The following is a 206,833-nucleotide window of genomic DNA, read 5'->3' as shown; positions in this document are numbered from 1 at the left end:
CGTACGGGTCGGGCAGGAAGCGTTCCGCGGTCAGGTCGGGGCGGCCCGCGTACCCACGCGCCACACCCGTGCCGCCGACATACAGCTCACCCGGCACACCCACCGGGACCGGATGCATCCCCGTATCCAGCACGTACGTCCGCATGTTCGGCAACGGACGCCCGATCGGCAGGACGTCGGCCTCGGTGTCGTCCGGAACCGGGAAGACCGTGGAGCCGACGGACGCCTCGGTGGGACCGTACTCGTTGATCAGCTCCGTGTCCGGGGCGAGCGCGCGCCAGCGCTCGAGGGTGGCGCGGGTGAAGGCCTCGCCCGCCATCACCAGCACCGGCGCCAGCGCGGCCGCCTGCTCGACGGTGAGCTGCTGGGAAAGGACGTCGAGGTGGCCCGGGGTCAGCTTGACGAAGCTGTACGGCCCCGAGGCGACCAGGTGCTCGCCCAGATCGGCCAGGGTGACGTCCTGCCCCACCGTGTGCACGGCCTGTCCGGTCACGAGAGGCGCCCACAGGTTGGGCACGACCAGGTCGAACGCGACCGAGGAGAACAGCGGGGCACCTCCGGTGCCGCGCGCGGCGAGTTCGCGGGCCGCCCAGGCCACGTGGTTGACCAGACCACGGTGGGTGACCTCGACACCCTTGGGGACACCGGTGGAGCCAGAGGTGAAGATGACATAGGCCAGCCGGTCCAGATCGTCCACCCGCACCGGCGCGGAAGCCGGCAGCCCGGCGAGGTCCGGCAGCTCGCTGAGTGTCACCATGGCCGCGGAGGCCTCACCCATGGCGGTGACCCGGGCCGCCGGGTAGGCCGGGTCGGCCGGGACGTAGGCGCCGCCCGCCTTCCACACCGCGAGCAGGGCGGTCAGCAGGTCGGGGCCGCGGTCCAGCCGGACCAGCACCCGGGACTCGGCCGTGACGCCGAGGCCGCGCAGGTGGTGGGCGAGCCGGTTGGCACGGGCGTCCAGGCCGGCGTAGGAGACGGTGGCGCCCGCGTGCTCGACGGCGACCGCGTCCGGGGTGCGGGCGGCCTGCGCCTCGAACAGCTGGAGCACGGAGGCGGCCTCGGCCTCGTGGGCGGTGTCGTTCCACTCCGCCAGCTGCCGCTCCCGCTCGCCCTCCGGCAGGAAGGTGACCTGGGCATCGCCCTCGGGATCCGCGGCCATCGCCTCCAGGACCTGGCGCAGCATCTGTGCGAGCCGGTCCGTGGCGCTGCGGCTCAGGGCGCGCGGGGAGGCGGTGAGGACGAGGTGGCCGATGCGGGCCGAGACGCCGAGCGAGAACTCGGTGGGGCTGTCGTCGATGCTCGCCAGGTAGTCGACCTGGTCGTGGTCGACCTGATCGAAGTCGTGGTAGCTGAACCGCATCTCGACCAGCCGCTCGGCGTCGGCGAGTTCACGCTGGATGACCGGCATCGGGTAGGTGCGGTGCGGCCACAGTTCGACCTCGCGGGCGAACACGGCGGCGACCAGCTCGCGCCAGGTGGCCGCGGAACGGTCGTACGCGAACGGCAGCGTGTTCAGGTGCATGCCGTAGACCCGGTCGGCGCCGAGCACCTCGGGCCGTGCGTTGCACACCAGTCCGGTGAAGAAGCGCTCCTCCTCCGTGAGCATGCTGAGCGTCTTGAGGTGAGCCGCGTGCAGCACACTCTTGAGCGAGGAGCCCGCCTTGGAGGCCAGTGCGCGCAGCCTGTCCTCCAGGTCGTGGAAGGGCACGGGGACGCGATGGGGGGCGCCGGCGTCGTCCGGGTCGCCGTGCCACGCGGCGGGCACGGTCAGCGGCGGGTAGCCGTCGACGACGGACTGCCAGTAGGCGCGGGACTCCTCCGAGCCCAGGGCGCCCAGTTCCGCGGCGATGAAGTCGGCGAACCGGACGGCCGAGGCGCGGGACCCGGAGGGCTCCCGGCCGTCGCGGATGCGGCCGTACTCCTCCAGGATCTCCATCAGCAGCGAGTGGTGGCTCCAGCCGTCCAGGATCGCGTGGCACTCGGTGTTGGTGATCCACCAGCTTCCGTCACCGGCCACGTGCGCGTGCAGGCGCAGCAGCGGCGGCGTCGTCAGATCGAACAGGGCAGCGCGTTCCTGCCGGACGAACTCCCGCAGCTCCGCCAGGAGCTGGTCCTCGGACAGATGAGAGACGTCACGCACACCGATCGGCAGCTCCGCGGTCGCGTGCACCAGCTGCATCGGTACGGAATAGCCGGTGAGATCGAAGGAGGTGCGCAGGACGTCGTGGCGGGCGGCGACCACGGCGGCGGCCTCGCGCAGCGCCTCTGCGGAGAACGGCTGTTCGTCGCGGATCCGGAACGACGTGGCGTTGTGGTACGGGTGCCTGCCGTCGTCGGTCAGCATTTCCACGACCATGCCGAGCTGCACCTGCGACAGCGGGTACGCGTCGGCGACGCCCTCCGGGAGCCGGGCCGCGTCCTGAGCCGTGATCAGGGAGAAGGGCTCCACCGTACGGCCGGTGTCGGTCGGCGCCGGGCGGCCGGTGACCAGTTCGGCGATGCGGGCGACGGTGCGGTGCTCGAAGACGTCGCGCACCGCGAGGTCGTAGCCGATGGCCCGCAGCCGGCCCACGAGGGCGACGGCACGGATGGAATGCCCGCCCAGCTCGAAGAAACCGTCTTCGACGCCGACCTGCTCCAGGCCCAGGACATCCGCCCACACGGCGGCGATGCGTTCCTCGGTGACCGTGCGGGCGGCGACGGACCCCGCCGGCCCCAGGGCCTCCCGTCCGGGCGCGGGCAAGGCCCGCTTGTCGAGCTTGCCGTTGGTGGTCAACGGCAGCGCGTCCAGGGCGACGAACGCCGCCGGGACCATGTACTCGGGCAGTCGGCCGGCCAGGTGGGAGCGCAGGGCGCCCGGAGTCGGCGCGGCCCCGTCGGCCGGGGTCACATAGGCGACCAGCCGCTCGTCGCCGGGAGTGTCCTCGCGCACCAGCACGACCGCGTCCCGCACATCCGGGTGGGCGGCCAGCGAGGTCTCGATCTCGCCGAGTTCGATGCGGAAGCCCCGGACCTTGACCTGGTCGTCGATGCGGCCCAGGAACTCCAGGCTGCCGTCCGCCAGCCGGCGGGCCAGGTCACCGCTTCGGTACAGGCGGGACCCCGGCGGCCCGTACGGGTCGGGCACGAACCGCTCCGCGGTCAGCCGCGGCCGGTTGAGGTAGCCGCGCGCCACACCGGCGCCACCCACGCAGATCTCGCCGGGTACGCCCACCGGCACAGGCCGGCCGTCCGCGTCCAGCAGACAGACGCTCAGGTCCGCCAGCGGCCGGCCGACCGGACTGGCCACCTGCGCGTCCAGGTCCTGCCCGGTCACGCGGTGGTAGGTGGTGTGGACGGTGGTCTCGGTGATCCCGTACATGTTGACCAGGGCGATCCGGTCGAGGCCGAACCGCTCGACCCACGGCCGCAGATCGGACACCTCCAGCTTCTCGCCCCCGAAGACCACCGCGCGCAGGGCCAGCTCGGCGTCGGTGCCGACTAGGGCGCGGAACGCGGTCGGCGTCTGGTTCAGGAACGTGACCCGTTCGCGCACCAGGAGGTCGAGGAACTCCTCGGGGGAGCGCACGACGGAGTCCGGGACGACGACGAGGTGCCCGCCGTACAGCAGTGCTCCCCACATCTCCCACACGGAGAAGTCGAAGGCGTAGCTGTGGAACAGCGTCCACACGTCCGTCTCGGTGAAGGTGAAGTGCTCGTGGCCGCGGTCCATGAGGCGGACCACGTTGCTGTGGGTGAGCGCGACTCCCTTGGGCCTGCCGGCCGAACCCGAGGTGTAGATCGTGTAGATCAGGTTCTCCGGACTGCCGGCGACGGCCGGGTCGGTGTCGGGCTGGGCCGCGATGAGGTCCTCGTCCCCGTCGAGCAGCAGCAGCTCCCCCGCGAACAGCCTGGCGTGGGCCCGCGTGGTGACGACGACGGGGGCTTGGGCGTCGTCCACGATGTAGGCGATCCGGTCCGCGGGGTTGGCCGGGTCCAGCGGCAGGTACGCGGCACCGGACTTCAGGATGCCCAGCAGTGCGGGGATCAGCTCGATGCCGCGCTCCAGGCTGAGGCCGACCAGGGTCTCCGGGCCGGCCCCCTTGGCGATCAGGGCATGGGCGATGCGGTTGGCGCGGGCGTTGAGCTCGGCATACGTCAGAGTGGTGCCCGCGAAGGAGACGGCGACGTGATCCGGGGTGCGCGTGGCCTGTTCCTCGAACAGCTCGTGCACACGACGGGTCACCGGGCCCGGCTGTTCGGCCGGGCGGATCAGCACGGCCCGCTCCTCGTCCCCGATGATCTCCAGCGCGGACAGCTGCGCTCCGGGGGCAGCTGCGATGCCGGTGAGCAGGCGCAGCAGATGGCTGCGGAACCGCTCCACCGTCGTACGGTCGAACAGCGCCGTCGCGTACTCCAGGTACCCGCTGAGCGATCCGTCCCCGCCCTCGCGCAGCTGCAGGTCCAGGTCGAACTTGGCGACCTGTCCCGAGCCCTCGAAGGGTGACACCTCGATGCCGGGCAGCACGAATGAGGCATCCCGGTCGCCGCGCAGGGTGAACGCGACCTGGAACAGCGGGGTGCGCGACAGGTCGCGCTCCGGCCCGATCGCCTCGACGACCCGGGCGAAGGCCAGCTCCTGGTGGTCGTACGCGTCCAGAACCGTGGCGCGGGTGCGGGCCAGCAGCTCGGTGAACGCCGGATCGCCGGACAGGTCGCCGCGCATCACCAGGGTGTTGATGCCGTAGCCGATCAGCTGCTGCAGCTCCGGGCGGCCGCGGCCGGAGACCACGGTGCCGACCGCGATGTCGGTGCGGCCCGTGTAGCGGGCCAGCAGGGTCTGGTAGGCGGCGAGGAACAGCATGAACAGCGTGGTGTCCTGGGCGGCTGCCAGCTCGCGCAGCCGGGCCGCGAGCGGTTCCGGCACCTCGAACGGTACCGCGGCGCCCGCACCGTCCCGCACCGCTGGACGCGGCCGGTCCACGGGCAGATCAAGCGGGGTGAGGTCCGCCAGCCGGTCTGTCCAGTAATCGATGTGACGTGTCATCACATCCTGGGTGAGCTGCTCGCGCTGCCAGGCCGCGTAGTCGGCGTACTGCACGGTGAGCGGGGCCGGGGCCGCACCGTTGTACAGCTCGCTCAGCTCCTGGCCGAAGACCTGGGTGGACCACGCATCGCAGGCGATGTGGTGGAAGACCATCGCTAGCACGTGCTCGTCGGCGGACAGCCGGATCAGCCGGCCGCGCACCGGCCAGTCGCGGCCCAGATCGAAGGTGCGGGACAGGTCCGCCTCGACCAGGGCGTGCGCCGCCTCATCGTCCGCAGCCTCCGAACGGACCAGCGGCAGCGGGCGGGGGGCGTCGACGACCTGGACCGGCTCGTCGTCCCACAGGACGTAGCGGGTGCGGAGGATCTCGTGCCGCTCCACCACCCCCTGCCAGGCCAGATCCAGGGCGTCGGCGTCCAGCGGGCCGCGCAGCCGCAGCACCAGCGGCACCAGGTACTCGGGGCTGTCGGGCTCCAGCCGGCTGAGGAACCACATCTGCTGCTGTCCGTACGACAGCGGCAGCGGGGCGTTGCGATCGGCGCGCGGGATCCCCGTACGGCGCGGTGCGGCGGCACTGCCGCCGGCGAGGCGGCGGCGCAGCAGCTCAGCACGGAGCGCGTCGGCATCGGTGCCCGAGACGACGGGCGTGTCCATGTTACCGGTGCTCATGCCAGGTGCTCCTTGCTCCGCGATGTGGTGTCGGCGGTGGGAAGGGTGCCGACGGCGTTCAGCAGTTCGGTGTCGGACAGCGCAGCCACCTCCGCGGCGACGCGCTCCTCGACGACGGCCGCGAGCTGGGCGACCGTCGGGCCCTCGAAGACCGTGCGGACGGCGAAGTCGATCCCGTACTCCTGCTGGATCCGGGAGATCAGGCGGATCGCGAGGATCGAATTGCCGCCGATGTGGAAGAAGTTGTCGTGCGCCCCGGCCTGGACGCCGAGCAGCTCGGCCCAGATCTCCGCGACGGCCTCCTCGACCGGGCCGCGCGGCGGGACGTGCGCGTCGCCGTCGGGCAGCCCGGGTGCGGGCAGCGCCCTGCGATCGACCTTGCCGTTGGCGTTGACCGGGACGGCCTCCAGCGCGGTGAAGGTCGCCGGGATCATGTACTCCGGCAGCCGCGGCGCGCAGTGCGCGGCGAGGTCGGGCAGTTCGGTGCCGGGCTCGGCGGGCACCGCATAGCAGGCCAGCGCGGGCTCGCCGCCCTCCGGCCGGTGGACGACGACCACCGCCTCGCGCACCGCGGGGTGCGCCGCCACCACGGCCTGGATCTCGCCGAGTTCGACGCGATAACCGCGGATCTTGACCTGGTCGTCGAGCCGGCCCAGGAAGGACACGGCGCCGTCGGGCAGCCGGCGGACCAGGTCCCCGGTGCGGTAGAGGCGGGCGCCGGGCTCGGTGGCGTACGGGTCGGGCACGAACCGCTCGGCGGTCAGCTTGGGCCGGCCCGCGTAGCCGCGGGCGACACCCGTGCCGCCCACGTACAGCTCCCCGGCCACGCCGACCGGGACCGGCCGCATCGCTGCGTCCAGCACGTACATCGTCATGTTGGGCAGCGGCCGCCCGATCGGTAGGACGTCCGGAACCGGCCCGGCGCCCTCGGGCGGCACGGGGTGGATCGAGGTTCCGACGGACGCCTCGGTCGGCCCGTACTCGTTGATCAGTGTCATGTCCGGGGCCAGCTCCCGCCAGCGCGCGAGCGTGTCACGGGTGAACGGCTCGCCCGCCACCACCATGACCGGGGTGAGGGCGCCCGCCTGGGCGGGGGAGAGCTGGTGGGCGAGGATGTCCAGGTGCCCCGGCGTCAGCTTCAGGAAGCTGAACGGGGCGGCCTCCGCGAGGCGCTTGCCCAGCTCGGACATGTCCGTGTCCTGCGGCAGCAGGAACAGCCGCTGACCGGTGACCAGGGGCGCCCACAGGTTCGGCACCACCAGGTCGAAGGCGACCGAGGAGAACAGCGCCGCGCCGCCGTAGTCCTGTCCGGCCAGCTCCCGCGCGGCCCACGCCACATGGTTGGTCAGCCCCCCATGGGTGACCTCGACGCCCTTGGGCGTGCCGGTCGAGCCCGAGGTGAAGACGGTGTACGCCAGCCGGTCCAGGTCCCTGGTGCGTGCGGGCGCGTCGGCAGGCCATACGGCGATCTCGGCCGCGTCGGCGTCCACCCGCAGCACCCGCAGCCCGGGCACGGTGAACCGCTGCTCGTACGCCGAGGAGGTCACCACGACCCGTACCCTGGCCGCCTCGCACATCGCGGCGATGCGCTCCGCCGGGTACGACGGGTCGACCGGCACGTAGGCGCTGTCGGCCTTCCACACCGCGAGCAGCGCGGTCACCAGATCCGGGCCCCGGTCGAGCAGGACCGCGACGCGTGACTCGGCGCCGTCGCAGAGGGTGCGCAGCTGGTGGGCGAGCCGGTTGGCGGCGGTGTTCAGCTCCCCGTACCGGACGGTTCGGGCGCCGAAGGCCAGGGCGGTGCGCTCGGGGGCGGTGCGGGCCTGCTCTTCGAAGCGCTCGACGACGGTGCGCTCGTCGTGCTCGTACGCCGTGTCGTTCCACTCGGCGACCAGCAGACGGCGCTCCTCGTCGCCGAGCAGCTCCAGCTCGCCGAGGGGCGTCTCGGGGTGCTGCGCGACACGGTCGAGCAGCGTGAGGAAGTGACCGGCCATCCGCTCGGCGGTGGCCCGCTCGAACAGCGAGGTCGCGTACTCCAGGACACCGTCCAGGGCGCCCTCGGAGGTCTGCCGCATGAACAGCGACAGGTCGGTCTTCGCCACCTGCCAGACCTCGGTGAACGCCGTCAGGTCCGAGTCGTCGGTGACGACGGAGGTCACGCCCTCGCTGTGCAGGTCGAAGGCGGCCTGGTAGAGCGGCGTGCGGGACAGGTCGCGTTCGGGCTGGAGCTCGTCGACGAGCCGTTCGAAGGGCAGCTCCTGGTGGACGAAGGCCGTGCGGGCGGCGTCCCGGACCCGCCGCAGGGCCTCGGTGAAGGTCAGTTCGGCGGACAGTGCGCAGCGCACCACCAGGGAGTTGAGGAAGAAGCCGACCATGTTCTCGGTCTCGGGCCGGGTGCGGCCCGCCACCGGGGTGCCGACGGGCACGTCCCACTGGCCGCTGTAGCGGGCCAGGAGTGTGGCGTACGCCGTCAGCAGCGTCATGAACGGGGTCGCACCGTGCGCACGGCCCAACTCGGCCAGACCGGCGGCCGTCTCGGCCGGGACCCGGAAGGGGACCATCGCGCCGCGCGGGTCGCGGACCGCGGGACGGGGGCGGTCGGCCGGCAGGTCGAGCGGGGCGATGCCGTCCAGGGCGGTCCGCCAATGGGCCAGCTCGCGCTCGACGACCTCCTCGGTCAGCCAGGCGTGCTGCCAGGCGCCGTAGTCGGCGTACTGCAGGGCCAGAGCGGGCAGTTCGGGCTCGCGGCCGTCCTGATACGCGGCGCACAGCTCGCGCAGTTCGCGGTCCAGGACCACCGTCGACCAGCCGTCGCAGGTGATGTGGTGCAGCGTCAGCAGCAGCAAGTGGTCCTCGCCGGGCAGCCGCACCAGCAGCGCCCGCCACAACGGCCCCTCGGCCAGGTCGAAGCCGCGCGCGAACTGCTCGCCGAACAGCGCGGGCACCTCGGCGCGCCCGGCGTCCTCAACGCGCAGCTCGACCCGGGCTGCACCCGGTTCGTCGATGATCTGACGGGGCTCACCGCCCTCGGCGACGTACCGGGTGCGCAGCGGCTCGTGCCGGGTGGCCAACGCGTCCAGGGCGCGCCCCACCGCCTCCGGCGCCAGCTCGGCGGGCAGCCGCAGGAACAGCGGGGCCACCCACTCGGGGCTGCCGGGGTGCATCCGGTCCAGGAACCACAGACGCCGCTGCCCGGAGGACAGCGGAAGCTCACCGGACCGCGGCACCGGTAGGACGTCGCGCTCGTCGTAGGCCGGGGCGGGCCGGGCGTCGGTGGTGGCGGTGCCGGGCTGATCGGTCTGGGCGTCGGCCGTTGCGGCGGTCAGGGCGGTCCGGGCCGTGGTCGTGGTGGTGGCCGTCGGGTCGGCCTGCGTCCCGGCCGGGGGCGCGGTGAGCATCTTGGCCTGGGCCTCGACCGTCGTGGCTCCGAACAGACCGCGCAGCGAGACCTTCTCGCTGGACGCGGCACGCAGTCGCGCCGCCAGCCGGGTCAGCTGCAGGGATGTGCCGCCCAGGGCGAAGAAGTCGTCGAATGCGCCGACGCGCTCCTTGCCGAGCAGTTCGGCCCAGACGCCGGCCACCATCTCTTCCGCAGCGTCGCGCGGGGCGGTGTACTCCGGCTGCCGGGCAGCGGCGATCTCCTCGGGGCCAGGCAGCACGGCGCGGTCCACCTTGCCGTTGGGCAGCTGGGGGAAGGCGTCGAGCGTGTGGAAGAAGGACGGAACATGGCTGTCGGGCAGCCGCTCGGCCAGGAACACGCGCAGCTCGGCGGTGTCCACGGCGGCGCTCGCCGTCAGATGCGCGGCCAGCCGCTTGCCGCCGTCCTCGGCCGGATACGTGGTGACGACCGCGCCGGTGACCGACGGGTGGGCTACCAGCGTGGACTCGATCTCGCCCGGCTCGATGCGCACCCCGTTGACCTTCACCTGGTCGTCGAGGCGGCCCCGGTACTCCAGGGTGTGGTCGGCACGCCAGCGCACCTGGTCGCCGGTGCGGTAGAGGCGGGCGCCGGGGTCGGTGGCGTACGGGTCGGGCACGAACCGCTCGGCGGTCAGGTCGGGGCGGCCGACGTAGCCGCGGGCTACCTGCGGGCCGCCGACGTACAGCTCGCCGGGGACGCCCACCGGCACCGGGGCGCCGTTCGCGTCGAGGACGAGCAGCTTCGTGCTGGGCAGCGGCCGGCCGATGGGCACCGCGCCGGTGGTGACCGACGGGTCGGCCTGCTGCGCCGTGACGTCGATGGAGCACTCGGTCGGACCGTAGGTGTTCCACACCTCGACGCCCTCGCCGGCCTTCTCCCGCACCCGGGCGACCAGTTCGGCGTGCAGGGGCTCACCGGCCGAGAACAGCAGCCGCAGCGCGCCGCAGCGCTCCCAGCCGTCCTCCGCCACCAGCAGCCGCAGCACGGACGGCACCACCTGCAGCACGGTCACCCCGAAGTCGCCGACCGCGCGCAGCAGCGCCGCCGGGTCCCGCTCGGCACCCGCCGGGGCCAGCACCACGGTGCCGCCGCAGACCAGCGGGGCGAAGATCTCCCAGCTGGCCGCGTCGAAGCCGACGGTCGTCTTCTGCAGCACCCGCTCGCCGGGACCGAGCCCGTGCCGCTCCACGGTCCAGCCGACCCGGCGGGCGATGCCCGCGTGGATGACGACCACGGCCTTGGGGCGGCCCGTGGAGCCGGAGGTGAAGATGGCGTACGCGACGTTGTCGGGGCCCGCGGCGGCGACGTCCCCGGGGGCGTCGCCGGCCTCGGGAAGCTCACGGGGATCGACGCGGCGGGCGCCGGCCTCGCTCACGGCGGCGTCCAGCTCCGGTGCGGCCAGCACCAGGTCCGCCCCGGAGTCGCGGATCAGGTCCGACAGCCGCGCCGAGGGCTGGGCGGGGTCGAGCGGGACGTAGCCCGCCCCGGCCCGCCACACGCCCAGCAGCGCGACCACCAGGTCGAGCCCGCGGGGCAGGCTCACCCCGACGAGCGTCTCGGGCCCTGCGTCCAGGTCCCGAAGGCAGCGGGCCATGCGTGCGGACGCACGGTCCAGCTCCTCGTACGTCACCGCCCGCTCGCCGTCGACGACGGCAACGGCGTGCGGCGTACGGAACGCCTGCTCGGCGAAGCGTTCCGGAAGCAGTTCGGCGTTCACGGCAACTCCTGTCACAGACCTGGGTGTCGGGCGGTGGCGGACTCAGGCCGCAGAGGACTCGTCCATGCGGCGGCGCAGGCTCAGCGGGCGCATGTCGGTCCACACCTCGGCGATCCGGGCCAGGCACTCCTCCCGGGAGCCCTCGGTGCCCTCGGCGTGCCAGCCGGCGGGCAGCTCCCGCCCGACGGGCCACAGCGAGTACTGCTCCTCCTCGTTGAACACCACGCGCTGGCGAGGGCCTTCGGTCTGCTCGGTGGTCATGGGAACTCCTTCAGGCATACGAGTGGACGGGTGGGGTCGGGCAGGTTGGGCAAGGTGCCCAGAGGGGGACGACCGCAGGCGGGCAGCCGTACCGGCGTGACGTTCAGGCCGGCAGGAAGTCCTCGACGCGGACGCCGAGCCCGCGCTGTTCGGCCTCTTCGCGCACGTACTCGGCCAGCGCGATGTCCAGCACGCCCAGGCCGAACGGGGAATAGACGACGGGCCGTCCCGGGACGCGGCGCAGGATCGCGGTGCCGCGCAGCAGCGCGCCGATCTCGGCGGCGACGAAGTCCCGGTTCCCGGTGGCTTGTTGAGCCAGGTCGAGCGAGGTGCGCTCGCGGCAGACGTGGTCGGTGTCGTCGACCACGTTGACCGCGCCGAGGATCGCCCCGGCCGTCAGGTCGCGCAGCGAGACGTGCAGCACGGTGGTGTCCGGGCCGCATGCGGTCAGGTCCATGTGCGGAGTGGCCGCGGTGGTGGCCAGCGACACCAGACGGTGCTCGCCGAGGGCCGCCGCCAGGTCGGTCACCGGGTGGGCCTTCACCTCGGGCGCGGCCTCGGCGCAGCGGTCCGCGAACGCCTCGGCGCGGGCCGGGTCGGTGTCGTACAGGGCGGCCTCGCGCAGCCCGGGCAGGGCGGCGGCCAGAAAGCGCAGGATCTCCAGGTTGATCACGCCGCAGCCGATCAGCAGCACGGAGGCCGGGGGCCGCTCGGCGGTGAGCTCCGCAGCGGCGAGCGCGGCGCTCGCGGCGGTGCGTTTGGCCGAGATCACGGCGCCCTCGACGAACGCAACCGGGCGGCCGTGGTCGAGGGAGTTGAGCACGATGGCGGCACTTGCACGCTCGGTGCCGGCGGCGACGTTGCCCGGGAAGGAGGCGATCCACTTCATCCCGGCCGCCGGGCGCTCGCCGCCGCGGTAGGCCGGCAGTCCGATGACCCGGTCGCTGCGGTGGCGCTCCTCGGGGAAGCGCAGGAACGTCGAATGCGGCAGGGCCGTCTGCCCGGCATCGTGCAGCCGGTAGGTGTCGGCGACGAGATGGATGATTTCCGCCTCCCGGCCGGACAGCACATCCGCCACATCGGTGCGCCGGAGGATCAGCATGGGGGTTCCCTCTCTGCGGGACGAGCGAGGACAAGGGCCGGCAGTGATGGCAAGAACAGGCCGGAGGCGGTAGGACAGCGCCTGTGGTGATGCAGCGATGGTGGGCTCCGGTGCTATATGCGCCCTATACGTCCCGTACCGCTCCGCCCGGCCCCGACGCGGTCAGCACTCCCGTACGGCCTCCAGCTCGTACAGGCCCGTGCCCGCCAGGAGAGGATCCTGGTGCACCTCGAGCGTGAAGCCGTGGCGGTGCAGCAGGTTCTGGACGGCGGTGAGGCGGCCGGCCTCGTCGTGGACCTCGACCACCACCGTGTGGATCAGGGGCCAGTGGAGGTCCTCGATGCCACGCAGGACGTCCAGTTCCGCGCGTTCGACATCGACCTTGAGAAGGTCGACGCGCGAGACGGCGTGGCGGCGCAGCAGGTCGGAGACGGTCAGGGCGGGGACGGTGCACTCGACGCCCTCGTGTAGGCCTTCGAGCAGTTCGGCGGCGTCCTCGGGAGCGACCCTGCTGTTGCGGAGGAAGATCAGGCTGATCTCGTCGTCGGCGGCCCGGTCGGCGTGGAGGCCGGAGTTGCCGGGGGCCTCGGGGTAGTACGTGAAGCGCAGCCGGCCGGGTCGGTCCGCGGCGGCCACGCACTCTGCCGCCCAGCCCGGCGCCGCATGCTCGGCGAGATTGCGCACCAAGCAGGCGTGCAGCGCGGGCGCCGGCTCGGCCGCGATGACGCGGACGCGCCGCCGGGTGCGCGCGCAGAGAACCGACAGCAGCCCGATGTTGGCGCCGACATCGACGACCGTGCCCCCGTCCCGCAGCCCGCGTGCCGCCCGGTCGTACGCCCCCGGCGGCAGCATCTCCCGCCACATGGCCACCGCCGCGGGGCCGTTGGTGCACCACACGGCGGGGCCGTCGGGCAACTGCTGCCGCAGGGGGCCGCCGGGGCAGGGGACCGTCGGGATGTTCGTGCCGGGCTCCTGCCGGTGGCGCGATTCCTCGGGGCCGGTCCCTCCTGAGTCGCTCATGCCGCCCCCGACCCGAGTGCGAGCAGAAAGGCCAGATCGTCGGGGGCGACGAGGGAGACGTCGGCCACGCGGGTGCCGGGTGTGTCGAGGGAGGTGTCGAGCAGGCGGTGCCAGGTCTCCCCGAACCGTTCGATCGTGGCCGCGTCGAACAGGTCGGTGTTGTAGCGCAGCACCGCCCGGAAGCCGTTGGCGCCCTGGAGCACCTCCACGGTCAGGTCGAGCTGCCCCTCCTGCTGCGGCACGTCGCACAGCTCGGCCCGCAGCCCACCGAGCCGCACCGGCCCCTCGTACAGCCCGGGCACCGGCAGCCGGTCCGCGGCCACCAGGGTGCAGGAGATCCGGAACAGCGGCCCGCGCGAGGGCCCGCCGGCCAGCAGCTCCACGGGATGGCGGGCGTGTGCCATCCCGGTGCGCAGCTGCCGCTGCGCCGACTCGATGACCCCCAGCAGCGTCGTCGCGGAGGTGAACCGCCCGACGACCGGCAGCGCGTTGACGTAGTAGCCAACTGCCTCCCGGGTGCCGGGCGTGAACCGTGTGGTGGCCGGGCAGCCGATGAGGAAGCCGTCGCCGGCGCCGGAACGGTTCAGGGCGGACTGAAAGGTGCCGAGCAGCCACGCGAACGGAGTGAGGCCCCGGTCCGCGGCCGCTTCCCGCAGCCGTTGCGCCGTCGCCGTGTCCAGCTTCACCTCGTGGGTGGCGCCATTGAGGGTGCGCTGCGCCGGCCGCGGCCGGTCGGTGGGCAGCTCCGCCGCCTGGACGCCGGCGCACACGTCCTGCCAGTACGCGGCGGCCCGCTGCCCCCGCGGTGAGAGGACGAAGTCCCGCTCGGCACGCACCTGTTCGTCCCAGGGCGTGACCGCACCGGGCGGGGTGGCGGGTGCGCCCTGCCCGGTGCGGGCGCCGTACTCGGCGAACAGGTCGCGTACCAGCAACCACTGTGAGGTGGCGTCGCTGACCAGATGGTGGGTGGCGGTGACCAGCACCGCGTCGTCGGGCGCCCGGCGCAGCAGCACCGCGCGAAACGCCCCGGACTCCGTGATGCGGAACGGCTCCTCGCCCGCCCGCCGGGCGAGCCGGAACAGCCTCTCCTCGTCGGTGTCCGGCACCTCCCGCACCTCGAGCCTCAGCGACTCGGGCGCCATGAGCAGCCGTACGGGCCCCTCGTTGGTGGCGGGGAAGCGGGAGCGCAGCAGTTCGTGCCGTTCGACGAGTGCGGTCAGCGCCCGCTGCAGGACCTCGGTGTCGACGCGGTCACGCAGCCGCACCGCGAGGACGACGTTGTACGCGGAGCTGTCCGGATCGATCCGGTGGGCAAGCCAGAGCGCCTCCTGGCCGGTGGACATGAGCATCCGCGTTCAGCCCTTCCACAGGTGTGCGACGTCGCCGAAGTTCTCGCGCACCCAGGAGTCCGAGTAGATGGTGTCGAGATAGCGGTCGCCGCCGTCGGGGAAGATGAGGACGCAGTTCGAGCCATCAGGTATGCGGTGCCTGATCTTCCACAGCGCCGCCACGGTGGCACCGGACGAGCCGCCCGCGAGGACCGCCTCCCGGTCGATGAGCCGACGGCAGGCGGTGACGCACTCCAGGTCGGAGATGTGCACCACCTCGTCGGCGGCCGAGGCATCCATCAGCGGCGGTACCACGGACGCGCCGTGGCCCGGGATCAGGCGCTGGGTGGACTCCAGACCGAAGATCGCGCTGCCCATCGCGTCGACGGCGACGATGGTGGTGTCCAGACCGCGCGCTCTGATGTGGTCCCGGCATCCGCGCAGGGTGCCGAAGGTGCTGACCGAGCAGAAGAGGAAGTCGACCTTGCCGTCCAGGGCCTCCTCGATCTCCCGCATGGTCGTCTCGTGGGCCTTGGGGTTGAGCAGGCTGGTGTACTGGTTGGGCCAGTACGAGTCCGGCATCCGGTCGACCAGCTCGCGCACCCGGCGCAGCCGGACCGGCAGGAATTCGCCGGTCAGCCGGTCGCGTTCGGTCACCACCTCCACCTCGGCGCCGAAGGCTTTGAGGATGGCGAGGTTCTGCCCGGTGGTCTTGCCGTCCACCACACAGATGAAGCGCAGTCCGAAGTACCGACAGATCTGCGCGAGTCCGACGGCGAGATTGCCGGAGCTGGACTCGACGATCACCGAACGGCCCGGCTCCGCGTCGCCGCTGCGGATGGCCGCGAGGAGCATGCCGAGCGCGGATCGGTCCTTGATGCTGCCCCCCGGATTGAATCTCTCGATCTTCCCGAACACGCGGGAGCCCAGGTCCGGCAGCAGTTTTTCGAATGCAACGAGCGGGGTGTTTCCTACGGTTGACAGAATGCCAGGGAACGTTTTCTCGGGCATGACTGTTCGCCCCTTCCCGGAGAAGCGGTGCGGAAATGGGCCGTTGCCTAGCGGGCCAGCTCGGCGGCGAGGTGGGCGGTGATCGCGTCGATGGTCGGGTGGTCCCAGGCCATGGTGGGCTCAACGACGAGGCCGAAGCGGTCCTCGACGTCACCGCACAGGGTCAGGGCGTACACGGAGTCCAGGCCCAGCTCGGCGAGTTCGGCGCCCGCGTCGATGTCGGCCGGGGTGCATTCGAGGTAGTAGGCGACCCGATCGACGAGCCAACTACGGATGGCCTGCGGCGAGGTGATGGGGTCTCGAGTGGCTGATGTGGCGTCGGCTGCGGTGTCGGTGACGGAGGCTTCGGTCATGGGGCAACTCCCTTGACGGGTACGGCCCGCGGGGCGAGCCGAGTGCGGAACAGGTCGAAGGTGCGGGCGTCGTTATGGCGAGCGGACAGCTCGTCGAAGAGCGCCCCGGCGGCGGCCTGGGACAGCGGCCCGCGGCGCGGGCCGAGCCGCCCGGCGAGCCGGTGCAGCGCCGCCGTGGCCCACAGCGGGTCGGCGAGGAAACCGTCGGAGCGCCGCGCCGTCCGCCAGACGGCCAGGCAGGCAGCGGCCGCGAGCAGCAGCACATACCGCTCGGCCAGCAGGAAGGAGCGGCGCCCGGCGACCGGGGTCCGCTCCAGCGGCGACAGGGCGGCGCTGCGGCGCGCCAGGTCGGCGAGCGCGTCACTGAACTCGGCGGCCAGAGCGGCGAGTTCGGTCAGCTCGGGACGGGTGGCCGCCTGCCTGGCCAGGTCCCGGGCGAACAGCGGGAGTCGGCCGGCCAGGCCGTCGGCCCCGCGTGTGGTGAGCTCCAGTCTGCCGAAGTCGAGCGGGGGCAGCGGGTCGTGCAGGCGGAACAGCGCGTCGTCGCCGTCCGGCCCGCTGGTGGGGGCGTCCAGCGCGGGCTGCCAGGCGCGCTCGGCGAGCCGGGGCAGCTGCGGGACGATGTTCGCCAGGCACACCGCGCCACTGGCGTGGGCCAGTGCCACCACAGGCAGATCGCGCGCCGCCTTCTGGAAGGTCGCGTACGGCCCTTCGCGTAGGTAGCTGCGGGCGCCCAGCACCACGCCGAGCCGGTAGGAGTTCTCCTGGAGCAGCTTGGGCACGAGGTACTTCACCGCCGCCGAGCGCACGCTCGCCTCGGCGGGCCGCAGGTGCAGGGTGCGGGCGGCGACCATGGATAGCGCGTCACAGATCAGCAGGTCCACGAAGGCGTCGGTGAGCACCGAGCGGGGCAGCGGCAGCGCGCTCACCGAGGCTCCGTACAGCCGGCGTTCCCTGGCGAAGGCGAGGACCGTGCGCAGCTGGGTGTCACCGACACCGACGACCATGCCGGGCAGCACACAGCGGGTCACTTGGAAGACCTTCATTACGGTTTCCATGGCGCCGCCCTCCTCGCCGAGCAGGGCGTCGGCCGGGACTGGGCAGGAGTCGAAGCGTGCGCCCCCCAGCAGACAGCCGCGGACCCCGGAGGTGGGATAGCGGGCACTGCGGTCGACGTGCCCCGCAGGCAGGACGTCGAGGTCGACCAGCAGATGCGAGTGGCCGCGGCTGCCGGGCCGTTCGTCGGTGCGGGCGAAGAGCACGGCGGCCTCGGCCCGGCCGATGTTGTTGACCAGCTGCTTGCCGCCGTCGAGGAGATAGCCGCCGTCGGCCGCGGGGCGCGCGGCGAGCGAGATCCGGGTGAAGTCGCTGCCGTGGTCGAGCTCGGTGTAGGCGGCGACGATCCGGCCGCCCGCGCACAGCAGATCGGCCGCCCGCTGCTGCTGCTCGGCGCTTCCGTCCGACCAGATCGGCAGCCCCGCGATGAAGCTGGTGACGCCGTGGCCGATGCCCAGGGCACAGTCCCGGCGGAAGATCGCCCGCATCAGCAGCGCGAACCGGTCGGAACGCTCGAAGCGGCCGCCGAGCGCGGCCGGCGCGAACTCGGCTCCCAGCCCGTACGCGGCCAGCGCACTCTCGCCGTCCGCGGGCAGCTCGCCGCGCTCGTCGGCTTCGAGGACGGCTGCCGAGCCGCGCGGGTTGACGGGGTCGTACGGGTCGCCGAGCAGGGTCTCCAGGCGGTCGAGGCGCTCCAGGGCGGTGTCAGGCCGGGCGCCGTCCGCGCGGACCTCCGTGGCGCTCGTGGTTGACAGGTCCGTCATGCCGCGTCCTTGGGTGAGGCGGTGGGGGTCGGCCGGTCGGCGGCTGCGCCGCTCGTGGCGCTGGTGGCCTCGGCCAGCGGGCAGTGCAGCAGGGAGAACAACAGCCCCCGCTCGTGTTGGGTGTGCAGTGCGGGCAGCAGGGCGTCCAGAGCCGGTCCATCGGCGTCGTCCAGGTCGGGCGTGCCGGTCAGGCGGCTCAGCAGCCGGGCGAGTACGGCGTCCAGCCAGGCCGCGTCGTGCCACAGCGGGCCGTCGGGCACGGCACGGCCCCGGTTCTCCAGCCAGAGGTGGAGGCCGGCGGCGCCGGCGTACACCAGGGCGTACCGGCCGGCGGAGGCGAACGCCGTCTCCGGGACGGCGCGGGCGCTGTGCCGGTGTGCGGCGAGTTCCTCGTGCACCTCGTCCGCGAGCGCGAGCAGCCGCACGGCCCGCTCCGCCACGGAGGGCGGGGCCAGCTCTTTGACGCGGCGCACCGCCTCCGGCAGGGACTGCACGACGCTCACACCCGCGCGGGCGTACAGCGTGAGCCGGTCGTGGTCCAGCTCCGGCGGCGGGCCGTCGAGGCGGGCGGCGGCCGCGACCCCGTCCCGGTCGGCGAGGCACTTGCGGTAGCCGCGGGCGAGCACCTGGAACTGGTTGATCAGCGAGTTGAGGTTGACGGCCGTACTGCCGTCGAAGATGCCCACGATCCGGTGGTCGCGCTCCAGCTTCTGGAAGGCGCCGTCGGCGAAGTCCTCGACCAGCATGGCGCGGGCGCCGAGCAGTCCGCGCAGCGCGCCGATGACCTCGTCGCCGAGGGTGGGCACGAGGTACTTCACCACCGCGGAGACCGCGCTCAGCTCGTCGGTCAGCGTGTGCACGGAGCGGGTCGCGACGAGGCTCGCGGCCTCCATGGCCAGCAGGTCGGCGTAGGCCTCGGCGAGGGTCCGCGCGGCGTGCGGCAGGCCGTCCAGGGGGCGGCCGTAGAGCCGATGGGCGCGGGCGAAGCCGGTGGCGATGCGCAGGGCGTGGTCGGCCATACCTAGGGACATCGCCGAGCACAGGGTGCGGGTGATCTGGAAGCCCTTGAGGACGATCTCCAGGCCCGCCCCTTCGGCGCCGACCAGCGCGTCGGCGGGGAGTTCGGCGCCGTCGAAGGCGATGCCGCTGATGTCGGCGCCGCGCACGCCGTGGGTAGGGACGCGCGGAAGGGATCGCCAGGTGCCGGGAGCCAGCCGCGCCTTGTCCACGAGGAACAGGCTGAAGCCGCGGCTGCCGCCGTCGGGCCTGGTGCGCGCCAGGACGCACACGAACTCGGCCCGTCCGGCGTTGTTGATCAGCCACTTCTCGCCGTCCAGTCGCCACCCGCCCGCGGTGCGCTCGGCGCGCAGCTCGCCGGCGAGCAGGTCGCTGCCGTGGGCTCGCTCGGTGAGCGCGAGGGAGACGACGGCCCCCTCGCAGACCCGTGACGCGAGAGCGCCGGCCTGTTCCGGCCGCCCGGCCAGCCAGACCGACACGGCACCCAGATAGGTCTTGGCGTGGCCGAGCGCGACGGTGAAATCCCGCCGGGCCAGGATCCGGATGAGCTGCGACAGTTCCTCGGCGCTGCGCAGTTCGCCACCGAACCGGGCGGGCACGAACCACCGGGGCAGCCCCGACGCGTCCAGCTCCCGGCACACGCCCGCCGGGAACTCCTCCGCCCGGTCGGCCTGCGCACTGCCCCGGTAGGAGAACAGCTGCCGCCCGTCCCCCGGGTCCCCGAGCCGCATCTCCAGCTCCCGGCCGAGCGCGTACGGATCCCATACCTCGCCCTCGACCACAGGCGGCACTCGCAGCTCGTTCGCGTCCCGGCCGACCCCGCAGCGCGGGGCCACGCCGCCCGCCGACATGCCGACGCCGTTCGCCCGGCCGTCGGACGGCGGCTCGATGGGCTTGTGGGCCTCAGCGGCCACCTCCGAGCGAGGAGCGCCGGCCGGCCCGCGAGGTGCCGGTTCGTCTGCCGCCCGCATGCCCCAGGCCCCCGTGCCCTCCGCCCCTGCGGTGTTCCCCGATGGGGTGGCGGCAAGGTCGGGCGCCGCGTCGACGGGATCCCCCTCGCTGCGAAACGCCGCGCGCAGCTGCGGTGACAACTCCTCATGCAGCGTGGACAGTTGCGCTTCTTCGAACAGAATCCGCATCTGCGTGCGCCGGATCTTGCCGCTCGTGGTGCGCTGGATACGGCCGGGCTTGACGAGGACCACGCCGCCGACCCGGACGCCCAGGCGCTGGGCCAGCCGGGCGCGGGTGGTGCGGGCCAGGGTGGCGAGGGTCTCGGCGGGGACGCCGCGGCTGTGGACCTCCTGGACTGCGACGACCTCCTCCGCGACGGAGCCGCCGGGCCGGGAGGCGAAGACCGCGGCGGGCAGGTCGCCGAAGGCCGGGTCGATGTCGCGCAGTTCGCGCTCGACGTCGTGCGGATACAGATTCCGGCCGTGCACAATGATCATTTCCTTCAGTCGGCCGGTCACATAGAGGTGGCCGTCGCGCAGCGCCCCCAGGTCACCGGTGCGCAGAAACGGCCTGGCACCGTCGGCCGTGACCGCGCGGAATGTCCGCTCGGTCTCGGCCGGGCGGTTCCAGTAGCCGAGCGCCACGCTGTCGCCGCGGATCCAGATCTCGCCGACCTGGCCGTCGGGCAGCACCGCACCCGTGTCGGCGGCCACGACACGCACGTCAAGGCCGCGCACCACCCCGCTGCTCACCAGCTCCTGCACCGCCCCACTGGACCGGCCCTCCGCCTGCGTCACCAGGCCGTCGGCCAGCGCCCCCGCGTCCGCACGCAGCACCGTCGGCGGCTCGTCCACAGGCGTGCCGGAGACGTAGAGCGTGGACTCGGCGAGACCGTAGCCGGGCAGCAGGGAGCGCGCCGAGAAGCCCGCGCCCGCGAACCGCTTTGCGAAGCGGGCGAGGGTCGCGGCGTCGACAGGCTCGGCGCCGTTGCAGGCGTAGCGCCAGTGGGACAGGTCCAGCCCGGTGGTCTGCTCCTCAGTGAGGCGGCGCGCGCACAGGTCGTACGCGAAGTTCGGCGCACAGCTGATGTCTGCCTTGTGCCGGGCGATCAGCCGCAGCCAGGAGACCGGCCGTTTGAGGAACTCGGTCGCCGACATCATCACCGCGGTCCCGCCGAGATACAGCGGGGCGAGCATCATCGCGATCAGACCCATGTCGTGGTAGGCGGGCAGCCAGCTGCACCAGGTCATGCCGCCGTGCCAGCCGTGGCTGTCGCGCATCAGCCGCAGGTTGTGCACCAGCGCGCCGTGCGGGACCATCACGCCCTTCGGATCGCCGGTCGACCCGGAGGTGTACTGCAGGAAGCACAACTCGCCTGGCTCAACGGTGCGTTCGGCCCAGGCCGTCGCGTCCCCGGCGCGCTCGGCGGACTCCACTGCGGCGGCTGTGGTCCCGGCGAGCGCCGTCCGCTCCCCCTCCAGCCAGCGCTCCACCGCGGGCAGACTCGCCGCGTCGGTGAGCACCAGCCGAGCCCCGGTGTCCGCGGCGATCGCCGTCGTACGGGCTTCCTGGCGCCCGAAGCCCCCCGGCAGCGGCACCGGGACGGGCACGGCGCCTGCGTAGAGGCAGCCGAGGAAGGCCCGGACGAACCCGGTGCCGGGACCGCAGGACAGCAGCACCCGGTCGCCGGTCGCCACCCGCCCGCGCAGCCACTGGGCCGCGGACCGTGCGGCCCGGTCCAGTTCCGCGTAGGTCAGGCTCTCCTCGGCCGGCCCGGTACTGAACCGGACGGCGCTGTGAGCGGGCTTTCGTGCGGCCCTACGGCGCAGCGCGCTGACGAAGCTCTCGAAGTCGGTCACCCCAACTACTCACCCTCTGCGGCTGGTGGGGCCGCGGTCGCACAGCAGCGGTATGTCGTTCACCCAACCGGCGCCCGCTATGCGGCACCTATATGCGGCCTTCCGGGCATCGGGAGGGGCGGATCGGTTCGAAACGGCGGGTGGCCTACAGCATTCGGTCCGCCCGGACCGCAACGGCCGCCGTACGACGCCGGCGGGGCGGTGACGTACGGCGGCCGTGGATGCCGTACGCGACCAGGGGGGAAGCGGTGGCATACGGCGGCCCGGATCCGGTCGGCCGCAAGGGCGGCTCAGCCGCATCCACCCGCGTGGCCGTCGTCGACGGACCGCTCGGGCTCGGTGAGCGCACCCTCCGGGTCGGCCGGGGGTTCCGCGAGTCCGGGAGAGCGGCCGGTGAGCGCCGCCACGAAGGCGGGCAGCCGGTCGACGCCCCAGTACTTGTCGTAGTGGTCGACGAAGAACGGCACTCCGAAGACGCCATCGCGCTGGATCTCCAGCAGCACCCGCACGCCCTCGGCACGCAGCTCGGGATCATCTGACGCCGACGCCAACTCCTCGCTGTCGAGGCCGAGTCGGGCGCCGAAGCCACCGATCACCGACCGGTCGCAGATGTCCTGCCCGAGCTCCCAGCGGGCCCGGGCGGCGAGCGCGATGTACTCGGGGCCCATGCCGTACCGGGCCGCGGCCAGATAGCCGAGGTGCGGCACCTCCCATACCGGCTCGCGGTCCACGGGCCAGCTCAGCGACAGCCCCCGCTCGGCGGCCAGGCGCCGCACGTCCTGGAGGATGTAGCGGTGCTTCTCCGGGCTCATCGGGGTGTAGGGAAAGGCCCCGCCGGCCTCGTCGAGCAGCTTGCGGCTCAGCTCGTCCGGCTCGAAGAACGGTACCCACTCCAGGGCGGCCGCCAGGCGCGGGTGGTGGGCCGTCAGGTCCCGGTAGGCGAGCCAGGAGTAGGGGCTGCGCAGCGAGAAGTAGAAGCGCGGGGGCCGCCGGGTGCGGCGGCCCCCGCCCGCCGTGCCGCTCACAGCGCGATGCCGCCGTCGACCTGGAAGACCTGGCCCGTGATGTACGACGCCTCGGACGAGATCAGGAAGGAGACCAGCGCGGCGACGTCCTCCGGGAGGCCGAACCGTTTCAGCGGAATGCGGCCCAGCATCTCCTTTAACACCTTCGGCGGCAGCACCGAGGTCATGTCGGTGTCGATGAAGCCGGGCGCCACCGTGTTGGCCCGGATGCCGTGCCGGCCGCCCTCCTTCGCCAGGGAGCGGGTGAAGCCGATGATCCCCGCCTTCGACGCCGAGTAGTTGGTCTGGCCCGCGTTGCCCGCGACCCCGGCCACCGAGGAGAGCGTGACGACTGCACCGCCGCCCCGCTTGATCATCGGGAAGGCCACCGCACGGCACAGGCTGTAGGTGCCGTCCAGGTTGGTGCGCAGCACCGCGTCCCAGTCCTCGTCCGGCATCAGCACCAGCGGGTTGTCGCGGGTGATGCCGGCCGAGGTGACCGCGGCCGACGCCGGGCCCAGCTCCTCCTCGGCCGCGGTGACGAAGTCCTGCACCTGGGCGCGGTCGGTCACGTCCACCCGCCGGGAGAGCACCCGTCGACCCAGCTCGCGCACCTCCTTCTCCACCACGGCGGCGGCCTGCGCGTCGGAGCGGTAGCAGAAGCCGATGTCGTAACCGTCGCGGGCCAGCCGTTCGACGACCGCGCGGCCGATGCCGCGGGACCCTCCGGTGACCAGGGCGACCTTGTCGCGGTGGGTGTCACTCGCTGCGGACATCAGATCGTCTCCTCACACCTTCGACAGGGCACGGTCGGGCGCCTGCAGCAGTTCCGAAACATCACGCAGCGCTACCACGAAGGAGCCGATGCGCAACACCTCACGGCCGGCGGCGTACGTCTCGCCCGCGAGGACCGCCGTCTCGTCCACGGACTTCACCAGGCGCACCCGGTGCTCCAGGACGTCCCCGGGGTGGACGCGCACGCCGAAGGCCACCTCGTTGATGGCGCCGGCGAGTTCGACCTTCCCGGCCAGCACGTCCGGGTTGGGGTTGTCCCACACGGACAGCAGCACCGCGGACTGGGCCCAGGACTCGATCACCAGCGAGGTGGGATAGGCGTAGTCGGCGGCTGCGGCATCCTGGCCGAGAGGCGTGTAGCAGGGCTCGTTGCCGGAGACCGCCTTGAGCGCGGTCAGGCTCTCGCCCGGTGTCACCTGCGTGACGCGGTCTACCAGGAGGATCTCCCCGCGGTGCGGAATGGTGTTCTTGATGCGGTCGACGCCGTACGCCGTCATGAGGTGCCCTCTTCCTGGTCCCGGCCGTCCCGGACGCGGTAGCGCAGCCGGATGTCGGCGACCTTGCCGTGGTTGGTGGCGATGGCCGCCTTGAACAGCAGCCCGGCCGCGTTGTCGGCGACCGTGACGTCGGCCAGCACGCGGTCGCCCGGGAAGACCGGCCGGTGGAAGCGGCACCGGTCCATGGCGACCAGCTCCACCTCGCCGGTGTGGGCGACCTCGCCGGGCGGCTCGGCGACGGGGTTGTCCATGGCCCACTGACGGACCGTGCGGTCGGCGGCCTCGATGAGGAACACCCCGGGCAGCACGGGGAATCCGGGATAGTGGCCGGCCATGACCGGGCCGTCCTCCGGCGCGTCGAAGGCACCGAGCGCGCCCGTCGGGCCGGTGCGGATCAGCTCGAGGTCGCCCAGTGGTGAGGCAGCGCTCACCGGGTCTCCCGCAGCTTGCGGTCGAGCAGCTCGTAGGTGCCGTGCAGGGAGGTGATCGACGCCAGCTCGGTCTCGGCGAGCTTGACGCCGTACTCCTTCTCCAGGCGCACGGTGATCTCCAGCGCCATCAGCGAGTCGACGTCCAGGTCCTCCGTGAAGTGGGCCTCGTCGGTGACCTCGGCGACGTCCAGATCGAGGACGTCGGCCACCAGGTCACGCAGCTGTTCCTTGTCGAGCACGGGTGTGGTGGTGATGTCGGGCATGGGGTACACGCGTCCTTCCGGATGGTGGTTGGCATACGAGAGGTTCACGAGCAGGCGGCGCAGCCGGTGGGCGCCGCGGCGCCCACCGGCGGAGGAGCGCGCTCGGCCCACGGAGTGCCGTGCGGATCGCCCCGGCTCCCGCCGAGGGCGCCGTGTGACGCGCGGCCACGGTGAGACGAGTACCGAGATCCGTACGACGCCCGCCAAGCCCCGCGTCGAGGGCGCTTGCCGCCTCACTGCGCACCGGTGCGCAGGACGACCGCCCCGGCCTGGCCGTCAGGGTCGACCGAGGTGATTAGCACGGGGCGGTCTGCCTCCGTCACGGTCACGGCGGCTGCCAGCTGGAGAGATGCGGAGGCGGCGCCCAGGTCGCCGATCAGGCGGCGTAGGCGCAACCGGGGCGGCTGATGCTCGCCGAAGATCGAGGCGAGCGCCGCGTCCTCACGGCCGCCGAGCGGGCCGCCGCAGTCGGACGGCACCAGCAGGGCGACCTCGTCGGGCCGTACGTCGGCCTCCTTGAGGGCCTCGGTGACCGCACGCACGACCGCGTTGTGGGCGCGTTCCGGAGCGTGGAAGGCGACGAAACGGCTGCCGAGCAGCGTGGCGAGCGCGGGGCGGCCGTGCGTGCGGGCCCGGCCGAGCGGCTCCAGCAGGAAGAGCGCGCAGCCCTCGCCGAGCGGCCCGGTGGGCTGCTGGTAAGGGCCTGAGACGCGGGCCCGGTACTCCAGCCAGGCACGCTCGGTGGAGAATTCTTCGACGGCGCCGCACAGGACGGCCTCGCAGTGGCCCCGGCGCAGCAGCCGGGCCGCGTAGTTGAGGGCGAGCAAGCCGGTCAGGGCGCCGCCCGCAACCGTGGTGTTGGGGCCGCGCACGGTGTGCCAGATCGCGCTCTGGCCGGCGGCCCGGTTCATCACGGTGTTGGGGAACAGGGCCGGGTCCACGTGGAAGGGCTTCTCGCCCGTCAGGGAGTCCCGGGTGAAGTCCATGATGCTTTGCACGCTGCCGTGCCCGGTGCCGAGCACCATGCCCACGGCCTCCGGGTCGTCCTGGGCGAGTCCGCCGCCGGCCCGCTCCAGGAGCATCCCGGCGGTGGCGACGGCGAGCGCGGTGGCCCGGTCCATCGACCGGGTGCCCTTGCGGCCCAGCACCGCCCTGATGTCGAAACCCGGGACGTGCCCGGACCGTTCGTAGGGGCCGAGGTCGAGGGCGTCGTCCGCGGCGCGCATGCCGCCCCGGCTCTCCCGCACCCCCTCGGCGAAGGCCTCGGCACCGAGCCCGTACGGCGAGGCGGCCGACCAGCCGGATACGACCAGGGTGTCCGGGTCCGCTCCGGTAGCAAGACTGACACTCATCGCTGTCTGCTCCTGTCGGTGAAGGTCGTGGAGGTCGTGGCCGGTCAGCCCCAGGCGCCGGCGGCGGCGTGCAGTTCCGCGCCGTCGACGCCGATGGTGTTGCCGGTCAGCCAGGAGGACTCGGTGCGTGACAGCAGTGCGACGGCATCCGCTACGTCCTCGGACCGGGTCAGCCGACCGTGGGGGTTGTTCTCGGCGGCGCGCTCGACGTAGTCGGCGTGTTCCGGGATGCGCCGCAGGGCAGGGGTGACGGTGGTGCCGGCGCGCAGCGCGTTCACGGCGACACCCCGGGGGGCCAGTTCGCATGCCAGCTGGCGGACATGGGCCTCCAGGGCGGACTTGGCCGCGGAGACCGCGCCGTAGCTGGGCAGCGCCTGAGAGGTGCCGGCACTCGTCATCGCGTAGACCTTCGAGCCGTCGCGCAGCAGGCCCGCCGTGAGCAGGTCCTGTGTCCAGTACACGAGGCTGTGCGCCATGACGTCGAGGGTCATCTCCAGCTGGCGGGCGGTGATCTGCTTGTCCCAGCCGGCGCGCGGCAGAAACGGCACGAGGGTGCCGAAGGCGAGGGAGTGGACCAGGATGCGGACGCCGCCGGTGGTGCCGGTCAGCTCGGCCAGCTGGGGGACGATCTCCTGCCGGGTGCCCCGGGAGGCGGCGTTGGCGTTGAAGAAGTGCGCCTCGACGCCCTTGCCCCGTATCTCACCGACGAGTTCCTCGACCTCCTCGGCACGCGACGCCGTGTCGAAGTGCACGCCGGCGACATGGACGCCCTCCTCGGCGAGCCCCAGGGCGATGGCTCGCCCGATCCCACTGGAAACCCCGAGGACCAGGCACCAGCTCCCCTCAAGCGACTTCAGCATGCTCTGACTCCTGTGTGCGGCGGGGCGGTTCGACGGACGCGGCGGATACGGACGGCACGGCTACGGGGGAGACACGCACGAGCGCCACATGCCCGGCGCCGGTCGCACAGACGACCAGCCGGGCGGCCCCGTCCTGTGCGGTGACGGCGTGGGCCACGGCCAGGGCGGGGCCCAGACAGCCGGTCCGCGGTCCCGGGGCTGCCGCCGGGCTGAGGCTGGGGGGTCCGGGGGTGTCGGTCAGGGGAGCATCGCCGGACGGGATCGGGCGGCGCGCGGCTGCCGCGGACGCGACCGCCTCGGCGACCGGGGAGTCGTCCAGGTCGAGGTGGAGCATGACGGGGCGATCCCCTGGAGCGGCCAGCTCCGCCAGCGCCGTGGTGAGGGCGCGGTCGGCACGGGTCCGTCCCGCCGGGTCGGCCAGTGCGGCAGGCGGTACGAACAGGGAGCGGGCCCGCACTGCCGCCCGTACCGTCGAGCCGCGTGCCCGCGCCCCGGCCGGGGTCTCCAGCGTGAGCACCGCGGCGCCCTGCTCTCCCCCGCCGCCCCGGCCGTCCGGGACGGGTTCCTCGGTTGCCGCCAGCACCAGCGCGTCGGCGCGGCCGGACGCCAGTACCAGAGCCGCGGTGGACAGCGCGTCCAGCGCTGCCGTACGGGCCGTGGCGACGGTCAGTGCGAAGCCGTTGAGGGCGAGCTCGACGGCCAGCCGGTTGCCGAGGACGTTGACCGCGAAGTACGGGGCCGAGGCGGGGGAGATACCGGCCGCACCCGACTCGGCAACAGTGGCGTCCATGGCGTCGAAGAGCCCGGCGAGCCCCGCGTTGGTGGCGAGCAGGAGCCCGCGCCGGTCGGCCGGGACCGCGTCGGGTAGGCCCCCGTCGGCGAGCGCGCCCCGCGCCGCGGCGAGGGCGTACTGGGCGGCCGCCGGAAGGTACTTGTAGCCGCGAGGCCCGAGCCGCTCCCGGTGGTCGAACCAGTCGTCGGCATCCGCCATCGGCACCCCGCCCGCCGCCGCAGCCAACTCCGGCGCGTCACCCCACGGCGTGACCACACCCGAACCGGTGACGACGAGTTCGTCCGCGGACACATCCGTCATACCGGCACTCCCCTTTCCCCTTCCCTGCTCCGGGCCTCCCCTTGCCTGCTCCGAGCCCCACCGCGTCCGCGCCCCCCGCCAGCACCACCGACGCGTTGTTCCCGCCGAACCCGTAGGCGTTGACCAGCACACGCCGCGCCTGTGCGGGCACGGGCACTGGCTCGCCCTGCGGCAGCGCCACCGCGCACTCGGGGTCCTGCTCCTTCAGCGGCACGTTCGGCGGGACCGTGCCGTGGCGCAGGATGAGCGCCGCGGCTACGGCGGCCAGCGCGGCGGACGCCCCGCCCGCGTGGCCGAGGAGTGCCTTGAGGCTGTACAGCGGCACATGCGCGGCACGCCCCCCGAGGACGCGGTGCAGGGCCCGGCTCTCCAGGACGTCGTTGAGCCGGGTGCCGGTGCCGTGCGGCACCACGCAGCCGATGTCGTCGGCCGCGCTGCCCACGGCCTCGCGCATCGCCCGCGCGATCTGCGCGCCGTCGGCCCGCGGCGCCGTCGGATGGTCCGCGTCGCAGCTCCACGCGACGGCGGAGAGCCGTAGCACACCGCGGCCGTCACCGGTCGCCGGCACACCCCGCGCCCGGGCATGCGCCGCCGACTCCACGACGAGAATCCCCGCGCCCTCGGCGAACACCGTGCCGTTGCGGTCGCTCTCGAACGGCCGGCAGCGCTCCGGATCGACGGCACCGAGCCGGTTGAAGCAGCCGAGTGCCACCCGCGAGTACGCGTCGGAGCCGCCCGCGATCACCACGTCCGCCATGCCCGCGCGCACCAGATCCGCCGCGATGCCGAGCGCGTACGCCCCGGCCGCACAGGCGTTCCCGACGTCGTGGACCGCGCCGAACAGGCCGAGCTCGGCGGCCAGCGCGCCGGCCAGGCGGAACGGCGGCGTCCAGGCACTGTCGTCCCCCCGGCCGCGTTCGTTGGCGCCCGGTTCGCCCATACAACTGCCCAGCACGACGGCCGTACGGGCCGCGGCGAGCGCCGCGGCGTCCAGTCCTGCGTCGGCCAGCGCCTCGGCGGTGGCGAGCGACGCGAACCGCGTCGCCCGGTCGGCCGCCAGGTCGGGGTCGGGCACCAGGCTGATCAGCGGCAGGTCCATCCGGGCGAGTGGGTCCGCCGGCCGGTCGGGCAGACGGGTGCCGGCCGCCGTCATGGCCCGCCACAGAGTGTCGGCACCCGCACCGTGACAGGTGACGGCGCCGACCCCGGTGACCACGACCTCGACCTCGCGGTTCATGCCGCCCGGCCCTCCAGGGCGGCGTTCATACGGTCGTCGAAGGCCACCAGGGACCAGTCGCGGCGGTTCTCGATCACTGCGTAACCGTGGGTGATCCGGCCGGTCGCCGTCTGCACCAGCTTCCCGTCGCGCACCACATAGGTGTCCATGCGCGAGTCGTACGTGAAGCCCTTGAAGACGCTCTCGACGGTGAGGACGACGTACATGTCCTCCTCCATACGGGCCTCGTCGAGGACGGTGATCCGCGAGTGCGGCACCACCGGAATCCAGTTCTGCTCGTCCAGCAGCGTCTTGATGGACACCCCGCGGTTGGCGACCAGCCGGTCCTTGGCCTCCTCCATCAGCCGCAGATAGCCGGACATCTGCTGACGCTCGGTGAAGTGGCAGTACCAGTACGGGATGCGGAACTTCCACGCGTACGCGTTGCGCCCGGCCGTCAGCTCCTTGACCACGTCGGCGGCAGCCGGGTCGGCCTCGACGGGCTCCGGCGTCCAGCCGGGCGTGGCCGCGAGCCGGTCGACCGCGAACGGCGCGAGCGCGGCCGGCAGCGGCTGTTCGCCGCCGCCGCGCGGGTCGAGGCGCAGCTGGACGCGGACAGTGGAGGTCACGGCCTTCAGCAGGGTGTCACGCCGCACGTGCAGGGTGACGGCGAACAGCAGCTCGTCGTCCTTGGCCCTGCGATGCGGCCCGACCTCGGCGACGGCCGTGTCGTCGATGTGAAAGGCATGCAGGATGCGGGTGTCGATGTCCACGATGTCCGTGCACAGGCCGTACCCCTCGTAGATCTCGCCCGGCGCGATACCCGCCTGCCTGAGGTGGTTCAGTACAGCTTCCTCGACCAGGTAGTTGACATGCTTGAACCCGATCCAGGTGCAGATGTTGGAGCCCTCGTAGCGGGGGCGGATCTCCAGGGAGCTGGGCTCCTTCAGGTCGAGGACCGAGGCCTCGAGGTCAGCGGTGTGGATGGTCACGTCGACTCCGGTGCGTAGAGGTGGAGTTGCAGAAAAGGGTGAGTGCGGGCGGGGCGGCGGGTACGGCGGTGGTGGCCGTGCCGTTCGCCAGGCGGTCGGGGAAGACCTCGCTCAGCAAGGTGTGCACCGCGTCCGCGAACCGCCACGGCTGCTCCGCCATGGCGAAGTGGCCGCAGTCGTCGAAGAGTTCGAACCGGCCGTCGGGCAACGCCCCGGCCAGCGCGCGGGCGTCGTCGGGCGGCGCGGCGAAGTCCTCCGTGCCGGCCACCACGAGCACCGGCAGGCGCAGCGCGGCGACATCGAGGTGGGGGCTGCGCAGGTACGCCCCGAAGAACTGCTGCCAGCCGTAAGGCCCGATCCGGTCCCGCACCCGCATCGCCATGGCGGCGCGCAGCGCGGGCGTGATGCGGTCGCCCGCACCGATCCGCAGCCCCTCTTCGAGGATGCGGTGGAAGCCGTTCAGGTAGTACAAGGCGTCGTCCCAGGTGAAGTCCCCGGGGCTGCGCCGATGGAAGGGCGCCACGACCACGGCGGCTCGCGGCCCGCGGCCGGCTGCCTGTCGGGCCAGCACCTCCAGGGCCGGTCCCGCGGTGAAGGAGTGCACGATGACCGCGTCGACCCCGCCGGGCACCGCGTCGAGCGCCCGCTCCACGTGCTCCGCCGGGTCGTCGTGAACGCTCCACCCGGGGTCGCCCTCGGCTCCCCACGGCAGGACGCCCTCCCAGATCTCGGCGCCGTCAAGGGCCAGTTCCTCGTACGACCGCCACACGGAGGTGGACCCGGCCAGCCCGTGCAGCAACAGCACCCGCACCGGCACGGACCCGTCCCGGGCCGACCGTCGCAACCGCGCGGTGGCCGTCCGCTGCCCAGGGAAACCCAGCAGCCCGGTCGCCATGCCACCGACGGGTGGCCGACCGACCGGTTCGGTGGGGTGTTGAGGCTGGTCCTGACCCTTCGGGTCTCCGGACGGCGGTCGGCCCTGCAGTTCGGGTGCCGTGCCGCCGGCGTCCGGTTCGCCCGGGCCGCGAGGCCCACCCCGGCCCGTCCGCGCCTCGTAGGCCGGCTCACCCGGCAAGCGGGCCGTAGTCCCCGAGGACGCGTCGGTCGGCGGCCGCGGTCCCTCGTAAACGCTCATCGTGTGACGCCCACGGGCTCCATCGGCACGGCTTCTGTCGTGGGCGACGCTGTTCCGGGCTTCGCCGACACCGTTCCGGGGTGGGTCAGCAGAAGGGCCGCGCTCGCGTCGTCCCAGCCCGCGTCGCCGGTGCCCGCGCTGGCAAGCACCATCTCGGCGTCATCGGGACGACCACCGGCTCGGCTGTCCAACCAGACGGCCGCCGCCGCGCACTGCAGTACGCCGAGCGCGCCCGAGGCGGGTCCGTACAGGGCCGACAGGTCGTGGACAGGCGCGCTGCCCGCCCCAGTGCCCAGCCCCGCCGCCGGAGCCGTCACCCCCTCCGGGTGCTCCGGCACGCACCATAGCCCGATCCGCCCGGCATGCCGGGAGCGCACCGCGGCGACCGCCTGGGCGTGGTCGCCCCGGCGCGCGTAGGGACCCACGGCAGCCAGGTGCCGTGCGCCCCGGGCACGAGCCGACGCAGCCGACTCCACGACCAGCGCGGCCGCCCCGTCGAACAGTTCGGGAACCGCAGCCGGGTTTTCCACGACCGGCGCCTGGGGCGTGCCCGTGACATGCCGGACGGCAGCGTTGTCCGGTTCGACACCCAGGACCAGGACCCGTTCGACCCGGCCGGCCGCGATCAGCAGCCGGGCCCAGTTGACGGCGTCCAGGCCGGAGGTCGGACCGTTGCACAGCGTCAGGTTGGCGCCGCGCAGCCCGTGCGTGATGGCCACCCAGGAGGCCACGACGTTGCTGGAGGTGGCGGGCAGCGTCATGGGGCTGGTCGCCAGGTAGGTGGACTCGGCGATGGTCTGCACGGTCGCGCAGACCGTGTCGGCGTTGCCGTAGTTCGTGCTGGCCACGACGCCCACGCTCTCGCCGGGGACGGTGAGGTCCCCGTTGTCGCCGGTGAGCCCGGCCGCGCGCAGGGCGTCCGCGGCCGCGGCCATGCCGAGCTTGGTGGCGCGGTCCTTGTAGCGCAGCCCGCGCCCCTTGAGCCGGGAGACGGGGTCGGCCGCGTCCCGGTGGTCGGCGGGCAGCGGCCCGAGCAGATCCTGCGGCCCGGTCAGCCCGCGTACGGCGGTGCCGAGCCCGGTGATCACGGCGTACGCCGTGCGTTCGGTACTCACTGGTCTCCTCCCTCCGGACGCATCGGGTGCCGAAGGGCTTCGTCGGCGACACGCTCCACGACCGCGACCGCGTTGAGCCCGCCGAACCCGAACGAGTCGATCTGCGCCAGCCGCAGCGGCTGCACCGGCCGCACGGCGCCGCCCCGCACCAGGCGGAAGCCGGCCACGGCGTCCACCGGGGCGTCGAGATACACCGTCGGCGGAATGGTGCCGGTGCGCATCACGTCGACCGCCGCGACCAGGCTGTGCAGCCCCGAGGCGCCCGCGGTGTGCCCGGTCATCGACTTGATCGCCGTCATGTAGGGGGAGGGGGTCAGGCCCGCGAACACCGTGCCGAGCGCGCTCGACTCGGCCTCGTCGTTCAGCGGGGTGCCGGTGCCGTGCAGCATGACCAGGTCGATGTCCGCGGGCCGCACCCCGGCCCTGCGGTGCGCTTCCTGGACGGCGGCGGTGATGCTCTTCGCGTCCGGCGCCGACGGGTGGTAGGCGTCGCAGTTGACGGCGACCCCCCGCACCCGGGCGTGCACCCGGGAGCCCGGCCCGGGCCCGTCCGCCTCCCGGCGCAGCACCACCGCCACCGCGCCCTCCCCCTGGAGCATCCCGCGCCGCTCCCGGTCGAACGGCCGGACGCGGTCGGGGGCTTCGGGATAGCAACGGTCGAGCAACCCGTAGGTGCTCTCGGTGATGGTGTCGACCCCGGCCACGACGACGGTGTCCGCCGCGTTCAGGTCGAGCAGGTCGGCGCCCAGCGCCAGCGTGTACAGCGACGCCGAGCAGGCGTTGGCGACGGTGTGGGTGTCAGCGGCGCCGAACCGGTGCCGCAACATGGTCCCGAAGTGCAGGTCGGCAGCGTCGAATGGGATCCCGTCCCGCCACGAGAGCTCCACCGAGCGCAGCTCGCGCAGGGTGGTACCCACCAGTACCGGTACCTCCGACAGGTCGTCGCCGAGTCCGGCATCCGCCGCGGCCTGTGCCACCGCGCGTTCGAGCCAGCGGGTCGCCCGCAGCGGCACGTCCACGCCCGGCGCCGGACGGTCGTCGATCTCGTACGCCACCTGCGCGCGGAACCTTTCCCGGTCGTAGCCACGCAGGGGTCCGAGCCCGCTGCGGCCGGCGATCAGCGAGTCGAAGATCTCCTCGACGTCGGCACCGATGCTGGCGACGGCGCCCATCCCGGTCACGATCCAGCTCATGCCGCGCTCCCCACGGGCTCTGTACGCTGCGCGCCGCGGTACGCCCCGAGGATCAGCACCGCGTTGTTGCCGCCGAACGCGAGCGCGTTGTTCTGCACCACGTTCAGCTCCGCCTCGACGGCCCGGTTGGGCACACAGTTGACACCGCACTCCGGGTCGGTCTCACGGTGGTTGATGGTCGGCGGGATGAATCCCTCGGCGATCGCTAGCGCGCAGGCCGCGGCGGCGACCGCGCTGGCCGCCCCCATGCTGTGGCCGATCATCGACTTGATGGAGACCGTGCGCGGCATGGACCCCTCACCGAACACCTGACGGATCGCGCCCGCCTCCGTGATGTCGTTGGCTTTGGTGCCGGTGCCGTGCGCGGAGACGAAGTCGACCTGATCCGGCGTCACCCCGGCGTTGCGGTGGGCGATCCGGATGGTCCGCGCGATACTGTCCCGGTCCGGGGCGACCGGGTGCAGGGCGTCGCAGGCGAGCCCGTACCCGAGCACCTCGGCGTAGATGCGGGCCCCGCGGGCGAGCGCGGAGTCGAGGCTCTCCATCAGGAGGATGCCCGCTCCCTCGCCGGTGAGGATGCCCTCGCGGTCCTTGTCGAAGGGCCGGCACACCTCAGGGGCGATGGTGCCGAGCCGGTAGAAGCCGGTGAACGTCTTGCGGCACGCGGCGTCGGCGCCACCGCACAGGGCGATGTCGACATCGCCGCTGCGCAGGGCGTCGAAGCCGTAGCCGACCGCGTAATTGCCCGCTGCGCACGCGGTCGGGATCGTCACGGCCTCCACGTCCTCCAGCTCCAGCTCGCGCACGATGCTGGCCGACAGGCGTCCGGCCGGGACGCGCCGGGCGACGGCCGGGTCGTACATGCCAGGGCCGCCGCCCAGGCTCGCGGCGACGAGCTGGTCGAGGTCGCGGGACTCGCCGTCCGTGGTACCCACCGACACAAGGGAGCGGCGGGAGCGCACGTCCGCCACGGTCAGGCTGGCGTCCTCGACCGCCATCCGTGCGGCGGCGACCGAGAACTGGCTCGCCCGGCCCAGCTCCCCGGGGTCCTGCTGCGTGATCCAGCGTTCCGGCGCGAAGTCGGTGACCTCGCAACCGTTGGCGTGGGCGAATCCGGCCGTGTCGAACGCGGTAATCGGCTTGACGCCGCTGCGTCCCTCACGGAGCCCGGCGGTGAAGGCCTCGACACCAATGCCGATGCTGGTGACCACACCGAGTCCGGTGATGACCACCCGGCGGTCGGCGGCCCCGGGATGCGGGCGCCGGGGCCCGCCGTGACCTCGCTCGTCCGTGCTGATCGAAGCATTCATCGAAGCTCACCCATCTGGCGGTCGGGACGACGGATCAGCCTCGAGCGGCCTCGGCCACCACCGCGAACACGCCCTCCAGGTTGACCATGCGGCTGAGCTCGCTCTGGTCGATCGTCACGTTCTGGGTCCGCTCCAGGGCGGCGAGGATCTCGATCGCGCGCAGCGAGTCCGCGTCGTGCTCCACCTTGAAGAGGCTGGTTTCGGTGACCTCGTCCTCGTCGATCTCGAGAATGTCGCAGACGATTTCCTTGATCTCCTGCTTACGGGCAGCGTCAAGGCCGTTCGTCAGACTCACGTTGGTCATCTCGACTCCAATGCGGGATCGGTATCGGAGTCCGGTGACTCCGCCCGTGTGATGAGTCGAGGGTGGAATCGGCCGCTATACGCGGCCTATACGGTCTGACCCACCAGTCGGTTCAGCTGCGCGTCGTGCAGTCCCGTCAACCAGCCCGACCAGCCAGGTCGCGTGGGCCCGGCCCTGCACCAGGGCGGGCAGGCGGGGTCCTTGGCAGTGCGGGTGAGGAAGCTGGCGGCGGTGTTCTTCGCCCGCGCCAGAGCGTGCGGCCGGAACAGTCAGGACCCCAGCACTTGGCGCGGTGGCCTCACCCACGGCCTGATTTTCGGTGGCGGGACACATCTTGCGCCCGGGTGAGGGGCATCGTGCGGGCGCAAGATCGGCGAGGACGATGCTGATGGTTGGCTCCGGTCCGCTCCTCACCTTCGACTGGACTGGGCCCGCGACTGCCAGCAGGTCGTCGTCCGCGCGCGGGAAGTCCGCGAGTGCGCTCCGCGGGGCGGTCAGTTCGCCGAGCCCAGCCGGGACGGGCGGCTCCGGGCAGGTTTGGTACTCCTTTTCTGGGGCGCTGGCCGCATCGACCTGGACACCGGCGAGTGTCGGCCGGCCTTCGCGGACACCGAGGAGTCATGGCACGAGGAGGAACCGGAAGACATCGAGCGGTGGCTCTATGTCCCGTGCGAGGGATCGCGGCACGCCTACCGCGACATGGAGATTTCAACATCCCCTCGACGACCAGGACCTCGCTCGGTTCCTCGGCATCGCGATCCAGGGCCGAGGAGCCTTCCGCCGCTTCAAGGACATGCTGGCCACTTCAACGGCGCAGCTGCAGCGGTACCGGCTGTTCGCCGCGGAGCGGCATTACGGCCGGGCTCACGGTTTCCAGTGCCGGTAGGCCTCGATCCCCTCGGCGCCTTCGGGCGCAGGATCCGGCAACGGTAGGTCGAGAACCGATCACCTGCCGGTGCCCGCCTCTCGTACAGACCGCCACGATCTGGCTGCCGGGCAGCAGGTCCACCTTCTTCACGGTGACCTCGACCCCGAGAACGACGTCTTGAACGGGACGGCCAGATGCTCTGCGAGCATCGAGTAGAGGCCCGCAAGCTACTCCCCGTCGTCGTAGGCGTCCACGGTGGCCTGCTCGACCAGCTCATCGAGTTCCGCGTCACTCAGCTGCCCGTCCACAGGGAGCACGGTACTGACGGAGGCCGCAACTCCTCTCTCTCGGTCAACGTCGGCCGCTCCGCCCTGAGCCACGACGGTCGTTTCTCCCGTGCCGACGACAAGCATGCTGCCTGGTAGCGCGTATCGACTCCCCAGCACCCACCGCGAGTTGGCGCCGAGAGGGCCGCCGACTGCATGAACTTGTGTTGATCAGGGGCCGACTGCTCACTCGCGGCGCCTACCGATGGCCGCCGGGCCCCAGGGCCCTCGGCAGGAGACCACCCATGTTTTGGGTGCCCCGTAGGGCTCGAACCTGTGGCTGGCCCCCACATTTCGGGAATATAGACGAGGCGCTGTGACCTGCGTCTTCCCCTACCTGGACGGGATTCCGTCAGCTCGGCTCATCCTCAGTTTCCAAGGGGCACACGACCACGAACTGCCACTGACGGACGAAACACAGCGTTGACCTGCGATGATGCCCAGTCAGGGCTGACCACAGGTTGGCGCCCCCGGCAGGACTCGAACCTGCGGCCAAGCGCTTAGAAGAGGCACTCAGCCTAATGGTATCTCTACCGCTCTGACCTGGCCTTTTGGCGTCCGGTGATGCATCGTCAGCTGTTTTGGGGGACGTATGTGGGACGATCTTGCCGGCCTGCTGACGGTGGGATCATGGAGGTAGAACCCGTAGCGATTCGGGGACATGGGTTTCCGCGAGGCGGGGCGCCATGGGCGGATCGGATCGAGGTGCGGACCATGGATCACACCTTTGACGTCAGGGTCTGGCAGATCGAGAGGGGCTCCGGGAAGCTGCGCGAGTCCTACGGGGTCCGCTGGTCCGTCGGTGGAAAACGTCATCGCAAGACGTTTCAGACGTTCGCGCTGGCCGACGGTTTCCGAGCGGAGCTGGTGACCGCGACGCACGCCGGAGAGCCTTTCAATATGTCGACCGGCTTGCCGGAACGGCACGAGCCGAGGGCTTCCTCGGTCGGGTGGTACGACTTCGCTGTCCAGTTCACGGACGCCCAGTGGCCGCGTGTGTCGGCGAATCACCGGAAGAATACGGCTCGCACATTGATGATCGTCACCACTGCGCTGATGGACCGGGATCCACCGGGCGTACCTTCTCGCCGGGTCCGTACGGCCCTGAGCAATTGGGCTTTCAACACCAACCGCCGCGACGATGCCCCGGATGACGTGGCCGCGGTACTCGGTTGGGTACGACGGCACACTCCGACCATGGACGCCTGGACTGATCCGCTCATCGTTCAGGACGTGCTGTTGGTACTGGGAACGCTGCTGGACGGGAGACGGGCGGCCGCCTCGTCCGTGAAGCGGCATCGCCGGGTCATGCATCTGCTGATGAGGTATGCGATCGTCCGCGGCATTCTGCTGTCCGATCCGGTTCCTGAGTCGCGGAACCTCGCACCGCAGTCTGCCGGTGCGATCGACCGACGCCGTCTGCTGAACGAGGGGCAGGCGGCGCAGTTGCTCGACTGGATTCGCGACCGGCCGCGCAGCGGGCAAAGACTGCGTGCGTTCTTCGCCACGCTGTACTTCACGGGGCTGCGCCCAGAAGAAGCTATTGCGCTGCGCGTCTCGGACCTTGTCGTGCCCACCTCGGGGGAAGGGCAGTGGGCCGACATCGTGGTGCACGCCGCCGAGCCTGAGATCGGGCGTACGTGGACCGACAGTGGAACCCGGCACGATCAGCGACGTCTGAAAGGCAGAGCAGAGGGTGAAACGCGCATAGTGCCGTGCCCTCCGAGCCTGTTCACCCTCTTGCGGGCGCGTATCCAGGAGGCGAGCCTGCTTCCCGACGATCGACTCGTTCCTGGGGAACACGGCGGAGTTCTCGCTGGCTCCGTCTACCGCCGCATGTGGGACAACGCCCGCAGGGCAACCCTGCCATCCCACGTATACGCATCACAGACAGGACGACGCGTATACGACCTGCGGCATGCCCGGCTGACGATGTGGCTGAACAACGGCATCCCACCTGCTCAGGTGGCTGAGTGGGCCGGCACCAGCGTTGCCATGTTGTTCGCCACGTACGCGCAATGCATCAGTGGTCAAGAGCAAGATCTGCGGCAGCGACTCGACGAGATGCACGATGCCTCGGCCACCCTGGTCGCGTAATTGCCGACGGGGGTCACCGCTCCCGCCGGTAGGGGTCCGTGTACGGCTCCATGGATTGGCGGACCTCGTCTCGGACCGGGTCCATGAGGGGACCCGGGGCGTAGTACCGGGCGCGGGCCTTGCCGTGGGGGACGAGCCAGCCGCGGGCCACAAGCTCCCGGATGTCGCGGATGGCCTGCTGGTCGCTGAGGTCGGCGTCCTGCTGGTAGACGGTGCGGCGGACCTTCGCGTCCGAGAACGCAGGCAGCAGGGCGTAGACGACCCGCTCGTCGAGGCCGGCGGCCTCGACGCCCTCGACCAGGCGGGTCCATGCCCGCGACATGACGTCGAAGCGGCGCTGGGCCTGCTGGGCCTGGCGGTGGTGGGCGGTCAGGCAGAACCGGATCCAGGGGCGGGTGTCCCGTTCGGGGCTCCAGTGCGGGCCGCCTACGTCCTCCAGGACTTGGTAGTAGGCGTAAGTGTTCTGTCCCCGGCCGAGCCACTCCTCGATGGATGAGAATTCGGGCGGCATCAGGGCCTCGCGGGAGAACACCAAGGTCGACAGGGCGCGGGACATGCGCCCGTTGCCGTCTTTCCACGGGTGGATCTTGACGAGGTTGAGGTGCGCCATGGAGGCACGGACGTGGACGGGCGAGTCGAGGTCGCCCTCGTTGAGCCACTCGATGAACTCCGACATCAGCGCGGGGACGTCCGCCTGGTCAGGCGCGGTGTAGGCGGGGACCAGGGGGTCGTCAGGGCTGGTGACGTAGACGGGGCCGTCGCGCCAGCGGCCGGGGCGCTTGTCGAGGTGGTGGCCCTGGAGCATTAATGCAGGCCGTTGAGCAGGCCGGCGTCGTACCGGAAATCGTCGCCCGCGTCGGCGAGAGCCTGGATGTAAGTCATACCGCGCTGGTAGCCCTCCAGCTCGGCACGCGTCTTCTCCCCGGCCTCCAAGGGCTCCTCGCCCGACATGAGGGCTTCCACGTCGTCCACGGTCGCGGCGTAGCCAGGGGAACCCGGAATCCGCGCCCTGCGCCTCGCGGGGGAGGTGTTCCACCGCGTGGCGGATGCTGGATGGGTGCTTGTGTCAGCCCGGCCGGCCGGGCTGTGGGGACCTCGCCCATGAGCGCACCGGGCGCGCTTCTGGCCCCATCGGGTGGCGGAAGGGGCGCAGTGGATCGACCTCGGCCCAGGGGGTGAGCGCGGCCGCCGGGTCGCCGCGTTCAGGAAGCCAAGTGGCGAGCCGCCGCCAGACCTCGCCGGCGTGGGGTGGGCGGTCGTTCGGTGTCTTGGAGAGGAGTTCGAGTACGAGGGCTTCCAGGTCCTCGGGGGTGTCGGGGCGCAGGTCGCGCAGAGGGATCGGCGGGTGGTCGAGGATCAGGCCGGGGAGCATGAGTTCCGAGCGGTGCTCGAAGACGGGTTCGCCGGTGAGCATCTTGTGGAGCAGGCAGCCGAGGGCATACAGGTCAGTGCGATGATCGACCGGTTTGCCCAGGATCTGTTCGGGTGCCATGCACTCCAGGCTGCCCGGCCGCTCGCCCGTGGTGGTGAGCTTGGCGGTGCCGGGTTCGAGGAAAGCGGCGACGCCGAAGTCGAGGACCTTGACCACGCCGTCGGTGCGGATGATGACGTTGCGGCCCTTGAGGTCGCGGTGGACGACGTCGCGGGCATGCACGGAGCCGAGGACGGAGGCGATCTGCACCCCGACCGAAGCGGCTTCCTCGATGCTCAGCCGTTCCTGTTCGGCGATCCGGTCTTCAAGGTCGATGCCGGTCACGTACTGCATGACCAGGAACCGTGTGCCGCGTTCCTCGCCGAGGTCGTAGACCGTCGCGATGCCGGTGTGGTCGAGGCGTGCGGCGGCGCGGGCCTCGCGGCGGAAGCGTTCGGCGTCCCGGGTGCGCTGGTCCTGCGTCAAGCCGGGAGGCGTGTTCATGGTCTTGACGGCGACATCGCGGCCGAGGTGTTCGTCGTGGGCGAGCCAGACGACACCCATGCCGCCGGATCCGATCTCCCGCTTGATCCGGTAGCGCTTGGCGATCACAGGTCCGATGTCCATGTGCGGGGCGACTCCGTCCGCGTCCGTCTTCGTGGCCCGATGCGTCCGCCGGGCGGGCGCATCGGACAGAGTGTGGCATGAGCACGTTGTTTCGCGAATCGGCCTTCTCGTATCTGACATCTATTGACTGAGTTCACAATCGCATGCTGTGATGTGCGACGTACGATCAAGGGGGAGTGTGGCGCACCGCGGTCGGCGGGTGGCTACCGTTGCTCCGGACCGCCTCGGGAACAAGTGGGGAACACGTGGACGTCTTCAAGGTGCACCAGCGGCTCATCCGGGACTACAAGGAGTACACGTCCGGGTCGGTGGTGATCGACGACCGGCGCATCGACGCCAAGGTCTCGAAGTCGCTCGCCGACGGAGACCAGTGGCCCGACCCCTACCTCTCCCTCAACCCGAGCTTCGCGCCCGGCGGTTCGGTCGAGGATCTCGCGCGGCCGGGAGGACTGCTTCACCCGGCGTGCGCGGACATCTTCCGTACGGGCAAGGACGAGCGGGGCGCCATCGTCCGCCCGATCCATTTCCACCAGCACCAGCTGGAGGCGATCAAGGCGGCCGCCTCCAGGGAGTCGTACGTCCTGACGACCGGCACCGGCTCCGGGAAGAGCCTCGGCTACATCGTGCCGATCGTCGACCGGGTGCTGCGCGAGAAGGAGGCCGGGGGCGCGCCCGGCATCAAGGCGATCATCGTCTACCCCATGAACGCCCTCGCCAACAGCCAGGAGCGGGAGTTGGCGAAGTTCCTCACCGCCGGATACGGCGAGGGGAGCGAGCCGGTCACTTATGCCCGCTACACCGGTCAGGAGAAGGAGGACGAAAAGGAGGCCATCCGCGAATCCAAGCCCGACATCCTGCTCACCAACTACGTGATGCTGGAGCTGATGCTCACCCGTCCCAAGGAGCGCGAGAAGCTCATCGGGGCGGCCAAGGGGTTGCGCTTCCTCGTCCTCGACGAACTGCACACCTACCGGGGGCGGCAGGGCGCCGACGTCGCCATGCTGGTGCGGCGCGTACGTGAGGCTTGCGAATCGCCCAATCTGCAGTGCGTGGGCACGTCCGCGACGATGGCCACCGGCGGCACGCCCGCCGCTCGCCGTCGTGAGGTCGCCCGGGTCGCCTCCACCCTCTTCGACACGGAGATCGACCCGAAGCGGGTGGTCGGCGAGACCCTGGTGCGGGCGACCGGGGACGCCATGCCCACGCCGTCCGAACTCGCCGAGCGGGTACGGGAGAACAACCCTCCGGCCGAGTACGGGTGGCTGGCCGCCGATCCGCTGGCCCGCTGGATCGAGACCACCTTCGGCCTGGTCGAGACCGAGGACGAGGACGGCAGCACGCTCCTGGTCCGCGCCGAACCCGTCACCGTGGAGGCCGCCGCTCTGCGCCTGCGCTCCGAGGCGTTCGGCATCGAGGAGAGCGAGCCCGAGGAACGCTGGTACGAGGCGTGCGCGGAGGCCATCCGGGCCACCCTCCAGTCGGGGGCGGCCGCCCGCAGGGAGGAGGGCGACCGCCCGCTGTTCGCCTTCAGGCTGCACCAGTTCCTGTCCAAGGGCGGATCCGTCTACGTTTCCCTGGAGGGAGAGGCCGACCGCCATATCACCCGCACCTACCAGCAGCGCGTCCCCAACGCCCCCGAGAAGCTGCTGTTGCCGCTGTCCTTCTGCCGTGAATGCGGGCAGGAGTACCTCATGGTGGCCCGTGACCAGGACGGCGACGGCAGCGTCGCTTTCCGTACCCGCGAGGACGAGGACGACGAGCAGGGATATCTGTACATCTCGGCCGTAAACCCGTGGCCGGAACAGGTCGGCGACGCCATCGAGCAGCGGCGCTTCCCCGACAGCTGGCTCACCTTCGACGAGCGCAAGGGCACTCCGGTGCTCACCGCCAGCCGCAGGAAGCGGGCGCCGCAGCCGGTGTGGGTGCGCCCGGACGGCACCGGCGGGGGAAAGGCGAACGGGGGCATCTACGCGGCGTACCTGCCTGCTCCGTTCCTCTTCTGCCTGGAGTGCGGTGTCGGGTACGAGCAGGTCAAGGAGCGCGACTTCGCCAAGCTGATGACTCTCGACCAGGAGGGCCGCTCGACCGCCACGTCGGTCATCAGTGCCTCGATCGTGCGTCACCTCAAGAGCATTCCCGAGGGAGAACTCAAGAAGGACGCAAGGAAGTTGCTCACCTTCGTCGACAACCGGCAGGACGCGAGCCTCCAGTCGGGGCACTTCAACGACTTCGTCATGGTCACGCAGCTGCGCGGCGCCCTCTACCGGGCGATGGTCGCGGCCGGCGACAAGGGGCTGCGCTGGAAGCGGCTCGGCGAAGAAGTGGTGGCGGCGATGGCGCTCTCCCCGCACGAGTACGCGGCCAAGCCCACCGAGATCGAGGAGCTCGCCGAGAGCACGCTCGAGGCACTGGCCGCGGTCGCCGAGTACCGCCTCTTCCTCGACCTGGAACGCGGCTGGCGCGTCACCATGCCCAACCTGGAGCAGACCGGACTGCTCGGCCTCGAGTACGCGGGTCTGGAGGCGATCGCCGGCGAGGAGGACCGGTGGCAGGACACCGCGGGCCCGCTGCGTACAGCCACCCCCGAGGTGCGCCACCGGCTGTCCACGGTCCTCATGGATGAACTGCGCCGCCAGCGCGCCGTGGACACGCCCTACTTCACCGAGGCCAAGTTCGCCGAACTACGCAAGGAGTCGGCCCGGCTCAACGACGCGTGGGGGATCGCCGACACGGAGGCGGCGCCGCCTCCGGCCGGTGTCGCCGTCGCCCGCGTCGGACGCCCGGGCCGTACCGGGCGCGTTCGCAGCGAGCTGAACCTCACCGGCCGAGGCGCCTTCGGCCGCCATGTCCGAAAGAGCGGCACCTTCCCCGACTGGGGGCAGGGACTGTCCCTGGACGAGGCCCAGGACATCATCCGCGACCTGCTCCGGGTCCTGGCGGACGGCGGAGTGCTGACCGAGGTCTCCCAGGGGAGGGGCGAGGAGCCCGGCTACCGGATCAACCACACAGTCATCCGCTGGCACGCCCGCGACGACGACCACGGCGCCGTGGACCGCCTGCGCCGCACCTACCGCGACGAGCGCGGGCCCCGCGTCAACGCCTTCTTCAAGCGGCTCTACCAGGACATCGCCGCCACCTTCGCCGGTCTGCACGCCGCCGAGCACACGGCCCAGGTCCACCCCGACGTCCGCCAAGAGCGCGAGGACCTGTTCGGCGAGGGCACCCGGCTTCCCCTCCTGTACTGCTCGCCGACGATGGAACTCGGCGTCGACATCAAGAGCCTCAACGCGGTCAACCTGCGCAACGTGCCGCCGACCCCCGCCAACTACGCACAGCGCTCGGGCCGCGCCGGCCGCAGCGGGCAGCCCGCGCTGGTCACCACGTACTGCGCGACCGGCAACAGCCACGACCAGTACTATTTCACCCGGCGCAGGCAGATGGTGTCCGGTGCCGTCGCCCCACCCCGGCTCGACCTGGCCAACGAGGATCTGCTCGCCTCTCATGTGCACGCGATCTGGCTCGCCGAGACCCGGCTCGATCTCGGCACCAGCATGGCCAGGCTGATCGAGTCCGACGGCGACAACCCCTCGCTGGAACTGGCGTCGTCGGTGGCCGGGGCCATCGACGAGCCGGCCGCCCGGCGCCGTGCTCTGGCGCGGGCCCGTACCGTCCTCGACGGCTGTGGCGACCTGCTGCGCGCCACGTCCTGGTGGCACGAGCAGTGGCTGGAGCAGACCGTCGAGGCCGCGCCGGGCAGCTTCCGCCGGGCCTGCGAGCGCTGGCGGAATCTCTTCAGGCGCGCCCTCGAAGAGCGCGAGATCCAGCACCGCAACATCCTCAACCGCACCGCCACGGGCCGCTCCAAGGACCAGGCCAAACGCCGCCGCGCCCAGGCCGAGAGCCAGCTCGCGCTGCTGCGCAACGAGCAGGGTGGCGAGCGGACCGTGATGTCGGACTTCTTCCCGTACCGCTACTTCGCCTCCGAGGGCTTCCTGCCGGGCTACTCCTTCCCCCGGCTGCCGCTCGCCGCCTACATCCCGGGCACCGGCCGCACCAGCCGCGGCGGCTACGACGGCGACTACCTGCAGCGTTCCAGGTTCATCGCGATCCGGGAGTTCGGGCCCGGTGCGCTGATCTACCACGAGGGAAGCCGCTACAAGGTGGACCGGGTGCAGCTGCCGCCGGACACCGCGGGTGAGCTGACCACCGAGAGCGCGAAGGTCTGCGGGCGGTGCGGGTATCTGTCCCCGGAGGAGCAGCGCGAGGACGTCTGCGGGGGCTGCGGCAGCGGCCTCGGTGACGCGCGAACCGGTCTTCTGCACCTCCACACCGTCTTCACCCATCGACGCGACCGGATCTCCTCCGACGAGGAGGAGCGCCAGCGCACCGGCTACAAGGTGGAGATCTCCTACCGTTTCAAGAAGCACGAGGACGGCCGCGACGGATCACTGCGGGCCATGGTGCAGACCGCGTCCGGCCGCGCCCTTGCCGAGCTGGCGTACGGCGACAGCGCCACCGTCCGGCTCACCAACCTCGGTTACCGCCGCTCCGTCGCCAAGGGCGAGATCGGCTTCTGGATGGACCCGGTGACGGGCGAGTGGCTCGCGGGCGGGGCGGCCAAGAAGGGCGGCCGGGAGACCCCCCAGGAGCAGGAAGGGCTCGCGGACGCCGAGAAGGCGGGCCGAAAGATGCCGGTGATCCCGTATGTGCAGGACACCCGGAACATCCTCGTTCTCCAGCTGGCCGAGCCGGTCGACCGGGACACCGCCGTCACCCTCCAGTACGCCCTGGAGCGGGGTATCGAGGCCGAGTTCCAGCTGGAGGACGCCGAACTCGACACCGAGGAACTGCCGCCGTACGACGGGCCGCGTGAGCGGCTGCTGTTCATCGAGAGCGCGGAGGGCGGCGCGGGGGTGCTCCGGCGTCTGCAGGCCGAACCCGGCGCGCTGGCCAGCGCAGCGCGCAAGGCTCTGGAGATCGCCCACTTCGACCAGCTGGGGCGTGACCGCGGCGACGAGAAGACCAACGGCGACCCGTGCGAGAAGGGCTGCTACGACTGTCTGCTCTCCTTCGGCAACCAGCGCCACCACCGCGTCATCGACCGGCAGTTGGTGCGCGACCTGCTCCAGGCGTTCGCAGACGGCAGCGTCGGCGAGTCCACCCCGGGCCGCTCGCGAGACGAGCACGCCGACGTGCTGCGGCAGGGCGCCGACTCCACCCTGGAGGAGCGCTTCGTCGAGTACCTGCGGTCGCACCGGCACCGACTCCCGGACCACCAGCAGATCACGGTTCGTGAAGCCCTGTCCAAGCCGGACTTCGTGTACGACACCGGGTTCGGCCCGATCGCGGTCTTCGTCGACGGCCCGCACCACGACCACGACGACATCGTGCTGCGCGACGAGGAGGCGGAGGAACGGCTGAAGGACTTCGGCTGGGAAGTGGTCCGTGTCCGCTACGACGACGACTGGTCCAAGAAGGTCGCCGAGTACCCTCAGGTGTTCGGCGAACCTCGTCGCTGACCTGCGGTCGGACACCTTGCCAAGGAGCGTCGGCCGCCGGGTTCAGCGACCGTCGGCCGCCCCTCCATACTCCGTACGTATGTCAGCTCCGCCCGCCCGCACCCACCCGGAAGGCCCGTATGACCACCGCCGCCGCGCCGGCCCCGAAGTACGCCGTCGGCTCCCTCGTCCACGCCCGGGGCCGTGAATGGGTGGTGCTGCCGGACTCCACCGAGGACCTCCTCGTGCTGCGCCCGCTCGGCGGCGCCGACGTCGACATCGCGGGGGTGCTGCCCGGCCTGGAGACCGTGGTGCCCGCCACGTTCGCCCCGCCCACGCCCGGTGACCTCGGCGACCAGCACACCGCCGGTCTGCTGCGCACCGCCCTGCGGATCGGGTTCCGGGCCGGGGCGGGTCCCTTCCGATCCCTCGCCTCGATCGCCGTGGACCCGCGCCCGTACCAGCTGGTGCCGCTGATGATGGCGCTGCGCCAGGACACGGTAAGGCTGCTGATCGCCGACGACGTGGGCATCGGCAAGACCGTCGAGGCCGGTCTCATCGCGGCCGAACTGCTCGCCCAGGGCGACGCCCGCGGCCTGGTCGTGCTGTGCTCCCCGGCGCTCGCCGAACAGTGGCGGGCCGAGCTGCGGGGCAAGTTCGGTATTGACGCGCGTCTGGTGCTGCCCGCCACGATCGGCCGGCTCGAGCGCGAGACGCCGTACGGGCAGTCGGTGTTCCGCCCGGACGGCGTCTACGTCGTGTCGACGGACTTCATCAAGTCGCCCCGCCACCGTGAGGACTTCCTGCGCAACTGCCCCGACCTGGTGATCGTCGACGAGGCGCACACCTGTGTCGCGGACACCTCGGCGCAGATCTCGGCGCGCACCTCGCAGCAGCGGTACGGACTGCTGCGCGCGCTCGCCGACGCCCCCGACCGGCACCTCCTCCTGGTCACCGCGACCCCGCACAGTGGCAAGGAGGAGCCCTTCCGAAGGTTGCTCGGGCTCCTTGACGCCCGCCTCGCCACCGTGAGCTTCGAGTCCCGCGCGGGCCGTGAGCTGCTCGCCCAGTTCTTCGTGCAGCGCCGCCGCGCCGACATCCGTGAGGACTTCCAGGACGGCGCGCACTTCCCCTCCAGCCGGGACAGCGCCGAGGTCTCCTACACCCTGCACCGCGACTACCGCGCCCTGCTCGCCGAGGTTCTCGCGTACGCCCGTGAGACGGTGCGCTCCGCCGACGGAGCACTGCAGCAGAGGCAGCGCTGGTGGTCGACGCTGGCGCTGCTGCGCACTCTGTCGTCCTCGCCCGCCGCCGCCGTACGGTCGTTGAACACCAGGGCCGGTGTCCAGGAGGCGGACACCCCCGACGAGGCGGACCGCACCGGGCAGTCGACCGTCTCGGACCCGGCCGACAGTGACAGCGCGCACTCCGCCGACGAGGTCCCGGGCAGCCTGCTGCCGTCCACCGCCACGTCCGCGGCCGCCGAAGCGGACACCACGGACGCCGGCGACGCGATCGACGACGACGAGAAGGCCCGCCTCGTCGCCATGGCCGAGGCCGCGAGCAAGCTCGCCGGACCCACCCGCGACACCAAGCTGAAGAAGCTGGTGGCGACGGTCACCGACCTCCTCGACTCCGGCTACCGGCCGATCGTGTTCTGTCGCTACATCGCCACGTCCGACTACGTCGCCGACCATCTGAAGAAGGCGCTCAACAAGAGGGGCACCGAGCACCCGGTGGCGGTCGCCTCCGTCACCGGCGAGCTCTCGCCCGACATGCGCCTGAACCGGATCGCCGAACTCAGCGGTACGGACGAGAACGGCGAGCCGGCCCCCGAACGGCGCGTCCTGGTGGCCACCGACTGCCTGTCCGAGGGTGTCAACCTCCAGGAGTCCTTCGACGCCGTCATCCACTACGACCTGGCCTGGAATCCGACCCGCCACGAGCAGCGCGAAGGCCGGGTCGACCGTTTCGGGCAGCGCACCGACACCGTGAAGGCCCTCACCCTGTACGGGGCGGACAACCCGGTCGACGACATCGTCCTGAAGGTGCTGCTGCGCAAGCACGAGCGCATCCGCCGCGCCACCGGCATCTCCGTCCCCGTGCCGCAGCAGGCGGAGAGCGCCATGCAGGCAGTCTTCGAACAGCTGATCCTGCGCGGTGAGACCCCTTCCTTCGAGCAGGAGGGGCTGTTCGAGCGCGAACAGCTGCCCGCCGCCGAGCAGTTGGAGCTCGCCTGGGAATCCTCCGCCGAGCGTGAGAAGGCGTCCCGGTCCCTCTACGCCCAGAACCGGATCAAGAAGGAGGACGTGGCCGCCGAGGTCGCCGAGATCCGTGCCGCGCTCGGCACCGTCGAGGAGGTCAGGGAGTTCACCCGCCGCGCGCTCGGCGCGCTGCGCGGGGTCCCCGCCGACCGCAAGCAGGGCGGGTTCACCGCACACACCGACGCCCTTCCGCAGGGCCTGCGCGACGCCGTGACTGCAGCGCTCGGCCCCCGCCATCCGCGCCCGGTCGTCTTCCACGACGCGCCGAGCGCCCCGCGCGGCGAGGTGGCGCTCACCCGCACCGACCCGGTGGTGGCCGCGACCGCCCGCTTCGTCCTGGACACCGCCCTGGACGAGAAGTTCCCCGCCTGGCAGCGCCCGGCCCGCCGCTGCGGCGTGATCCGTACGAGTGCCGTACGACGGCCCACCACGATGCTCCTCGTCCGGCACCGCTTCCAGCTGAGCCTGCCCACCCGCGACGGCGGCGTACGCACCCAACTCGCCGAGGACGCGCGAGTGGTGGCCTTCCACGGCAGACCCGAGGCGCCCCAGTGGCTGCCCGACGAGGAGGCCCTGGCCCTCCTGGAGGCCCGCGCCACCGGCAACTCCGATCCAGGCTTCGCCACCGACCACATCGCGTCGATCCTCGCCGCCCTGGACACCGGCCTGATGGACGAACTGCGACTGCGTTCCAAGGCCGCCGCGAAGGAGCTGGAGGCTTCGCACCACCGGGTCCGCACCGCCGCCAGGGCCCGCCTCGCCGGTCTGAAGGCCGCCCCGCAGGGCGACCCGGACGTCCTCGGCGTCTTCCTCTACCGCCCGGCCGCCACGATCCCGCTGGGAGCCGACGCATGAGCACCGCGAGGACCCTGGTCACCGACACCGTCGCCACCGTCGGCGGACTCCTGCCGTACGACCTCCTCGTGCGCATCAAGGAGGGCAAGGAGCAGTCCGGCGCGAAACCCGCCGACTACCGGCTGTTCGCCAAGGGCGAGTCCGTACGGGACGCCGCCGAGCGCTCCTGGGGCTATCTGCGCGGCGTCTGGGCCGCCTACCAGGACGCCCTCGCCCGCGACGGAGCGGACGACGACACCGGTGTGCACGCGGTGGGGCTCACCACCGAACGCTGGCTGCTGCCCCTGTTCGAGCAGCTGGGATTCGGCGCGCTGTCCGCAGTGCCGGAGCCCGGCCTCCCCGCCCACGACGAGACGAAGATCTTCCCGGTCAGCCACGCGTGGGCGCATGTGCCCGTGCATCTCACCGGTTGGAACGTCCCGCTGGACACCCGCACTCCTCAAGTGGCGCCGCAGGCCCCGCAGTCCATGCTCCAGGAGTACCTCAACCGCTCCGGCGACAAGGCCCTGTGGGGTGTCCTGTCCAACGGCCGCCAGCTGCGGCTGCTGCGCGAGTCCGCGTCGCTGACCGGCGCCGCGTTCATCGAGTTCGACCTCCAGGCGATCTTCGAGGGCAAGCGCTCCGACGACTTCGTCCTCCTGTGGCGCCTGCTGCACCGCACCCGCTTCGAGGGCGACCCCGCAGCGTCCTGCCCGCTGGAGAAGTGGCGCACCGAGGCCATCGACTCCGGCACCCGCGCCCTCAAGGAGCTCCGCAAGGGCGTCGAGACGGCCCTCACGGTGATCGGCGGCGGGCTCATCGCCCACCCCGACAACGCGGAGCTGCGCGAGGCCCTGCGCACCCGCGCCCTCACCGTCCGCGACCTCCACCCCGCCCTGCTGCGGCTTGTCTACCGGCTGCTCTTCCTCTTCGTCACCGAGGACCGCGGCCTGCTCCTCCACCCGGACGCCGACGACGTCGCGTGCGACCGTTACGAGAAGTACTTCTCCACGGACCGCCTGCGCCGCCTCGCCCGCCGCTCCGGCAGCCCGCACGGCGACCAGTGGGAGGCCCTCACTCTCGTCATCAAGGGCCTCGGCAAACCCGGCGGGCGTCCCGAACTCGGCCTGCCCGCACTCGGCGGCCTCTTCGAACCCACCCCTGTGGACGGGAGGCTGGACGGTCTCGCCCTCACCAACGAGTCCCTGTACGAGGCGGTGCGCGCCCTCGCCGTCATCTTCGACGCCAAGCTCGGCCGCCCCCGCAAGGTCGACTACCGGCACCTGGGCGCGGACGAACTCGGCTCGGTCTACGAGTCGCTCCTCGAACTCGAACCCCGCCAGGACGACGACGGCTCCTACGTCCTGAAGAAGCTGGACGGCAACGACCGCAAGACCTCCGGCTCCTACTACACGCCCTCTCCGCTCATCGACTGCCTCCTTGACTCGGCCCTCGACCCCGTCATCGAGCGGGCCGTCCGCTCGGGCACGACGAAGGGGGAACGGAAGGCGGCGCTGCTCGCCCTGACCGTGTGTGACCCGGCCTGCGGCAGCGGCCACTTCCTGGTCGCGGCGGCCCGCCGTATCGCCCGCCGGCTCGCGGAGATCGAGACCGACGATCCGGAGCCGGGCGCCGAGGACGTACGCAGCGCCCTGCGCGAGGTCATCTCCCGCTGCGTGTACGGCGTCGACCTCAACCCGATGGCCGTGGAACTCGCCAAGGTCTCCCTGTGGATCGAGGCCATGAAGCCGGGCCGCCCGCTCACGTTCCTCGACGCGCACATCAAACACGGCAACGGACTGCTCGGCACGACACCGAAGCTCCTCGCGGGCGGTCTGCCCGACGAGGCGTTCAAGGTCCTTGAGGGCGACGAGTCCAAGGCCGTCAGAAATCTGAAGGCCCGCAACGCGAGCGAGCGGGAGCGGTGGCTGGCGGCGCTGCGACACCACGCGAGCCAGGACGCCCTGTTCTCGGAGCAGCACGCGCTGGAGATCTCCAACGCGGCGATCAGCAGCGCGACTTCGGACATCACGACCGCACCGTCGGAAGAGCTGGAGGACGTCCAGGGCCAGGCCAGCGCGTACCACGAGCTCACCACGTCCAAGGACTACCTGCGGGCCCTGGAGCTCGCCGACGCGTGGTGTGCGGCGTTCGTCTGGGAGAAGACCGAGCGGACCGACGGAACCAGGCGGACGGACGAGACCTTCCCGCCCGCGCTCACCACGGACTCCCTGCTCGCGCTGCACTCCGCCGACGGGGGCGCGAGCCTGCCGGCGGGCACGGTGGAGAAGGTGGCGCGGCTGCGCGAGGCGTACCGCTTCTTCCACTGGCACCTGGAGTTCCCGGAGGTGTTCCGGGTGCCGGCCGATCCGGGCGCGCCGGGAGTGGATGAACGGACGGGGTGGAGGGGCGGGTTCAGCTGTGTGCTGGGGAATCCGCCGTGGGAGCGGGTCAAGCTCCAGGAGCAGGAGTTCTTCGCCACCCGTGACGCGTCGGTCGCGAACGCCGCGAACAAAGCGGCCCGCGAGCGCCGGATCGCCGCGCTGGCCACCAGCGAGGAGGAGGCCGACCGGGCCCTGCACGCCGAGTTCATCGCCGCGCGCCGCCTCTCCGAGGGCGTCAGCCACCTGCTGCGCGGCTCGGGCCGCTTCCCGCTCGCCGGGCGCGGCGACGTCAACACGTACACGGTCTTCGCCGAGGCCGCCTCGCTCGGCATCGCGCCCACCGGGCGCTTCGGCCTTGTCCTGCCGACCGGCATCGCCACCGACGCGACGACCGCGCCGTTCTTCTCCGACCTGGTGCGCACCTCACGGCTCGTGTCGTTCCTGGACTTCGAGAACGAGGCGTTCATCCTCAGCCGGGACGTGGACCACCGGGTTCGGTTCTCGCTGCTGACCGTCACCGGCCGGGGCGAGCGGGTGGGTTCGGCGTCCTTCGCGTTCGGCACCCGGTACATGGAGGACCTCGACGAGCGCCGCTTCGCGATGCCGCCCGAGGAGATCCTCCTGGTCAACCCCAACACGGGCACGCTGCCGGTGTTCCGTACGCGCAGGGACGCGGAGATCACGCTGGGGATCTACCGGCGAGTCCCGGTGCTCAGGCGGGAGCCGGACGCGGAGGGGAGGGGCGGCACGGACCCGTGGGGCCTGACCTTCATGCGCATGTTCGACATGTCCAACGACTCGCATCTGTTCCGCGGCAAGGCGGAGCTGGAGGGCGAGGGCTGGAAGCTCAAGGGCAACATCTTCACGCACCCGTCCGACGGGCGGCGCTATCTGCCGCTGTACGAGGCGAAGATGCTGCACCACTTCGACCACCGGCTGGGGACGTATGAGGGGCAGACGCAGGCGCAGGCGAATGTGGGGACGCTGCCACGGGTTACGCCGGAACAGCATGATGATCCGGAGTTTGCGCCGATGCCGCGGTACTGGGTGCCGGAATTCGATGTGGATTCCGGGAAGCGGGACAAGAAGCTGAACCCGATCATGTGGCCGGGGGTGGCTTCGCGGCTTGCTGAGCGGGAGTGGTGGAACGGGTGGTTGATGGGGTGGCGGGACGTCGCTCGGTCTACGGATACGCGGACTGTGATCAGCACGCCTCTTCCCGCGTACGGCGTCGGCCACAAGTTCCCGCTGATGTTCGTCCAAGCCGGAGCTGCGGCGTTGAGCGGGATTCTGGCGTCGTACGTCTTCGATTACGTGGCACGCCAGAAGGTCGCCGGAACGTCCATGACCTACGGCTACGTGATGCAGTTTCCTGTTCCGGCGCCGAATGCCGACCTGCCGTTCACCACTGCGGATGGGAGGAACCTGGCGGAGTGGATCACACTCCGAGTGTTGGAACTGTCCTACACGTCAAGGGACATGGCGTCCTTCGCCAGGAGCCATGGGGACGAAGGAGCCCCGTTCCGCTGGAACGCGGAACGCCGTGAGCTGCTGCGCGCGGAGTTGGACGCCGCGCTGTTCCATGCGTACGGGCTCAGCCGTGATGACGCGGACTACGTGATGGAGACGTTCCCCACAGTCAAGAAGAGGGAGGAGACCCTGTGCGGCACCTACCGCACCAAGGACCTCATCCTCGACATCTACGACCGCATGGCGGAGGCCCGCGAGACCGGCCGCGTGTACCAGACCGTGCTGGACCCGCCGCCGGGCAAGGGCCCCCGTCACGAGGGCTGAACTGGGAAGTCGCGGGCGGACGGTCAGTTGTACCGGCTCCGCCCGGCCACGGCGACGAACCCGGCCCACGTTCCACGCGTGAACGCGAGATGCGGGCCGCTGCGCTCCCTGGAGTCCCGTACGTAGATGGCGGTGTGGGGGGTGGCTAGCTCTGCCGCCATCGAGTGTGACCCGGAACTTGGTTCCTGAGCTGACCGCGTGACCGGCGGCGTGACGATGGCGAGTTGCGCGGAGACGATCTTGCCGCCCGACGGGTGAAGGTAGGCATCCCAGCGCTGACTCAGTGCTGCGACCACCAGCGGTAGCCCACGACCGGTCTGGGCGTCGTCCTCCGGCATCCCTGGCTTGGGCAGGTCCGTGCTGGTGTCCCAGACCTCAACGAGCGCCACCGGCCCCGCTACACGCACCCGCACCGCGACGAGCGGCAGTGTTTCCCGCATCAATGCCGAGGGCTTGGGGTCCTCGGTGCCCGTCGCCTTCACGGAGTTGGTCAGCAGCTCCGAGGCGATCACCTCGGCGTCCGCGCGCAAGTGGCCAAGGCCGAAGTCGTCGAGGCAGCGAGACACGAACTGCCGCCCCCGCGTCGCCGCCAAGGGCTCCGCCGAGTGCCTGAACCAGTACGTCGTCACATCCACGGCGCGATCACCTCCCGGCAGCGCGAACAGGCGGGGAGTCTGCGGCGACCGGTGCCAGGCAGCAGACGATCAAGGACATACGTCACGAGGGTCAAGGGTCGGTCCTCCCAGTCGATCAGGGCCACGCCCCAAAGGTGCGCGGTCCTCCTGCTGCGACAAGCCCACGGCGGAAGTGCAGAACCCCACGGTGCCGCCCGGCAAGCCTCGCCAGCCTCTACAGGGCAGGCTCAACTCACTGCGTCGGCCCCGTCACGCTGGGCTTGCGCTGTTCCCCAGCATGGCTCTGATGGACTGTCGTCTGCAAGCTATTCAAATGAAGTCCCTTCATTTGCGAATCGGCTTGGTGATCAGGCCCCCGATGAGCGACACTCGGCCGTGACCGCTCATGCAGGGATGAAGGGATGTGAGCGTGACCGCAAGGCCGCCAACGGTGCGCCTCCGCCGCCTCGCGTCGGAACTCAAACGGGCGCGGAAAGCCGCCGGGCTGAGTCAGGGCGACGTGACCGCACAGACGCGGATCAGCCCGGCCACGCTGTACCGCATCGAAAAGCCGGAAGGCCGGCCGCAGATGCGCACCCTGCTCACGCTGCTCGACCTCTACGGGGTCGGCGCCGACGTGCGCTCGCGGGTCATGGCACTGCATGAGGGAGCCGATACACAGGGGTGGCTGCGGCCCTACCGCGACGCGCTGCGCGACGAGTACAACGCCTACATCCAGTTCGAAGCGGAGGCAATGGTCGTCCGTAACTGGGAGGCCCTGTATATCCCCGGCCTGCTCCAGACCGAGCCATACGCCCACGCCGTCATCAAGGGGCACCTGCCCAACGCCACCCCCGAAGACCTCGAACAGCGCGTCAAGGCGCGCATGGACCGCCAAGAAGTCCTGACCAAGAAAGACCCGCTCGAACTCACCGTGATCATGGACGAGGCCGCGCTGCACCGGCAGGTCGGGGGCCCGCACGTCATGGCCGAGCAATTGCAACGACTCGAAGCGACGGTCGACTTGCCGCACGTCAGCCTGCACGTCATCCCCTGGGATGTGGGGGCGCATCCGGGGATGCCCGGCTCGTTCGTCGTGCTGTCCTTCGCCGACCCCGACGACGGCCAGATCGTCTACATCGACTCGATGGCCAACGACAGCTTCCTGGAATCGCCGGCGGACATCGACCGCTACGGCGGCATCTTCGACGACCTGCGTCGGCGCGCCCTGAGCCCCGACGATTCAGTTGCTCTGATCGCCAAGACGAGGCGCGAGTGCACCCGAGAATTGGAGACAGCATGAACACCCCCGACAGCCTCGCCCACGCCCACTGGATAAGGAGCAGCTACAGCAGCGGCGAGGGCCAGTGCGTAGAGGTCGCGCCCCTGCCCGCCGCCATCGCCGCCCGCGACAGCAAGAACCCCACAGGCCCGGTGCTCGTGTTCAGCCCGGAAAGATGGGCCGGGTTCATCCGGGGCGTCAACGCCAACGACTTCCGTCCATAACCCACGCATCCGACGCGCCCCCGCTTCGATCAACGAAGCGGGGGCGCTCGGCATATGGCGGCGGCGCAGAACCGCCCGGCTGGCCGATGGATCCGTGGTCGGTTCCCGCGATCCGCGCATGCGCACCATCCAAGTCGACGACGGACAGCGCATCGTCGATCACCTGATCCACCGGACAGACCCTGGTCCGGCTCGTCAGTCGACGCGTCGGACGCGTTGGCCCGTGATGCCGGCGATGGCGTCGAAGTCCTTGTCCGCGTGCAGGACGGTCAGTTTGTGGTGTGCGGCGGTGATCGCGACGAGCAGGTCGACGGGGCTGGCGGACTGGTGCCAGCTGCGGTCGGCGAGGTCCCGTTGTAGCTGAGCGGTCTTCTGCCAGGCGTCTTCAGGTACTTCGTAGTGGGGGAAGGTTTCGTGCAGTACGGCGTCGGCTTCGTAGTAGTCGGCGCGGCCGCCGACCGCGCGCAGGAATTCCTGGCGGATCGGCTCGCACAGGCCGACCAGGCCGGCGGTGACGGTGTCGTCCCAACCGGGAGAGGTCTGCCCCCGGTAGAAGCGGATGAGAGCGGAGGTGTCTGCCAAGAACCCTTCCCTCACGCCGCGTCGGCTCCCGCCGAGTGGTCGCCGGAGTCGGCGCCGTCCTCGTCGATCAGGTCGAGGTCGACCTTGCCCTCGCTGACCATGTGCCGCATGCGCTCGATGGCGGCTGCGCGTCGCCGACGGTCGTTGATCTCGTGGAGGGCGGCGTTGACGGTGTCCTTCTTGGTGGTGGTGCCCAGGTAGCGGGCGGCTTCGGCAAGTGCGTCGTCATCGACGTCGATCACGGTACGGGCCATGTGGACCACCTCCGAAGAGCCTGATATCTAGATTCGCAATAAGGATATCAATGCACGGGACGTCTGGCCCGCCTCGACGTCCGCCTGGACGTGGGCGAACTGCGGATCGAGGTCACCGACGCCTGCGGCGAGCGGTGGCCGACACCACAACACCCCGACGACGGCGATGAGTCGGGGCGTGGCCTGCTGCTCGTCGAGGCCCTGACCGACGACTGGGTGTACGCCCGCACCGCCCCGGAGGTAAAACGGTGTGGGCCGTGTGCCGCCGGTAAGTCAGTGGCCCGCGTCCCGCCGCCCCTGGACCACTCAGACCCGAACGAGTTCGCCCAGCGTGTCACGCAGGGCCGCGCCACCGTCCGGTGCGGCCACCGCCACCTTCCGCAGGTCCTCTCCCGTCAAATACCGGTAGCTCTGTGGTGGATGGAACGACCCGGAAGCCCGCAGGGCCGCCAGCGACACCGGCGATTCGAAGGCCACGGGCGCTTCCAGCGAGAGCCCGCTCGCCTGGAGTGCTCCGCTCATGTACTCGTCGTACTCGCGTCGGCTGATTCCGGCCTTCGTCCGGCTGGCGGACCAGACCTCGCGGGGCGAGGCCACCCGCACCGAGGTGATGCGCGCGAGGCCCACGATGGCCATGGTGGGGGCGGTCGCGTAGAGGAGGACCGGAGTCCCGGGCGGGGCGGCGACGCGCTGGCGGCGGACCTCCACCGTCTTCGTCCCGGCCAGGATCGCCGTGGCGAACCGAGGGTGGACGGACAGCAGCATCGCGCGCTCCGGATCGTTCACGTCGTTCGGTGCCCCTCTTCATAAACAGCCTGGAACAGCGCGTTGCTGATCTTCGACAGCGACATCAGTGACAACGGTAGCCGCAGCTTCCCGGCCAACGCGGTCAACCGGGAATGCGTCACTTGTACAGGAAAGATCTCCGTGTCGGAGAACCTCAAGGCCATGACCTTCCCTGAGCTGTCGGCTGTCGCGCGCACGTCGGCACGACCATATACGCCCAGGTGTTCGAATTTCGAGAAGAGAGTGTCAGGTTCGTCGACGATCACTTCGTCCAGGCGTGAGCAGCCGATCACCATCTGTCCCTGCTGCCCGGAGGTGCCCTTGCTGACGTACCAGAGGATTCGGGCGGGGACCGACTCCCCACGGCGCCCTGACGATCGGTAGTAGACGTGCTCACGGCTGATGCCGAGCGCGTCGGCCCGGGGGACGAGCATGGCCGGAACGTCGAACAGTTCCGTCGACCAACGGGGCTTGATGGGTGCGATGAAGGACGGCAGAGCCGAATCGATGAGCTTCACCGGCCACCACACCCGCTCGGCCACGCTCGCGATCTCTGGCGGCACCTGAGGATCCAAGGCCGGCATCACGCGCCCCAGGCGGCTTCCGATCTCAGCGGCTACCGCGGACACGGCGTCGGCGGAGCCGCACACATCGACGAGGACAGCGGTGAAGCCGGTCTCATCGGCGAGGAAGCCGTCGCTGCCGGCTGCCGCCTTGGCTGCCGCGGACATGTACGGATCCGCGATGCGGACCGCTTGCGCACTTCTCTCTCGGGCGAGCTTCTTCAGCATGAAGAGCAATTGCCTCGCGAGTGTCTCCTCCAGGGGGTGTGAAGCGGTACGCAGGAAGGCGACATTGAGTGTGCGGCCGTCCATGGCCCAGTCGTTCAGAGCCACAGGGCGTCCCGCTCCGTCCCGGAGCAGTTCCCTGTGCCACAGCATACCGTCTGTGGCGAGGCGTTTCAGTCGCTCCGCGAAGGCGGAACCCCTGTCGCCGTCGGCCTGGTCGAAGAAGGCGACCAGCTCACCTTCGCTGCCGGGTGTGACCGTCTCGGCGGAAAAGGCGGTGCCCATGAGATCGGCCGGCCGGTACACCTGGGCCTGGTGCAGTTCATCCACATGCAGGGTGACCACCGCGGGGGAGACGACCTTGACGCGTGCTACGCCCCAGGCGATATCGGCCAGGGCGGCAAGTCCGGGATCGCGTGTCACCAGTACCTGAAGGCCGGCGCAGGACGTCTCGGCCACGTACCGCAGGTGGGCGCGCTGCTCGGCGGCGAGGGGTACGCCGGGCGACTCTTTCCGCACTGCCGCGACCAACTCCGCCAAGCGGACCGAAACCGCTGCGGTGTCAGGGGACAGTGGCCGCAGCCCGGCCAAGCCAGCGCGCTGATGCCGCCGTTCTTCCGCCTTCTCCACGTCGCGTACGGCGTGCAGCAGCTGCGGTGTATGAGCGAGCTCGATCAGGTCGGCGAGCCATCCCGCTTCGAGGGCCTGCGACTCCTTCACCGCTTGCTCCGACCCCGCACCGCGGAGTCCTGCGAAGACGCTGTGGTCGACGGTCACCACGAGCAGAGCCTCGCTCTGAGCCTCGGTGAACAGGTCCTCATGGCCGAGGTCGAGCCACCAGGTGTCCAGGATCTCCCTGTCCTTGCCCCTGCCCACGCTCTCGCCCTTGGGGACGAAGCCGAGGCCCGCCCACATGTCGCTGAGGCCGTAGTCGCGACGGCACTTGGCCCGGATTCCGAGCCGGTGCGCGTGCTGCTCCCGAATGGTCTTGATCAGTCGGTGTGCGACTCCCTTCTTCCGGTGCTCCTCGGCCACGCACAAGTGGGCGAGGCGCACATGGAGATTCCGTTTCGGGAGCCCGAAGAGCGCGTAGCCGACGACTTCCCCGTCCTCCACGGCCGCCAACAGGCCGCCGTCCTCGGCGTGCTTGTGGTAGGCGGGCGGCGTGAGCAGGCCCAGATACTTCGTGTACCGGTCGCCCAGGGCGATGACCGGGCCCATCAGCTCCGACCCCTCCCCGGACACCGGCAGCACCTTGATCGCCATGTTCCCCCTCCGCCACTTGTCCGGCCGATCAACGTCCCAGGTGAATCTTGCCAAGCGGAGCCGCCTACGGACCATGGATTGATCAGATGGGGCCGCACCCAACCCGGTCAATTGTAAACTCAGTCAATGCTTGCTGTTGTAGCGGAGCTTGGCGTAGGAAGGCGAGGCGCGTATGCCGCAGATCGCGATCACCAACACCTTCTGGGAGGGCGTGGACCGGCTCGACAAGCCCTCCCGCGCCCGCGTCCACAAGGCGATGGGGAAGTTCCAGCAGCTGACGGTCCACCAGTTGCACGCCGACAAGGGCCTGCACCTGGAGTCCGTGGTCGGCTCCCGCGATCCGCGCATGCGCACCATCCGGGTCGACGACGGACAGCGCATCGTGCTGCTCGCGCCCGACGACGGCAGTGACGTGTTCGTCTTCGTCCATGTGGTCTCGCACGACAAGGCGTACTCCTGGGCCAAGCGGCGGCTGTATTCCGTCAACGCGGTCACCCGCTGTCTCGAAGTGCGTGATCTCACCGCCATGGAGCAGGTCACCCCGCTCTTCGCCCAGGAGGCCGAGGCCGCGCCGCAGCTCTTGTTCGCCGGCTGGTCGGACACCGTGCTGCGGCACCTGGGTGTCGACGACGTCACGCTGCGCGCAGCCCGCGTCATCACTGGCAAGGCACAGTTGGAAGCCTTCGGGTCGCTGATGCCCGAGGACCAGTTCGAGGCGCTGTGGCTGCTCGCGGAAGGCTTCGACCCCGACGACATCTACCGTGACCTCGCCGCGGCGCGGCAGGCGGTCGCCGGTGACGAGTCCGAGGAGAAGCGGGGCGAGCTGGCCGCCGCCGTCAGTCGTACCCGCAGCCGGATCGCCCTCGTCACCGGGCCCGAGGAGCTCGCCGACATTCTCGCCAAGCCCTTCGACGCGTGGCGGATCTTCCTGCACCCGACACAGCGGCGGGTGGCCTACCGGCCGGCGTACGCGGGCCCCGCCCAGATCACCGGCGGCCCCGGCACCGGCAAGACCGTGGTCGCCCTGCACCGCGTCAGGCATCTGCTCGGGCGCTCACCCGACACCCGCGTCCTGCTCACCACGTACACCGGCGCGCTCGCCCGCTCGTTGCGCTCCGGACTCGCCCTGCTCCTCGACCACGACCAGGCGCTCCTCGGCCGGGTCACCGTCAACACGGTCGACGCCACCGCGCACCGCATCGTGCGGGAGCTGCACGGGAGTCCGGGGAGCGTCCTCGGCGACAAGGACGAGCGGCGGCGCTGGCAGCGTCTGGCCCGCAGGCTCGAACTGCCGTGGACCGACGCCTTCCTGGCCCAGGAGTACCGGCATGTGCTGCTCGCCCAGGACCTGCGCACCCGCGAGGAGTACGAGAAGTGCCTTCGGCGTGGGCGCGGCAGCAAACTGGCGGCCGGGCAGCGTCCGCGGCTCTGGCAGGCGATGGCGCAGTTCGAGGAGGAACTCGCCCGCGACCGTGCCTGCACCTGGCTGCAGTTGTGCGCCCGGGCCGCCCGGCTGCTGAAGGACAGGCCGGGCGAGGGCCCCTCGTACGACCATGTGGTGGTGGACGAGGCGCAGGACCTGCACCCAGCCCAGTGGCGGCTGCTGAGGGCTCTGGTGCCGGAGGGGCCCGACGACCTGTTTCTCACCGGCGACCCGCACCAGCGGATCTACGACTCCCGGGTCTCGCTGCGTTCCCTCGGAGTCTCCGTCGCGGGGCGTGGTGCGCGGCTGCGCCTCAACTACCGCTCCACGGAGGAGATCCTGCGCTGGTCGCGGGCGCTGCTCGACGGGGAACCGGTGGCGGATCTGACCGGTGACGCGCCGGATTCGCTCTCTGGCTACCGATCCCTGCTGCACGGGGAGCGGCCCGTGTGCGAAGGGCACGGGACGGAGGCCGCCGAGGCCGATGCCGTCGTCCGCAGGGTGAGCGCGTGGGTGGCGGCCGGGGTCGCGCCGTCCGAGATCGCGGTCTGCGCCCGGTTCCACACGCAGACCGCGCGGATCGGCGACCGGCTCGCTCAGGCCGGGCTGCCCGTGGTACGGGTCAAGGACGGGGAGTCCGACGACGCGGCCGGGGTACGGGTGTCGAGTCTGCACAGTCTGAAGGGCCTTGAGTTCCGCTGTGTGGCCGTGGCCGGGGTGACCGTGTCGGCGTTTCCGTTCCCGCCGGCGGTGACGCCGGTCGAGGTCGATCCTCTGCAGAACGCGACGGATCTCGCGGCGGAACGGTGCCTGCTGTTCGTGGCGAGCACCCGGGCGAGAGAGGCGCTGTACATGTCGTACAGCGGACAGCCGAGCACCTTCCTCGACGGGGTGAGATAGCGGGAAGGGTGACGCTCGCGGTCGGCCTGTGAACAATGTCAATGCTCGCGCCTTGCCGTAGTAGTCTGCCGGACGCGCGGGAGGGGGAAAGTGGCTTGAACACGCGCCCGTAGGCGGGGGAGTGTCCGCAGTCATTGAGAAACGTCCAGGGAGTCCAGATGTCCACGCCCGGTGCCGTACCCGTGTCTCTGGCGGAAATCGCTCGTCTCGCGGGCGTCGGGCGGGCCGCCGTCAGCAACTGGCGGCGGCGTTATCCGTCGTTCCCCACCCGGATCGCCGGCACGGATGTGAACCCCCAGTTCTCCCTCACCGACATCGAGAACTGGCTGCGCGACAACAAGAAGCTCAAGAAGTCCGCCGAGCGCGAATGGCTCTGGCCCCGCTTCGAGGCCCTCGGCGGACGCGACCAGACGGGGGCGGCGGTCGCGGAGGTGGGCAGGAGGCTCGCCCGTCGGCGCGCGGCAGCTGAGTCCGCGTTCCCCGAAGAGGTGGCGGCGCTGATCGAGCGGGCTGTGGACCTCGGGTGGCGCGAAGGACGCTCGGAGACCTTCGCCTTTCTGCTGCGGCGCTGGCTGGACGTCCATGTACGCCAGATCGCCACGACACCCGAGCCGCTGGCCGCGCTCATGGCGGAGCTCGCCACCCGCGTCACGGCCGTCGACGGCGGCGTCACGGTGATGGACCCCGCGTGCGGCACCGGCCATCTCCTGATGGCCGCGACCGAGGCGGTCAAGACGGCAGGCGGTGGAGCGCCGACCCTGCTGGGCGGCGACCGTGAGCCCGTACTCGCGGCACTCGCCGAAGCCCGCCTGTGCCTCGCTGGGGAGCTATCGGAGACAGAGCCCGCGCGCATCGACGTACGGGAAGGGGACTCTCTGCGCGACGAACCGTTCGCCGACGACCCCGCCGACATCGTCCTGTGCAACCCGCCGTTCAACGAACGGGACTGGGGATACGAGGAGTTGGCCACGGACGCCCGCTGGAGCCACGGGCTGCCGCCGCGTACCGAACCCGAACTCGCCTGGGTCCAGCACTGCCTGGCCGGGCTGCGACCCGGCGGCGCGGCCGTGCTGCTGCTGCCCCCCGCCGTGGCGGCGCGAAAAGCGGGTCGGCGCATCCGCGGATCGTTGCTGCGCACCGGCCAGTTGAAGGCCGTCGTCGCGCTGCCGCCGGGCTGCGCCGCGCCGCACAGTGTCTCCCTGCACCTGTGGGTGCTGCGGGCGCCCGTACCAGGTGAAGAGCCACATACGGGAGGCCACCTGCTGGTGGCCGACGGCGTGTCCCGCTTTCCCCGCGACCCGGGCCGCGAGTGGGCCCCCGACTGGACGGCGATCGGCGACTTCGTGCGCGAGGCCGTCGGGCGGACGGATCCGGCCGAGGTCTCTCCCTTCGTACGACGCGTACCCGTCATCGAGCTCCTCGACGACGAGGTCGACCTCACTCCGGGACGTCACATCACCCCGTCCCCGGCGGACACCGCACCTCGACTGGCGGAATCCTGGCGGGAGTTCAAGGATCTGGCCGCCAGGGTGACCAAGTCGGCCCGGCTGCTCGCGTCGCTCGAACTGACCTCCTCCGCACAGGACTCGCCGACGGCTACCACCGTCGCCGAACTGGCGCGGGCGGGGGCGCTCACCCTACGCGGCGGTCAGCAACCACCGGAGGCAGCGGTTCGTACCGGGGTGCCGTCCGCCGAGGACATTCCGCTCCTGACGGTTCCCGATCTGCTGTCGGGCGGTGAACCCAGGGGGCATCTCACCGCCGACGACCCCGCGGTGCGCGAGGCCGTGATCGCCGAACCCGGGGACATCGTGGTGGTGGGGGTGGCACGGGCGTTCTCGGCTTGGGTCCACGAAGGGCCGCCGACCGCTCTGGGGCCCCAGCTCCACGCCGTGCGAGTGCAGCCCGAGCAGCTCGACGCCTGGTTCCTCGCCGGTTCGCTGCGCGCCCCGGCCAATGTCCGGCAGGCCGGGACGCACGCGACGAGCTCCTCCCGTATCGATGTCCGGCGCCTCCAGGTCCGCCAGGTGCCGCTCCGTGAACAGCGGCGCTACGGCGAGGCGTTCCGCGAGCTCGCCGCCTTCGAACAGCTGGCGAGGCGCACCGCCGAACTCGGTGCTGACCTTGTCCACGATCTCGGCGACGAACTGGCGGCCGGGCGGCTCGCGGGCGGGGCGTAGAGCGCCCGAGAGGGGCAGGCGCCGCATGCGGCGAGGCGAGGCATGTCACGGCGCCCTCCCCTGCGGTCAGGCCCCTGGCCCGCCCTGGTCGTCCGCATCCGCGAGCCGGGCAGAGAGCTGGACATCGACCTCGCGCCGCACGGACTCGACCTGTACGGCGAGCTCGCCCGGCAGGCCCGCGGCCGTACGTCCCGCGGCGTCGACGGCGGCGACGGCGGCGTCCAGCTCACCGAAGGCGAGGCGGCATTCGGCCAGCCGCAGCCGCACCACCGCCCGCTCCGCCCGCTCGGCCGGACCGTCGCCGTGCAGGAGAGTGTTGTCGATGCCTTGGTAGAGACGGGCCGCGGAGCCGAAGTCCCAGGCCAACCGGAGCCCGTCCGCCGCTCCCCGCCATACGCGGCGCACCAGCGGGCGGCGCGCTCCCCACTCCGCACGCACCCGCTCCGCCAGTTCGCGTAGACGGCCGACCGCGTCTCCCGGTTTACCGGCGGCGATCTCCGACTCGGCCCGTGTGCAGAGGAGTTCCACCGCGCGGGCGTCCAGCCATTCCTCCTCGCCCGCCACCGGGGACGTGACCGGCGGCGCGGCGGGAGCGCGGTGCGTGCGCGGAGCCCGGTCCGCGGGTCGGCGCAGCGGGGTCGTGGGGTCGGGGTGGGTGCGCGGTCGGGGTTCGGGGTCGTCAGGCTGGGGGCCGAGCGGGGCGAGGACCGCCAGGACCTCGTCGACGGGCGGACGCTGTCCGGGCTGCTTGGCGAGCATGCGGATCACCAGGTCGTCGATCGCCTCGGGGATGCCCGCGGCGTACACGCTCGGCGGCAGGGGATCCTCGTAGAGATGTCTCTCGGTGAGACCGGAGTCCGCGCCGAGCGGGAACGGCGGGCGTCCGGTGAGCAGTTCGTAGAAGACGCAGCCGAAGCAGTACACGTCCGTACGCGCGGTCGGCTCGCGCTCCAGGAGCTGTTCGGGTGCCAGGTAGCCGCGGGTGCCCAGCGTGGAGCCGTGCGCCGTGTACCGGGTGGCGTCGGCCCGCAGCGGCTTGGCGATACCGAAGTCGATGAGGACGACCGCCCCTTCGTCGTCGATCATGATGTTGGGAGGCTTGAGGTCCCGGTGCACGACGGGCAGCGTGTGTGCGCAGGCGAGTGCTCCCGCCATCTGTACGGCGATGGCGATCGCCGACATCACCGGCAGCGGTGTGTGCTCATCGAGGAATGTCCGCAGACTCACTCCGGTCACCAGGCGCATGGCGATGTACGGCACACCCCGGTGCGATCCGCTGCCGTACAGCTCGGTGATGCCCGGGTGGTCGAGCGTGCCCAGCAGTGTGGCCTCGCGCCGGAACCGGGCGTTTCTGACGGCGAGTTCGGCCGCCCTCTCGTCCGGGTCCAGGGCGTACAGGGCCTCGGAGTCGTGGCGCAGGAACTTCACCGCGACCTCGCGCCCCGCGGCAACCTCGTGATTCTCGGGAGCCTCATGGCCTGGGAAGACCTCGCGGGCGCGCCAGACGTGGGCCATCCCGCCCTTGCCGAGCGACTCCGTCAACTCGTAGCGCCCGTCGATCAGATCGCCCGTGCCTGGCTTGTACATCTCCGCGTACGAATCCGCGTCCACGCCGCGCAGCTCCTTCGCCTCCCGCACCATTCAGCACACCAGCCTAGCGTGAAGTAACCCCCTTGCGAGAAGTTCATGGACTCAGTTCACAAACGTATGTCATGCTGGGGTTGCGTCCGGGGCTCAGGGTCAGGGTGTGTCAAGCCCGACGGTCCTGGACGCCCTCCTGCCCATGCCGCCCTCCACGGGGGTCACCATGCAGAATCCACCGGGCGTCACCGGAGACGACTGGCTGATCAGGGCGAGTCCCCGGATGGCCCGGCCCGCCGCCGCGGCCTGTCCCACGCACCGCCGCATCGCGATGCGGCCCCAGCTCGTGGCCGAGCCGGCCATGCCGTTCCTGTCCACGCCGTACGAGGAGTTCGGGTTCGACCCGCTCTTCACGGCGCTCGACCTCGTGGAGCACCGCGGTTGGTCCGTCGAGCGGGTGCGTACGGAACTGCGCGGCACCCGCGGGCCGTTCCGCGGCCGGGGCGCGCCGGTCCACCCCGTCCACCTCGCGTGGACCGCCCACGCCCTGGAGCGGTACATCGCGGCCCGCACCCGGGAGCAGGCCGCGGCCGAGGAGTCGGGCTTGCCGCCGACCGCGGCGGTCAAACTCTCGTGGACGTGGCGCACCCGCCGCACGGACGTCCCCGACCCGCGCGGTGCCCGGCAGTACGAGCACACCCTGTGGGGCCGCATGTACGCCTCCGCCGACGGGACGGTGCGCGATCTGTGGCTGCCCTCGCTGGGCCGGGCCAAGAGCAGCCGCCCCGAGGCCGAACTCGGAGCCGTGGCACAGGTGATGGCGTATGGGGCACCCACGCCCTGGCGCAGGGCGCGTGATGAACCCCCGGCCGAGGCGACCGACACCACCCGCTCACCTGCCCTGGTGCGTGTCTTCGACGTGGGATGCGCCGACGGCTCGGTGGAACCGCTGCTGGGCGTGGCACCACGGTTCGGCGAAGGCCCCGACGAGGCGAGGGAGCGGTTCGAGAGCCACACCGTGTCGGCGTTCCTCGCCGCCACGACCGCGACCGGTACCCGGCCCGGCGAGAGCTGCGTCGACTGCAAGGCCCTCGCCGGCTGTACGGACTTGAGGCGCACCCCGGGTCTGTGGGGCGGGCGGCCCCCGTCCTTCGCACGCAAGCGCCGCTCTGTTTCCGCCTGGGACCTGAGGCTGTACGCCGAATGCCCCGCCCAGTACCACCTGGTGCGGCGCCTGCATCTCAACGATCTGTCCGCCGAGAACGAGGGAGCGCGGCGCGGCAGGGTCGTCGACTCCTGGCTGGACGCGCGACACGGCGAACGGCCGGTGCGCGGCTGCCGGGACAGCGCGTCCTCCGACCCGGCCGCGCTGCGGTCCGAGACCGGTCTGGACGACACGTCCGCGCGTGAGGCCGCCGGAATGCTGGCCGAGCACCGGCTGCTGTGCCCGCTCAACGGACTCGACGCCGACGAGCGCGTACTCGTACAGCATCGGGTCACGGCCTACGTGCCGGAGCTCGATGTCGTCGTGCTCGCCGTACCCGATCTGGTGTACACCCATCGCGGCCGGTGGATCTGGCGCGAGACGAAGACGTCCGCCCGCCCGTTGTGGGATCGGGAGCCGCTGCTCCGCACGTACCCGCAGCTGGCACTCGGCGTCCTGTTGTTCCACGCGGGGGCGCTGGGCGACGACCCGCGCCGCTCCTGGGTCGAACTGGAGCATCTGCGCGAGGGCCACGGAGAGAGCAGGCTCGAACGCGTCGACCCCGGCCGCGCCCAGATCGTCGACGAGGCCCGGGACGTCATCGCCGGCCTCGCCCAGCCGCTCCTGGACGACACCACGTACGAACCGAGGACCGGACGCCACTGCCACGGCTGCCAGGCGCGGACCTGGTGCCGGCCCGGCACCGCCTACGTCACCGACCATCCGCTGCCGCACGGCGCCGACGTGCCCTCGCACGCGGGCGGCCCGAAGCCGAGCGTCCCACCCCAGTCGCGAGGAGGTATTCCGGTCCATGACTGACCAACAGCCCACACCGGACTGGCTGTTCAACCCGGACGTCGTCCTGCTCCGGGACGTGGCCACCGCCGTCCTGCATCTGGCCGCCGTCGACGACCTCGACGCCTTCATCCTGCCCTATCCGCCCAGCGCGCAGCGCGCCCTGGACGCCCTGGTCCTCCAGTGCCTGCGCAACGAGGCCAGGCCCCCGACCGGCGTCCCCGAGATGATGCGCTGGGCCCGCGCCCGGCCGCTCGGCAACTGGCCCCTCGACCAGCTGCCCCCCGACCTGTTCGACATCGCGGACCGGTTGATCGACGAGGACTCGGGGGAACCCGCACAGCTCTGCCACGAACTCGCCGTCCGCGGATACGGCGACAGCACCGGACGCCAGTACGACCGCATGGTCATCCACGAAGCCCTGCGGGCCTGCCGCGCCATGTCCTCGCCCGAGTCGTACACGGCCTTCCGCCGCCTCCTGGTCACCCGGCCGGTCCTCACCGAGGAGGAATGGGCCGAGGTCAGCTGCGACCTCTTCCTCGACCCGGTCCGGTTCCTCGTCGAGGAGATCTACGCCCCCGTCCCCGCCGGGTTCCGGCGGGACGGCTCCTATCTGTGCTGCCACCGCTGCCTGACCCTGCTGCATCCGGTCTCCGACACCGAGTGGTGGTGCGAGCGGGACCAGTGCCGGCACCGAGGTCCCGCGCCGCACGGCCGGGAACTCGTGGCGGCGCAGGTGGGAGAGGTGCGCCAACTGCGCAAACCGCTGCGGCTGTCCGTCACCGGGCCGGGACAGGCGGAGACCTCCCTGGAGGGCGAGCTGCGGGCGCTGGGACTCACCGTCGAGATGTGGCCCAACTACGACTCGTACGACGTGCGCGTCACGTTCCCCGACGGCCACGTGTGGGCCGTGGACGTCAAGGACTGGGCGCATCCCGCCTTTCTAGGCCGCAGCGCGACCGCGGTGCGCGCCGAACCTCCCTACGACGAAGCCTGCTGGGTCGTCCCGGAATTCAGGGTCCGCGCACGCCGCGACTACCTCGACAGCTACGCCAGGGAGCGGGGCGCTCAGGCGGGTGGACTGCGGCTGCTGACGGACAGGCAGCTGGTGCGGGCCGCACGGCTGCGTCTGTCAGGTGACCGCGGGCCGGACGCCTTCATCGGCCCCCTTCCCACCGGAGCGGGCGGACCGTCGGGCCCCGGCCGACGAGCCACTGGGAACCGCCCCGCGGACAACACGACACCGGCCGAGGACGCCGGGCAGGACGGAGTGGACGATGCGTGACCGCAGCAGCTGGTACCAACCGGTCGTAGCCGCGTTGGGGCCCTGGCCCGAAGAGCACGCCAGGACCCGGCCCGCCCTGCTGTGCCAGGTCGAGCTCGCCCTGCGGCTGATGGAGACCGTGGCGCCCGGCCACGCCGCCGACGGAGCGTGGACGCTCCTGGGCGGCTACGGCCTGGCCTTCGCGCGCGCCACGAAGCTGTCCGTCGGCGAGGCGGAACAGGTCGCGCTCACCGCGGCCCGGCACCTGCTCTGGCCGATGCGCCGCGCCCGGATGTGGCACCAGTCCCTGGACGCCTACCTGCGACTGCCGGAAAGGCTGCGCGCGTACCGTGTCCCGGCGGAGGGGGAACCGGCGTACCGGCTTCCCCTCGTGGTCGCCGCCGACCGCTTCGCCGTGTACGACGAAGCGCTCGCGCACCTGCCCGGCTTCGCCGTCAAGCCGCTGGAGCAGGTGGTGGAGGGCGAGCACCGCTTCATGGACCGCCGCCACCGGCGCACTTCCGTCACCATCCCGGCCGACCTGGTACGAGACCCCCTCCCGGGTCACCCCCTCACCACCGAACGCCCCGCCACCGCGGGCCCGCTGGACGTACCGCTGGACGTACCGCTCGACGAACTCGCCGACGTGGCGCGCTGGATGGACGAGGAGGAGCGGCGTCTTGGCCGAAAGGCGGGCAACTGGGCCCAGCGCCTCCACGACCTCGACCTCGACACCCGCACCCCGGACGGGACCGCCTTCGCGCCGGCGTCCGCGCTGCCGCTCGACCGGCTCACCCACCTCGTCGGCATGGTCGGCGCCGGCAAGTCGACCCTGATGACTCTGCTCGCGGTCTGGGCGCACCACAACTCCCTGCGCATCACACTCGTCGTCGGTGACGTGGCCGAGCAGCTCACCCTGACCGAACTCTTCCGCGGTCTCGGCCTGAAGGCCGCCTTGATCCAGGGCGGCACCACACGGCCTCAGCACACCCAGCGGCTGCACCGCAGGCTCGCCGCGCGCGGAGCGCACTCACTCCTCGCCCACACCGACGCGGCCTTCAGACACCTCAGCACCGCCTGCCCGTTGGACGCGCTGCGCGCCCTCGACACATCGGAGCCGCTGCGCTACAACGACGCGCCATGCGGCGGCCTGCACCCCGTGCGGCCGGCCGCCGACTCCGGCGACGCTCCTCAGGAGTCGGCGGCCGAACACGCCGTACGCGAACTCGAACGCGCCCGTGGCGCCGCCGGGAGGCAGCCCCCCGAGGACGACAGTGACGAAGAGGAGGAGTGGGGCACCCCGCACGCCTGTCCGTTGTGGAGCGCCTGCCCTCGCCACTCCGCCGCGCGTGACCTCGTGGACGCGCTGATCTGGGTGGCGAACCCCGCCAGCCTTGTGCAGACGGCCGTACCGCGCCAGCTCAACGCCGAACGCCTGCGCTACCTGGAACTGGCCTGCCTGCGCAGCGACATCGTGGTCGTCGACGAGGCCGACCGCGTACAGATGCAGCTGGACCAGATGTTCGCGCCGTCGGCCACTCTCGTCACCACCGGTGTCTCCGAATCCTGGCTCGACCAGCTGCAGACCCATGAGATCGCCGAACTCGCCCGGCAGGGACGGCTCCAGCTCTCCGACCAGGACGTGGAACGGTGGTCCGCCGCCCTGGACATCGTCGGCTCCGCGGCAGACCGGCTGTACGCCATGCTCATCGACGACGAAGGGCTGCGGAACTGGGCGCAGATCGACTACTTCAGCGCATGGACCCTCCAGGAGAAGCTGCTCAACGCCTGGTATCCGCTCACGCCCGGCCGGTCCGTCCGTCGCCCCGACAGCACGGAGGCGGGGGATGTCGAGGACGAGAACGCGCTGTACGAAGACGAGGACGACAGTGACGGCGAGGATCAGCCGGGAGGACACGAGGTCCCCGAACCGCAAGTGCCCTGGGCGCACCGCCGTAGCGAGATCACCGCGTTCTTCGACACCTTCCGGGACGATCCGCTCGGCGGGCGGGGCCCCTATCTGACGCCCGCCGACGAGCTCACCGCCCTCGCCCACGACGTCCTGCACACCCTCGACGAGAAGCGGACACGCAGCCGGGTCCGCGCGCTCCTCGACTCCTTCCTCGCCGGAGCGCCGGGTCCTCAGCAGCGCCCGCCGTCCACCGCCCGCCAGGGCAAGGAGCCGGCGCGCGAGGAGGTTCCTCTCACCGAGGAGTGGCGTGAACTGAACGCGCGGCGATTGGAGTTCACCCTCGTGCTTGCCGCGTTGCACCAGCGTCTGGACCGGGTGACGTTCCTGTGGCCTCAGGTGGAGGCAGCGCTGCGGCTCGACGCGGCGAGCCACGAACTGACCCGCCGACCACCCCTCGACTACGCGCCGCTCCTGCCCGAGGCACCCATGGGCAACGTCCTCGGCTTCCAGTACCTGATCGACGAACGGGCGGCCGCCCGCGACAGGGACGGCCGTCGCACCGGAACCCTGCGCTTCTTCCGCTGCGCGGGCGTGGGCCGCGAACTGCTTCTCGGCCTTCCCCAGCTCGGCGCCGATCTCGCCCGGGAGGAGGCCGGCCCGCACGTTCTGCTGATGTCGGGCACCAGCTGGGCCGGCACGTCCACCCGCGCCCATGTCCTCGCTCCCGTCCGGGCGGTCCTCAAACCGCAGAGCAGGGCGCTGCGGTCCATCCGGGACACCGTGTTCCGCACCGAGTTCGTCCACGACGCGGCCGGACAGCCGATCCGTCTCTCCGGACAGGACCCGGACAAACGCGAGGACGTCCTGCGTCTGATGATCGACCGACTGGCCCGTCCCCGTAGGGACGGAACCACCTCCCCGCTGCAGAGCGAACTCGCCCAGATCCCCGACCAGCGCCGCAGGCGCGCCCTCCTTCTGGTCGGCAGCTACACGGAGGCAGGGGTGGCCGCCGCGGCCCTGGACGAGATCCCGCGCTGGCGCGGGCGGGTACGTGTTCTGGCCGCCGACGACGCGGAACTGGAAGCGGCGGTCGACGGCGCGGCACCGACGGGGAGCCGGACACGGAGTACGGGGGCGGTGCGGCGCGGAGACCTCGCCTCCTTCGCCGAGGACCCGGACGCCGAACTGCTCGTCGCCCCCCTGCTCGCCGTCGAGCGAGGGCACAACATTCTCACCACCCCCCAGCGCCCCGGCGAGGAGAGGGTGGCGGCGTTCGGGACGGTGTTCTTCCTGGTCCGCCCCCACCCTCGTCCCGATGACCTGTCCCTGGCGGTGTTCGCCATCAACGACTGGGCGAGCAGGTTCGTACGCGGTCGACTGACCAGCCCGGAGGGAACGTTCGGGGAGCTGGTGACAGAGGCAGACGGTCTCGACGCGGCGGGCGGCACCTTCCGGACCGTCGCCCGCCGTGTCTGGCGGCACGTACTGTCCCGCCCCTACATCTACTCCGCGCTTCCCGACGACGAGAAGGAGTCCTTCGTCTGGGACCAGCTTGTCACCATCTGGCAGGTCATCGGCCGCCTCGTCCGCGGTGGTGTGCCGGCCCGCGTCGTGTTCGTCGACGCCGCCTTCGCACCGCGGCTGGCGGCGGCACAGGCACCCGTCGCTGACAGGAGCGGGCGGTCCCGCACCAGCGACCCGGGACTGCTGGTACGCCTTCGGGACGTTCTGGCCCCGTACTTCACCGGCACCGGCACCGAGAACACCACCGGCGGTACCGATCCCGACCCGGCCGACACCGAACTCGTCAAGCTGCTCTATCGGCCGTTGTACGAGGCCCTGTGCGGCCTGGACGCTCCGCCCGAGCCGCGCGGCACCGGCTGACACACCGAGACCCGCCACCTCCAAGGCCGTGGAAGACGCGGCACGCGACCGACCACGTACGACATCGCAGGGAGAACGGACATGTACCAGAACATCCGCCGATCCGCGTACCACCTTGCCGAGGGCGGCGAGCCCTGGACCGAGGACTTCCGCGCACTCGCCTTTCCCGAACACTGGCACGCGGAAATTCTCGCACTGCACAACCACGGGCGCGACGAGGAGAAACGGCAGCTGACCCTGCCCACTCGCCGGCTCGACGGCGTACTCCAGACCCTCGCCCCCGACGTGATCGTGCGCCCCCGCCCTCGTACCCCCGTCGAGCCGGGGGCGGAGCAGAGCCATCGGATCGACGAGGACTTCTGGATGTACGTCCCTGCCTCGGCGACCGATCCGCTCCCGGGCCCTTCCATGCGGCAGCTCCTGGACGCCTGGCTGCGCACGCTCGGCCCCAGGGGCGCGGGGCAGGATCCCGGGTTCCGTTCGCTGCTGCTCGCGACCAGCGCCGGCCTCAAGCGGAACCTGCCCGAGTGGCAGCCGGTTCCCGGCGTCGAACTGCTCACCGCCCCCGTCACCGACGGCGGTACCGCAGCCCCCGACCCCCGGCAGTTCCAGCTCGCCACCGACGCGTTGGCCCGCCGCGTCCTGTCCCTCGACCCCTACCCCTTCGAAGGCGGCGAGCTGCGCTTTCGCGCTGTGCCTCGCGGACCCCGCGACCAGGGCGCCGAACTCATGTCGCAGCCTCTGTGCCGAACCGTCAAGCGCAAGGAGTGGTGGTTCTCCGTCGTACTCAACATCTCCCTGCACACCACACCGTTCGAAGCCAGGCCGCGCCTCCATCTGCACTGGGGCGTACGGCGATGGGCGACGCATCCGCGGGTCGCCACCAAACGCCTCAACCTGTCCTACCGGGAGGCCACCACGGTCTACTTGCGGCCCACCATCCCCTGGCTGCCCGGAGCACCGGCCACCGAGCGCTACGCACTCGCCCGGCTGCGCCGGGACCGGGCGGCCGACACTTTCGCCTGGTCGGAGAACGACACCGCCGGCATCCTGCGTGGGCTCAGCCTCGCCGGTAACTTCCCCGACCCCGAACAACTCCTCGCCGAACCGGGTTCCTGGATCGGCGAGGGCCGCGGAGTCCGCGCCGCCGTCGTGCACAGCACCAGGATGGGGAAGCACGAGATCGGTACCGGCTTCATGCCCAACCAGCGAGCCCAGCTGACCGAGTGGGTTGAACAGGCCCTTCCGGAGACGGTGGTACGGGTACCCGATCTGAAGCGGGGGCGAGGCAAGGGCATCGGCGCACCGGACAACCGGCGACCCAAACCGAGGACCGACGAAGCCAAGAAGACCGAGCTGCTGCGTGAAACCCAGGCGCGCAGGGCGAATCTGGCGGCGCAGGCGCGGATCGCCGGCCGGCACCCGCATCGCAGTGGTCTGCCGCTGGAGGAGGTCCGGTTGCTGTGGCAGTCACCGGAGGTGCGGAAGGAAGCAGTGGCCCAGTTCGCACACGCCCTGGGGCTGGACGGTGACGGCGGCGCTTCCGCCGCCGCGATCACGGATCGGGACTTCGACGAGGCCAGGCCCGGAGCACCGGTCGTTCTGGAATGGCGGACGGAGGAACTCACCCTACGGCTGCGGTGCCTGCCGCTGGCCGACGGACTCGGAGACCGGCTGGTGCCCGACCCGGTCGTCAAAGCCAAGGGCGCGGCCATCGCGACGGCCATCGGTGAGCGCCGCCGCGCCCTGCACTCATGGCTGAGCGCGGACGGTGCGGACCCCGACCACCCTGAGCTGGCCCTGGTGGAGATCGCCCACCGTAGCACCTTCCGCCCGTCGACGACCGACCCCAAGTTTGCCGTCCGTCTGGGGTGTGCCGACGCGGGGGTACTGACCCAGTTCGTCGTGACCCCGTCCACCGACCGGCAGATCGACAACGCGGACAGCCTCGGCCATCGCACCCACAGCTCCTGGCTCGACGGACTGCGCCAGCTCGGCGTCCGCGTACTGCCGCAGCACACACTCGGCAACGACTTGCCCGACGGACTTCAGTACGCCGCCGTGTGGATGGTGAAGCGCCGCAAGGACGGCCCGACCCGGCTGCCCAAGCACCTGCCCGTGGCCGTCCTGACCACCCCTCTGCCGGACGCGGCCGGCCTGGCGGCCGTGCGCGGATGGGACGACGCCGAGGGGAAGTGGGTGCCGTACCCGCGCTTCCTCCTAGGTCTGGTGAAGCAGGCCGAGATCGACCCCGAGGCATGCGCCGAGCCTGACCCACAGACCGGCGACCCGTACCCCGGGAGCTCCCGTGTGACCGGCAAGCAGTGGCGTACCAACCTCGCCAAGCAGCGCAAGGAGACCGCGGCATTCCTCCAGCGTGTACTGCACTCGCTGCGCGGTCAGCCCACCGCGCTGATCACCCACGCGCAGAACAGCAGGCTGCACTGGCCGTGGCTGCAGGACGGTCGGATCGAGCGGGATCTGATCCAGGCGGGCCACGCTCCCGCGGGCCGGCTCGACGATGAACTGCGCCTTGTACGCGTCCGTGGGTGTGGCGGACGGGAGACCGCGCAGTGGTGGGGTCTGGCGGAACCCGGTAAGCCGCACGGACAGCCGGCTGGCTTCTGGGCCCAGACCAGCCCGTCGTCGGGCGGCGCCCCCTCAGGTGACCGGATCTTCTACAGCACCACGGAACGCCCCGGTACCCATGCGGTGTCGCCCGCTCTCGACCGCCTGGCCACCCGGGTCAACGCCGCGGGCAATCTCACCTCACAGGCTGGCACCAGCGCCTGGAACCCAACCTTGGTCGAAATCGCGGTTCTCGGCTGTCACACGGACGACGACCCGGCCGTCCCCGCACTGGGCAAGCCGGATGATGCCGAGGCTCTGGCCCTTGCCGTACACCAACTGCGCCAGGCGCCGGACTATGCCGCGGCGTTGTCCCTGCCGCTACCTCTTCACCTGGCGGGACTGGCCCAGGCGTACGTCCTTCCGATGCTCACGGAGAGTGATGTGACTCCGGGAGGGGAGACGGCGGAGCCCACTGAGGAGCGAGGGCGGCGGAGTACGACGGGGGACGACCTGGACCCGGACCTGATGGACGCTGCCGGGTTGACCACGGAACCCGAGATGGAAATGGAAGAAGAGGACGGGTGAAGCTCTTCTGCGGCGACGTGCTGAGCTGTGGGACAACGCGGTTCTGCGTGTGGGTCTCCATGGTGATGAAGCGCCCATGGCTGGAGCTTCCAGGTGTCCACGCTGCCAGGCGTCTTCATCCTGAGGGGCGCGCGAGAAGGTCCTCCGCCTCGGTGATCGACGCGCGGCCGCTCAGGCAGTCGGCTTCCTCCGGCGCCGACAGTGATCACCAAGCCCTCGCCGAACGCTTGGGCTTCGCGCTCTCCGTACTGGCCCCGCGGACCGTCCAAGCTCTGACCACGACTCTCCGCCCGTGTAGCCCTCCAGCCGCACCCACATCGGGCGGCTGGCGTCGGGGCTGAATCTACGTGTGTGCGGTGGCGTGAGGACAGGTGTCGAGCAGTTCGAGCCAGCGAACAAGAACAGGGCAGGTGCCGCTTTGGCGCCTGCTCGATGTTTTCCCAATGGGCCGTCAAAATTGCTCTGACCAGGCATTACTCGCCCGCAGACGGTGACTGGCCGTGGAACGACTCCCGAACCGGGGGACGTATGTGGGACGGGGGGCCGATTCAAGGGTGCAAATCGGGGTGAAACTCCCTCCCGGGTACCGAAAAAACCCTTCACGACCGATCTCGTGAAGGGCTAAAAAGGGCTCTGACCTGCATAAATGCGCGCCCCCGGCAGGACTCGAACCTGCGGCCAAGCGCTTAGAAGGCGCCTGCTCTATCCACTGAGCTACGGGGGCCAGGTGTGGTGGCCTCTGTCGTGGGGCCCGGGTATGGGCCGAACCCTGACGTTTGCCGGGGACAAGGATAGGGCTCCCGGCTCCTTGTCCCAGTTGCTTCGCCTCCGTGACTCGATGTGGAGGTTCGGTGAAGCGATCCTGATAATCGCAGGCAGGTACGAATCCTGCATCGCTTTTGGGCTGTCGGGCACCGGGTGTTGTGCACTCGTTATGCCTGGAGTGTGCCTGCGTCCCACTCGCCCCTTCCATCCCTTATGTCCTGTCGGCGCGCAGACGTGCTCATATGCTTCAGAATTCCCCTAAAATTGGGCATTCTTCGCATGTGGTGACCTTGGACGTACGGCCTCAGCTGCTCGACGCACTCTCCGCCCTGCGCGACCGTGTCGCCGCCGCACGCTTCCCGCTGCCCCTGGCGGGGGCCCCACGCGCGCGTGCCAACCGCGACGAACTGCTCGCGCAGCTCGACGACTACTTGGTGCCCCGATTGCGGGAGCCCGAAGCGCCGTTGCTGGCCGTCGTGGGCGGATCCACCGGGGCCGGCAAGTCGACGCTCGTCAACTCCCTCGTGGGACGGCGGGTCAGCGAGGCGGGCGTGCTGCGGCCGACGACCCGGACGCCGGTGCTTGTCTGCCATTCGGAGGATCATCACTGGTTCAGCGGAATGCGGGTGCTGCCCGACCTCACGCGCGTGTGGGTGCCCCAACAGGAACCGGGGGACGACCTGCTGCTGCCCGGCGAGGACCCCGCGCGCGTGCTGCGCATCGAGACCGCCGACACCCTGCCGCCCGGTCTCGCCCTCCTCGACGCGCCCGACATCGACTCCCTGGTCTCCGACAACCGCGTCCTCGCCGCCGAGCTCGTCTGCGCCGCCGACATCTGGGTGATGGTCACCACCGCGGCCCGGTACGCCGACGCCGTGCCCTGGCACCTGCTGCGCACCGCCAAGGAGTACGACGTCACCCTCGTCACCGTCCTCGACCGCGTCCCGCACCAGGTCGTCTCCGAGGTGTCCCGGCAGTACGGCGCCCTCCTCACCAAGGCCGGGCTCGGCGACCTACCCCGCTTCACCGTGCCCGAACTGCCCGAGTCGGCCTGGGGTGGCGGACTGCTGCCCGCCACCGCCGTGGCACCGCTGCGGACCTGGCTCGTCCACCAGGCGCAGGACCCCGCCTCCCGGCAGCACGTGCTCGCCCGCACGGCATACGGCGTCCTCGACTCCCTCAAGGCCCGCATGCCCGAACTGGCCGGTGCCGCCGCCGCGCAGTACGCGGCCGCCCTGCGGCTCACCACCGCCGTCGACAGGGCGTACGACAGCGAGCACACGCGCGTGCGGGGGCGTCTGAAGTCGGGCGCCGTACTCGCCGGGAACGCCCTGAAGCGCTGGCGGGCCTTCCCCCTCGACTGCACCGCCGGCGAACTCCTCGATGCCCTTGTGGAGAGCCTGAGCGCGCTGCTGCTGTGCGCGGTCACCGCCGCCGACGAGCGCGTCGACGACGCCTGGCGGCGCGAACCCGCGGCGCACGCCCCAGAGCTGACCCGCCGCGCCCCCTCGCCGGAGACCGCCGAGCACCGGATCGGGATGGCCGTACGGCGGTGGCGGCGGGAGCTGGAGGAGTACGCCGACGACGAGGTGCACGAGCTGGACCGGACCGTCGCGCCCGACCCCGAGGCGGTCGCCGCCCTGGTCGCCACCGCACTGCTGAGCGGCCGCCGGGCGCGCGCCGCCGGGGAGAGCCTCGCCGAGCGGATCGGCGCGCACGGGGCGCTGCGGCTGCGCGACCGGGGCGGGCGGCTGCTCACCGAACTCCTGGACCGGGTCATGCAAACCGAGCGCGAGCGTCGCCTCGCCCCCCTCGACGCGCTCGACGTCCACCCGGAGCCCCAGGCCGAACTCATCGCCGCGCTGTCCGTACTGCAGAAGGAGAGGTGACCGGTGACCGCCGTCACTGACCAGGACCACGCCGATCACACCGAGCACGCCGAGCACGGAGATCGCGGAGATCGGGAAGATCGGGAAGATCGCGGAGATCGGGGAGATCAGGGAGATCACATGGAGAGCACGGGGTCCGGGGGCGTGGCCCGTTTCGAGGGCACTTCCGCCGAGGGGGCCCCGCGAGAGGCCGCCTCCGAGAGGGGCGACGGTGAGCGTTCCGAGGAGCCCGCGAACGACGCACACGCGCGCGTGCAGGGCACCGAGGGCGCAGAGGACACCGACGGTTCCCGCCGTACGGGCTCGGCCGGTTCGTCCCGTCGCACGGACGCCGGTTCCGCCGATCGCACTGACGGCCGTACGGACCCCGGTTCTGCCAGTCGTACGGATGCCGCCGGCGCCTGGGACGACGGGCTGATCGCGCGGCGGGTGAACGAGGCGACTGGGGAGGAGCAGTTCGTCCGCGCGGAGAGCAGGAGCGCCCGGACGCAGGCGGTGCCGTCCCTGGCGTACGACGGGCCGCTGCGGTCGCGGCTGGACGCGCTGCGCGAACTGGTGGGGCTGTCCCGTACGCGGCTGGACAGCAGGACGCTCGCCGAGGCGGGCCAGGTCCTCGACGAGGCCACCGCTCGGCGCAGGCTGTCCGGGCAGCACACCGTCGTCGCCATCGCGGGCGCGACCGGCAGCGGCAAGTCCCAGCTTTTCAACACGCTCGCCGGGGTGACCATCTCGGAGACCGGGGTGCGCAGGCCCACCACCGCCGCGCCCATCGCGTGCAGCTGGAGCGACGGCGCGGCGAGCCTCATCGACCGGCTCGGCATCCCGGGGCGGCTGCGGCGGCGCCCGCTGCAGAGCCCGGAGGCGGAAGCCCAGTTGCGCGGGCTCGTGCTGATCGACCTGCCCGACCACGACTCGGCGGCCGTACAGCACCGTGAGCAGGTTGACCGCGTCCTGGCGCTCGTCGACGCCGTGATCTGGGTCGTCGACCCGGAGAAGTACGCCGACGCCGTCCTGCACGAGCGCTACCTGCGGCCCATGGCGGGACACGCGGAGGTCATGTTCGTGGTCCTCAACCAGATCGACCGGCTCCCCGGGGAGGCCGCCCACCAGGTCCTCGACGATCTGCGGCGGCTGCTCGACGAGGACGGGATCGCCCTGGGGGAGTACGGCGAACCGGGCGCGACCGTGCTCGCGCTGTCCGCGCTCACCGGGGACGGCGTCGGCGAACTGCGCGAGGCGCTCGGGCAGTTCGTGGCGGAGCGCGCGGCCCCCGCCCGCCGGATCTCAGCTGACGTGGACGCCGCCGCGTGGCGGCTGCGCTCCCTGTACACCACAGGGCAGCGCACCGGGCTCACTGAGACGGCGCGGGAGGAGTTCTCGGACCGGCTCGCGGACGCGGTGGGCGCCACCGCGGCGGGCGAGGCGGCCGAACGCGCGTGGCTGCGCAACGCGAACCGTGCGTGCGGCACGCCGTGGCTGCGGCTGTGGCGCTGGTACGTGGACCGGCGCGAGCCGCCCACCGGACGGCTGCCTCTGCGCATGCAGGCCGACGAGGAGGCCACGGCCCGCCAGCGCGTCGAGCAGGCGGTGCGTACGGTGGCCGACCGGGCCTCGGCCGGGCTGCCCGCGCCGTGGGCGCAGGCGGTGCGGGAGGCGGCGGTGCGCGGCGCCCACGGGCTGCCCGAGGCGCTGGACGACCTGGCCGCGCGGGCGGGACTGCCACCGGGGCGGCCGCCGCGGCCGGGCTGGTGGCCGGTGGCCGTGCTGGCGCAGGCCTCCATGACGATCCTCCAGGTCCTCGGCGGGCTGTGGCTGGTGGGGCAGATCGTCGGGGTCATGTCGCCCAACCTCGGGGTGCCGGTGCTGCTGATGGTGGCCGGCATCGTCGGCGGTCCGCTCATCGAGTGGAGCTGCCGGATGGCGGCGCGGGGGCCGGCGCGGCGGTACGGACTGGACGCGGAGCGGCGATTGCGGGAGGCCGCGGCCGGGTGCGGGCGGGCGCGGGTACTGGATCCGGTGGCGGCGGAGTTGCTGCGGTACCGGGAAGTGCGGGAGCAGTACGGGCGGGTGTTGGGGGTGGGGTGATTTCAGGGCCGGGTGGGGTGAGGTCCTGGACGGGGGGCGGGGCTCGGGCGGGTTGGGGTATTGGCCGGGTGAGGCCCTGGCCAGGTGGGGGCCCTGGCCAGGTGGGGCCCTGGGCGAGTCGTATGCGCCCGGGGCTTTCGAGTGCGCCCGGGGCTTTCGAGCTCGGCGGCGACGCGGGCGAGGCGGTGCCCGGGGTGGGCAAGGGCCCGGCCGGGTCCGGTCCGGTCCGGACCGGGTCCGCCGGGTCCGGGTCCGGGTCCGGGTCCGGACCGGGTCGTCTGTGCGTGTCCCTCGCTCGGCCGGGAGGAGCAGAGACTCGCCCGGTCCGCGGCCACGCGGCGACCGTTGCCGTCGGCACCTGTCACCCGTCCGGGTGGCCGAGTTTTCCACAGGAGGGTGGCGGTCCACAGCGCTCAGCGGGCCCGGCCCGGCGGGAGGCAGTCTGGTTTCGCGGCGATCGTGACGGACGCGGTCGCCACGGCAGACGCAGCCGTACGGGACGGGCCCGTACGCGTATCCGCCCGGCCACGACGTCCGGGCGAGGGAGGGATTGGCACCATGAACGAGACGATGATCTGCGCCGTGGGCAACGTGGCGACGCAGCCGGTGTACCGGGAGCTGGCGTCCGGTCCGTCGGCGAGGTTCCGGTTGGCGGCCACCGCGCGCTACTGGGACCGCGAGAAGAACGCGTGGACGGACGGGCACACCAATTTCTTCACGGTGTGGGCCAACCGGCAGCTGGCCACGAACGCGGCGTCGTCGCTGTCGGTCGGAGAGCCCGTCATCGTGCACGGCAGGCTGAAGGTGCGCACGGACATGCGCGACGGACAGCAGAGCTGGACCTCGGCGGACATCGATGCGGTGGCCATCGGCCACGACCTGACCCGGGGCACGGCGGTCTTCCGCCGCGGCGGGAAACCGGAGACGACGATGCCCACTTCTCAGCAGCCGGAGCCCAACTGGGAGAAACCGGCCGAGGATTCGGCCGACGGCACGGACATGACCGCCCAACAGCGACCGGAGCCAGCCGCGGTGACATGACGTCGGCTGCCTGGCCGGCCTGGCCGGCCTGGCCGGCCTGGCCGGAGCGGCTTGGCCGACCGAGCCGCGGCCGAGCTGCCCGAACTGCGGCTTATCGGCGAACGCGCGCCTGGACACCCGGGGTTGATTTGTCGATAAGCCCAGCTCACAGACGATGTGGCGATAACGATTCCGAGTCGGATCGGCCCTGCGGCGCTCTCCCGGACGGGCATGCCCCGCGGCGTCCTTAGGATGCCGGGCATAGCTCTCGCAGCTGGAGGAATCTGCTGGTGGGACCGTCCCCCCACGTCAACGGGTCCTGCTCGAAGGGGAATTTGGTGTTTGCTTCGTTCTCCCTGCCGTCCCTGCGCAGGCGGGGGGCGGCCCGGCTGGCCGCCGCGACACTGGCGTCCGGGCTCGGCGTCGCCGGTGTGCTGACCGCAGCCGGCCCGGCGACCGCGGACGAGACGGCGCAGCACGAGGGCGGGGCGGCCGCCACCATGGGAGGCCTGAAGATCCACGGCGCCGCCGTGATCCACGACGCCGCCGGGGACCAGCAGGTGTCGGCGGGCCTGTCCGAGATGTCCGTCGAGGGCGGCGGCATGCTCCAGACGTACGGCGTCGACCTCCGCGCCCCCACCCAGGGCGACGCCAAGTATCACGAGACCCCCTGGAGCGGCACCTCACTGGGCGCCAACCAGGACGCGGGCCGCATCCGCTGGATCCTCCAGCACTCCTACCCCCAGGTGAACGACCTCGCGGCGCTCGCGCGCAAGGCGGACGTCCGCGGCGCGCTCACCGAGGAGGATGCGGCCGCCGGCACGCAGGTGGCGATCTGGCGCTACTCCGACGACACGGACGTCGACGCGCTCGACCCGCAGGCCGAGCAGCTCGCGGACTACCTGGAGAAGAACGCCCGCGACATGCCGGAACCCCCGGCGTCGCTGACCCTCGACCCGCCCGCGGTCTCCGGCCGCTCCGGCGGGCGACTCGGCCCCGTGACCGTGCACACCAACGCGGACGCCGTGACCCTCTCGCCGCCGGCCGACGCCGCCACGACCGGGGTGCGGCTCGTTGACAGGAACGGCAGGACCCTCACGTCGTCCGTCAACGGCGGTCAGGTGTTCTTCGACGCCCCCGAGGACGCGGTGGCCGGCACGGCCGAGCTGACCGTGCAGGCCTCGACCACCGTGCCGGTAGGCCGGGCCTTCACCTCCGAGGGCCGCAGCCAGACCCAGATCCTGGCCGGCTCCAGCGAGTCGACCGTCTCGGCGACGGCGAGCGCGACCTGGGCGAAGAAGGGCGCGATACCCGCGGTGTCCGCGGCGAAGAACTGCGCCAGGAGCGGCCTGGACATCACCACGGCCAACCACGGCGACGAGCCGTTCACCTTCGACCTCGCCGGGACCGAGTACACGATCGCGCCGGGCGAGACGAGGACCGTGACGACGCCCCTACCGGAGGACCAGCCCTACGACGTCGCCGTCCACGCTGCCGGCTCCGACCAGCACTTCACCGGCGTCCTCGACTGCCGCACCCAGAGCAGTGTCACCGGGGCCTCGACCCAGACCCTCAGTGAGCCGGGCGCCACCGTCCCCACCGCCCCCGCCACGGACACCAACCTCGCCGAAACCGGCACCTCCACCGCCACCCCCCTGATCACCACTGTTGCCGTCACTCTCCTCGCCCTCGGCGGCACGACCCTGATCCTCGTCCGCCGCAAGCAGAACGCGACGCGGGACTGACCGAAACGGATCACTGAGCGGTACGGAGAACGATCCTTGACACTTCAACAGTGAGCGTCCGATACCGACTGGTCACGCTCCCTGCTGGTGCAGGCGGAGCGGCAGTGGTCACGCCGCCTGCCGTGACGGCCACTGTCCGGGCGGCCGTAAGGTGATCGGTGGGGTACCAGAGCGGAGGGCGCCCCCGAGCCGTCTGTGGGCCGTCCGAGGGCGCCCGAGGACGACCAGCGACGACCCGACAGCGACAGTCGACCCGCCGCACCAACGGCGAAGCCCCAGGTCAGAGCCCTCGGACCATACTGGTTTCCCCCGACGGGTAGCGGTCGGGCAAGATGGGGTGTATCTCCCACTGCCAGATTTCAAGCTGCCGGACGGTTTCTCTTGGCTGAGTTCATTTACACCATGCGCAAGGCGCGCAAGGCGCACGGCGACAAGGTGATTCTCGACGACGTGACGACCAGCTTCTACCCGGGAGCGAAGATCGGCGTCGTCGGCCCGAACGGTGCCGGCAAGTCGACGATTCTCAAGATCATGGCCGGAATCGAGCAGCCGTCCAACGGTGACGCCTTCCTCACTCCCGGTTACAGCGTCGGCATCCTGCTGCAGGAGCCGCCGCTCAATGAAGAGAAGACGGTCCTGGGGAACGTCGAGGAGGGTGTCGGCGAGATCAAGGCCAAGCTCGACCGGTTCAACCAGATCGCCGAGCAGATGGCCACCGACTACTCGGACGCGCTGCTGGAGGAGATGGGCAAGCTCCAGGAGGATCTGGACCACGCCGACGCGTGGACCCTGGAGGCCCAGCTGGAGCAGGCCATGGACGCGCTGGGCTGCCCGCCCGGCGACTGGGCCGTCACCAACCTCTCCGGTGGTGAGCGCCGCCGCGTCGCGCTGTGCAAGCTGCTGCTCGAGCAGCCCGACCTGCTGCTGCTCGACGAGCCCACCAACCACCTCGACGCCGAGTCGGTGAACTGGCTTGAGCAGCACCTGGCCCAGTACAGCGGAACCGTCGTGGCGGTCACCCACGACCGGTACTTCCTCGACAACGTGGCCCAGTGGATCTGCGAGGTCGACCGCGGCCGCATGTACCCCTACGAGGGCAACTACTCCAAGTACCTGGAGACCAAGGCCGCCCGCCTCAAGGTCGAGGGCCAGAAGGACGCCAAGCGGCAGAAGCGTCTGAAGGACGAGCTGGACTGGGTCCGCTCCAACGCCAAGGGGCGGCAGGCCAAGTCCAAGGCGCGACTGGCTCGCTACGAGGAGATGGCCGCCGAGGCCGAGAAGATGCGGAAGCTGGACTTCGAGGAGATCCAGATCCCGCCGGGCCCCCGGCTGGGCAACGTCGTCGTCGAGATCAACAACCTCAGCAAGGCGTTCGGGGAGAAGGTCCTCATCGACGACCTCTCCTTCACGCTGCCGCGCAACGGGATCGTCGGGGTCATCGGGCCGAACGGCGCCGGCAAGACCACCCTGTTCAAGATGATCCAGGGCCTGGAGCAGCCGGACTCCGGCATGATCAAGGTCGGCGACACCGTCAAGATCTCCTACGTCGACCAGACCCGCGCGAACATCGACCCGAAGAAGACCCTGTGGGCCGTGGTCAGCGACGAGCTCGACTACATCAACGTCGGGCAGGTGGAGATGCCGTCCCGGGCCTACGTCTCCGCCTTCGGGTTCAAGGGGCCGGACCAGCAGAAGCCGGCCGGGGTCCTCTCCGGCGGTGAGCGCAACCGGCTGAACCTCGCGCTCACCCTCAAGCAGGGCGGCAACCTGCTGCTCCTCGACGAGCCGACCAACGATCTCGACGTGGAGACGCTCTCCTCCCTGGAGAACGCGCTGCTGGAGTTCCCCGGCTGCGCCGTCGTCGTCTCCCACGACCGGTGGTTCCTGGACCGCGTCGCCACGCACATCCTCGCCTACGAGGGCGAGTCCAAGTGGTTCTGGTTCGAGGGCAACTTCGAGTCGTACGAGAAGAACAAGATCGAGCGCCTCGGACCGGACGCCGCGCGTCCGCACCGGGCCACCTACAAGAAGCTGACCCGGGGCTGATCTCTTGCGGCACATCTACCGCTGCCCGCTGCGCTGGGCGGACATGGACGTGTACGGCCACATCAACAACGTGGTCTTCCTCCGCTACCTGGAAGAAGCCCGCATCAACTTCCTGTTCCGCCCGGACAAGGACTTCCAGCAGGGATCGGTGGTGGCCCGCCACGAGATCGACTACAAGCGGCAGCTCGTCCACCGGCACGCGCCGGTGGACATCGAGCTGTGGGTCACACAGATCAGGGCGGCGTCGTTCACCCTCGCCTACGAGGTCAAGGACCCGGACCAGATCTACGTCCAGGCCTCCACGGTGATCGTGCCGTACGACTTCGAGGCGCAGTGCCCGCGGCGGCTCACCGCGGAGGAGCGGGAGTTCCTCCGGGAGTACACGGACGACGCCGACGCGAACGGCACGGACGACGAGGGGGAGGCCGTCGCCGCATGACGGTGCTGCACCTCGCCGACGAGGGGGAGGCGGCGGACTTCGCTGCCTTCCTCTCCCGGCTGCTCCACTACGACCGTGGAGCCGCGGTGCGCCTGCAGGCGGTTGGCACGGCGCTCGCCGTCTTCGGCCGGCCGCCGTCCTTCGAGGTGCTGGCGGTCCGCGCGGTCCGGCTCACCAAGCCGTACGAGAACGGCCTCGAGGTCACGCTCGACGTGACCGTCTCCGCCGGTGAACTCCTGGAGTCGGTGGACGAGGCCGCCGCCACGGCCGCCGTCCCGGCCGCGGTCACCGGGCCGCCCTGGGCGGGCGTGCTGCCACCGCGGGGCGGCTGGCGGGCCGAGCCGGGGCTGCCGGCGCCGGACACGCTGCGCGCGCTCGTCGCCGCGGCGGTCACGGAATTCCGGTCCTGTACACAGGAGTTGGCGCCCGAGCGGCGTACGCGGGCCGAACTCGACGGGATCGGACGGGAGATCTGGTCCCGGACGGTCGCGGACACCGACCTGCCCGTGCGGGCGGTGCACGCCGCGCAGTCGCTCGGCTTCCTGCGGCCCGCGGCGACCGCGCAGGACCTCGGGCTGTTCTCCTCCGGCGGCTGGCTGCGGCTGCGCACGCCGTACGGGTCGATCGCCGTGCGCCGGGCGGGAGTCGGGGCGCTGGGCCTCAGCGTGCGCTGACGGATACACGTACGCCGCGTATCACGTCTGTACGTCACTTGTGTCCGTTCCGGTCGCTGTCGTCCGGCCAGACGCCGATGTGGTCCGGTTCCAGTTCCAGGGCCACGCGGTCGCGCATGCCGAGGGCGGCGGTGTACTCGGCGGGGAGCTGGAGGCGGCCCGCGCGGTCGAGCATCGCGTACTCGCGGGCGACCACCGTCTCATGGCCGGTGGCCGCGTCGACCTCGCTGCGGCGCAGGACCTCCGTGGCGGTGCGGCCGTCGCGGATGGCGACCGTGCGGCGGACCTCGCCGGCCACGGCCTGGTCGAGGGTGGCACGTCCCGCCCGCGCGCCCGCCTTGCCGCCCGCGCGCCGCTCACCGTCCCGTCCCGCGCGTGCCTCGCCGTCCCGTCCCGCCCGCAGCTCGCCCGCCTCGAACGTCCCCAGCCCCGTGCTCCGCGCGAGGCCCGCATAGCTGTCGGGCTCCACCCCCGCCAGCGGGACCGTCACCGTGCCGCAGCAGGGCGGCCCGGTCGCTGGCGTCGGCCACGCCCGCGAGGTCGCTGCCGCCGAACGCGGCCGTTGTCAGCGCGGTCAGCAGGGCCGGCAGCGGCAGCACCGCGGAGCGGACGTACGGCCCGCGCGCGCCAGCGACAGATGGCCGACCGCACCCCGCAGCCGCCCCGCCGGACGGGCCAGCCAGCGCAGCGGCAGCGGATCAGCCGGACCAGCACCAGCGCGGCGATCACCGCCACCAGCACCGGCGCCAGGGAGACGAGCTGATCCCCGGATGACCCGGTACCACGGCGGCGCAGCGCCACCACCGCGCCCACGGCCAGCACGAGCAGGGTGAGTTCGGCGACCGTACGGCGCCGGGACGGACGTACGGCGGTGATGTCCTCGCGGCCGGTGTGCACGCGGACGGCGCGGTGCGCGGTCGCGGCGCGCAGCGGCAGGGCCAGGCAGGCGAGCAGCGCGACGAGCACAGCGGCGGCGACGGCGTACCGCAGGCGGGCACCGGGGAGGGCGAGCAAGGCGGCGGTCAGACCGAGCGCGGCCGCCGGTACGGCCACCACCGCCGTCTCGGCGAGCAGCCGTCCTGAGATGCCGCGCAGGGAGCCGCCACGGGCGCGCAGCAGGGCGAGTTCGCCGCGGCGGGGGTCGGCGGCCAGGCCGCCCGCCATGAGCAGGACGACGGCGGCGACGGTCCCGGTGCCGAAGGCGGCGACGGCGATGAGCGGGCCGATGGCCGAGCGCAGCCGGTCGTAGTCGTGGAGCACGTCGTCGAGGTCGGTGCTCGCCGCCAGTTCCGGGTCGGTGACCGTGCGCGCCTGCTGCAGGCCGGGCCCGGACTCCAGTGTGGCGGCGGCGGACGTCAGCCGGGAGATGTCGTGGGCGTGCAGGCCGGTGAGGTCCGAGGCGACCTGCCAGTAGCGCGCGGGGTTTCCGGCGGTGCCGAGCATGGCCGGGGCCGCGTCCGGGTGCAGCAGCAGGGCGCCGAGCCAGTACTGCCGGCGGTCGGGGTCGCCGGGGAAGGGGACCAGGGCGGGCGTGCCCAGCAGGTGCTGGGCCGACCAGTACGCGCCGCGGGGCTCGTGCGGGTCGACGATGCCGGTGACGCGTACGGCGAGCGGCTCGCGTTCCATGCCGGGGAAGTGGAGCACGGACCCCACCTTGATGCGCAGGTCACGGGCCGTGTCGGCGCTGACGGCGGCCTCGACGCTCCCGGTGGCAGCGGTGACGGTGCCGTTCGCGCGCGGCAGGCGGCCCTCCCGCAGGCGGGCGTGGTCGCCGAGCGCGTCCTGCGCGGCGAGCACCATGCGCGCGGGCAGCCCGTCCGGCCTGGGCAGCCACGGGTCCGGCACCTCCTGCTCCTCGACGGTGCCGACGCCGTAGGAGGACTGCTGCCGGTCGACGGGCAGGGACCGTTCGGCCATGGGGAGGAGGCGGTCGTACGCGGTGCGCAGCACGTCCTCGCGCGGGGCCGCCTCCCGCTCCGGCTGCGGGAGGGTGCGGTCGGGCGGCGGCGCGCTCAGCTGGACGCTGGTTCGCTCGGGCCGCGCCACCTCCGCGGCCCGTAGCAGCCCCGCGTCCCCGTACCGGTCGATCGCACGCGGCAGCGCCGCCGCCAGGCACGCGGTCACCACCACCAGCGCCAGGGCTCTGACCGGATCGTGATCGGACAGCGGCGACGGCTCACCGCATTGCGACCGGAATCCGGCAGGTGGGGACGGGGGTCAGCCCGGCGTGTTCACCATCGAGGCCGCCGCGTACGTCAGGTAGTTCCACAGCGTCTGCTCGTGCTCCTCGGACAGGCCGAGCTCGTCGACGGCGACCCGCATGTGCTTCAGCCACGCGTCGTGGGCGGCCCGGTCGACGGTGAAGGGGGCGTGGCGCATGCGCAGCCGGGGGTGGCCGCGGTTGTCGCTGTACGTCGTCGGGCCGCCCCAGTACTGGATCAGGAACAGCGTGAAGCGCTCCTCGGCCGGGCCGAGGTCCTCCTCCGGGTACATGGGCCGCAGGATCGGGTCCTCGGCGACTCCCTGGTAGAAGCGGTGGACGAGCCGGCGGAAGGTCTCCTCCCCGCCGACCTGCTCGTAGAAGGTCTGCTCCTGAAGCGTGCCGCGCCGAATCTCCTTCACGTGGGTCTGCCTCACCAATCTCATACCGGTCCGCCCCGAGCGTGTTCGGCCGGGGGTCCGGGGGTGCCCCCGGGAAATGCCGTACGCGTTCCATGGTCTCAGACGGGCCGACGGAGGACTCAAGGTTTAGGGGCCCTTCCGACAGACCTCCGCCCACCGGCTGCCGAAGGGCCGGGTCCGGTACTCGCCTCGCGACGCGTCCCGCAGGACAGTGGAGGTATGGGTGGGCACGCGCTCGACAAGGGTGACGCGGGCGGCAGGGCCGACGCGTCCGGCACGGTCCGCAGCGACCGCGCCGGTCTCGCCGCGTCGGCGAGGGCCGCGCTGGTGCGGGAGATCGAGCTGAGCGGCGCCTGGGCAGCCGACCCGGTGTGGCGGGAGGTGTTCGCGGCGGTGCCGCGGCACCTGTTCGTGCCGTACTACTTCGTCGGCGCCGTGGGCGGATACGAGCGGCGCTGGGGCGAGAGCCCCGACCCGGCCGAGCGGGAACGCTGGCTGCGCGGCGCCTACGCCGACATCCCGCTGGCCACCCGGATGCGGGACGGCGAGCTGGTCTCCTCCAGCAGCCAGCCGTCCCTGATGGCGACCATGCTGGCCGAGCTGCACATCGAGGACGGCGACCGGGTCCTGGAGATCGGCGCCGGCACCGGCTACAACGCGGCCCTCATCGCCCACCGGCTCGGCGACGACGACCTGGTCACCACCGTCGACCTCGATCCGGAGATCACCGAGTCGGCCCGCCGGCACCTGGCCGCCGCCGGGTACCGTCCGGTCGTCGTCACCGGCGACGGCGCGCGCGGCGTGCCCGAACGCGCCCCCTTCGACCGGATCATCGCGACCTGCGCCCTGACCTCGGTGCCGCGCGCCTGGCTCGCCCAGTGCCGCCCCGGCGCCCGGATCCTCACACCGCTGGCCACCGGCCTGGTCGTGCTCACCGTCCGGGACGCCGGGCACGCCGAGGGCCGCTTCCTGTACACGCCCGCCTACTTCGTGCCGCTGCGCGGCGGGGACCGCCCCGGACCAGGGTCGGCCCCGCTGGGCGGGGTGCCGCACCGGGCCCGGGAGAGCGACCTGTTCCGCTTCCTGCTGGCGCTGACCCGCGCCAGCCTCGACCCGCAGGAGGCGTACGCCCTGTGGGAGCGCGAGGACATGCCACAGCGCGACCGCTACGGCATCACCGTCGGCGAGAGCGGCCAGTGGGCGTGGCTGGACGACCCGGAGGGGCCGTACGCCTGGCCCCTGACGGGGTGACGAGATCCCGCGACCTCGGGTCAGCCGCGCCGGATCCTGATCGTCGTCCACGCGCCCACATGCACCTGGTCGCCGTCCTGCAACGGCACCGGCACGAAGGGCTGGATCGGCTCCTCGCCGCCGTTGACCGTGGTGCCGTTCGTCGAGTTCTGGTCGACGATCGCCCAGCTGCCGTCCGGCTGCTGGACCAGCACCGCGTGCTGGTGCGAGACGCCCGGGTCCTCCGGCGGCACCGAGAGGTCGATGTCGGGGGTGTCGCCGGTGGAGTGCCGGCGGCGGCCGATCGTGATCTGGTTGCCGGTGAGCGTGCGCTGCTGCTCGGGCGAGTACGCGGGCAGGTTCAGGCCCGCGGCCTCGGGGCCGGAGCGCTGCATCATCGCCATGAAGTAGTCGCGGTCCGGGCCGATCGTCGCCGTCCATGTAGTCGGCGTAACGGGCTGTCCGTAGCCGGGTCCGGGCGGCGCCTGGGTGGAGCCGGGCTGCGGATAGCCGTAACCGCCGCCCTGACCAGGGCCGTTCGGGCCACCGCGACCACCAGGCCCGCCGGGTCCGGTGGACGACGGCGGGGGGAGCACCCAGTCGTCGTCACCGCCGCCGAAGGACGGACCGCCGGGCTGCGGCGGGTTCGTCTGCTGCGGGTATCCGGGCGGCGCGGTCGGTCCGGGCTGCTGGTACGCCTGCGGGGCACCGCCGGGCGCGCCGTGCCCCGGGGGCGGCGGAGGCGGGCCCGGTCGCGACGGCTCGCCGCCGAAGCCGGGGGGACCGGGAGGTCCGGGCGGACCTCCGGGGCCGCCGCCGTTCGGATCACCGGGCGGCGGGAAGCCGTAGCCGCCACCGCCGCCGGGCGGGCCCGGCGGGATCGGCTCGGCGGGCCGGTTCATCTGCGACGGGCGCGAGCTCTGGTAGTCGTACGACTCACCGCCGCCGTACGACGGTCCGGGCGGCGGCTGCTGGAAACGCACGGCCGGACCGGGCGCCGGCGGGCGCGGGGCGGCCGGGGTGTATGAGGTCGCCGTGTTGGTCAGGAAGTTCCACCGGCACTCCTCGCAGAACGGCGCGCCGCCCTCCCGCGGCGTACGGCACTGCGGGCACAGCTCCGGCTCCGGCACGGCGGACAGGTGCGGCGGCCGCCCACCGGGCTGACCGCCGGGACCACCCGGGCCGCCCTGGCCACCGGGGCCGCCGGGCGGCGGGAAGCCGTAGCCGCCACCGCCGCCGGGCGGGGGCGGCGGGGGAGGTGGCGGAGGCACGGCACCGGCCATGCGGTGACCGCAGACCTCGCACCAGTCGTCGGAACCCGACTGGTGTCCGTTCGGGCAGGTCGGCATGTCGGCGCTTCCCTCTCTACGTCACTTCTTCACACGAACAGTCTTGGTGGACCGCGTTTCGAGCGTCATCTCGTCGGCCTCCTCGACCTTCGCCTTCAGTCGCACAGTACCTGTCGCGGCATCGACCACGTCCACCACCTTCGCAAGCAGTTTCGCAGTATCGGCGTTCCCGGAGTCGCTGGCGAGCTGAACGGCCCGGCCCAGTTTGGCCGTTGCTCCATCCATATCGCCCGCTTTGCGCAGATCGAGCCCTTGTTGGATGGCCTGTGCCAGTTCGGCCTGCCCGGTGTAGTGGGCGACTTGGGGGTTGATCGAGGTCGAGGCGACCATGTCGTCCGTCCACACCGCCCGCACCAGGCCCTGCGCGCCGAGGTTCTGCACGCTGCCGTCGGGCTGCGGGATGACCAGGCAGATGCGGGCGGCGAGCATCTCCTGGCCGATGTTCGCGGGCGGCACCGCCACGCACACGTGGTAGTCGCGGGACTCGTCTCCCCAGGAGCCGGTGGGGTAGTCCCCGGCGCGCGGGCCCGCCTCGGTGCGGCGGTCGGTCAACTCCTCGACGCTGGGGGCGACTTGCTTGACGAATTTCACAGTCGTGTCGACCGGGGTCCAGAGCCTGAGCGCCACGTCCGCGACCTCCTTGCCCATCGCCGTCTCCATCATCTGCGTGAAGTCGGCGGCGAGCCCGGCCGGATCGGCGACGATGTCGGCCGAGCCGAGCAGGGCGGAGGCGATAGCTGTGACTTCTTTCACTTCCCAGTCGGTGCCCACCCCGCGCGCGTCACAGGTGAAGCGCCCGGCGCACGCGTCGAGCGCCGCCTTCAGGGCCTCGGGCGACTCGTGCTCGTTGCGGCCGTCGGTGAGCAGGATGCCGTGCCGGATCGCGACGTCCGCGGGGGACAGCAGGCGGTCGGCCAGCTTCAGCCAGGTGCCGATCGCCGTACCGCCGCCCGCGCTCAGCTTGCGCAGGGCCTGCTTGGCCTGCGCGCGGGTGGTGGCGTCGGCGACCGCGAGGCTCCCGTCGCCCGGGTAGACCTCGTGCGCCACGTGCGTGCCGCCGATCACCGCGAAGTGCACACCGTCGCGCAGGGTGTCGATCGCGGCGGCGGTGGCGTCCCGGGCGTTGCGCATCTTGGTCGGCGGGTAGTCCATCGACCCCGAGCAGTCGACCATGATCGCCACCGCCGCGGACGGGCCCCGCCCCGGCGAGTACAGGTGGGGTGCCGTGACCGCGCTTCCGATCGTGCCGCCGCCGGTCGCGGTCACCGTGACGATCGCGTTGACGTCGCGGCCGCCCTCCGGCAGGTACTCGTTCTGGTACACCTCCACCGAGAACTGAGGCACGTTCGACTTCGAGAAATTGGCCATGCCTGCTTCGCTCCCCCTCGAAATCCCCACAGCGTGAGGAAACGGCTGTGTGCGGACCGTCCCCTTCCGGTCCGTCGGGGCCTCCCCGAACGCGGCCCCAGGCCGATCCTGCCCGTCAGGGCACGGCGGGGAACGGCACGACGGCCACTGTTACGTTGTCGTGGCCCCCGCCGTCCAGGGCGTGGCCGACGAGCACCCGGGCGCTGTGCAGCGGACGGACGGCGGCGTCGAGCGGCAGGACGCGGGCCATCTCCTCGGCCGCCTCCGCGTAGTTCCACAGGCCGTCCGTGCACACCACCACTACACCCGGCCGGTCCGGCTTGAAGGAAGCGGTGTGCGGCTCCAGTTCGTAGGCGTCCGCGCCGAGCCAGCCGGTGATCGCGTGCGCGCGCTCGTCGGCGTACGCCTCCGCTTCGCTCATCAGGCCCGCGGCGACCATCTGCGCGGCCCACGAGTCGTCCTCGGTGAGCCGGGCCGCGGGGGCGCCGCGGTCCACCGGCACCCAGTAGGCGCGGCTGTCGCCGACCCAGCCGACGACCAGCAGGCCGCTGGTCACGACGGCGCCGACCAGGGTGCAGGCCGGGGCGTTCTGGTGCGGCGCGTGTTCGCGGGCGGTCGCCGGTTCACCGGCGAGCGCGTTGACGGCGCGGGAAGCCGCGACGATCGCGTCGTGCATGGCCTGTTGCGGGTGCGTGCCGCGCGGCAGGGCGGCGAGCAGCGACTCGCTGGCCGCCTTCGACGCGGCGAGCGAGGCGTCGTCGGGGCGGGTCGCCGAGGAGACGCCGTCGCAGACGATCGCCACGGAGGCGAGCGAGCCGTCGGGCAGCGCGGTGTGACCGATGCCGAACGCGTCCTCGTTGCGGTGATGGCGCAGGCCGCGGTCGCTGACCGCGGCGATCGGCCCGGACTCCTGTTCCATGTGGTCCCGTTCGCGTGGCTGGGCGTGCCCGCAGTTCTCGCAGTAGCCGTCGCTGTCCACCCGGCCGGCGCGGCAGGCCACGCACACGGCGCCGCCCGCGGCCGGCGCCGCGACCTCGGCGATCCGCGGGTCCGGGGCCTGGAGCGGGTACTCCTCCGGCTCGGCGGGGCGGTCGAAGCGGACGCCGGGAGCGGGGGTGCCCGGCGCGGCGGGGGACGCCTGCGCGTCCAGGGGTGGAGCGGGCGGCGCGAGTGCCTCCGGGGCCATGGCGGGCGGCGCGGGCGGCACGGGGGAGCCGCCGGAGTCCGCCGCCGGGAGGTCCGTCGGCAGGTGCAGCCCGGCCGGGTGGCCGGTCGCGGCCGGCTCGGGGGCGACGGGCCAGGGCATGCCGGCGGGCGGCGCGGGCGAGCCGCTCATGGCGACCGTCGGGTGGTCCGCGGGGCGCGCGGGCACCGCGGACAGGTCGTAACCGCACGCTCCGCAGAAACGGTCACCCGATTCGAGCGGCTCCTCGCAGCTCGGGCAGTTCGACAGAGCGGCCTGCTGGGGCATCTGCGACATCAACTACACCCACGTCCGGGGGCGGTAACGATTGGCACGTTCCACCAGGTCGATCCTCTCCTCGCCGCCCCGCGCGAGCCGGGCCAGCGTGCGGTACGAACGCTCAAGGCCGAACCGCAGGCCCCGCTCGTCCAGGCCGCTGCCGAGCAGCGTCCGCCCCCCGGCGGCGGGTGGTTCTGGGGCGGAACCCTGGCCACCGGAGAGTACCCAGTCCAGGGCGCAGCCGAGGACTTCGGCCGACAACTGCTCCCGCCGCGCCGGGTCCAGACCCACCGTTTCCAGCGCCTCGACCTGTCTCGCGGCGGCGGTCAGGTCCTCCAGGAACAGCGTGTCGCCGGCGGTGGCCGTGCGCTGCCGCAGCCGCGCCCGCACCGCCGCCACGCGCGCGGCCGTGTAGTGGATGGACGACTCCGGCACCGACTCCAGCGTCCCTACGGCGCCGCGCCGGTCGCCGGCCGCGAGCTGCACCCGGGCCAGGCCGAACGCGGCGCTCACATAGCTCGGGTCGGTCGCCCACACCAGGCGGTAGTACTCGGCGGCGTTGTCCAGCTGGCCCAGCACCTCCGCGCACAGGCCGAGGGCCAGCTTGGGCGCGACCTCGCCGGGGAAGGCGTCGTAGATCGCGTCGAAGGCGAGCGCCGCGCCCTCGTGGTCGCCGGTCACCAGCGCGGCCACGCCGCGGTACCACACCACCCGCCAGTCGTCGGGCCGCTCGCCCTCCAGCTCCGTCAGCGCACTGAGCGCGGTGTCCGGGCCGCCGGTCTCCAGCCGGGCCCGCACGTGCCGCAGCCGGGTCTCGACCGACTGCGCCGGGGCCGCCGCGAGGGCGCCGATCAGCTCGGCCGGCGCGGAGGTCATCAGGCCGGCCAGGAACCCCGCGTTGGGGTCGGACGGGTCGACGTGCGGGACGGGCAGGGCGAGCGCCGCCGCCGGGACGGCGAGGGACTTGACCAGGCTCGGGGTGCTGTTGCCCGCATGCGCGGCCACGAGCGCGGGCACCGTCGGGGCGCCGGACTGCTCCGCGGCCGCGGAGCCGGAGACGAGAGCGGCGGCGGAGAGCGGGGCGGAGGGAAGCGCCGCGGTGGAGTGCGGGGCGGAGGGAAGCGCCGCGGCGGTACGGCGCCTGGTGCGGACCGGCCGCGCACCCAGCCGTGACACCTCCCCGTCCAGCTTGGGGAACAACTCTGCGTCGGTGACCTTGAGTTCGGGACCGAACAGCGTGGACAGGGTGGGCCGGGCGCGGCCCGACTGTAGGGAGACCACCTCGCGCAGCACGCCCGTCAGCTGCTCGGCCATCTCCTGCGCCGAGGCGAACCGGCGCACCGGATCCGGGTCGGTCGCGCGGACCAGGAGGCGGTAGAACGACTCGTACTGCCGGAAGACCTCGATGCTGTCGGGGTCGGGCAGACAGTCCGCGTAGACGTTCGTGTAGCCCTGGAAGTCGAAGGTCAGCACGGCGAGCGTCCGGCCCACCGTGTACAGGTCGGACGCCACCGACGGGCCGAGCTCGGCGACCTCCGGCGCCTGGTAGCCGACCGTGCCGTAGATGGCCGACTCGTCGTCGTCCATCCGGCGCACCGCGCCCATGTCGATCAGCTTCAGCTGGTCCTCGGTCTGGATGGCGTTGTCGACCTTGAAGTCGCAGTACAGCAGGTTGCGGCTGTGCAGGTGGCCGAGCGCCTCCAGGGTCTCGATGCCGTACGCGCACGCCTGCTCCACCGGCAGCGGGTCCCGCCTGCCCTCCGGCGTGCGGCGGCCGTTGGCGATCTCCTTCAGGGACTTGCCGCCGACGTACTCCATGACGATGTAGCCGTCGAGGGAGCCGGTGCGCTGGTCGAGATGCTCCACGAAGTTGTAGATCCGCACGATGTTGGCGTGCTCGATCTCCGCGAGGAAGCGCCGCTCGGAGATCGCCGCCGCCATCGCGTCCTGGTCGCCGGTGTCCAGCAGGCCCTTCAGCACCACCCAGCGGTCGGAGACCGCCCGGTCCACGGCGAGGTAGATCCAGCCCAGGCCGCCGTGCGCCAGACAGCCCACCACCTCGTACTGACCGTGCACGACGTCGCCGGTCCTCAGCTTCGGGACGAAGGAGTACGGGTGCCCGCACTTGGTGCAGAAGCCCTCCGTGCGCCCCGGCCGGTCGCCGCGCGCCCGCCCGACCGGCGCCCCGCAGTCAGAGCGGGAGCAGAACCGCTTCCGCTCCGGCACCTGGGGGTTGTCCAGCACCATCTCGCGCGGATCGGGCCGCGGGATCGCGGGCACCTGCACCAGTCCCACGCCCAGTCGGCCGCGCCCGGAGGAGCCGGCCCCGGAACCCGAGCTGCGCACCGACACCAAGCGGCCCGTGGACTTGCCCGACAGCGAGCGCGACAGGCGTCCCGACACCGAGCGCCGCGACTTCGACGACTGCGACGACTGCGACGACGTACGCGAACTGCGGCTGCTGGAACGGGAACTGCCGCTGCCCGCCGAACCGCGCGAGCCGCCCTTGCCGCTTCCGGTGATGCCGGTCGGCGCCGAACCGACCATGTCCCTCGAAGACACGACCGGGGCCAGGCCGCAGGTGTCGCAGTACAGCTCGCCGCCGCCCACGTCCTCGTACGTCCCCTCGCAGCCCGGCCGCTGACACGACTGAGGTGCGGGACTCTCCGTCTGTCCCTGTGCCTGACTCATGACCACGCTGCCTCCCCCTTGTCGCTCATGCGCCGGGCCCCCTGACGTCCTCGGCGCCGCCCTGGCCGGGCACCCGCCGGCCGCTGCCGAGGAGTTCGGCCGCCGCCTGCTGGTAGCGCAGCACCGCCTGCTCGGCGACGCGCAGATCGCAGGGTGCGCTCCACAGCATGCGGCGGGCCTTCTCGTACCGCTCTACCAGCTCGGGTTCCTCCGCGAAGCCGTGCCGCGCGACCTTCGCCTTGTATGCGTCGAGGCGGCCGCGCAGCTCCGCGCGGACCGCGAGCGGCGCGGTGACCGCGGTCAACGACTCGCGGGCGCGCAGCAGTTCGTCCTCCGCCTTCTGCTCCAGCGACTCCAGCAGCGGCGAGAGGCGGTGCCACTGGGCCTGCCTGCGGTACTCGGCGGCCGTCGCCAGCTGCTCCTGCAGCACGGTCGGCGGCCCGCTGACGACCGGCACCTCCGTCGCGGCGATCTTCGCCAGGACCTCGCCGCGCGCGGTGCGCGCCTCGGCGAGCGTACGGTCCGCGCGCGAGAGCACGTCCCGCAGCTTCACGATCCGCTTCTCCGCGTCCTGACGGACCGTCAGCACGGCGTCGATCTCCCGGCGTACGTCCTCCAGGGCGCGCGCCTCCCGGTCGTACACCGTCGTGTCCGGCCGGCCGCCGCCCGGTGCCGAGCTGCCCTCGGCGGGGATCCAGAACGCCAGCGGGTCGGACACCACCTCCTCGCGCAGCTTCGTCAGCGTGCGCGTGATGCGCTCCAGGTCGTCGCCGGCCGGATGCTCGCCGGGGCGTACGCCCACGGAGTGCGCGAGCTTGCGGGTGCGCTGGAGTTCGGCGGCCAGCAGGTCGATGCGGGCGGGCAGCGCCGACCAGACCGCGTCGGCGGCGACGACCAGGTCCAGGCTCGTCGCGTACAACTCGTTCATCCGGTCGACCAGGGTGGCGAGCGAGTAACGCTCGCTGAGCCTGCTCGAAGTGCCATGCAGTGTTGGCGCGTTGGCGGTGGCGGTGACCGACCCCGCCACCATGACGGACTCGCCGCGCAGCAGCTCCGTCAGCTCCACCAGGTCCTCGCGGCTGGACCAGCGGCGGCGGGCCCGGATCTCCCGCGCGGTGCGCAGCGCGCCCGTGTACGCGTCGAAGTACGTCCACAGCAGCGTGATCGACGCCTCCGTGGACGTCCAGCGCTCCCGGGTGATGCCAGTGAGGCCGGCTCCTTCGAGGAGTCTGCGGCCCGCGTGGTCCTGCAGCGCGAGGAGCGAGGTCTCGATCGCCTCGTGCTCCGCGCCGAGCCGCGCCAGCGCACGGTCCACCTCGTCCCGGTCCATCACCGGCCCGGTGGGTCCCGTGACGCCCATCGATCACCTCTCGCTGCCGTGTCGCGTTCCGTCGGGGGGTTCGTTTCTGATGTTGCCCTGGTCTGTGCCGGTCATGTCGTGATCGTCGGTCAGCTCTTGCGGAGGTATTCCGGCGCGGGCGGCGCCGACCGGCTCGCGTCCCTGCCCAGGGTCGCCGACAGCCACCTGCCGTACGACGCCTGCCAGCCGTCGGCGGTGTCCCTGCGGTAGTCCACGAGGATCTGGTTGACCCGGCGCACCAGATCGTCGGCGTCCTTCTTCATCGCCACTCCGTAGTACTCGGTCGTGAACGCCGCTCCCTTGAGCTGGACCGTGGGGTCCTGCGCGGCCTGGCTCGCGGCGAGCGCGCCGTCGGTGACCACGGCGTCGGCCTCGCCGAGCTGGAGGCGCACCAGGCAGTCCAGCTGGTTGGGGACGGTGGCGGCGATGTCGGCGGAGGCCGGGAGCTTGCCGTCCTTCTGGTCCTGCTCCAGATTCGTGTACGCAGTCGAACCCGTCGCCGTGCAGATCCTCTTGTCGGCGAGCGTGCCGTCGTACCCCGTGACGGACGAGTCCTTGGGCGCCAGGACCTGCTGGCCCGTCCGGAAGTACGGCGCGGAGAAGGCGACCTGGCCCACGCGCTCGCAGTTGATCGTCATCGTGCGGACGACCATGTCGACCCGGCCGTCCTGGATCGCCGGGATGCGCTGGTCGGTGGGGATCGCCTTGAACTGCACCGCGTCCCGGTCGCCGAGTATGTCCTCGGCTATGCGGTGCACCAGGTCGATGTCGAAGCCCTCCAGCTCGCCGGACTTGCCGCTGTTGGGGTTGCGGTAGCCCCAGCGGTAGCTGTTCTGGTCGATGCCGACGACCAGCTTCCGCTTCCCGCCCTCGCGTTTCCTGATCGCCTCGATCGTGGGGCCGTCCGTGGGGGACGGGGACAGGGTCTGCTTCTCGGGGTCCGTGCAGTCCTCCGCGGCCCTGACCTGGCTGCCGTGCGCGACGCTCTCATCGCCCGCGCCTCCCGGACGGACGGTCGAGGGCTGCCCGGTCAGCGGCAGCAACAGCGCGAACACCGCCACCAGGGCGCAGACGACCGCCATCGCACCCACGCCGCCCCAGCCCTTCAGGCCGGCCCGCACGCGTCGTGCACGCATCACTACGCCGCCTTTCACCGGTGCTGTGTTCATCGCGTTCGGCGCGTTCATCGGTACTCCGAGAGCCTGCGGCCGATGCCGAGCACCGCGCCGGCGGCGCCCAGCACGGCGAGGACGGCGGCGCCGACGGGCAGGCCCGTCGTCGCGTCCCGGCCGTCGCCGGCCGCCTGCCTGAACTCGGTCTGCTCGTGGCCGATCGCGGTGGCGAGGTTGGCGTCGACGTTGTCGAAGCACTCGCCGGTCGCGCCCTTGGTGCCGATCACCTTGTCCAGGGCCGCCTGGTAGTCGCCGTTCTCGTCCTCGTCGCGGGCGGCGGCGTGGCGCTTCTTCCACTCCGTCATGTTCCCTACGGCCTCCGTGACGGGCTGCTCGCCCGTGCGGTCGTCGGCCAGTTGCCCGGCCCGGGTCAGGTCCTTGCCGAGGGCGTTCATCTCCTGCTGGAAGCTGTAGTCGTAGGCGTCGTACGTCCTGCCGCCCTCCTTCCGCGTCTCCGCGCCGCGGGCCACGAGGGTGAGGTTCTCGTTACCGCGGGCCTTGAGGGAGGCGATGCGGGCGTCGTGCAGGACGTTCAGCGAGCGGACGCCGTGGTCGTAGGAGTCGCCCAGGCCGGAGCGGGCGACCGTGTGGCCGACGACCAGCCAGAGGAGGACGACCGTGGCGCTGGCCGTGGCGGCGACCAGGCCGTGGTTCAGGACGCGGTTGGTGTGCAGATAGGTGCGGTGCTGGGCCCAGGCGAGGGCAGCGAGCGCGAGGACGCCGAGGGCGATGGCGGCCCAGGGGTACGCCGTCGCGTCCGCGTAGTCGTCCTCGAGGCGCTGGTTCTCCTTCGTGTAGAGGTCCTCCGCCGCCGGGAGCATGTCCTGCTGCATCTTCTCGTTGGCGTAGCGGAGGTAGGCGCCGCCGACGGGGAAGCCCTGGCGGTTGTAGGTACGGGCGCGCTCGATCAGGCCCTTGTACTCCGGGAGGAGCCGGTTGAGTTCGGCGATGGTCTCGGCGGACGGGGAGTCCGGGTCCGAGTTGGCCGCGGCGTTGATGATCTTGGCTGCGGCGGTGCGGATGTCCTTCTCGTAGCGCTCGCGGGACGCCGGGGTTTCCTGCCCGCCGACGAGGAAGCCGCTGGAGGCGGCGGTGTTGGCGTCGGCGAGGGAGCGGTAGATGTCGGCGGCGTCGGAGCTGAGGGGCTGGCTGCTGGTGAGGACGTCGTCGGCGGCGGAGGCGCGGTCGGTGGTCTGCCAGGCGGTGACGGCGCCGAAGGCAACGACGAGGAGGGCGAGGACGGCGCCGATGATGCGGAGCCGGCCGGGTTCTGTGGTCGCGGCGGTGCGGAGCTGGTCGAACCCTTCGGCGAAGGCAGTACGCCGGGCCGATGCCGGTGCCGGTGCCTCCGGCGGTGTGGCCGTGGCTGTGGGCAGGCCGGTGGGGCCTGGTGGTGCCGTGCTGCTCATCGGCGGTGGTGTCACTGCTGACCTCCCCCATGGTCATCCGTCGCCGCAAGTATCGCCGCCGGGACTGACATCCGCAGCGGCCTTCACTGGTTCTTGATCGGATCGCAGCGTGGTTGCCGGTTCGCCCGCACGCGTCCCACCCCTGCCCATGAATACGCCGGTAGCACGGGTTCGGTTCCCGGGGTGTGCGGTGGGTGGGTGGGTTGGTGCGGGTTGCGTTGTATGCCTGCGGCGCCTGCGCGGGTGGGGCGGGGTGCGCCGGGGGCTGGGGGCTCGCTTTCTGGAGGGCGCGGGCCGCACCGGCCCCGGCCCCTGTGTGCGTGCCGTGAGCGGGCGGGCGGCAATGCGAAGGCCCGGATCGTCGTCAGGCAGAGATGCCGTCGATCCGGGCCATGGCGTCTTCCGCGCCGTATGGCTGCAAGTACGGCAGCCAGCGCGGGTCCCTATGGCCGGTGCCGATGATGCGCCAGGCCAGGCCGGAGGGCGGGGCGGGTTTGTGGCGCAGGCGCCAGCCGAGTTCGACGAGGTGGCGGTCGGCCTTGACGTGGTTGCAGCGACGGCAGGAGGCCACCACGTTGTCCCAGACGTGCTTGCCACCGCGGGAGCGCGGAATGACGTGGTCGACGCTGGTTGCGACGCCACCGCAGTACATGCACCGGCCCCCGTCGCGCGCGAAGAGCGCCCGCCGGGTAAGAGGAACGGGCCCCCGATAGGGAACCCGGACGAATCGCTTGAGCCGGACCACGCTGGGTGCGGGGACAGTGACGGTTGCGCTGTGCAGATAGGCGCCGGACTCCTCAAGGCATACGGCCTTGTTCTCCAGGACGAGGACGAGCGCGCGGCGAAGCGGTACGACGCCGAGCGGCTCGTACGACGCGTTGAGGACCAGGACATGCGGCACGGATGCCTCCTTGTGCGTCGGCGGCGCGTGGCTCGCGCCGGGACGATCTGGTAGTCAGTCTCCCCTCATGCCTGGTGGAAGCGCCACCATGTCCCGGTAACGGGCTGGGAGTGTTTTCGACCACATCTGATTCTTCCCCCGGATCCTCAACGGTTCATCCCACCAGTTCATCCCCCGGTGGGCACTGTTTCTCCCCCGAACAACAGGGCGATCCCCACACGGTGCCCCCGTTAGTGTGGTGGACCTGCCCGTCCGGTGACCTTTCCGTGACCACGGAAACCGACCGCCGCGCCGGACCGGGCGGACCGCTGCACTGGAGGTACCTGCCGTGTCCCTGTCCGCCGTGTCCGCCGTGTCCGCTGTCCTGCTGGCCGCCGGTACGTCGCCGTCTCCGTCACCCTCGGAGTCGGAGATCCCGCAGGTGCCCACGTTCCAGGACGCCCAGGAGAGCGCCACGAACGCCGCCGGCTGGGTCGAGCAGAACTGGTCGACATGGCTCGCCATCGGCCTGCGGGTCATGCTGATCCTGGTGATCGCCGGGGTGCTGAGAGCGGTCGTGCGGCGGGCGATCACCAAGCTGATAGACCGCATGAACCGCACCGCGCACGCCGTCGACGGCACGGCGCTGGGCGGGCTGCTGGTCAACGTCGAGCGCCGCCGGCAGCGCTCGCAGGCCATCGGCTCAGTGCTGCGTTCGGTGGCGAGCTTCGCGATCATGGGCACGGCCGCGCTGATGATCCTGTCCGCGTTCCAGATCAACCTGGCCCCGCTGCTGGCCTCGGCCGGTGTCGCCGGCGTGGCGATCGGCTTCGGCGCCCGCAACCTCGTCACGGACTTCCTCTCCGGCGTCTTCATGATCCTGGAGGACCAGTACGGCGTCGGCGACAGCATCGACGCGGGCGTCGCGTCGGGCGAGGTGATCGAGGTCGGCCTGCGCGTGACCAAGCTGCGCGGCGAGAACGGCGCCATCTGGTACGTCCGCAACGGCGAGGTCAAGCGGATCGGCAACCTCTCGCAGGGCTGGTCGACGGCCCACGTGGAGGTGAGTCTGCGCCCCTCGGAGGACCTGGACCGGATCAGGGCGATCCTCGTCGAGACCGGCGCCACCATGACGGAGGACGAGCCGTGGAACGAGACGCTGTGGGGCCCGGTCGAGGTGCTGGGCCTGGACTCCGTGCTGCAGGACGCGATGATCATGCACGTCTCGGCGAAGACGATGCCCGGCAAGGCCCTGTCGGTGGAGCGCGAACTGCGCTGGCGCATCAAGCGCGCCCTCGACGCGGCCGACATCCCCATCGTCGGCGGTCTCCCGGTCCCGGCGGACGAGGCGGAGTCCGCCGACCCGGCGGCGGGCGTGGCGGCCCCGTCGGCCTACGCCAGCAGCACGTCCCCGCAGTCGGTCGCGGCCTCGCCGCTCACGCCGCCGGCGAACGTGACCAAGTAGCTCCCACTCCGCACATCCCCGCCCCCGCAGGTTGCCGCGGGGGCCCGGGGACCTGCCCGTCCGTGCCGCTCAGGCGTACCGCAGCTCCGCCGGACGCCCCGAGCGGCCGGCCCGCGCCCGGGCCGCGCGCGGTCGTCCCCGGCCAGCAGCAACGGCAGCGCGACGTTGTCGAGCGCGGTCAGCTCGGGAATCAGCTGACCGAACTGGAAGACCACACCGAACTCGGTACGGCGCAGCTCGCTCAGCCGCTTCTCGTGCAGTGTGTCCAGCCGCTGCCCGGCATACGTCACCGCCCCCGCGTCGGGTCTGACGATCCCCGCCAGGCAGTGCAGCAGCGTGGACTTCCCGCTGCCGCTGCCGCTGCCGCTGTCGCTGGCGCCGGTGACGGCGAGGATCTCGCCCCCGTGCAGCTCGACGCAGGCGCCGCGCAGGGCGGGTGTCCTGCCGTGCGCCTTGGCGAGATCACGGGCCGTCAGGAGTGGCGCTGGGTTGCTCATGCTGCGTCGACCTCCGCGGCCAGGGTGGTCAGCCGGGCCGCCGTCGTGGTCATCCAGCGGAGGTCGGCGTCGAGATGGTTGAGGGCGAAGTCCGCCGAGAGCACGGTCGCCAGGTCCGCGCCCTTCGCGGACTTCATCGCCGTGAGCTCCCGCATCCGCTCCATGTGCGCGGCACGCTGGGCCGTGAGGTAGGCGGCCGGGTCTCCGTCGGCCAGGATCGAGACGACGACCTTGGCGAAGATCTCGTTCGTCACGAAGGGCGCGGACGCGGCGATCTCACCGGCCCACCGGGCCAGTTCGCGCGCCCCCTCGGCGGTCGAGCGGTACGTCGTCCGCTCCGGCCCGCCGTCCGAGTCGGTGCCCTCGACCTCCGCCAGGCCGTCCCGGACCAGGCGCTGCAGGGTCGTGTAGACCTGCCCGTAGGCCAGCGGACGGGCCTGCGGGAAGCGTTCGTCGTGGCGCCGTTTGAGGTCGTAGCCATGGCTCGGCCCCGAGGCGAGCAGGCCCAGGAGGATGCGGCGGGTGCTCATGGGATCAGTACGCACTGAGTACATGTACTGAGTGAATAGTCAGGGACAGGGAGCGCCGGGGAACGTGTCGACGCGCTTGGTCGTTGTGTCGTAAATACCCGGTCCTGGCGGTTGGGTGAGCCAGCAGAATGTGACCAGTACCACGTAGTTCGCCTGTGCACGTCTGCCCTCGCGTCCGCTGGGTAGGGCTGCGGTGACCCACAAGTAGCCGTACTCGACAAGGAGGCCCTAGTGGCTGCACCGGCACATCTTCTGCTCCCTACCCTGTCCAAACCCTCGGCGGAGTCGTCCGCCGAACCCGACCTGGCGCAGGCGTGCGTCCTGAGCGCCGAGGGAGCCTGCGCCGAAGCACCCCTGACCAGTGAACCGCCCCTGCCCGACGCCGCCCCCCTCACCAGCGAGCCGCCGCTCGCCGACGCCGCCCCGCTGACCAGCGAGTCCGACGCCTACGCCGACCCATCCGGCCTGGACTCCTGCCCCGACTTCTTCCCGGAGAGCGGCATGGACTCGTCGTACCCGGACCTGTTCCGCCAGGATCTCTACCGCCCAGCGCCCTAGATGCCCGCCCGGAGTCTTGGATGACCGCGCCCCAGCCGGCCGAGCCGCCCCCGAGTTCGCCACAGGACCTGCCCGAGGACCTGTCCCGGCTCGCCGGCCTGTGCGGCGTCGCCACCTCCTACAGCCCGTCTCAGGACCGTACGGTCACCGCCTCGGTCACCGCCGTCACCCTGGCGCTGGCCGCCCTGGGGGTCGCGGCCGGCCCGGAGGCGGTGCGTGCCGCGCTCGCCGCGCGCGAGCGGGAGCTGCGGGAGCGGCTGCTGCCGCCGACGGTGGTGCGCTGGGGCGGTCGTACGCCCGGCGCGCTGGCCGCGCTGCCCGAGGGCACCCGGCTGCGCGTCGAGACCGAACAGGGCGAGACCCGCGCCGACCTGGGACAACTCCCGCCCGGCGTCCACCGGTTGACGGCCGCCGCCCCCGACGGGCGCACCGCCGAGGCCCACCTCGTGGTCGCCCCGGCCCGGCTGCCCACGCCGCGCGGGCGCTCGTACGGCCTCCTCGTCCAGCTCTACTCCCTGCTCTCACGCCGCTCCTGGGGCATGGGCGACCTCGGTGACCTCGCCGAGCTCACGAGCTGGGCCGGGCGGGCGCTCGGCGCCGGGTTCGTCCAGGTCAACCCGCTGCACGCGGCCGTGCCCGGCGCCCCCACCGACCCCTCCCCCTACCGGCCCTCCTCCCGCCGCTTCCCCGACCCCGTCCACCTGCGCGTGCAGGACATCCCCGAGTTCGCGTACGTCGAGGACCGTGAGCGGGTGCGGGCCCTGCTGGAGCGGGCGGGCCGGCTGCGCGGGGCGGTGCTGGAGAAGGACGCGCTGATCGACCGGGACGCGGTGTGGGAGGTCAAGCGGGAGGCGCTGGAGCTGCTGCGGGACGTGCCGCTCGGTCCGGGCAGACGCGCCGCGTACGCCGACTTCCTCGCCGAGCAGGGGCAGGCGCTGGAGGACCACGCCACCTGGTGCGCGCTCGCCGAGGTGCACGGCTCCGACTGGCACCGGTGGCCGGTCGGCCTGCGCGATCCCGGATCGCCGGAGACCGCCCGGGCCCGCACCGACCTGATGGACCGGATCGACTTCCACTGCCGCCTGGCCTGGCTCACCGACGCCCAGCTCACCGACGCCCAGCGGGCCGCGCGCGAGGCCGGGATGCCGGTCGGGATCGTGCACGACCTCGCGGTCGGCGTGCACCCCGGGGGCGCCGACGCCTGGGCGCAGCAGGAGTACCTCGCCGCCGGCATGTCGGTGGGCGCCCCGCCGGACGCCTTCAACGCGCGCGGCCAGGACTGGGGCCTGCCGCCCTGGCGCCCGGACCGGCTCGCCGCCTCCGGCTACGCGCCGTACCGTCAGCTGCTGCGGGCCCTGTTCCGCTCCGCCGGCGCGCTGCGCATCGATCACGTGATGGGCCTGTTCCGGCTGTGGTGGGTGCCGCAGGGCCACCCACCCACAGAGGGCACGTACGTCCGCTACGACGCCGACGCCATGCTCGCGATCCTGGCCCTGGAGGCCTCGCGGGCCGGGGCGATGGTGATCGGCGAGGACCTGGGCACCGTCGGGCCCGGCGTGCGCGAGACGCTGCGCGAGCGCGGGGTGCTCGGCACGTCGGTGCTGTGGTTCGAACGGGACTGGGAGGGCGACGGCCGGCCCCTGCCACCCGAGCGCTGGCGCGCCGACTGCCTGGCCACCGCCACCACCCACGACCTGCCGCCCACCGCCGCCCGTCTCACCGGCGAACACGTCGACCTCCGCGCCGGTCTCGGCCTGCTCACCCGCCCGCTGGAGGAGGAGCGCCAGGAGGCTGCCGCCGACACGGGGGAGTGGCTCGAACTCCTTTCCCGGCTCGGGCTGCTCCAGGGCACCGGCGGCACGGATCCCTCCTCCGAGGAGGCCGAGATCCAGGCGGTCCACCGCTTCCTGCTGCACACTCCTGCCCGCATGATCGGCATCTGGCTCCCGGACGGCGTCGGCGACCGCCGCCCGCAGAACCTGCCGGGGACGTGGGACCAGTACCCGAACTGGCGGCTGCCGATCGCGGACGGGGCGGGGAGGCCGGTGACGCTGGAGCAGCTGGCGGCCTCGCCGCGGCTGCACGCGCTGATCGACGCGGTGCGGGAGCGCCGGTCGGACTGACGTACTCCTGAGGCGGGCCCCGGCTTCTAGGGCACCCCGGCCGCGCGCTCCCTCCCGGCGTTCGATACTTTTGGCCCCGTGGACAAGAAGAACGCCCTGCGCGCCGGCGCCCTGGCCGCCGGTACGACGCTGATGATGCTGCTCATGTCGTCCCCCGCGTTCGCGCTCACCCGCGACGACGGCGACGACCCCGGCAAGGGCCTGAGCGTCATCGAGACGCTGGGTCTGTTCGTCGTGACCCCGATCGCGCTGTTCGTGGTCATCGCCGGCCTGGTGATGATCGGGGACAAGTCGCACAAGGAGAAGGACACGACCAGCTCCAACATCACGACCAAGGCCAAGGCGAAGGCCTGACGCAGGGCGCCGCCCCGCACCTTTCCAGAGGGCGCCGTCTCCGGCGTACGTACGGCTGTGTACGCGTACGTACGCCGGAGGCGGCGCTCTTCGTGTTGCCGAGACCTACGGGTGCGGCGCGGTCAGGTACCGCTGCACCGTCGGGCCCAGCCACGCCACGACCTCCTCGCGGCTCAGCGCCACGGCCGGCGGGAACCGCAGGACGTACCGGGTGAGCGCCAGCCCGAGCAACTGCGTCGCGGTGAGCGCGGCGCGGGCGGGGGCCTGCTCGGGGTCCGGGCACACCTGGCGCACGACCGGCAGCAGCTGGTCGCGGAAGATGCCCCGCGAACGCTCGGTCCCGGCCTGGTTGGTGACGCCGACCCGGAGCAGGGCAGTGAGCACCTCGTTGCCCTCCCACATGTCGAGGAAGTGCGACACCAGGGTCTGTCCGGCCTCGTCCCGGTGCAGCGCTCCCAGGTCGGGCAGCTTCAGGTCGACGGCGACGGCCGCCGCGAAGAGGCCCTCCTTGCTGCCGTAGTAGCGCATCACCATCGACGGGTCGATGCTCGCGTCCTTGGCGATGGCGCGGATGGTGGCGCGGTCGTAGCCGTCGGCGGCGAAGCGCTCGCGGGCTGCCTCGAGGATGGCGGCGCGGGTGGTGTCGGAGCGGCGGGGTGCGGGGGGTCTGTTGTCGAGCACGCCAACGAATGTAGGCCAACAGGCGTAGGCCAACAAGTGTTGACGTCTGCGGAGGTGCGCTCCTACGGTGGCCAACGAGTGTTGGCAAACAACCGTTGGCAAACGGACGTTGATCAACGGCCGCCGGCCAGCAGAGGCTGACCGGCGACCGTTGGCACCAAGGAGGCCAAGATGAACAACGGCACCGCTCCTACCGTGATCGTCGTCGGATCCGGCCCCACGGGTCTCCTCCTGGCCGGTGACCTCGCCGCCGCCGGCATCCCCGTCACCGTCGTCGAGAAGCGCCCCCACGAGATAAGCAACCTCTCCCGCGCCTTCGTCCTGCACGCCCGCACCCTCGAACAGTTCGACGCACGCGCCCTCGCCGACGACCTGGAGTCGGTCGGCGAGCCCCTCGATCGCGTCCGCCTCTTCGGCCGGCTCACCATGGACCTCGACACCCTGCCCTCCCGCTTCAACCACCTCCTCGTGATCCCGCAGTACGAGGTGGAGACGGTGCTGGAGAAGCGGGCCGTCGAGGCCGGGGTGGACTTCCGGTACGAGACGGAGACGACCGGGCTCACGCAGGACGCGGACGGCGTGACCGTCGAGGTCCGCACGGTCGACGGGCGGGCCGAGGAACTGCGGGCGGCGTACGTCGTGGGCGCCGACGGCATGCGCAGCACCGTGCGCACCGCGATCGGGCTGCCTTTCCCCGGCCGTTCGGTGATCCGCTCCGTCGTCCTCGCGGACGTGCGGCTCGCCGAGCAGCCCGAGTCGCTCCTCACCGTCAACGCCGTCGGCGACGCCTTCGCCTTCATCGCACCCTTCAGCGACGGCTACCACCGCGTGATCGGCTGGCACCGCGGGCGCAACGTCCCCGACAGCGCGCCCCTCGACCTCGACGAGATCAAGGAGATCACCCGGCTCGCCCTCGGCCGCGACTTCGGTATGCACGACGCCCGCTGGATGTCCCGCTTTCACAGTGACGAACGGCAGGTGCCCGCCTACCGCGTCGGCCGTGTCTTCCTCGCCGGAGACGCCGCGCACGTGCACACCCCGGCCGGGGGCCAGGGCATGAACACCGGCCTCCAGGACGCGGCCAACCTCGGCTGGAAGCTCGCCGTCGTCCTCCACGGGCACGCGGCCCCGGAACTCCTCGACACCTACGAGGCCGAACGGCACCCCGTCGGCAGGTCCGTCCTGCGCAGCAGCGGCGGCATCATCCGCCTCGCGATGGCCAAGCGCCCCTGGACGCTGGCGCTGCGCGCGCCCCTGACCGCCTTCCTCGACCACGTACCCGCGGTCCGCCACAAGGCGATCGGCCAGGTCACCGGCATCGGCTTCAGGTACGCCGCTCCCCGGGGCGCCCACCCCCTGACCGGCGCCCGCGTCCCGGACGTCCGCCTCGCCGACGGCGACCGTCTGTACGAGGCGCTGCGCGGCGGCCGGTTCGTACTGATCACGCCGGGCGCGTACGAGGGGCCCGGCGAGGAGCGCCTGACCGTGCGGCACTGGGCGAGCGACCGCCGTACGACCGTGCTGGTGCGGCCGGACGGATACGCCGCGTGGGCGGCGGACGCGGCGGACCCGGTGGCGATCGGGCAGGCGGTCAGGACGCACGTGGGGGCGGCGCAGTCAGCCGTCGTATGACCTGCCGTCCGCTCCTGCCGATCCCCGCAACTCCGCCAGCCGCTCCAAGTCGTCCCGCACCGACGCGCGCTCCTCCTCGGGGAGACGGATCGCGGCGGCCTCGGCGAGCGCGGACTGCGCGGTCGGGCCGTCGCCCAGGCACCCGGCGGCATCCGCGCGGAGTCGAGCAGGCGCACATGCTGTGCCGGTGGCGCTGGCTCACTCTACACCAAGCTAGTCAAAGTTGAATAGATGGCCTGCCCTAGCGTTCCGCGCCCTGTGTGCCGGCCAGCAAGTCCCGTAGCAGGCCCGCCAGTTGGGCGGCCCGTTCGTCGTTCAGGGCAGCGGTCAGTGCCTCCGTCTGGACGGCGAGCCCGGCGGCGGCCGCCTCGTCGATGAGGGGCAGTCCCTTCTCGGTGAGGGTGACCTGGAGCCCGCGGCGGTCATGCGGGTCGGGGGAGCGGCGCAGCAGTCCGGCCCGCTCCAGCTTGTCCAGTCGGCCGGTCATGCCGCCGGTGGTGAGCATCAGCGTGGCCGACAGCTGGCGGGGCGACAGTGTGTAGGGCTCGCCGGAGCGGCGCAGGGTCGCGAGTACGTCGAACTCGCCGCGCGAGATCCCGAACCGGGCGTACGTCTTCTCCAGCCGGTCGCCCATCGCGCGTTCGAGGCGGTGGATCCGCCCGAAGATCTCCATGCCGGCGGTGTGGAGGTCGGGCCGCACGGCCGCCCACTGGTCGATGATCGCGTCGACGGGGTCCTTGCGCCGGGGCGGAGGTGCACTCATGTGCCGAGTATCGGACGCCGGAGGGCCACCCGCAAGAAAGTGGCTTGACGGAAAGTAGCTTGAGGCTAAGCTACTTTCTGCCGACCTACTCGAAGGGTGCCCCGATGCCCGCCAGCCGTCCCGCCCTCATAGAGCGCCGCCGGCGCTCGACGGCCGGGCGACCGCCGGCTACCTCTATCTGGCGCTGGCGAACACGGCGGTCGCGTACTGGCTGTGGTTCCGCGGCATCGGCCGGCTGACCGCCACGCAGGTCACCTTCCTCGGCCCGCTGTCCCCGCTGACCGCGGCGGTCGTCGGCTGGGCGGCACTGGGGCAGGCGCTGACGCCGGTGCAGGTGGCGGGGATGGCACTGGCGTTCGGGGCGACGGTTGTGGGGCAGCTGGGGGCGCGCGGCGCTGTCGTACCCCGAGGATCATTCAGGTCTGCTGAACGGAACGCTCGGGTCCGCGCGGCCGGCTACCCCCGGACGCTTCTCCGTTCAGCTGCCGCAGGCACCCCCCGCCGATCAGGGCAAACCATTTGACGATCAAGAACCACAGTCGCGGAGTCTGTCTGCCCGGCGTTCCGGGAGGTAGCGTGGTAGAGAAGGCCCCTTAAGGAGGGCGATGCGATGCCGTGGTTCGTATGGCTGCTCGCTGCCGCGGCGCTGGGTGCCGCGGAGTTCTTCACCCTGACACTGGTCTTCGGCTTGCTGGCGGGTGCTGCGCTGGTCGCCGCCGTGGTCGCCGGTGTGGGCATCGGCGTTCTCGGCCAGCTCGTGGCCCTCGGAGTAGCGGCGGCAGCGGGCCTCCTGGTCGTCCGTCCCATCGCGTTGCGGCATATGGCACAGCAACCCATCACCCGCGAGGGCAGTGATGCGCTGATCGGTAAACGGGCTGAGGTCATGCAGGAGGTCACCGCGACCCGCGGCCTGATCAAACTCTCCGGCGAAGAGTGGTCCGCCCGCGCCCTCGACGAGAGCCTGGTGATCCCGGTGGGAGCGTTGGTGGACGTCATGGAGATCGAGGGCGCCACGGCCATCGTCTACCCCCGCGAACTCCTTCCATGAACGGCTGAACGCATAGCGACGGAGGCACTGTGGATCCAGTTGTCATCCCCATTCTTGTGGCGGCCATTGTTGTCATCTTCCTCGTGGCCTCCACTGTGCGGATCGTCCCGCAGGCGCGCCGCTACAACATCGAGCGGTTCGGCCGATACCGCCGCACGCTGCAGCCCGGCCTGAACCTGGTCCTGCCGGTGGCGGACCGCATCAACACCAAACTCGACGTGCGCGAGCAGGTCTATTCGTCCGACCCCAGGCCGGTGATCACCGAGGACAACCTCGTGGTGAATATCGACACCGTCCTCTACTACCAGATCACGGACCCGCGGGCGGCGGCCTACGAGGTCGCTGACTACCTGCAGGCGATCGATCAGCTCACCGTGACCACGCTGCGGAACGTCATCGGCAGCATGGACCTGGAGGAGACGCTCACCTCGCGTGAGGAGATCAACTCCCGGCTCCGCGCCGTCCTCGACGACGCCACCGGCAAGTGGGGCATCCGGGTCAACCGCGTCGAGATCAAGGCCATCGATCCACCGCACACCATCAAGGAAGCGATGGAGAAGCAGATGCGGGCCGAGCGTGACAAGCGCGCGGCCATCCTGCACGCCGAAGGGGAGCGGCAAGCCAAGATCCTCACCGCGGAGGGCACGAAGCAGAAGGACATCCTGGAGGCACAGGGCACGCAACAAGCCATGATCCTGCGGGCGGACGGCGAGGCAAAGGCGGTGGAGCGCGTCTTCCAGGCCGTCCATCGCAACAATGCCGACCCGAAGGTCCTGGCCTACAAGTACCTCGAGACGCTGCCGCACTTGGCGAGCAGCGACAACAACACGTTCTGGGTGATCCCGGGGGAGCTGACCGAGGCTGTTCGGACCGTCACCCGTGCGTTCGGTGATGAGTCGGCGGCGGGCCCTCACCCACCCGCGCAACCTGAGGAAGCAGCCATCGCCGGCGCTGAGGACACGTCCGACGCAGGCCGGACCCCGGCGCTCGAGGCAGGCTCGACGGATTCGCTCGACTCGGCCACGGCTGCTGACGAGGCCGTGAAGCAGGCCGCCGCCGCGGTGAGCGACGCCAAGGCGGAGGCCGAGGCCGCGAAGTCGCCCCAGGTGCCGCGCCGGGGGCGGACGTCCGGCGACTCCTGACCACAGGAGCGGGGTGTCCGGTGCGCTTCTGACCGGACACCCCGCTCACGTATGGCTACTGCCCGGCCGCCGAGTCCGCCGCCTGGGCCTTCAGCGCCCGTTCCACGCCCGCCCGCGACTCCGAAACCAGCCGTCGCAGGGCGGCGTTGGGCTCCGCGGAGGCGAGCCACGCCTCCGTCTTGTCCAGGGTCTCCTGCGATACCTGGATCGACGGGTACAGGCCGACCGCGATCTGCTGCGCCATTTCGTGGGAGCGGGACTCCCAGATGGTCTTGACCACCTCGAAGTACCTGTCCGTGTACGGGGCCAGCAGCTCGCGCTGGCCGGTCTGGACGAAGCCGGAGATGACCGCTTCCTGGACGGCGTTCGGGAGCTTGTCGGAGTCGATGACCGAGGCCCACGCCTCCGCCTTGGCCCCGGGGGTCGGGCGGGCGGCCCGGGCCGTGGCCGCGTGGCGCTCGCCGGCCGCCGTCTTGTCGCGGTCGTATTCGGCCGCGATCTCCGGCTCGTCGAAGCGGCCGACCGCCGCGAGGCGCTGTACGAACGCCCAGCGCAGCTCCGTGTCGACGGCCAGGCCCTCGATGGTCTGCGAGCCGTCGAGCAGGCCCGTGAGGAGGTCCAGCTGCTCCGGCGTGCGGGCCGTCGCCGCGAACGCGCGTGCCCACGCCAGCTGGTGGTCGCCGCCCGGGGCGGCGGCCCGCAGGTGCTCCAGCGTGGCGTCCGTCCAGCGGGTCAGCAGGGACTCGCGGGCGGCGGGGTCGGCGTACAGCTCGACCGCGAGCTTCACCTGGCGGTGCAGCGACTGCACGACGCCGATGTCGGACTCCTTGCCGATGCCCGACAGGACCAGGGACAGGTAGTCGCGGGTCGCGAGCTCCGCGTCGCGCGTCATGTCCCACGCGGACGCCCAGCACAGCGCGCGCGGCAGCGACGCCTCGAAGTCGCCCAGGTGCCGCGTCACGAAGGCCAGGGACTTCTCGTCCAGGCGGACCTTGGCGTACGACAGGTCGTCGTCGTTGAGCAGGACCACCGCCGAGCGGCGCCTGCCCGTCAGCTGCGGTACGGCGGTCAGCTCGCCGTCGACGTCCAGCTCGATCCGCTCGTCGCGCACCAGCTTGCCGCTGTCGTCATCGAGTTCGTACAGGCCGACCGCGATGCGGTGGGGGCGCAGCGTCGGCTCGCCCTTGGCGCCGGACGGGAGTGCCGGGGCCTCCTGCCGGATGGAGAAGGACGTGATGACGCCGTTGCCGTCCATCTCGATCTCCGGGCGCAGGATGTTGATGCCGGCCGTCTCCAGCCACTTCTTCGACCACGTCTTCAGGTCGCGGCCGGAGGTCTCCTCCAGCGCGCCCAGCAGGTCGGACAGGCGCGTGTTGCCGTACGCGTGGCGCTTGAAGTACGCCTGCACGCCCCGGAAGAACTCGTCCATGCCGACGTACGCGACGAGCTGCTTCAGCACGCTCGCCCCCTTCGCGTACGTGATGCCGTCGAAGTTGACCAGCACGTCGTCGAGGTCGCCGATCTCGGCCATGATCGGGTGCGTGGACGGCAGCTGGTCCTGGCGGTACGCCCACGTCTTCATGGAGTTCGCGAACGTGGTCCACGAGTGCGGCCAGCGCGACTCCGGCGCGTACGCCTGGCAGGCGATGGACGTGTACGTGGCGAACGACTCGTTCAGCCACAGGTCGTTCCACCACTCCATGGTGACCAGGTCGCCGAACCACATGTGGGCCAGCTCGTGCAGGATGGTCTCCGCGCGCACCTCGTACGCCGCGTCCGTCACCTTCGACCGGAACACGTACTGGTCCCGGATAGTCACCGCGCCCGCGTTCTCCATCGCGCCCGCGTTGAACTCCGGCACGAACAGCTGGTCGTACTTCTTGAACGGGTACGCGTAGTCGAACTTCTCCTGGAACCAGTCGAAGCCCTGCCGGGTCACCTCGAAGATCGCGTCCGAGTCGAGGTACTCGGCGAGCGAGGGACGGCAGTAGATGCCGAGCGGGACAGTGCGGCCGTCCTTCTCGTACACGCTGTGCACCGAGTGGTACGGGCCCACGACGAGCGCCGTGATGTACGTCGAGATGCGCGGCGTCGGCTCGAACTCCCAGACGTTGTCCTTCGGTTCGGGCGTCGGTGAGTTGGAGATGACCGTCCAGCCGTCCGGCGCCTTCACGGTGAACTGGAAGGTGGCCTTCAGGTCCGGCTGCTCGAAGGACGCGAACACCCGGCGGGCGTCCGGCACCTCGAACTGGGTGTAGAGATAGGCCTGGTTGTCCACCGGGTCGACGAACCGGTGCAGACCCTCGCCGGTGTTGGTGTACGCGCAGTCGGCGACCACGCGCAGAACGTTGCGGCCCTCCAGCAGCCCCGGCAGGGCGATCCGCGAGTCCTTGAAGACCTCGGCGGGGTCGAGGGCGTCCCCGTTGAGGGTCACCTCGTGGACGGTCGGGGCCACCAGGTCGACGAAGGACTCGCCGGTCCCGGCGACCCCGAAGCGCACCGTGGTCACGGACCGGAAGGTGCCGCCCTCCTGCGCGCCGGAGAGGTCGAGATCGATCTCGTACGAGTCAACGGTGAGCAGCTTCGCCCGCTGCTGTGCCTCTTCGCGAGTCAGGTTTGTGCCAGGCACGCGGTCATCTCCTCGATATGTGTCGGTTGCGTCATCCTTCCACGGGACCTGTGGACAACGCGATGTCCGTTTGCCGCCGGTCGGCGGGCCGGACGGGCGCGAGCCTGGAGCCATGACGAAGTACCTCGCACGGCCCATTGATCCGACGGTCCTGAAGGAACTGCGCTCTGCTGACGATGCGGGACGCGAAATGGTTCCGTGCCGTCTCCGCGTCCCGCTGCCACACCAGGCCGAGGTGCTGGGCCTCGGTGCCGGCCTGGCGCTGCTCGCGCTGGCGGCCGTGCCGTACGCCGGGCGCGCGAAGGGGGCCGCCACCGCAGTGCGCTGACGGCCCCCGGATGCGGTGTGTCAGCCGCTCAGCTCAGCCGCCACCAGCTCGGCGATCTGTACGGCGTTCAGTGCCGCGCCCTTGCGGAGGTTGTCGTTCGAGACGAACAGGGCGAGGCCGTTGTCGACGGTCTCGTCCTGGCGGATGCGGCCGACGTACGACGGGTCCTGGCCGGCCGCCTGGAGCGGGGTCGGGACCTCGGCGAGGACGACGCCCGGGGCGCCGGCCAGCAGTTCCTTGGCGCGCTCGGCCGTGATCGGGCGGGCGAAGCGGGCGTTGACCTGGAGGGAGTGGCCGGTGAAGACGGGCACGCGGACGCAGGTGCCGGAGACCTTCAGCTCGGGGATCTCAAGGATCTTGCGGGACTCGTTGCGGAGCTTCTGCTCCTCGTCGGTCTCGTTCAGGCCGTCGTCGACGACCGAGCCCGCCATCGGCAGGACGTTGTACGCGATCGGCGCGACGTACTTGTCCGGCTCCGGGAAGTTCGCCGCGGCGCCGTCGTGGGTCAGCTTGGGCGCGTCGTCGCCGACCTTCTTGACCTGCTCGAACAGCTCCTCGACGCCGGCGAGGCCCGAGCCGGACACCGCCTGGTAGGTGGCGACGACCAGCGCTTGAAGGCCCGCCTCCTCGTGCAGCGGCTTCAGCACCGGCATCGCGGCCATCGTCGTGCAGTTCGGGTTGGCGATGATGCCCTTGGGGCGGTCCGCGATCGCGTGCGGGTTCACCTCGGAGACGACCAGCGGAACCTGCGGGTCCCGGCGCCACGCCGAGGAGTTGTCGATCACGACCGCGCCCTGGGAGGCCACCTTCTCGGCCAGCGCCTTGGAGGTCGAGCCGCCCGCCGAGAACAGCACGATGTCCAGGCCGGAGTAGTCGGCCGTTGTCGCGTTCTCCACCGTCACGCCGTCCAGGACCGTCCCCGCCGAGCGGGCCGAGGCGAACAGGCGCAGCTCCGTCACCGGGAAGTTCCGCTCGGTGAGGATCCTGCGCATGACCGTGCCGACCTGACCGGTGGCTCCGACGATTCCGACCCTCACGGCGACTCCCTCTACGACTCTCTGCGTCTGTTGTGCGTGCGTTTTGCTTGGCCGAGGCTTTTCCATCATGCGGCCCACACCGGCCGGGCTGTCCACTTCTTTGACCGCGGCGCCCGAGGAATGGGACAGGACAGCGCGCCGGGCGGTTGCGGACATTCGGCGTCCACCCTGCTGAGCTGGAGAAATTCAGCCACCTGCGGGTCGGTGCCGCAAGCTCGCCTGCCCACCGCCGCCCGGCCCACACGGCGGTGTGACGTACGCCTCTGTCCGCGCCGCGAAACCGCGCCGAACCGCGCCGAACGTTTCGGCCCGCGCCGGCGTCATAGGGGAAACGCGGCGAGGGGAGGGTGGCTGTGCTGCGCAGAACGGCCCGCCGTGGCCAGGGGGACGTGCGCGACGATCCTCTGGACGCGGCCCAGGAACGCCGGGTGCGGGCGGTGCTCGCCCTCGGCGGCGTGCCGCAGGCGGACCTGCTGGACGGGGTGCAGCAGGTCCGCCTGCGGCTGCTGGAACGGGCGGCGAGCGGACGCGAGGCGCCGCGGGACGTCTCGGCGTGGGCGGCGGTCGTCGCCTCCAACCTCGCCATGGACTGGCACCGGGCCAAGCGCCGCCAGGAGCAGCTGGGGGAGCGGCTCGCCGCCCTCCGCCGGCTCGAACATCCCTCCGGCGAGGACACCAGCCTGCTGTCCCTCGCCGTCGCCCAAGGCCTCGACGAACTGCCCGACACCCAGCGCCAGGTCGTCGTCCTGCGCTTCTACGCCGACCTGCCGGTGCGCTCCATCGCCGAGGAGCTCGGCATCCCGGAGGGCACCGTCAAGAGCAGGCTGCACACGGCGGTCCGGGCCCTGCGCGCCCGCCTGCACGAGGACGAGGTGGTGTGACATGCCCGCCGAGCACGACGGCTACGACGGCGCCGACCCGCTGATGTCCGTGATCACGGACGAACCCCTGACCGAGGCCGCCCGCACGGACCCCGTTCTTCTCGCCGAGCACCGCACCGCCGCGGCCGACGTGGCCCTGCTGCGGGACCAGCTGGGGATCATCGGACGGGCCCTCGGTGAGCCCGCCGCGGCTCCGCACCCCGCCCCCGTACGAGCGCCCCGGCCACGGCGCCGGCGCCGCCCGCTCGCCCTTGCCTTCGGTACTCTGGCCGTGGCCTGCGCCGGTGCGCTGGTGGCCGGCCTGGGCTGGCTGGTGGTCCAGGCCGGGAGCGGCCACGACGACGCGGGGGGCGCGAGCGCGACGTCGGACTCCAGGTCGGACTCCAGGGAGGCCGCCGGCACCCTCTTCGGCAACCCCCGCTACCTCGCCTGCGCCCGCCTCGTCGCCGAGGGCACGGTCACCGACGTCCAGCAGGTGCCCGGCACGGAGCAGGAACGGATCACGCTGGGCGTGACCCGCTCCTACAAGCCGGAGCCGGAGCCGAAGCCGGACAAGGCCGAGGACACGGTGACGTTCGTACAGGACATCGACGCCCGCCCCCGCCTGCGCGAGGGTGACCGCGCCCTGGTCGGCATCCCCCGGAACGCGGCCACACCGGACGCGGTGTTCGTCGGCGAGCGGAAGATCGCCCCCGAGCGGGCGTGGATCACCCGGTCCCTGCCGGAGTCCCGCACGCTCTCCTGCGCATGAGAAAAGGCGGGCGCCCATCCGGACGCCCGCCCAGCAGCCGCAGGACGACTACAGCAGCCGTAGAAGGCTACGACAGCCGTAGAGGGCTACGGCACAACCTTCTCGATCACCACACTGCCCACACCCGCGACCGTCCCGCGCGCGTTCTCCAGCTGGACCTGCCCGAAGAACGCGCGTCCCTCGGGCGCCTCGGCCGCGGCGACCACCTCGGCGGAGACCGCCGCGGACTCGCCGGTGCCGAGCTGCACCGGGGTGCCCGCGACCTTCACCTCGCCGAGGGAGGCGGAGAAGAACACGTCGCGGTAGTCGTACGCCGTCGAGCCGGCCGGCACCGAGTAGCCGACGACCTCGATCGTGTACGTGCCGGCGACCGGCTTGGCGATGGACACCGACTCCTCCGAGTCACCGTCGGCGGAGCTGGCCACCTGCTCGCCGGACGCGTCGTACACGGCCAGGTCCAGGTCGGCGGCGGCGTCCGAGACGTTGCCGATGGCGACGTCCAGCGACGCGGCGCCGGCGGGCACCTCGACCGTGGTGGTCTGCGTCGCGCCCTGGGCGATGGTCGGGCGGGTCGTCCTGGACGAGCCGAGGGGGCCGCCGGTCAGCTTGCCGTCGACGGCGGCGAGCTGGTTCGTCACCTTCCAGGAGGCGGCGACCGGGGTGCCGACCTTGGCCTCGGGCACGGTCACGACCTCCGGGTCGAAGGCCACGCCCAGGACGGCGACGTCCAGCTTGTAGGGGTTGTCGAGCAGCGGCGACGTACGGCGCGACTCGACCTCGATCTCCCACACGCCCGGCTGCGGGTTGTCGTACGAGCGCAGGTCGGGGCGGCAGGTGTTGGCCGGGTTGGCGTAGTTCGGGTAGCAGTTGATCGTCGACGTCGGGTCGCTCGGGACGCCGTAGGGGTGGATCGAGATGAACCGGGTCTGGCTCTTGTCCTTCAGCCTGCCGAGCGCGACCTCCAGCGTCTTCGCGCCCTCGGGGACGGTCACGAAGTACGACTGCGTGCTGTTGCGCTGCACGGAGTCCGACGCGGTGAAGGTGTGGGCGACGGGGGTGGAGACCACGACCGTGGTGAGGACCTGCCGGTCGATGCCCTCGGTCTTCGGGTCGTCGACCTCCAGGATCGCGCTCTTGAGGCCCGCGAACTTCGGCGCGGCCTCGACGCGGACGGTCACCGGCTTGTTCAGCGGCAGTTTCACCTCGTCGGAGCCGACGATCCGGAAGGTGCGGCCGGCGTTGTTCTCGAAGTGCAGCTCGTGCCGGATCGCCTTGTCGGCGCCGGACGTACGGGTGATCGTGATCTCGTACGTCTTCTTCTGGCCGGACTTCAGGCCGCCCTCGCGGTCGTACAGGCCGGTGCCCTTGCCCGGGGTCTTCAGGAACTGGTCGAGCGCGGTGTCGACCGGGGCCTGCACGGCGTAGGTGTGCGCGGTGGCGTCGTCGCGGATCGCCTTCCAGGCGTCCACGATGTTGATCCGGCCCGCGCCCTCCTCGTAGGCCTGAACTCCCTTGATGTGGTCGGCCGTCGAGGTGAGGGCCGTGCGCAGGGTGGCCGGGGTGAGGTCGATGCCCTTCTGCTTGGCGGCGCTCAGCAGCAGCGCGGAGGCGCCGGCGGCCTGCGGAGACGCCATCGAGGTGCCCTGGAGCATGCCGTACCCGGCGGGCAGCTGGTAGCCGGCCTCGGCGACCGGGGCGCCCGGCAGCCAGGTCTGGATGGTGTTGATCGCGGCGCCGGGCGCGACCAGCGTCGGCGTGAACCCGCCGTCCTCACGCGGGCCGCGCGAGGAGAACGGCAGCATCGCGTACTTCTTCCGCACGCCCGAGCCGTAGTTGGCGGCCCAGGTCTCCTTGGAGATGGACGCGCCGACCGAGATCACCTTGTCGGCCAGGGCCGGGTCGCCGATGGTGTTGGCACCGGGACCGGAGTTGCCGGCCGAGATCACCAGTTGGACGCCGTAGGTGTCGATGAGCCGCGTGTACAGCTCGGCGCGCGCGTTGTTGCCGTTGTTCAGCGCCGGCAGGCCGCCGATCGACATGTTGACGATGTCGACGCCGCGGTTGACGACCAGGTCGATCATGCCCTCGGTCAGGGCGACGTTGGTGCAGCCGCCGGACCAGGTGCAGGCGCGGGAGGAGACCAGCTTGGCGCCCGGAGCGGCGCCGTCCATCCTGCCGCCGAACAGGCCGTTGGCGGCGGTGATACCGGCCACGTGCGTGCCGTGCTCGGACTCGATGACACCGATGTTGACGAAGTCGGCCTTCGCGCCCGCGGGGTTGTAGACGACGTCCTTGCGGATCTCCACCACGAACGGCTGCCGCTCGGCCACGTCGGTCGACGGGGCGTCCGTGCCGAAGTACCCGACCTGGAAGCCGTCCTTGTACGGCTTCATCGGCGCGTCGTCGCCGAAGTCGTGGTTGTCGTTGAGGTCGACGCGGACCGTGCCGGCCGCCGCGTCGTACAGCACGCCCCAGTCGTCGGACTTGTCGCCGTCGCGGTTCGCGTCGCCCGCGGCGTCACCGCCGGTGGTGTACGACTCCTTGAAGGTGCTGATCCGGTACGAGCCCGCCGGCGCCGTCCAGGTGCTGCCCTCGAAGGTGAAGGTGGGGCCGGATACCGAGGTCAGCATGGGGCGCCAGGTGCGGTCGGCGTCGACGACCGGGTCGGTCGCGGTCACCCAGTCGACGATCTTCCGCTCGCCGGTGGTGGTCTTCTGCAGCGCCGGGTGGCCCAGGTCGACGCCCGAGTCGAGGATGCCGATGGTGACCCCGCGGCCGTCCGCCTTCGGGTTCTTCTGCACGAAGTCGACGGCGCCCGTCTCGAAGGACGGGTTGTACGGGTTCTCGGCGGGGGTCTTCCTGCCCGGCGCCGGGTAGCTGCCCGTGGCCGCCCGGTCGGCGCCCTTCGCCGTGTCCGCGCTCGGCGTCGGGTCGTCCAGCGGGATCTCCTCGCGCAGGTCGATGCCGTGCACGGAGGAGAGCTTCGTGGCGGCGGCGATGGCCGCGTCCGCCCGTGCGGTGGGGACCGTGGCGCGGACGTAGCCGAGCTTGTCCTGGGTCCGGCCCACCGTGCCGCCCCGCACCGCGTCCAGCTGCGCGGCGACCTGTTCGGTCTGCCCGGGCGCGGTGGCGACCATCATCGTGACGTTCTTCTCGCCCTCGGCCTTGGCCTCGGCGAGCAGGTCCGCGTCGTCGGAACCGAGCTTGTCGTGCGCGGACTTGGCGGTCGCGTCGGCCGGGGCGGAGGGGCCGTCGGCGGCGAGGGCCAGGGGTATCGGTCCGGCCGCGGAGAGCGCGGCCACCAGACCGGCGGCCACGGCTATGCGCGCCACGCGTCTCGTGCCGGGTATCGGATCGCGCTGGGGGGTGAGGGTCATCGGCATCCCTTGTGCGTAAAGGAACGTATGAAAGCGACCGGAGCCGATCGGCTCCGGCCGCGTCGGTCCGGAAGACGATCCCGGACGATCGCACAGCCTTGCGCAAGGGACGGATGTTTGGGAAGAGTTGACCGAAACGAGATGGGCGCATGGGGAAAACCCGCTACGGCACCCTCGGTGCGCCGGTCCCGAATGCAAGAAAAACACCCCGCACTTCGGGCATGTCCGGGATAAGTTCCCCGGGTGCGCCAGAAGTTGAGGGTGGCGGCCTACGCCATTTGTGTCCGTGACGGTCAGGTCCTGCTCGCCCGCTCGCCGGGCCTGGACGGCGGGCCGCCCGAGTGGGTGCTGCCCGGCGGCGGCATGGAGCACGGCGAGGATCCCCACGACACCGTGCTGCGGGAGGTGACGGAGGAGACCGGGTACCGCACCGAGGTCACGGAACTGCTCGGCGTGGACTCCATCCGCCGGGTGACCCCCGGCCGGTTCGGGCGGCCCGTCGACCGCCAGGGCGTGCGGCTCCTCTACGAGGTCCGGGTCGTCGGCGGCGAGCTGCGCCACGAGGTCGGCGGCTCCACGGAGCTGGCCGCATGGCAGGACCTGGACGCGGTACCCGGGCTGAACCGGTTGCCCCTGGTCGACGTGGGGCTCCGGCTGTGGCGGGAGCGGCCGGCTGCGGGGCGGGTGGCGGCCGACGAGGGGCAGGCCCCCGGGAAATAGGTTCAGTACCCCCGAAGATGAACCCTGAGTGACCGGCTCCCGGCCGTTCGGCGAGCGGTCATGGACGCGCAGGGTAGCCCGAGATCCACGTACGGTGATCGGCGCTGCGCGTTGCCGCCGCGTTCACACGCAGGTCATCCCCGGTGTCAACGATCCAGTACGAGCGGAACGTTCGCGTCAGCGAGCGCACCGCGACCACTGCCGACGCGTTCGCACTCGGGGAGACAAGCGCCATGTCGCGCACACGCTCAGTCGCCGATTCCGCACCGGGAATCCACCGTCGCACCGTCCTCGCCGCCACCGGAGCGGTGGCCCTCTCCGCCGGCGTCGGCTACGCCCTGCGGCCCAGCGACAGCCAGGCCGCCACCACCACCGGCACCGCCGACGCCCCGGTGGCCTCCTCCCGAAAGGCGCCCCCCGCGCCGCTCGCCCCCTACACCCGCGGCACCACCCTCGCCTCGGTCTCCGCCCCGCGCGGCAGCTCCGGCTACCGGCGGCTGGGCGACGGGCCCGGCTGGGAGCGGGTGGTGCGCGACGAGCTGGCCGCGCCCAGGTCCGGCCGCGCCGGCCGCCGTACCGCCCTCGCGGCCTTCGTGCAGCTCACCGACCTGCACATCATCGACGCGCAGCACCCGCTGCGCCTGGAGTACCTGCGCTCGACCGACGTGCACGCCTGGCGGCCGCACGAGGCGCTGACCGTGCAGGGCGCGATCGCGCTCGTGGAGCGGATCAACGCGCTGCGCGGCGCGCCCGTCACCGGCGCCCCGCTGCACTTCGCCATGACGACCGGCGACAACACGGACAACAACACCAGGTCCGAGCTGGACTGGTTCCTCAAGGTCATGAGCGGTGGCCGCATCACCCCCAACACCGGGGACCCGCGGCACTACGAGGGCGTGCAGAACAGCGGCCTGAAGCTGTACTGGCAGCCGGACGAGGCCGCGCGCGACGCCGACAAGCAGGCCGGCTTCCCGCACCTGGACGGCTTCCTGGCCGCCGCGATCCGCGAGGTGCGCAGCCCCGGCCTCAACCTGCCCTGGTACTCGACCGTCGGCAACCACGACTCGATGCCGCTCGGCTGCTACGCCTCGCACGGCGACTCCTACCTCACCGAGGCGGCCGTCGGCGGGAAGAAGCTGATGAGCCTGTCCGCGGCCGAGGCGAAGAAGCTCCAGGACGCCATCAAGGACGCCAAGGACCCGGCGGGCGTCCAGTACCACCAGTTCCTCAAGACCCACGCCCGGGACATGCGCTCGGTCACGCCCGACGAGAAGCGGGCCCCGTTCACCCCCACCGAGTACCTGAAGGCCCACCTGGACCCGGCGTACCGGGGCCTGGGCCCGGCCGGCCACGGCTACTCCTCCGCCAACCTCGACGCGGGCACCCAGTACTATGCCTTCCGCGTCGCCGACGACGTCATCGGCATCAGCCTGGACACCACCAACTCCGCCGGGCACTACCAGGGTTCCCTCGGGGAGGGCCAGCTCCGCTGGCTGGAGCGCACGCTGCGCGACAACAAGGACTCGTACGCGATCGTGTTCAGCCACCACACCAGCACGTCGATGGACAACACCCTCCCCGACCCGGCCCGCCCGGGCGAGCGCCGCGTGGACGGCGACGAGCTCCTCGCCCTGCTCGGCCGCCACCGCAACGTGCTGGCCTGGGTCAACGGCCACATTCACCGCAACGACATCACCGCGCACACCGGCGCCGACGGCCACTCCTTCTGGGAGATCTCCACCGCCTCCCACGTCGACTTCCCCCAACTCGCGCGCATCATCGAGCTGGTGGACAACAAGGACGGCACCCTCTCCCTCTTCACCACCCTGGTGGAGTCCTCGGCCCCGCACCGCACCGACTTCGCCGACCTCTCCCAGACCGGCCTCGCGTCCCTGTACCGCGAGCTGTCCCTCAACGCGCCGGGCGCCAGCACGGAGCTGGGCGGCAAGGCGCGCGACCGCAACACCGAGCTGCTGCTGAAGAAGGGGTCAACTACCCGTCACTAAAGTGACGGGCTTGCACAACGGGCACCACTGGGTGTGATGCTGCGTTTGCGTCCAGCCCCACCCCTGCGCGTGCGCTCCGGTGGTGGGACGGGGGCCGTTGACTGGGCCCCGCGTCGCCACAACTCCCAGGCACGGGCCTGGATGTTGCGGGAGCCGTTCCGGTCCGCGTGATCAACGAATCCGCAGTTCCGGCACGCAAACCAGGCCTGCGAGACCCGGTTCGCCCTGTCGATGTGCCCGCACTCGGCGCAGGTGCGGGAGGTGTACGCCGGATCGACGTACACCACCGGCACACCGGCCTTGCGGGCCTTGTACGCGATGAACGCCCCCAGCTGAGCGAACGACCAACTGGAGTGGGCGGCCCGTTGGGGCTTGCGAAGCCGTACCCGCTCGCGGATGCCCGTCAGGTCCTCCAGGGCAATACCGCGACCGGTGCGTTCTGCCTCGGCCACCACATGTTTCGCGATCTTGTGGTTGATGTCCTTGGCCCGTCGCGCCTCCTTGCGCCTGCGCTTCTTCAGCCGGCGCTTGGCGGACGGGGTGTTCTTCTTCTGCAGCTTGCTGCGCAGCTGTCGTTCACGGACCCGGCCTCTGTTGAGCTCGCGCCCGGCCATGATCTCGCCGTCGGACGTGGTGGCGATGTTCACGATGCCCAGGTCGATGCCGAGGAAGTCCACCGGATCGGTGTTCAGCGGCGCCTCGGGCACCTCACAGGTGGCATTGAGAAACCACATGCCATCCCGGCACACCAGATCGGACTCGCCCTTCCGGTGCAGAGCCAGGGCGGCCAGCTGCTCCGGGGATGCGGTGAACGCCACGTCCTTGATCCGCCCGGCCGTCGTCCAGATCGAGACCCGCCGCTCGGCGATCTGCCAGGACAGCATCCGGTCGTCATACGGCTGCGCCCCATTCGGCCGGAAGACGACCGGCTTCTCCACCGCCCGCCGGTACCTCTTCGAGTCCCGCCTGCCCAGGTTCCCGGCCTTCAGATTGGCCTTGAGCGCGGCGTACGCGTCACACGTCTTCTTGATCACATGCTGGGCCGCCTGCGCCCCCAGCCCCCACTGCGCCTTCACCTCGTCGTAGGCGAGCCTGCGCAGCGCGAAATTGCTCTTCACACCCTGCTCGAAGGCGACCTGACTGGCCCAGGTCGCCGCCTCGTTGCAGGCGCGCAGGGTCGCCTCAAGTGCCGTCGCCTGTACGGGCGCCGGCAAGAGCCTCACCTGCACGACCAGCTTCATGATCCCGACCGTACACGCCAGTGCGAGACACCCCCACATGTTCGTAGCCGTTCATCCCATCGAGCGAATCCGGTCACATTTCGGGATACTCCCGCGACCCTCAACCCGGAACCGAAGGCTCGGCACCCGGCCGCTCCTCGGCCGGTCAACCGCAGTGATACCGCGGCGCTCCGCGCCCCGGCCGCCAGGATGCGATTCCTCCCGGGGCTGAAGCCCCGGGGTTCCTCGCAAAAATCCGCTGAACAACCCCCGTACGGGCGGTATCTGGGCGATCCTGGCAGAGAACCTGAGAACCTGCCAGGAACGCACCCGGCCCCGCACCGCCGTGGAAAGGCCGTACCGCCCCGTGAAGATCGATATTTTCAGCGATCTCCCGGACCCCGGCCCTGGGGCGACGACCACGAGCACCGCCGCCTCGGCCAGGCGATCGAGCAGGCGGTGCTCGCGGACGAGCTGGGTTACGGCTGCTGGTGGCAGGTCGAGCACCACGGGGCGCAGGAGGCGGCGGGGGCTGACCCGAACGCGGCCCCGCTCGTCATCGCCCGCATCCTCCAGGGCGAACGTGTCCCCGACGACGAGATCTACCGTGCCCTCACCGCCCAGGACTCCCTCATCGTGGGCAGCCCCGACACCTGCCGCAGGAAACTCCGCGCCTACGCCGACCTGGGCATCGACCGCCTGATGTGCTTCCAGCAGGTGGGCGCGCTGCCGCAAGAGGCTGTGCTGCGCAGCATGCGGCTGATCGGGGAGTTGATTCCGGAGTTCGACGGGTGACGCGGAGGTGTCGAGGCCTACTCCTCGTCCTGGGTGATGTGCGTGATGAAGGCCGTCCAGGTGGTAGAGGGCAGGAGGAGGGCGGGGCCGGTGGGGTTTTTGGAGTCGCGGATGGCTATGGCGGCGGGATGGAGGTGGGCGGCCTCGACGCAGTTCTGGCCCGCGTCGCTGTAGGAGGACTTGAACCAGGAGTGCTCGGGGGCGATTTCGGGTGCGGTGAGGCGCGGGCGCATGGGTCTACAGCTCTCGTTGTAGTTGGTGGAGGAACTCGGGGGTGTCCTCGGGAGGCAGCGCTGATGCTGCCATGGCGTCGAACCGACGGGTGAACCGGTCGACCTCACGGGGTTTGTCCGAGGTGGAGACGGAACCCCATGCACTGTCGGTCTGGACGCGCGGCGGAAACTCGTTGCCGAAGTCGAGGAGCGCGAAGTCGTTGATGGAGCGGTAGCTGGGGCGGAACGGCAACACCTGGATGGTTACCTGGTCCCACTTGGACAACTCCTCCAGTCGTGCGAACTGTTCGCGCATGACGTCGACGCCCCCGATCGGATACCGCAGGGCGGCTTCACCCAGGATGACGTGCAGCTTGACGGGGTTCTCCCGGGTCAGCACCTCCTGGCGCTTCATCCGTAGCTCCACGTTATTTCGGATGAACTCGGTTGTGTACTCCTCGATCGGCTTCTGCACCTCGTGGACGGCACGTGCGTAGCGCTCGGTCTGGAGCAGGCCGTACACCAGTGTCGGGTGGTACGCCTTCATGGCCTGGGCCTCCGGCTCAAGCCCGACGAACCCTGGCATCCCCGCAGGCATGAGCCCTCGGTACTGGGTCAGCCAATCTTGCTGGTTGGACTCACGGTTGAGGTTGATCAGCGAGTCGATGACCTCCTCGTCGGTGACGCCGTACCTGGCGAGCAGCTTCCGTAGGTCACCGACGTAGCGGAAGTTGAGGGAGCCGGTCTCGATGCGTTGCAGGGATGCCTCGGAGATCCGCAGCCCTTGGACCGCCTGCCTGCGAGTCAGCCCGATTCCGTGGTCCGTGTCGCAGTTCTCGCGCAACTGACGGAGTTGCAGACCGAGTTCGAGTCGTTGCGCCGTACGCCCGCGCTTTGCAGCCATGTGCACCGCCTTTGTGCTCCAGCACGTTGCGCTTGTTGCCGTGTGCAGAGTGTGACACCCCGTGTGCGGCTCGCGCAGGCGATTGCGCAGATTCGGGCATAGTCCAAATTCGCCACCGCTGAATTTTCAGGGCATGTTCGATTGTGGCCACATAAGCACGACGAACACGCTGGTTGGGTAGCCCACACACGGAAGGGATCTCGATGCCCAACCCCGCCCCCAACCTCCCGCCCTCCTCACCCACGACTGGTCCATGGGCTACCCCATGACCCTCCGCGGCGTCCGTCTCGCCCGGCTGCACGCCCGCCGCAGACTCACGATGTGGAACTGGACCGGCGACATCGACGACGCCGTACTCGTCACCTCGGAGCTGGTCGCCAACGCGGTGGTGCACGGCAGGTTGCCCGGACACGAACTGTGGCTGCGGCTGGCCGTGTTGGAGGACGATGGGCTGTCTGTCGAGGTGTCGGACCCGGTGCGGATGTTCCCGAAGATCCGAGAGGAGCCCGGCGAGGAAGGCGGCCGGGTCTCCTGGTCGTGGCCCGTATCGCCGAGGAACTGGACTGGTTCCTGCGCGCGGAGGTCGGCAAGACCGTACGCGCACGTCTTGGTGGCGGTACGTAGGTGTCCCGACCGTCTGCCGGCCACCCGCCTTTCCGGGCCGCTCGCTCAACGGTCACTTCGTCATCAGGGGCGCCCGTATGCCGCGCACGTGCGAGGAGGGGCCGCCGGTGGCTCCCGGCGGCCCCTCCTCTCCCCTCCTGGTGTCAGCCCGGTCCGTCGCTACCGGGGCAGCACCACGACATACGCCGCCGGGTCCCGGTCGGCCGACGCCATGAGGGCCGTGCGGATCACCGTCGCCTGCTGTTCCGGCGAGTCGCGCAGCTTCTTCGGGGTGGTGTGGACGACCGTGATGCCCAGGCGCTCCAGGTGCTCGCGCTTGCGGGTGTACTCCGTCCACAGGGCGTCTTCGTCCTGGCGGTCCTCGGGGCGGTCCTCGTGGCGGTCGCGCGGGGCGCGGGTGTCGAGTTCGAGGGCGACCGCCTGGTCCGGCCAGTAGGCGTCGAGGCCGCCGAGGTGGGGGCCGCCGGGCAGGCGGAGGTCGACGTTCCAGACGGGGTCGGGGAGGCCGTAGGCGCGGACCATCTCGTAGAGGCGGTCCTCCGCGATGGCCCGGCCCTCGGCGAGCAGGGAGTCCACGGCGTCCACGACGTGCGGCCGGCTCAGCAGTCGCGCCTGGTTCAACGCCCGTACGACGGCCGACGGTTCGCAGTGACCGCCGCGCACCGCCTCCGTCAGCAGCCGGCGCACCGCGCCCGCGTCCTGAAGACCCGCCACCGCGTCGGCCAGGGCGCGCGGCACCGGGGCCACCGGCAGACCGGTCACCTGGTCCGGCCTGGGCAGCGCGGGCGTGCGGACGATCCGCGCGCAGCCGGTGGAGCGCAGCCGGCGCAGGCGGGGGACCAGGACGTCGATCGTGTCCAGGGACAGCAGCGGGGGAGCGGAGGAGAAGCCGTGCAGGGTGAGGGCGGCCAGGCCGGTGATCATGGCCTCCGCGTAGGCAGAGGGGAGGCCCTGCGCGCCCGGCTGGGCGGGGACCGAAGCCGTCCGCTCCCGTGCCGCGTACATCAGCACCGCGTGCAGCCGTTCCTCGTTGGTCGGCGGACCGGGGTGGAGCAGGACGACGCCCGGCAGCAGCTGCTGCCAGGGGCCGCCGGCGCGGCACTGCTCGGCCGCCTCGGCGGCCGTCACGCCGTGTTCGCGCAGCTGCGCTGTGGTCATCATCCGGCGGTGACCGTCGGACAGTTCGTGCAGGGGGCGGGGGGAGAGCGGGGTGTTGTGGTGGTTCATGACCCGCACGTTCCCGCGCCTGGTCCGGCCCTTAACCGCTGTTACAGGGTCGTCGACAAATGCGGACAAGGAGGAACTAAAGGACGCTTGTTCGGATGCCGAAAGCCCCTGGTCCGTTTGGGGGACGGCCAGGGGTTACGACCGCGAGAGCACTCATCTTGTAACGACGGCGGAACGCCCAAACCATGGCCAGAGGCCGGGGTTACGGTTACGAGCGGGCCGTCGCCTCCGCGTCGCACGCCTGCCCCCGCAGCGCCCGCGCCAGGTCGTCCCGCGCCTCCAGCACGAGCCGGCGCAGGGCGGGCGCGGCATCCGCGTGCGTGGACAGCCACGCGTCCGTCGCCGCCAGCGTCGCCGGCGAGTCCTGGAGGGCCGGGAACAGGCCGCGCACCACATCCATGCCGATCTGGATCGACCGCTCGCTCCACACCCGCTCGATCGCCGCGAAGTACTTCTGCGCGTACGGCGCGAGCAGCTCCCGCTGCGAGGTCTGCGTGAAGCCCGAGATCGTCGACTCGACCAGCGCGTTGGAGAGCCGGTCGCCCTCCACGACCTGCGCCCACGCCTGCGCCTTGACCGCCGCCGACGGGCGGGCGGCCAGGCAGCGCACCTGGTGACGCTTGCCGGACGCGGTGTCGTCCCGGGCGAGTTCCGCGGCCAGCACGCCCTCGTCGGCGACTCCGTGCGCGGCGAGCGGCTCCAGGAACGTCCAGCGCAGCTCTTGGTCCACATCGAGCCCGTCGATCTTCTCCGTGCCCTCCAGCAGGCCCCGCAGCACCGCCAGGTCCTCGGCGCCCGACCTCACCGCCGCGAAGCACCGCGCCCACGCCAGCTGGTGCTCGCTGCCCGGCTCGGCCGCCCGCAGCTCCCGCAGCGCCCCGTCCGCGACCAGCCGCTCACCCACCGGCCGCCACTGCGGCGCCGCGTAGTGCACGAGCGCCGACCGGGTCCACGCGTGCAGCATCTGGAGCACGCCGATGTCGGACTCACGCCCCGCGAACCGCAGCACCAGGTCCACGAAGTCCCGCGCCGGCAGCAGCGCGTCCCGGGTCATGTTCCACAGCGCCGACCAGCACAGGGCGCGTGCCAGCGGGTCGGTGACCTCGCCCAGCCCGTCTCGCAGCGTCGCCAGCGACGTCTCCTCGAAGCGGATCTTGCAGTACGTCAGGTCGTCGTCGTTCACCAGGACGAGCTCCGGCGCGTCCGCCCCGGCCAGCTCTCCTACGACCGTCCGCGCGCCCTCGACGTCGATCTCCGCGCGCGCGTACCGCTCCAGCGCCCCGCCGGCGCCCCGCCGGTACAGGCCCACCGCGACCCGGTGCGGCCGCAGCTCAGGGTGCGACTCCGGAGCCTCCTGCACCACCGCCAGCTCGTCGACCCGGCCGTCCGGGCTCAGCAGCACCTGCGGGGTCAGCGAGTTGACGCCGGCCGTCTGGAGCCAGGACCGCGACCAGGCGGCCATGTCCCGCCCGCTGGTCTCCTCCAGCACCGCCAGCAGGTCGCCCAGGCGCGTGTTGCCGTACGCGTGCCGCTTGAAGTAGCGACGCGCGCCCTCCAGGAACGCGTCCTGCCCGACGTACGCCACGAGCTGCTTCAGCACCGAGGCGCCCTTGGCGTACGTGATGCCGTCGAAGTTCAGCTTGGCGTCCTGCAGGTCGCGGATGTCCGCGGTGATCGGGTGCGTGGACGGCAGCTGGTCGGCGCGGTACGCCCACGCCTTGCGGCGGTTGGCGAAGGTGATCCAGCCGTCGGTGAACCGCGTGGCGCCGACCAGCGAGAACGCGCCCATGAAGTCGGCGAAGGACTCCTTCAGCCACAGGTCGTCCCACCACTGCATGGTGACCAGGTCGCCGAACCACATGTGCGCCATCTCGTGCAGGATGACGTTGGCCCGGTTCTCGTACGACGCCCGCGTCACCTTGCCCCGGAAGATGAACTCCTCCCGGAACGTCACCAGGCCCGGGTTCTCCATCGCGCCGAGGTTGTACTCGGGCACAAACGCCTGGTCGTACTTCCCGAAGGGGTACGGGTAGTCGACGTGGTCGTGGAAGAAGTCCAGGCCCTGCTTGGTCACCAGGAACACGTCGTCGGCGTCGAAGTAGGGTGCGAGGCCCTTGCGGCACAGGGCGCCGAGGGGGATCCGCAGCCGGGTGCCGTCCTCGAGGACACGCTCGTACTCGTCCGTCACGTAGTGGTACGGGCCCGCGACCACACACGTGATGTACGTCGAGATCGGCTTCGTCTCCGCGAACCGCCAGATCCCGTCGACCCGCTCGCCCGCGCCGTTGCTCCACACCGTCCAGCCCTCCGGCGCCCGCACCTCGAAGCGGAACGGGGCCTTCAGGTCGGGCTGCTCGAAGTTGGCGAAGACGCGGCGGGAGTCGGCCGGCTCGTACTGCGTGTACAGGTACACCTCGCCGTCCTCGGGGTCGACGAAGCGGTGCAGGCCCTCGCCGGTGCGGGAGTAGGCGCACTGCCCGTCCACGACGAGTTCGTTGTCGGCGGCCAGGTCCTCCAGCTGGATCCGGGAGCCGTCGAAGATCTCGCTGGGGTCGAGGTCGCGGCCGTTGAGGGAGACGGCCGTCACACTCGGCGCGATCAGGTCCGCGAAGCTCGAAGCGCCGGGCTCGTTGCAGCGGAACCGGATCGTGGTGACGGAGCGGAAGGTGCGCGGCCCCGCGCCGCCCTCGTCGCCGACGGCCGAGCGCACGTCGAGGGACACCTCGTACCCGTCGACGGACAGCAGGGCGGCCCGCTCCCGGGCCTCGTCGCGGGACAGATTCTCACCGGGCACGGGCGGCACTCCCTCAAACGATGCGGGTCCCCCCGCTCGAGCGAAGCCGAGAGTGGGGGAGCGTACGGCTGAACAGGACCGATCCTGCCATGCGCCCCTGACGCGGGGCAGCCGGGAATGGGACGGGCGCGGTGGCCGTTGAGCATTCAAAGGCACTTGTGACGCAACGTGTGACGTTTATCCGAGGAGAAGCATGTCCGAGAGCGCGACGACCTCCGGAAAGACCCCCGTCGACTTCTGGTTCGACCCGCTGTGCCCGTGGGCGTGGATGACGTCCCGGTGGGTGCTGGAGGTGGAGAAGGTCCGCGACATCGAGGTCCGCTGGCACATCATGAGCCTGGCCGTGCTCAACGAGGACAAGCTCGACGAGCTGCCCGAGGAGTACCGCGAGATGCTCGCGAAGACGGCGTGGCAGCCGGTGCGCGTGGTGACCGCGGCCTGGCAGAAGCACGGCGCCGACGTCCTCGGCCCGCTCTACACCGCGCTGGGCACCCGCTTCCACAACGACGGCGCGGGCCCGACCCGCGAAGCCATGGCCGCCGCGCTCGCCGACGTGGGGCTGCCCGCCGACCTGATCGACTACGCCGACCAGGAGGACTTCGAGTTCGACGCCGAGCTGCGCGCCTCCCACAAGGAGGGCATCGACTGGGTCGGCCAGGAGGTCGGCACGCCGGTCATCGCCGTGCCCGGCGCCGACGGCGAGCAGCTCGCCTTCTTCGGCCCGGTCGTCACCCCGGCCCCGAAGGGCGAGGAGGCCGCCCGCCTCTGGGACGGCACCCTCGCCGTGGCCTCGGTCCCCGGCTTCTACGAGATCAAGCGCACCCGCACCAAGGGTCCCGACTTCAGCAATCTGTAGGACTCACCCGGCGTCGGCCGGCTTCTCCCGGAACCTCTCGGGGAGCCGGCCGCCCGCCTTGTTGAGGTACGGCTGGTACCACAGGCAGCCCGGGGCGGTGCACCGCCACAGGTCGTCCACATAGTGGCGCTCCCCCCTCTCCTCCCGCACGGCCGCCTTCTCCTCGGCGTCGAGCTTGCGGAAGTCGTGCCAGGCACGGCAGGTCGGACACCACTTGTGGGTCATGTCAGCCTCTTCTCGCCAGCACCGCCAGGTCCGGGAAGCCGGTCACCACCGCGCCGGCCCCCAGGTGGTAGTACAGCGCGTATTCGGCGAACGTGTCCCCGAAATCGTCGGCTCCGGTACCGCGCCGGGAGCCCGCCGCCAGAGGTGGGTGGGGCGCCCAGCTGGCGGGCGACGTCGAACGGCGGCGCGGGCACGGCGCCGTCGAAGAACGCCTGGATGTCCTCTGGGCAAACGCCGGCCAGCGGCGATGCCGACGGGACCGTGCGGCTGCGGGACGTATCTCTCCCCGGCCCGGCCGAAGCAGTCCGCAAGATATGCCGTGCCGTCAACCGGGACCTCACCCAGCAGGAACGCTCGGTATACCTGCAAGGCCAACCGCCCCGCCACGTATGTGCGTCCCGACAGGGCGGTTGGTGAGCAGCTCGGCAACCGCGTCAAGTCACGAACCGCCCTCCCACGCACATGGTCGGGCACGGCAGGGGCCGTCGTGTCGGCTTTGGCATGCGACTGCCTTGTCCCGCACGGCCGTTCAGATGCGTGCCCGCGCCTGTTCGAGCCGGTCCAGGTGCTCCTCGTACCCCTTCGCGTAGTACGCCGCCCGCCTCGCGTCCGGCTCGACCACCGCCGTGGGCCGCGTCCACTCCTCCGCGTCCAAGGCCACCCCGTACCGCTCGGCCGCCGCGAGCACCGCGCCCCGCGCGCCGACCTCGCCCTCGACGACGCCGAGCGGCCGGCCGAGGACGTCGGCGAGCAGCCGCATCCAGGCGGAGCTGCGGGTGCCGCCGCCGCACACCGCCAGCGTCCCGGTGAGCCCGGCCGCCTCCAGGCAGTGCCGGGCGGCGTAGCCGATGCCCTCGCAGGTCGCGCGGACCAGGTCGCCCTTGGTCGACTCCAGGGAGACACCGGTGAGCTCGGCGCGCAGCCGCGGCTCCACGAACGGGGCCCGCTCGCCGGACGGCGCGAAGTACGGCAGGACCCGCACCCCGTGCGCGCCCGGCGGCGTGTCCGCGAGGAGGCCGTCCACCTCGTCGTGGGGGACACCGGTCGTGGTCAGCACCCAGTCCAGGGCCGCCGTGCCGACCATCGCGGGCATGGCGCGCAGCCAGTGGCCGGGGCGGTCGGTGGAGATGTACAGGCCGGCCGGCTCGCCGGACAGGTCCAGCTCGGTCGTCGCGACCAGGCTGGCCAGGCACGTGCCGACGATCAGCAGGCCGTCGCCCGGGGAGGTGACGCCGGCGCCGAGCGCGCTGGCCGGCAGGTCGTACGGGCCGTTCGCGATCCGCGTCCCGGCGGGCAGGCCCTCGCCGCGCGTCCCGGCCGTCGCGATCGGATCGCTCACCGGGGCGAGCAGGCCGCGGCGGTGGGTGAGACCCAGCAGCTCCACCACCCGGTTGTCGTACGCCCGGGTGCGCGGGTCCAGGAACGGCATCGACGCGTCGGAGACGTCCGTCGCCGCCCGCGGGGAGCCCGTCAGACGCTGGAACACCATGTCCTTGCAGTACAGAGCGGCGGTCGCCGCGTCGAGGGCGGCCGGCTCGTGACTGTCCAGCCAGGCCAGCAGCGGGCCGGGGCAGCCGGGGAACATGGCGCTTCCGGTGCGCCGGAACACCGTCTCGAAGGTGCCGTCCGCCAGCCATCGGTCGACCAGTTCATGCGCGCGGCCGTCCATCCAGGAAGCCGCCGGCCGCACCGGGCGGCCCTCCTTGTCGACCAGCCACACCCCGTCGCCCTGCCCGGTCAGCCCGGCCAGCTCGACCGGCTCCGGCACCCGGGACGTCAGCTCCCGCAGCACGGCGACGACCGCCGCGTACACCTCCTCCATGTCCTGCTCGACCTGCCCGCCATGCAGGGCGAGACCCACCGGGCGCGCCGCGACGGCCCGTTCGCGGCCCTCGGTGTCGAACGCGGCGGCTTTCACCATGGACGTGCCTACATCGATACCGACGTACATCCCAACCCACCTCTTTTGGCTCGGTCGGCTGTGCAGTGCCTTTGCAGCTGGCGTGCCGAATGTTTGGCTCGTTCGCCTTCGGGGCGCCACGTGCCGGTGCGGCTCTCTCGCGGCCCGTGTCGTCGGACCAGTGGGCGTTGGTGGGCCCGCACCCACATCGCCCTCAGGTCAGGCAGTGCGCCAGCGGCTCCCCGCGCACCCAGCGGCCGACCTCCTCCGCGGCGATGCGTGCCGCCTTCTCCGCCACCGCGCGCGAAGCCCCGCCCAGGTGTGGGGTCAGCACCACGCGTTCCGCCAGTGCCCGCAGCCGGGAGCCCTCCGGGAGCGGCTCGTGAACGTACGTGTCGAGCGCCGCCGCCGACACCTGCCCGCTCTCCAGCGCGTCGCACAGCGCGACCTCGTCCAGCAGCGGTCCGCGGGCCACGTTCACCACCACCGCGCCGTGCGGCAGCAGCGCCAGCTCACGGGCGCCGATCAGGCCGCGCGTCTCGTCGGTGAGCCGGGCGTGCAGGGTGATCACGTGGGAGCCGCGCAGCAGCTCCTCCAGCGAGTTCACGCGCAGCCCGTGGATCTCGCCGTGCACATACGGGTCGTACACCAGCACCCGTGCCCCGAACGCGCACAGCACGCGCGCGACCCGGCTGCCCACGGCCCCGTAGCCGACCAGGCCGACCGGCAGGTCCTCCAGCTCCAGACCGCTGTGCTCGTACGTGTAGTACGCCGCCCCTGCCCAACTGCCCTGCCGGGCGAGGAGGTCGTGGGCCTGCGGGATGCGGCGCAGGGCGGCGAGCATCAGGCCGAGGGTGAACTCGGCGGTGGCGGCGGCGTTGCGGCCCGGCGCGAAGCAGACCCGCACGTCACGCTGTTTCGCCGCGTCCAGGTTGACGTTGACCGGGCCGCCCCGGCACACCACCACCAGGCGCAGGTCCGGGCAGGCGGCCAGGACGCGCTCGGTGACCGGCCCCATCTGCGTGACCAGCACCTGTGCCCCGGCCAGTGCCTCGATCATCTCGTCCTCGGCATCACTGGCCTCCTGCACCTCGGCCACCGGGCCGAAGGGATCGAGCGGCCAGCCCAGCTTCAACTCCCTTACGTTCACGGGCTGTTCGCCCGCTTCACGGCCGACCGCGTCGGCGATCAGCGAGGGCAGGACGAAGTGGTCGCCGGCGGCCACCACACGCACGTTGTTTCCTGAGGTCATCGCAGGGAGTCTCCCGTTTCGGCGTCGAAGACATGGGTGTGGTGGGCGTCGGCGATGACGTGCACGCGCTCGTCGTGCCCGAGGCGTACCTCGGGGTCGGTGAGCAGGACCAGGTGCGGTGCGACGCCGTCGAGGGTGAGGCGGAGATCCTCGGGGCGGCTGCCGACGGTCACCTCCCGGCTTGCGGCCACCGGCACGGGCAGTGGGAGCGTCACGGAGTCCGAGAGGCGGGCGTGGCCGTCGTCGGCCGCGACGGCGGGCAGCCGGTTGATCGCGGGCGCCAGTCCCGTCATGAGTGCCCTTCGTTGCGCACACCTCGTAATGGATCTTGTGCTCGTGCAAGTCCCCGCAGCGCCCGAGTCGGCTGCGGTTCCTGGTGGTAGGCGTAACCGTTCCAAATCAAGTGAGCAGGGATGAGCCTTTGACCCACCCTTGGTCACTGCGGGTATCCCGAACGGTGTTGGATGCCCGTCTGGTCACCCGCGTACTCTCCATACCCGGCAACGGCCTTCCAGGAGCGCGGTCCGTGGTATGTCGGCGGGGTTCCTCACACCCTTGAGTGGCCGAGTCGGCCTGGGCGGTCCGATGCCCGCATCCATCGCTCTGGTGGATGCGGGGCGGTGCCGTCCGTCGCCGGATCGGGTGCCCGAGGGCGCGTCGTCCGATCGCGATGCTCGCGGCATCGTGCCGGGTCACGGTACGCGTTGTGCTGGTGAGGGGCTTTTGCCAGTGCTGGGCGCCCCATTTGGAGGTGTAGGCCGGATCGACGGCGACGATGGACAGGCCGAGTTCGGCAGCCATCGAGACCAGGCGGGCCTTGAGCCTGGCCGTGGGCATGCCGGAGATCAACTTGCGGAACTGCTTCTTGCGGCCGTGTTTCTCGCGGGTTTTCTCCGCGGTGAAGTCCAGGTCTTCGATCGCGATCGCGGCCACGCCGCAGCGTCGTGCCCAGTGCAACAGGCGGGTGAGAGCGTGCCGGAGCTGGGCGTCCCGGTGGGAGGTGGGTCCGGTGAGGTCGAAGAAGAAGTGGTGTGGATCGCCGACCGGGTTGCCGTGGGCATCGAGCCGGTAGGCGGCGAAGTGGTCGCCATTGGTGTCCACGCCGATCATGCCACGGATGCGGGCTGCTCCCAGGGGGATCGTCCGCACGGCCGGGCGCTGCCAGGAGGCAGTCAAGTACCAGCGCCCGCGTGCTGTGTCCAGGTGGATGCGGTAGGCAAGGGCACGGTTCGTGGTGACGCGGTCGGCCCACTCAACACCCCGGTGCTTGAACTGCACGCGGGAGGCCAGTACGTACCGGCCGTGCGGGGCGTTGGCGAGATGGGCCAGTGGCGCAGGCAGTTTGATGCTGACCTCGCCGCCCGGCGTGACGCGGATGGTTTCGTTGCCGTACCGCTTCCCGCTTTCGCCGTCTGCCTGCAGGAACCAGCGCGCCACCTCCCACCGTCGGCGCCACTGGTCCTCGGTGAGCTGCGATTCTGCGAGGTGGTGGCGCTTGGTCAGTAGCTGTTTGCCGCCCCGCACGGCTCGAACGCGCCCGGCCTGCCAGTCTGCGCGGGCCGTCTCCAGCCGGGCCTCCAGACAGGCCAGCCGACGGGACTTGGCGTGCCACTCCTGCCGGGACCGGTAGCCTCCGGGTGCCCGCTTGGAGCCGGGTTGTCCGATCGGCAGGGACATGCGGTGGCGCAGTTCGCGAATGCCAGCCTCCAGCTTCTGAATGTGGGCAAGCTGGCAACGGCGGGTCAGTGCCCACTGATCATGAGTCGCTCTGGTGATGCTGCCTGCCCAGCGCGACGACGATGGCGCGGTCAGGATCCGTTTGCGCGCGCTCCACCGGTCGCTGTCGTGCTCCAGACCGTCCGCACAGCGGGCCTTGAGATCCAGTGAGGCGAGCCGTCCCAGGTGCTCGCCCACCGCGCGTAGCACCCTCTCGTCCTCGGCGGTCAGATGCTTGAGCCGGTCCCGTACCGCCACCCCCGCAGGGCCAGGCACCACGAATGGTCCCGCGCCTTCCCGTGCCCTGCCCACCCGTTCACCTCCTGCCCGGCCGAATCCCAGACATCTCATCAACGAACGTCGCGCGCAAGAGTCACGCGTTCGATGGAAGAACTTCTGTTCCTTGCTGTCCGGAGTAAGAGATTCGCATGAGCGCTGACAAGGCAATCGGTCAACCAGCCTTCATCCTGAGCTGTTTCGGGCCCTGAGGTCGGCCTTAGTAGGGTCGGGGGCTGGAAACGGAGCCTTCACAGGCCACCGCGCCAGTCCCCGACCCTGCTTGGTCACTCCGCCCCTGCCTCATGGTCGGACATCCCTGAGCAGAGTGAAATGGGTATAGACCTGCGCGATGCATAGTAGGAGGTCCGATGGCGGACGAGACGGGCGAGGCCGGCGAGGGGTGGCTGGGGATCGACCTGGGGACGCAGAGCGTCCGAGTGCTGCTGGTCGCCGGGGACGGCAACGTGCTCGGCAGCGGTGCCGCTCCGCTGGACGGGCGCCGGGAGGGCGGACGGCACGAGCAGGACCCGGACGACTGGTGGGAGGCGGTGTGCGCCGCGTCCCGCTCGGCACTCGGCCCGCTGCCCGGCGTACGGATCGGCGGGCTCGCGGTGTGCGGCACGTCCGGGACCGTCCTGCTGACGGACGACTCGGGCCGCCCGTTGAGCCCCGCCCTGATGTACGACGACACTCGCGCCGCCCAGGAGGCGGCACGGGTGCGGGCAGCGGGGGTGGCGGTGCAGGACACGTGGGCGTTGCCGAAGGCGGTGTGGCTCGTGGGGGAGTACGGCGGGGAGGGGGGCGCCGGTCAGCTGCGCGGCGTCGGCCGGTCCGGCGGCGTTCGCCCGCGCGGCGTCGGCCGTCTCCGCCTCGCCCACCAGCCCGACCTGATCATCGCCCGCCTCACCGGAGAACCGCCGCCCGCGGACTCCAGTCACGCCCTCAAGACCGGGTACGACCTGGAGCGCGACGCCTGGCCGGGGGCCGCGCTCGACGGGCTGAGCCTGCCCGAGGGGCTGCTGCCCGATGTCGTACGGCCCGGCACCCGGCTCGGCGAGGTCTCCCCGGCCGCCGCCGACGCCACCGGCATCCCCGCCGGCACGCCCGTGATCGCCGGGATGACCGACGGCTGCGCGGCCCAGATCGCCTCGGGCGCGCTGCGGCCCGGCTCCTGGAACTCGGTGCTCGGTACGACGCTGGTGCTCAAGGGCGCCGCCCGGGAGCCGGTACGGGACCCCACCGGCGTCGTCTACAACCACCGTGCGCCGGACGGGACCTGGCTGCCGGGCGGGGCGTCGAGCGTGGGCGCGGGCGTGCTCACGGCGGCCTTCGCGGGCGCGGACCCGGCCGCCATGGACGCGCGGGCCGCCGCCTTCGAACCGTCCGGCGCGGTCGCGTACCCGCTGGTGGCGCCGGGCGAACGCTTCCCGTTCCGCGCCCCGGACGCCAGCGCCCTCCTCCTCGGCGAACCCGTCGACGACGCCGACCTGTGGGCCGCGCTGCTCCAGGGCGTCGCCTTCGCGGAACGCCTGTGCCTGGACTACCTGCAGCACCTGGGTGCCCCCCTCGACGGCCCGCTCACCTTCACCGGCGGCGCCGCCCGCAGCCCCTACTGGAACCAGCTGCGCACCGACATCCTCGCCCGCCCCGCCCGCGTCCCCGAACAGACGGAACCGGCCCTGGGCATGGCGGCGCTCGCGGTTTACGGCACCGGCGGCTCCCGCACGCTCCCCGACGTCACCGACCGCATGGTCCGCACCCGTACCACGTACGAACCCCGCCCCGACCGCACCGCCCGCTTCGCGGAGCCGTACGCTCGCCTCGTCGACGCACTGGAGGCGCGCGGCTGGCTGCCGCCCCCGGTCGCCGCGCACGCCCGTAGCCGCCTGGACCCGGACACCGTGGACTGATGACCACCCATGTGCGGCACTCACACCAGGAGGCCGGCCGATGAGCAGCACCACCCTCCTCCTCACCCGCCACGGCCAGACCGTCTGGCACGCCGAGAACCGGTACGCCGGGATCAGCGACGTCGCCCTCACCGACACCGGGCGGGCCCAGGCCGAGGCGCTGGGGCGCTGGGCCGCCGCGCACCCGGTGGACGCGGTGTGGACGTCCCCGCTCTCCCGCGCCGTGGCCACCGCCGAGCCCGCCTGCCGCGCCCTGGACCTCACCCCGCACCGCGAACCCGACCTGCGTGAATGCGACTTCGGGTTGGTGGAGGGCCGCACCCTCGCCGAGTTCGCGGCGCAGAACCCGGCCGCGGCGGACGCCTTCCGCGCCGACCCCGTCGCCCACCCGTTCCCGCAGGCCGAGGACCCCACGGCCGCCGCCGGCCGGGGCGCCGCCGCCCTGCACCGCATCGCCGCCGCCCACCCCGGCGCCCGCGTCCTGGTCGTCGCCCACAACACGCTGCTCCGCCTGGTGCTGTGCCGCCTGCTGCACATCCCGCCGGCCGAGTACCGCCGTGTCTTCCCCCGCCTGCGCAACGCCGCCATCAGCGAACTCCGCCTCGACACCGACTCGGCCGCACTGCTCTCGCTGAACGTGCCCTGCGAGTGAGCCCGTACGGGGGGAGCCCGCTCAGCGGCTCGTACGCGAGCACCCCCAGCCGGGGCCCCTGCGCGGTGGCCGCCGCCCTGGACAGCCGCGCCTTGAAGGCCCCCGCGGGGGCCTTCTCCGGCTGTCGGTCAGCGGTCGGTCTGCTGCTTGGCGCGCGCCTTCTGCCACGCGTACCCGACCGCCGCCAGGAACAGCGTCATCCCGCCCGTCGAGTACAACTGCACCCGCGTCTCCGGCTGGCGTGCCATCAGGACGAAGACCGCGGCCATGCCCGCCAGCGCGACCCACGTCAGCCACGGGAACGCCCACATGCGCACGACCAGCTTCTCCGGCTCCTCGCGCTCCAGACGACGGCGCAGCCGCAGCTGGGAGACGGTGATGAAGATCCAGACGACCAGGATCACCGCGCCGATCATGTTCAGCAGCCAGGGGAAGACGTCGTTCGGGCGCCAGTAGCTCAGCAGCACGCACAGGAAACCGAACACGGAGGAGGCGAGCACGGCGAACCGTGGCACCCCGCCGAAGACCCGGCCAAGCGCCTTCGGGCCCTCGCCCCGCCGCACCAGCGAGTAGGCGATGCGCGAGGCGCCGTAGATGTTGGCGTTCATCGCGGACAGCAGGGCCACCAGCACGACCACGTTCATCAGCTGGCCGGCGCCCGGGATGCCGAGGTGGTCGAGGGCGGCGACGTAGGGGCCCCTCTCGACCACCTCCTTGGAGTCCCACGGCACGAGCGTGACGATGACCGCCATCGAGCCGATGTAGAACAGCGCGATGCGCCACATCGCCGTACGGACCGCGCTCGCCACGCCCCTGACCGGGTTCTCCGACTCGGCCGCCGCGATGGTGACCGTCTCCAGACCGCCGTAGGCGAACACCGAGGCGAGCAGGCCGATGACCAAACCCTCGCCGCCGTTGGGGAGAAAGCCGCCCTCGCCGGTGAGGTTGCTGGTGCCGGGGGCGTCCGTGCCGGGCAGCACGCCCACGATGGCCAGCAGGCCGAGTACCAGGAACAGGGAGATCGCGCCGACCTTCAGGGCCGCGAACCAGAACTCGAACTCGCCGAAGTTCTTCACGGCGGCCAGGTTCGTGCCGCAGAACACCACCATGAACAGCGCCACCCACGCCCACTCCGGCGTGCCCGGCAGCCATCCGCTGACGATCTTCGCGGCGCCGATGCCCTCCAGGCCCACGGCCGTGCACAGCAGCACCCAGAAGGACCAGCCCGCGGTGAAGCCCGCCCAGGGGCCGATCGCACGCTCGGCGTGTGCTGAGAAGGAGCCGGACGACGGGTACGCCGCCGACATCTCGCCGAGCATCCGCATCACCAGCATCACGAGGAGGCCGGAGAGGGCGTAGGCGAGGACGATCGAGGGTCCGGCGGCGGCGATGCCCGCGCCGGAGCCGACGAACAGCCCGGCGCCGATCACCCCGCCGAGGGCGATCATCGACAGGTGGCGCTGCTTGAGACCGTGGGACAGGGAGACGCCGTCCGTCCTCGACTGCGTCTCAGTGGGGGTGCTGGGCATGGGCGCGGCTCGTCCAATGCGTCGATGGCAAAAACGCCGACAGTGTCTCACGTGCCTTGGCGAGTCTCTACAGTCGGCGCCGGTCCACCCCGCGTAGCCCACACCACCCCACCTCAGTGACCGGTATCACGCCGCATCATGTGTAAGCGGCACCCTTTGTCCGAAGCGCACCAAGCCGCCGCCAATGCCTTTGTCGGGCGCTGACGGTGAACGGCGCGAGCGCGCTGGGATAGCGTCACCGTGTCCCAGTGCCCCTACCATCCCGCGGAGTCCCCATGAGCACCGCTGCCGCCGCCCCCGCCCGCACCAGGCAGGTCCTCGCCGACCTCATCCCCGCCTCCCGCGTCAGGGACATCGCGCTCGTGGCCGGCGGCGCCGCGCTCACCGGCCTCGCCGCGCAGATCTCCGTGCCGGTGCCGGGCTCCCCGGTGCCGGTGACCGGCCAGACCTTCGCCGCGCTGCTGGTCGGCACGGCCCTCGGCGTCGGCCGCGGCCTCGCCGCCCTCGCGCTGTACGCGCTGGCCGGCCTGGCGGGCGTGCCGTGGTTCGCGGGCGGGACCTCCGGGGTCGCCCCGTCCTTCGGCTACATCCTCGGCATGATCCTCGCGTCCGCCCTCGTGGGCGCCCTGGCCCGGCGCGGCGCCGACCGCTCCGCCTGGCGCATGGCGGGCACGATGGTGCTGGGCGAGGCGGTCATCTACGCCGTCGGCGTCCCGTACCTGGCCCTGGCCACCGGCATGTCCGCCACCGCCGCGATCGCGGCCGGCCTCACTCCGTTCCTGATCGGCGATGCCCTGAAGGCGGCCCTGGCGATGGGCGCGCTGCCCACCGCCTGGAAGCTGGTCGACAAGCGCTGATCAACGGGTGGTTCCAGCGGTGATCAGCGGATAGTTCCTGCGGAAGAGGCTCGCCGGGTCGTACTGCGACTTCAGCCCGGCGAGCCTCTCGCGCGTCCGGCTGTCGTACAGGCCCTCGGTCCGCTCGCCCGCGCCGAGGACGAAGTTGAGCGACCGCCCGAGCGTGACCGGCGCGAGCGGGGCCAGGGCCCGGTCCGTGATCCGGCTCGCGGTGCCCCGGTCCGCCACCGTCAGCACCCGCGCCATGAACCGCCCGTCCCGGTGCGGCACCGCGTTCGGCGCGGGCCGCGCCAGCGCCCCGCCCAGGTGAGCGACCGACACGACGCACATGGGCCCGCCCGCGTCCGGCGCGGTGCACGACAGCAACTCCGCGGCGCCCGTGAGGTCCAGCTCGCTCAGCACCGCGTTGTCGCCGTAGTAGGCGTGCGGGACGTCCGGATCGCTGTGGACAGTGTGGCTCTCGCCGTACGGCATCACCCGCAGCGAGTCGGCCAGCACCGGTCCGATCTCCCGCAGCGGGGCCGTGATCCGCTCGCCGTCGGCGCCGGTGTAGGCGACGTGCACGGAGATGACGTACCGCCCGCGCAGATGCGGCGGCAGCCCCGGCGTGTCCGGGTACGGTACGGCGGCGAAGGACGAGGTCAGCCCGTCGGGCACGGTCCGCGTCCACTCCTCGTACGCCCGCAGCACGGCCGCCGGTTCGACCTCGCGCCCGTCGAAGGACACGGCGCCGCCGTACAACCGCGTCACCGGCACGAGCCCGATCTCCAGCGCCGTGACGACACCGAAGGCGTGGCCCGCGCCGAGCAGCGCCCAGTACAGCTCGGCGTCCGGGGTGACATGGCGCAGCCGTCCGTCGGCGGTGACGACGTCCAGGGAGCGGACGTGGTCGGCCGCGTACCCGAACTCCCGGCCCAGGATGCCGAGTCCGCCGCCCAGCGTGTACGACACGGCCCCCACACCGGGCGACGATCCGTTGAGCGGCGCCAGCCCGTACTGCTCGGCCGCCGCGACCACCTGACCCCAGCGCACGCCCGCCTCCACGCGGACGGTACGGGCGCCGGGGTCGACGCGCACCGTGTCCATGTCCCGGGTCGTGATGAGCACGCCGCCCTCGGCCGGACCGGGCCGCCCGTGCCCGGTGGCCTGCACGTCCACCGGCAGATCGGCGCGGGCCGCGTACCGCACGGCGGCGACCACGTCCTGCGCCCCGGACGCGGCGACGACCACGCCGGGGCGCGGGGCGAACCCGGTCTGGAAACCGGTGAGGCGCTCGTCGTAGCCCGGGTCTCCGGGGCGGAGAACGGGCAGGCCGGGCAGGTCAGTGGTGTTGTCGACGAAGTTCATGCACCGCATCGTGGACGCATAACCTGACAGGAACCGTCAAGTTATCGGCAGCCCGTCTCCCAGCAGGGGAGCGATCGGCGAGCAGCCCTTGACGTCCTTGACCGTGAGCCCGTCGAATCGGTATCGCGGACCACATGGCACCGGAACGCGTTCCCCGTTCGCCCGTGACTCGACGCCGGCGACCCTGCACGCCGTCCGGTACGAGGAACCCGAACTCCCGGACGAGGCAGGCCCGTTGCGTGCTCTGCTGGCCGCACTCCTGCACAAGGAACCCCACGGCCCGACCGGGACCGGCGGCCGTGGAAGCCGCCCTGGAACCGGTCGCCTTCCCACCGGCACCGAGCGCGCCGCCCCCCGTCACCACACGGGCACCTCCAGGCCGCCCAGCCTGCCGCCGGGCGCACACCGCGAGGAACGGGAGGCCGCGGACCCACCGTCCGTGACCCGGAACGGACTCAGCCGACGGAAACCCGGTCCTCGTCCCGTTCCGCACCCTTGCCGGCCTTCTGCTTCACGAAGGCGATGACGAGCACGACCGCCGCGACGAGCAGCGACAGCACCACGGTCTCGCGTCCGTCGTGCTCGGTGTCGGTCAGCATGTAGCCGAGAACGAAGACGATCAGCGCGGCCGTGGCCCAGGTCAGATACGGGTACAGCCACATCCGCACCACGAGCTTCTCCGGCGCCTCCCGCTGGATGATCTTCCGCATGCGCAGCTGCGAGAAGCAGATGACGAGCCACACGAACAGGGCGACCGCACCGGAGGAGTTGACGAGGAAGAGGAAGACGGAGTCCGGGAACTCGTAGTTGAAGAAGACGGCGACGAAGCCGAACACGACCGACGCGACGATCGCCGTCCGCGGCACGCCACGCGAGGTGGTCCGGGCGAAGGCCTTCGGCGCGTCCCCGCGCTGACCGAGCGAGAAGGCCATCCGGGAGGCGGTGTAGAGGCCGGAGTTGAGGCAGGACAGCACGGACGTCAGCACGATGAAGTTCATGATCTGACCGGCGTGCGCGATACCGAGGGAGTCGAGGGCGGCGACGTACGAGCCTTCCTTCTTGATGGAAGGGGCGTCCCACGGCAGCAGGGTCACGACGACGAAGATCGAGCCGAGGTAGAAGACGGCGACGCGCCAGATGATGCTGTTGGTGGCCTTGGTGACGGCCCGCTGCGGGTTCTCGGACTCACCGGCGGCCAGCGTGGCGATCTCACTGCCCATGAAGGAGAACACGACGAGCAGCACGCCGGTGAGGATGGCGCCGGCGCCGTTGGGCAGGAAGCCGCCGTGGTCGGTGAGGTTGCCCAGCCCGGCCTGCTGGCTGTCGACACCCGGCAGCACCCCGAACACGGCGAGCCCGCCGATGACGATGAACGCCGCGATGGCGACGACCTTGATGCCCGCGAACCAGAACTCGAATTCGCCGTAGGAGCCGACGGAGGCGAGGTTGGTGGCGGTCAGCACCACCATCACGATCAGCGCCCACCCCCACTGGGGCACGGCCGGGATCCACCCGTTGAGGATCACAGCACCCGCGGTGGCCTCCACCGCCAGCACCACGACCCAGAAGAACCAGTACAGCCACCCGATGGTGAACCCGGCCCAGCTCCCGAGCGCCCGGTCGGCGTGCGCGGAGAAGGACCCGGAGGTCGGGTTGGCCGCGGACATCTCGCCCAGCATCCGCATGACCAGCACCACCAGGGTGCCGACGAGGGCGTACGACAACAGGATGCCGGGCCCGGCGGTGGCGATGCCGGAGCTGGAGCCGACGAACAGCCCGGCTCCGATGACACCCCCGATGGCGATCATCGACAGATGCCGGTTCTTGAGCCCGGCCTGAAGCTCGGAGCCGGACGGGGAGCCGGGGCCGGAACCAGACCCTTCGGGGCTGCTTCCGCTGTCTGCCAGAGTCGGCTGCGAAGTCATGGAACGGATTTCCTTTGTGCCGGGTGAGCATTCGCCGCACGAGCGGTGTACGAGCCGGTCCAGTGAATCGGAGGTAAAGAGATTCGTGAACCTTTGAACCCAGATCGTTACCTGAGATTTTCTTACGGTTGTCTAGTGTTGCTCACACTTTTCCGGGGCGGCGCCCGAGGCTGCCGCCCCGAAACAGCCGTGTCACACTCGTCTCCATGCGCGTGTATCTCGGTTCCGACCATGCCGGCTTTGAACTCAAGAACCACCTCGTCGAGTGGCTGAAATCCGCGGGCCACGAGCCCGTCGACTGCGGCCCCCACATCTACGACGCCCAGGACGACTACCCGCCCTTCTGCCTCCGCGCCGCGGAGCGGACGGCCGCGGACCCCGACGCCCTCGGCATCGTGATCGGCGGCTCCGGCAACGGCGAGCAGATCGCCGCGAACAAGGTCAAGGGCGTCCGCGCGGCCCTCGCCTGGAGCGAGGAGACGGCGTCCCTGGGCCGCCAGCACAACAACGCCAACGTGGTCGCGGTGGGCGCGCGCATGCACACCCCGGACGAGGCGACGAAGTTCGTGGAGACGTTCCTGGCGACGCCGTACTCCGGCGACGACCGCCACACGCGCCGGATCGCGATGCTCGCGGAGTACGAGACGACGGGCACCCTCCCGCCCATCCCGCCGCACCATCCGCAGCCGTAGGCGGGCGGGCGGGGCGAAGCACGGCAAGGGGCGCGGGGGCGAACGCCCGCGCGGGGCGCAGGGGACGCAGTCCCCGCCGGGGTCCGGGGCGGAGCCCCGGGGACGGCCACCTGCTGACCGACCGAGTCGGGGGCGGGCGGGCAAACGACGGCTACGACAACAAGGAGCAATCCGTGCCGGAAGGGCACACCATCCACCGGCTCGCAAAGGACTACGCCGCCGCGTTCCCCCACGGCATCCCCCTCCACGTCACCAGCCCCCAGGGCAAGTTCTCCGACGCCGCCGCCCTCCTCACCGGCACCCCCCTGCACACCACCGAGGCCCACGGCAAACACCTCTTCCTCCGCTTCGCCGCCGACTGGATCCACATCCACCTCGGCCTCTTCGGCAAGGTCACCTTCGGCCCCGCCCCCGCACCCCCGCCCACCGACACCGTCCGCCTCCGCCTCACCGACGCCGACACGTCGTACGTCGACCTCCGCGGCCCCACCACCTGCGCCCTGATCACCGACCCCGAGAAGCAGGCGATACACGACCGCCTCGGCCCCGACCCCCTGCGCCCCGACGCCGACCCGGACGCCGCGTACCGCCGTATCTCCCGCAGCCGTACGACGATCGCCGCCCTCCTCATGGACCAGAAGGTCATCGCCGGCGTCGGCAACGTCTACCGCGCCGAGGTCCTCTTCCGACACGGCATCGACCCGTACCGCACGGGCAGGGACATCACGCCCACCGAGTGGGAGTCGATCTGGACCGACCTCCTCGCGCTCATGCACGAGGGCGTCCGCAACAACCGCATCGACACCGTCCGCCCCGAGCACACCCCTCAGGCCATGGGCCGCCCGCCCCGCGTCGACGACCACGGCGGTGAGGTGTACGTCTACCGCAGGGCGAACCGGCCCTGCCACATCTGTGGCGGCGAGATCCGCACCGCCGGCCTCGCCGCCCGCAATCTCTTCTGGTGCCCGACGTGCCAGAAAAACTGAGCCAGAACAACTGATCCAGAACAACTGAGCCAGAACAACTGGGCGAAAGAACCGGGGCAGTCGAGGCGGCCGCCCGCGTCCCTAGAAACCGTGCGGCACCCAGGGCGCCACCACCGACCCGAACCCAATGGCCGCCTCCGCCAGCGCCCCGGCCCGGATCTCCCGCACCCGCCCCGCCGCCCCCAACGCGGCCAGGCTCACGCCCCCGAGATACGCCGCCCCCAACTCCCGTACGGACAACGCAAGATCCGCCGCATCCGCCGTACGCACGCAGGACGCCCCCTTCACACCCCCGGTGAGCCGCCAACGCCCGGCGTTCCAGGGGCAGAAGTCGTCCGTCACCTCGAACACCACGTCCACCGGCGCCTGATACGTCCGCGCCTCCAGCGCGGCCCCGACATCGACCAGCCGTACGTACAAGAAGTCCCGCACCTGCGGCACGCACCGCCGGACGTCCGACACCAGGTACTGCCAGTCGTCGTCGACCGGCCGCCCCCCGACGACCAGCGTCGACGTCAGGTCGATCCCGAACAGGAAGCGCCACAGCGCCGCGCGTGCCACCGGGTCCAGCGCGGCCAGGTCGTGCAGGATCACCGAGCCCCTGGCCCCGGCCGGCTCCCACTGCGGCTTCACCCGGAACCGCGCGTACCCGACCGTCTCACCACCCCGTTCGGCCATCACGCACTGCAACGCCGACGCCCCGTCCCGGTCCTTCTCCGGGTCGAGCAGCCCCACCTGCTCCCAGCCGGGCATCCGCGCCAGCATCCCCGGCCGCAGCGGCACCAGCCGCGCGTACACCGCCTCACAAGTGTCGAGGGCGTCGGCGGGCGCCGCGTACCGCAGCCGTACGGCATCGGTGCCGTCCGGCACCGACAGGCTCACGCGGGCGGTGTCGAGCTCGGCGTGGATCTGGAAGGTGGCCGCCCCGTACCCGAACCGGCCGTAGATCGCCGGCTCGGAGGCCGTCAGGACGGCCAGCGGCTCGCCCCAGGAGCGCACATCGTCCAGCTGCCGCCGCATCATGGACGTCAGCACGCCGCGCCGCCGGTGCGTGGCGGCGACGCTGACCATGGTGACGCCCGCCGCGGGCACCGAGGCACCGCCGGGCACGGTCAGCCGGAAGCCGAACGCCCCCGCCGTACCGACACAGTCGGCGCCGTCCCAGGCGCCGATGCTGCGGTCGAACTCGGTGAGCGCGTTCCACAGCTCCCGTTCCTCGTCCGCCTCCGGCACCCCGCCGAAGGCGCGGATCAGGTTGTCGTACCAGCCGTCCCAGTCGTCCCGCCGCAGCGCCCGCAATTGTGTCGCAAGGTCAGTGCCCATGGCCCATGCCTATCAGGGCAATGCGGGACGAGCGAGGGAATTTCGCCGGGGCGGCGGCGCGGGCGCGTTCCGTGAAGTTCACTGTGAAGTCGGGCCTCGGACGGGGGACAAGTGGGACCTCCCGTGCCAAGCGGCTGGTCGGATGGATAGGGTCCCGAACTAATGGCAGCAGGACGAGAACGGCGCGCAGCCGCCGAGACGTTTCCGGCCCGGTTGAAGATGCAGTGGCACCGGGCCCGCGTCGGCCTGCGCCGGTCCGCTGTCGACTACTTCCGCGGGAACGGCTCGGACTGGGTCGCGCTCGCCGGCCTGCTGTTGACGGTCCCGCTGATCGCGACGGCCACGCTCGTCAACTCGGTGTGGTTCTCGCCCGCCGCGCTGGTCCTGCCGATCGTCGCCGGTGGCCTGCTGCTGCGCCCGGCGAGCCTGCTCGGCCTGTACGCGGCGGCGGCCACGGCGCTGATCGTGGAGTCGGTGAAGCTGGGCCCCTACACGGAGGGTCCGTCCCGAGTCACGCCCGGCGTGGTGCTGGTCGTCGCCGCCTGCGGTTTCTTCGGGCTGCTGCTCGCACAGTTCCGCAGCCGGGTCGGCGTGCCCTGGCGGCGCGGCGGCACGATGCTGTTCGACCTGCGCGAACGCATCCGGGTGCAGAGCAAGCTGCCGATGCTGCCGGGCGGCTGGCACCAGGAGATGGCGCTGCGTCCGGCGGGCGGCCAGTCCTTCTCGGGTGACTTCGTGGTCGCGGCCCGTACGAACGGCGGCCGCACGCTGGAGGTCGTCCTGACGGACGTATCCGGCAAGGGCATGGACGCCGGGTCGCGCGCCCTGCTTCTGTCCGGCGCGTTCGGCGGCCTGCTCGGCTCGCTCCCGCCGCACGCCTTCCTGCCGGCCGCGAACGGCTATCTCCTGCGCCAGGACTGGGACGAGGGCTTCGCGACCTCCATCCACCTGGTCCTCGACCTGGACTCCGGCGACTACGAGCTGTACTCGGCCGGGCATCCGCCGGGCCTCCAGCTCAGCATGGGCAGCGGCCGCTGGGAGGAGAAGGCGGCCGAGGGCCCGCTGCTCGGGGTGTACGACGGGGCGCAGTTCGACCCCGTGAAGGGTGCCCTGCGCCCCGGCGACGTGCTGATGCTGTTCACGGACGGCCTGGTGGAGACCTCCGACCGCGACATCGTGGAGGGCATCGACCGCCTCACCGGCGAGGCCGACCGCTACGTCGCGGGCGGCTTCCACGGCGCCGCCTGGCATCTGATCGAGGCGGTCGCGAAGGACGTCAACGACGACCGGGCACTACTGCTGATCTGCCGCGAGGGCCTGACGGCGACGTCCGCTCGTTGACGCGGCAGACAGTTGGAACACAAGTTCCTACGAGGAGGCGCCACCATGAGCCGGGAACGGCCCTCCGGCCCTCCGATCCACGGAACACCGAGCCTCTCCAGTTCGAGGAGGTCGCGGGTCCGCCGCGTTAGGCCCGCAGCACGGACAAGCCGGTGCGATACGTGACGGAGAACGCCAGGGCGAGCACGATCGGGGCGCCCGTCGGCTCGTCCGCGAGGAGCGGACCACCGAACAGCAGCAGCGGGCCGGCGTCCTCGCCGACCATCTCGTCACCGCCGACCCGGGCCTGGCCCCGGACGCCGTACGCCGTACGCCGCGCCGAGCGCACCCCGGGCGTCACCGCCGCCGTCGGCCTGCTGCGGACCTCGGTCCTCGTCCCGGCCGGCGGAGCGCTCCAGCCGGTACGGCGGGTTCGCCGGCGCGATCCTCCTCCTCGGCGTGACCGCGGCCACCGTCCCGGCCCGCGCGGCGCTGCGCGGGGAGACACTGGACGGGTGACACAGCTGACCCTGGCCGAGATCGAATCCGTCGCCCGCGCCGCCCACGAGGGCCAGACCGACAAGGCGGGACGGCCCTACGCCGAGCACCTGCGGGCCGTCGCCGAGGGCGTCCGCGCCCGCGGCGGCGACGACGAGCAGATCGCGGCGGCCTGGCTGCACGACGCCGTCGAGGACGACGCGCTGTCGCGGCAGTGGCTGCGCGAGGCGGCCCTGAGCCGTCGTACGAAGGACATCGTGCTCGCGGTCACGAAGCGGGCCGGGGAGCCGCCTGAGGCGTACGCCGCGCGCATCCTCGCCGCGCCCGGAGCGCTGCTGGTGAAGGAGGCCGACCTGGCGCACAACGCGGACCCGGCACGCCTCGCGGTCCTCGACGCGGCCACCCGCACACGACTGACCGAGAAGTACGCACGGATGCGCGCACTTCTCGGTCTGAACGGTGACACCGAGGTGTCCGACGGTGATTAGGCGCTGACCTTCTCGGGCTCGCGCCGGCCGGCCTTCTGCCGCTCGCGGGCGGCCTGCGTGGCGTCCCGCTTGAAGGCCCACTCCATCTTCGGCTCCATCGCGAACCGGAAGACCTGTTGCACGGGTTTGGTGCACAGCAGCGTGACACCGGCGGCCGCGACGACGGTCACGAAGATCTCGCCGAGCGGCTGGTGCAGCCAGGCGTGGTCGAACCAGCCGCGGTAGTCACCGGCCTTCACGAAGAAGCCGTGCAGCAGATAGCCGTACAGCGTGCCCGCACCGAGCGCCGTGAACCACAGGTGCCGGCCCGGCACCCAGGCGAAGAAGCAGGCCGTCAGCACCAGCGAGCAGCCGAACAGGGCGAGCACCATGACCGGCCCGGCCCACCAGGGCGCGCCCAACTCCTGCGCGGCGTCGCGGTGGTAGAACCACCCGGCGGCCATCCGCGGTACCGACCACCAGCCGACGACCAGCGCCGCAGCGAACACCGGCACCGCCGCGATCCGCACCGCGCGCCGGCGCACCAGCTGGAAGTGCTCGGGCTTCAGGGACAGGCCCAGCACGAAGAACGGCAGGAACTGCAGGACACGCTGCAGGTCCAGGTCGTCGCCGATCTCCGGCGAGACGGTGGCCAGCATGGCGATGCCGAGCGCGATGGGCAGCGGCCAGCGCACCAGCTTCCAGATGGGCGTGGTCATCCGCCAGATGAACAGTGCGCACAGGAACCACGTCAGGTACCAGGGGTCCAGCAGGCTGATCTGCTGCCCCGGATCGTGGTCGATGACCCGCTTGAAGAGCGAATAGGCGGTCTCGAACACGACGTACGGCACGACGACGCCGGTGATCAGCCGCTTGAGCCGGTCGGGGCGCAGGTCGAAACTGCGCGAGAAGTAACCGGAGATGATGATGAACGCCGGCATGTGGAACGCGTACACCACCGTGTACAGGGCCTCCACGACCCGGCTGTCATGCTTGAGCGGCTCCCAGGCGTGGCCCATGGCCACCAGAACGATCGCCAGGTACTTGGCGTTGTCGAAGAACGCGTCGCGCTGCTTGCCGTTCTGCTTGTTCTCTCTGGCCTGCTTGCTCTGCGGATTCTGCGGCGGGCGCGGGCTCGGCACTCCCTGCTCCGGCGACCGTGCCGGGGGAAGCGGCGCCCTGCGATTGCCGTACGGTCGCGGCGACGTCACGGACCCTCCCGCCAGTGACTGGGGGAGACGATCGGGGACCTCGCTGCGCTTGCGGGGGACGAGGCAGCGTGGAACATCTGAGGCACCCTAGCGTTGTCCACTGGTTTCCGTAAAACTCGCGGGATGTTTCCCGGTTATTGGCTGTTGGTGTCGTCCTTGTCAGGATTCATCCCGACTAAGTCACGCATAAGAGTGGCGGTCGGCTCCCGCGCCGTCAATTCTCTGTACCTGCAAACGTGTTGTATGAAGACGGAAACGATCCGGCCGAATTCCCGGGACGGGTGTCTTCTCGAATTGCCATGCGGCACCCGGCCGGTAGTGCGGTAACACGTCCGGTTGCGCCCGGATCCGACGGATTTCCGGCCGAACGATGTGCCACCGACCGCATAGCCCGGCGCAGTTGGTGGCACGATGGTTCTGGCGGGGGTGCGCGGAGTTGCATCCCCGGGCCGGGAGAGCGGACCGATCGAGGGTGTGATCAGTTGTGGCCATTTCACTGTCTGTGGTGCTGCTGTTGGCGATCATCCTGGTGGTGCTGATGCGCGGGGGGTCCATCAAGGCGGGCCCCGCGATCGTCGCCATCCTCTTCGGCTTCTTCCTGGCCTCGACCGGCATGGCCCCGTCGATCAACCGTTTCCTCAACTCGATAGCGGAGACCGTCAACTCGATCAGCTTCTGACCGGATCCCCGCCCAACTCGGCCTGCGGCGCCCCCGGAGCCTGCCACTGCGCTCGCCCGCGTTCGTCGATCGTCGGACGACGCGTGACGGGGGTGGGGGACGAACAGGCGCGGCGCCGCGCGAAACGGACCCGGCGGAGGCGCGCGGTCACCGCACCGAGGACCACCTCGGATCCGGCGGCATGGACGTGATCCACCTCGCCCGCTCGGCTCCGGCCGCCACCTCGCCGTCAAGGCCGTGCACGGCCAGTACGCCGACGCCGACGAGCTCGCCGCCTCCGCCGCCCTCGCCCAGACCGGCCGCGACGGGTGCTCCGCACTGCCTGAACGAAGCCGAGAGCTCGGGTGAGGGCACCCCGCCCCGACCGCCACGCAAACGCATCGGGCCCGGTTCCGCGGAACCGGGCCCGATCAGCACAGAGCGGGCGACGGGAATCGAACCCGCGTAGCCAGTTTGGAAGACTGGGGCTCTACCATTGAGCTACGCCCGCACAACGCGCGCCGCAGGTCAGGTGACCGCGGCACTGGAGGCATCGTAGCCGGTCGACCCTCTCACCGCACACCCCGTTCCCGTACGCCCCCCGGCTTCGGCGGCGCTGCGGAAATGCGGCGGTCCGAGTGCCCGGAGGCATGTACCCTACGTGTCGCACCGACGGGGTGTGGCGCAGTTTGGTAGCGCGTCCGCTTTGGGAGCGGAAGGCCGTGGGTTCAAATCCCGCCACCCCGACCAGCAACCGATCACCGCACGTGACCGGTCCCCGGTCACCTCATGTGATCGCCGCCTGATCACCCCGCGTGATCGCCTTTTGGGCCGTGTACCCGCTGCCGTTACTATGCAAGCTGCACGCCCGTGTGTCTCAGGTCTGAGATCCTCTGAAGCCCTCCGGGCGGCGAAATCCGCCGGACCTGTCTGGCTCCGGCAGAAACCAAGAAGTCAGCCACAAGGAGACCGAACCGTGAAGAGCGCCGTGGAGACCCTGAACCCGACTCGGGTTCGGCTCACTGTTGAGGTGCCCTTCGAGGAGCTCAAGGACAGCCTCGACGCGGCGTACAAGAAGATCAACCAGCAGGTCACGGTGAAGGGCTTCCGCAAGGGCAAGGTCCCGGCCCGGGTCATCGACCAGCGGTTCGGCCGCGGCGCCGTGCTGGAGGAGGCCGTCAACGACGCGCTGCCGAAGTTCTACACCGACGCGGTGAACAACGCCGAGCTGAGCCCGCTGGGCCAGCCCGAGGTCGACATCACGGAGCTGAAGGACGGCGAGACGCTGAACTTCACCGCCGAGGTCGACATCCGCCCGGCCATCGAGATCCCGGACTACTCCGGCATCGAGGTCGAGGTCGACGCCGTCGAGGTCACCGAGGAGGACGTCGACAAGGCGGTCGAGGAGCTCCGCGAGCGCTTCGCGTCCACCTCCCCGGTCGAGCGCGCCGCCGAGGACGGCGACGTCGTCACCATCGACCTGGAGGCCAAGGTCGAGGGCGAGGTCCTGGAGGACGGCGTCGCGAACGGCGTCTCCTACACCATCGGCTCCGGCGAGCTGCTGGACGGCATCGACGACGCCGTGAAGGGCCTGGAGGCCGGTGGCGAGGCCACCTTCACCTCCGAGCTCAAGGGCGGCTCGGCGGCCGGCAAGGAGGCCGAGGTCACCGTGAAGGTCACCCAGGTCGCCGCGCGGGAGCTGCCCGAGCTGGACGACGACTTCGCGCAGCTCGCCTCCGAGTTCGACACGCTCGAGGAGCTCAGGGCCGACAGCCGTAAGCGCCTGGAGAACATGAAGCAGTACGACCAGGCCACGCAGGCGCAGGAGCGCGTCCTGGAGAAGCTGCTCGAACTGGTCGAGGTCCCGGTCCCCGAGAAGCTGCTCGAGGACGAGATCAACACCCGCACGCACAACCTCGAGCACCACCAGCTCGGCCAGATGGGCCTCGACCTCGACAAGTACCTGGAGATGCAGGGCAAGACAGCCGAGGAGTTCGGGACCGAGACCCGCGAGGCCGCGGTCAAGGGCATCAAGACCCAGTTCGTGCTCGACGAGCTGGTCAAGCAGGAGAAGCTCAACGTCAACCAGGAGGAGCTCACCGAGCACCTCATGCGCCGCGCCGCCTCCTCCGGCATGTCCCCCGACCAGTTCGCCCAGGCGGTCGTCGAGGGCGGCCAGGTCCCCCTCCTGGTCGGCGAGGTCGCCCGCGGCAAGGCCCTGGCCGTCGTGGTCGAGGCCGCCACGGTCAAGGACACCAACGGCGAGGTCATCGACCTGGACGACGAGGACGAGACGGAGACGGCCACGGAGCTCGCCACCGAGGCCACCGAGCCGGAGGCCGCCGCCGAGGACAAGCCCGAGGCCTGATCCTCACGGCACCTTGACGCACGTATGACGGGCTCTGGGAGACGCACCTGCGCTTCTCGGGGCCCGTCCGCGTCAGCCGACCCGAAAGGGGAGCGGGGCTGTGTCGATGCGGCTCCGCCGCGTGGGCGCGACAAGCCACAGACAACCCGCACGCGCCGACGCACAGAACCCCTGCGGCGAGAACGCACCGGCCCCACCGGCGGAGCCACTCGCGCTACGCCCCGGGCGAACACCCCCCAACACGGGATTCCCCCGGAGGGCCACGGCGTTAGGGTCCTTGAATACGCAGAACAACGTGAGACGGCCCGACGCCGTCGCAAGACGAGCAGGTGGATACGTGACGAATCTGATGCCCTCCGCCGCCGGCGAGCCTTCCATCGGTGGTGGCCTCGGCGACCAGGTCTACAACCGGCTGCTCAACGAGCGGATCATCTTCCTCGGCCAGCCGGTGGACGACGACATCGCGAACAAGATCACCGCACAGCTGCTGCTCCTTGCCGCCGAACCGGACAAGGACATTTTCCTGTACATCAACAGCCCCGGCGGCTCGATCACGGCGGGCATGGCGATCTACGACACCATGCAGTACATCAAGAACGACGTGGTGACGATCGCCATGGGCCTCGCGGCCTCCATGGGCCAGTTCCTGCTGAGCGCCGGCACCCCCGGCAAGCGGTTCGCCCTGCCGAACGCCGAGATCCTGATCCACCAGCCCTCCGCCGGCCTGGCCGGCTCGGCCTCGGACATCAAGATCCACGCCGAGCGGCTGCTGCACACCAAGAAGCGCATGGCCGAACTCACGGCCCAGCACACCGGCCAGACGGTCGAGCAGATCACCCGTGACTCGGACCGCGACCGCTGGTTCGACGCCTTCGAGGCCAAGGAGTACGGCCTCATCGACGACGTCATGCCCACGGCCGCCGGCATGCCGGGCGGCGGCGGCACCGGGGCCTGAGCGGCCCCACGAGCCCTCGTGGCTCCGTGGACCCCACCGGGGCCCCGCCCGGGCCCGGTGAACAGCCCCAGCAGCCTCAGGCGACCGCCTCAGCCCCTTTCAGGAGACACCGTGAACGACTTCCCCGGCAGCGGCCTCTACGACCGTAGCCACGCCGCGCAGGACACGCGCGCCTTCCAGGGCCAGTACACCGGCCCCGCCGCCGAGTCCCGCTACGTCATCCCGCGCTTCGTCGAGCGCACCTCCCAGGGCATCCGCGAGTACGACCCGTACGCGAAGCTCTTCGAGGAGCGCGTGATCTTCCTCGGCGTCCAGATCGACGACGCCTCCGCCAACGACGTCATGGCCCAGCTGCTGTGCCTGGAGTCGATGGACCCCGACCGGGACATCTCGGTCTACATCAACAGCCCCGGTGGCTCCTTCACGGCGCTCACGGCCATCTACGACACGATGCAGTACGTGAAGCCCGACATCCAGACGGTCTGCATGGGCCAGGCGGCCTCCGCAGCGGCCGTCCTGCTGGCCGCCGGCACGCCCGGCAAGCGCATGGCGCTGCCGAACGCCCGCGTGCTGATCCACCAGCCGTACAGCGAGACCGGCCGCGGCCAGGTCTCCGACCTGGAGATCGCCGCCAACGAGATCCTCCGGATGCGCTCGCAGCTGGAGGAGATGCTGGCCAAGCACTCCACACAGCCGATCGACAAGATCCGCGAGGACATCGAGCGCGACAAGATCCTCACGGCCGAGGACGCGCTGCAGTACGGCCTGATCGACCAGGTCATCACGACCCGCAAGATGGACAACTCCTCGCTGCGCTGACGCGGAGAGGCTGATATCGTCTGCCGCCCCTTGGCATGGTTTGGCACGGTGCACGACAAAGTGAACCGTGCCAAGGGGGGCCCGAACGGGGGGCTCGGCAAGGTACCGTCGGACATAAGGCAGCACCAGGAGCCGCTGGACCTAGGCGTCTCCCAGGCGAAGGGGAAGCACACCGTGGCACGCATCGGTGACGGCGGCGATCTGCTCAAGTGCTCGTTCTGCGGAAAGAGCCAGAAGCAGGTCAAGAAGCTCATCGCAGGGCCCGGTGTGTACATCTGCGACGAGTGCATCGATCTCTGCAACGAGATCATCGAGGAAGAGCTCGCGGAGACGAGCGAGGTCCGCTGGGAGGAACTGCCCAAGCCCCGCGAGATCTACGAGTTCCTCGAGGGGTACGTGGTCGGCCAGGAGCCGGCCAAGAAGGCCCTGTCCGTGGCGGTGTACAACCACTACAAACGCGTCCAGGCGGGGGAGAACGGCGGCGCCCAAGGCCGCGACGACGCCATCGAGTTGGCCAAGTCCAACATCCTCCTGCTCGGCCCCACGGGCTCCGGCAAGACCCTCCTCGCCCAGACCCTCGCGCGCATGCTGAACGTCCCGTTCGCCATCGCCGACGCGACGGCGCTGACGGAGGCGGGCTATGTCGGCGAGGACGTCGAGAACATCCTGCTCAAACTGATCCAGGCCGCGGACTACGACGTCAAGAAGGCCGAGACCGGGATCATCTATATCGACGAGATCGACAAGGTCGCGCGGAAGAGCGAAAACCCGTCGATCACCCGGGACGTCTCCGGCGAGGGTGTCCAGCAGGCCCTGCTGAAGATCCTCGAAGGCACCACGGCCTCGGTCCCGCCGCAGGGCGGCCGCAAGCACCCGCACCAGGAGTTCATCCAGATCGACACGACGAACGTCCTGTTCATCGTGGGCGGCGCCTTCGCCGGACTGGAGAAGATCATCGAGTCACGGGCGGGCGCGAAGGGCATCGGCTTCGGCGCGCAGATCCGCTCCAAGCGGGAGACGGAGTCCAAGGACCAGTTCCAGGAGGTCATGCCGGAGGACCTGGTCAAGTTCGGCATGATCCCCGAGTTCATCGGCCGCCTCCCGGTCATCACCTCGGTCCACAACCTCGACCGCGAGGCGCTGCTGCAGATCCTCGTCGAGCCGCGCAACGCGCTCGTGAAGCAGTACCAGCGCCTCTTCGAACTCGACAGCGTGGAGCTGGACTTCGAGCGCGAGGCGCTGGAGGCCATCGCCGACCAGGCCATCCTCCGCCAGACCGGCGCGCGGGGCCTGCGCGCCATCATGGAGGAGGTCCTCCAGGGCGTGATGTACGAGGTCCCGTCCCGCAAGGACGTCGCCCGCGTGGTCATCACCGCCGACGTGGTCCTCTCCAACGTCAACCCGACCCTCATCCCCCGCGACTCCCGCGGCCGGGGCCCGGGCGAGCAGAAGACGGCGTAGGCAATGAGGGTAGTCGGGGGCTGATCACACTCTGAGCGGTCGTAGAGCGCCCGTCTTACGGCCCATGAGCGAAAGGCCTCCCGTGGCTGGCTATTTGCCACGCGGCGTTCACGCCGGGGATGAATGCATCTCAAGGCTGCTCTGACGTGCACGTTAGAGCGGACGTTTTTGCTGCTCGATGTACTGGCGGACGATTGCCAACGGTGCTCCGCCGCACGATGCGGAGAAGTATGAGGGCGACCACAGGTGCCCGTGCAACGTGGCAGGAGCCTGCGGGCTGACGACCTAGGCATCTCCGTCCAGGCGATCTGCGTTCTCAACTCGCGTCCGAACAATGCCTTCCCGCGCCCGATCTACACAGGTCGCACACCTACCTGGCCGCGCTCGGCCCTCGATGCCTGGCGGGCTGCTCACCCGTCGAAGCGGCGTAGGCACCCACCGCCGCGATCCGTCCCCTCAGGGGATGGCTCCGCCTCGCGGACCTGAAGCAACCTTGGCAAGTTCGTGGCGGCCATCCAGGGACAGATCGAGAAGAACTGCGGAAAGATCGAAAGCTCTCCCGCAGCACCGCACTCAGGCTGAACTGATGGCGAGCCCGAACTCGTCGTGGTTCCGCCTTTCAGGACCTCGCAGACATGTGGTGTCTGCCAGCAATGGGACCCGGCGTCACGCGTCAGCCGGTATACCTTCGCCTGCACCTCTTGCGGGCACACCGACGACGCGGATCACAAATGCCTCGGTCGTGATCCTCGACCGAGCGTGGCGCACTCACACATTGCCGCAGGACATTGCGGTGAACAGCACGCACCGGCAGGCCTCGACAGGTCGGCCGTGCCTCGCACGCGTGCGGGGCACGCGTGAACCCCTGAGTCTCCCGTCTGCCTCGGCCCTGGCCGCGGTGGATACCGGAGGCCACCAGGAATCCCTGCAACGGACAGCCGCGGGGAGGATGTCAAAGAAGAAACGCGTTTAGGGACACGCCTGCGACACCCCTAAACTGACCCCGTGACCGAGAACGCTCAGCAGCAGCCACCAGCGCCCGCCACAGAACTGCCGACCCAGTACGCGCCGGCCGATGTAGAGGGGCCGCTGTACGAGCGCTGGGTAGAGCGGGGTTACTTCGAGGCGGACGAGAAGAGCGACAAGCCGCCGTACACCATCGTCATCCCGCCGCCGAACGTCACGGGCAGCCTGCACCTGGGGCATGCCTTCCAGCACACGCTCATGGACGTCCTCACCCGCCGCAAGCGGATGCAGGGCTACGAGTCGCTGTGGCTGCCGGGCATGGACCACGCCGGAATCGCCACCCAGAACAAGGTCGAGCAGCAGCTCGCCGATGAGGGCAAGTCCCGCTACGACCTGGGGCGCGAGGCGTTCGTCCAGCGTGTGTGGCGGTGGAAGGAGGAGTACGGCGGCAAGATCCTCGGCCAGATGCGCCGACTCGGCGACGGCGTCGACTGGTCGCGTGAGCGCTTCACCATGGACGAGGGCCTCTCGCGGGCCGTCCAGACGATCTTCAAGCGGCTCTACGACGACGGGCTGATCTACCGCGCCGAGCGGATCATCAACTGGTGCCCGCGCTGCCTGACCGCGATCTCCGACATCGAGGTCGAGTACCAGGAGCGCGACGGCGAGCTGGTCTCCATCCGCTACGGCGACGGCGACAACGCGATCGTCGTGGCCACCACCCGCGCCGAGACGATGCTCGGCGACACCGCCGTCGCAGTCCACCCCGACGACGAGCGGTACCGGCACCTCGTCGGCACCGAGATCGAGCTGCCGCTCACCGGCCGCCGTATCCCGGTCGTCGCGGACGAGCATGTCGACCCCGAGTTCGGCACCGGCGCCGTCAAGGTCACCCCGGCCCACGACCCGAACGACTTCGAGATCGGCCAGCGGCATGGCCTGCCGTCCCTGACGGTCATGGACGACCACGGCGTGATCACCGCGCACGGCCCCTTCCAGGGCCTGGACCGGCTGGAGGCACGCAGCACCGTCGTGGGCACCCTGCGCGAGCAGGGCCGGATCGTCGCCGAGAAGCGCCCCTACGTCCACTCCGTCGGGCACTGCTCGCGCTGCCACACCATCATCGAGCCCCGGCTGTCGATGCAGTGGTGGGTCAAGGTCGCGCCGTTGGCCAAGGCCGCCGGTGACGCGGTCCGCGACGGCCAGGTGAGGATCCACCCGGCCGAGATGTCGAAGCGCTACTTCGACTGGGTCGACAACATGCACGACTGGTGCATCTCGCGCCAGCTGTGGTGGGGTCACCGCATTCCCATCTGGTACGGCCCGGACGGCGAGACCGTCTGTGTCGGCCCCGACGAGCAGCCGCCGTCCGCCGAGGGCTGGACGCAGGACTCGGACGTCCTGGACACGTGGTTCTCCTCCGGCCTGTGGCCGTTCTCCACGCTCGGCTGGCCGGATGAGACCGCGGACCTGGCGAAGTTCTATCCCACCGATGTACTGCTCACCGGGCACGACATCATCTTCTTCTGGGTCGCCCGGATGATGATGTTCGGCCTGTACGCGATGGACGGCGAGGTCCCGTTCCACACCATCGCGTTGACCGGCCTGGTCCGCGACGAGTTCGGCAAGAAGATGTCGAAGTCCAACCCGAACGCGGTCGACCCGCTGGTGTGGATGGACCGCTACGGCTCGGACGCGGTCCGCTTCACGCTCGCCCGCGGTGCCAACCCCGGTGCGGACGTCCCGATCGGCGAGGACTGGGTCCAGGGTTCGCGCAACTTCGCCAACAAGATCTGGAACGCGACGCGCTTCGCGCTGATGAACGGCGCGACGGTGGACGGCCCGCTGCCGGAGCCGTCGGCGATGTCCTCGACCGACCGCTGGATCCTCTCCCGCCTGAACTCGGTGGTCGCCGAGGTCGACGCCTACTACGACGACTTCCAGTTCGCCAAGCTGTCGGACGCCCTGTTCCACTTCGCGTGGGACGAGGTCTTCGACTGGTACGTCGAGCTGTCCAAGACGACGTTCCAGGCGGGCGGCGAGGCGGCCGAGGTCAGCAAGCGTGTCCTCGGCGAAGTCCTCGACGTCACGCTGAAGCTGCTGCACCCGGTGGTCCCCTTCGTCACGGAGACCCTCTGGACCACGCTGACCGGCGGCGAGTCGATCGTCATCGCCGACTGGCCCAAGGACAGCGGGTTCCGGGACGCCGACGCCGAGCGGGAGATCGAGAGCCTGCAGTCGGTCATCACCGAGGTCCGCCGCTTCCGCGCCGACCAGGGCCTCCAGCCCGGCCAGCGCGTCCCGGCCCGCCTGACGCTGGACGGCACGCCGTTCGCCGCCCACGAGGCAGCCATCCGCCAGCTGCTGCGCCTCCAGCCGGAGGGCGACAGCTTCTCGGCGACGGCAACCCTCCCGGTCGCCGGCGCGACGGTCGCCCTCGACCTCTCCGGCACGATCGACGTCGCCGCGGAACGCAAGCGCCTGGCCAAGGACCTCGCCGCCGCCGAGAAGGAAAAGTCCCAGGCCACGGCGAAGCTGAACAACGAGGCCTTCCTCTCCAAGGCCCCGGACCACGTCGTCGACAAGATCCGCACCCGCCTGTCCAAGGCGGAGGAGGACATCGCACGGATCCAGGCCCAGCTGGAGAAGCTGCCGCCTGCGTAGGGTTCGAGGACGAAGACCCCGGAGCGTTTGAAAGCACCGGGGGCCTTCGCCAACCGTTTTAGGGGCGCGGGGAACCGCGCGATCAACCACACACCACCCGCAGCCGCCCGCCACACAAACCACCCCACCCCATAGGCGCACCCAAGCCACCGCACCCTTTGTCAGTAGGGCTCCGTAGACTGGGCCCCGTGAGCGACCTCCCCCCGAACGGCGACTCCTTTGAAGAGATCATCGCCGCCGAAACCGACCGCGACCCCGACCTCGCCGTCATCGAGGCCGGCAGCCGCACCCTGCGCACCCAGGGCGGCCCGCCGGAGGCCGACGTACCGGCACATCCGGAAGACCCCGAGGTCGCCAAGGCCCTGCGCGAGGTCGAGGCGGAGCTGGCCACCCGCTGGGGCGAGACCAAGCTGGAACCTTCCGTCACCCGCATCGCCGCCCTGATGGACGTCCTGGGGGACCCCCAGCGCGCCTACCCCTCGATCCACATCACCGGCACCAACGGCAAGACCTCCACCGCCCGCATGATCGAGGCCCTCCTCGGCGCCTTCGAGCTCCGTACCGGCCGCTACACCTCCCCGCACGTCCAGTCGATCACCGAGCGGATCAGCCTCGACGGCGCCCCCATCTCCGCCGAGCGGTTCGTCGAGACGTACCAGGACATCAAGCCGTACATCGAGATGGTCGACGCCCAGCAGGAGTACCGGCTGTCCTTCTTCGAGGTGCTGACCGGCATGGCGTACGCCGCCTTCGCCGACGCCCCCGTGGACGTGGCCGTCGTGGAGGTCGGCATGGGCGGCTCCTGGGACGCCACCAACGTCATCGACGGGGACGTCGCGGTCGTCACGCCCATCGATCTCGACCACACCGACCGGCTGGGCGGCACGCCCGGCGAGATCGCGGGCGAGAAGTCCGGGATCATCAAGCGGGACGCCACCGTGATCATGGCCCAGCAGCCGGTCGACGCGGCCCAGGTACTGCTGAAGAAGGCGGTCGAGGTCGACGCCACCGTGGCCCGGGAGGGGCTGGAGTTCGGGGTCGTGTCCCGGCAGGTCGCCGTCGGCGGCCAGCTGCTGACCCTGCGCGGGCTCGGCGGTGAGTACCCCGAGGTGTACCTCCCGCTGCACGGCGCCCACCAGGCGCACAACGCGGCCGTCGCGCTCGCCGCCGTGGAAGCCTTCTTCGGAGTCGGCGCCCAGCGCGCCGAGTCCCTCGACCTCGACACCGTCCGCAAGGCCTTCGCCGCCGTCGCCTCGCCGGGGCGGCTGGAGGTCGTACGGCGCTCGCCCACCGTCGTGCTCGACGCCGCCCACAACCCGGCGGGCGCGCGGGCCGTCGCCGCGGCGATCGGGGAGGCGTTCCAGTTCAGTCGGCTCATCGGCGTCGTCGGGACGAGCGGCGACAAGGACGTACGCGGGCTGCTGGAGGCCTTCGAGCCGCTCTTCGCCGAGGTCGTGATCACGCAGAACTCCACGCAACGGGCGATGGACGCCGACGCGCTCGCCGCGCTCGCCGTCGAGGTGTTCGGCGAGGACCGCGTCCAGGTCGAGCCGCGGCTGCCGGACGCGCTGGAGGCCGCGATCACGCTGGCCGAGGAGGAGGGCGAGTTCGCGGGCGGCGGCGTCCTCGTCACCGGCTCCGTCATCACCGTCGGCGAGGCCCGACTGCTCCTGGGAAAGGGCTGACTCTTCCGTGCGTACGCTCTGCTCCTCGACCCTGATCGGCGAGTTCTTCATCATCGGCTTCGCGGGGCTGGTGGCCATGAAGGACCCCGGCCTGTCCATGACCACGGTGTGGACGGTCTGCGGCATCGCGATGTTCCTGTGCCTGGCGCTGTGCGGCGTGGTCACCCTGCCCGGCGGGGTCGCCCTCGGCTGGGCCCTGCAGATCGCTCTGGTCGCCGCCGGCTTCTTCGTCCCGATGATGTTCTTCCTGGGCGCGGTGTTCGCGGCCCTGTGGTGGGCGTCGGTGCACTACGGCAGAAAAGTCGACGAGGCGAAGGCACGCTTCGCGGCGCAGACCGACCAGCCTGACGCCGCATGACGTCCTCGACCTGACGCAGCGTGACGCCATGAACCTGACGCTGCGTAACAAGTGCCGGGACACGCCCGGTAACCTTCGTTCTGCCGCAAACCTTTGATTCCAAGGAGCCGTCGTGACCCAGCGCACCCTCGTCCTCCTCAAGCCCGACGCCGTCCGTCGTGGCCTGACCGGCGAGATCATCAGCCGTATCGAGCGCAAGGCCGGCTGGCAGATCACCGCGCTGGAGCTGCGCACCCTGGACCAGGACACGCTGGAGCAGCACTACGGCGAGCACAAGGGCAAGCCCTTCTACGAGCCGCTGGTGGAGTTCATGGCCTCCGGCCCGGTCGTGGCGATGATCGTCGAGGGTGAGCGGGTCATCGAGGGGCTGCGCCGGCTCGCCGGCCCGACCGACCCGATCGCCGCGGCGCCCGGCTCCATCCGCGGCGACTACGGCGTGATCGTGCGCGAGAACCTCATCCACGCCTCCGACTCCGAGGAATCCGCCGAGCGCGAGGTGAAGATCTTCTTCCCGGGCCGCGCGTAACGCCGAGCCGTGCTTGACGCGGACCGGAAGCGGCGGATCCGGCGGCTTTGTCCCCGAGGCCCCGCACCGGCTCCGGCAGCCTTTTCCGCAATCTCCGGGCTGCTTTGCATATGCGCGGCGTTCGAGGGAACGAGTGACCCCGAACGCCCGTCTCCACAAGCGGGGCGGTGCATCATCTGCTGACAATGGCGAAGACCCTCCCGCAGTGTTCGCGAAGGCGCGTCTACCATGGAAGCCTTCACGTCACAGCGCCCACCTTTGCCGACCTGAAAAGCCCTCAAAAGCTCGTGGGAAGGCCAGACGAATCCTGATGGGGAACTCAATGTCGTTCATCGGCCGTGACATGGCTGTCGACCTCGGGACCGCCAACACGCTGGTGTACGTCAGGGGTCGCGGGATCGTACTCAACGAGCCGTCCGTCGTCGCGATCAACACCAACACCGGTGGCATCCTCGCGGTCGGCGCCGAAGCGAAGAAGATGATCGGGCGCACGCCCGGCAACATCGTTGCCGTACGTCCGCTGAAGGACGGCGTGATCGCCGACTTCGAGATCACCGAGCGGATGCTCCGCTACTTCATCCTGAAGATTCACAAGCGGCGGTATCTGGCTCGTCCGCGGGTCGTCGTCTGTGTGCCCTCGGGCATCACCGGCGTCGAGCGCCGCGCCGTCATCGAGGCGTCCTCCCAGGCCGGCGCCCGTCAGGTGCACATCATCGAGGAGCCCATGGCCGCGGCCATCGGCTCCGGCCTGCCGGTCCACGAGGCCACGGGCAACATGGTGGTCGACATCGGCGGCGGCACCACGGAGGTCGCGGTCATCTCCCTCGGCGGCATCGTCACCGCCCAGTCCATCCGCGTCGCCGGCGACGAACTGGACAACGCGATCATCCAGCACATCAAGAAGGAGTACTCCCTCCTGCTGGGTGAGCGGACGGCCGAGCAGATCAAGATCACGATCGGTTCGGCGTACGACCTCGACTCCGACGAGCACACCGAAATCCGCGGCCGGGATCTTGTCTCCGGGCTGCCGAAGACCGTCGTCGTCTCCGCGGCCGAAGTCCGCAAGGCCATCGAGGAGCCGGTCAACGCGATCGTCGACGCGGTCAAGACGACCCTCGACAAGTGCCCGCCGGAGCTGTCCGGCGACATCATGGACCGGGGAATCGTTCTGACCGGCGGCGGGGCGCTGTTGCGCGGCCTCGACGAGCGGCTGCGCCGCGAGACGGGCATGCCGATCCACATCGCCGAGGACCCGCTGGACAGCGTGGCGCTCGGTTCCGGCAAGTGTGTCGAGGAGTTCGAGGCGCTCCAGCAGGTGCTGGACGCCCAGCCGCGCAGATGACGTAACTCTTCGGTTCCGCCGTACGGGATGACTTCCTCTCGTACGGCGGATCGTTGATATGGAGACATAAGCTCTCCCACAACAACCCGCGCAACCGCCCGCACAACGAGCTTCCGCCCATCGGGGCCTCCACAAACGGACGAGCTCCGGCACAACACCTGAACACCCCGACACCTCATACACGTTCTCCACATACACGTTCTCGACGAGGAAGGCACGGCCGCCGCACGTGAGGGACACACGAGAGAGCCGGCTGCTCCTGGTGCTGCTGATCGCCATCGCGTTCGCAATGATCACGGTGGATATTCGCGGCGGGGAGGACTCACCGGTCGACGGTGCCCGGCAGGCTGCGGCGACGGTCTTCGGCCCGATCGAGAGCGGCGTGTCGAGCGCGGTCGACCCGATCGGCAACGCCGTTTCCGCCATCCGTGACTCCGGTGACCGACACGACCGGATCGCCGGGCTGGAGAAGGAGAACGCGGCTCTCAAAGCGAGACTCGGCAGCGACGACCGCAGCCGCAGCCGCCTCAAGCAGCTCGACAAGATGCTGAAGGTCGCCGGCGCGGGCCAGTACGGCATCAAGGGCGCCGAGGTCATCGCCATCGGGGCGGCGCAGGGCTTCTCCTGGACCATCACCGTCGACGTCGGCGCCAACGACGGCATCAAACGCGACATGACCGTGCTCAACGGCGACGGTCTGGTCGGCCGCGTCACCACCGTCGGACCCAACACGGCCACCGTCCTGCTCGCCAGCGATCCCGACTTCACCGTCGGCACCCGCATGGAGTCCAGCGACGAACTCGGCTTCGCCTCCGGTCAGGGCGACCGCCCGCTGCGCGTCGAACTCCTCAACGGCAAGGCGAAGGTGAAGAAGGGCGACCGCCTCGTCACCTTCGGTTCCCAGGCCGACCGGCCGTTCGTGCCCGGCGTGCCGGTCGGCGTCGTCTCCCGCGTCGATCCCTCCGGCGGCGACCTGACCCGCACGCTGTACGTCACTCCGTACGTCAGCTTCACCAAGCTCGACGTCGTCGGCGTCGTCGTCCAGGCCCCGAAGAAGGACCCACGCGACACGGTGCTCCCGCCCCGGCCCAAGCCGACCCCCACCCCGACGGTGACGGTGACCGTGACCCCGTCCGCCGCGGTGCCCGCCGACGGCCAGTCCGGCCAAGAGCAGCAGTAGGAGTTTCAGTCCCATGCGCGTGAACCGGATCCTGCTGTCCTCCACCCTGATCGTCGTCGCCCTCGTGCTCCAGGTGAGCATCCTCGCCCGGCTCCACCTGCCCGGCGCCGTCCCCGACCTGCTGCTGCTCACCGTCCTGGGCCTCGCCATGGTCTACGGCCATGTCGGCGGCGCCCTCGTCGGCTTCGGCGCCGGACTGCTCGCCGACCTCGCCCCGCCCGCCGACCACGCCGCCGGCCGCTACGCCCTCGTGCTGTGCGTCATCGGCTACCTCGCGGGCCTGGTGAAACCGGACCACGGCCGGCTGAAGTCGGCCACCGGACCGATGGCCGTGGTCGCCGCCGCCGCGATCGGCTCCACCCTGCTGTACGCCGGGGTCGGCGCCCTCGTCGGCGACACCGCCGCCCGCCATGTGGGCCTGGGCAGCCTGCTGTTCACGGCCGCCCTGTACGACCTGCTGCTCGCCCCCTTCGTCGTCCCCGGCATCATGGCGCTGGCCCGGCGCGCCGAGAACGACCCGCTCGCCGGGACCAACTCCGCCGCCGCCAAGGCGACCGACATCTCGACCGGCTGGCTCTCCGGCGGCACCGGTCTGAAGATCGGCGGGCAGCGGGGCGGCATGCGAATGAAGGCGGCACGGGCGCGGCTAGCGCGCGCCGGGCGCATCAAGGGGGTCAAACGGCTGTGACCGCACAGGAGTTCACCCGGACGGGTGAGCCGGAGCGGAACCCCGCCGCGCGGGCCCGTCGTTCCTCACTCGTACACCCGGATGTGCTGCTCGCACACCCGGACTCGTCACCCGCACGCGCCAACTCGTACGCACACTGAGAGGGGGAGGCCGCCGCAGTGACCGCCCGCCCGTCCCCCGCCACCACCCTTCCAACGAATGGGCTGCGCCCATGACCAACATTCCCGAGACCGGCCGGACGCCCCGCGTCCAGATCCGGCTCGTCGTCATCCAGATCCTCGTCCTCTCCCTCCTCGGCACCCTCGGCGGGCGCCTGTGGTACCTCCAGATCCGCGAGGGCGACGCCTACGCCAAGGAGGCCTCCGGCAACCACGTCCAGCAGGTCGTCCAGCCCGCCGTGCGCGGCTCGATCCTGGACGCGCGCGGAGTGCCCCTCGCCGACAACGAGACCCGGCTCGTGGTCTCCGCCTCCCGCACCGACCTGCTGAAGATGAAGGACGACGGCAAGGCCGTCCTCACCAAGCTCGCCGGGGTGCTGGGCATGACGCCCAAGGAGGTCATGGACAAGGTCCGGCTGTGCGACGCCAAGACGCCGCAGCCCTGCTGGAACGGCTCGCCGTACCAGCCGATCCCCGTCACCGACGAGGCCACTCCCAAGCAGGCCCTGCAGATCCGCGAGCGCGCCGAGGACTTCCCCGGCATCACCGCCGAGCCGGAGGCCGTGCGCCGCTACCCGAGCCCCGGCGAGGCCAACACCGCGCAGGTCCTCGGCTACCTCTCCCCGGTCACCGACGAGGAGATCCAGCAGGCCCAGAACACCGACTCGCCCTACCTGCGCTCCGACCAGGTCGGCCGCTCGGGGCTGGAGCGCCAGTACGACAAGGAGCTGCGCGGCAAGGCCGGCGTCACCCGCTACGAGGTCGACAACCTCGGCCGCGTCATCGGCAAGGCCGAGGCCGACCCCGCCCAGCCCGGCGACAACCTCGTCACCAGCGTCGACGCCCGCGTGCAGCGGGTCGCCGAATACGAGCTGCAGAAGGCGATGAAGGACGCCCGCAAGGAGTTCGACCGGAACACCGGCCGGAACTACAAGGCCGACTCCGGCGCGGTCGTGGTGATGGAGTCCAAGACGGGCCGGGTCGTCGCCATGGCGTCCAACCCGAACTACGACCCCAACGCCTGGGTCGGTGGCATCTCCGCCAAGGACTACAACCGGCTCACCGGCAAGACCTCCAACTACCCGCTGCTGAACCGGGCGATCCAGGGCCAGTCGGCCCCCGGCTCCATCTTCAAGGTCATCCCGACCGCCGCCGCGATCAACGCCGGCCACTCCTTCAACGGCCCCTACCAGTGCTCCAGCTCGTACTCGATCGGCGGCCAGGTCTTCAAGAACTTCGAGTCCAAGGGGTACGGCCCGATCAGCCTCGGCCGCGCCCTGGAGGTCTCCTGCGACACCGTCTTCTACCGGCTCTCCCACGAGGAGTGGAAGAAGGACGGCGGCAACAAGCCGAAGAAGCACCCCAACGACTGGTTCTACAAGACCGCCCACCAGTTCGGCCTCGGCAAGGAGACCGGCATCGACCTGCCCAACGAGGTCACCGGCCGCGTCCCCGACCGCCAGTGGAAGCAGGACTACTGGAAGGCCAACAAGGACGCCTGGTGCAAGACCGGTAAGAAGAACGGCGACTACGCCCAGCGCATCGCCTACGAGAACTGCCTCGAAGGCAACCGGATGCGCGCGGGTGACTCCGTCAACTACTCCATCGGCCAGGGCGACACCCTCGTCACGCCCATCCAGATGGCCACCATCTACTCGGCGATCTCCAACGGCGGCACGCTGTGGAACCCGAGCGTGGGCAAGGCGGTCGTCAGCGCCGACGGCAAGCACACGATGCCGATCAAGCCGAAGTCGCACGGGAAGTTGCCGATGACGCAGAAGACCCGCGACAAGATAGACGAAGCCCTCGCGGGAGTCGCCACCCGTGGTACGGCCGCCTGGCGCTTCGACGGCTGGCCGCAGGACAAGATCCCGATGCACGCCAAGACGGGTACCGCCGAGGTCTACGGCAAGCAGACGACCTCGTGGTTCGCGACGTACACCAAGGACTACACGGTCGTCATGACGATCTCCCAGGGTGGTACGGGCTCCGGCGCCTCGGGACCCGCCGTGCGCAACATCTACAACGCGCTGTACGGCGTCCAGAAGGACGGCGCGATCGACGCGAAGAAGGCGCTGCTGCCGACGCCGCAGAAGGATCTGCCGAAGGTCGAGGCGGACGGGACGATCGCCGTGCCGAAGGTGCCGGTGTATCCGCTGCCGGAGGAGCAGGCGAGCGAGCAGCCGCCGGTGGAGGCGGCCGGGCAGCAGCAGACGGCGGCGACGGTGCCGAGCCCGGAGGCGGGCAACCGTGACACGCGCCGCCGGCGCCGACGACGGCGGACCGGCCGGTGCCGGGGGTTGGTGTGATGACCGGTGTGAACAGCTTCCAGGTCTCCGGGTACGGGCCCGAACGGGCCGGGTGGACGCGGATCTTCGCGCGGGACTCCGTGGCGCGGCGGCTCGACTGGCCGCTGCTGCTGTCGGCGTCGGCGTTGTCGCTGATCGGCTCGCTCCTCGTCTTCTCGGCGACCCGCAACCGTACCGAGCTCAACCAGGGCGACCAGTACTCCTTCCTGGTCCGGCATCTGCTGAACACCGGCATCGGCCTGGCCCTGATGGTCGGCACGGTCTGGCTCGGCCACCGCACCCTGCGCACGGCCGTGCCGATCCTGTACGGCGTCTCGGTCTTCCTGATCCTGCTGGTGCTCACACCGCTCGGCTCCACCATCAACGGCGCCCACTCCTGGATCAAGCTTCCCGGCGGCTTCTCCCTGCAGCCCTCGGAGTTCGTGAAGGTCACGATCATCCTGGGCATGGCGATGCTGCTGGCGACGAGAGTGGACGCGGGGGACAGGCAGTACCCCGACCACCGCACGGTGGTGCAGGCGCTGGGGCTTGCCGCCGTGCCGATGCTGATCGTGATGCTGATGCCCGACCTCGGGTCGGTCATGGTGATGGTGATCATCGTGCTGGGCGTGCTGCTTGCGTCCGGTGCGTCCAATCGCTGGGTGTTCGGCCTGATCGGGGCGGGCACCGTCGGCGCGATCGCGGTCTGGCAGCTGGGTGTTCTGGACGACTACCAGATCGCCCGCTTCGCGGCCTTCGCGAACCCCAGCCTGGATCCGGCGGGCGTCGGCTACAACACCAACCAGGCACGCATCGCGATCGGTTCGGGAGGCCTGACCGGAGCCGGCCTGTTCCACGGCTCCCAGACAACGGGACAGTTCGTCCCCGAACAACAAACAGACTTCGTCTTCACGGTCGCGGGCGAGGAACTGGGCTTCGTCGGCGCCGGTTTCATCATCGTCCTGCTCGGCGTCGTCCTGTGGCGCGCCTGCCGCATCGCCCGCGAGACGAGCGACCTCTACGGCACGATCGTCGCCGCCGGAATCGTGGCCTGGCTCGCGTTCCAGACCTTCGAGAACATCGGCATGACCCTGGGCATCATGCCGGTCACCGGCCTCCCCCTGCCGTTCGTCTCCTACGGCGGCTCCTCCATGTTCGCGGTATGGATAGCGGTCGGCCTGCTCCAGTCGATCAGAGCCCAACGCCCCATGTCGGCGTAGCCGCTGCGCTGGGCTTGGGCCGGTGGGCGGGTCGGGGCCGCGCCGACACATCCCCTGCCCGCCGTCGGCGACTGCGGATGCGTGGGGTGCGCGCAGCCGTCGTCTTAAGCGGGCAGTCGTGCCTCCCCCAGTGCCTCAAGGGCCTGGGAGGCACCCCGCCAGCGCCGGCGAGCGCACCCTCCGGCGGCACCGGCCAACGGTCGCCCATCAGGAAACCTCAATGGCGCCGACGGTCACCCTGTGGCCTCGGATTGCGCACCCTCCGTGACCAATTGCCGCGTGTTCGGGTGGAATTCACCTTTCATATGCCCTGTCATATCGTCCCGGTCGCGATTAGATTCGGGCCATGGCGGACACGAAGCGCGAGATCGAGCGGAAGTACGAGTCCGAACTGAGCGGCCTGCCCGACCTGACCGGCGTCGCCGGTGTCGCGGCCGTCATCGACAAGGGAGTCGCACAACTCGATGCGACGTACTACGACACCGCTGATCAGCGCCTTGCCGCTGCCGCCATCACCCTGCGCCGCCGGACCGGCGGAACCGACGCCGGCTGGCATCTGAAGTTCCCGGTCGGCCCGGGCGTCCGGGACGAGATCCACGCCCCGCTCTCCGACACCCTGCCCCGCAGCCTCGCCGGCCTCATCCGCTCCCGCGTCCGGGACACCGAGCTCCTCCCGCTCGTCCGCCTCCGCTCCGACCGCGACGTACGCCACCTCGTCGACGCCGACGGCACCCTCCTCGCCGAGGCCAGCGTGGACGCCGTACGCGCCGAACGCCTCACCGGCGACGGCACCGGCACCCAGTGGACCGAGATCGAGATCGAACTCGCCGACGGCACGGACCCGGCGTTCCTCGACAAGGTCGACAAGCGGCTGCGCAAGGCCGGCGTCCGCCCCTCGGCCTCGGCATCGAAACTGGCCAGAGCGCTGGAGGAGACGGCCCCCAAGAAGGCCAGGAATAAGAAGGCCAAGGGGAAGCCCGCCCCGAAGCCCGCAGAGACCGGCCCCGCCACCGCCGGCGATCACGTCCTCGCCTACGTCCGCGCCCAGCGGGACGCGATCGTCTCGCTCGACCCCGCCGTACGGCGCGACGAGTACGACTCCGTGCACCGCATGCGCGTCGCCACCCGCCGATTGCGCAGCGCCTTCCGCTCGTACGGCAGGGTCCTCGAGCGGACCGTGACCGACCCGATCGGCGAGGAGCTGAAGTGGCTCGCGGGCGAGCTGGGCGTCGACCGCGACCAGGAGGTGCTCATAGACCGCCTCACCGCAGCCCTGGACGAACTGCCCCGCACCCTGGTCACCGGCCCCGTCCGCACCCGCCTGCGCACCTGGTCCCACGCCCGCCGCGGCGGCTCCCGGCGCCGACTGATCGCCGTACTGGACGGAAAAAGGTATCTGCAGCTGCTCGACACGCTGGACGCGCTGGTCGCCGACCCGCCGCTGTCGAAGGCCGCCGCGGGCAGGCCGGAGAAGGTGATCGGCGCGGCCGTGCGCAGGGAGTTCGCGCGGCTGGCCGGGCTGGTGGAGCAGGCCCTCACCCTGCCGCCCGGCCAGGACCGCGACTTCGCGCTGCACGAGGCGCGGAAGAAGGCCAAGCGGACCCGGTACGCGGCCGAGGCGGCCGTAAAGGTGCTCGGGGAACCGGCGGCCGGGCTGATGCGGTCGATGAAGTCGCTGCAGGGGCTTCTCGGGGACCACCAGGACAGCGTGATGACCCGCGAGGCCCTTCGGGACCTGGCACGGCAGGCGCACGCGGCGAGGGAGAGCTCCTTCACGTACGGGGTGCTGTACGGCCGGGAGGAGCGGCGCGCGGCCGACGACGAGGCGCGGCTGCCGGGGAACTGGGCCGGGATCAAGGAGGGTCCGCTGGTCTAGGGCGGGGCCGCTGGTGGCGGGGCTGCTGGTTCGGGCGTGCGGGGGATGTCCGTGGCCGCGTTAGGCTAGATGGTCACCCCCGTCAGCACACGAAGGTCCGTGAGATGCCTGCCGAAGCCGCCGAGTCTGCTGTTTCTGTGTTTCCGCAGCTCGAAGCTCTGCTCCCGCATGTGCAGAAGCCGATCCAGTACGTCGGCGGAGAGCTCAACTCCACGGTCAAGGACTGGAACTCCTGCGACGTCCGCTGGTCACTGATGTATCCCGACGCGTACGAGGTCGGGCTGCCCAACCAGGGCGTCATGATCCTCTACGAGGTGCTGAACGAGCAGGAGGGCGTCCTCGCCGAGCGCACCTACAGCGTGTGGCCGGACCTGGAGGCGCTGATGCGGGAGCACGGCGTCCCGCAGTTCACGGTGGACAGCCACCGCCCGGTCAAGGCGTTCGACGTGCTCGGCCTGTCCTTCTCCACGGAGCTCGGCTACACGAACATGCTCGCGGCGCTGGACCTCGCGGGCATCCCGCTGGAGTCCAAGGACCGGACCGTGGACCACCCGATCGTCCTGGCCGGCGGCCACGCCGCGTTCAACCCCGAGCCGATCGCCGACTTCATCGACTGCGCAGTGATCGGCGACGGCGAACAGGCGGTCCTGGAGATCACGGGGATCATCCGCGCCTGGAAGGCGGAGGACCGCCCGGGCGGCCGCGAGGAGCTGCTGTTCCGGCTCGCGAAGACGGGCGGCGTGTACGTCCCCGGCTTCTACGACGTCGAGTACCTGCCGGACGGCCGGATCGCCCGCGTCGTACCGAACCGGAGCGGCGTCCCGTGGCGGGTGTCCAAGCACACCGTCATGGACCTCGACGAGTGGCCGTACCCGAAGCAGCCGCTGGTGCCGCTCGCGGAGACGGTCCACGAGCGCATGTCGGTCGAGATCTTCCGCGGCTGCACGCGCGGCTGCCGCTTCTGCCAGGCGGGCATGATCACGCGCCCGGTCCGCGAGCGCTCGATCACCGGCATCGGCGACATGGTCGACAAGGGCCTGAAGGCGACGGGCTTCGAGGAGGTGGGCCTGCTGTCCCTCTCCTCGGCGGACCACTCGGAGATCGGCGACATCGCCAAGGGCCTGGCGGACCGCTACGAGGACGACAAGATCGGCCTCTCGCTCCCCTCCACCCGCGTCGACGCCTTCAACATCGACCTGGCGAACGAGCTGACGAGGAACGGCCGCAGGTCGGGCCTCACGTTCGCCCCCGAGGGCGGTAGCGAGCGCATCCGCAAGGTCATCAACAAGATGGTCTCGGAGGACGACCTGATCCGCACGGTCGCGACAGCGTACGGCAACGGCTGGCGCCAGGTGAAGCTGTACTTCATGTGCGGCCTGCCCACGGAGACCGACGAGGACGTCCTCCAGATCGCCGACATGGCGACGAAGGTGATCGCGAAGGGCCGCGAGGTCTCCCGCTCGAACGACATCCGCTGCACGGTCTCGATCGGCGGCTTCGTCCCCAAGCCGCACACCCCCTTCCAGTGGGCCCCGCAGCTGTCGGCCGAGGAGACGGACGCCCGCCTGGCCAAGCTCCGCGACAAGATCCGCGGCGACAAGAAGTACGGCCGCTCCATCGGCTTCCGCTACCACGACGGCAAGCCCGGCATCGTCGAGGGCCTCCTCTCCCGCGGCGACCGCCGCATCGGCGCCGTCATCCGCGCCGTCTACGACGACGGCGGCCGCTTCGACGGCTGGCGCGAGCACTTCTCCTACGACCGCTGGATGCAGTGCGCCGACAAGGCCCTCGCCCCCTACGGCGTCGACGTCGACTGGTACACCACCCGCGAGCGCACCTACGAGGAGGTCCTCCCCTGGGACCACCTGGACTCGGGCCTGGACAAGGACTGGCTCTGGGAGGACTGGCAGGACGCCCTCGACGAAACAGAGGTCGAGGACTGCCGCTGGACCCCGTGCTTCGATTGCGGGGTGTGCCCGCAGATGGATACGGCCATACAAATCGGTCCGACCGGGAAGAAGTTGCTGCCGCTGACGGTCAAGAAGCCTGCGGCCGGCTGACGCGGGCGAGGAGCAGGAACAGGGTGGCTGCGAAAGAGGCCGAGGCACCAGCTGATCGGCGGCGATTTGGAGGGGTACGGCTTCCGACGGCATGGGGATATCCCCCGGCATTGCGCTCGTTGAACGCCTCTCTCCTGGCGGTCCACTTCTAACGTCGTCCGGGCGGGGACCCCTCCCGGTATTGGTCGGGTGGCTGGATCCGGACGGGGTTCGGGAGCGTCTACGGCTGTATGGACATGGAGAAGGCCGGGGGCGGCGCGCCGGCGGGGGAGGCCGAGGGGTGTCTCGCGGTGGCCGTCCGGGTGCCGGTGCGGATCGTCGTGCTGGTGCTGGTCGTGCCGGTGCGGGTGGTGTGGGACGCGCTTGTGGTGGGTGGGCGGTTTCTGAACGATGCTGTGTTCCGGCCGGTGGGGCGGGCGTTGGCGTGGGTGCTCGGGTGGGCGGGGCGGGTCGTGTTCGTCTGGCCGGTCGTGGGGCTTTGGCGTTATGTGATGGTGCCGGTCACCAAGAGGGTGGGGTGGCTGGGGAATGTGCTGGTCGTGGTGCCGGTGGTGTGGTTCTACCGGAGTGTGCTGACGCCTGTTGGGCAGGGGCTCGCGTGGGTGGCGCGGCGCGTGGCAGCCGGGGTGGCGTGGGTCGCGCGGGGTGTGGGGGCCGGGCTCGGGTGGGTGTACGCGCGTGTGCTGACGCCCCTCGGGCGTGCGGGGATGTGGGTGCTCAAGGGGGTCGGGGCCGTGCTCGCGGCGGTCGGGGCCGGGGTGTACACGGCCGTGGCGTGGCTGGTGCGGTTTCTGGTCGTCGTACCGGCGGTGTGGGTGTACGAGTGGGTTCTCGCGCCCGTCGGGCGGGCCGTCGCCTGGTGTGTGAGCGGGCTTGTGTGGCTCGTGCGCATGGGCGTGACCGGGATCGGGGTCGGCCTGTACTGGATCGTGCGGGTGCTGGTCGTGCTGCCCGCGCTCGGCCTGTGGCGGTGGGGCCTCGCTCCCCTCGGGCTTGTCCTCGCCGTCGTCGGGCGGGAGGTCGGGGACGCGCTCGGGCACGCCTGGCGGATCGCCGGGCACATCTCGCTCGCCGCCGGGCGGTTCTTCGCGACCCTCTTCCGGTGGATCTTCGTGGAACCGGTGCGGTGGGTGTACCGGAATGTGCTGACGCCGGTCGGGCACGTGGTGCGCGACACGGTGCTGCGGCCCGCCGCCGAGGCCGCGCGGGCCGTGGGACGGGCCACCCGGCAGGCGCTGGCCTCCGCCGGGGACTCCGTCCGGGATTCCGTACGGCAGGCCCGCGCCGATCTGCGCCGGATGCTGTTCGGTGAGCCGAAGAAGGTGCAGGTCGTGGCCGGACGGGAACTTCCGTTGGAGAAGACGCGTACCCTAGAGCAAAGGACCGGGCACGAGATGTCCCCGCCGATGCGGGAGTGAGCCGACGGACCGCACGACGTCGATCGGGCGGCAGCCGGTACGGCTTCCGCGCAGGTGGGGTGGCGCCCGGACCGACCGCCGTACACAAGGAGAAGTTCCCCTGGGCAAGCGACAGCCCGAAGGCCCGCCGCCCGCACCGGCGGTGCAGCGCATCCGACTGCGCTACACCAAGCGCGGCCGCCTCCGGTTCACCAGTCACCGTGACTTCCAGCGCGCCTTCGAGCGTGCGCTGCGCCGTGCCGAGGTGCCGATGGCGTACTCGGCGGGGTTCACACCGCACCCGAAGGTGTCGTACGCCAATGCCGCACCCACCGGCACGGGCAGTGAGGCGGAGTACCTGGAGATCGCGCTCACCGAACCCCGCGACCCGGAGCAGCTGCGTGTGCTGCTCGACGAGTCGCTGCCCGCCGGGCTCGACATCGTCGACGCGGTGGAAGCCCGGACCTCCGGGCTCGCCGACCGGCTGACGGCCTCCGTGTGGGAGCTGCGGCTGGACGGTGTGAACCCGGCCGACGCCGGGCGCGCGGTCGCGGCCTTCACCGCGGCCGGCACCGTCGATGTGCAGCGCAAGACCAAGAACGGCGTCCGTACCTTCGACGCCCGGTCCGCCGTCGTGAGCCTGGAGAGCCTCGACGGAACAGAAACGCACAGTTCGCAGGCTGATAGGCCGACCGACCAGCCCTGTGCGATACTGCGGCTGGTTGTTCGGCACGTGACGCCTGCCGTACGACCCGACGACGTCCTGTCCGGTCTCCGCGCCGTGGCCGACCTGGCGCCGCCGGTCCCCGCAGCGGTGACCAGGCTGGCGCAGGGGCTGTTCGATGAAGAGACCGGCACGGTGACCGACCCGCTCGCGCCCGACCGCGAGGCGGCCAAGGCCCTCACGACGGCCGCCCCGGCCGCCGCCGCGACGGCGCCGGCGTAAGGAAGGTTCCGCGTAGGGACGTACGTCGAAGCGCCGCCCTCGAACTCGGGAGCCACCTGGGTCGGGCAGCGCACCGACCAGAAGACTTTCGCCAGGCCGTACGCATTCGGCGTACGGAACCGGCGAGACAGGACACAGAGAGCTCCCGTGCGGCGCCCGCGCCCCGGACGGCGGACACCGCGCATCGCGCGAGCCGCGGACGTCACCGGCACAGCCGGACCAGGTGCGGCGCCCGGGAGCCTGACGGGAGAAACCCCCGCATGCTCGAACCGACCGAACCCACTCAGGGTTCCGAACCGAACACCCCCAGCGACACCCTGCCGCCGCGCCGGCGGCGCCGCGCCGCGTCCCGCCCCGCGGGGCCGCCGGCCACCACCGCCTCCGACGCCCCGGCCGAGAGCGTCACGCCGGCCATACCGGCCGCCGAGTCCACCGACCTCGCGGAAGCCGTGCAGGCCGAGGAGTCGGCGGTGGCTGTGGCGGACGCCGGGACCGATGAGACCACCGGGGCCCCTGAGGTCGTAGTGACCGAGGCTACCGAGAAAGAAACGGAAGAAACGGAAGAAACTGCGGAGGCCGGAGAGGTCGAAGAAACCGCAGAGGCCGAAGAGAAGCAGGCGGTGGAGGCTGTGGAGCCCGCCTCCGTTTCCGCCGTTTCCGCCGTTGCCGAGGAGGCCGCGCCCGCCCGTCGTACGCGCCGGCGCGCCGTTCGCCGCGCGTCCGCGCCCGCCGGGTCTGCGGCCCCGGCAGAGGCGGCCGAGACCGTCGTCCCGGCTACGACCGCCGCCGCTCCGGCTGCCGCCGAGGTGAGCGGGGCGGGGAGCGGTGCCGCGGAGACCGGCGAGGGCGCTGCGTCTGCCGCGTCCGGTGAGGGCGCAGAGGCCGCCGAAAGTACCCAGGCCGCCGAGAGCGCCGAGGTGCCCGCTGCTCCGCGCCGTGCCCGGCGTCGTGCCGTGCGGCGCGTGTCGTCGCCCGCCGCGGCTCCGGCGTCCGCCGAGGTCGGCTCGGCCGCTGAGACTGCCGTATCGACGCCGGCCGAGGGCGCTACGGCTGCCGAGACGCCCGGCGCTGCCGAGCCGACCGAGAGCGGCGCAGCGGCTGCCGGTGCCGAGCGCGCGGAGGCCGTCGAAGAGGCGGCTGCTCCGCGGCGCACCCGGCGTCGTGCCACACGACGCGTGTCCGCGCCCGAGGAGGCGTCCGTGGCTGCCGGTGATGCCGGTGAGTCCGTCCAGATCGCCCCGGCCGCCGACGAGAGCGAGAGCGAGTGCGCCGAGGCCCCCGCTGCTCCGCGGCGCACCCGGCGTCGTGCCACGCGTCGCGAGTCTGCGCCCGTGGGGGCGCCTGCGGCTGCCGGTGATGCCGGTGAGTCCGTCCAGGTCGGCCCGGCCGCCGAGGCCGCCGACGAGACCGAGGGTGCCGTGGCCAAGGCTCCCGCCGAGGAGACCGAGGCCCCCGTGAGCCAGAACCCCGCGGTCGAAGCCGCCGCCCAGACCGCTGCCGAATCCGCCGCCGAGACCGCGCAGCCTGCCCCCGCGCAGGTTCCCGCCGCTCAGGCGTCCGCCGAGGACTCCGGGCAGGCGCCCGCAGGCAAGGCCGCCGCCGAGTCCGCGTCGGCCGGTGTCGAGGAAGCTGCGCCGCGTCGTGGCCGGCGTCGGGTGGTCCGTAAGGCCGCCACCGGGTTTGCCGCGCCCGCGCGGGACGCTGCGCCGGCGGCCGGTGAGGCCGAGGTGCCGGTGCGGCCGGTGCGGCCCGCCGTGGCCGTGTTCCAGCCGCCCGTGTTCACCGAGCCGAAGTTCCAGACGCCGGAGCGGGCCGCCGCCGAGGCAGCTTCCGGGACCGCCGACACCGAGGCCGAGGAGATCGAGGAGCTCCCGGCGGAGCAGCCCACCCATTCCACCGGGTCCACCGAGCCCGCCGAGCCCACCGGGTCGCGGCGGCGCCGTCGGCGTCGCGGGGGCGGTCACGGCGAGGAGCCCGAGACCCCGGCCGCCGCCGAGACCGTCGTCGAGGACGAGACGGAGGAGGCCGAGGAGCAGGCCGAGGGCGAGACCGCAGAGGACGAGGCCGAGGGCGCCGGGTCGCGGCGCCGTCGGCGCCGGGGCGGCCGTAGGCGTCGTCGTGGCGAGGCCGCCGAGGGCGAGGCCGGGGAGCCCGGGGACGCCGAGGCCGAGCAGGTCGCCCCAGCGCAGGACGCCGAGGACACCGCCGAGCAGGTCGAGGAGGACGCCGACGAGGGCGAGGACCGCGAGGAGGCCGCGGGCGCCGGGAACGGCTCCAGCAGCAGCCGTCGCCGCCGTCGCCGGCGTCGCCGCGCCGGTGACACGGCCCCCGAGACCGAGCCCACCCCCGACGACCCCGAGCGCACCGTCGTCAAGGTCCGCGAGCCCCGCCCGAAGGCGGAGCCGTCCGACGAGGTGCAGTCGATCAAGGGGTCGACCCGCCTGGAGGCGAAGAAGCAGCGCCGCAGGGAAGGCCGTGAGCAGGGCCGTCGGCGCGTGCCGATCATCACCGAGGCCGAGTTCCTCGCCCGGCGCGAGGCCGTCGAGCGCGTGATGGTCGTCCGGCAGAACGGCGACCGTACGCAGATCGGCGTCCTGGAGGACGGCGTGCTCGTCGAGCACTACGTCAACAAGGAGCAGGCGGTCTCGTACGTCGGCAACGTCTACCTCGGCAAGGTGCAGAACGTGCTGCCGTCGATGGAGGCCGCCTTCATCGACATCGGCAAGGGCAGGAATGCCGTCCTGTACGCCGGTGAGGTCAACTTCGAGGCGCTGGGCATGGCCAACGGCCCGCGCCGTATCGAGTCCGCCCTGAAGTCGGGCCAGTCGGTCCTCGTCCAGGTCACCAAGGACCCGATCGGGCACAAGGGCGCGCGGCTCACCAGCCAGGTCTCCCTGCCCGGCCGCTACCTCGTGTACGTCCCCGAGGGCTCGATGACCGGTATCAGCCGCAAGCTGCCCGACACCGAGCGGGCCCGGCTGAAGACCATCCTCAAGAAGATCGTCCCCGAGGACGCGGGTGTCATCGTCCGTACCGCCGCGGAGGGCGCGACCGAGGACGAGCTGCGCCGGGACGTCGAGCGGCTGCAGGGGCAGTGGGAGGACATCCGGAAGAAGTCCAAGAACGGCGGCAGCTCGAACGCCCCGTCGCTGCTGTACGGCGAGCCGGACATGACCGTCCGGGTCGTGCGGGACATCTTCAACGAGGACTTCTCCAAGGTCATCGTGAGCGGTGGCGACGCGTGGGAGACCATCCACGGGTACGTCGCCCACGTCGCCCCCGATCTCGCCGACCGGCTGCAGAAGTGGACGAGCGAGGTCGACGTCTTCGCGACGTACCGGATCGACGAGCAGCTCGCCAAGGCGCTGGACCGCAAGGTCTGGCTGCCCAGCGGCGGTTCGCTGGTGATCGACCGGACCGAGGCGATGGTCGTCATCGACGTCAACACCGGCAAGTTCACCGGCCAGGGCGGCAACCTCGAGGAGACGGTCACCAGGAACAACCTGGAGGCGGCCGAGGAGATCGTGCGCCAGCTGCGGCTGCGCGACCTCGGCGGCATCATCGTGATCGACTTCATCGACATGGTGCTGGAGTCCAACCGGGACCTGGTGCTGCGGCGGCTGCTGGAGTGCCTGGGCCGGGACCGTACGAAGCACCAGGTCGCCGAGGTGACCTCGCTGGGGCTCGTGCAGATGACCCGCAAGCGGGTCGGGCAGGGGCTGCTGGAGTCGTTCTCCGAGACCTGCGTCCACTGCAACGGGCGCGGTGTCATCGTCCACCTGGACCAGGCGGCGTCCACCGGGGGCGGCGGCAAGCGCCGTAAGCGGGCGCGGGCCGGTGCCGCCGAGCAGCCGCACGAGCACGAGGCGGTCGCCGCCGTACCGACCGCCGAGCAGGAGGCGGAGACCGAGGCCGAGGTCGCCGCCGAGGCCGCGGCGCCCGCGGCGCCCGCGGCGCTGCCCGAGCCGGCCTTCGCGCCCGACGAGGAGCTGTACAGCAGCGCCGCCGAGGCGGAGGCCGCGGCCACGCGCGGACGTGGCCGGCGCCGGGTGAGCCGTCGGGTGTCGGCTCCGGCCGGTGCGCCGAACGCGGAGGCCGCGCCCAAGGCCGAGGCCGCCCCGAAGACGAAGGCCGCGAAGAAGGCCGACGTCGTCGAGGCACCCGAGGTGCCGACCGCTCAGGACGTGACCGCCGCGGAGGAGGCCAGGCGTCCGGTGCAGCCGGAGCCGGCCGCCGCGGCGCACGCCGAGCCGGTGGCCGTCGAGGACCCGGTCGTCGAGGCCCCCGCCCCTGAGGAGGCCGCGCCCAAGCGGACGCGCCGCCGGGCCACCCGTAAGGTGACCGCGCCGGCCGGTTCGCCCGCCGGGGCGGAGGCGGCCGTGGTGACGGTTCCCGAGACGGCCTCGACGACGGCGGCACCGGCTGCCGAGCCGCTGCAGGCCGAGGAGGCGGCGGCGCCGGCCGAGGCCACTGCGGCCGCGGAGGCGCCCGCCGAGAGCGCGGCCCCGGCCCGCCCGCGGCGCCGTGCCGTACGCAAGCCCACCGCGTCCACCGCTTCCGAGGAGGCGGCCGTCGTGGTCGTCCCGGCGGCCCCGACCGGCGAGGCGGAGGCGACCACCGATGTCGCCGAAGTCACCGGGACCGCCGAAGCCGCGGCGGCCGAGGAGGCCGCTCCGGCCAAGAAGACGGCCCGTAAGACGGCCAAGAAGGCCACGGCGAAGAAGGCCGCCACCAAGAAGACCGCCGCGAAGAAGACGGCTGCCAAGAAGACGGCTGCCAAGAAGACGGCCGCGAAGAAGACCACGACCAAGAAGGCGGCGAAGAAGTCGACTTCGAAGAAGACCGCGGCCGCTGAGCAGACGGTGTCCTCCGTCTCGGCTTCCACCGACGAGGACTGACGCCTCTTCAGGTCTTCGGACGAAGAACATGACCCGCCCCCGGTGCTACCGGGGGCGGGTCTGTCCTTTCCCTGATGTGACATCGGCCACCGAGGGCCGTCACACTGGAGTCGATTCAGTGAACGAGGCGTGAATCAGTGTCTGATGAGGGGGTTATGATTGAGCCGAGATTGACTCTAAATTCCGACAAATTGGGATTTTCTTCCCGAATGTTCACAGTAATGGGAGACAGTACGTGAAGGCTCTCGTGCTCTCTGGGGGAGCGGGCACCCGCCTCCGTCCGATCACCCACACGTCGGCCAAGCAGCTGGTGCCCGTCGCCAACAAGCCCGTCCTCTTCTACGGCCTGGAAGCGATCGCGGAAGCCGGGATCGCGGAGGTCGGGATCGTCGTCGGCGACACCGCGGACGAGATCCGCGAGGCGGTGGGTGACGGCTCCCGCTTCGGGACCAAGGTCACGTACATCCCGCAGGAAGCACCGCTCGGCCTCGCCCACGCCGTACTCATCGCCCAGGACTTCCTCGGTGACGACGACTTCGTCATGTACCTCGGCGACAACTTCATCGTCGGCGGCATCACCGGCCTGGTGGAGGAGTTCCGCACCGAGCGGCCCGACGCGCAGATCCTGCTGACCAGGGTTCCCAATCCCACCTCCTTCGGCGTCGCGGAGCTCGACGGCGACGGCAGGGTGGTCGGCCTGGAGGAGAAGCCGAAGGAGCCGAAGAGCGATCTCGCGCTCGTCGGCGTCTATCTGTTCACCCCGGCCATCCACGAGGCAGTCCGCTCCATCGAGCCGTCCTGGCGCGGGGAGCTGGAGATCACGCACGCCATTCAGTGGCTGATCGACGGGAAGCGCGACGTCCGCTCCACCACGATCTCCGGCTACTGGAAGGACACCGGCAACGTCACCGACATGCTGGAGGTCAACCGCTCCGTCCTGGAGACCGTGCAGCCGCTGACCGCGGGCACGGTGGACGAGGCCAGCGAGATCATCGGCCGGGTCCGGATCGAGGAGGGCGCCCGCGTCAGCGGCAGCCGGGTCGTCGGCCCCGCCGTCATCGGCAGCGGTACGGTGGTCAACGACTCGTACGTGGGCCCCTTCACCTCCGTCTCCGAGGACTGCCGGATCCAGGACAGCGAGATCGAGTACTCCATCGTGCTGCGTGGTTCGTCGGTGACCGGAGTGCGGAGGGTCGAGGCCTCGCTCATCGGGCGGGACGTCGAGGTGACGCCCGCTCCCCGTAACCCGAAGGCCCACCGGCTCGTGCTCGGTGATCACAGCAAGGTGCAGATCTCTTCATGACGGCCCCTTCCTCTCCCGCCCACCCGGCCCGGACTTCTCCCGCCCAGCCGACCCGGATCCTGGTGACCGGCGGCGCCGGCTTCATCGGCTCGCACTACGTCCGTACGCTGCTCGGCCCGCAGGGCCCCGGTGACGTCGCGGTCACGGTCCTGGACAAGCTGACGTACGCGGGCAACCCGGCCAACCTCGACGTGGTGCGCGCCCACCCGGACTTCGCCTTCGTGCAGGGCGACATCTGCGACCCCACGCTCGTCGGCAAGCTGATGGCCGAGCACGACCAGGTCGTGCACTTCGCCGCCGAGTCGCATGTGGACCGCTCCATCGACGGCGGCGCCGAGTTCGTCCGCACGAACGTGGTCGGCACGCACACGCTCATCGACGCGGCGCACCAGGCCGGCGTCAAGACCTTCGTGCACATCTCCACCGACGAGGTCTACGGCTCGATCGACGAGGGCTCCTGGCCCGAGACCCACCCGCTGGAGCCCAACTCGCCGTACTCCTCGGCGAAGGCCTCCAGCGACCTGATCGCGCTGTCGTACCACCGCACCCACGGCCTGGACGTCCGCGTCACCCGCTGCTCCAACAACTACGGGCACCACCACTTCCCCGAGAAGGTCATCCCGCTCTTCGTGACCAACCTCCTCGACGGCAAGAAGGTCCCGCTGTACGGCGACGGCGGCAACGTCCGCGACTGGCTGCACATCGACGACCACGTCCAGGGCATCGAACTGGTCCGCACCAAGGGACGCGCGGGCGAGGTCTACAACATCGGCGGCGGCACCGAACTCTCCAACAAGGAGCTCACGGGACTGCTGCTCGAGGCGTGCGGCGCCGACTGGGAGACCAGCGTCGAGTACGTCGAGGACCGCAAGGGTCACGACCGCCGCTACTCCGTCGACTGCACGAAGATCCGCGAGGAGCTCGGCTACGAGCCGCGCAAGGACTTTCGTGAAGGTCTTGCCGAGACCGTGCAGTGGTACCGCGACAACCGCGCCTGGTGGGAACCGCTCAAGGAGCGCGCTGCTCTTGACTGACGCGCGCCGCCCGCCTCTCCGGGCCCGGGTCCGCCCCGGGCCCGTTCAGGCGTTCCGCGCGTTGCCCGGACCCCGGCGGTGACCCGCGCCATCCTGCACAGAGGACGAGAAGAGGCATGAATCCGACACCGGAACAGGCAGGTGCCCCGGCCGGCTGGCTGGTCACCGGAGCGGGCGGCATGCTCGGCCAGGACGTGCTGGCCGTGCTGGCCGCCGAGGGCGAGCGGTCCGTCGCGCTGGACCGTGCGGCGCTCGACCTCACCGACCCCGCGGCCGTACACGAGGCGCTGGACCGGCACCGGCCCGCCGTGGTCGTCAACTGCGCGGCCTGGACCGCCGTGGACGACGCCGAGACCCGCGAGGCCGAGGCGCTGAGGATCAACGGCGACGGCCCGGCCCACCTCGCCGCCGCCTGCGCCCGCACCGGTGCCGTCCTGCTCCACGTCTCCACCGACTACGTCTTCGCCGGTGACGCCACCGCCCCGTACGCCGAGGACGCCCCCACCGCCCCGCGCAGCGCCTACGGCCGTACCAAGCTCGCCGGCGAGCGGGCCGTCCTGCAGACCCTCCCGGACCGCGTCTACGTGGTCCGCACGGCCTGGCTGTACGGCACCGGCGGCACCAACTTCGTCCGCACCATGATCCGCCTGGCGGACGTGCGGGAGACCCTGGACGTCGTGGACGACCAGCGTGGCCAGCCCACCTGGAGCGCCGACCTGGCCGCACTGCTGACCGCCCTGGGACGCGGCGCCCTGGCCGGCACCGCCCCGGCCGGCGTCTACCACGGCACCAGCTCCGGCGAGACCACCTGGTACGGCTTCACCCGGGAGATCTTCCGCCTGCTCGGCACCGACCCGGACCGGGTCCGCCCCACCACCAGCGAGGCCTTCACCCGCCCCGCTCCCCGCCCCACCTACAGCGTCCTCGGCCACGACCGGTTCGCCGGGGCCGGCATCGAGCCGCTGCGCGACTGGCGCGCGGCTCTCACCGAGGCGTTCCCGGAGATCCTCCGGGTCCACGAGAAGGAGAACTCGGCGTGACAGTCAAGGTCAGCGTCGTCATCGCGGTCTACAACCCCGGCAAGTACGTCGAGGACTGCATCTCGGGCCTGCTGCGGCAGAGCCTCACCCCTGACGAGTTCGAGGTCTTCTTCGTCAACGACGGCTCCACCGACGAGACCCCCGCCCGGCTCGACCAACTGGCGGCCGAACACCCCCACTTCCACGTCATCCACCAGGAGTCCTCCGGCTGGTCCGGCCGCCCCCGCAACACCGGCATCGCGGCCGCCCGCGGCGAGTACGTGATGTTCGCCGACCACGACGACTGGCTCGGCGACGAGGCCCTGGAGCGGATGTACGACTACGGCAAGGCGAACGACGCCGATGTGGTCGTCGGCAAGATGGCGGGCATCGGCCGTCCGGTCCCGCAGGAGCTGTTCCGGGTCAACCGGCCGCGCGCCACGGTGGAGAACGCGCCGCTGATCGACAGCCTCACCCCGCACAAGATGTTCCGCCGGGAGTTCCTGAACGAGCACGACATCCGCTTCAAGGAAGGCCGCCGCCGCCTGGAGGACCACGTCTTCGTCGCCGAGGCGTACCTGCGGGCCAAGAGCGTCGCCGTCCTCAGCGACTACCTGTGCTACTACCACATCACCCGGGACGACGGCTCCAACGCCGGCTTCCAGCGCTTCGACCCGGTCGGCTACTTCAAGAACCTCCGCGAGGCCCTCGACGTGGTCGAGGAGCTCACCGAGCCGGGCCCGCTGCGCGACAAGCTGTTCAGCCGCTGGCTGCGCAACGAGATGGTCGAGCGGCTGCGCGGCCAGCGCCTCCTCAAGCTCCCCGAGGACTATGCCGAGGAGCTCTACCGCGAGATCCGCGGCGTGGTCACCGAGCGCTTCGGACCGGGCGTCGTCGCCCGTCTCGGCCTCACCCAGCGGGTCGTCGCCGGACTGGTCTTCGCAGGCCGCTTCGATGACATCCGGGCGCTCGCCCGGTGGGAGGCCGGGATCAGGCCCACCGGCGTTCTCACCTCCCTGAACTGGTCCAGCGGCACCCTGGAGATCGGCTTCGACGCCGAGCTGCAGACCGACGGCGAGCCGATGACCTTCCGCCGGGACGGCGAGCGCGACCAGCTCGCCCTGCCCCTGTCCGACGAGGCGCTGAATGCCCTGGCCGACCAGGGCATCAAGCTGGACGCGCCCCTGGGCAAGAGCGACGTGGACCTGGTGGTCCGGCACCGCGAGGACGCCACGCAGTACTACCTCCCCGTCAAGAGCGAGCGGCATCTCCTGCCCGCCGGGGACGGCACCTTCCGCCAGCAGATCACCGCGCGGTCCGAGCTCGACCCGCAGACCGCGGCCGCGGGCGCGCCCCTGACCAAGGGCATCTGGGACCTGCACCTGCGCATCAAGTCCTGCGGCTGGAGCAAGGAGACCAGGCTCGGCTCGGTGCGCGGCGAGGACGTGGAGGCCGGGCGCCTGGCCGCGTTCACCGGTGAGCCGAGGCGGCTGGTCCTGCCGTACTGGACCGACGGGCCCGGCAATCTCTCCCTCGACGTCGACCAGCACACCGGCAAGCTGGAGCGCGAGGCGGTGGCGCTGATGGACCCGGCCGCGGCCGTGGTCGACGGCTCCACCGTCCGGCTCCCGCTGCCGCTGCACCTCGCGGTGGAGACCGGGGATCCGGTGCGGCTGCGCTTCGAGCGCAAGAACGTGGGCAAGTTCCCCGCCGACGCCGAGGTGGACGGCCGTACCGTGACCGCCCCGCTGCCGCTGGCGCAGCTCACCGGGCGCCGCTGGGCGGTCCGGATCGGCGTGCCGTCCCCCGCCCGCGGCGAGGCACGCTGGACCAGGCTCCCGGTCGACGTGGTGGTGGCCGCCGACGGCACGGCCCGGGTGATCGACCGGCACACCCCGCCGGCCAAGTCCGCCGCGAAGGACGCGCAGAACGCGAAGAACAAGCCCGCCGCGCCGCGCCCGCTGTGGCGGCGGGCCGCCGGGCGCCTCAAGCGTGCCCTGACCAACCCGCAGAAGAAGAGCTGAACGAGCTGAGGATCCCTGCGATGCGACCCCTTTCGATTTCCGGCGCCTGGGTGCACGAGCCGAAGGTCTTCCCCGACGGCCGGGGCAGCTTCCACGAGTGGTTCAAGGCCCCGCTCTTCACCGAGGCGGCCGGCCACCCGCTCACCCTGGCCCAGGCCAACATGTCCGTCTCCAGCCGGGGCACCCTGCGCGGTATCCACTTCGCGGACGTGCCGCCCGGCCAGGCCAAGTACGTCAAGTGCGTGCGCGGCGCGGTCCTCGACGTGATCGTGGACATCCGGACCGGCTCGCCCACCTTCGGCCGGTGGGAGGCGGTCCGCCTCGACGACCGCGACCACCACGCGGTCTACCTCTCCGAGGGCCTCGGCCACGGCTTCATGGCCCTCGAGGACGACGCCACCGTGATATACCTCTGCTCCGAGGGCTACGCCCCCGAGCGCGAGCACGGCATCCACCCGCTCGACCCGGCCCTCGGCATCGACTGGCCCGCGGGACTGCCCCCGCTGCTGTCCGCCAAGGACGCGCAGGCGCCCACCCTGGACCGGGCCCGCGAACAGGGCCTGCTGCCCTCCTACGAGGAGTGCGTGGCCTACCGGGAGAGCCTCGGCCGCTGAGGCCCGGTTTGACCCCCCTGGCCTGGCCCCGTAACCTTGACCGTCGGCGTGTCGACTGACGTGCCACATCCCCGTAAACCTCTTCCTCCCGGACACGGGTCGTGACCGGGAGAGGTCGTCCGTGTATGTCGCAGGGCGGCTGGCCTGCGGGGGTGCCGTTCCCGAGCGAGAGAGTGAGATCCGCGTGTACGCCATCGTGCGCAGCGGTGGTCGCCAGCACAAGGTTGCTGTCGGCGACATCGTTGAGGTTGACAAGATTTCCACCGCCAAGGTTGGCGACACGGTCGAGCTCTCGACCCTGCTCGTTGTCGACGGCGACGCTGTGACCAGCGACCCGTGGGTGCTGGCCGGCATCAAGGTCCAGGCCGAGGTCGTGGACCACCACAAGGGCCAGAAGATCGACATTCTGCGCTACAAGAACAAGACCGGTTACCGCCGTCGCCAGGGCCACCGCCAGCAGTACACGGCGATCAAGGTCACTGAGATCCCCGCGGCTGCGAAGTAAGGGACTGAGGAGAAATGGCACACAAGAAGGGCGCATCGTCCACCCGGAACGGTCGCGACTCGAACGCCCAGCGGCTCGGCGTGAAGCGCTTCGGCGGTCAGGTCGTCAACGCGGGTGAGATCCTGGTCCGTCAGCGTGGCACCCACTTCCACCCGGGCGCCGGCGTCGGCCGTGGCGGCGACGACACGCTGTTCGCGCTGCAGGCCGGTTCGGTGCAGTTCGGCACCAGCCGTGGCCGCAAGGTCGTGAACATCGTTCCGGTCGCCTGAGCTCAGGCCTGGACCGAACACTTCGCGAGGCGGACCTCACTTTCCTGGTGGGAAGGCGGGTCCGCCTTTCGCTTGTCATCTACAAGACCCATCTCAGACCCATCTCAAGAACTATCTCGTACGTCTCTGGAGGCACTGCCCATGACCACCTTCGTGGACCGCGTCGAGCTGCATGTCGCCGCGGGTAACGGAGGCCACGGCTGTGCCTCCGTGCATCGTGAGAAGTTCAAGCCGCTGGGCGGGCCGGACGGCGGCAACGGCGGGCGCGGCGGGGATGTGATCCTCACCGTCGACCAGTCCGTCACAACGCTTCTCGACTACCACCACTCCCCGCACCGCAAGGCCACCAACGGCAAGCCCGGCGAGGGCGGCAACCGCTCCGGCAAGGACGGGCAGGACCTGGTGCTGCCGGTGCCGGACGGCACGGTGGTGCTGGACAAGGCGGGCCACGTGCTCGCCGACCTGGTCGGGCACGGCACGTCGTACGTCGCCGCGCAGGGCGGCCGGGGCGGGCTCGGCAACGCGGCGCTGGCCTCCGCGCGGCGCAAGGCGCCGGGGTTCGCGCTGCTGGGTGAGCCGGGGGATCTGCGGGACATCGTCCTGGAGCTGAAGACGGTCGCCGACGTGGCGCTGGTGGGGTATCCGAGTGCGGGGAAGTCCTCGCTGATCTCGGTGCTGAGCGCGGCGAAGCCGAAGATCGCCGACTATCCCTTCACGACGCTGGTGCCGAACCTGGGTGTGGTGACGGCCGGGTCGACCGTGTACACGATCGCGGACGTGCCGGGGCTGATTCCCGGGGCCAGCCAGGGCAAGGGGCTGGGGCTTGAGTTCCTGCGGCATGTGGAGCGGTGCAGTGTGCTCGTGCACGTGCTGGACACCGCCGCGCTGGAGTCCGACCGGGACCCGGTGTCCGACCTCGATGTCATCGAGGCGGAGCTGCGGGAGTACGGCGGGCTGGACAACCGGCCGCGGATCGTCGTGCTGAACAAGACCGACGTGCCGGACGGCAAGGACCTCGCCGAGATGGTGCGGCCGGATCTGGAGGCGCGGGGGTACCGCGTGTTCGAGGTGTCCGCGGTGGCGCACATCGGGCTGAAGGAGCTGTCGTACGCGCTGGCGGAGCTGGTGGCCAAGGCGCGGGCGGCCCGGCCGAAGGAGGAGGCGACGCGGATCGTCATCCGGCCGAAGGCGGTCGACGATGCCGGGTTCTCTGTCGTGCGGGAGGCCGACGGGCTGTACCGGGTGCGGGGGGAGAAGCCCGAGCGGTGGGTGCGGCAGACCGACTTCAACAACGACGAGGCGGTCGGGTATCTCGCGGATCGGCTGAATCGGCTCGGGGTGGAGGAGGAGCTGATGAAGGCCGGGGCCCGGGCCGGGGATGGCGTGGCCATCGGGCCCGAGGAGAACGCGGTGGTCTTCGACTGGGAGCCGTCTGTGATGGCCGGGGCGGAGATGCTGGGGCGGCGTGGGGAGGATCACCGGCTGGACGAGTTGCGGCCGGCTGCGCAGCGGAGGCGGGAGCGGGATGCTGAGCGGGACGACGCGGAGCGGGAGTACGACGACTTCGAACCGTTCTGATGAAGCTGCCGCCCCCGGACCCCCGCTTCGGCCTGAACGGCCTCGTCCGCAAACGCCGGGCGGGCTGAATTTTTCCGGCCGGCACCGAGAAGTGCCGGCCCGCTGCTGAGGCTGCGCCCCCGCCTTGGGTGGGGGCTGGGGATGGTGTGACTCGTCCGCTGGGGACGGACGGGGCGGGAGCGCGGTGTGTCCTGTGCCGCGCGGGCACTGAATGTTTTTCAGCCAATTCTTGGAACCCAGCCCCTTGTGCGCCGGCCCCCTGACGAACCCCTGAACCGGCTCCGGGAGCCCCGACCCGGACTCTGACGGATCCCCCAAACGCCTCCCGAGCCATCGTCCTCACATCTCTTCACTCCTGTGAGGCCCTCACCGGTTCTCATCGCCTGACGCCTCGTTAGACCCGTTGTGGCCACATCCCGTTCGTCGTGTTGTTTCCGAGCCGCAACGGGTTTTCTGTTGTCTTCCTATTTGTCATGCACGCGAAGCTCGTCGTTCAGTGCGCGGACTGCCCGGGCGGCGAGCTTCGCAGTGTCCACGAGGCCCGCGAGGCAGGGGAGTTCGCCCATGACCGGAGCGATGACCGGAGCAGGATCGACCGACCGACGCCGGGTTCTGACCGCTGGCGCCGCGGTGCTCGGAGCCGCGGCCTCCGCCCAGCTGTGGCTGCCCGCCGCCGCCCGTGCCGCCGAAACCCCGCTGCCCGACGGCGTGTTCAGCCTCGGCATCGCCTCCGGCGACCCGTTGCCCGACGGCGTCGTGCTGTGGACGCGACTCGCCCCCGACCCGCTGAACGGCGGCGGCATGCCCGACCGCCCCGTGTCGGTGGAGTGGCAGGTCGCGTCGGACGAGCGGTTCAGAAGCGTCGTACGACGGGGCACCGCGCAGGCCCGGCCCGAGTACGGGCACAGCGTTCACGTGGATGTCAGGGGGCTCCGGCCGGGGCGCAGCTATTGGTACCGGTTCCGGGCGGGGGGTCAGCTGTCGGAGGCCGGGCGCACCCGTACCGCGCCCGCCCCCTCCAGCTCCGGCGGCAGCCTGCGCGTCGCGCTGGCCTCCTGCCAGAACTGGCAGCACGGCTACTTCACGCCGTACGCCGACATGCTGGAGCAGGATCCTGACATCGTTCTCTTCGTCGGGGACTACATCTACGAGTCCACGCCGTCGTCCACCGGCGTGCGGCGGCACGAGGGGGCCGGTGAGCCGTTCAGCCTCACCCAGTACCGCAACCGGTACGCCCAGTACCGCACCGACCCCGACCTCGCCGCGATGCACGCGAACGCCCCCTTCGTCGTCACCTTCGACGACCACGAGGTGGACAACGACTTCGCCGGCGAGATCCCCCAGGACCCGGACAAGCAGTCGCACGACGCGTTCGTGGCCCGGCTCACCGCGGCCTACCAGGCGTACTACGAGCACATGCCGGTGCGGGCGGCCGCCGTACCCAACGGGCCGCACATCCGGATGTACCGCCGCCTGGAGTTCGGCCGGCTGGCCCGGCTCAACGTGCTCGACACCCGGCAGTACCGCAGCGACCAGGCCACCACCCAGGACGGTGCCCAGGACCCGAAGCTGACCATGCTGGGTGCGCAGCAGAAGCAGTGGCTGCTGGGCGGGCTGCAGAACTCGCCCGCGCGCTGGAACCTGATCGCCTCTCAGATCATGATGGCCGAGACGGACCTCCAGGTCGGCCCCGGCAAGCTCTGGTTCTACGACGCCTGGGACGGCTACCAGGTCGAACGCAACCAGTTCCTGAAGGAGTTCAAGGGCGTCCGCAACCCGGTCGTCCTCACCGGCGACCGCCACCTGACGATGATCAGCGATCTGAAGGAGGACTACGCCGACCCTGGATCCGCGGTCGTCGGCGCGGAGTTCGTCGGTACGTCCATCTCCAGCAACGGCGACCAGGACCAGGACGCCTTCCGCAGGGAGTGGGACCCGCGGATGCCGGACAACCCGCACTGGAAGCTACTCGACGCCCACCGTGGCTACCACCTGCTCGACGTCCGCCGTGACGGCATCGACGCACGGGTGCGGATCGTGGACACCGTACGGCAGCCGAAGTCGACGCCCAGCACGCTGGCCAGGCTGCGGGTGGACGCGGGCCGCCCCGGCGTCCGGGTCGTCTGACCACCCCTGAACCCACCCACCCCTGAACCCACCTACCCCTGAACCCACCGAACCCCCTGGGACTCACTCTGTCCCAGGGGGTTCTCAGGGAGTGCCTACGGTTGGAGGAACGGAACCGCCTGCCGACGTCGGCGTCCTGGCTGTGGGCCGCCCCGGCCCCGTGGACGGCCGCGGCGGCCCTCGCCGGCACCACCCCGTTCCAGAAGGGTGACGCTGAAGAAGGACAAGCCGGCGAACTGACGGGCCGCGGCCTGGTCTCCTCGAAGCCGAGCTGACCGCCAGTCAGCTCGGCGGGAATTTACCGAGGAACCCCAGCACGGCTATTGTTTCTACCGCCGCACCCACCAGGAAGTACACCGCAGCGAACAGGCGCGTCCGCCATATCAAGGAGTGCCGGTCAGGCACCTGATGAGGGGAAGCGGAGTAGAAGAACCGCATCATACGGGTGCCGTATTCGCGCGGATTGAACCCGAGCACGTAGGCTACGCCCCAAAAAAACGCACCACCGGCGGCCGCTAGAAAGAAGGGGGCCGATCCTGGATCCCCCGTCTGATTTGCCAAACCCACAACTTCCTCCTCAAGAATTGCGTTCCGGGGGGCGCTTGAGCCCCCCCCGGAACTCTTAACACTTCAGCGAGCGCAGCCTGTGGAAACTACCACGCAAAGGTGTAGTCGATGTTCACACTCGCGTCAATTCCAGTGACGAATCCAACACCCGCTTCGGCGGTATAGGCGCCACCACCGTGCGGTCCCGTGGTGGCAGGCGCTTCGGGTGTGATTTCGTCGGGGGTGTCGATAGGAACTCACCCGTCAATGTAGCCGCCAACGACTTCACCTCCGGCGAATTCGGCATCGACGCCCCACCCTGACAATTCTGTGTAGCTTTCGACGTTGCTCGCCACGACTCCCCTAGACGCCGACCCACCGATGCCGAGCTGTGGGCCGATGGAGAGTGTGCTACCGCTCTCGCCGTTATCCGAGCTCATGCTGCAGTATTCGAAACCCAAACCGACGAGGAACGAGAACGAAGCGTTGTAGCAGTCTCCAGTGGTGTGTACGTCAGCATTGCTCGAATTGTTCTTCCAGGCGTACGGCGACACCGTCGAGCAGACGCTCTTTCCCCTTCCGATCGGCTGATTGCAGACCTGTCGAGTGGTCTTCTGCGCCGCGTCCGCGTGATCGCCGTAACCGGTGACCGCCGGAACCGACTCGGTCGGGCTCTCGTCGGCCGGCACGTCCTCCTCCGGAATGCCCTTGGACTTGTTGGGGCACCCCATGTACCCGTACGTGCACAGGAAATCGCGGTCCGAGTCGGAAAGCGTCGGGGTCTTGTCCTCGTAACAGCCGCTCGAGCCCCAGCACTCATGGCCGTCGATCTCGATCCGGCTGACCGGGTTGCCGCCGGTGAAGGCGTACCGGTTGCCGGTCACCGCGTCCACGCCCAGGCGCATGTCCGACAGCGCGCCGTTGTACATATCCCGGGTGGTGAAGCGGTTGATGTCAGGCCGGTAGTCGCGGAATCCCATGTCGTACGTCTGAGAGTCCACGTCCCAGCGCTTGCCGTTGAACCGGTAGGCGTTGTACGGCTCCCGCGTCGGGTCGGTCGCCACCGGCTTGTCGATTCCCGTGTACTCGGAATCGTCGTCGTTGCCGTACGACTCGCCCCGGACGTTCTGGCTGATGACGTTGGCGTTGTTGTCGTGGACGTACGACTCCGTCCCCGCACCGTTGCCGGTCTTGGTCACCTGCTTGATGCGGTCGACCGGGTCATAGGTGTGGTCGGTGGTCGAGTCGAGGTACGCGCCGGTGCTGTCGGCGTTCATCTTCTTCGCCACGTCCTGCGACCGGTTGCCGTTCGCGTCGTAGCTGTACGTGTGCGAGGCGACCAGCGTGCCGTTGCTCTTCTTCTCGGTCTGGGACTTGATCGCTCCGTTGAGGTAGTAGGTGTAGTCGACCGTGTTGTTGTCGGCCTTGGTCTCCATGAGCTTCTGGCCGCGGTCGGTGTAGGTGAAGGCCGTGACGTTCGGAGTGGCATCCGACGCGGAGTCGCCCACCTTGACCGTCTTGACCAGCTCGCGCAGGTCGTATTCGTACTTCGTGTACTGGTCCGGGTGCGTGACCGTGTCGGGCTGCCCATTGGCGTCGTAGGTGAAGGACGTCGCATCTTCGTCGACAAGTGCGGCACCGTCTTCGAGGGCCGCGCCGGCGGCACCGACCAGCGCGTGCGCGGCGCCCACACCTACGGCTTCAACGGCATCTCCGCCGGCATCTCCCTGCTCGGCGACTACGAGAACGGCGGCACCCCCACCACCGCGGCCAAGCAGGCCATCGCCGACCTCGCCGCCTGGAAGCTCGGCCTGGACGGCGTCGACCCGCAGGCGAAAGTGACCCTCACCGCGGCCGGCGACACCGGCGTGTACCAGACCGGCGAGAAGGCCACCCTCAACACCATCTCCGGCCACCGCGACGGCTACGCCACCCTCTGCCCCGGCCAGAAGCTGTACGACGCCCTCCCCGAGATCCGCTACCACCGCCGGCGCCTCCCACTACGCCGCACACTGACCCCCGCACAACTACTCCAGCGCACCACCGCCCCGGGAGCCGACCCATGGCCCCGGGGCGGCCGTTGCGGCAGGGAGCAGTACGGGCGATGCAGCGGCCGGGGGTGAGGGGACGGCCGGGCCGCCGAGGTAGTGCCCGTCGCGGGCGTAGGGCCAGGCATCGGCCACGCAGCCGTTCAGACCGTGCAGCAACACAACGGCGGGATAAGCCGGGGGAAGGGCACCAGGCTGCTGCGCGTCTTCGAGACGTTGCTGGGGCTCCCGGAGAAACTCCTGCACCTTTCCGGACGCGGCAAATCGTTCCCCCAACCCCTCGCCGAGACCGAAATGCTGCGGAACCTTAACAGAATTCCGAGCCAATGAACCGCCCGCCGAGCTGTATTCCGGGCTCGCCCGCGACGGCGCCGTGATGCATATGAAGAATGCGTGCAGTCCCTCGCCCTGGACGTGAAGATCTCCATACTCAAAGTGGCGGCCTGGCCGGCCGGGCGGATCCGCGAGTCGGGTGTGCGGGTCGTCGGCAACCTGGAGCTGCTCTCCCTCGCGCCCCGGTCCCCGGCCCCGGCGCGGTGTCGTTGAGCCGCCGTCATGTCACGCACCGCTATGGTGAGCGCGCTGTGGAGTTACTCACAGCAATTTCACGGCGGGTTCGACGCACGGGGCTCGTAGGACTCGTTCATGACCAGGAGTACAAGGTGAATGACAGGTTGCGCGCACATATGTGGCAGAGGTCGCTCACCTTGCACTGCGGTAACCACAAGTGGGATCATTTCCGGGTTCCCTGTCGCCCCAAGGTAGGTCACTTGTGTCCCAGCGCATAGCCAAGCCCCGTACCACCGCAGTGATCCTGGCCGGTGGTACCGGCCAGCGGGTGGGTCTGTCGATCCCCAAGCAGCTGCTGAAGATCGCCGGCAAGGCAGTCATCGAGCACACCCTGACCACCTTCGAGAACGCCGACTCGATCGACGACGTCATCGTGCTGATGGCGCCGGGCTATGTGCCCGACGTCGAGAAGATCGTCGCCAAGGCCGGGTTCCGGAAGGTCTCGAAGATCATTGAGGGCGGCTCGACGCGGAACGAGACCACCGAGCGCGCGATCTCCGCGCTGGGCGAGGGCCTGGCCGAGGGCGAGGACCTCAACGTCCTCTTCCACGACGCCGTGCGCCCCCTGCTGTCGCAGCGCGTCATCGACGACTGCGTGGCCGCGCTGGACCGCTACCAGGCCGTCGACGTGGCGATCCCGTCCGCGGACACCATCATCGTCACGCGCACGCACGGCGAGGACGGCGAGTTCATCACGGAGATCCCGGACCGCTCCCGGCTGCGCCGCGGCCAGACCCCGCAGGCCTTCAAGCTGTCCACGGTCGAGCGAGCCTACGAGGTCGCCGCAAACGACCCCAACTTCCAAGCCACGGACGACTGCTCGGTCGTACTCAAGTACCTGCCGGACGTGCCGATCCACGTCGTCGCGGGCGACGAGTACAACATGAAGGTCACCCAGCCCGTCGACGTGTTCATCGCCGACAAGCTGTTCCAGCTCGCCTCCACCGCGGCGCCCGAGCAGAACGGCGAGGAGGCCTACCGCCAGCTGCTGACCGGCAAGACCGTTGTCGTCTTCGGCGGTTCGTACGGCATCGGCAAGGACATCGGCGAACTCGCCGAGTCCTACGGCGCCAAGGTGTACGCGCTGGGCCGCTCCACCACCGGCACGCACGTGGAGAACCCGGAGGAGGTCGACGACGCGCTGTCCAAGGCGTACGCCGAGACCGGGCGCATCGACTACGTCGTGAACACCGCGGGCGTGCTGCGCATCGGCAAGCTGGCCGAGACCGACAACGCCACCATCGAGGAGGCGCTGAAGGTGAACTACCTGGCGCCGGTGCAGATCGCCCGCTCCTCGTACAAGTACCTGTCCGAGACCAAGGGCCAGCTGCTGCTGTACACCTCCAGCAGCTACACCCGGGGCCGCGCCGAGTACAGCCTGTACTCGTCGACCAAGGCCGCCATGGTGAACCTCACCCAGGCCCTGTCCGACGAGTGGGCCGGCGACGGCATTCGGGTGAACTGCATCAACCCCGAGCGCACCGCCACGCCGATGCGGACCAAGGCTTTCGGCCAGGAGCCCGCGGGCACGCTGCTGTCCTCCGAGGCCGTGGCCCGGACCTCGCTCGACGTGCTGCTTTCCGAGCTCACCGGGCATGTCATCGACGTGCGTCAGCAGGACCCGACGGCCGACGCGACCCGGGCCTCCGGGTTCGAGGCGGCGCTGGCCGGAGTGCTCGACCGCCAGGACGGCGTGGCATAATCAACTTCAAATAGCCAACTGCCATTCAGGCCTCTGTGGCTGCCCGTTCGGGGAGCATTCACGGAGGCCTGAGTCCGTACATTTCCCGGAGCGGGCACAGGCCGTTTTCCGGACGCTTCGGCTTTGACAACCCGGCACCCCTCCCAGAGCAGGTTCTCCGTGATAACCACCGCTATTCGCGTCGCCCGGGTGGGCAGTGCGGCCGAACTGGCCGCGGCGGTCCTCATGATGCTGGGCTTCCCCTGCCTCATGCTGGCCGCGCTCGTCCCGAGCGTCCCCGCCTTCGCGGCCGCGGCGGCCGTGACGTACCTGGCGGACCACTATCTGCACCGCAAGGGCAGTTATCTGGTCAACCGCCTCAGCAAGGTGCGGGCCGGCCTGTCGATCCGCTTCCTCATCCGGCAACTGCTGCTGATCCTGCTGCTGGCCCGGCTGTCCCTCGCGGACAACCTGATCTACTACGGCGCGATCGCCTGCTTCATCGCCTTCTACGGCCTCCAGGCCCCGCACGGCGCCCTGGCCACGCTGATCCGCAACCGCCGCCGGATGCCGGTCGCCACCCGCAACGTCGACCTGGCCTCCCGCATCCGTATTCCGGACGCCCCGCCGCGCGGGCTGCTGCACCGCTCCGCCGAGAAGATGCTCCACCTCGACCTCGCGGCGGTCGTCGGCATACTCGTCTCCGCCCAGCTGGACTCCGCGGTGGCCGGCTTCACCGGCATCGGCGTCACGCTGGCGCTGGGGTCCGGGTACGTGCTGGCGCTGATGCGGTACGTCCGCGGGCGGAAGACCCCGCCGAGCGCCGAGAAGGTGCTCGCCGCCGTCGACGACTGGCTGCGCGAGTACAAGCCCGAGACGGTGCTGTACTTCTCCGGCTCCAAGGACTCCGCGTACCAGGTCAACATGTGGCTGGAGACCATGGAGCAGCTGGACTCCAGGCCGCTGATCATCCTGCGTGAGCGGGTCCTCCTGAACAACCTGGCGCCCACCACGGTCCCGGTCGTCTGCGTGCCCGGAGGGGTGCACCTGATGAACATGGACCTGTCCACTGTGCGCGTCGCGCTGTACGCCGCGAACGTCGGCAAGAACATCCACATGCTGCGCGTGCCCACCATGAAGCACGTCTTCATCGGCCACGGCGACAGCGACAAGCTGGCCAGCGTCAACCCGTTCAGCAAGGTGTACGACGAGGTGTGGACGGCCGGGCGCGCGGGCCGCGACCGGTACGCCATCGCCGACGTCGGCGTCCGCGACGACGACATCGTGGAGGTCGGCCGCCCGCAGCTGGCGTCGATCCAGCCCTGGCAGTGTGTGCCCGACCGCGGCGAGGCCGCCGACGGACGCAGCCCGACGGTCCTTTACGCCCCCACCTGGGAGGGCTGGGACGACAACCCCGGCAACACCTCGATCCTGCTGGCCGGCGAGAACATCGTGAAGAAGCTGGTCGAGGCCGACCCGCCGGTCCGTGTCCTGTACAAGCCGCACCCGTTCACCGGTACCCGCAGCCCGCAGGCCAAGGCCGCCCACCAGCGCATCACGGCCCTGGTCGAGAAGGCCGCCGCCGAGCGCGCCGCCGACGCCCGCTTCACCGCCGACAGCGCCGCCCTGGAGCAGGCCAGGGCCGAGCTGACCCGGATCGAGGCCCGGCTCGCCGAGCTGTCCGGCACCGGCGGCGACAAGGGCGACGAGGCCGAGGCCACCCGTGACGGGCTGGTCGACGTGCACAAGCACGAGGAGATCGCCCGGCTGCGCGGCGAGTGGGACGACGCTTACTGGCGGACCTTCCCGGCCTGGGAGCACCGGGTCGTCACGGGCGCCGAGCCGCGCCTGTACGACTGCTTCAACGTCTCCGACGCGATGGTCTCCGACATCTCCAGCGTGGTCTCCGACTTCATCGCCAGCGGCAAGCCGTACGCGGTCACCGACTCGGCCGGGCTGGGCGTCGAGGAGTTCAGGCGGCAGAACACCGCGGTGCGGGCGGCGGTGATCCTGTCCAACAGCGCTGCCGAGCTGGGCGGGCTGCTGGACGCCGTACGCGACCCGGCCGCCGATCCGCTGGCGGAGGACCGGGGGGAGCTCAAGCGGTACCTGCTGGGGCCGGACGAGCCGACGTCCATCGACCAGTTCAACACGGCGGTGGCGAACCTCGCGATCAAGGCCGAGACCCGCAACGTCGGCCAGGAGTCACGGGCGGCGGCCGGAGCCGGCGAGTCCGAGCTGGCGAACGCGGTGCCCGTACAGCGGGCGACCGCGACCGGCGAGACGGACCGGCCGGCGTGACCCAAGGCTGAACGGCCACATACGGACATTCAGGGCTCGGCCCCGGGGATTTCTCCCCGGGGCCGAGCCTTTTTCGCCTTCTCACCGTATTTACCGATCGGTGAGGCAACCGCTTGCTCCGATCACCCGTCTACTAGGTCGCCATTGGGTGGCGAATGAAGAGATACGGGGAATATCCCGTGACGAGGGGGGAACGTGACCGTCCCGCAGCCTGATGTCAGCGTGATCATCGGGGCGTACGAAGCGATGCCGTACCTGGTCGAGTGCCTGGCATCCGTCGAGGCGCAGACCCTGGATGCGGCCCGCATCGAGATCATCGCGGTCGACGACGGCTCGACCGACGGCACGGGCGAGTACCTGGAGGAGTTCGCGGAGCGCGCCGCCATGCCGGTCACCGTGACCCGGCAGGAGAACTCCGGTGGCCCCAGCGGCCCGCGCAACGTCGGCCTCGGCAAGGCGACCGGGCGCTACGTCTTCTTCCTCGACGCCGACGACCGGCTGGGCCCCGAGGCCCTGGAGCGGATGACCGCGATGGCCGACCGGGCCGGCACCGACGTCGTCCTCGGCCGGGTCGAGGGCATCAACCGCAAGGCGCCCAGCTCGATGTGGGGCAGGACGGCGGAGCGCACCGATGTCTTCTCCTCCAACATCAAGTTCACGCTCAGCGCGCAGAAGCTGTTCCGCCGCGAGCTGCTGACCCGGCACAGCATGCGTTTCGACGAGTCGCTGTTCACCGGCGAGGACGCGCTGTTCACCCTGGAGGCGTACCTGCGGGCGGACGGCGTCTCCGTGGTCGCCGACCACACCTGCTACTACCTGGTGGGCCGCGACGACGGCAAGCACGTCACCAGGAGCGGCAGCTACACCCTGCGCTTCGACTCCGCGCGGGCCCTGATGAACCTGATCGCCGAGCTCGTGCCCGCCGGGGACCGCCGCGACCTGCTCATGGTCCGCCCCTTCCTCGTCACGCTGCTGCCGCAGTTCGGGCCGGTGTTCCTCAAGGACGGCGAGGAGATACGGCGGCACAAGTTCGAGCTGGCCAAGCCGCTGATGGACGCCCACTGGACGCCGGACGTGGCGCGCCGCCTCCGGGTCCACGAGCGGCTGCGGCTGCACCTGGTGGCCGAGCAGCGGCCCGACCTCCTCAAGGACGTCGTGGAGTTCGTCCGGGCCAAGAAGCAGGCGGACGCCCTCGTGGAGAGGAACGGCCGCCGCCTCTATCTCGCCTACCCGCACTTCCGCGACCGCGCGGCGGGCATACCCGACTCCGTCTACCTCGCCGAACCCCGCGAGGCCCGGGCCTTCCCCGACTACCGCGAGGGCGCCGTCGACGCCTTCGTACGCCGCGCCCTGCGCAAGGCCCGCCGCACCCTGACCTCGAAGGGCCCCAAGGGCCGCACGCCGGGGGCGCCGGGCGCACCGGGCGGGATGGCCACGGCTGCCTGACGGGCCCGACGGTCCTCGGGCTGCCGCTCGCCGGTCTTCGGCTCCCTCGGTACGAGGCGCCGCCGCGGTCCTCTCCGGCTACGGCGCGGCCGCCGCATCCGGTGCGCTCTCCTGGCGCTGGCCCGGGAGTTCCGACGCCAGGCGCTGGGTCATCCGGGCGCGGTGCTCGCGGGACGCCGTGCACAGGTCCTGGACGGCCGTGTTGAAGCGGTCCTGGGACGGCGGCTCGGCGGGGCCCAGCAGACGGAGCTTCAACTCGGCGCGGGCCCCGGCCAGTTCGTCCTTCTCCGGGTGCCGTACCGACTCCAGCAGCCCCGGCACCCCGGACGCGTCCGGCGTCAGCACGGTCGCCGCCGCCACCGTCGGGAACGCCGCGCGGAACGCCTCCTCTGGCAGCCCGCTGGTGTTCGCCACGGCGTACGGCTTCTCGCTGGCCAGGAAGTCGCTGATCACGCTCGACACATCGCTGATCAGCAGATCGGCCCGGTTGAAGCAGGCGTACAGCGCGGGCCGGACGTCCGTGACGACCTGGTGCTCCCACTCCGGCAGCGACGCCCAGTACGCCTCCTCCCACGCGGCCGTCGCCCGCGTCACCGCCGCCGCCCGCCCCGGCTCCGGCGCGGACTGCCGCAGCATCCGCTCGACATGGTCGGCACCGGAGCGGAAGACGGACGTGGTGAGCCGGTCCAACTCCGCGGTACGCCGGGCCAGTTCACTGTCGCCCGCCGGCCGGGGCCCCAACCGCTCACCGTTCGCCGCCCGGATCATCTCCCGGATGCGCAGATCGGTGGCGCCCGCGCGCGGGTCCACCGAACCCGTCAGCGGATGCGGCTTGTACAGCAGCCGTACGCCCGGGTCCGCGAGCAGCGCCCGCACGAGGTTCTCACCGGCCTCGATCACCGACGTGTTGCCCGGGTTGCCGTCCCAGCCCTCCCAGGTCGGCGCGTACAGGACCGTCGTGGAGTGTCCATCAGCGGCTCCGCCGCGGGGCCCGGCCGGCGCGCCCGCGTACGGCAGTACGACGTCCAGCTGCGGGCGGCCGATCTCCACCACGTCCTTGTCCTCGACGCCGACGTCGGCCAGCGCGTACCGCTCGCGCGCCGCGGGCCCGGCCACCCACACCTCGTCGTAGGCCTTCGCGTACGGGTTGCAGGACGACAGCTTGTCGCTCTCGCCGTGGTTGACGAAAGTGTGCTTGATCGTGGGGATGCGCAGCACCTGGGAGGTCTTGCCGGAGTTCGACGGGTGGATGAGGACCTGGAGCGTGGAGTGCTCGAGGCGCATCAGCGTGGACACCTTCGGCAGGCAGATGATTGGGAGGTCGGTCGCGGCGATCTTCTCCACCATGAAGCGTTCGCGCAGGATGACGACCGGCCTGCCGTCCAGCTCGGCGAGCGGCTCCAGCCACATGTTCGCCTGGTAGGCCGAGGAGACACCGCCGGAGAAGTACAGGCCCACGGTCGGCCGGTACTCCGCCAGCCACGCGTCGAACCAATCCAGCACCTCCTGCTCACCGGCCGGCCGGCGGCCCGGCAGCAGCCGGAGCAGCAGCGCGCCCAGGCCGGTCAGCGCGAGGACCAGGGACAGGCCGATGCCGGCCGCCGCGCACACCGCCCTGTCGGTGCCTGCCGTGGCCAGCAGGCCGGCGGTCGCCGGGAGGCCGAAGACCAGCAGCCGGTGGCCGGGGCGGCGCAGCAGCATGGGCGGGGCCGGGGACAGGCGCAGCGCGGAGGCGTCGATGTTCCGGGTCACCACGGGCAGGGTGCGGGTGCGACGGACCAGCACGGAGACCGCCTGGACCGCGCAGTGCAGCGCGTAGAAGGCGAGCAGCCCGGCGACGAGCGGGGCGTACACCGTCTCCCGGTCCTGCTCGCCGAGCCGCAGCAGGCCCACGACCAGCAGCAGGTCCCGCAGCACGTGCCGCACCGTGACGTCCGCGTGCGACTTGGCGAACAGCGACAGCACCCCGCGCTGCCACCGGTACAGGGCGCCCTCCGCGAGCAGGGAGGCGGCGGTCGCGGCCAGCAGCAGCGGCACGTGCGGCAGCAGCGCGGCCACGGCCTGCGCGGCGTACGCGGCCGACAGCGAGGCGGCGACGAGCACATGGACGGCGGTCCGCCGGCGCGGGAGACGGGGGAGGTGCAGGGGGCGTCGGAATCCGGCGGTGAGCCGTGGATGGGGCAGGAATCTGCGCACTGCGGTCGCTCCAGGGTTGTCGCGGAGGGGCGTCCGGGTTAACGCGCACCGACCACAGGACGACACGCGCGTGTCCGGACGCCGTGGAGCGGCTGCGCGGTGCTACAGGGCGACGTGCCGCTGCGGGGGTGACCGGACCGCGGGGCGGGTGGCAGGTGCGATGCCCCGCACCGCCGCATCCTCCGCCGTCAACGCCCTGGCCGGCATGACCGCGCGGCAACCCGGTTCCGGCTGGGACCGTTCCCGCCATGGCCACCCGTTGCCTGTCCGGAGGCTGGACCGATGCCCGGTCCCGGGCCCGCTTCGCGTAGATTGCCAGACAGGGCACCGGACGTCGGGTGAGGGGAAGAAACGCAAGGTGGCAGGGGTAAGGCAGGCCGTGGGTGAAGCCCGCAGGATCGTCGTCAAGGTCGGGTCCTCGTCGCTGACCACCGCGTCGGGCGGGCTGGACGCCGACCGGGTCGACGCGCTCGTCGACGTCCTCGCCAAGGTGCGCAGAGGAGACACAGGGACCCGAAGGGCCTCCGTTGAGGGTGGTGGGAGAGGGGCTGGCGGGGAGAAAGAGGTCGTGCTCGTCTCCTCCGGCGCCATCGCCGCCGGGCTCGCCCCGCTGGGCCTGCGTCGCCGGCCCAAGGACCTGGCTCGCCAGCAGGCCGCCGCCAGCGTCGGCCAGGGCCTGCTGGTCGCCCGCTACACCGCCTCCTTCGCCCGCTACGCCGTCCGCGTCGGCCAGGTCCTGCTCACCTCCGACGACATGAGCCGCCGCGCCCACCACCGCAACGCCCAGCGCACCCTGGACAAGCTGCTCGCTATGGGCGCCGTACCGGTCGTCAACGAGAACGACACCGTCGCCACCGACGAGATCCGCTTCGGCGACAACGACCGCCTGGCCGCCCTCGTCGCCCACCTCGTCCGCGCCGACCTGCTGACGCTGCTGTCCGATGTCGACGGCGTCTACGACGGCGACCCCGGCAAGCCTGGCACCTCCCGCATCGCGGAGGTGCGGACACCCGAGGACCTCGCGCACGTCGAGATCGGCAGCGCCGGGAAGGCCGGCGTCGGCACCGGCGGCATGACCACCAAGGTCGAGGCCGCCGGGATCGCCGCGGCGGCCGGCATCCCCGTGGTGCTGACCAGCGCCGTCCACGCCGCCGACGCGCTGACCGGCAAGGACACCGGCACCTACTTCCACCCCACCGGCAAGCGGTCCGCCGACCGGCTGCTGTGGCTGCAGCACGCGTCCACCCCGCAGGGCGCGCTGACGCTGGACGACGGCGCGGTGCGGGCGGTCGTGGTGGGCCGCAAGTCGCTGCTGCCGGCCGGAATCGCCGCCGTCGAGGGCGAGTTCAGCGCCGGCGACCCGGTCGAGCTGCGGGACGGCGAGGGCCGCGCGGTGGCCCGCGGGCTGGTGAACTTCGACGCCAAGGAGATCCCCCGGCTGATCGGCCGCTCCACCCGGGAGCTGGCCCGCGAACTCGGGCCCGCGTACGAACGTGAGGTCGTACACAGGGACGACCTGGTGCTCCTGCATCCGTAAGCAGATCCGGCGGCGTATCCGTTATGCGGCGATACGTCCGCCCCCGGTGGTAGACCTTCCGCAAAACCGCCACGCGATCCCGTGCGGCCTGGTCAACTTTGTCTCAGAGACACCGTCCGCACGAGTGCCGCTCGGCCATGGCTGGATCGCGACTCGACCATGGTTCGACCGGTCGCTCGACGACTGCGTAAAGGAGGCCGTCGTGAGACGAGTGCGCCCTGGGGCGGCGGCGTCCCGGAGTGGTGCCGGCTCCCGCGCGGCCGGCGAGGAGCGCGCCCTGACGAGCGTCGCGGCCGGGGACGACTTCGAGGGCGAGGAGCCCGCGGAGACGCCCCGCCTGTGGCACGTCACTCTCAGCGTCTCCGGCGACGAGGCCCCGCTGCAGGAGGTGCGGCGGGCCCTGGAGCAGCTCGCCCACGACCACCCCTTCCTGCTGACCAGCAGATACGCCAACGATCACGCGGAGATCCGGTACTGGGAGGAGGCCCGCGACCTGCACGACGCGGCCGCCGTGGCCCTGCGGCTGTGGGGCGAGCACCGCCGCACGGCCAAGCTGCCGCCGTGGGAGATCGTCGGCCTGGAGGTCATCGACCGCGCGACCTACCACCAGCGCATCTCCGAGGGCTACGGCCCGCCATCGGCGGCCCCCGTGGGCGTGCACCCGTTCTAGTACCAATGCCGTGTAGTTAGGGCTTGCCGATTAATAACTCGCTGTCTTGATCTCCGGTGGGTGGGTGAGTCCTGCCGCGCTGGCGAGGGC

Annotated in this window: 149 protein-coding genes, 3 tRNA genes and 4 pseudogenes; 80 read left to right on the top strand and 76 right to left on the bottom strand. The window is 71.1% G+C overall.

Going from position 1 to position 206,833, the window contains the following annotated elements; translation table 11 throughout:
• From H8R17_RS06050 to H8R17_RS05930, 25 genes are all read right to left on the bottom strand, one after another.
• The coding region (locus H8R17_RS06050; protein WP_187822079.1) for a non-ribosomal peptide synthetase at positions 1 to 5,695 on the bottom strand (5,695 nt) is incomplete at its 3' end.
• The gene (locus tag H8R17_RS06045) at positions 5,692 to 10,833 is read right to left on the bottom strand and encodes a non-ribosomal peptide synthetase (RefSeq protein WP_187822078.1); all 5,142 of its coding nucleotides are present in this window, start codon (positions 10,831 to 10,833) and stop codon (positions 5,692 to 5,694) included. The genes H8R17_RS06050 and H8R17_RS06045, both read right to left, overlap by 4 nt.
• 42 nt (positions 10,834 to 10,875) lie before the next feature.
• Positions 10,876 to 11,094 (bottom strand): MbtH family NRPS accessory protein, encoded by a 219-nt coding sequence (locus tag H8R17_RS06040; protein ID WP_187822077.1) that lies wholly within the window; start codon positions 11,092 to 11,094, stop codon positions 10,876 to 10,878.
• Between the two features lie 103 nt (positions 11,095 to 11,197).
• On the bottom strand, positions 11,198 to 12,196 hold the full coding sequence (gene sbnB / locus H8R17_RS06035; RefSeq protein ID WP_187822076.1) for a 2,3-diaminopropionate biosynthesis protein SbnB: 999 nt from the start codon (positions 12,194 to 12,196) through the stop codon (positions 11,198 to 11,200).
• Positions 12,197 to 12,358: 162 nt separating this feature from the next.
• Positions 12,359 to 13,216 (bottom strand): FkbM family methyltransferase, encoded by an 858-nt coding sequence (locus tag H8R17_RS06030; RefSeq protein ID WP_187822075.1) that lies wholly within the window; start codon positions 13,214 to 13,216, stop codon positions 12,359 to 12,361.
• Positions 13,213 to 14,559, bottom strand: coding sequence for a condensation domain-containing protein (locus H8R17_RS06025; protein WP_223124690.1), 1,347 nt, complete (start codon positions 14,557 to 14,559; stop codon positions 13,213 to 13,215). The genes H8R17_RS06030 and H8R17_RS06025 overlap by 4 nt, the downstream gene beginning before the upstream one ends.
• A gap of 12 nt (positions 14,560 to 14,571) precedes the next feature.
• Positions 14,572 to 15,555 carry a 2,3-diaminopropionate biosynthesis protein SbnA gene (gene sbnA, locus H8R17_RS06020; RefSeq protein WP_187822073.1) on the bottom strand — a complete coding sequence of 328 codons (984 nt, stop codon included), beginning with the start codon at positions 15,553 to 15,555 and terminating at the stop codon, positions 14,572 to 14,574.
• Between the two features lie 47 nt (positions 15,556 to 15,602).
• Complete coding sequence (locus tag H8R17_RS06015) at positions 15,603 to 15,908, bottom strand: acyl carrier protein (RefSeq protein WP_223124689.1); 306 nt, start codon at positions 15,906 to 15,908, stop codon at positions 15,603 to 15,605.
• A complete protein-coding gene (locus H8R17_RS06010) occupies positions 15,905 to 17,728 on the bottom strand; it encodes an acyl-CoA dehydrogenase family protein (protein WP_187822072.1) in 1,824 nt (607 codons plus the stop codon). Before H8R17_RS06010 ends, H8R17_RS06015 begins: the two co-directional genes overlap by 4 nt.
• Positions 17,725 to 21,555: an AMP-binding protein gene (locus H8R17_RS06005; protein ID WP_187822071.1), complete on the bottom strand. Its 3,831-nt coding sequence runs from the start codon at positions 21,553 to 21,555 to the stop codon at positions 17,725 to 17,727. The genes H8R17_RS06010 and H8R17_RS06005 overlap by 4 nt, the downstream gene beginning before the upstream one ends.
• A 290-nt stretch (positions 21,556 to 21,845) precedes the next feature.
• On the bottom strand, positions 21,846 to 22,580 hold the full coding sequence (locus H8R17_RS06000) for a 2-hydroxychromene-2-carboxylate isomerase (RefSeq protein ID WP_187822070.1): 735 nt from the start codon (positions 22,578 to 22,580) through the stop codon (positions 21,846 to 21,848).
• The gene (gene fabG / locus H8R17_RS05995) at positions 22,577 to 23,335 is read right to left on the bottom strand and encodes a 3-oxoacyl-[acyl-carrier-protein] reductase (RefSeq protein WP_187822069.1); all 759 of its coding nucleotides are present in this window, start codon (positions 23,333 to 23,335) and stop codon (positions 22,577 to 22,579) included. Before fabG ends, H8R17_RS06000 begins: the two co-directional genes overlap by 4 nt.
• Before the next feature lie 12 nt (positions 23,336 to 23,347).
• Positions 23,348 to 23,851 carry a 3-hydroxyacyl-ACP dehydratase FabZ family protein gene (locus H8R17_RS05990; RefSeq protein WP_187822068.1) on the bottom strand — a complete coding sequence of 168 codons (504 nt, stop codon included), beginning with the start codon at positions 23,849 to 23,851 and terminating at the stop codon, positions 23,348 to 23,350.
• Positions 23,848 to 24,282, bottom strand: coding sequence for a 3-hydroxyacyl-ACP dehydratase FabZ family protein (locus H8R17_RS05985; RefSeq protein ID WP_187822067.1), 435 nt, complete (start codon positions 24,280 to 24,282; stop codon positions 23,848 to 23,850). Before H8R17_RS05985 ends, H8R17_RS05990 begins: the two co-directional genes overlap by 4 nt.
• Positions 24,279 to 24,545, bottom strand: coding sequence for an acyl carrier protein (locus H8R17_RS05980; protein ID WP_187822066.1), 267 nt, complete (start codon positions 24,543 to 24,545; stop codon positions 24,279 to 24,281). The genes H8R17_RS05985 and H8R17_RS05980 overlap by 4 nt, the downstream gene beginning before the upstream one ends.
• 233 nt (positions 24,546 to 24,778) lie before the next feature.
• Complete coding sequence (locus H8R17_RS05975; RefSeq protein WP_187822065.1) at positions 24,779 to 25,897, bottom strand: beta-ketoacyl synthase N-terminal-like domain-containing protein; 1,119 nt, start codon at positions 25,895 to 25,897, stop codon at positions 24,779 to 24,781.
• Between the two features lie 44 nt (positions 25,898 to 25,941).
• Positions 25,942 to 26,757 carry an SDR family oxidoreductase gene (locus tag H8R17_RS05970; RefSeq protein ID WP_187822064.1) on the bottom strand — a complete coding sequence of 272 codons (816 nt, stop codon included), beginning with the start codon at positions 26,755 to 26,757 and terminating at the stop codon, positions 25,942 to 25,944.
• Positions 26,741 to 27,850 carry a beta-ketoacyl synthase N-terminal-like domain-containing protein gene (locus H8R17_RS05965; RefSeq protein ID WP_187822063.1) on the bottom strand — a complete coding sequence of 370 codons (1,110 nt, stop codon included), beginning with the start codon at positions 27,848 to 27,850 and terminating at the stop codon, positions 26,741 to 26,743. Before H8R17_RS05965 ends, H8R17_RS05970 begins: the two co-directional genes overlap by 17 nt.
• Positions 27,786 to 29,087, bottom strand: coding sequence for a beta-ketoacyl synthase (locus H8R17_RS05960; protein WP_187822062.1), 1,302 nt, complete (start codon positions 29,085 to 29,087; stop codon positions 27,786 to 27,788). Before H8R17_RS05960 ends, H8R17_RS05965 begins: the two co-directional genes overlap by 65 nt.
• On the bottom strand, positions 29,084 to 30,058 hold the full coding sequence (locus tag H8R17_RS05955) for a hypothetical protein (RefSeq protein WP_316959324.1): 975 nt from the start codon (positions 30,056 to 30,058) through the stop codon (positions 29,084 to 29,086). Before H8R17_RS05955 ends, H8R17_RS05960 begins: the two co-directional genes overlap by 4 nt.
• The gene (locus tag H8R17_RS05950; RefSeq protein ID WP_187822061.1) at positions 30,039 to 30,953 is read right to left on the bottom strand and encodes an alpha/beta fold hydrolase; all 915 of its coding nucleotides are present in this window, start codon (positions 30,951 to 30,953) and stop codon (positions 30,039 to 30,041) included. Before H8R17_RS05950 ends, H8R17_RS05955 begins: the two co-directional genes overlap by 20 nt.
• 236 nt (positions 30,954 to 31,189) lie before the next feature.
• The gene (locus H8R17_RS05945) at positions 31,190 to 32,308 is read right to left on the bottom strand and encodes a beta-ketoacyl synthase N-terminal-like domain-containing protein (RefSeq protein ID WP_187822060.1); all 1,119 of its coding nucleotides are present in this window, start codon (positions 32,306 to 32,308) and stop codon (positions 31,190 to 31,192) included.
• The gene (locus H8R17_RS05940) at positions 32,305 to 33,501 is read right to left on the bottom strand and encodes a beta-ketoacyl synthase N-terminal-like domain-containing protein (protein ID WP_187822059.1); all 1,197 of its coding nucleotides are present in this window, start codon (positions 33,499 to 33,501) and stop codon (positions 32,305 to 32,307) included. Before H8R17_RS05940 ends, H8R17_RS05945 begins: the two co-directional genes overlap by 4 nt.
• Entirely contained in the window at positions 33,498 to 34,811 is a 1,314-nt protein-coding gene (locus H8R17_RS05935) for a beta-ketoacyl synthase (protein ID WP_223124688.1), read from the bottom strand. The genes H8R17_RS05940 and H8R17_RS05935 overlap by 4 nt, the downstream gene beginning before the upstream one ends.
• A 34-nt stretch (positions 34,812 to 34,845) precedes the next feature.
• Positions 34,846 to 35,115 carry an acyl carrier protein gene (locus H8R17_RS05930; protein WP_187822058.1) on the bottom strand — a complete coding sequence of 90 codons (270 nt, stop codon included), beginning with the start codon at positions 35,113 to 35,115 and terminating at the stop codon, positions 34,846 to 34,848.
• Positions 35,116 to 37,023: 1,908 nt separating this feature from the next.
• On the opposite strand from H8R17_RS05930, the gene H8R17_RS05920 reads away from it, so the two are divergent.
• Positions 37,024 to 38,406, top strand: coding sequence for a tyrosine-type recombinase/integrase (locus tag H8R17_RS05920; protein WP_187822057.1), 1,383 nt, complete (start codon positions 37,024 to 37,026; stop codon positions 38,404 to 38,406).
• Between the two features lie 13 nt (positions 38,407 to 38,419).
• On the opposite strand, the gene H8R17_RS05915 is transcribed toward H8R17_RS05920, so the two are convergent.
• From H8R17_RS05915 to H8R17_RS05910, 3 genes are all read right to left on the bottom strand, one after another.
• On the bottom strand, positions 38,420 to 39,211 hold the full coding sequence (locus H8R17_RS05915) for a Fic family protein (protein ID WP_262505049.1): 792 nt from the start codon (positions 39,209 to 39,211) through the stop codon (positions 38,420 to 38,422).
• Positions 39,211 to 39,378, bottom strand: a complete 168-nt coding sequence (locus H8R17_RS46415) for a hypothetical protein (RefSeq protein ID WP_262505048.1) — start codon at positions 39,376 to 39,378, stop codon at positions 39,211 to 39,213. The genes H8R17_RS05915 and H8R17_RS46415 overlap by 1 nt, the downstream gene beginning before the upstream one ends.
• A 94-nt stretch (positions 39,379 to 39,472) precedes the next feature.
• Positions 39,473 to 40,444: a serine/threonine-protein kinase gene (locus tag H8R17_RS05910; RefSeq protein ID WP_187822056.1), complete on the bottom strand. Its 972-nt coding sequence runs from the start codon at positions 40,442 to 40,444 to the stop codon at positions 39,473 to 39,475.
• A gap of 245 nt (positions 40,445 to 40,689) precedes the next feature.
• Here H8R17_RS05910 and H8R17_RS05905 point away from each other — a divergent pair, with 245 nt between their 5' ends.
• The 3 genes from H8R17_RS05905 to H8R17_RS05895 all read left to right on the top strand — a co-directional run bounded on the left by H8R17_RS05905 (position 40,690) and on the right by H8R17_RS05895 (position 53,218).
• Positions 40,690 to 45,963, top strand: a complete 5,274-nt coding sequence (locus H8R17_RS05905; RefSeq protein ID WP_187822055.1) for a DEAD/DEAH box helicase — start codon at positions 40,690 to 40,692, stop codon at positions 45,961 to 45,963.
• 119 nt (positions 45,964 to 46,082) lie between these two features.
• Complete coding sequence (locus tag H8R17_RS05900; protein ID WP_187822054.1) at positions 46,083 to 49,061, top strand: helicase-related protein; 2,979 nt, start codon at positions 46,083 to 46,085, stop codon at positions 49,059 to 49,061.
• Positions 49,058 to 53,218 (top strand): Eco57I restriction-modification methylase domain-containing protein, encoded by a 4,161-nt coding sequence (locus H8R17_RS05895; RefSeq protein WP_187822053.1) that lies wholly within the window; start codon positions 49,058 to 49,060, stop codon positions 53,216 to 53,218. The genes H8R17_RS05900 and H8R17_RS05895 overlap by 4 nt, the downstream gene beginning before the upstream one ends.
• Before the next feature lie 23 nt (positions 53,219 to 53,241).
• On the opposite strand, the gene H8R17_RS48565 is transcribed toward H8R17_RS05895, so the two are convergent.
• Positions 53,242 to 53,853: a DUF397 domain-containing protein gene (locus H8R17_RS48565; RefSeq protein ID WP_316959323.1), complete on the bottom strand. Its 612-nt coding sequence runs from the start codon at positions 53,851 to 53,853 to the stop codon at positions 53,242 to 53,244.
• A 403-nt stretch (positions 53,854 to 54,256) separates the two neighbouring features.
• Between H8R17_RS48565 and H8R17_RS05885 the strand changes: the two genes are divergently transcribed.
• The gene (locus H8R17_RS05885; RefSeq protein ID WP_187822052.1) at positions 54,257 to 55,135 is read left to right on the top strand and encodes a Scr1 family TA system antitoxin-like transcriptional regulator; all 879 of its coding nucleotides are present in this window, start codon (positions 54,257 to 54,259) and stop codon (positions 55,133 to 55,135) included.
• A complete protein-coding gene (locus tag H8R17_RS05880) occupies positions 55,132 to 55,338 on the top strand; it encodes a DUF397 domain-containing protein (protein WP_187822051.1) in 207 nt (68 codons plus the stop codon). Before H8R17_RS05885 ends, H8R17_RS05880 begins: the two co-directional genes overlap by 4 nt.
• A 195-nt stretch (positions 55,339 to 55,533) precedes the next feature.
• Here the strand turns inward: H8R17_RS05880 and H8R17_RS05875 are convergent, their stop codons facing one another.
• From H8R17_RS05875 to H8R17_RS05860, 4 genes are all read right to left on the bottom strand, one after another.
• Positions 55,534 to 55,920 (bottom strand): PIN domain nuclease, encoded by a 387-nt coding sequence (locus H8R17_RS05875; RefSeq protein ID WP_223124686.1) that lies wholly within the window; start codon positions 55,918 to 55,920, stop codon positions 55,534 to 55,536.
• Between the two features lie 11 nt (positions 55,921 to 55,931).
• The gene (locus tag H8R17_RS05870; protein WP_187822049.1) at positions 55,932 to 56,174 is read right to left on the bottom strand and encodes a type II toxin-antitoxin system VapB family antitoxin; all 243 of its coding nucleotides are present in this window, start codon (positions 56,172 to 56,174) and stop codon (positions 55,932 to 55,934) included.
• 306 nt (positions 56,175 to 56,480) lie between these two features.
• Positions 56,481 to 56,960, bottom strand: coding sequence for an ASCH domain-containing protein (locus H8R17_RS05865; protein WP_316959322.1), 480 nt, complete (start codon positions 56,958 to 56,960; stop codon positions 56,481 to 56,483).
• Entirely contained in the window at positions 56,957 to 59,089 is a 2,133-nt protein-coding gene (locus H8R17_RS05860) for a GNAT family N-acetyltransferase (protein WP_262505047.1), read from the bottom strand. Before H8R17_RS05860 ends, H8R17_RS05865 begins: the two co-directional genes overlap by 4 nt.
• A gap of 97 nt (positions 59,090 to 59,186) precedes the next feature.
• On the opposite strand from H8R17_RS05860, the gene H8R17_RS05855 reads away from it, so the two are divergent.
• Positions 59,187 to 61,337, top strand: a complete 2,151-nt coding sequence (locus tag H8R17_RS05855) for a DEAD/DEAH box helicase (RefSeq protein WP_187822048.1) — start codon at positions 59,187 to 59,189, stop codon at positions 61,335 to 61,337.
• A gap of 158 nt (positions 61,338 to 61,495) precedes the next feature.
• Complete coding sequence (locus H8R17_RS05850; protein WP_187822047.1) at positions 61,496 to 63,517, top strand: N-6 DNA methylase; 2,022 nt, start codon at positions 61,496 to 61,498, stop codon at positions 63,515 to 63,517.
• A 66-nt stretch (positions 63,518 to 63,583) separates the two neighbouring features.
• On the opposite strand, the gene H8R17_RS05845 is transcribed toward H8R17_RS05850, so the two are convergent.
• Positions 63,584 to 65,158, bottom strand: coding sequence for a serine/threonine-protein kinase (locus H8R17_RS05845; protein ID WP_223124685.1), 1,575 nt, complete (start codon positions 65,156 to 65,158; stop codon positions 63,584 to 63,586).
• Between the two features lie 106 nt (positions 65,159 to 65,264).
• Between H8R17_RS05845 and H8R17_RS05840 the strand changes: the two genes are divergently transcribed.
• The 4 genes from H8R17_RS05840 (at position 65,265) to H8R17_RS05825 (ending at position 75,313) form a co-directional block, all read left to right on the top strand.
• Positions 65,265 to 67,121 (top strand): PD-(D/E)XK nuclease family protein, encoded by a 1,857-nt coding sequence (locus H8R17_RS05840; protein WP_316959321.1) that lies wholly within the window; start codon positions 65,265 to 65,267, stop codon positions 67,119 to 67,121.
• The gene (locus H8R17_RS05835) at positions 67,114 to 68,382 is read left to right on the top strand and encodes a hypothetical protein (RefSeq protein ID WP_187822046.1); all 1,269 of its coding nucleotides are present in this window, start codon (positions 67,114 to 67,116) and stop codon (positions 68,380 to 68,382) included. Before H8R17_RS05840 ends, H8R17_RS05835 begins: the two co-directional genes overlap by 8 nt.
• A complete protein-coding gene (locus H8R17_RS05830) occupies positions 68,375 to 72,157 on the top strand; it encodes a hypothetical protein (RefSeq protein WP_187822045.1) in 3,783 nt (1,260 codons plus the stop codon). Before H8R17_RS05835 ends, H8R17_RS05830 begins: the two co-directional genes overlap by 8 nt.
• An 81-nt stretch (positions 72,158 to 72,238) precedes the next feature.
• Positions 72,239 to 75,313 (top strand): pPIWI_RE module domain-containing protein, encoded by a 3,075-nt coding sequence (locus H8R17_RS05825; protein ID WP_187822044.1) that lies wholly within the window; start codon positions 72,239 to 72,241, stop codon positions 75,311 to 75,313.
• Positions 75,314 to 75,964: 651 nt separating this feature from the next.
• On the opposite strand, the gene H8R17_RS05820 is transcribed toward H8R17_RS05825, so the two are convergent.
• Positions 75,965 to 76,037, bottom strand: a tRNA-Arg gene (locus H8R17_RS05820).
• Positions 76,038 to 76,359: 322 nt separating this feature from the next.
• Between H8R17_RS05820 and H8R17_RS05815 the strand changes: the two genes are divergently transcribed.
• From H8R17_RS05815 to H8R17_RS05785, 7 genes are all read left to right on the top strand, one after another.
• Entirely contained in the window at positions 76,360 to 77,967 is a 1,608-nt protein-coding gene (locus tag H8R17_RS05815) for a dynamin family protein (RefSeq protein ID WP_187822043.1), read from the top strand.
• Between the two features lie 120 nt (positions 77,968 to 78,087).
• Entirely contained in the window at positions 78,088 to 80,052 is a 1,965-nt protein-coding gene (locus H8R17_RS05810) for a YfjP family GTPase (RefSeq protein ID WP_223124683.1), read from the top strand.
• Positions 80,053 to 80,610: 558 nt separating this feature from the next.
• Positions 80,611 to 81,093, top strand: a complete 483-nt coding sequence (locus H8R17_RS05805; protein WP_187822041.1) for a single-stranded DNA-binding protein — start codon at positions 80,611 to 80,613, stop codon at positions 81,091 to 81,093.
• A gap of 317 nt (positions 81,094 to 81,410) precedes the next feature.
• Complete coding sequence (locus H8R17_RS05800) at positions 81,411 to 82,817, top strand: TQXA domain-containing protein (RefSeq protein ID WP_187822040.1); 1,407 nt, start codon at positions 81,411 to 81,413, stop codon at positions 82,815 to 82,817.
• A gap of 381 nt (positions 82,818 to 83,198) precedes the next feature.
• Positions 83,199 to 84,863, top strand: coding sequence for an energy-dependent translational throttle protein EttA (gene ettA, locus H8R17_RS05795; RefSeq protein ID WP_187822039.1), 1,665 nt, complete (start codon positions 83,199 to 83,201; stop codon positions 84,861 to 84,863).
• A 4-nt stretch (positions 84,864 to 84,867) separates the two neighbouring features.
• On the top strand, positions 84,868 to 85,302 hold the full coding sequence (locus H8R17_RS05790; RefSeq protein WP_187822038.1) for a thioesterase family protein: 435 nt from the start codon (positions 84,868 to 84,870) through the stop codon (positions 85,300 to 85,302).
• The gene (locus tag H8R17_RS05785) at positions 85,299 to 85,976 is read left to right on the top strand and encodes a hypothetical protein (protein ID WP_187822037.1); all 678 of its coding nucleotides are present in this window, start codon (positions 85,299 to 85,301) and stop codon (positions 85,974 to 85,976) included. Before H8R17_RS05790 ends, H8R17_RS05785 begins: the two co-directional genes overlap by 4 nt.
• A 34-nt stretch (positions 85,977 to 86,010) precedes the next feature.
• On the opposite strand, the pseudogene H8R17_RS05780 reads toward H8R17_RS05785, so the two are convergent.
• The 3 genes and pseudogenes from H8R17_RS05780 to H8R17_RS05770 form a co-directional block, all read right to left on the bottom strand.
• Positions 86,011 to 86,289, bottom strand: a pseudogene (locus H8R17_RS05780) (ABC transporter ATP-binding protein); the annotation flags it as partial.
• A gap of 173 nt (positions 86,290 to 86,462) precedes the next feature.
• Positions 86,463 to 88,106, bottom strand: coding sequence for a hypothetical protein (locus tag H8R17_RS05775; protein ID WP_187822036.1), 1,644 nt, complete (start codon positions 88,104 to 88,106; stop codon positions 86,463 to 86,465).
• 87 nt (positions 88,107 to 88,193) lie between these two features.
• Positions 88,194 to 88,622, bottom strand: a complete 429-nt coding sequence (locus H8R17_RS05770; RefSeq protein WP_187822035.1) for a globin — start codon at positions 88,620 to 88,622, stop codon at positions 88,194 to 88,196.
• A 195-nt stretch (positions 88,623 to 88,817) separates the two neighbouring features.
• Between H8R17_RS05770 and H8R17_RS05765 the strand changes: the two genes are divergently transcribed.
• The gene (locus tag H8R17_RS05765; RefSeq protein WP_187822034.1) at positions 88,818 to 89,849 is read left to right on the top strand and encodes a methyltransferase domain-containing protein; all 1,032 of its coding nucleotides are present in this window, start codon (positions 88,818 to 88,820) and stop codon (positions 89,847 to 89,849) included.
• 20 nt (positions 89,850 to 89,869) lie between these two features.
• Here H8R17_RS05765 and H8R17_RS05760 read toward each other — a convergent pair whose 3' ends face one another.
• From H8R17_RS05760 to H8R17_RS05725, 8 genes are all read right to left on the bottom strand, one after another.
• Complete coding sequence (locus H8R17_RS05760; RefSeq protein ID WP_187822033.1) at positions 89,870 to 91,177, bottom strand: FHA domain-containing protein; 1,308 nt, start codon at positions 91,175 to 91,177, stop codon at positions 89,870 to 89,872.
• Between the two features lie 21 nt (positions 91,178 to 91,198).
• The gene (locus H8R17_RS05755) at positions 91,199 to 92,545 is read right to left on the bottom strand and encodes a VWA domain-containing protein (protein WP_187822032.1); all 1,347 of its coding nucleotides are present in this window, start codon (positions 92,543 to 92,545) and stop codon (positions 91,199 to 91,201) included.
• 115 nt (positions 92,546 to 92,660) lie between these two features.
• Positions 92,661 to 94,025 carry a PP2C family serine/threonine-protein phosphatase gene (locus H8R17_RS05750; RefSeq protein WP_187822031.1) on the bottom strand — a complete coding sequence of 455 codons (1,365 nt, stop codon included), beginning with the start codon at positions 94,023 to 94,025 and terminating at the stop codon, positions 92,661 to 92,663.
• A gap of 3 nt (positions 94,026 to 94,028) precedes the next feature.
• On the bottom strand, positions 94,029 to 96,698 hold the full coding sequence (locus H8R17_RS05745; protein WP_187822030.1) for a serine/threonine-protein kinase: 2,670 nt from the start codon (positions 96,696 to 96,698) through the stop codon (positions 94,029 to 94,031).
• 25 nt (positions 96,699 to 96,723) lie between these two features.
• Positions 96,724 to 98,058 (bottom strand): hypothetical protein, encoded by a 1,335-nt coding sequence (locus H8R17_RS05740; protein ID WP_187822029.1) that lies wholly within the window; start codon positions 98,056 to 98,058, stop codon positions 96,724 to 96,726.
• Positions 98,059 to 98,147: 89 nt separating this feature from the next.
• Entirely contained in the window at positions 98,148 to 99,194 is a 1,047-nt protein-coding gene (locus H8R17_RS05735; protein ID WP_187822028.1) for a glutamate ABC transporter substrate-binding protein, read from the bottom strand.
• A gap of 47 nt (positions 99,195 to 99,241) precedes the next feature.
• Positions 99,242 to 100,639: a hypothetical protein gene (locus H8R17_RS05730; protein WP_187822027.1), complete on the bottom strand. Its 1,398-nt coding sequence runs from the start codon at positions 100,637 to 100,639 to the stop codon at positions 99,242 to 99,244.
• Positions 100,640 to 101,003: 364 nt separating this feature from the next.
• Positions 101,004 to 101,540 (bottom strand): HNH endonuclease, encoded by a 537-nt coding sequence (locus tag H8R17_RS05725; protein ID WP_187822026.1) that lies wholly within the window; start codon positions 101,538 to 101,540, stop codon positions 101,004 to 101,006.
• A gap of 328 nt (positions 101,541 to 101,868) precedes the next feature.
• On the opposite strand from H8R17_RS05725, the gene H8R17_RS05720 reads away from it, so the two are divergent.
• Entirely contained in the window at positions 101,869 to 102,984 is a 1,116-nt protein-coding gene (locus H8R17_RS05720; RefSeq protein ID WP_316959320.1) for a mechanosensitive ion channel family protein, read from the top strand.
• Here the strand turns inward: H8R17_RS05720 and H8R17_RS05715 are convergent.
• Together H8R17_RS05715 and H8R17_RS05710 are read right to left on the bottom strand one after the other, a co-directional pair.
• On the bottom strand, positions 102,912 to 103,481 hold the full coding sequence (locus H8R17_RS05715; RefSeq protein WP_262505043.1) for an ATP-binding cassette domain-containing protein: 570 nt from the start codon (positions 103,479 to 103,481) through the stop codon (positions 102,912 to 102,914). The two genes, H8R17_RS05720 and H8R17_RS05715, sit on opposite strands and share 73 nt — an antisense overlap.
• Positions 103,478 to 104,011, bottom strand: a complete 534-nt coding sequence (locus H8R17_RS05710; protein WP_187822025.1) for a PadR family transcriptional regulator — start codon at positions 104,009 to 104,011, stop codon at positions 103,478 to 103,480. Before H8R17_RS05710 ends, H8R17_RS05715 begins: the two co-directional genes overlap by 4 nt.
• A gap of 231 nt (positions 104,012 to 104,242) precedes the next feature.
• Here H8R17_RS05710 and H8R17_RS05705 point away from each other — a divergent pair, with 231 nt between their 5' ends.
• From H8R17_RS05705 to H8R17_RS05695, 3 genes are all read left to right on the top strand, one after another.
• On the top strand, positions 104,243 to 104,569 hold the full coding sequence (locus H8R17_RS05705; protein WP_316959319.1) for a hypothetical protein: 327 nt from the start codon (positions 104,243 to 104,245) through the stop codon (positions 104,567 to 104,569).
• Between the two features lie 20 nt (positions 104,570 to 104,589).
• The gene (gene malQ, locus H8R17_RS05700) at positions 104,590 to 106,692 is read left to right on the top strand and encodes a 4-alpha-glucanotransferase (protein ID WP_187822024.1); all 2,103 of its coding nucleotides are present in this window, start codon (positions 104,590 to 104,592) and stop codon (positions 106,690 to 106,692) included.
• Positions 106,693 to 106,770: 78 nt separating this feature from the next.
• Positions 106,771 to 107,046, top strand: a complete 276-nt coding sequence (locus H8R17_RS05695; protein ID WP_187822023.1) for a hypothetical protein — start codon at positions 106,771 to 106,773, stop codon at positions 107,044 to 107,046.
• Between the two features lie 105 nt (positions 107,047 to 107,151).
• On the opposite strand, the gene H8R17_RS05690 is transcribed toward H8R17_RS05695, so the two are convergent.
• Positions 107,152 to 107,727: a TetR family transcriptional regulator gene (locus H8R17_RS05690; RefSeq protein WP_187822022.1), complete on the bottom strand. Its 576-nt coding sequence runs from the start codon at positions 107,725 to 107,727 to the stop codon at positions 107,152 to 107,154.
• Positions 107,728 to 107,898: 171 nt separating this feature from the next.
• Between H8R17_RS05690 and H8R17_RS05685 the strand changes: the two genes are divergently transcribed.
• Positions 107,899 to 109,359 (top strand): FAD-dependent monooxygenase, encoded by a 1,461-nt coding sequence (locus H8R17_RS05685; protein WP_187822021.1) that lies wholly within the window; start codon positions 107,899 to 107,901, stop codon positions 109,357 to 109,359.
• Between the two features lie 241 nt (positions 109,360 to 109,600).
• Here H8R17_RS05685 and H8R17_RS05680 read toward each other — a convergent pair whose 3' ends face one another.
• On the bottom strand, positions 109,601 to 110,122 hold the full coding sequence (locus H8R17_RS05680) for a MarR family winged helix-turn-helix transcriptional regulator (protein ID WP_187822020.1): 522 nt from the start codon (positions 110,120 to 110,122) through the stop codon (positions 109,601 to 109,603).
• Positions 110,123 to 110,255: 133 nt separating this feature from the next.
• Between H8R17_RS05680 and H8R17_RS49080 the strand changes: the two are divergent.
• The 3 genes and pseudogenes from H8R17_RS49080 to H8R17_RS05665 all read left to right on the top strand — a co-directional run.
• A pseudogene (locus H8R17_RS49080) lies at positions 110,256 to 110,645 on the top strand (DMT family transporter); the annotation flags it as partial.
• Between the two features lie 87 nt (positions 110,646 to 110,732).
• Positions 110,733 to 111,170, top strand: a complete 438-nt coding sequence (locus tag H8R17_RS05670; protein WP_187822019.1) for an NfeD family protein — start codon at positions 110,733 to 110,735, stop codon at positions 111,168 to 111,170.
• Between the two features lie 29 nt (positions 111,171 to 111,199).
• Complete coding sequence (locus H8R17_RS05665) at positions 111,200 to 112,312, top strand: SPFH domain-containing protein (RefSeq protein WP_187822018.1); 1,113 nt, start codon at positions 111,200 to 111,202, stop codon at positions 112,310 to 112,312.
• A 55-nt stretch (positions 112,313 to 112,367) separates the two neighbouring features.
• On the opposite strand, the gene pepN (H8R17_RS05660) is transcribed toward H8R17_RS05665, so the two are convergent.
• Complete coding sequence (gene pepN / locus H8R17_RS05660; protein WP_187822017.1) at positions 112,368 to 114,941, bottom strand: aminopeptidase N; 2,574 nt, start codon at positions 114,939 to 114,941, stop codon at positions 112,368 to 112,370.
• Positions 114,942 to 115,053: 112 nt separating this feature from the next.
• Here pepN (H8R17_RS05660) and H8R17_RS48560 point away from each other — a divergent pair, with 112 nt between their 5' ends.
• Entirely contained in the window at positions 115,054 to 115,269 is a 216-nt protein-coding gene (locus tag H8R17_RS48560; RefSeq protein ID WP_316959318.1) for a hypothetical protein, read from the top strand.
• Between the two features lie 20 nt (positions 115,270 to 115,289).
• Here H8R17_RS48560 and H8R17_RS05650 read toward each other — a convergent pair whose 3' ends face one another.
• Positions 115,290 to 116,306 (bottom strand): aspartate-semialdehyde dehydrogenase, encoded by a 1,017-nt coding sequence (locus tag H8R17_RS05650; RefSeq protein ID WP_187822016.1) that lies wholly within the window; start codon positions 116,304 to 116,306, stop codon positions 115,290 to 115,292.
• Between the two features lie 347 nt (positions 116,307 to 116,653).
• Between H8R17_RS05650 and H8R17_RS05645 the strand changes: the two genes are divergently transcribed.
• Together H8R17_RS05645 and H8R17_RS05640 are read left to right on the top strand one after the other, a co-directional pair.
• Positions 116,654 to 117,187, top strand: coding sequence for an RNA polymerase sigma factor (locus H8R17_RS05645; RefSeq protein WP_187822015.1), 534 nt, complete (start codon positions 116,654 to 116,656; stop codon positions 117,185 to 117,187).
• A gap of 1 nt (position 117,188) precedes the next feature.
• Entirely contained in the window at positions 117,189 to 117,938 is a 750-nt protein-coding gene (locus H8R17_RS05640; protein ID WP_187822014.1) for a hypothetical protein, read from the top strand.
• 86 nt (positions 117,939 to 118,024) lie between these two features.
• Here H8R17_RS05640 and H8R17_RS05635 read toward each other — a convergent pair whose 3' ends face one another.
• The gene (locus H8R17_RS05635) at positions 118,025 to 121,315 is read right to left on the bottom strand and encodes a S8 family serine peptidase (RefSeq protein WP_187822013.1); all 3,291 of its coding nucleotides are present in this window, start codon (positions 121,313 to 121,315) and stop codon (positions 118,025 to 118,027) included.
• A 243-nt stretch (positions 121,316 to 121,558) separates the two neighbouring features.
• Here H8R17_RS05635 and H8R17_RS05630 point away from each other — a divergent pair, with 243 nt between their 5' ends.
• Both H8R17_RS05630 and H8R17_RS05625 read left to right on the top strand, forming a co-directional pair.
• Positions 121,559 to 122,035: an NUDIX hydrolase gene (locus H8R17_RS05630; RefSeq protein WP_187822012.1), complete on the top strand. Its 477-nt coding sequence runs from the start codon at positions 121,559 to 121,561 to the stop codon at positions 122,033 to 122,035.
• A 233-nt stretch (positions 122,036 to 122,268) separates the two neighbouring features.
• Positions 122,269 to 124,041: a TIGR03767 family metallophosphoesterase gene (locus H8R17_RS05625; protein WP_187822011.1), complete on the top strand. Its 1,773-nt coding sequence runs from the start codon at positions 122,269 to 122,271 to the stop codon at positions 124,039 to 124,041.
• On the opposite strand, the gene H8R17_RS05620 is transcribed toward H8R17_RS05625, so the two are convergent.
• Entirely contained in the window at positions 124,038 to 125,282 is a 1,245-nt protein-coding gene (locus H8R17_RS05620; protein ID WP_187822010.1) for an RNA-guided endonuclease TnpB family protein, read from the bottom strand. The two genes, H8R17_RS05625 and H8R17_RS05620, sit on opposite strands and share 4 nt — an antisense overlap.
• Before the next feature lie 438 nt (positions 125,283 to 125,720).
• Between H8R17_RS05620 and H8R17_RS05615 the strand changes: the two genes are divergently transcribed.
• Entirely contained in the window at positions 125,721 to 126,056 is a 336-nt protein-coding gene (locus H8R17_RS05615) for a hypothetical protein (RefSeq protein WP_223124681.1), read from the top strand.
• Positions 126,057 to 126,073: 17 nt separating this feature from the next.
• Here H8R17_RS05615 and H8R17_RS05610 read toward each other — a convergent pair whose 3' ends face one another.
• From H8R17_RS05610 to pepN (H8R17_RS05595), 4 genes are all read right to left on the bottom strand, one after another.
• A complete protein-coding gene (locus H8R17_RS05610; RefSeq protein WP_187822009.1) occupies positions 126,074 to 126,289 on the bottom strand; it encodes a DUF397 domain-containing protein in 216 nt (71 codons plus the stop codon).
• 4 nt (positions 126,290 to 126,293) lie between these two features.
• Positions 126,294 to 127,172 carry a helix-turn-helix transcriptional regulator gene (locus H8R17_RS05605; RefSeq protein ID WP_187822008.1) on the bottom strand — a complete coding sequence of 293 codons (879 nt, stop codon included), beginning with the start codon at positions 127,170 to 127,172 and terminating at the stop codon, positions 126,294 to 126,296.
• Positions 127,173 to 127,955: 783 nt separating this feature from the next.
• Complete coding sequence (locus H8R17_RS05600; RefSeq protein WP_187822007.1) at positions 127,956 to 129,023, bottom strand: hypothetical protein; 1,068 nt, start codon at positions 129,021 to 129,023, stop codon at positions 127,956 to 127,958.
• Positions 129,024 to 129,231: 208 nt separating this feature from the next.
• Positions 129,232 to 131,817: an aminopeptidase N gene (gene pepN, locus H8R17_RS05595; protein WP_187822006.1), complete on the bottom strand. Its 2,586-nt coding sequence runs from the start codon at positions 131,815 to 131,817 to the stop codon at positions 129,232 to 129,234.
• A gap of 193 nt (positions 131,818 to 132,010) precedes the next feature.
• Here pepN (H8R17_RS05595) and H8R17_RS05590 point away from each other — a divergent pair, with 193 nt between their 5' ends.
• On the top strand, positions 132,011 to 132,673 hold the full coding sequence (locus tag H8R17_RS05590) for a DsbA family protein (RefSeq protein ID WP_187822005.1): 663 nt from the start codon (positions 132,011 to 132,013) through the stop codon (positions 132,671 to 132,673).
• Between the two features lie 3 nt (positions 132,674 to 132,676).
• Here H8R17_RS05590 and H8R17_RS05585 read toward each other — a convergent pair whose 3' ends face one another.
• From H8R17_RS05585 to H8R17_RS05565, 5 genes are all read right to left on the bottom strand, one after another.
• Positions 132,677 to 132,898: a hypothetical protein gene (locus H8R17_RS05585; protein ID WP_187822004.1), complete on the bottom strand. Its 222-nt coding sequence runs from the start codon at positions 132,896 to 132,898 to the stop codon at positions 132,677 to 132,679.
• A 529-nt stretch (positions 132,899 to 133,427) separates the two neighbouring features.
• Positions 133,428 to 134,849: an FGGY-family carbohydrate kinase gene (locus tag H8R17_RS05580; protein WP_187822003.1), complete on the bottom strand. Its 1,422-nt coding sequence runs from the start codon at positions 134,847 to 134,849 to the stop codon at positions 133,428 to 133,430.
• Between the two features lie 163 nt (positions 134,850 to 135,012).
• On the bottom strand, positions 135,013 to 136,050 hold the full coding sequence (locus tag H8R17_RS05575) for a 2-hydroxyacid dehydrogenase (protein ID WP_187822002.1): 1,038 nt from the start codon (positions 136,048 to 136,050) through the stop codon (positions 135,013 to 135,015).
• On the bottom strand, positions 136,047 to 136,343 hold the full coding sequence (locus tag H8R17_RS05570; RefSeq protein WP_262505041.1) for a hypothetical protein: 297 nt from the start codon (positions 136,341 to 136,343) through the stop codon (positions 136,047 to 136,049). The genes H8R17_RS05575 and H8R17_RS05570 overlap by 4 nt, the downstream gene beginning before the upstream one ends.
• Before the next feature lie 106 nt (positions 136,344 to 136,449).
• Positions 136,450 to 138,117 carry a transposase gene (locus tag H8R17_RS05565; protein ID WP_223124680.1) on the bottom strand — a complete coding sequence of 556 codons (1,668 nt, stop codon included), beginning with the start codon at positions 138,115 to 138,117 and terminating at the stop codon, positions 136,450 to 136,452.
• Positions 138,118 to 138,413: 296 nt separating this feature from the next.
• On the opposite strand from H8R17_RS05565, the gene H8R17_RS05560 reads away from it, so the two are divergent.
• Both H8R17_RS05560 and H8R17_RS05555 read left to right on the top strand, forming a co-directional pair.
• On the top strand, positions 138,414 to 139,955 hold the full coding sequence (locus tag H8R17_RS05560) for an FGGY-family carbohydrate kinase (protein WP_187822000.1): 1,542 nt from the start codon (positions 138,414 to 138,416) through the stop codon (positions 139,953 to 139,955).
• A gap of 40 nt (positions 139,956 to 139,995) precedes the next feature.
• Entirely contained in the window at positions 139,996 to 140,607 is a 612-nt protein-coding gene (locus H8R17_RS05555) for a histidine phosphatase family protein (protein ID WP_187821999.1), read from the top strand.
• A gap of 16 nt (positions 140,608 to 140,623) precedes the next feature.
• Here H8R17_RS05555 and H8R17_RS46390 read toward each other — a convergent pair.
• Positions 140,624 to 140,704: pseudogene (locus H8R17_RS46390) on the bottom strand (superoxide dismutase); the annotation flags it as partial.
• 31 nt (positions 140,705 to 140,735) lie between these two features.
• The gene (locus H8R17_RS05550; protein ID WP_187821998.1) at positions 140,736 to 142,136 is read right to left on the bottom strand and encodes an amino acid permease; all 1,401 of its coding nucleotides are present in this window, start codon (positions 142,134 to 142,136) and stop codon (positions 140,736 to 140,738) included.
• A gap of 275 nt (positions 142,137 to 142,411) precedes the next feature.
• Between H8R17_RS05550 and H8R17_RS05545 the strand changes: the two genes are divergently transcribed.
• A complete protein-coding gene (locus H8R17_RS05545) occupies positions 142,412 to 142,993 on the top strand; it encodes a biotin transporter BioY (protein ID WP_187821997.1) in 582 nt (193 codons plus the stop codon).
• Here the strand turns inward: H8R17_RS05545 and H8R17_RS05540 are convergent, their stop codons facing one another.
• The gene (locus tag H8R17_RS05540) at positions 142,994 to 144,340 is read right to left on the bottom strand and encodes an FAD-binding oxidoreductase (protein ID WP_187821996.1); all 1,347 of its coding nucleotides are present in this window, start codon (positions 144,338 to 144,340) and stop codon (positions 142,994 to 142,996) included. It abuts the gene before it with no gap.
• Positions 144,341 to 144,795: 455 nt separating this feature from the next.
• A complete protein-coding gene (locus tag H8R17_RS05535) occupies positions 144,796 to 146,265 on the bottom strand; it encodes an amino acid permease (RefSeq protein ID WP_187821995.1) in 1,470 nt (489 codons plus the stop codon).
• A gap of 206 nt (positions 146,266 to 146,471) precedes the next feature.
• Here H8R17_RS05535 and H8R17_RS05530 point away from each other — a divergent pair, with 206 nt between their 5' ends.
• The gene (locus H8R17_RS05530; protein WP_187821994.1) at positions 146,472 to 146,957 is read left to right on the top strand and encodes a ribose-5-phosphate isomerase; all 486 of its coding nucleotides are present in this window, start codon (positions 146,472 to 146,474) and stop codon (positions 146,955 to 146,957) included.
• A gap of 173 nt (positions 146,958 to 147,130) precedes the next feature.
• Entirely contained in the window at positions 147,131 to 147,943 is an 813-nt protein-coding gene (locus tag H8R17_RS05525; protein ID WP_187821993.1) for an Fpg/Nei family DNA glycosylase, read from the top strand.
• Between the two features lie 81 nt (positions 147,944 to 148,024).
• On the opposite strand, the gene H8R17_RS05520 is transcribed toward H8R17_RS05525, so the two are convergent.
• Positions 148,025 to 149,266: a GNAT family N-acetyltransferase gene (locus H8R17_RS05520; RefSeq protein ID WP_187821992.1), complete on the bottom strand. Its 1,242-nt coding sequence runs from the start codon at positions 149,264 to 149,266 to the stop codon at positions 148,025 to 148,027.
• Positions 149,267 to 149,428: 162 nt separating this feature from the next.
• Between H8R17_RS05520 and H8R17_RS05515 the strand changes: the two genes are divergently transcribed.
• Positions 149,429 to 150,607 (top strand): PP2C family protein-serine/threonine phosphatase, encoded by a 1,179-nt coding sequence (locus H8R17_RS05515; protein WP_187821991.1) that lies wholly within the window; start codon positions 149,429 to 149,431, stop codon positions 150,605 to 150,607.
• A 127-nt stretch (positions 150,608 to 150,734) separates the two neighbouring features.
• Here H8R17_RS05515 and H8R17_RS05510 read toward each other — a convergent pair whose 3' ends face one another.
• Positions 150,735 to 150,947 carry a hypothetical protein gene (locus H8R17_RS05510; protein ID WP_187821990.1) on the bottom strand — a complete coding sequence of 71 codons (213 nt, stop codon included), beginning with the start codon at positions 150,945 to 150,947 and terminating at the stop codon, positions 150,735 to 150,737.
• 154 nt (positions 150,948 to 151,101) lie between these two features.
• On the opposite strand from H8R17_RS05510, the gene H8R17_RS05505 reads away from it, so the two are divergent.
• A complete protein-coding gene (locus H8R17_RS05505) occupies positions 151,102 to 151,572 on the top strand; it encodes an HD domain-containing protein (RefSeq protein WP_187821989.1) in 471 nt (156 codons plus the stop codon).
• Here the strand turns inward: H8R17_RS05505 and H8R17_RS05500 are convergent.
• Complete coding sequence (locus H8R17_RS05500; protein WP_316959328.1) at positions 151,569 to 152,693, bottom strand: acyltransferase family protein; 1,125 nt, start codon at positions 152,691 to 152,693, stop codon at positions 151,569 to 151,571. The genes H8R17_RS05505 and H8R17_RS05500 overlap by 4 nt on opposite strands.
• Before the next feature lie 553 nt (positions 152,694 to 153,246).
• Between H8R17_RS05500 and H8R17_RS05495 the strand changes: the two genes are divergently transcribed.
• Positions 153,247 to 153,441 (top strand): hypothetical protein, encoded by a 195-nt coding sequence (locus H8R17_RS05495; protein ID WP_187821987.1) that lies wholly within the window; start codon positions 153,247 to 153,249, stop codon positions 153,439 to 153,441.
• 147 nt (positions 153,442 to 153,588) lie between these two features.
• Here the strand turns inward: H8R17_RS05495 and H8R17_RS05490 are convergent, their stop codons facing one another.
• Together H8R17_RS05490 and H8R17_RS05485 are read right to left on the bottom strand one after the other, a co-directional pair.
• Entirely contained in the window at positions 153,589 to 153,795 is a 207-nt protein-coding gene (locus H8R17_RS05490; RefSeq protein ID WP_187821986.1) for a hypothetical protein, read from the bottom strand.
• A 65-nt stretch (positions 153,796 to 153,860) separates the two neighbouring features.
• Positions 153,861 to 153,931, bottom strand: a tRNA-Gly gene (locus H8R17_RS05485).
• A gap of 162 nt (positions 153,932 to 154,093) precedes the next feature.
• Between H8R17_RS05485 and H8R17_RS05480 the strand changes: the two genes are divergently transcribed.
• The 5 genes from H8R17_RS05480 (at position 154,094) to clpX (ending at position 159,023) form a co-directional block, all read left to right on the top strand.
• Positions 154,094 to 154,170, top strand: a tRNA-Pro gene (locus H8R17_RS05480).
• A 226-nt stretch (positions 154,171 to 154,396) separates the two neighbouring features.
• Positions 154,397 to 155,788 carry a trigger factor gene (gene tig / locus H8R17_RS05475; RefSeq protein ID WP_187821985.1) on the top strand — a complete coding sequence of 464 codons (1,392 nt, stop codon included), beginning with the start codon at positions 154,397 to 154,399 and terminating at the stop codon, positions 155,786 to 155,788.
• A 349-nt stretch (positions 155,789 to 156,137) separates the two neighbouring features.
• Positions 156,138 to 156,743: an ATP-dependent Clp protease proteolytic subunit gene (locus tag H8R17_RS05470; protein WP_187822100.1), complete on the top strand. Its 606-nt coding sequence runs from the start codon at positions 156,138 to 156,140 to the stop codon at positions 156,741 to 156,743.
• Between the two features lie 111 nt (positions 156,744 to 156,854).
• Entirely contained in the window at positions 156,855 to 157,562 is a 708-nt protein-coding gene (locus H8R17_RS05465; RefSeq protein ID WP_187821984.1) for an ATP-dependent Clp protease proteolytic subunit, read from the top strand.
• Between the two features lie 174 nt (positions 157,563 to 157,736).
• Entirely contained in the window at positions 157,737 to 159,023 is a 1,287-nt protein-coding gene (gene clpX / locus H8R17_RS05460; protein WP_187821983.1) for an ATP-dependent Clp protease ATP-binding subunit ClpX, read from the top strand.
• A gap of 153 nt (positions 159,024 to 159,176) precedes the next feature.
• Here clpX and H8R17_RS05455 read toward each other — a convergent pair.
• A pseudogene (locus tag H8R17_RS05455) lies at positions 159,177 to 159,275 on the bottom strand (transposase); the annotation flags it as partial.
• 354 nt (positions 159,276 to 159,629) lie between these two features.
• On the opposite strand from H8R17_RS05455, the gene H8R17_RS05450 reads away from it, so the two are divergent.
• The 25 genes from H8R17_RS05450 to H8R17_RS05330 all read left to right on the top strand — a co-directional run bounded on the left by H8R17_RS05450 (position 159,630) and on the right by H8R17_RS05330 (position 194,023).
• Entirely contained in the window at positions 159,630 to 159,884 is a 255-nt protein-coding gene (locus H8R17_RS05450) for a zinc ribbon domain-containing protein (protein WP_187821982.1), read from the top strand.
• 144 nt (positions 159,885 to 160,028) lie between these two features.
• Positions 160,029 to 162,653 carry a valine--tRNA ligase gene (locus H8R17_RS05445; RefSeq protein WP_187821981.1) on the top strand — a complete coding sequence of 875 codons (2,625 nt, stop codon included), beginning with the start codon at positions 160,029 to 160,031 and terminating at the stop codon, positions 162,651 to 162,653.
• A gap of 179 nt (positions 162,654 to 162,832) precedes the next feature.
• On the top strand, positions 162,833 to 164,338 hold the full coding sequence (locus tag H8R17_RS05440; protein ID WP_187822099.1) for a folylpolyglutamate synthase/dihydrofolate synthase family protein: 1,506 nt from the start codon (positions 162,833 to 162,835) through the stop codon (positions 164,336 to 164,338).
• A gap of 7 nt (positions 164,339 to 164,345) precedes the next feature.
• Positions 164,346 to 164,696, top strand: coding sequence for a DUF4233 domain-containing protein (locus H8R17_RS05435; RefSeq protein WP_187821980.1), 351 nt, complete (start codon positions 164,346 to 164,348; stop codon positions 164,694 to 164,696).
• 112 nt (positions 164,697 to 164,808) lie between these two features.
• A complete protein-coding gene (gene ndk, locus H8R17_RS05430) occupies positions 164,809 to 165,222 on the top strand; it encodes a nucleoside-diphosphate kinase (RefSeq protein WP_187821979.1) in 414 nt (137 codons plus the stop codon).
• A gap of 322 nt (positions 165,223 to 165,544) precedes the next feature.
• The gene (locus H8R17_RS05425; RefSeq protein WP_187821978.1) at positions 165,545 to 166,564 is read left to right on the top strand and encodes a rod shape-determining protein; all 1,020 of its coding nucleotides are present in this window, start codon (positions 165,545 to 165,547) and stop codon (positions 166,562 to 166,564) included.
• 229 nt (positions 166,565 to 166,793) lie between these two features.
• On the top strand, positions 166,794 to 167,744 hold the full coding sequence (gene mreC / locus H8R17_RS05420) for a rod shape-determining protein MreC (RefSeq protein WP_187821977.1): 951 nt from the start codon (positions 166,794 to 166,796) through the stop codon (positions 167,742 to 167,744).
• A 13-nt stretch (positions 167,745 to 167,757) separates the two neighbouring features.
• Complete coding sequence (gene mreD, locus H8R17_RS05415) at positions 167,758 to 168,432, top strand: rod shape-determining protein MreD (RefSeq protein ID WP_187821976.1); 675 nt, start codon at positions 167,758 to 167,760, stop codon at positions 168,430 to 168,432.
• A gap of 211 nt (positions 168,433 to 168,643) precedes the next feature.
• Positions 168,644 to 170,899 (top strand): penicillin-binding protein 2, encoded by a 2,256-nt coding sequence (gene mrdA / locus H8R17_RS05410; RefSeq protein ID WP_187821975.1) that lies wholly within the window; start codon positions 168,644 to 168,646, stop codon positions 170,897 to 170,899.
• Positions 170,899 to 172,098 carry a rod shape-determining protein RodA gene (gene rodA / locus H8R17_RS05405; protein WP_187821974.1) on the top strand — a complete coding sequence of 400 codons (1,200 nt, stop codon included), beginning with the start codon at positions 170,899 to 170,901 and terminating at the stop codon, positions 172,096 to 172,098. Before mrdA ends, rodA begins: the two co-directional genes overlap by 1 nt.
• Before the next feature lie 346 nt (positions 172,099 to 172,444).
• The gene (locus H8R17_RS05400; RefSeq protein ID WP_187821973.1) at positions 172,445 to 173,974 is read left to right on the top strand and encodes a CYTH and CHAD domain-containing protein; all 1,530 of its coding nucleotides are present in this window, start codon (positions 172,445 to 172,447) and stop codon (positions 173,972 to 173,974) included.
• Between the two features lie 104 nt (positions 173,975 to 174,078).
• Positions 174,079 to 176,034, top strand: coding sequence for a TIGR03960 family B12-binding radical SAM protein (locus tag H8R17_RS05395; protein ID WP_187821972.1), 1,956 nt, complete (start codon positions 174,079 to 174,081; stop codon positions 176,032 to 176,034).
• A 230-nt stretch (positions 176,035 to 176,264) separates the two neighbouring features.
• Positions 176,265 to 177,452 (top strand): hypothetical protein, encoded by a 1,188-nt coding sequence (locus tag H8R17_RS05390; protein ID WP_187821971.1) that lies wholly within the window; start codon positions 176,265 to 176,267, stop codon positions 177,450 to 177,452.
• 142 nt (positions 177,453 to 177,594) lie between these two features.
• The gene (locus tag H8R17_RS05385) at positions 177,595 to 178,377 is read left to right on the top strand and encodes a TIGR03936 family radical SAM-associated protein (RefSeq protein ID WP_187821970.1); all 783 of its coding nucleotides are present in this window, start codon (positions 177,595 to 177,597) and stop codon (positions 178,375 to 178,377) included.
• 260 nt (positions 178,378 to 178,637) lie between these two features.
• Complete coding sequence (locus tag H8R17_RS05380) at positions 178,638 to 183,275, top strand: Rne/Rng family ribonuclease (protein WP_187821969.1); 4,638 nt, start codon at positions 178,638 to 178,640, stop codon at positions 183,273 to 183,275.
• A gap of 235 nt (positions 183,276 to 183,510) precedes the next feature.
• Entirely contained in the window at positions 183,511 to 184,578 is a 1,068-nt protein-coding gene (locus tag H8R17_RS05375) for a glucose-1-phosphate thymidylyltransferase (protein ID WP_187821968.1), read from the top strand.
• Positions 184,575 to 185,612, top strand: a complete 1,038-nt coding sequence (rfbB, locus tag H8R17_RS05370) for a dTDP-glucose 4,6-dehydratase (protein WP_187821967.1) — start codon at positions 184,575 to 184,577, stop codon at positions 185,610 to 185,612. Before H8R17_RS05375 ends, rfbB begins: the two co-directional genes overlap by 4 nt.
• Before the next feature lie 116 nt (positions 185,613 to 185,728).
• A complete protein-coding gene (gene rfbD / locus H8R17_RS05365; RefSeq protein WP_187821966.1) occupies positions 185,729 to 186,652 on the top strand; it encodes a dTDP-4-dehydrorhamnose reductase in 924 nt (307 codons plus the stop codon).
• Positions 186,649 to 188,655 (top strand): glycosyltransferase, encoded by a 2,007-nt coding sequence (locus H8R17_RS05360; RefSeq protein ID WP_187821965.1) that lies wholly within the window; start codon positions 186,649 to 186,651, stop codon positions 188,653 to 188,655. Before rfbD ends, H8R17_RS05360 begins: the two co-directional genes overlap by 4 nt.
• Positions 188,656 to 188,675: 20 nt before the next feature.
• Positions 188,676 to 189,269 carry a dTDP-4-dehydrorhamnose 3,5-epimerase gene (gene rfbC, locus H8R17_RS05355; protein WP_187821964.1) on the top strand — a complete coding sequence of 198 codons (594 nt, stop codon included), beginning with the start codon at positions 188,676 to 188,678 and terminating at the stop codon, positions 189,267 to 189,269.
• Between the two features lie 184 nt (positions 189,270 to 189,453).
• On the top strand, positions 189,454 to 189,774 hold the full coding sequence (gene rplU, locus H8R17_RS05350; RefSeq protein WP_004931419.1) for a 50S ribosomal protein L21: 321 nt from the start codon (positions 189,454 to 189,456) through the stop codon (positions 189,772 to 189,774).
• A 14-nt stretch (positions 189,775 to 189,788) separates the two neighbouring features.
• Positions 189,789 to 190,043, top strand: a complete 255-nt coding sequence (rpmA, locus tag H8R17_RS05345; RefSeq protein WP_006132816.1) for a 50S ribosomal protein L27 — start codon at positions 189,789 to 189,791, stop codon at positions 190,041 to 190,043.
• A 141-nt stretch (positions 190,044 to 190,184) separates the two neighbouring features.
• Positions 190,185 to 191,621 (top strand): GTPase ObgE, encoded by a 1,437-nt coding sequence (gene obgE / locus H8R17_RS05340; protein WP_187821963.1) that lies wholly within the window; start codon positions 190,185 to 190,187, stop codon positions 191,619 to 191,621.
• Between the two features lie 576 nt (positions 191,622 to 192,197).
• Entirely contained in the window at positions 192,198 to 193,748 is a 1,551-nt protein-coding gene (locus H8R17_RS05335) for an alkaline phosphatase (RefSeq protein WP_187822098.1), read from the top strand.
• A gap of 101 nt (positions 193,749 to 193,849) precedes the next feature.
• Positions 193,850 to 194,023 (top strand): hypothetical protein, encoded by a 174-nt coding sequence (locus H8R17_RS05330; RefSeq protein WP_187821962.1) that lies wholly within the window; start codon positions 193,850 to 193,852, stop codon positions 194,021 to 194,023.
• 7 nt (positions 194,024 to 194,030) lie between these two features.
• On the opposite strand, the gene H8R17_RS05325 is transcribed toward H8R17_RS05330, so the two are convergent.
• Together H8R17_RS05325 and H8R17_RS48555 are read right to left on the bottom strand one after the other, a co-directional pair.
• Positions 194,031 to 194,309: a hypothetical protein gene (locus tag H8R17_RS05325; protein WP_187821961.1), complete on the bottom strand. Its 279-nt coding sequence runs from the start codon at positions 194,307 to 194,309 to the stop codon at positions 194,031 to 194,033.
• A 242-nt stretch (positions 194,310 to 194,551) separates the two neighbouring features.
• Positions 194,552 to 195,985: an RHS repeat-associated core domain-containing protein gene (locus tag H8R17_RS48555; RefSeq protein WP_316959316.1), complete on the bottom strand. Its 1,434-nt coding sequence runs from the start codon at positions 195,983 to 195,985 to the stop codon at positions 194,552 to 194,554.
• Between H8R17_RS48555 and H8R17_RS46380 the strand changes: the two genes are divergently transcribed.
• The 5 genes from H8R17_RS46380 to H8R17_RS05295 all read left to right on the top strand — a co-directional run bounded on the left by H8R17_RS46380 (position 195,971) and on the right by H8R17_RS05295 (position 202,340).
• On the top strand, positions 195,971 to 196,417 hold the full coding sequence (locus H8R17_RS46380; protein WP_316959315.1) for an N-acetylmuramoyl-L-alanine amidase: 447 nt from the start codon (positions 195,971 to 195,973) through the stop codon (positions 196,415 to 196,417). The genes H8R17_RS48555 and H8R17_RS46380 overlap by 15 nt on opposite strands.
• Positions 196,418 to 196,735: 318 nt before the next feature.
• Positions 196,736 to 196,888 (top strand): hypothetical protein, encoded by a 153-nt coding sequence (locus H8R17_RS05310; protein WP_187821958.1) that lies wholly within the window; start codon positions 196,736 to 196,738, stop codon positions 196,886 to 196,888.
• A 226-nt stretch (positions 196,889 to 197,114) separates the two neighbouring features.
• Positions 197,115 to 198,614 (top strand): D-ribitol-5-phosphate cytidylyltransferase, encoded by a 1,500-nt coding sequence (locus tag H8R17_RS05305; protein ID WP_187821957.1) that lies wholly within the window; start codon positions 197,115 to 197,117, stop codon positions 198,612 to 198,614.
• Positions 198,615 to 198,773: 159 nt separating this feature from the next.
• Complete coding sequence (locus H8R17_RS05300) at positions 198,774 to 200,894, top strand: hypothetical protein (RefSeq protein WP_316959314.1); 2,121 nt, start codon at positions 198,774 to 198,776, stop codon at positions 200,892 to 200,894.
• Between the two features lie 195 nt (positions 200,895 to 201,089).
• Positions 201,090 to 202,340, top strand: a complete 1,251-nt coding sequence (locus H8R17_RS05295) for a glycosyltransferase (RefSeq protein ID WP_187821956.1) — start codon at positions 201,090 to 201,092, stop codon at positions 202,338 to 202,340.
• A gap of 78 nt (positions 202,341 to 202,418) precedes the next feature.
• Here H8R17_RS05295 and H8R17_RS05290 read toward each other — a convergent pair whose 3' ends face one another.
• The gene (locus H8R17_RS05290; RefSeq protein ID WP_316959327.1) at positions 202,419 to 204,443 is read right to left on the bottom strand and encodes a hypothetical protein; all 2,025 of its coding nucleotides are present in this window, start codon (positions 204,441 to 204,443) and stop codon (positions 202,419 to 202,421) included.
• A gap of 451 nt (positions 204,444 to 204,894) precedes the next feature.
• Here H8R17_RS05290 and proB point away from each other — a divergent pair, with 451 nt between their 5' ends.
• On the top strand, positions 204,895 to 206,073 hold the full coding sequence (gene proB, locus H8R17_RS05285) for a glutamate 5-kinase (protein WP_187821955.1): 1,179 nt from the start codon (positions 204,895 to 204,897) through the stop codon (positions 206,071 to 206,073).
• A gap of 211 nt (positions 206,074 to 206,284) precedes the next feature.
• Positions 206,285 to 206,743, top strand: coding sequence for a hypothetical protein (locus H8R17_RS05280; protein ID WP_187822095.1), 459 nt, complete (start codon positions 206,285 to 206,287; stop codon positions 206,741 to 206,743).
• The last annotated feature ends 90 nt before the right edge of the window (positions 206,744 to 206,833 follow it).

Origin of the sequence: Streptomyces sp. TRM68367, assembly GCF_014495685.1 — a bacterium.
Classification (GTDB): Bacteria; Actinomycetota; Actinomycetes; order Streptomycetales; family Streptomycetaceae; genus Streptomyces.
Note: the sequence above shows the minus strand (reverse complement) of the source record. Positions and strands in the feature narration are given on the sequence as shown.

Bases quoted from the DNA above. Each gene is read 5' to 3' on its own strand.
- H8R17_RS05470 (WP_187822100.1), top strand. From the start codon at position 156,138: ATGCCCTCCGCCGCCGGCGAGCCTTCCATCGGTGGTGGCCTCGGCGAC.
- H8R17_RS05765 (WP_187822034.1), top strand. From the start codon at position 88,818: ATGGGTGGGCACGCGCTCGACAAGGGTGACGCGGGCGGCAGGGCCGAC.
- H8R17_RS05390 (WP_187821971.1), top strand. From the start codon at position 176,265: ATGGACATGGAGAAGGCCGGGGGCGGCGCGCCGGCGGGGGAGGCCGAG.
- H8R17_RS05605 (WP_187822008.1), bottom strand. From the start codon at position 127,172: ATGGCTGCAAAGCGCGGGCGTACGGCGCAACGACTCGAACTCGGTCTG.
- H8R17_RS05970 (WP_187822064.1), bottom strand. From the start codon at position 26,757: ATGCTGAAGTCGCTTGAGGGGAGCTGGTGCCTGGTCCTCGGGGTTTCC.
- H8R17_RS05565 (WP_223124680.1), bottom strand. From the start codon at position 138,117: ATGAGATGTCTGGGATTCGGCCGGGCAGGAGGTGAACGGGTGGGCAGG.
- sbnB (WP_187822076.1), bottom strand. From the start codon at position 12,196: ATGCTGATCCTCCGGCGCACCGATGTGGCGGATGTGCTGTCCGGCCGG.
- H8R17_RS05585 (WP_187822004.1), bottom strand. From the start codon at position 132,898: ATGACCCACAAGTGGTGTCCGACCTGCCGTGCCTGGCACGACTTCCGC.
- H8R17_RS06010 (WP_187822072.1), bottom strand. From the start codon at position 17,728: ATGACGGACCTGTCAACCACGAGCGCCACGGAGGTCCGCGCGGACGGC.
- H8R17_RS05835 (WP_187822046.1), top strand. From the start codon at position 67,114: ATGACTGACCAACAGCCCACACCGGACTGGCTGTTCAACCCGGACGTC.
- H8R17_RS05540 (WP_187821996.1), bottom strand. From the start codon at position 144,340: ATGAACTTCGTCGACAACACCACTGACCTGCCCGGCCTGCCCGTTCTC.
- malQ (WP_187822024.1), top strand. From the start codon at position 104,590: ATGACCGCGCCCCAGCCGGCCGAGCCGCCCCCGAGTTCGCCACAGGAC.
- H8R17_RS05625 (WP_187822011.1), top strand. From the start codon at position 122,269: ATGTCGCGCACACGCTCAGTCGCCGATTCCGCACCGGGAATCCACCGT.
- H8R17_RS05920 (WP_187822057.1), top strand. From the start codon at position 37,024: ATGGATCACACCTTTGACGTCAGGGTCTGGCAGATCGAGAGGGGCTCC.
- H8R17_RS05870 (WP_187822049.1), bottom strand. From the start codon at position 56,174: ATGGCCCGTACCGTGATCGACGTCGATGACGACGCACTTGCCGAAGCC.
- H8R17_RS05975 (WP_187822065.1), bottom strand. From the start codon at position 25,897: ATGAGTGTCAGTCTTGCTACCGGAGCGGACCCGGACACCCTGGTCGTA.
- H8R17_RS05575 (WP_187822002.1), bottom strand. From the start codon at position 136,050: ATGACCTCAGGAAACAACGTGCGTGTGGTGGCCGCCGGCGACCACTTC.
- rfbD (WP_187821966.1), top strand. From the start codon at position 185,729: ATGAATCCGACACCGGAACAGGCAGGTGCCCCGGCCGGCTGGCTGGTC.
- H8R17_RS05880 (WP_187822051.1), top strand. From the start codon at position 55,132: ATGAACACCCCCGACAGCCTCGCCCACGCCCACTGGATAAGGAGCAGC.
- H8R17_RS05855 (WP_187822048.1), top strand. From the start codon at position 59,187: ATGCCGCAGATCGCGATCACCAACACCTTCTGGGAGGGCGTGGACCGG.
- H8R17_RS05825 (WP_187822044.1), top strand. From the start codon at position 72,239: ATGTACCAGAACATCCGCCGATCCGCGTACCACCTTGCCGAGGGCGGC.
- H8R17_RS05750 (WP_187822031.1), bottom strand. From the start codon at position 94,025: ATGTCGCAGATGCCCCAGCAGGCCGCTCTGTCGAACTGCCCGAGCTGC.
- H8R17_RS05710 (WP_187822025.1), bottom strand. From the start codon at position 104,011: ATGAGCACCCGCCGCATCCTCCTGGGCCTGCTCGCCTCGGGGCCGAGC.
- H8R17_RS06025 (WP_223124690.1), bottom strand. From the start codon at position 14,559: ATGTCCACCGGCCAGGAGGCGCTCTGGCTTGCCCACCGGATCGATCCG.
- H8R17_RS05380 (WP_187821969.1), top strand. From the start codon at position 178,638: ATGCTCGAACCGACCGAACCCACTCAGGGTTCCGAACCGAACACCCCC.
- H8R17_RS05515 (WP_187821991.1), top strand. From the start codon at position 149,429: ATGGCAGCAGGACGAGAACGGCGCGCAGCCGCCGAGACGTTTCCGGCC.
- H8R17_RS05830 (WP_187822045.1), top strand. From the start codon at position 68,375: ATGCGTGACCGCAGCAGCTGGTACCAACCGGTCGTAGCCGCGTTGGGG.
- H8R17_RS05590 (WP_187822005.1), top strand. From the start codon at position 132,011: ATGTCCGAGAGCGCGACGACCTCCGGAAAGACCCCCGTCGACTTCTGG.
- H8R17_RS05715 (WP_262505043.1), bottom strand. From the start codon at position 103,481: ATGAGCAACCCAGCGCCACTCCTGACGGCCCGTGATCTCGCCAAGGCG.
- H8R17_RS05640 (WP_187822014.1), top strand. From the start codon at position 117,189: ATGCCCGCCGAGCACGACGGCTACGACGGCGCCGACCCGCTGATGTCC.
- mreD (WP_187821976.1), top strand. From the start codon at position 167,758: ATGCGCGTGAACCGGATCCTGCTGTCCTCCACCCTGATCGTCGTCGCC.
- H8R17_RS05940 (WP_187822059.1), bottom strand. From the start codon at position 33,501: ATGAGCTGGATCGTGACCGGGATGGGCGCCGTCGCCAGCATCGGTGCC.
- H8R17_RS48560 (WP_316959318.1), top strand. From the start codon at position 115,054: ATGACGAAGTACCTCGCACGGCCCATTGATCCGACGGTCCTGAAGGAA.
- H8R17_RS05935 (WP_223124688.1), bottom strand. From the start codon at position 34,811: ATGAATGCTTCGATCAGCACGGACGAGCGAGGTCACGGCGGGCCCCGG.
- H8R17_RS05730 (WP_187822027.1), bottom strand. From the start codon at position 100,639: ATGAGCAGCACGGCACCACCAGGCCCCACCGGCCTGCCCACAGCCACG.
- H8R17_RS05530 (WP_187821994.1), top strand. From the start codon at position 146,472: ATGCGCGTGTATCTCGGTTCCGACCATGCCGGCTTTGAACTCAAGAAC.
- H8R17_RS05545 (WP_187821997.1), top strand. From the start codon at position 142,412: ATGAGCACCGCTGCCGCCGCCCCCGCCCGCACCAGGCAGGTCCTCGCC.
- H8R17_RS05400 (WP_187821973.1), top strand. From the start codon at position 172,445: ATGGCGGACACGAAGCGCGAGATCGAGCGGAAGTACGAGTCCGAACTG.
- H8R17_RS05680 (WP_187822020.1), bottom strand. From the start codon at position 110,122: ATGAGTGCACCTCCGCCCCGGCGCAAGGACCCCGTCGACGCGATCATC.
- sbnA (WP_187822073.1), bottom strand. From the start codon at position 15,555: ATGCCCGAGAAAACGTTCCCTGGCATTCTGTCAACCGTAGGAAACACC.
- H8R17_RS05980 (WP_187822066.1), bottom strand. From the start codon at position 24,545: ATGCCCGACATCACCACCACACCCGTGCTCGACAAGGAACAGCTGCGT.
- rodA (WP_187821974.1), top strand. From the start codon at position 170,899: ATGACCGGTGTGAACAGCTTCCAGGTCTCCGGGTACGGGCCCGAACGG.
- H8R17_RS05810 (WP_223124683.1), top strand. From the start codon at position 78,088: ATGGAGAGCACGGGGTCCGGGGGCGTGGCCCGTTTCGAGGGCACTTCC.
- H8R17_RS05610 (WP_187822009.1), bottom strand. From the start codon at position 126,289: ATGCGCCCGCGCCTCACCGCACCCGAAATCGCCCCCGAGCACTCCTGG.
- H8R17_RS05520 (WP_187821992.1), bottom strand. From the start codon at position 149,266: ATGGGCACTGACCTTGCGACACAATTGCGGGCGCTGCGGCGGGACGAC.
- H8R17_RS05550 (WP_187821998.1), bottom strand. From the start codon at position 142,136: ATGCCCAGCACCCCCACTGAGACGCAGTCGAGGACGGACGGCGTCTCC.
- H8R17_RS05760 (WP_187822033.1), bottom strand. From the start codon at position 91,177: ATGCCGACCTGCCCGAACGGACACCAGTCGGGTTCCGACGACTGGTGC.
- H8R17_RS05805 (WP_187822041.1), top strand. From the start codon at position 80,611: ATGAACGAGACGATGATCTGCGCCGTGGGCAACGTGGCGACGCAGCCG.
- H8R17_RS05770 (WP_187822035.1), bottom strand. From the start codon at position 88,622: ATGAGATTGGTGAGGCAGACCCACGTGAAGGAGATTCGGCGCGGCACG.
- H8R17_RS05735 (WP_187822028.1), bottom strand. From the start codon at position 99,194: ATGCGTGCACGACGCGTGCGGGCCGGCCTGAAGGGCTGGGGCGGCGTG.
- H8R17_RS05845 (WP_223124685.1), bottom strand. From the start codon at position 65,158: ATGGTGCGGGAGGCGAAGGAGCTGCGCGGCGTGGACGCGGATTCGTAC.
- H8R17_RS05990 (WP_187822068.1), bottom strand. From the start codon at position 23,851: ATGACGGCGTACGGCGTCGACCGCATCAAGAACACCATTCCGCACCGC.
- H8R17_RS05620 (WP_187822010.1), bottom strand. From the start codon at position 125,282: ATGAAGCTGGTCGTGCAGGTGAGGCTCTTGCCGGCGCCCGTACAGGCG.
- H8R17_RS05950 (WP_187822061.1), bottom strand. From the start codon at position 30,953: ATGGCGACCGGGCTGCTGGGTTTCCCTGGGCAGCGGACGGCCACCGCG.
- H8R17_RS05745 (WP_187822030.1), bottom strand. From the start codon at position 96,698: ATGAGTCAGGCACAGGGACAGACGGAGAGTCCCGCACCTCAGTCGTGT.
- H8R17_RS05685 (WP_187822021.1), top strand. From the start codon at position 107,899: ATGAACAACGGCACCGCTCCTACCGTGATCGTCGTCGGATCCGGCCCC.
- H8R17_RS05670 (WP_187822019.1), top strand. From the start codon at position 110,733: ATGCCGTGGTTCGTATGGCTGCTCGCTGCCGCGGCGCTGGGTGCCGCG.
- H8R17_RS05930 (WP_187822058.1), bottom strand. From the start codon at position 35,115: ATGACCAACGTGAGTCTGACGAACGGCCTTGACGCTGCCCGTAAGCAG.
- H8R17_RS05570 (WP_262505041.1), bottom strand. From the start codon at position 136,343: ATGACGGGACTGGCGCCCGCGATCAACCGGCTGCCCGCCGTCGCGGCC.
- H8R17_RS05755 (WP_187822032.1), bottom strand. From the start codon at position 92,545: ATGGCCAATTTCTCGAAGTCGAACGTGCCTCAGTTCTCGGTGGAGGTG.
- H8R17_RS05900 (WP_187822054.1), top strand. From the start codon at position 46,083: ATGACCACCGCCGCCGCGCCGGCCCCGAAGTACGCCGTCGGCTCCCTC.
- H8R17_RS05850 (WP_187822047.1), top strand. From the start codon at position 61,496: ATGTCCACGCCCGGTGCCGTACCCGTGTCTCTGGCGGAAATCGCTCGT.
- H8R17_RS06030 (WP_187822075.1), bottom strand. From the start codon at position 13,216: ATGAGCGACTCAGGAGGGACCGGCCCCGAGGAATCGCGCCACCGGCAG.
- H8R17_RS05785 (WP_187822037.1), top strand. From the start codon at position 85,299: ATGACGGTGCTGCACCTCGCCGACGAGGGGGAGGCGGCGGACTTCGCT.
- H8R17_RS05740 (WP_187822029.1), bottom strand. From the start codon at position 98,058: ATGGGCGTCACGGGACCCACCGGGCCGGTGATGGACCGGGACGAGGTG.
- H8R17_RS05580 (WP_187822003.1), bottom strand. From the start codon at position 134,849: ATGTACGTCGGTATCGATGTAGGCACGTCCATGGTGAAAGCCGCCGCG.
- H8R17_RS05395 (WP_187821972.1), top strand. From the start codon at position 174,079: ATGCCTGCCGAAGCCGCCGAGTCTGCTGTTTCTGTGTTTCCGCAGCTC.
- H8R17_RS05600 (WP_187822007.1), bottom strand. From the start codon at position 129,023: ATGAACCACCACAACACCCCGCTCTCCCCCCGCCCCCTGCACGAACTG.
- H8R17_RS05860 (WP_262505047.1), bottom strand. From the start codon at position 59,089: ATGGTCCGTAGGCGGCTCCGCTTGGCAAGATTCACCTGGGACGTTGAT.
- rfbC (WP_187821964.1), top strand. From the start codon at position 188,676: ATGCGACCCCTTTCGATTTCCGGCGCCTGGGTGCACGAGCCGAAGGTC.
- H8R17_RS05635 (WP_187822013.1), bottom strand. From the start codon at position 121,315: ATGACCCTCACCCCCCAGCGCGATCCGATACCCGGCACGAGACGCGTG.
- H8R17_RS05915 (WP_262505049.1), bottom strand. From the start codon at position 39,211: ATGCTCCAGGGCCACCACCTCGACAAGCGCCCCGGCCGCTGGCGCGAC.
- rpmA (WP_006132816.1), top strand. From the start codon at position 189,789: ATGGCACACAAGAAGGGCGCATCGTCCACCCGGAACGGTCGCGACTCG.
- H8R17_RS05895 (WP_187822053.1), top strand. From the start codon at position 49,058: ATGAGCACCGCGAGGACCCTGGTCACCGACACCGTCGCCACCGTCGGC.
- H8R17_RS06040 (WP_187822077.1), bottom strand. From the start codon at position 11,094: ATGACCACCGAGCAGACCGAAGGCCCTCGCCAGCGCGTGGTGTTCAAC.
- mrdA (WP_187821975.1), top strand. From the start codon at position 168,644: ATGACCAACATTCCCGAGACCGGCCGGACGCCCCGCGTCCAGATCCGG.
- H8R17_RS05960 (WP_187822062.1), bottom strand. From the start codon at position 29,087: ATGAACCGCGAGGTCGAGGTCGTGGTCACCGGGGTCGGCGCCGTCACC.
- H8R17_RS05910 (WP_187822056.1), bottom strand. From the start codon at position 40,444: ATGGACATCGGACCTGTGATCGCCAAGCGCTACCGGATCAAGCGGGAG.
- H8R17_RS06015 (WP_223124689.1), bottom strand. From the start codon at position 15,908: ATGACCGAAGCCTCCGTCACCGACACCGCAGCCGACGCCACATCAGCC.
- obgE (WP_187821963.1), top strand. From the start codon at position 190,185: ATGACCACCTTCGTGGACCGCGTCGAGCTGCATGTCGCCGCGGGTAAC.
- rfbB (WP_187821967.1), top strand. From the start codon at position 184,575: ATGACGGCCCCTTCCTCTCCCGCCCACCCGGCCCGGACTTCTCCCGCC.
- H8R17_RS05965 (WP_187822063.1), bottom strand. From the start codon at position 27,850: ATGACGGATGTGTCCGCGGACGAACTCGTCGTCACCGGTTCGGGTGTG.
- H8R17_RS05560 (WP_187822000.1), top strand. From the start codon at position 138,414: ATGGCGGACGAGACGGGCGAGGCCGGCGAGGGGTGGCTGGGGATCGAC.
- H8R17_RS05425 (WP_187821978.1), top strand. From the start codon at position 165,545: ATGTCGTTCATCGGCCGTGACATGGCTGTCGACCTCGGGACCGCCAAC.
- H8R17_RS05335 (WP_187822098.1), top strand. From the start codon at position 192,198: ATGACCGGAGCAGGATCGACCGACCGACGCCGGGTTCTGACCGCTGGC.
- H8R17_RS05555 (WP_187821999.1), top strand. From the start codon at position 139,996: ATGAGCAGCACCACCCTCCTCCTCACCCGCCACGGCCAGACCGTCTGG.
- H8R17_RS05535 (WP_187821995.1), bottom strand. From the start codon at position 146,265: ATGACTTCGCAGCCGACTCTGGCAGACAGCGGAAGCAGCCCCGAAGGG.
- fabG (WP_187822069.1), bottom strand. From the start codon at position 23,335: ATGTCCGCAGCGAGTGACACCCACCGCGACAAGGTCGCCCTGGTCACC.